At 32.9% G+C, this 230,686-nt stretch carries 204 protein-coding genes, 1 tRNA gene and 1 pseudogene (1 of these 206 cut by a window edge); 104 read left to right on the top strand and 102 right to left on the bottom strand.

Features of this window, described 5'->3' with window-relative positions:
- The 17 genes from merTP to WA327_RS06960 all read right to left on the bottom strand — a co-directional run.
- Positions 1-143, bottom strand: partial view of a mercuric transport protein MerTP gene (merTP, locus tag WA327_RS07040; RefSeq protein ID WP_273420623.1) — the beginning only. The gene continues 481 nt to the left of window position 1, outside the view; 143 of the gene's 624 nt are visible here — the first part of the coding sequence; its start codon is at positions 141-143; the stop codon falls past the left edge of the window.
- Positions 144-150: 7 nt separating this feature from the next.
- Positions 151-522, bottom strand: a complete 372-nt coding sequence (locus WA327_RS07035; protein ID WP_273420625.1) for a metalloregulator ArsR/SmtB family transcription factor — start codon at positions 520-522, stop codon at positions 151-153.
- Positions 523-834: 312 nt separating this feature from the next.
- Positions 835-1,398, bottom strand: a complete 564-nt coding sequence (locus WA327_RS07030; RefSeq protein WP_286949751.1) for a DUF305 domain-containing protein — start codon at positions 1,396-1,398, stop codon at positions 835-837.
- A gap of 149 nt (positions 1,399-1,547) precedes the next feature.
- On the bottom strand, positions 1,548-2,114 hold the full coding sequence (locus WA327_RS07025; protein ID WP_336067995.1) for an AraC family transcriptional regulator: 567 nt from the start codon (positions 2,112-2,114) through the stop codon (positions 1,548-1,550).
- 3 nt (positions 2,115-2,117) lie between these two features.
- Positions 2,118-2,312, bottom strand: coding sequence for a hypothetical protein (locus tag WA327_RS07020; RefSeq protein ID WP_336067992.1), 195 nt, complete (start codon positions 2,310-2,312; stop codon positions 2,118-2,120).
- 39 nt (positions 2,313-2,351) lie between these two features.
- On the bottom strand, positions 2,352-4,154 hold the full coding sequence (locus tag WA327_RS07015) for an efflux RND transporter periplasmic adaptor subunit (RefSeq protein WP_336067990.1): 1,803 nt from the start codon (positions 4,152-4,154) through the stop codon (positions 2,352-2,354).
- A 4-nt stretch (positions 4,155-4,158) separates the two neighbouring features.
- Entirely contained in the window at positions 4,159-4,869 is a 711-nt protein-coding gene (locus WA327_RS07010) for a PepSY domain-containing protein (protein ID WP_331810548.1), read from the bottom strand.
- Between the two features lie 6 nt (positions 4,870-4,875).
- Positions 4,876-5,358: a nuclear transport factor 2 family protein gene (locus WA327_RS07005; protein ID WP_331810547.1), complete on the bottom strand. Its 483-nt coding sequence runs from the start codon at positions 5,356-5,358 to the stop codon at positions 4,876-4,878.
- 20 nt (positions 5,359-5,378) lie between these two features.
- Positions 5,379-5,930 carry a potassium channel family protein gene (locus WA327_RS07000; RefSeq protein WP_331810546.1) on the bottom strand — a complete coding sequence of 184 codons (552 nt, stop codon included), beginning with the start codon at positions 5,928-5,930 and terminating at the stop codon, positions 5,379-5,381.
- Between the two features lie 546 nt (positions 5,931-6,476).
- Entirely contained in the window at positions 6,477-7,022 is a 546-nt protein-coding gene (locus WA327_RS06995) for a DUF3347 domain-containing protein (protein ID WP_331810544.1), read from the bottom strand.
- Positions 7,023-7,039: 17 nt separating this feature from the next.
- Positions 7,040-7,492 carry a heme-binding domain-containing protein gene (locus WA327_RS06990; RefSeq protein ID WP_331810543.1) on the bottom strand — a complete coding sequence of 151 codons (453 nt, stop codon included), beginning with the start codon at positions 7,490-7,492 and terminating at the stop codon, positions 7,040-7,042.
- Entirely contained in the window at positions 7,493-8,128 is a 636-nt protein-coding gene (locus WA327_RS06985) for a DUF3347 domain-containing protein (RefSeq protein ID WP_129759405.1), read from the bottom strand.
- A gap of 43 nt (positions 8,129-8,171) precedes the next feature.
- Positions 8,172-10,466: a multicopper oxidase domain-containing protein gene (locus WA327_RS06980; RefSeq protein WP_331810542.1), complete on the bottom strand. Its 2,295-nt coding sequence runs from the start codon at positions 10,464-10,466 to the stop codon at positions 8,172-8,174.
- A 3-nt stretch (positions 10,467-10,469) separates the two neighbouring features.
- Positions 10,470-11,687, bottom strand: a complete 1,218-nt coding sequence (locus tag WA327_RS06975) for a TolC family protein (RefSeq protein ID WP_331810541.1) — start codon at positions 11,685-11,687, stop codon at positions 10,470-10,472.
- Positions 11,684-15,424, bottom strand: coding sequence for an efflux RND transporter permease subunit (locus tag WA327_RS06970; protein ID WP_336067982.1), 3,741 nt, complete (start codon positions 15,422-15,424; stop codon positions 11,684-11,686). The genes WA327_RS06975 and WA327_RS06970 overlap by 4 nt, the downstream gene beginning before the upstream one ends.
- A 103-nt stretch (positions 15,425-15,527) precedes the next feature.
- Entirely contained in the window at positions 15,528-15,944 is a 417-nt protein-coding gene (locus tag WA327_RS06965) for an HYC_CC_PP family protein (RefSeq protein ID WP_407942454.1), read from the bottom strand.
- Positions 15,945-16,021: 77 nt separating this feature from the next.
- Entirely contained in the window at positions 16,022-16,456 is a 435-nt protein-coding gene (locus WA327_RS06960; protein ID WP_129759409.1) for a hypothetical protein, read from the bottom strand.
- A 211-nt stretch (positions 16,457-16,667) separates the two neighbouring features.
- On the opposite strand from WA327_RS06960, the gene WA327_RS06955 reads away from it, so the two are divergent.
- From WA327_RS06955 to WA327_RS06805, 32 genes are all read left to right on the top strand, one after another.
- Positions 16,668-17,090, top strand: coding sequence for an HYC_CC_PP family protein (locus WA327_RS06955; protein ID WP_336067976.1), 423 nt, complete (start codon positions 16,668-16,670; stop codon positions 17,088-17,090).
- A 177-nt stretch (positions 17,091-17,267) separates the two neighbouring features.
- Complete coding sequence (locus WA327_RS15065) at positions 17,268-17,432, top strand: hypothetical protein (RefSeq protein WP_407942453.1); 165 nt, start codon at positions 17,268-17,270, stop codon at positions 17,430-17,432.
- 54 nt (positions 17,433-17,486) lie between these two features.
- Positions 17,487-17,849, top strand: a complete 363-nt coding sequence (locus WA327_RS15060) for a helix-turn-helix domain-containing protein (RefSeq protein WP_407942451.1) — start codon at positions 17,487-17,489, stop codon at positions 17,847-17,849.
- Positions 17,850-17,920: 71 nt separating this feature from the next.
- A complete protein-coding gene (locus WA327_RS06945) occupies positions 17,921-18,523 on the top strand; it encodes a WG repeat-containing protein (RefSeq protein WP_129759410.1) in 603 nt (200 codons plus the stop codon).
- Positions 18,524-18,856: 333 nt separating this feature from the next.
- Positions 18,857-19,075, top strand: coding sequence for a heavy-metal-associated domain-containing protein (locus tag WA327_RS06940; RefSeq protein ID WP_331810531.1), 219 nt, complete (start codon positions 18,857-18,859; stop codon positions 19,073-19,075).
- A 19-nt stretch (positions 19,076-19,094) separates the two neighbouring features.
- Positions 19,095-19,313 (top strand): SHOCT domain-containing protein, encoded by a 219-nt coding sequence (locus tag WA327_RS06935; protein ID WP_336067972.1) that lies wholly within the window; start codon positions 19,095-19,097, stop codon positions 19,311-19,313.
- Positions 19,314-19,330: 17 nt separating this feature from the next.
- On the top strand, positions 19,331-19,609 hold the full coding sequence (locus WA327_RS06930; protein ID WP_331810529.1) for a DUF5676 family membrane protein: 279 nt from the start codon (positions 19,331-19,333) through the stop codon (positions 19,607-19,609).
- A gap of 16 nt (positions 19,610-19,625) precedes the next feature.
- A complete protein-coding gene (locus WA327_RS06925) occupies positions 19,626-20,336 on the top strand; it encodes a lycopene cyclase domain-containing protein (protein ID WP_331810528.1) in 711 nt (236 codons plus the stop codon).
- A gap of 13 nt (positions 20,337-20,349) precedes the next feature.
- A complete protein-coding gene (locus WA327_RS06920) occupies positions 20,350-20,862 on the top strand; it encodes a hypothetical protein (RefSeq protein WP_331810527.1) in 513 nt (170 codons plus the stop codon).
- Between the two features lie 34 nt (positions 20,863-20,896).
- Positions 20,897-21,358: a universal stress protein gene (locus WA327_RS06915; RefSeq protein WP_331810526.1), complete on the top strand. Its 462-nt coding sequence runs from the start codon at positions 20,897-20,899 to the stop codon at positions 21,356-21,358.
- Between the two features lie 37 nt (positions 21,359-21,395).
- Positions 21,396-22,787 (top strand): NAD(P)/FAD-dependent oxidoreductase, encoded by a 1,392-nt coding sequence (locus WA327_RS06910; protein WP_331810525.1) that lies wholly within the window; start codon positions 21,396-21,398, stop codon positions 22,785-22,787.
- The gene (gene nhaA / locus WA327_RS06905) at positions 22,780-24,093 is read left to right on the top strand and encodes a Na+/H+ antiporter NhaA (protein WP_331810524.1); all 1,314 of its coding nucleotides are present in this window, start codon (positions 22,780-22,782) and stop codon (positions 24,091-24,093) included. Before WA327_RS06910 ends, nhaA begins: the two co-directional genes overlap by 8 nt.
- A 1-nt stretch (position 24,094) precedes the next feature.
- Positions 24,095-25,108 carry a type II glyceraldehyde-3-phosphate dehydrogenase gene (locus WA327_RS06900; RefSeq protein ID WP_331810523.1) on the top strand — a complete coding sequence of 338 codons (1,014 nt, stop codon included), beginning with the start codon at positions 24,095-24,097 and terminating at the stop codon, positions 25,106-25,108.
- A 12-nt stretch (positions 25,109-25,120) separates the two neighbouring features.
- A complete protein-coding gene (locus WA327_RS06895) occupies positions 25,121-26,182 on the top strand; it encodes a class I fructose-bisphosphate aldolase (protein ID WP_331810522.1) in 1,062 nt (353 codons plus the stop codon).
- A 22-nt stretch (positions 26,183-26,204) separates the two neighbouring features.
- The gene (locus WA327_RS06890; RefSeq protein ID WP_331810521.1) at positions 26,205-27,122 is read left to right on the top strand and encodes an alpha/beta hydrolase; all 918 of its coding nucleotides are present in this window, start codon (positions 26,205-26,207) and stop codon (positions 27,120-27,122) included.
- Positions 27,112-28,086 (top strand): 6-phosphofructokinase, encoded by a 975-nt coding sequence (locus tag WA327_RS06885; protein WP_331810520.1) that lies wholly within the window; start codon positions 27,112-27,114, stop codon positions 28,084-28,086. Before WA327_RS06890 ends, WA327_RS06885 begins: the two co-directional genes overlap by 11 nt.
- Before the next feature lie 6 nt (positions 28,087-28,092).
- The gene (locus tag WA327_RS06880; RefSeq protein WP_331810519.1) at positions 28,093-29,361 is read left to right on the top strand and encodes an MgtC/SapB family protein; all 1,269 of its coding nucleotides are present in this window, start codon (positions 28,093-28,095) and stop codon (positions 29,359-29,361) included.
- A 7-nt stretch (positions 29,362-29,368) separates the two neighbouring features.
- Positions 29,369-30,364, top strand: a complete 996-nt coding sequence (locus tag WA327_RS06875) for a 2-hydroxyacid dehydrogenase (RefSeq protein ID WP_331810518.1) — start codon at positions 29,369-29,371, stop codon at positions 30,362-30,364.
- A gap of 24 nt (positions 30,365-30,388) precedes the next feature.
- Positions 30,389-31,219 carry a universal stress protein gene (locus WA327_RS06870; protein WP_336067961.1) on the top strand — a complete coding sequence of 277 codons (831 nt, stop codon included), beginning with the start codon at positions 30,389-30,391 and terminating at the stop codon, positions 31,217-31,219.
- Positions 31,216-32,058 (top strand): ATP cone domain-containing protein, encoded by an 843-nt coding sequence (locus WA327_RS06865; RefSeq protein WP_331810516.1) that lies wholly within the window; start codon positions 31,216-31,218, stop codon positions 32,056-32,058. Before WA327_RS06870 ends, WA327_RS06865 begins: the two co-directional genes overlap by 4 nt.
- A 12-nt stretch (positions 32,059-32,070) precedes the next feature.
- Positions 32,071-32,325, top strand: coding sequence for a hypothetical protein (locus tag WA327_RS06860; protein WP_331810515.1), 255 nt, complete (start codon positions 32,071-32,073; stop codon positions 32,323-32,325).
- A gap of 15 nt (positions 32,326-32,340) precedes the next feature.
- Positions 32,341-33,717: an MBL fold metallo-hydrolase gene (locus WA327_RS06855; protein WP_336067957.1), complete on the top strand. Its 1,377-nt coding sequence runs from the start codon at positions 32,341-32,343 to the stop codon at positions 33,715-33,717.
- A gap of 3 nt (positions 33,718-33,720) precedes the next feature.
- The gene (locus tag WA327_RS06850; protein WP_331810513.1) at positions 33,721-35,223 is read left to right on the top strand and encodes a thymidine phosphorylase family protein; all 1,503 of its coding nucleotides are present in this window, start codon (positions 33,721-33,723) and stop codon (positions 35,221-35,223) included.
- Positions 35,224-35,231: 8 nt separating this feature from the next.
- The gene (locus tag WA327_RS06845) at positions 35,232-36,125 is read left to right on the top strand and encodes a ribose-phosphate pyrophosphokinase (protein ID WP_331810512.1); all 894 of its coding nucleotides are present in this window, start codon (positions 35,232-35,234) and stop codon (positions 36,123-36,125) included.
- Positions 36,126-36,312: 187 nt separating this feature from the next.
- Positions 36,313-36,762: a hypothetical protein gene (locus tag WA327_RS06840; RefSeq protein ID WP_331810511.1), complete on the top strand. Its 450-nt coding sequence runs from the start codon at positions 36,313-36,315 to the stop codon at positions 36,760-36,762.
- A gap of 6 nt (positions 36,763-36,768) precedes the next feature.
- Entirely contained in the window at positions 36,769-37,062 is a 294-nt protein-coding gene (locus WA327_RS06835; RefSeq protein ID WP_331810510.1) for a phosphoribosylpyrophosphate synthetase, read from the top strand.
- 18 nt (positions 37,063-37,080) lie between these two features.
- Positions 37,081-39,183, top strand: coding sequence for a copper-translocating P-type ATPase (locus tag WA327_RS06830; RefSeq protein ID WP_331810509.1), 2,103 nt, complete (start codon positions 37,081-37,083; stop codon positions 39,181-39,183).
- Positions 39,183-40,397 (top strand): MFS transporter, encoded by a 1,215-nt coding sequence (locus WA327_RS06825; RefSeq protein ID WP_331810508.1) that lies wholly within the window; start codon positions 39,183-39,185, stop codon positions 40,395-40,397. The genes WA327_RS06830 and WA327_RS06825 overlap by 1 nt, the downstream gene beginning before the upstream one ends.
- A gap of 237 nt (positions 40,398-40,634) precedes the next feature.
- Positions 40,635-41,069, top strand: coding sequence for an HD domain-containing protein (locus tag WA327_RS06820; protein ID WP_336067949.1), 435 nt, complete (start codon positions 40,635-40,637; stop codon positions 41,067-41,069).
- A gap of 223 nt (positions 41,070-41,292) precedes the next feature.
- Complete coding sequence (locus WA327_RS06815; RefSeq protein ID WP_331810506.1) at positions 41,293-41,805, top strand: SLC13 family permease; 513 nt, start codon at positions 41,293-41,295, stop codon at positions 41,803-41,805.
- Entirely contained in the window at positions 41,717-42,598 is an 882-nt protein-coding gene (gene nhaD, locus WA327_RS06810; protein WP_331810505.1) for a sodium:proton antiporter NhaD, read from the top strand. Before WA327_RS06815 ends, nhaD begins: the two co-directional genes overlap by 89 nt.
- 83 nt (positions 42,599-42,681) lie before the next feature.
- On the top strand, positions 42,682-43,752 hold the full coding sequence (locus WA327_RS06805) for a phospholipase D-like domain-containing protein (RefSeq protein ID WP_336067946.1): 1,071 nt from the start codon (positions 42,682-42,684) through the stop codon (positions 43,750-43,752).
- A 248-nt stretch (positions 43,753-44,000) separates the two neighbouring features.
- On the opposite strand, the gene WA327_RS06800 is transcribed toward WA327_RS06805, so the two are convergent.
- The gene (locus WA327_RS06800) at positions 44,001-44,501 is read right to left on the bottom strand and encodes a hypothetical protein (RefSeq protein ID WP_331810503.1); all 501 of its coding nucleotides are present in this window, start codon (positions 44,499-44,501) and stop codon (positions 44,001-44,003) included.
- 221 nt (positions 44,502-44,722) lie between these two features.
- Between WA327_RS06800 and WA327_RS06795 the strand changes: the two genes are divergently transcribed.
- Both WA327_RS06795 and WA327_RS15055 read left to right on the top strand, forming a co-directional pair.
- On the top strand, positions 44,723-45,658 hold the full coding sequence (locus tag WA327_RS06795; protein WP_331810502.1) for a hypothetical protein: 936 nt from the start codon (positions 44,723-44,725) through the stop codon (positions 45,656-45,658).
- A gap of 231 nt (positions 45,659-45,889) precedes the next feature.
- Positions 45,890-47,443, top strand: coding sequence for a recombinase family protein (locus tag WA327_RS15055; protein WP_407942455.1), 1,554 nt, complete (start codon positions 45,890-45,892; stop codon positions 47,441-47,443).
- Here the strand turns inward: WA327_RS15055 and WA327_RS06790 are convergent.
- A tRNA-Leu gene (locus WA327_RS06790) sits at positions 47,397-47,476 on the bottom strand. The two genes, WA327_RS15055 and WA327_RS06790, sit on opposite strands and share 47 nt — an antisense overlap.
- A gap of 142 nt (positions 47,477-47,618) precedes the next feature.
- Between WA327_RS06790 and WA327_RS06785 the strand changes: the two genes are divergently transcribed.
- The 3 genes from WA327_RS06785 (at position 47,619) to pth (ending at position 49,934) form a co-directional block, all read left to right on the top strand.
- Complete coding sequence (locus WA327_RS06785) at positions 47,619-48,560, top strand: ribose-phosphate pyrophosphokinase (RefSeq protein WP_336067941.1); 942 nt, start codon at positions 47,619-47,621, stop codon at positions 48,558-48,560.
- Between the two features lie 29 nt (positions 48,561-48,589).
- A complete protein-coding gene (locus WA327_RS06780) occupies positions 48,590-49,219 on the top strand; it encodes a 50S ribosomal protein L25/general stress protein Ctc (RefSeq protein WP_336067939.1) in 630 nt (209 codons plus the stop codon).
- An 82-nt stretch (positions 49,220-49,301) separates the two neighbouring features.
- A complete protein-coding gene (gene pth / locus WA327_RS06775) occupies positions 49,302-49,934 on the top strand; it encodes an aminoacyl-tRNA hydrolase (RefSeq protein WP_407942449.1) in 633 nt (210 codons plus the stop codon).
- A 49-nt stretch (positions 49,935-49,983) separates the two neighbouring features.
- Here the strand turns inward: pth and WA327_RS06770 are convergent, their stop codons facing one another.
- Positions 49,984-53,952, bottom strand: a complete 3,969-nt coding sequence (locus tag WA327_RS06770; RefSeq protein WP_336067934.1) for a reprolysin-like metallopeptidase — start codon at positions 53,950-53,952, stop codon at positions 49,984-49,986.
- Between the two features lie 159 nt (positions 53,953-54,111).
- On the opposite strand from WA327_RS06770, the gene WA327_RS06765 reads away from it, so the two are divergent.
- The 12 genes from WA327_RS06765 to WA327_RS06710 all read left to right on the top strand — a co-directional run bounded on the left by WA327_RS06765 (position 54,112) and on the right by WA327_RS06710 (position 65,308).
- Complete coding sequence (locus tag WA327_RS06765; protein ID WP_407942448.1) at positions 54,112-55,023, top strand: bifunctional riboflavin kinase/FAD synthetase; 912 nt, start codon at positions 54,112-54,114, stop codon at positions 55,021-55,023.
- Positions 55,016-56,335, top strand: a complete 1,320-nt coding sequence (locus WA327_RS06760; RefSeq protein ID WP_336067932.1) for an HTTM domain-containing protein — start codon at positions 55,016-55,018, stop codon at positions 56,333-56,335. Before WA327_RS06765 ends, WA327_RS06760 begins: the two co-directional genes overlap by 8 nt.
- A gap of 165 nt (positions 56,336-56,500) precedes the next feature.
- Entirely contained in the window at positions 56,501-57,772 is a 1,272-nt protein-coding gene (serS, locus tag WA327_RS06755) for a serine--tRNA ligase (protein WP_336067930.1), read from the top strand.
- Positions 57,773-58,215: 443 nt separating this feature from the next.
- A complete protein-coding gene (locus tag WA327_RS06750) occupies positions 58,216-60,000 on the top strand; it encodes a tetratricopeptide repeat protein (RefSeq protein WP_336067928.1) in 1,785 nt (594 codons plus the stop codon).
- Positions 60,001-60,010: 10 nt separating this feature from the next.
- On the top strand, positions 60,011-60,334 hold the full coding sequence (locus WA327_RS06745) for a DUF4286 family protein (protein WP_336067926.1): 324 nt from the start codon (positions 60,011-60,013) through the stop codon (positions 60,332-60,334).
- 47 nt (positions 60,335-60,381) lie between these two features.
- Positions 60,382-61,179 (top strand): 16S rRNA (adenine(1518)-N(6)/adenine(1519)-N(6))-dimethyltransferase RsmA, encoded by a 798-nt coding sequence (rsmA, locus tag WA327_RS06740; RefSeq protein WP_336067923.1) that lies wholly within the window; start codon positions 60,382-60,384, stop codon positions 61,177-61,179.
- A gap of 9 nt (positions 61,180-61,188) precedes the next feature.
- The gene (gene mgtE / locus WA327_RS06735) at positions 61,189-62,559 is read left to right on the top strand and encodes a magnesium transporter (RefSeq protein WP_336067921.1); all 1,371 of its coding nucleotides are present in this window, start codon (positions 61,189-61,191) and stop codon (positions 62,557-62,559) included.
- 5 nt (positions 62,560-62,564) lie between these two features.
- A complete protein-coding gene (locus WA327_RS06730) occupies positions 62,565-63,500 on the top strand; it encodes a 2-hydroxyacid dehydrogenase (protein ID WP_336067919.1) in 936 nt (311 codons plus the stop codon).
- A gap of 24 nt (positions 63,501-63,524) precedes the next feature.
- The gene (locus WA327_RS06725) at positions 63,525-63,983 is read left to right on the top strand and encodes a DUF1801 domain-containing protein (protein ID WP_106677298.1); all 459 of its coding nucleotides are present in this window, start codon (positions 63,525-63,527) and stop codon (positions 63,981-63,983) included.
- A 1-nt stretch (position 63,984) separates the two neighbouring features.
- The gene (locus WA327_RS06720; RefSeq protein ID WP_336067917.1) at positions 63,985-64,374 is read left to right on the top strand and encodes a VOC family protein; all 390 of its coding nucleotides are present in this window, start codon (positions 63,985-63,987) and stop codon (positions 64,372-64,374) included.
- A 20-nt stretch (positions 64,375-64,394) separates the two neighbouring features.
- Positions 64,395-64,892, top strand: coding sequence for a hypothetical protein (locus WA327_RS06715; protein WP_106677296.1), 498 nt, complete (start codon positions 64,395-64,397; stop codon positions 64,890-64,892).
- An 89-nt stretch (positions 64,893-64,981) separates the two neighbouring features.
- Positions 64,982-65,308 (top strand): metalloregulator ArsR/SmtB family transcription factor, encoded by a 327-nt coding sequence (locus tag WA327_RS06710; protein WP_336067915.1) that lies wholly within the window; start codon positions 64,982-64,984, stop codon positions 65,306-65,308.
- On the opposite strand, the gene WA327_RS06705 is transcribed toward WA327_RS06710, so the two are convergent.
- Genes WA327_RS06705 through WA327_RS06695 form a run of 3 tightly spaced genes read right to left on the bottom strand, consistent with a single transcriptional unit; the run spans position 65,309 to position 68,902 of the window.
- Entirely contained in the window at positions 65,309-67,132 is a 1,824-nt protein-coding gene (locus WA327_RS06705; protein ID WP_336067913.1) for a lysophospholipid acyltransferase family protein, read from the bottom strand.
- A gap of 39 nt (positions 67,133-67,171) precedes the next feature.
- Entirely contained in the window at positions 67,172-68,422 is a 1,251-nt protein-coding gene (locus tag WA327_RS06700) for an aspartate kinase (RefSeq protein WP_336067912.1), read from the bottom strand.
- Entirely contained in the window at positions 68,423-68,902 is a 480-nt protein-coding gene (locus WA327_RS06695; RefSeq protein WP_336067911.1) for a GNAT family N-acetyltransferase, read from the bottom strand.
- A gap of 115 nt (positions 68,903-69,017) precedes the next feature.
- On the opposite strand from WA327_RS06695, the gene fbp reads away from it, so the two are divergent.
- Genes fbp through WA327_RS06670 form a run of 5 tightly spaced genes read left to right on the top strand, consistent with a single transcriptional unit; the run spans position 69,018 to position 73,285 of the window.
- A complete protein-coding gene (gene fbp / locus WA327_RS06690; protein WP_336067909.1) occupies positions 69,018-70,022 on the top strand; it encodes a class 1 fructose-bisphosphatase in 1,005 nt (334 codons plus the stop codon).
- 53 nt (positions 70,023-70,075) lie between these two features.
- On the top strand, positions 70,076-70,432 hold the full coding sequence (locus tag WA327_RS06685) for a fructose 1,6-bisphosphatase (RefSeq protein ID WP_336067906.1): 357 nt from the start codon (positions 70,076-70,078) through the stop codon (positions 70,430-70,432).
- A gap of 14 nt (positions 70,433-70,446) precedes the next feature.
- A complete protein-coding gene (locus WA327_RS06680) occupies positions 70,447-71,265 on the top strand; it encodes a cell envelope biogenesis protein OmpA (protein ID WP_336067904.1) in 819 nt (272 codons plus the stop codon).
- Positions 71,252-71,743, top strand: coding sequence for a Rab family GTPase (locus WA327_RS06675; protein ID WP_336067902.1), 492 nt, complete (start codon positions 71,252-71,254; stop codon positions 71,741-71,743). Before WA327_RS06680 ends, WA327_RS06675 begins: the two co-directional genes overlap by 14 nt.
- A 15-nt stretch (positions 71,744-71,758) precedes the next feature.
- Positions 71,759-73,285, top strand: coding sequence for an ATP-binding protein (locus WA327_RS06670; RefSeq protein ID WP_336067900.1), 1,527 nt, complete (start codon positions 71,759-71,761; stop codon positions 73,283-73,285).
- 55 nt (positions 73,286-73,340) lie between these two features.
- Here the strand turns inward: WA327_RS06670 and WA327_RS06665 are convergent, their stop codons facing one another.
- Positions 73,341-73,772: a TerB family tellurite resistance protein gene (locus WA327_RS06665; protein WP_336067898.1), complete on the bottom strand. Its 432-nt coding sequence runs from the start codon at positions 73,770-73,772 to the stop codon at positions 73,341-73,343.
- Between the two features lie 241 nt (positions 73,773-74,013).
- On the opposite strand from WA327_RS06665, the gene mfd reads away from it, so the two are divergent.
- The 5 genes from mfd to WA327_RS06640 all read left to right on the top strand — a co-directional run bounded on the left by mfd (position 74,014) and on the right by WA327_RS06640 (position 81,063).
- The gene (gene mfd, locus WA327_RS06660) at positions 74,014-77,352 is read left to right on the top strand and encodes a transcription-repair coupling factor (RefSeq protein ID WP_336067896.1); all 3,339 of its coding nucleotides are present in this window, start codon (positions 74,014-74,016) and stop codon (positions 77,350-77,352) included.
- A gap of 30 nt (positions 77,353-77,382) precedes the next feature.
- Positions 77,383-78,729 (top strand): TlpA disulfide reductase family protein, encoded by a 1,347-nt coding sequence (locus tag WA327_RS06655; protein ID WP_336067894.1) that lies wholly within the window; start codon positions 77,383-77,385, stop codon positions 78,727-78,729.
- A gap of 8 nt (positions 78,730-78,737) precedes the next feature.
- Entirely contained in the window at positions 78,738-79,328 is a 591-nt protein-coding gene (locus tag WA327_RS06650) for a Crp/Fnr family transcriptional regulator (RefSeq protein WP_336067890.1), read from the top strand.
- A 72-nt stretch (positions 79,329-79,400) separates the two neighbouring features.
- Positions 79,401-80,669 carry a M20/M25/M40 family metallo-hydrolase gene (locus tag WA327_RS06645; protein ID WP_336067888.1) on the top strand — a complete coding sequence of 423 codons (1,269 nt, stop codon included), beginning with the start codon at positions 79,401-79,403 and terminating at the stop codon, positions 80,667-80,669.
- Positions 80,670-80,712: 43 nt separating this feature from the next.
- Entirely contained in the window at positions 80,713-81,063 is a 351-nt protein-coding gene (locus WA327_RS06640) for a DUF2200 domain-containing protein (protein ID WP_336067887.1), read from the top strand.
- On the opposite strand, the gene WA327_RS06635 is transcribed toward WA327_RS06640, so the two are convergent.
- Both WA327_RS06635 and WA327_RS06630 read right to left on the bottom strand, forming a co-directional pair.
- Entirely contained in the window at positions 81,060-81,419 is a 360-nt protein-coding gene (locus tag WA327_RS06635; protein WP_336067885.1) for a YraN family protein, read from the bottom strand. The genes WA327_RS06640 and WA327_RS06635 overlap by 4 nt on opposite strands.
- Before the next feature lie 2 nt (positions 81,420-81,421).
- Positions 81,422-82,438: an LD-carboxypeptidase gene (locus tag WA327_RS06630; RefSeq protein WP_336067883.1), complete on the bottom strand. Its 1,017-nt coding sequence runs from the start codon at positions 82,436-82,438 to the stop codon at positions 81,422-81,424.
- Positions 82,439-82,510: 72 nt separating this feature from the next.
- Between WA327_RS06630 and metG the strand changes: the two genes are divergently transcribed.
- The 3 genes from metG (at position 82,511) to WA327_RS06615 (ending at position 85,918) form a co-directional block, all read left to right on the top strand.
- On the top strand, positions 82,511-84,568 hold the full coding sequence (gene metG, locus WA327_RS06625) for a methionine--tRNA ligase (protein ID WP_336067881.1): 2,058 nt from the start codon (positions 82,511-82,513) through the stop codon (positions 84,566-84,568).
- Between the two features lie 166 nt (positions 84,569-84,734).
- Complete coding sequence (locus tag WA327_RS06620) at positions 84,735-85,205, top strand: lipocalin (RefSeq protein WP_336067878.1); 471 nt, start codon at positions 84,735-84,737, stop codon at positions 85,203-85,205.
- Between the two features lie 11 nt (positions 85,206-85,216).
- Positions 85,217-85,918: an OmpA family protein gene (locus WA327_RS06615; RefSeq protein WP_336067876.1), complete on the top strand. Its 702-nt coding sequence runs from the start codon at positions 85,217-85,219 to the stop codon at positions 85,916-85,918.
- A gap of 53 nt (positions 85,919-85,971) precedes the next feature.
- On the opposite strand, the gene WA327_RS06610 is transcribed toward WA327_RS06615, so the two are convergent.
- The 6 genes from WA327_RS06610 to WA327_RS06585 all read right to left on the bottom strand — a co-directional run bounded on the left by WA327_RS06610 (position 85,972) and on the right by WA327_RS06585 (position 92,920).
- Positions 85,972-86,595, bottom strand: a complete 624-nt coding sequence (locus tag WA327_RS06610) for a hypothetical protein (RefSeq protein ID WP_336067874.1) — start codon at positions 86,593-86,595, stop codon at positions 85,972-85,974.
- A 39-nt stretch (positions 86,596-86,634) separates the two neighbouring features.
- Positions 86,635-87,648, bottom strand: coding sequence for a hypothetical protein (locus WA327_RS06605; RefSeq protein ID WP_336067872.1), 1,014 nt, complete (start codon positions 87,646-87,648; stop codon positions 86,635-86,637).
- A gap of 64 nt (positions 87,649-87,712) precedes the next feature.
- Positions 87,713-88,162 carry a hypothetical protein gene (locus WA327_RS06600; RefSeq protein ID WP_336067868.1) on the bottom strand — a complete coding sequence of 150 codons (450 nt, stop codon included), beginning with the start codon at positions 88,160-88,162 and terminating at the stop codon, positions 87,713-87,715.
- A 27-nt stretch (positions 88,163-88,189) separates the two neighbouring features.
- Positions 88,190-90,097 carry a hypothetical protein gene (locus WA327_RS06595; protein WP_336067865.1) on the bottom strand — a complete coding sequence of 636 codons (1,908 nt, stop codon included), beginning with the start codon at positions 90,095-90,097 and terminating at the stop codon, positions 88,190-88,192.
- Between the two features lie 132 nt (positions 90,098-90,229).
- Positions 90,230-92,476, bottom strand: coding sequence for a hypothetical protein (locus WA327_RS06590; protein ID WP_336067862.1), 2,247 nt, complete (start codon positions 92,474-92,476; stop codon positions 90,230-90,232).
- A gap of 6 nt (positions 92,477-92,482) precedes the next feature.
- Positions 92,483-92,920, bottom strand: coding sequence for a hypothetical protein (locus WA327_RS06585; protein WP_336067859.1), 438 nt, complete (start codon positions 92,918-92,920; stop codon positions 92,483-92,485).
- A gap of 240 nt (positions 92,921-93,160) precedes the next feature.
- Between WA327_RS06585 and WA327_RS06580 the strand changes: the two genes are divergently transcribed.
- Positions 93,161-93,988 (top strand): T9SS type A sorting domain-containing protein, encoded by an 828-nt coding sequence (locus WA327_RS06580; protein WP_336067856.1) that lies wholly within the window; start codon positions 93,161-93,163, stop codon positions 93,986-93,988.
- A gap of 46 nt (positions 93,989-94,034) precedes the next feature.
- Here the strand turns inward: WA327_RS06580 and WA327_RS06575 are convergent, their stop codons facing one another.
- Positions 94,035-96,560: an alkaline phosphatase family protein gene (locus WA327_RS06575; protein WP_336067854.1), complete on the bottom strand. Its 2,526-nt coding sequence runs from the start codon at positions 96,558-96,560 to the stop codon at positions 94,035-94,037.
- Positions 96,547-96,690: a hypothetical protein gene (locus WA327_RS06570; RefSeq protein WP_336067852.1), complete on the bottom strand. Its 144-nt coding sequence runs from the start codon at positions 96,688-96,690 to the stop codon at positions 96,547-96,549. Before WA327_RS06570 ends, WA327_RS06575 begins: the two co-directional genes overlap by 14 nt.
- A gap of 90 nt (positions 96,691-96,780) precedes the next feature.
- Between WA327_RS06570 and WA327_RS06565 the strand changes: the two genes are divergently transcribed.
- Positions 96,781-98,916 carry a Tex family protein gene (locus WA327_RS06565; RefSeq protein WP_336067851.1) on the top strand — a complete coding sequence of 712 codons (2,136 nt, stop codon included), beginning with the start codon at positions 96,781-96,783 and terminating at the stop codon, positions 98,914-98,916.
- Here WA327_RS06565 and WA327_RS06560 read toward each other — a convergent pair.
- The 3 genes from WA327_RS06560 to WA327_RS06550 form a co-directional block, all read right to left on the bottom strand.
- Entirely contained in the window at positions 98,913-99,287 is a 375-nt protein-coding gene (locus WA327_RS06560; protein ID WP_336067848.1) for a hypothetical protein, read from the bottom strand. The genes WA327_RS06565 and WA327_RS06560 overlap by 4 nt on opposite strands.
- Before the next feature lie 67 nt (positions 99,288-99,354).
- Positions 99,355-100,716 carry a DUF5689 domain-containing protein gene (locus WA327_RS06555; protein WP_336067845.1) on the bottom strand — a complete coding sequence of 454 codons (1,362 nt, stop codon included), beginning with the start codon at positions 100,714-100,716 and terminating at the stop codon, positions 99,355-99,357.
- A 39-nt stretch (positions 100,717-100,755) separates the two neighbouring features.
- The gene (locus WA327_RS06550; RefSeq protein ID WP_336067842.1) at positions 100,756-103,554 is read right to left on the bottom strand and encodes a carboxypeptidase regulatory-like domain-containing protein; all 2,799 of its coding nucleotides are present in this window, start codon (positions 103,552-103,554) and stop codon (positions 100,756-100,758) included.
- Between the two features lie 141 nt (positions 103,555-103,695).
- Between WA327_RS06550 and WA327_RS06545 the strand changes: the two genes are divergently transcribed.
- Positions 103,696-104,787, top strand: coding sequence for an endonuclease/exonuclease/phosphatase family protein (locus WA327_RS06545; RefSeq protein ID WP_336067839.1), 1,092 nt, complete (start codon positions 103,696-103,698; stop codon positions 104,785-104,787).
- A 52-nt stretch (positions 104,788-104,839) separates the two neighbouring features.
- Here WA327_RS06545 and WA327_RS06540 read toward each other — a convergent pair whose 3' ends face one another.
- The 11 genes from WA327_RS06540 to uvrC all read right to left on the bottom strand — a co-directional run bounded on the left by WA327_RS06540 (position 104,840) and on the right by uvrC (position 121,098).
- A complete protein-coding gene (locus WA327_RS06540; RefSeq protein ID WP_336067836.1) occupies positions 104,840-105,268 on the bottom strand; it encodes a hypothetical protein in 429 nt (142 codons plus the stop codon).
- 103 nt (positions 105,269-105,371) lie between these two features.
- Entirely contained in the window at positions 105,372-107,033 is a 1,662-nt protein-coding gene (locus tag WA327_RS06535) for a choice-of-anchor J domain-containing protein (RefSeq protein WP_304140564.1), read from the bottom strand.
- An 11-nt stretch (positions 107,034-107,044) separates the two neighbouring features.
- On the bottom strand, positions 107,045-109,585 hold the full coding sequence (locus WA327_RS06530) for a TonB-dependent receptor domain-containing protein (protein ID WP_336067831.1): 2,541 nt from the start codon (positions 109,583-109,585) through the stop codon (positions 107,045-107,047).
- Positions 109,586-109,752: 167 nt separating this feature from the next.
- Positions 109,753-111,396 carry a glucose-6-phosphate isomerase gene (pgi, locus tag WA327_RS06525; RefSeq protein ID WP_336067829.1) on the bottom strand — a complete coding sequence of 548 codons (1,644 nt, stop codon included), beginning with the start codon at positions 111,394-111,396 and terminating at the stop codon, positions 109,753-109,755.
- Positions 111,396-112,718, bottom strand: a complete 1,323-nt coding sequence (locus WA327_RS06520; protein ID WP_336067826.1) for a peptidoglycan DD-metalloendopeptidase family protein — start codon at positions 112,716-112,718, stop codon at positions 111,396-111,398. The genes pgi and WA327_RS06520 overlap by 1 nt, the downstream gene beginning before the upstream one ends.
- On the bottom strand, positions 112,676-113,599 hold the full coding sequence (locus WA327_RS06515; RefSeq protein WP_336067823.1) for a tryptophan 2,3-dioxygenase family protein: 924 nt from the start codon (positions 113,597-113,599) through the stop codon (positions 112,676-112,678). Before WA327_RS06515 ends, WA327_RS06520 begins: the two co-directional genes overlap by 43 nt.
- Positions 113,600-113,602: 3 nt before the next feature.
- Positions 113,603-114,382 carry a DUF3108 domain-containing protein gene (locus WA327_RS06510; protein ID WP_336067819.1) on the bottom strand — a complete coding sequence of 260 codons (780 nt, stop codon included), beginning with the start codon at positions 114,380-114,382 and terminating at the stop codon, positions 113,603-113,605.
- 145 nt (positions 114,383-114,527) lie between these two features.
- Complete coding sequence (gene hppD, locus WA327_RS06505) at positions 114,528-115,688, bottom strand: 4-hydroxyphenylpyruvate dioxygenase (protein ID WP_223077951.1); 1,161 nt, start codon at positions 115,686-115,688, stop codon at positions 114,528-114,530.
- A 13-nt stretch (positions 115,689-115,701) separates the two neighbouring features.
- Positions 115,702-116,856, bottom strand: a complete 1,155-nt coding sequence (locus tag WA327_RS06500) for a homogentisate 1,2-dioxygenase (protein WP_336067813.1) — start codon at positions 116,854-116,856, stop codon at positions 115,702-115,704.
- 217 nt (positions 116,857-117,073) lie between these two features.
- Positions 117,074-119,308: a patatin-like phospholipase family protein gene (locus tag WA327_RS06495; RefSeq protein ID WP_336067812.1), complete on the bottom strand. Its 2,235-nt coding sequence runs from the start codon at positions 119,306-119,308 to the stop codon at positions 117,074-117,076.
- On the bottom strand, positions 119,305-121,098 hold the full coding sequence (gene uvrC, locus WA327_RS06490; RefSeq protein ID WP_336067810.1) for an excinuclease ABC subunit UvrC: 1,794 nt from the start codon (positions 121,096-121,098) through the stop codon (positions 119,305-119,307). Before uvrC ends, WA327_RS06495 begins: the two co-directional genes overlap by 4 nt.
- 137 nt (positions 121,099-121,235) lie before the next feature.
- On the opposite strand from uvrC, the gene WA327_RS06485 reads away from it, so the two are divergent.
- Genes WA327_RS06485 through WA327_RS06470 form a run of 4 tightly spaced genes read left to right on the top strand, consistent with a single transcriptional unit; the run spans position 121,236 to position 124,070 of the window.
- The gene (locus WA327_RS06485; protein ID WP_336067808.1) at positions 121,236-121,655 is read left to right on the top strand and encodes a RimK/LysX family protein; all 420 of its coding nucleotides are present in this window, start codon (positions 121,236-121,238) and stop codon (positions 121,653-121,655) included.
- Positions 121,652-122,530 carry a 30S ribosomal protein S6--L-glutamate ligase gene (gene rimK / locus WA327_RS06480; protein ID WP_336067805.1) on the top strand — a complete coding sequence of 293 codons (879 nt, stop codon included), beginning with the start codon at positions 121,652-121,654 and terminating at the stop codon, positions 122,528-122,530. Before WA327_RS06485 ends, rimK begins: the two co-directional genes overlap by 4 nt.
- Positions 122,530-123,501 (top strand): succinylglutamate desuccinylase/aspartoacylase family protein, encoded by a 972-nt coding sequence (locus tag WA327_RS06475; RefSeq protein ID WP_336067802.1) that lies wholly within the window; start codon positions 122,530-122,532, stop codon positions 123,499-123,501. The genes rimK and WA327_RS06475 overlap by 1 nt, the downstream gene beginning before the upstream one ends.
- A 5-nt stretch (positions 123,502-123,506) precedes the next feature.
- Entirely contained in the window at positions 123,507-124,070 is a 564-nt protein-coding gene (locus tag WA327_RS06470; RefSeq protein ID WP_336067798.1) for a 5-formyltetrahydrofolate cyclo-ligase, read from the top strand.
- Here WA327_RS06470 and WA327_RS06465 read toward each other — a convergent pair.
- The 9 genes from WA327_RS06465 to panC form a co-directional block, all read right to left on the bottom strand.
- Positions 124,067-124,693 (bottom strand): lipoprotein signal peptidase, encoded by a 627-nt coding sequence (locus WA327_RS06465; protein ID WP_336067797.1) that lies wholly within the window; start codon positions 124,691-124,693, stop codon positions 124,067-124,069. The genes WA327_RS06470 and WA327_RS06465 overlap by 4 nt on opposite strands.
- A 45-nt stretch (positions 124,694-124,738) precedes the next feature.
- Positions 124,739-125,356: a hypothetical protein gene (locus tag WA327_RS06460; protein WP_336067795.1), complete on the bottom strand. Its 618-nt coding sequence runs from the start codon at positions 125,354-125,356 to the stop codon at positions 124,739-124,741.
- A gap of 75 nt (positions 125,357-125,431) precedes the next feature.
- Entirely contained in the window at positions 125,432-125,815 is a 384-nt protein-coding gene (locus WA327_RS06455) for a TraR/DksA C4-type zinc finger protein (protein ID WP_336067792.1), read from the bottom strand.
- A gap of 5 nt (positions 125,816-125,820) precedes the next feature.
- A complete protein-coding gene (gene ileS / locus WA327_RS06450; RefSeq protein WP_336067790.1) occupies positions 125,821-129,225 on the bottom strand; it encodes an isoleucine--tRNA ligase in 3,405 nt (1,134 codons plus the stop codon).
- 113 nt (positions 129,226-129,338) lie between these two features.
- A complete protein-coding gene (gene radA, locus WA327_RS06445) occupies positions 129,339-130,700 on the bottom strand; it encodes a DNA repair protein RadA (RefSeq protein ID WP_336067787.1) in 1,362 nt (453 codons plus the stop codon).
- Positions 130,700-131,845: an alpha/beta hydrolase-fold protein gene (locus WA327_RS06440; RefSeq protein WP_336067785.1), complete on the bottom strand. Its 1,146-nt coding sequence runs from the start codon at positions 131,843-131,845 to the stop codon at positions 130,700-130,702. Before WA327_RS06440 ends, radA begins: the two co-directional genes overlap by 1 nt.
- Before the next feature lie 35 nt (positions 131,846-131,880).
- Positions 131,881-132,837: a lysylphosphatidylglycerol synthase transmembrane domain-containing protein gene (locus WA327_RS06435; RefSeq protein ID WP_336067784.1), complete on the bottom strand. Its 957-nt coding sequence runs from the start codon at positions 132,835-132,837 to the stop codon at positions 131,881-131,883.
- Positions 132,838-133,188 carry an aspartate 1-decarboxylase gene (panD, locus tag WA327_RS06430; protein ID WP_027879612.1) on the bottom strand — a complete coding sequence of 117 codons (351 nt, stop codon included), beginning with the start codon at positions 133,186-133,188 and terminating at the stop codon, positions 132,838-132,840.
- Positions 133,189-133,201: 13 nt separating this feature from the next.
- A complete protein-coding gene (gene panC, locus WA327_RS06425; RefSeq protein ID WP_336067778.1) occupies positions 133,202-134,050 on the bottom strand; it encodes a pantoate--beta-alanine ligase in 849 nt (282 codons plus the stop codon).
- Between the two features lie 109 nt (positions 134,051-134,159).
- Here panC and WA327_RS06420 point away from each other — a divergent pair, with 109 nt between their 5' ends.
- The 7 genes from WA327_RS06420 (at position 134,160) to WA327_RS06390 (ending at position 145,116) form a co-directional block, all read left to right on the top strand.
- Positions 134,160-134,969, top strand: coding sequence for a glycogen/starch synthase (locus WA327_RS06420; protein WP_336067777.1), 810 nt, complete (start codon positions 134,160-134,162; stop codon positions 134,967-134,969).
- A 20-nt stretch (positions 134,970-134,989) separates the two neighbouring features.
- Positions 134,990-136,618 (top strand): DUF4270 domain-containing protein, encoded by a 1,629-nt coding sequence (locus tag WA327_RS06415; protein WP_336067774.1) that lies wholly within the window; start codon positions 134,990-134,992, stop codon positions 136,616-136,618.
- Between the two features lie 8 nt (positions 136,619-136,626).
- Entirely contained in the window at positions 136,627-138,474 is a 1,848-nt protein-coding gene (glmS, locus tag WA327_RS06410) for a glutamine--fructose-6-phosphate transaminase (isomerizing) (protein ID WP_336067771.1), read from the top strand.
- Between the two features lie 191 nt (positions 138,475-138,665).
- Positions 138,666-141,428: a TonB-dependent receptor gene (locus tag WA327_RS06405; protein WP_336067768.1), complete on the top strand. Its 2,763-nt coding sequence runs from the start codon at positions 138,666-138,668 to the stop codon at positions 141,426-141,428.
- 4 nt (positions 141,429-141,432) lie between these two features.
- The gene (locus WA327_RS06400; RefSeq protein WP_336067766.1) at positions 141,433-143,088 is read left to right on the top strand and encodes a G-D-S-L family lipolytic protein; all 1,656 of its coding nucleotides are present in this window, start codon (positions 141,433-141,435) and stop codon (positions 143,086-143,088) included.
- 168 nt (positions 143,089-143,256) lie between these two features.
- Complete coding sequence (gene atpD / locus WA327_RS06395) at positions 143,257-144,765, top strand: F0F1 ATP synthase subunit beta (RefSeq protein WP_336067764.1); 1,509 nt, start codon at positions 143,257-143,259, stop codon at positions 144,763-144,765.
- Positions 144,766-144,837: 72 nt separating this feature from the next.
- Complete coding sequence (locus WA327_RS06390) at positions 144,838-145,116, top strand: F0F1 ATP synthase subunit epsilon (protein ID WP_336067762.1); 279 nt, start codon at positions 144,838-144,840, stop codon at positions 145,114-145,116.
- Between the two features lie 72 nt (positions 145,117-145,188).
- On the opposite strand, the gene WA327_RS06385 is transcribed toward WA327_RS06390, so the two are convergent.
- Positions 145,189-145,629, bottom strand: coding sequence for a translesion error-prone DNA polymerase V autoproteolytic subunit (locus WA327_RS06385; RefSeq protein WP_336067760.1), 441 nt, complete (start codon positions 145,627-145,629; stop codon positions 145,189-145,191).
- Positions 145,630-145,767: 138 nt separating this feature from the next.
- The gene (locus tag WA327_RS06380; protein ID WP_336067758.1) at positions 145,768-147,027 is read right to left on the bottom strand and encodes a Y-family DNA polymerase; all 1,260 of its coding nucleotides are present in this window, start codon (positions 147,025-147,027) and stop codon (positions 145,768-145,770) included.
- 132 nt (positions 147,028-147,159) lie between these two features.
- Between WA327_RS06380 and WA327_RS06375 the strand changes: the two genes are divergently transcribed.
- Entirely contained in the window at positions 147,160-147,573 is a 414-nt protein-coding gene (locus WA327_RS06375; RefSeq protein ID WP_336067756.1) for a putative signal transducing protein, read from the top strand.
- Entirely contained in the window at positions 147,574-148,104 is a 531-nt protein-coding gene (locus tag WA327_RS06370; RefSeq protein WP_336067755.1) for a hypothetical protein, read from the top strand. It abuts the gene before it with no gap.
- Here WA327_RS06370 and WA327_RS06365 read toward each other — a convergent pair whose 3' ends face one another.
- Positions 148,105-149,598 carry a PLP-dependent aminotransferase family protein gene (locus tag WA327_RS06365; RefSeq protein ID WP_336067752.1) on the bottom strand — a complete coding sequence of 498 codons (1,494 nt, stop codon included), beginning with the start codon at positions 149,596-149,598 and terminating at the stop codon, positions 148,105-148,107.
- 77 nt (positions 149,599-149,675) lie between these two features.
- Between WA327_RS06365 and WA327_RS06360 the strand changes: the two genes are divergently transcribed.
- The 3 genes from WA327_RS06360 (at position 149,676) to WA327_RS06350 (ending at position 152,928) form a co-directional block, all read left to right on the top strand.
- Positions 149,676-151,496, top strand: a complete 1,821-nt coding sequence (locus WA327_RS06360) for a TonB-dependent receptor domain-containing protein (protein ID WP_336067749.1) — start codon at positions 149,676-149,678, stop codon at positions 151,494-151,496.
- Positions 151,497-151,564: 68 nt separating this feature from the next.
- Positions 151,565-152,434 (top strand): cupin-like domain-containing protein, encoded by an 870-nt coding sequence (locus WA327_RS06355; protein ID WP_336067747.1) that lies wholly within the window; start codon positions 151,565-151,567, stop codon positions 152,432-152,434.
- Positions 152,435-152,436: 2 nt separating this feature from the next.
- The gene (locus tag WA327_RS06350; RefSeq protein WP_336067745.1) at positions 152,437-152,928 is read left to right on the top strand and encodes a DUF6646 family protein; all 492 of its coding nucleotides are present in this window, start codon (positions 152,437-152,439) and stop codon (positions 152,926-152,928) included.
- A gap of 55 nt (positions 152,929-152,983) precedes the next feature.
- Here WA327_RS06350 and WA327_RS06345 read toward each other — a convergent pair whose 3' ends face one another.
- A complete protein-coding gene (locus WA327_RS06345; RefSeq protein ID WP_336067743.1) occupies positions 152,984-153,451 on the bottom strand; it encodes a regulatory protein RecX in 468 nt (155 codons plus the stop codon).
- A 162-nt stretch (positions 153,452-153,613) separates the two neighbouring features.
- Here WA327_RS06345 and WA327_RS06340 point away from each other — a divergent pair, with 162 nt between their 5' ends.
- A complete protein-coding gene (locus tag WA327_RS06340; RefSeq protein ID WP_336067740.1) occupies positions 153,614-158,947 on the top strand; it encodes an IPT/TIG domain-containing protein in 5,334 nt (1,777 codons plus the stop codon).
- Positions 158,948-159,062: 115 nt separating this feature from the next.
- Positions 159,063-161,567 carry a T9SS type A sorting domain-containing protein gene (locus WA327_RS06335; RefSeq protein ID WP_336067737.1) on the top strand — a complete coding sequence of 835 codons (2,505 nt, stop codon included), beginning with the start codon at positions 159,063-159,065 and terminating at the stop codon, positions 161,565-161,567.
- 64 nt (positions 161,568-161,631) lie between these two features.
- On the opposite strand, the gene WA327_RS06330 is transcribed toward WA327_RS06335, so the two are convergent.
- From WA327_RS06330 to gdhA, 4 genes are all read right to left on the bottom strand, one after another.
- Entirely contained in the window at positions 161,632-164,049 is a 2,418-nt protein-coding gene (locus WA327_RS06330; RefSeq protein WP_336067734.1) for a TonB-dependent receptor domain-containing protein, read from the bottom strand.
- Positions 164,033-164,752, bottom strand: coding sequence for a DNA repair protein RecO (gene recO / locus WA327_RS06325; protein WP_336067731.1), 720 nt, complete (start codon positions 164,750-164,752; stop codon positions 164,033-164,035). Before recO ends, WA327_RS06330 begins: the two co-directional genes overlap by 17 nt.
- The gene (locus WA327_RS06320) at positions 164,752-167,115 is read right to left on the bottom strand and encodes a two-component regulator propeller domain-containing protein (protein WP_336067728.1); all 2,364 of its coding nucleotides are present in this window, start codon (positions 167,113-167,115) and stop codon (positions 164,752-164,754) included. Before WA327_RS06320 ends, recO begins: the two co-directional genes overlap by 1 nt.
- 109 nt (positions 167,116-167,224) lie before the next feature.
- Positions 167,225-168,568: an NADP-specific glutamate dehydrogenase gene (gdhA, locus tag WA327_RS06315; protein WP_336067725.1), complete on the bottom strand. Its 1,344-nt coding sequence runs from the start codon at positions 168,566-168,568 to the stop codon at positions 167,225-167,227.
- Positions 168,569-168,794: 226 nt separating this feature from the next.
- On the opposite strand from gdhA, the gene WA327_RS06310 reads away from it, so the two are divergent.
- Entirely contained in the window at positions 168,795-169,610 is an 816-nt protein-coding gene (locus WA327_RS06310) for a THC0290_0291 family protein (RefSeq protein WP_336067723.1), read from the top strand.
- Between the two features lie 76 nt (positions 169,611-169,686).
- On the opposite strand, the gene WA327_RS06305 is transcribed toward WA327_RS06310, so the two are convergent.
- On the bottom strand, positions 169,687-170,826 hold the full coding sequence (locus WA327_RS06305) for a cystathionine gamma-synthase (RefSeq protein WP_336067721.1): 1,140 nt from the start codon (positions 170,824-170,826) through the stop codon (positions 169,687-169,689).
- 166 nt (positions 170,827-170,992) lie between these two features.
- On the opposite strand from WA327_RS06305, the gene WA327_RS06300 reads away from it, so the two are divergent.
- Complete coding sequence (locus WA327_RS06300) at positions 170,993-171,721, top strand: PdaC/SigV domain-containing protein (protein ID WP_336067719.1); 729 nt, start codon at positions 170,993-170,995, stop codon at positions 171,719-171,721.
- Here WA327_RS06300 and WA327_RS06295 read toward each other — a convergent pair.
- Positions 171,718-172,173 carry a DinB family protein gene (locus WA327_RS06295; protein WP_336067717.1) on the bottom strand — a complete coding sequence of 152 codons (456 nt, stop codon included), beginning with the start codon at positions 172,171-172,173 and terminating at the stop codon, positions 171,718-171,720. The two genes, WA327_RS06300 and WA327_RS06295, sit on opposite strands and share 4 nt — an antisense overlap.
- Before the next feature lie 167 nt (positions 172,174-172,340).
- Here WA327_RS06295 and WA327_RS06290 point away from each other — a divergent pair, with 167 nt between their 5' ends.
- Genes WA327_RS06290 through WA327_RS06280 form a run of 3 tightly spaced genes read left to right on the top strand, consistent with a single transcriptional unit; the run spans position 172,341 to position 173,582 of the window.
- The gene (locus WA327_RS06290; protein ID WP_336067714.1) at positions 172,341-172,694 is read left to right on the top strand and encodes an ArsC/Spx/MgsR family protein; all 354 of its coding nucleotides are present in this window, start codon (positions 172,341-172,343) and stop codon (positions 172,692-172,694) included.
- On the top strand, positions 172,687-173,352 hold the full coding sequence (locus WA327_RS06285; RefSeq protein WP_336067711.1) for a DMT family transporter: 666 nt from the start codon (positions 172,687-172,689) through the stop codon (positions 173,350-173,352). Before WA327_RS06290 ends, WA327_RS06285 begins: the two co-directional genes overlap by 8 nt.
- Positions 173,250-173,582 carry an EamA family transporter gene (locus WA327_RS06280; RefSeq protein WP_336067708.1) on the top strand — a complete coding sequence of 111 codons (333 nt, stop codon included), beginning with the start codon at positions 173,250-173,252 and terminating at the stop codon, positions 173,580-173,582. The genes WA327_RS06285 and WA327_RS06280 overlap by 103 nt, the downstream gene beginning before the upstream one ends.
- On the opposite strand, the gene WA327_RS06275 is transcribed toward WA327_RS06280, so the two are convergent.
- Positions 173,571-174,050, bottom strand: a complete 480-nt coding sequence (locus WA327_RS06275) for an acyl-CoA thioesterase (protein WP_336067706.1) — start codon at positions 174,048-174,050, stop codon at positions 173,571-173,573. The genes WA327_RS06280 and WA327_RS06275 overlap by 12 nt on opposite strands.
- A gap of 136 nt (positions 174,051-174,186) precedes the next feature.
- Here WA327_RS06275 and WA327_RS06270 point away from each other — a divergent pair, with 136 nt between their 5' ends.
- The 3 genes from WA327_RS06270 to nadD all read left to right on the top strand — a co-directional run bounded on the left by WA327_RS06270 (position 174,187) and on the right by nadD (position 176,316).
- Complete coding sequence (locus tag WA327_RS06270; protein WP_336067705.1) at positions 174,187-175,044, top strand: YicC/YloC family endoribonuclease; 858 nt, start codon at positions 174,187-174,189, stop codon at positions 175,042-175,044.
- A 17-nt stretch (positions 175,045-175,061) separates the two neighbouring features.
- Positions 175,062-175,649, top strand: a complete 588-nt coding sequence (gene gmk, locus WA327_RS06265; RefSeq protein ID WP_336067704.1) for a guanylate kinase — start codon at positions 175,062-175,064, stop codon at positions 175,647-175,649.
- Positions 175,650-175,737: 88 nt separating this feature from the next.
- Positions 175,738-176,316, top strand: coding sequence for a nicotinate (nicotinamide) nucleotide adenylyltransferase (nadD, locus tag WA327_RS06260; RefSeq protein ID WP_336067703.1), 579 nt, complete (start codon positions 175,738-175,740; stop codon positions 176,314-176,316).
- A gap of 98 nt (positions 176,317-176,414) precedes the next feature.
- Here the strand turns inward: nadD and WA327_RS06255 are convergent, their stop codons facing one another.
- Both WA327_RS06255 and WA327_RS06250 read right to left on the bottom strand, forming a co-directional pair.
- Entirely contained in the window at positions 176,415-177,278 is an 864-nt protein-coding gene (locus WA327_RS06255) for a helix-turn-helix domain-containing protein (RefSeq protein ID WP_106677149.1), read from the bottom strand.
- 75 nt (positions 177,279-177,353) lie between these two features.
- Complete coding sequence (locus tag WA327_RS06250) at positions 177,354-178,073, bottom strand: hypothetical protein (protein WP_336067701.1); 720 nt, start codon at positions 178,071-178,073, stop codon at positions 177,354-177,356.
- A gap of 244 nt (positions 178,074-178,317) precedes the next feature.
- Between WA327_RS06250 and WA327_RS06245 the strand changes: the two genes are divergently transcribed.
- From WA327_RS06245 to WA327_RS06235, 3 genes are all read left to right on the top strand, one after another.
- Entirely contained in the window at positions 178,318-178,902 is a 585-nt protein-coding gene (locus tag WA327_RS06245) for a Crp/Fnr family transcriptional regulator (protein ID WP_336067699.1), read from the top strand.
- Positions 178,903-179,076: 174 nt separating this feature from the next.
- Positions 179,077-179,757 carry a type 1 glutamine amidotransferase domain-containing protein gene (locus WA327_RS06240; protein ID WP_106677138.1) on the top strand — a complete coding sequence of 227 codons (681 nt, stop codon included), beginning with the start codon at positions 179,077-179,079 and terminating at the stop codon, positions 179,755-179,757.
- 226 nt (positions 179,758-179,983) lie between these two features.
- Entirely contained in the window at positions 179,984-180,421 is a 438-nt protein-coding gene (locus tag WA327_RS06235; protein ID WP_336067695.1) for an OsmC family protein, read from the top strand.
- A 69-nt stretch (positions 180,422-180,490) separates the two neighbouring features.
- Here WA327_RS06235 and WA327_RS06230 read toward each other — a convergent pair whose 3' ends face one another.
- From WA327_RS06230 to WA327_RS06220, 3 genes are all read right to left on the bottom strand, one after another.
- Entirely contained in the window at positions 180,491-181,090 is a 600-nt protein-coding gene (locus tag WA327_RS06230) for a hypothetical protein (RefSeq protein WP_336067693.1), read from the bottom strand.
- 152 nt (positions 181,091-181,242) lie between these two features.
- On the bottom strand, positions 181,243-181,737 hold the full coding sequence (gene lysM / locus WA327_RS06225) for a peptidoglycan-binding protein LysM (RefSeq protein ID WP_336067691.1): 495 nt from the start codon (positions 181,735-181,737) through the stop codon (positions 181,243-181,245).
- A 175-nt stretch (positions 181,738-181,912) separates the two neighbouring features.
- A complete protein-coding gene (locus WA327_RS06220) occupies positions 181,913-182,866 on the bottom strand; it encodes a nicotinic acid mononucleotide adenyltransferase (RefSeq protein WP_336067690.1) in 954 nt (317 codons plus the stop codon).
- Between the two features lie 131 nt (positions 182,867-182,997).
- Here WA327_RS06220 and WA327_RS06215 point away from each other — a divergent pair, with 131 nt between their 5' ends.
- On the top strand, positions 182,998-183,999 hold the full coding sequence (locus tag WA327_RS06215) for an NAD(P)H-dependent glycerol-3-phosphate dehydrogenase (RefSeq protein WP_336067688.1): 1,002 nt from the start codon (positions 182,998-183,000) through the stop codon (positions 183,997-183,999).
- Positions 184,000-184,003: 4 nt separating this feature from the next.
- On the opposite strand, the gene WA327_RS06210 is transcribed toward WA327_RS06215, so the two are convergent.
- From WA327_RS06210 to WA327_RS06155, 12 genes are all read right to left on the bottom strand, one after another.
- Positions 184,004-184,651, bottom strand: a complete 648-nt coding sequence (locus tag WA327_RS06210) for a DUF2490 domain-containing protein (protein ID WP_336067685.1) — start codon at positions 184,649-184,651, stop codon at positions 184,004-184,006.
- Between the two features lie 73 nt (positions 184,652-184,724).
- Positions 184,725-186,347: a phosphoenolpyruvate carboxykinase (ATP) gene (gene pckA, locus WA327_RS06205; protein WP_336067683.1), complete on the bottom strand. Its 1,623-nt coding sequence runs from the start codon at positions 186,345-186,347 to the stop codon at positions 184,725-184,727.
- Between the two features lie 25 nt (positions 186,348-186,372).
- Positions 186,373-188,223, bottom strand: coding sequence for an SLC13 family permease (locus WA327_RS06200; protein ID WP_336067680.1), 1,851 nt, complete (start codon positions 188,221-188,223; stop codon positions 186,373-186,375).
- Between the two features lie 206 nt (positions 188,224-188,429).
- Positions 188,430-188,825, bottom strand: a complete 396-nt coding sequence (locus WA327_RS06195) for a hypothetical protein (RefSeq protein WP_336067678.1) — start codon at positions 188,823-188,825, stop codon at positions 188,430-188,432.
- 17 nt (positions 188,826-188,842) lie between these two features.
- Positions 188,843-189,433, bottom strand: coding sequence for a TetR/AcrR family transcriptional regulator (locus WA327_RS06190; RefSeq protein WP_336067677.1), 591 nt, complete (start codon positions 189,431-189,433; stop codon positions 188,843-188,845).
- Position 189,434: 1 nt separating this feature from the next.
- Positions 189,435-189,719: a DUF3861 domain-containing protein gene (locus WA327_RS06185; protein ID WP_336067675.1), complete on the bottom strand. Its 285-nt coding sequence runs from the start codon at positions 189,717-189,719 to the stop codon at positions 189,435-189,437.
- A gap of 9 nt (positions 189,720-189,728) precedes the next feature.
- Positions 189,729-191,141, bottom strand: a complete 1,413-nt coding sequence (locus WA327_RS06180; protein WP_336067673.1) for a TolC family protein — start codon at positions 191,139-191,141, stop codon at positions 189,729-189,731.
- Between the two features lie 4 nt (positions 191,142-191,145).
- Positions 191,146-194,280 carry an efflux RND transporter permease subunit gene (locus WA327_RS06175; RefSeq protein WP_336067671.1) on the bottom strand — a complete coding sequence of 1,045 codons (3,135 nt, stop codon included), beginning with the start codon at positions 194,278-194,280 and terminating at the stop codon, positions 191,146-191,148.
- Positions 194,281-194,296: 16 nt separating this feature from the next.
- On the bottom strand, positions 194,297-195,424 hold the full coding sequence (locus tag WA327_RS06170) for an efflux RND transporter periplasmic adaptor subunit (RefSeq protein ID WP_336067669.1): 1,128 nt from the start codon (positions 195,422-195,424) through the stop codon (positions 194,297-194,299).
- Positions 195,425-195,439: 15 nt separating this feature from the next.
- Positions 195,440-195,931, bottom strand: coding sequence for a transcriptional regulator (locus tag WA327_RS06165; RefSeq protein ID WP_336067666.1), 492 nt, complete (start codon positions 195,929-195,931; stop codon positions 195,440-195,442).
- Positions 195,932-196,077: 146 nt separating this feature from the next.
- The gene (locus WA327_RS06160) at positions 196,078-197,097 is read right to left on the bottom strand and encodes a phenylalanine--tRNA ligase subunit alpha (RefSeq protein ID WP_336067664.1); all 1,020 of its coding nucleotides are present in this window, start codon (positions 197,095-197,097) and stop codon (positions 196,078-196,080) included.
- 189 nt (positions 197,098-197,286) lie between these two features.
- Positions 197,287-197,643 (bottom strand): hypothetical protein, encoded by a 357-nt coding sequence (locus WA327_RS06155; protein WP_336067663.1) that lies wholly within the window; start codon positions 197,641-197,643, stop codon positions 197,287-197,289.
- Between the two features lie 52 nt (positions 197,644-197,695).
- Between WA327_RS06155 and WA327_RS06150 the strand changes: the two genes are divergently transcribed.
- Positions 197,696-198,244: a CvpA family protein gene (locus WA327_RS06150; protein ID WP_336067661.1), complete on the top strand. Its 549-nt coding sequence runs from the start codon at positions 197,696-197,698 to the stop codon at positions 198,242-198,244.
- Here WA327_RS06150 and WA327_RS06145 read toward each other — a convergent pair.
- The 12 genes and pseudogenes from WA327_RS06145 to WA327_RS06090 form a co-directional block, all read right to left on the bottom strand.
- On the bottom strand, positions 198,241-198,867 hold the full coding sequence (locus tag WA327_RS06145) for a carbonic anhydrase (protein ID WP_336067658.1): 627 nt from the start codon (positions 198,865-198,867) through the stop codon (positions 198,241-198,243). The genes WA327_RS06150 and WA327_RS06145 overlap by 4 nt on opposite strands.
- 113 nt (positions 198,868-198,980) lie before the next feature.
- Positions 198,981-199,610 (bottom strand): carbonic anhydrase family protein, encoded by a 630-nt coding sequence (locus tag WA327_RS06140; RefSeq protein ID WP_336067656.1) that lies wholly within the window; start codon positions 199,608-199,610, stop codon positions 198,981-198,983.
- 19 nt (positions 199,611-199,629) lie between these two features.
- Positions 199,630-201,217 (bottom strand): annotated as a pseudogene (locus WA327_RS06135) (SulP family inorganic anion transporter).
- 81 nt (positions 201,218-201,298) lie between these two features.
- On the bottom strand, positions 201,299-201,598 hold the full coding sequence (locus WA327_RS06130; RefSeq protein ID WP_336067654.1) for a hypothetical protein: 300 nt from the start codon (positions 201,596-201,598) through the stop codon (positions 201,299-201,301).
- Between the two features lie 62 nt (positions 201,599-201,660).
- On the bottom strand, positions 201,661-202,419 hold the full coding sequence (locus WA327_RS06125) for a tetratricopeptide repeat protein (protein ID WP_336067652.1): 759 nt from the start codon (positions 202,417-202,419) through the stop codon (positions 201,661-201,663).
- Between the two features lie 12 nt (positions 202,420-202,431).
- The gene (locus WA327_RS06120; RefSeq protein ID WP_336067651.1) at positions 202,432-204,216 is read right to left on the bottom strand and encodes a BatD family protein; all 1,785 of its coding nucleotides are present in this window, start codon (positions 204,214-204,216) and stop codon (positions 202,432-202,434) included.
- Between the two features lie 47 nt (positions 204,217-204,263).
- Complete coding sequence (locus tag WA327_RS06115; RefSeq protein ID WP_336067649.1) at positions 204,264-205,112, bottom strand: tetratricopeptide repeat protein; 849 nt, start codon at positions 205,110-205,112, stop codon at positions 204,264-204,266.
- A gap of 76 nt (positions 205,113-205,188) precedes the next feature.
- Positions 205,189-206,226 carry a VWA domain-containing protein gene (locus WA327_RS06110; protein WP_336067647.1) on the bottom strand — a complete coding sequence of 346 codons (1,038 nt, stop codon included), beginning with the start codon at positions 206,224-206,226 and terminating at the stop codon, positions 205,189-205,191.
- Between the two features lie 85 nt (positions 206,227-206,311).
- The gene (locus WA327_RS06105) at positions 206,312-207,316 is read right to left on the bottom strand and encodes a VWA domain-containing protein (protein WP_336067646.1); all 1,005 of its coding nucleotides are present in this window, start codon (positions 207,314-207,316) and stop codon (positions 206,312-206,314) included.
- Positions 207,316-208,977, bottom strand: coding sequence for a hypothetical protein (locus WA327_RS06100; RefSeq protein ID WP_336067644.1), 1,662 nt, complete (start codon positions 208,975-208,977; stop codon positions 207,316-207,318). Before WA327_RS06100 ends, WA327_RS06105 begins: the two co-directional genes overlap by 1 nt.
- A 36-nt stretch (positions 208,978-209,013) precedes the next feature.
- Positions 209,014-209,880, bottom strand: coding sequence for a DUF58 domain-containing protein (locus WA327_RS06095; protein WP_336067643.1), 867 nt, complete (start codon positions 209,878-209,880; stop codon positions 209,014-209,016).
- Between the two features lie 97 nt (positions 209,881-209,977).
- Positions 209,978-210,979: a MoxR family ATPase gene (locus tag WA327_RS06090; RefSeq protein WP_336067641.1), complete on the bottom strand. Its 1,002-nt coding sequence runs from the start codon at positions 210,977-210,979 to the stop codon at positions 209,978-209,980.
- Between the two features lie 170 nt (positions 210,980-211,149).
- Here WA327_RS06090 and WA327_RS06085 point away from each other — a divergent pair, with 170 nt between their 5' ends.
- Complete coding sequence (locus WA327_RS06085) at positions 211,150-212,016, top strand: aldo/keto reductase (protein WP_336067640.1); 867 nt, start codon at positions 211,150-211,152, stop codon at positions 212,014-212,016.
- On the opposite strand, the gene WA327_RS06080 is transcribed toward WA327_RS06085, so the two are convergent.
- A complete protein-coding gene (locus WA327_RS06080; RefSeq protein ID WP_336067638.1) occupies positions 212,017-212,838 on the bottom strand; it encodes a DUF4382 domain-containing protein in 822 nt (273 codons plus the stop codon).
- A 75-nt stretch (positions 212,839-212,913) separates the two neighbouring features.
- Here WA327_RS06080 and WA327_RS06075 point away from each other — a divergent pair, with 75 nt between their 5' ends.
- The 3 genes from WA327_RS06075 to WA327_RS06065 are packed head-to-tail and all read left to right on the top strand — an operon-like array spanning position 212,914 to position 215,430.
- Positions 212,914-213,663, top strand: coding sequence for an SDR family NAD(P)-dependent oxidoreductase (locus WA327_RS06075; protein WP_336067635.1), 750 nt, complete (start codon positions 212,914-212,916; stop codon positions 213,661-213,663).
- A 3-nt stretch (positions 213,664-213,666) separates the two neighbouring features.
- On the top strand, positions 213,667-214,296 hold the full coding sequence (locus WA327_RS06070; protein WP_336067633.1) for a hypothetical protein: 630 nt from the start codon (positions 213,667-213,669) through the stop codon (positions 214,294-214,296).
- 3 nt (positions 214,297-214,299) lie between these two features.
- Complete coding sequence (locus tag WA327_RS06065; protein ID WP_304140312.1) at positions 214,300-215,430, top strand: ATP-binding protein; 1,131 nt, start codon at positions 214,300-214,302, stop codon at positions 215,428-215,430.
- A 210-nt stretch (positions 215,431-215,640) separates the two neighbouring features.
- Here WA327_RS06065 and WA327_RS06060 read toward each other — a convergent pair whose 3' ends face one another.
- The 3 genes from WA327_RS06060 to WA327_RS06050 all read right to left on the bottom strand — a co-directional run bounded on the left by WA327_RS06060 (position 215,641) and on the right by WA327_RS06050 (position 218,864).
- Positions 215,641-216,192, bottom strand: coding sequence for a hypothetical protein (locus WA327_RS06060; RefSeq protein WP_336067629.1), 552 nt, complete (start codon positions 216,190-216,192; stop codon positions 215,641-215,643).
- Between the two features lie 12 nt (positions 216,193-216,204).
- Positions 216,205-217,119, bottom strand: a complete 915-nt coding sequence (locus WA327_RS06055) for an OmpA family protein (RefSeq protein WP_336067626.1) — start codon at positions 217,117-217,119, stop codon at positions 216,205-216,207.
- A 191-nt stretch (positions 217,120-217,310) separates the two neighbouring features.
- The gene (locus tag WA327_RS06050; protein WP_336067624.1) at positions 217,311-218,864 is read right to left on the bottom strand and encodes an aldehyde dehydrogenase family protein; all 1,554 of its coding nucleotides are present in this window, start codon (positions 218,862-218,864) and stop codon (positions 217,311-217,313) included.
- A gap of 261 nt (positions 218,865-219,125) precedes the next feature.
- Between WA327_RS06050 and WA327_RS06045 the strand changes: the two genes are divergently transcribed.
- Together WA327_RS06045 and WA327_RS06040 are read left to right on the top strand one after the other, a co-directional pair.
- Complete coding sequence (locus WA327_RS06045; protein WP_336067621.1) at positions 219,126-224,702, top strand: MG2 domain-containing protein; 5,577 nt, start codon at positions 219,126-219,128, stop codon at positions 224,700-224,702.
- Positions 224,703-224,886: 184 nt separating this feature from the next.
- Entirely contained in the window at positions 224,887-225,363 is a 477-nt protein-coding gene (locus tag WA327_RS06040) for a hypothetical protein (RefSeq protein ID WP_336067618.1), read from the top strand.
- 6 nt (positions 225,364-225,369) lie between these two features.
- Here the strand turns inward: WA327_RS06040 and WA327_RS06035 are convergent, their stop codons facing one another.
- Entirely contained in the window at positions 225,370-227,241 is a 1,872-nt protein-coding gene (locus WA327_RS06035; protein WP_336067616.1) for a T9SS type B sorting domain-containing protein, read from the bottom strand.
- 87 nt (positions 227,242-227,328) lie between these two features.
- Between WA327_RS06035 and pbpC the strand changes: the two genes are divergently transcribed.
- Both pbpC and WA327_RS06025 read left to right on the top strand, forming a co-directional pair.
- Positions 227,329-229,680, top strand: a complete 2,352-nt coding sequence (gene pbpC, locus WA327_RS06030; RefSeq protein ID WP_336067612.1) for a penicillin-binding protein 1C — start codon at positions 227,329-227,331, stop codon at positions 229,678-229,680.
- A gap of 181 nt (positions 229,681-229,861) precedes the next feature.
- The coding region (locus WA327_RS06025; protein ID WP_336067610.1) for a fibronectin type III domain-containing protein at positions 229,862-230,686 on the top strand (825 nt) is incomplete at its 3' end.

Raw genomic sequence — 230,686 nt, 5'->3', positions numbered from 1 at the left:
CTGAAAGGTTCTATCCAAGAGAAAGTTGAGGCAATTCCGCTTATGCCAGCAATCAATGCCAAAACTGGGGTTATGCAGCATATTGATGCCGCTATTGCTGAAATTATTCCAGTGTACGCTACTGTATTTGATGATTTTTCCATATTCATTCTATGCTACTTTTTTGTTTTCTTTAAGCCTGCCGAAAATTCCTTCCAATACCTCGCTTGAATCTTTGACCAAAGAGTAATACAACGTTTGACCATCTCGTCTCGAAGAAATCAATCCGGCATCCTTCATCTTTCGAATGTGTTGTGAAATTGCTGGGACACTCATTTGCAGTATATCTGAAAAATCACAAGGACAAAGCTCACCTTCCTCGTTTAGCAGGAAAAGTATCTTCAGTCTGGTCTCATTACCTGCCAGGGCCAGTACCTTGCCGACACTAATGATTAATTCTGAGGTTGTATTCAAAATGTTACGACAACGCATCAACTGCTTCTGGTCTGCCTCGGCACGGGTGCAACTTAATTCAAGAGCCATAATTAAAATTTTAGCAAATTTATACTTATATTATTATTTAAGCAAATACTTAAATAAAAAAAGCTAACACATCATTCAAATTAACTATAACTTAAAATCTCAAATGTTATATTCTAAAAGTAAATGTAGTTTTTGGGAAAAAATCAATCTACCATTCTCGTTAAGAATCTTTTGCAGGCTAGCAATCAATTTTTTTGAATTCATCAACCTCTAAAAGAAAAAAGATTTTCAACCTCTAAAGCCTTTCCCTAATTGGAAAGATTATTTAAGGTAAATCCTTTTTCTTTTAATCGATGATGTATACTTAAGTTCTTAATCGTTTAGATTCTTTGTTTCCTCGGTAAGTGAACCTTCAAATTTGGGAATTGGGCGATTCTTTCTCTCCTCTTCTGTTTCCACTATTCCATTTTCCTTGATGTCATTGATTAACCATTGCATTTCCATTATTTCCCTACGTTGCGCCTTGATGATTTCATCGGCAAGTTTCCTTACCCTGACATCTTTTATTTTAGAACGTTCGCTAGTTAAAATAGCTATAGAGTGATGGGGTATCATTCCTTCCATATAGTCAACACCAGTAACTGTTATTTGACTTCGAACTAGCCAAATCCCCCCTGCAATCAATAAAACCCCTAGACTCAAAATCATAATATTCTTGTTTCTCTCTTTGTACATATTTAACATATACAGAAGCATAATAATGACCATCGACCCACCCATGATCAGGGTCATAAAAAAACGGGTCTCACTGTACCAGAAATGGTCAATAATCTGATACGAGTGTGTGTACATCAAAAAGAACATCGCAACCATTGAGGTGCCAATCATTGCGAAAAATTTTAAATAATTATTTGGCTTTTTTTCGTTGTTTTCCATAGTTTATATTTTTGGTTATTTTAATTAATTTAATTCATTAAAATTAAGATTTATACAAAACAAGTATTTGCTACAATAGGTAATACTTTAACTCATTTAAAACACTAATCGATTTTACCACATAAAAGTGGCATTGAACTCTCAATATCCTAAAATTCATCAAGCGATTTTCTGTTCTTATCTCTATTATTTTTAAACTGTGTAGGTGTCATTCCCGTAACTTTTTTAAACTGATTACTTAAGTAAGCAACGCTACTATAGTTTAACTTAAAAGCTATTTCGCTTAAGGTTAACTCGTCATAAACGATGAGTTCTTTAACACGCTCAATTTTTTGGTTAATGATATATTGTTCAAAAGTGATACTCTCTACTGATGAAAAAAGTGAGCTTAAATATTTATAGTCCAGGCGCAATTTTTCACTAATAAAGTCTGTCCATTTAATGTTCAAATCTTCTGATGAGTAATAAATTTTGTCTACCACCAAGGTTTTCATCTGTTCTATAAGCTGACTTCTACGGTCGTTGATTAGACTGAATCCAACATCTTGTAGTGCTTTGGAAAATTTGTTTTTATTTTCCACGCTTAAAGATTTTGTTAATTCAACTTCTCCCAATTTTATTGAGCTATATGGTATCTTCAGTTCTTGCAACATATTAGATACCGCAGAGATACATCGTGGACATACCATATTTTTTATGTGAACTTTATAACTCATTTTTTAAAACAACTTTAACCCTGCTTTTGAAAGTGAATAGTAATACGCTGCAATAGCGGCAATAATAAATATGATGATTAGTGCCAATACTCCAATAATTCTATCTTTTTTAGTGATATTGTTCTTGGTTCGGTGTTTATTTCTTTCAGCTTTTCTCCTATTTCTTCTACTCTCACTCATCATCGCTTTTCTTACCATTGCATATATTTCTTTATGGGACTCTTATTTAAGGCTGACCTATTCTATGGTCTCCCTTACTTCACCACATTTTAACATTGCTTCTCCGTAATACGGATTGCGAATTTCTTCTTCAAGGCTTAACCAATAGGCACCTTTATTGTTATCTGCCATAGGGCAATACTCGCTAAAGACTTTTTGGTTTACGCCAAAAAGTTGCACAGCACTTATCATATGTGCAGAAAGGTGCTTAAAATGTCCTCTTTGTGCCGCTATATCTGAATTGTTTTCAATAGCATTTGCAGAATTTTTTACCTCTTTTTGGATTGTCATCCAATGGTTATGTGCTTCTTCATCGGACAATAATTTCATATTTACTTTTGCTAAATTCTGACTTATTCTCTTTGCAGCAGTTTGTGCTTCTTCAGAGTTGTCATCAACTAGAGCATCCTTTAATAGAATATAGCCATCAAAAACCTCTTTTAATTGGCTCTGAAATTTATTAGGAACTTCAATTCTCTTGTTCATCTCTGAATGATTGGTGCTGTTCATCTTTTCCCCTGAACCGTCATTTTGCATTCCTAGATGGCCTTCGTGTCCTGTCATAGTTTTTCCCCCTTCAGCATTCATCATTGATTTTTTGCCTTGCAATTGTGCTGCTGCATCTACAGTGAATGTTCCATTTGTCACTACTTCATCACCATTTGCAAGTCCCTCAAGAATGGTATAACTCTCACCATTGGTATTACCCAATAAAACTTCTCTCATTTCGAAGACAGGTTCGTTCGGTTTTGTTTTAACATAAACTACAGACCGTTTTCCTGTCCACAAAACAGCGGTAGCAGGAACGGTTACTGCACTTTTAGAACCCGATTGAATGCCTTCAATGGTACCTTCAACGAACATTCCTGGTTTAAACTTGTCTTTTATATTATTTAATACAGCTCTTACAACTATAGTTCTAGTCGCTGAATTTAATAGCGGGTCAATGAATGAAATTTTTGCATCAAAAACTTCATTACGGTAGGCGTTTGTCGTTATTTTAATAGTCTGACCTTCTCTTAATAATGCAATTTGATTTTCATAAGCATCAAATTCTGCCCAAACGGTATTAAAGTTTGCAATCTTATATAGTGGTTGACCTTGCTTTACATAGTCGCCTTCTTCTACCATCTTATGAGTGACAGTTCCAGAAACCGTGGCGAATACGGGAAAATATTCTTGCACTTTTCCAGCAGATTCAATAGCGTTAATCTGTTTCTCTGAAAGTTTCCATAGTTTAAGTTTATTTCTTACGGCCTTATAAAGTTCTGGTTGCGATTCTTTAAGTGAGGACGCCGTTAGTAGTTCTTGTTGTGCAGCAACTAATTCTGGTGAATAGATAGTAGCCAAACGTTGTCCTGCACCTACACGTTCTCCTGTAGAATTAACGTATAATTGCTCTATTCTACCACCAAAGTAGGTAACTTGTACCGCATTAGATTCTTCATTGGGCCTAATCTTACCCGATAGCTTTAATGAGTTATCACCCATTTGTCCCTGCCCTACAACTGAGGTTTGAATATTAGCCAAAGCCATAGCATTTTCTGTCATTTTAATCTCATTAGCATTGAGACCATCTGTGCCTGCTTCTGCTGGTATTAAATCCATTCCGCAAATAGGGCAATCTCCTGGTTCCGGTTGCATAATCTGTGGGTGCATCGAACAAGTCCACATTTGGTTAGTAGCGATTTCCTCTGAGTGGTTGTGACCATCCAAAACTGTGTTTGTTGCTGTATCAGCAGAACCTCTACCGAAAATTAGATAGCCACCAAACAGGCCAACAATTACCGCAACACTTATGTAAATAATGTTTTTATTCATAATATTACTTTTTTGTTCTCTTATTTATTTTTCTAATTGTAGGTGATGATGTATACCAAAGTAAAAAACCACTCAATACTGTTATTAATCCCAACAATGAGAATGCTCTTAAAACAATGGTATTAAAATTATCTCGTCCTTGATAATCCATAGTATGTGTCATCCATAAAAAATCGAACCAACGCCAATCTCGGTGGCGAACTGTTTGAAACGCTCCATTTTTAATTGCCACATAAACTTTAAGATTTTCATCAGTTTTGTATGAAATCTCATAAGCTGGCAGAGGTCTTCCCCTATATTCGTGGTGGTCGCTTACTGCTTCAATTCTCTGTATTTTATCTATTTTTAAATCTGATAACATATAACGCTCAGCTACTTTGATTGCTTCTTGTTTGGTAATTTCATTCTTTTTATTACCTGAAACAGCATTGTACAAGTTGTTTTCATTTATCCAATAATAAGGTTCACCAGCTATTTCCAAGAGTTCTAAGTTTTTAATTGGCTCCTCTAAGTTTAGTTGAGCAGTACCTAAAAGGTTATTGAAGGACGTTTGTTTAGGTATCTCTTTCTTAAACTGGTCTCCGTGGATATCATCAATATCTGTCCAACTAAAATACAGACCACTAATCGTCCACATTAGGAATTGAATCCCAATAAAAAGACCTAAATACCTATGTGCCTTTCTAATTTTAAGTGCTGTTTTTCTACCTACCATTAACAACTACTTTTTGTTTCTTGATGAAGAATGTGTTTTAATAATTTTCCATTGGCCATCTATTTTCTTTAGAATTGAGGTTGCTACTCCTTTTTTCTTAATAGTTCGTGACTTACCTGTTTCGTCTGGATTTAATACGATGGTGTAAACATAGGTTTCTGTAGTAAATGCGTAGGGTGCATCTACTTTCACATCGATTTTATAATCTGAAAAAGTAAAACTTTTAAAGTGCCCCAGTTCTGGACCTAGATGGTGTTTTATGTAATGCTCATAGGTACCCTCAATACCGCCTGATTCATATACCTCGGAATCTTTTGCAAACAACTCAAATGTGCCTTTGGTAGTGAGATTTTGCAATGCATCTTTGTACGATTTCATTATTTTTAGAACAGCTTCTTTATCTGTTGTACTCCCTGCATTTTGGCTAAAGATTTGGCCAGTGGTAAACAGAAGTAGTATTAAGGTTGTTGCTAGTTTAAGTGTTTTCATAATTTTAGTTTTATAATGTTTTATTTATTGACGTGTATTCTATTAATGTTGGCAATACCAAAAACCAAAACCAAAAAGCTCAAGAAAACCTCCATAATTACCAAGAGTTTACCAGGAATTGTTAATGGCACTATATCTCCAAAACCAACAGATGAAAAAGTAATTAGGCTGAAATATGTAAACTCAAAAAACCCTTTAAAAAATGAACCTTCAAGTGATGTTGCAGACTTAAAATTTTCTGAATTCAATACGTACAACGCTAGATAATCTGCTGAAAACGAAAGGATAATCAAGACAATTAATACAGCAAACAATGTAAGAACGTGCGTAAGCTGATGGCTTTCGCCTATTATTTTACTTAATTGTATAAAAGTGAGTCTAACAATGAATATCATTTTGGCCAAGGCTAACCCAACAATTAAAAATGGCAGAAATAAGTTATCAGAATTTTCATTAACCCATAATACATAACTTAAGGACAAAAGCGTAACTACGCCAGCAGTGAACAATACTTTTTTAAAGAGCTGTTCGTAAAACCCTGTGTCTTTAGGTATATTGGTTATATCTTCCATATTCATTGTGTTCTAATTAAATAGTTGAAGTGCCAACGCACTACCAATTATTACAATCAGTATTGCATACAGTATGTAATTAAACCATCTTCTAACAGCAGATTTTTCTGCTTTGTGGTGGCATCCGTCTTTACAACATTCTTTCATCGTTTTAAATTTTTATTCTCACTGCAACTTCCAACCATTACTACTTGAAAATGAGAGTTAAACTCTATCCATCAATCAAAAAACAGGTTTCACTCCCATAATCAAGTACTTCTAAAAGAATTTCTCCTTTTCAAAAGTTTGTATTTTGCCCGATAAAGGAAGAGGGATACTATAATTCTAGGGGGATTTAATCCCTCTCCCTTCTTAACAGGCTGCTATTAACCAAATCAATCTTTCTTTTTCTATTATCTTGTGCCTGACATGGGAAGGAATTAACACTAACCATCAATATTTTCCTTCCCACGACAGGACTTTTTAACTATCCTGACAACCTGGTATCTTCTATCCTCTGTTAACTAATAAACCAGCACGATAGGTAGATTGCTTGAAACAGATTATCTAGTGAATAGTTTTTTGAACTTTTCCACATTTTAGCATTCGACTACCGTAATATGGATTTCTCACTTCTTCTTTAGTGCTTAACCAAGCACTCCCCTTATCATACATTGGGCAAAACTGTTGGTACAGCTTATTCTTTGTGCCCGTAATAGCTACTATATCGGTAATATCCCTACTCAACACTTTAAAATGCTCTCTTTGATGGGCTATTTCACTTTTTGAAATATGTTCTGCGTGCTCTGTGGCATCCTCAATAATATCAGTCAATTCTTTTTGCTCTTTAGCTGTATAGTTAGACTCGTCGAACGCTTTCAGTGAAGCCACCAATTTAGTGCTTGCCTCAACTGCTTTTTCTGAATCATCTGCTACCAAAGCATCTTTTAAGCTGAAATAATCACTTAAAATTGCCTCTGCTTTTGTATCACCTTTCATATCCATCATTTTATTGTGATTATGGTCGTGATTCATTTTTTCCTTTTCCTGTGCATTGGTAAAAGAAACTGTTAACAGTAACATTACTATTACACTGATTTTTAAATTTTTCATCTTATCTTTTTTTTTAATTATAAACTGTCTTTTAAATTTTCCATATACTTAACAACCCTCTGTGCTTCTTTTTCTGAAAAAGTAGCCTCCTTGTGAATTAAAGTATAGGAAGCCAAAGGCATCTCACCATTTTCAATCTGTTTAACGATAGACCTTAGCTTGCTTGCTTTTCTTCGACTGGAAAGGGAATCCCATTCATTGAAGTTTAACTCTGCTTTTCCTTCTTTGATATGCCCTTCTAAGAACCAAGCTATGGGTTGCACCTTGCTGTACCAAGGGTACTGTGTGTTGTTACTGTGGCAATCATAACAAGAGACTTGCAGTTTGTTTTGAATATCACTTGGGACATCATTTACCAGCATAAAATCAGTATCGGGAACCGTTTCGCTCTGGTTATAGTCCACAGGAAAAAACTGGATAACCACAAAGGCAATTAATGCTATCCATGCTATGATTTTTACAGCCTTCATTTAATTGATTTCACGTTGTACTTTACCACATTTCAGCATTTTGGCACCGAAATACGGGTTTCTGATTTCTTCATTCATACTGAGCCAGGCACCGCCTTTGTTGTTATCGTACATAGGGCAGTACTGCTCATAAATGGTCATCGATGTTCCGGTGATTGCTATCATATCAGCCATATCCTTGCTCAATACTTTAAAATGTTCTCTTTGGTGCGCTATATCGCTTTCTGAGATATGTTCTGCGTGCTCAACTGCATCTTCAATAATTTCCTTTAATTCTGACTTTTCTTCTTCCGTATATTTAGAAATATCCAAGCTACCCAGACTTTTTGCCAAAACGGCTCCTAAATTTTTCGCTTTTGCGTTGTCATCTGCCACCAAAGCGTCCTTAAGATTGAAATAATCATTTAATACGGCTTGTGAGGCACCATTTCCATTCATTGCCATTTCCTTTTTTTCACCATCGTGGTGTCCATCACTGTTATCGTGATTCATTTTTGAATGGTCTCCATCTGCATTCATCTCTGAATGATGCTCTGTTGAATTATTCTTGTCTGTTTTAGCGTCTTTACAAGACACTGCTGTTAAGGTTACAAATGCTATTGCAACTATCCCTAATACTAATTTTAATTTGCTCATTTTGTTTTTGATTTAATTATTATTGATATATGTTAATCTTTATTTAAAATCTTGCTAAAAGACCGCCACCCCAACCATATCGGTTGTTATAGTTTCCTTGAATTGAAAAATTTCTAGAGAGGATGTATGAAAGACCTACCAACCATTGTGTTTCGCTTTCAAAAGAGCTATCTCCTAAATCATTCACCCATCCAAAGTCTGCTCTATATTCATATTCGCCTTCCAGAAAAATTCTTGGAAAAATCAATAGTTCTCTGTCCAAGCGTATTCTTGGGCGTAGCTGGTTATCCATACTCACATCTACATTGAATCTATAAGGTGTAAAGTATTTTACACCAATAAGACCAACTGTATTGAACTCATCGAAGGAATTTGGTATTTCGGTTTCGGTATTAACACCTACATAGAGACGCACCCAATCATTGAGATACCTGTTGTAATTTACTTCAGCTTCAAGATTTTTGTCATAATCGAATTCTGCTCGTAATCCAAATTCGTTACGGATATTGCTAGAGGTTAAAAAGAGTTCATTAAAGTTTGAGCCTGCACGCAACAATCCCCAAGAATAGTAATGGTCGGTTTCATCTATGAGTTTCTGAACGGGAAAATCTTCCATTCTTTTATCTCTTGGGGTATCATAACTAAACACCCTTGCCATACCTCCCATCATATGATATAGTACGTGACAATGAAAGAACCAATCTCCATACTCTTCGTTGTAGAACTCTATAACCACTTTCTGCATTGGCGGTACATTGACGGTATGCTTTAATGGTGAACGTTCACCATTTTCGTTAACGACCCTAAAATAATGACCGTGCAAATGCATTGGGTGGTGCATCATCGTTAGATTGTTGAGTGTTATTCGGGTTACTTCACCACTTTTTATTTTTATTTTATCGGTTTCCGAAAGTGGAACACCGTTCATACTCCAAACATAGCGTTGCATATTTCCGGTCAGGTTCAACAGAATATCGTTTACGGGTAAGTTGGCCTTGAATGTGGTATTTTCGGTTGCCTTTAAAAAGTCGTAGTTGAAATAGGTTTTACGTGTGCTGTAATCGAAAGACACGGTGTCCTTTTGCATCATAGACATATCGTGACCCATATGGTCGTTTGCCTTCATATCCATTTGATTACCCATTTTGCCATCGTTCATACCATCGTTCATATTCATTTTTCCGTCCTTCATATCCATTTTCATCCCATAATTCTCCTTCAGGTATTCAGGTGTTTTTTTCTTTTTGTTACCTACCATTGAAGGCGCTCCCATTTTCATATCCATTTTGGCCATTTGCTTCATCATTTCCACTTTATCAGGCCTGCCAATTCTTTCGGCTGGGTATAGGATGCCTTCGCCCAAACGCAACGAGGTGCTTCCAGAACCGTCCTGAGCGGTGGCGGTAACTTCTAAAGTACCTTCGGGAATGGTAACGATAACATCATAGGTTTCGGCAATACCGAAGAGGAAACGGCTTTTTGCTACAGGTTCCACATCAATACCGTCGCCCGCAACGACCATCGGGTTGCCACCGCCAAAGTCCAACCAATAATAAGTGGAAGCGGATGCATTGATAAAGCGAAGTCGAACCTTTTCCCCTGGTTTGAATTCTGGATATTCCGCTAACGACTTTCCATTGGTCAGAAATGCAGGATAATAGATATCTGCTATATCGGCTCCTTCCATACGGTCTCTCCAAAATTTGAATTGAGCACCAAGGGCTCCTTCTGAAATGACCCTGCTAAGAGGGACCGCAGTACCTTTTTTAACTTGATACCACTCGTTACCTCTTTTAAGGTTTCGTAATACATTCATTGGTTTTTCATCGGTCCAATCTGACAAAACCACCACCAAATCTTTATCGTATTCCAGAGTTTTTTCTTTTGGATGAATGATAATAGACCCATAAACACCCTTTTGCTCTTGTAACATTGTATGGGAATGGTACCAATACGTACCCGATTGGTTGATGGGTATTCGGTATTGGAAAGTTGTTCCGGGTTTAATAGGTGGCGTGGTTAAATAGGGTACACCATCGTAAAAATTGGGAAGTATCAAACCGTGCCAATGCACTGAGGTTTCTTCATCCATTTTATTGGTTACGTTGATTATGGCAAGGTCTCCCTCATCAAATTCTAGAACAGGTCCTGGAATACTACCATTGATGGTCATTGCTTTTGCGCTTACACCCCCAAGCGTCATTTTATTTTCTTCTATAGTAAGGTTATATTCCTTTATAGTTCGTCCTTCTTCCTTCCTATCCGAACCGTTTGTGCCTACTTGGGCAAAAGTGAATGAGGTAAATAGTAATAATGTGATTATGTTTATTGTTCTCATTTTTTATTGTGTTAAATAATTAATCAAAGCATATTGTACATAATAGCCTTTAATAGATTCTATAAGGTTTATTTGAAATTTTAATTGCAACTCTTGAACATCCAGTACATCGTTAAAATCAATAGTGCCCGTTTCATAATTCTTTATCAAGATTTCTTCAGCATCATTTGCTTGTTTTAGATTGTCCGATTGAATATTGAATTTAATTCTCGCATTTTCTCGGTTGTACTTCGCATCTGCTAATAGGGTTTCAAGTTTGTTTAATCTATCTTCTTTTTGGGACTGTATCTGCAACTGCTTTAACTGATTCTGTTTTGTTACAGATTTGTATTTATTGTTAAAAATTGGAATTGAGATAGATACCATTGGCATTATGATGTCCTTTCCATTGTCAGTAAAATTCATATCAGGACGCTCAGAAACTGGTACATAATCCAGCCCAAAGCCTATATTGGGTGAGCTCTGTTTTTGATTCAACAACTCTGATTGCCCAACGGATTCATAGAGTTTATCATATTTAATGAGTTCAGGATTTAACTGAAGATTTTCTGTCAATATTAATGCGTCCTCATCTGGAATAAACATATCCTCAACCACAGTTACAGCAATGGTCTCATCACGATTTAATAGATTATTGAAGGTTGCCTGTTCGGCAAGGTAATCTTGCTCTAATACTTCTTTTTGTTGTACAAGTTCATTTTGCCTAATTTGAAGACGAAGTACATCAACAGCTGATGCCTTATCAACTTCTACCGACGTTAATGCTAAACGTTCATAGGTTTCTAAAAGGTCGATATTTTTCTCGAGAACCAATTGTTTGGCCCTAATAGCATATAGTTTATAATAGGATTGAGAGACTGAAAGTGCCAATTTGCGCTTCATAATGACAATATCTACATATTGGGCCTCAGCTATTGAGCTTGCGTAATTTTCCCTTGCCGAAATAGTCCCAAACCATGGTAACATTTGCTTGACTGAGAAACGTGCGCGTTGCGCTCCAGTTCGTGTTTCAGGTTCACTAATGAAATAGCCAGCACTTATTTGTGTATCTGGCAGGGTATTAGCTTCATTAACTTTTTCTTCTGCTATGTTGTAGCGCAATTCAAAAGCTTGAATTTCGGGATTGTTATCTTGAGCTTCTTGAATGTAAGAAGCTAATTGCTGTGCATTAATCTTCGCGAAAGCGAAAAAGACAATTCCCAATAGAATTATATTTCTCATTTTGTAGCTTTTTTTAATTTAAGTTCGTGTTTCAAACTAAATAATACCGGTACAACAAATAAGGTTATTAGTGCAATTAACATACCTCCGAAACTTGGAATAGCCATTGGTATCATTATATCACTACCTCTACCTGTTGAAGTGAGTACTGGTAACAAGGCAAGAATGGTTGTTGCCGTCGTCATCAAACAAGGACGGATACGCTTTTCTCCAGCCTCAATTACTGACGCTCTTATTCCTTTTCTGTCTTTAGGCTTGTTTTTATCAAAGGTCTGTGTGAGGTAGGTTGCCATTACCACACCGTCGTCTGTGGCAATACCAAACAATGCAATAAACCCAACCCAAACGGCAACACTCAAGTTTATAGTGTGCATTTGGAACAGGTCTCGTAGGTTTTCACCAAAGAAGCTAAAGTTCAAAAACCAATCCTGGCCATAAAACCAAATCATTAAAAAGCCTCCCGCAAACGCTACGGCAATTCCTGTAAATACCATAAGGGATGTTGCAACAGAACGGAATTGGAAATAAAGAATGAGAAATATAATTAGCAATGCGAGTGGCACAACTACACCAAGTGTTTTTTCGGCCCTTAATTGGTTCTCATAGGTTCCTGTAAATTGATAGTTAATTCCTTTTGGCACAACAAGCTGTCCATTATCAATCTTTTCTTGTATGAGCGCTTGGGCGTTTTCTACCACATCTACCTCGGCATAACCATCCAACTTATCAAAGAGCACGTAACCTACTAAAAAAGTATCCTCACTTTTTATGATTTGTGGTCCTTGCTCATAACGAATGGTAACCAATTCACTTATGGGTACTGGGTTGCCCTTTTCTACCGGAACATAAATATCTTTTAAGTCATTAGGATTTGCACGTAGTTCTCTTGGGTAACGTACACGTATTCCATATCGCTCCCTGCCTTCAACAGTTTGTGTAAGCACCATACCACCTATAGACACTTGTATCACTTGCTGTACCTGCTGTATGGAAATACCATAACGAGCAAGCTTGTCTCTATCGATATCCAATAAAAGGTAAGGTTTACCAACTATTCGGTCTGCAAAAACCGCTTCATCCTTAACACCGTCGGCTTGTTTTAATATATCCTCCAATTGCACTCCAAAGGCTTCTATCTCATTTAAATCTTGCCCTTTCACTTTGATACCCATTGGCGCTCGCATACCCGTTTGAAGCATTACCAATCGGGTTTCAATAGGTTGTAATTTAGGTGCTGAAGTAACTCCGGGAAGTTTAGTTACCTTTACAATCTCTTTCCAAATATCATCGGGCGATTCAATTTCTGGTCGCCAGTTTCTATAATACTCACCATCATCGTCTGGTATAAGTTGTCTATCGGTAATGTTAAAAGGGTCTTTTAATAAGGTGGCATCATACTTGCCTTCGTCTACTTCCAATTCAACATTTGGATTTGTAACCAAGCTACCATCCTTTAACATAAAGAGACCATCTTCATTAACTTTAAATCGTTGTCTTTCTCTTTTATCATTTAAAATGTATTCAGACTTGTACTGAATTACATTTTCATACATTGACAACGGTGCTGGGTCTAAAGCCGATTCTGTACGTCCAGATTTACCAACCACCGTTTCAATCTCTGGGATGCTAGCAACGGCCATATCTAGTTGTTGCAATACGCGCTTATTCTCTTCAACTCCAGCGTGGGGCATTGATGTGGGCATTAAAAGAAAAGACCCTTCATTAAGTGATGGCATAAATTCCTTACCCGTATTCCGCATTATCATAACACCGAAGACAACAATAGCAGTAGGTATCGATAGAAACAAGAGTTTATTGCGTAACGCCCAATTTAATATGCGCACGTAATAGCTCCTAAAAAGCGTAAATATACCCAACAGGCCAAAGCATATTAGGCCCACAAATATTAAGTTCCAGAAAATGCTTCTATCTACACCCAATGGTCTCCAATATTCCGCCAACAAGAATACAATGGCAAAGGCTGAAATAAATATGTTGATGATATTAGCTCTATCTGCCGATATTTTTTCTTTAACAGACAGTAAACCAACAATACCATATGCAACCAGTATAAGCCCAAGGGTATGTCCAAAAATTACTGCTAACAGACCAATTATTACTAAAGCAATATTGAGAATGTATCTAAAAGAAATTTTTACATTACGCTTTCTGAAAAAATAGGCTGCAAAAGGTGGTATAAGAAATAATGCCACTATAAGAGATGCTGTGAGTGCCGCTGTTTTCGTGAAGGCCAAAGGTCGAAATAACTTACCTTCAGCTCCTATCATAGTGAATACAGGAATAAAACTTATTATTGTGGTCATAACAGCAGTTAGAATAGCGCCAGAGACCTCGGCTGTGGCATTATATACAACTGTATTCATTGGTAGGTTCTGGTCATTTTCATCTATGTGACGCAGTACATTTTCAGATAGAATAACTCCCACATCTACCATTGTACCAATGGCGATGGCAATACCAGATAAAGCGACAATATTGGCATCTACATTAAACAACTTCATTGATATAAAAACCATCAATACCGCCACAGGTAATAGTCCTGAAATCAATACAGAAGCCCTGAGGTTGAATACCATAATGATAATTACGAAAATGGTTATCAAAATTTCTAGAGTCAATGCTTCATCAAGTGTTCCTAATGTTTCCTGTATGAGTTCGGTTCTATCATAAAAAGGAACAATGGTCAACTGCGATGTCCTTCCATCGCTCAGAGTTTTAGAAGGTAAGCCTGAACTTAGTTCATTTATTTTCTCCTTAACATTATTAATAACCGCCATAGGGTTAGCGCCGTAGCGGGCTACTACAACACCACCTACAACTTCAGCACCTTCTTTATCTAAAAGCCCTCTTCTTGTTGCAGGTCCGTGAGAGACATTGGCAATATCCTTTAAGCGTATAGAGGTAAAATCTTCTGAAGTAACTACTGCATTCTCTAGGTCTGAAATAGACTTAACATATCCTAAACCCCGGATTAGATATTCAGCTTGGTTTATTTCTAATGTTTGCGCACCTACGTCTTGGTTACTTTGCTTAACAGCTTTAACGACTTGATTTAAGTCAATTTTATACTGCTTCATCAACTCTGGGTTGACATCCACTTGGTATTCTAAAACGTAACCACCAATAGAGGCTACTTCTGAAACACCGCTTGCTGAGGACAGTGCATATTTCACATAAAAGTCCTGGATACTTCTTAATTCTTGTAAGTCCCAACCGCCTGTTACATTTCCATTTTCATCACGACCCTCTAATGTGTACCAATAAATTTGCCCTAGACCTGTAGCATCCGGACCCAGTGCGGGATTCACTCCGTCGGGTAATAATCCAGCGGGCAACGAATTTAATTTTTCGAGAATACGGCTTCGACTCCAATAAAATTCTATGTCTTCTTCAAAAATGATATAAATACTGGAAAAACCGAACATCGAAGAACTCCGTATGGTCTTTACCCCAGGAATACCAAGAAGTGAAGTGGTAAGCGGATAGGTTATTTGGTCTTCAATATCTTGTGGCGAACGTCCATCCCATTTCGTAAATACAATTTGTTGGTTTTCGCCAATATCGGGAATGGCATCCACCGCTACAGGATTGCGTGGTAAGGAACCGGTATTCCATTCAAAAGGTGCGTTTACAACTCCCCAAGCCACGAATAAGGCTAGTAACAGAACCGCTACTAGTTTATTTTCTATTAAGAATTTGATGCTTTTATTTAGCATATAAATGATTTTTAAGTAATTATAATTTTGTTGTCTAAAACAAAAACCAAACAGCTTAGTCCATACAATTTAATGTTGGACTACAGTACTAATTACTTAAAAATCAAATAAGGAAAGTTTGGTCTAAAACTTGAACATCCCTGACCAAGGGAGGCGGAGAATAATCCGTGAAAGTAGGTTTTTCTGTTTGTTGTTCTGCAAACAGATTTACATAGGTGTAAATAAATGTAGCAACTAATTTCTGTTGCTCTTTATTTAATTTATCAAAAGAAAGTTTTAAGTTATCTTGACCATCAACAACTAATTGCTCGTTACTGCAACAGTCTTTTTTAGCCAAACTGCATTCCGAAGAATCAGTTTTTTGTTGGGTTTCCATACCACAGGTATCTACAGCACCAAACATTGAAGTATCCACTAAAACATCCCCACAATAATGACTTTCAATTGTGAAAGACAATGTAGATAGAAACACTAAAAGTGCCATACAAAAGGATACTATTTTATAAAAAACCTTCTTCATTGGTTCTGCAAAGCTACAAAAATTTTTACATTTTAATTTTGTTTAACATAAATTTAGTTTTTTACAAAAGTAAAATACTAGTTACCATCCTTTGATTTACTCATGGTCATAATATACTCTACTAGGCTTTTTATCTCTATAGGAGGATTACCATGATCAAAACTAGATGACTCATATTCTTTATCATTTACAAACACTTTAAGTTTTGCATGTGCAGCACCATCATATTTTCTTTTATCTGAAGGAGCTTTTAGGTATGGGAGTTCTTTAAGCTTAATTTGATTGACCAATCTATTTACTTTATCCCATTGTTTCTCACTTAAATTGACAGTAGCCGTCGTTTTTTTTCCTCTGTCGTCACTATAAAACATAACATCCTTTGTCAATGTCATTTTCTCAAAACTGCCTCGGGAAATTGCCTGATACTCCAGCTTTAAATCTGTCAACTTCTCTTGAGAAATGACAGTTTGCCCTACAATGAGAGTAACGAATAATATTAGCATCTTTTTCATAGTCAATTTTTTGCAAATCTATTAGAAGTTACCAAAATTATAAATCTTGCTGCATTTGAAATATGACAAATGTCATATTTCTGTTTAATCTTTAGATTTACATTTGTATGAATGGGAATTTGTTTAACACTCGTAAAATATTAATAAGGAGTATGTTGAAATAAAAACTCATTTTACTTAAATGTTAAACAAAATTTCTTAAATTTATCAGGTGAAAACATTTTTTACAAAAATATTGTCTTTCTTTTTAGCAGCATTTATTTTGCTATCAACCTCTTCCTTTACAGTAAATATGCATTTTTGCTGTAATAAGTTAGTGGATATGGCATTCTTCAGCAAAGCTGAAGCTTGCAAGGACAAGGTTCAAAAGGAAAATAATCCTTTTAAAAAATGTACATCTATACAAGAAAAAGATTGTTGCGACAATCAGACTATACTAAAAGAAGCTAATGACGCCTTCAAAAAATCAACTACGGTTTTAGAAGCTGACCAATTAGTATTTGTAAAAACATTTATTTACACCTACATTAACCTTTTTGAAGGGCTAGATAAAAATATAGTTCCTTTCCAGGCCTACAGGCCGCCCTTGTTGTCCAAGGACATCCATACTCTATACGAGATTTACTTAATTTGATTTTCTACATAGCAGTAAAAGCCCTTTTACTGCACAATTGGTTATAGCCAGCGCTTATTCTTTGGCTGTAAACTGTTGTACCCTATTCCCTACAGTTTTATTTGCAAATTACCCTGTAAACATTCAATTACAGGATTGGCTATTGAGCAAAAGCCCAATAACAATACCCTATTAGATATGACACAACCAAAAGAATTTTGGGTTAAAAATATGGTGTGTAGTCGTTGCTTAAAAGTAATTAAGCAAGAACTACAAGAACTAGGAATAACTGTCCTTTCCCTAGAGTTAGGAAAGCTTTTAGTAGAAGCACCAAACCTAAGCAAGGCACAAATTAACCAATAGGTTGCCCAAGTGCTGCACGCAAATGGTTTTGAGATTGTAAAAAGTGAAGAAGATATGCTTGTTGAAAGAATAAAAATTATTCTAATTGAACAACTTGATGAGCTACCACTAACGTTAAAAGTTAAGACCTCAGAACATTTATCATCAACCCTTCACCGAGATTACAAGGCATTGAGCAAACTATTCTCATCGAAGGAAAAGACCACCATTGAAAAGTACTTTATAAAATTAAAAATTGAAAAAGTCAAGGAACTCATACAGCTTAAACAGCATTCCTTCTCTGATATAGGGTACTTATTGGATTACAGCAGTGTAAATCACTTATCTAGACAATTTAAGGATGTGGTTGGAATGAGTATGACAGATTATAAAAACACAGAAAATTGGAAGCGAAATTATTACGATGAAATTATGTAGATAAGAACGAAAGTTATGCAGATAAAGGCTAATGTCATTCGCTATTTTCATCAAACTAAAATGAATAAAAAATGAAAACAATCTTCCTAACATTATTAATTATCCCAATACTGGGAATTGGACAGACCATAGAAAACATTGACTTTGTGTCCCCTTTTCACGACGGTCTTTCAGCTGTAAAAAAAGGAAATAGCTGGGCATTTATTGACCAAAACGGCTCTATAATCATTGATTTTAGAGAAGACTTGGTAAAGACCAAAACCGACGGGGGCTACTATCCTCTGTTCAGTAATGGAAAATGTATTATAGCCCGCAAAAAAGATGATATACTCTATTATGGGTTCATTGACAAAAAAGGAAACATAAGTATCGAACCACAGTTTCTAAATGTCTTAAACTTTCAAAGTGACAAAGCCTTAGCATTAATAGTACATAAAGAGACCATAGGCTATAATGATATTTTTAAAAAAGATGTTGTTAACTACCATTATTTTGAAGTGGTCATCGATGAGAACGGAAATTCTCTAGACCACCTTACCCAATTGGCTTTACATATTTCCCCAAAATACTCTAAAAGCAAAGAACCACCTGTTATCACATCTAAATTTATTTCTGATAATCTGATAGCAGTAAAAAGCGATGAAAATAAATGGAACTTAAGAAAAATCAAGTAGTAAGATGTATTCACTTAAAGAAAAAATAAAAAAGTAATAAAACTAAAGATTATGAAAAACAATCACTGGATATGGATGATTATAGGCTGTGGTTTACCGCTTCTGTTCATCTTTTTAGCACCTTCTTTTGGTATAGGAGGAGGCTCTTCCCTTTTCATCTTCATATTATTTATGTTCGCCATTCACCTGTTTATGCCTCACGGGTCTCACGGCCACGGAGGACACAGACACAATAACGGGAACCATAATAGGCACGACCATAATCAAAAGCAGTCTGACAATGGTTCAACTCAGAAAAGAAAAGGACATCAACATCATTAATAATAAATTGTAATGAAACAAAAATTTCAAATAAGCGGAATCAGTTGTGGCGGATGTATTACTAGGGTCAAGAACATCTTGGAGAAGCATCCTAATATCGAAAAAGCAGAAATTTTTCTAGCACCAAAAGGGGCTACAATTATCACTATGAACGAAACGCTCTCGGTTGAAGACATACAAAAGCAACTTGATGAACTCAAAGGATATACAATTTCAAAAATAAATCATTAACAATTTAAAACTAAACATTATGCATTTTTACGACGGACACTTTGGAGGTATGCACCTAATATGGTGGATTATATGGATTATTTTATTGGCTTGGATATTCTTTATCCCAGCAGATATCCCTTATCAAAAAACAAAGAAGGACAGCCCACTGGATATTCTTAAAAACCGCTTTGCAAAAGGCGAAATATCCAAGGAAGAATTTGAGGAATCAAAAAAGATATTAAAATCAGACAACTAACTCAAAACTTTAAAATTATGTATCGATTAAACGTAAAAAAACTCGGATTTGCTTTCGGTCTTACGGGGGCACTAATTTACTTAGGCTGTATGATAGTTATGTCAACAGCAGGTAGGGAAGGCACAATCGATTTTTTCAACAGTCTTTTGCACGGATTGGACACTACAAGTATAATCAGAATGGATGTTCCATTGTGGGAAGCTGGTTTAGGAATCATACAGACCTTCATACTGGGTTGGCTGGTTGGTGCCTGTATTGGGGCATTTTACAATGCACAACTCAAAATAAAAAAATAAAGGCTTGTAACATCTTATGCAATACGTTTGGTTTATATGGTCATTAATTATCCTGGCGCTTTGGGCGGTAATCTATCTCTTCAAGAAAGATTCTAGAAAAGAAATGCTCAAGATGAGCCTGATTACAATGCCTTTTGGTTTAACAGAACCATTGTTTGTGCCAGAATATTGGATGCCACCTTCACTTTTTGATTTGGCTGCAAAAACAAGGTTTGATATCGAAAGTCTCATTTTTTCTTTTGCAATCGGTGGTATTGGTGTGGTACTTTATAATCTTATTTTTAGACAAACCTTGCAAGAAATAACGCATACTGAGCGAAATCACAGAAGACATCGCTTGCATATATACAGCTTATTTGTACCAGCAATCGTGTTTTTAATTTTAGCGCTATTTACATCATTAAACCATATTTATTGTGGAACTATAGCGATGTTCCTAGGTGGTTTAGCAACATTGTACTGTCGCCCAGATTTAAAAAGAAAGATATGGGTTGGGGGCATCTTGTTTACGGTATTATACTTCATATACTTTGGAAGTATCCTTCCATTTTATCCCCGATATGTCGAACTGTACTGGAATCTCGACAACCTAACCCATATTCTTGTCCTAGGCATTCCCATTGAGGAATTATTATTTGCCTTCACCTTTGGAATGTATTGGTCTGGCTTATATGAACACTTATACTGGCATAAACTAATAAGCTTACATAAAACAACTCATAATTAATAATAATTTAAAAATGAAACAAAGACATTTTAAACAACAGAGTAATGAACCTATGGTAGGAACGGTAGAAAATCCAAGCAGAAAAATCTACAAGCTACTCATCAGTATCCTATTTTTAATTTTTGCCTCAATAATACTGTTATCGTGTGCCAATGATAAAAAAGATAAGACTGAAACGGCATTGCTTTCAGTCACTAAAACAAAACCCATTCAAATGAATTCAACTGTTGCTTCTCAAACAACCTATGAAATCGTGCCAAACGATAAAGTCTGTATGGTAAACGACAGGTTTATGGGGGTAGAACAAATACCCATAGATGTTGAGGGCACAACCTATTACGGCTGTTGTCAAGGTTGTGTTGATAAACTGCAGAAAAATATAGATAACGTTCGCTTTGGAAGCAATCCTATTAATGATGTAAAAGTAGATAAAGCAAACGCTGTTATCGTTCAGGATAAAAGTAAAGGCAGCGTCTATTATTTTGCTTCAAAACAAGATGCCCAAAGCTTTATAAATAACAATTGAGCCTAATATATTTCTATTAACAAACTATAAAATTATGAAAATTGTATTGGCAATAGACGGTTCAGATTTCAGCAAAACAGCTGTAGAACAACTTAATAGAATGAACTTGCCACCAAATACTGAAATTCACGTCATAAACGTTTACGAATTTCCCACAGCCCTAGGGCCAGAATTAATGGCGACCGGTGGTAGCTTGAACAATTATTTTGAAGAATTTATAAGTGGTGCTCAAAAAGTGGGTGAAAAAATTATATCGGAAGCTAGTGACACCCTTAAGAACATCAATAAAACACTTACCATAACCACTAGTGTTGTTAGTGGGTTACCTAAAAATGTGATTCTCGAAAAAGCTGAAGAATGGGACGCCGATTTAATTGTAGTTGGCTCTCAAGGTCAAGGCGCGCTATCACGTTTGTTACTAGGGTCTGTTTCCCAATACTTGGCTACTCACGCTAGGTGTTCGGTGATGATAGCAAGGGATAAGAGTAACGGTTAGAAACCATTTTACTACAGGTAGTGAGTTTAAAATGAATATGGAAGATAAACCTATACACAATATAGAATCAAAATCGGCTTGTAAAGCAACGGACAATATATGTCTGCCGGATACCCATTGGCCACGTGTGGTTATTGTAGGTGGTGGTTTTGCAGGTTTGGCTTTGGTAGAAAAATTAAAACACAAAGAAGTACAGGTCGTTTTATTTGACAAAAATAACTTTCACCAATTTCAGCCATTGCTTTACCAAGTGGCAACTAGTGCCCTAGAGCCTGATAGTATAGTGTTTCCTTTTAGAAAGCAGTTTAACGGATATAAAAATGTGGTTTTCCGATTGGCAGAAGTAGAAGAAATTCAACCTTCTTCAAATGTTGTAAAAACTAACAAAGGAAATATTCATTACGATTACCTTGTATTAGCAACAGGTACCACTACCAATTTCTTCGGAATGAATACAGTTGAAGAAAATAGCTTGGGAATGAAGGATATTCGCGATTCCCTGAATATTCGCCATATGATGTTACAGAATCTCGAACAAGCGGCCATTACCTGTGATGATGAAGAACGTGATGCGCTAACCAATTTTGTGATTGTGGGTGGCGGTCCCGCAGGCGTAGAAATGGCAGGCGCTTTGGCAGAATTCTGCAAATACATCCTTCCAAAGGATTATCCAGAATATTCATCTTCCATAATGAATATTTATTTGATAGAAGCCGGAAAAGAGCTTTTGAGCACAATGTCAAACAAAGCATCCTCAAAAACCTTAAGGTATTTAGAAGATTTAAATGTAAAGGTACTTCTTAATGAATCTGTCACTAATTACGATGGCAATAAAGTTTCTACAAAAAGTGGCAAGACCTTTTTAGCAAAGAACCTGATTTGGACCGCAGGTGTCAAAGGGCAATTCCCAGAAGGTATTGATGCAAAGCATGTGGTTAGAGGCAACCGCTTAAAAACAGATCCATTTTTAATGGTAGAAGGTTACGAAAACATTTTTGCCATAGGTGATATAGCGGCTGTGATTACCGAAAATACACCAAAAGGGCATCCACAAGTTGCACAAACAGCGATTCAGCAAGGTAAATACTTGGGCAAAGTATTATTAAAATTAATGAAGAATGAGGGCGTAAAACCTTTTGAATATAAGGACAAAGGGGCATTAGCAACGGTAGGAAAACGAAAAGCAGTAGCCGATTTAGGCAAATTCAAATTTGGAGGTTATTTCACCTGGTTATTATGGTCTATCGTACACTTAATGTCCATAAGCGGTTTTAGAAATAGATTGATGGTTGGTTTTAATTGGGCGGTAAGCTATTTCACTTACGAAAAGAGCAACCGCCTGATTATTAGAAATTTCAGTAAAGCATCAAATTCAAAATCTATTGCCAATTCGCAAACCGCAGTAAAAAACGCATCGGTCAATGATTAAAAGGGCATTACATAATAGCGTATGGAACATTACTAATAAAGTATTTAGTAACACAGGTATTGTACTATTAGTGGCAGTGATAATAGCTATGCTATGGGCTAATTCACCTTGGCAAAACACTTATCAAAATATACTAAATACTACTATTTCATTTAGCATCGGTAATTTTCAATTGACTGAGCCTCTACTACTCTGGATTAATGATGCATTGATGGCTCTGTTCTTTCTTCAGGTAGGCTTAGAATTGAAAAGAGAAATATTGGGCGGTAAGCTATCAACACCTCAAAATGCTATATTGCCCATTGGTGCAGCTATTGGTGGAATGGTTTTTCCAGCCCTTATATATTTTATCCTTAATACTGGTGGCGAAGCATCACAGGGTTGGGGAATACCTATGGCCACCGACATTGCTTTTTCTCTGGGCGTGCTGGCTCTTTTCGGAAAACGCTTACCCATTGCATTACGAGTTTTCTTGGTAACACTCGCCGTTGTGGACGATTTGGGAGGTGTGTTGGTAATCGCGCTGTTTTACACTTCTGGTATATCTACGATGGATTTATTTCACGCTTTTCTTTTCTTTGGATTATTAATTATTGGAAATTATGCAGGTGTTAGAAAAACTTGGTTCTACGCCACCATAGGTATTGGCGGTGTTTGGCTAGCTTTCTTCTTCTCAGGAGTACACCCTACCATTGCTGGCATATTAACAGCCTTAGCAATACCTGGTCGTGTAAAAATTAACGAAGCTACATTTTTAAAACGCCTTTCTGCATTACACAAAAAGTTTAATAAAGAAAAACCTGTAAAAGGTTCGCTAATTTCCCATTCCCAGTTAGAAATACTCGAAGAAATTAAAGTTACAAGTTCAGAGGCTGAAACACCACTTCAAAAACTTGAAAATGCCCTAAATCCATTTGTGAATTTTATAGTGTTACCATTATTTGCTTTTGCTAATGCCGGCATTCACCTACACGGCAAAGTGCTAGAAGTACTTACCCACCCAATAAGTCTAGGAATAGGGTTTGGTCTCATACTCGGGAAGTTTATTGGTATCGTCTTATTTTCAAGAATACTTGTTGCTTTTAAACTTGCCAAACTACCTGAAGCTGTTAATTGGAATCAAGTATATGGAGTGGCCTTTTTAGCAGGTATCGGGTTTACAATGTCTCTGTTTATAAACGAATTAGCATTTACCAATGAAGAATTTATTTATACCGCTAAAGTCGGCATTTTATTTTCATCGTTAATCGCAGGCATTATCGGTTCCCTCATTTTAATAAAAAATCAAACACTTAAAACAATATAATATGAAAAGAATAGCAGTAATAGGATATGGCGTTATAGGAAAAAGAGTGGCAGATGCCATCAATCTACAAGACGATATGAAGCTTTCAGGAGTATGCGATATCATTAGTGATTGGCGTATTCAAAACGCTGTAAGAAAAGAGTATGATATCTACGCGGCAACTCAAGAAGCTGCTGATAAAATGAAGTCTGAAGGCATTTCAGTGAAGGGAAATATGCAGGAAATTTTAAATAAGTCAGACCTTGTTGTGGATTGCACCCCAAAAAAGATTGCAGCTCAAAACGTAGCAATTTATAAGAAACAGAACATCAAGTTCATATTGCACGGTGGCGAAAAACACGAAACCACAGGCCATTCCTTTAGTGCCGAAAATAATTATGAATCGGCCTTAAATCGGGATGCGACTAGAGTGGTCTCTTGCAACACAACTTCTATACTTAGAACATTAACCGCCTTAAAAAGAGCTGACTTACTGGATTATGCAAGAGGAACACTTCTAAGAAGAGCTACTGACCCTTGGGAAAGTCATTTAGGAGGCATAATGAATACAATGGTTCCAGAGAAAGATATCCCAAGCCATCAAGGTCCCGATGCTAAAAGTGTTGACCCAGATTTGGATGTAATTACTGCTGCGGTAAAAGTTCCTGAAACCCTCAGTCATATGCATTATTGGAATGTGAAGTTAAAAAAGCAGGCAACTAAGGAAGAAGTTCTCAACGCTCTAAAAACTTCCAGTCGCATCAAACTAATTCAATATGACCAAGGGTTGGTGTCAAACAATACCATTAAAGAAATGTTTTTAGATATGGGACGTCCTTGGGGCGATATGTATGAAGTAGCCCTTTGGGAAGATATGCTAAAAGTACAGGGCGATGAGCTTTTTTATGCTTACATCGTCGATAACCAAGCCATTGTAATCCCTGAAACCATTGATGCAATAAGGGCACTTACGGGAATTGAAACCGATGGCGCAAAATCGATTGCCAAAACCAATGAAAGTCTAGGCATACACTAAATTCTTATAAAAATGGAAACAAGCAAGAACATTGTAGAAATATTGGGTGAAAAAGCACCCTACTATTTGGACCACGTTTGTGAAAAAATAACTAAAGACGAACTACAAACACCAAGTGACCATAGCCTTGATAGCGTTTTTATTAATAGCAATAGAAATACACAGGTACTGCGAAGTCTTTCACAATTATATAACCACGGGAACCTGGCAGGAACAGGTTATTTAAGCATCCTGCCAGTAGACCAAGGTATCGAGCATAGTGCTGCCTTTTCTTTCTATAAAAACCCTGATTACTTCGACCCAGAGAATATTATAAAACTTGCTATGGAAGCAGGTTGCAATGGTGTAGCATCAACCTTTGGGGTTTTGGGTCTAAATGCCAGAAAGTACACTCATAAAATACCTTTTATTGTGAAGATTAACCACAATGAACTGCTAACCTACCCAAATAAATATGACCAAACACTATTTGGAAAGGTAAAAGATGCTTGGAATATGGGAGCGATTGCCATTGGTGCAACCATCTATTTTGGCTCAAAAGAAAGCAATAGGCAGATTAAAGAAATTTCAGAGGCTTTTGAAGAAGCCCATAGTTTGGGTATGGCAACCATCTTATGGTGCTATACGCGTAACAAAGCTTTTAAAACAGAAAAAGAAGATTATCACGCTGCTGCCGACATAACTGGGCAGGCCAATCATTTAGGAGTTACCATTCAAGCAGACATCATCAAACAAAAATTACCGACTAATAATTTCGGATTTAAGGAAATTGGGTTTGGTAAATATGATGATACTATGTATGAAACCCTTACTACAGACCATCCTATTGACCTCTGCCGTTTGCAAGTAGCCAATTGCTACATGGGAAAAATAGGCTTGATTAATTCTGGTGGTGGCTCAAAAGGAGATTCAGATTTGAAGGAAGCCATAACAACCGCGGTAATTAATAAGCGCGCCGGCGGTTCTGGGTTGATACTAGGAAGAAAAGCATTTCAAAAACCTTTTAAGGAAGGTGTTGAATTACTCAATGCAGTACAAAGTGTATATCTCAATTCTAAAATAACAATTGCATAGAATTAAAATATAAGATTAATCAATGGTACTTTCAATTATAATAGCTTTTTTAATTATTCCGGTAATTGCAGTTGCCGGTTATGAGCATTATAAAATCCTTAATCAACCTGATTACAATCCTCATACAACACTATTGAACTATGAAGTAATAGGTATTGGTAAAAACAAACTGGTTTTGTTACACGGTTTAACCGGGTCACTGAATTATTGGAAGCGCAGTTTAGAAAACATTTCAAAAACCCACTCTTTATTATTAATAGACCTTCTGGGTTTTGGTGACTCACCAAAACCAAAAAGTGATTATTCCTTATCAGTACAGCTGCAAGCGTTAGAATTGATTTTAAAAAAAGAAGGGTTCAATGATGGTAAAACCATCATGGGCGGGCATTCAATGGGAGCCATAATTTCATTAGCATTATTGCAAAAACATCCGAATTGGTTTAAATCTGGAATTTTTATAGGCATACCTGTATACAAAAACGCCGATGAGTTTAAGAAAGTTATGTCTACTCATTCTTTCGTGGATAGAATTTCAACCAGTAAGTTTTCTAAATATATCTGTATGGTTCATCCCATATTTATGTCACGTGCATTCAAGCCCGATAACCTAACGGATGAAGTTTATGAAGACGCAAAAAAGCATCATTGGATGAGTTATTATTATTCGCTCAATGAGGTCATTTTAAAAACAGATTTATATGCGATGGCAAGGAAAATTAAGAATAAAGACGTGCTTTTTATTCACGGAGAAAAAGATACGACAGCACCATTTGAAAACACTCTGAAACTATCAAAAGTATTTAAAAACTCAAAAGTGCATACCTCTTCTAAAGGCGACCATCAATTTTTTCTAAAAGAGGCGGATTTTGTTTGGAAAACCATACAAGAATTTAGCAAGTCGGAAGAATATTTACAAAAAACACTATCAAATGAGCACTAATAAAATTAAACATATAGGCATATTCACATCAGGAGGCGATAGTCCTGGAATGAACGCTGCACTCTATTCCATAGCCAAATCTGCTAAAGTAAAAGGTATAAAAATTAGTGGTTTTAGAAAAGGATATGAAGGGTTAATAGATGGTGATTTCCTTACATTAAAATCACACGATTTACAAAAGTTAGTACACCTAGGTGGCACTATCTTAAAAACAGCACGAAGCAAACGTTTTATGGAATTGGAAGGTCGTAAAAAAGCTTTTCAAACCTTAAAAGCGAATAAGATAGATGCTCTGATTGCCATAGGTGGTGATGGTACTTTTAAAGGACTATTAGCCTTTTCGGAAATCTGCGACATCCCTTTCATAGGTATTCCCGGAACTATTGATAATGACTTGGCAGGAACAGATTACACCCTAGGTTTTGACTCTGCCGTAAATACAGCAATTGAAAACATAGATAAAATTAGAGACACAGCCGAATCCCATAACCGTGTTTTTATTGTTGAAGTGATGGGAAGGGATTCTGGTTATATCGGTATTCATTCCGGCTTGACCGTTGGGGCAGATGCCATTCTAATTCCAGAGAGTGGTAAAGACTTAATCTACTTGCTAGAAAAGATAAAAAACTACGAGAGTGAAGATGCTTTTCTCGTGGTAGTTTCTGAGGGTGATGAAATAGGTGCAGAACTTGTCGCTTCAAAAATTAAGGAAATGAACCCTAATGTAGATTTACGTATCACGAAACTTGGACATGTGCAACGTGGTGGAAATCCTTCGGCACTAGATAGAATGCTGGGCATCAGAATGGGGGTCGCCGCCGTAGAGGAAATCTTAAAAGGGAATACAAATAAAATGGTAGGATTCCTTAATAATCAATTAAAGTTGACACCTTTTAATAAGGTAGTCAAACAGCATCAAATAAAAGATGAGCTAAATAGATTGTTAGAACTTTTTAGCAAATAGATAATTATGATAAAAACTTTAGAAAATATTAACCCTTTCATACTTGGAATTCTGATTAGTGTAGGAATCGGTCTCATTCTTGGATTAGAACGTGAATACGACAAACTAAAGGATGAGCACGGATTTGCAGGAATCCGAACATTTCCAATTACGGCTATCATTGGATTCATTTTAGGAAATCTTTCGATAACCTATACGCCTTGGTTAGTTATTATTACTGCAGCCGCATTCTTATTGTTTTTGGCTTTGAGTCATATTTCAATGGTACAAAAGCACGTAATGACGGGTATTACTACTAATTTGGCGTTGTTTGCCACGCTAATTCTTGGTATTATGGTGGCTAATCACTTGCATAAAGAAGCAGTAGCCTCTGCTGTCATTATTGTTACACTATTATCGCTCAAAACAACCTTTCGTTCATTTATCAAAAATATTACTTCAGAAGAATTATTTGCATTCATTAAGTTTTCAATTATTGCCCTCTTAATACTTCCATTTTTGCCCAACAAAGATTATGGACCAGAAGGTTTGTTGAATCCTTTCGAAATCGGCTCTATCGTAGTGATTGTCTCTTTTTTAAATTTTATTGGTTACTTTTTGGTGAAATATGTAGGTTCCCAACGAGGAATCTTGCTTACTGCCATTCTTGGCGGATTAATCTCAAGTACAGCCGTAGCTTGGATTTATGCTTCCCGAAGTAAGGAATCACCAGAACTTTCAAAAGAATATGCTGCGGGTATCATTATAGCTTCCGCCATCATGTTTCCCAGACTTGCGATTTTGGCGTATATTTTTAATAGTGCCATACTTTCCTATTTGGTTATTCCATTTACGATTTTAACGATTATCTGTTTGATTGGTGCACTCATATTTATTAAAAAGGAGGCAAATGTCACAAAGACAGCTATTAATCTTGGTAATCCACTTAATATTTGGAATGCCCTAGGGTTTGCGGGTATTTATGTTGTAATACTTTTTGCTGTTTTTTATGGCAACCAATTTTTTGGTGAAAGTGGCTTATACTATTCAGCCTTAATTGCAGGACTGGCAGATACGGATGCAATAACTATAAGTATGGCAAAATTCGGGTCTTTAGAAGATAAACTTGCGCTTGCTACCAATGTTATAATAACAGCGACCATAAGTAATATGATTGTAAAATTGGGGATTGCCTATTTCAAAGGATCAAAAAAAACGGGAAAGTTAGTGATGCTAATTTTTGGAAGCGTAATCATCATCGGTATCTCATATATCTTAATACAGTTCGGAAAATAAAATAAAAATGAAGACAACAGTATATAGCACACACAAGTTTGAAGCACCTTATTTAATGAAGGCAAATGATGGCAAACATCATTTAAAACTTCTTGAAGTTAGATTGACAGAAGAAACGACTGTTCTTGCTAAAGGTTCTAAAACAGTAAGCTTATTTACAGGTGATGATGCCTCAGAGAATGTACTAAAAAAACTAAAAACCATTGGCGTAGAAAATATTGCATTGCGTTCCGCTGGTTTTAATCATGTTGATTTAGCAGCAGCTACCGAATTGGATATAAAAGTAGCTAGGGTTCCTGCTTATTCACCTTATGCCATAGCTGAACATACGATGGCATTAATATTAGCTCTTAACAGAAAATTGATTAGAGCGCATAATAGAGTTCGTGAACAAAACTTTTCTTTGAATGGGCTTACAGGATTTGACCTAAACGGAAAAACTGTGGGTGTTATTGGTACTGGTAAAATAGGTTCGGTACTGGTAAAAATACTTCACGGATTTGGTTGCAATATCCTTGTGCACGATGTAGTTGAAAACAAAGGCTTAATTAATAACTATGATGTAAGCTACACTGATTGTAAAACTATTTGTAAGCAGTCAGATATTATAACCTTGCACATACCGCTAAAGGCTTCTACGAAACACCTAATTGATAAAAAGCATATTTCCTTTATGAAACCTGGGGTAATGCTCATCAATACCAGCAGAGGTGGATTGGTAGACACCAAAGCCGTTATAGAAGGGCTAAAATCAAGAAAGATTGGATATTTCGGTATGGATGTGTATGAGGAGGAAGAGGGGCTGTTCTTTGAGGACCATTCAGACGATATCCTACAAGACGACGTGATTGCCCGCTTGATGACTTTTAACAATGTATTAATTACAAGCCATCAGGCATTTTTAACCGAAACAGCATTGACCAATATTGCAGATACTACAATTTATAATCTGGATTGTTTTGAAAAACAAACAATCTCTGAAAATGAAGTAACTATAGAATAAAAGTGATTTATAAAACCAAACAAAATGAAAAACATATTAGTACCCACCAATTTTTCAGAAAACTGTGAAAAAGCAGCACAACTTGGTATTGAAATGGCCAAATTATATAACTCTGAAATTCACTTTTTACACCTTATGAAAACCCCTGTAGATTGGGTAAAACTAGATAAGGAAAAAGAAAAAAGATATCCTGAAACTCTGAAACAAATAGGGGTAGCTAAATTTGCCCTAAGAAAGTTAGAAAAAATGGCAGAACACAAAGGCCTAAAATGCCGAACATTTCTTCAATATGATTCCGGTCAAGGCGATATTTTAGAGCATTCAGGCCATTTTCACCACGATTTTATAATAACGGGAAGTAGTGGAACTAAAGGTGTCATTAGAGAAATTACAGGTAGTAATGTTGAAAAAATCGTCCGAAAAGCTAATGCACCTTTTATAGTGGTAAAAGACGAGGCTGTTAACTTCCCTTTTAAAAATATTGTTTTTGTATCCGATTTTGAAGAGGACGTTAGCAACGCCTTTAAACAAGTTGTTTCTATTGCCTCAAAATGTGATGCAAAAATACACCTGTTGCGTATTAATACTAAAACCGACACAAATAGTATTGCTTCGGGGTTACAACCTATGAAGCGTTTTCTAGAGAACTTCCCAGAAGTTCAAAACTATACGATGAATGTATACAATGAACTCTATGTAGAGACAGGAATAAATACCTATTTAAAAAATAACCCTGCTGACCTCATTACCATGTGCACACATGGTACTACCGGTTTTTTAAGTCTCTTTTCTAAAAGTATTGCAGAAGGTGTTACCAATCATGCTACGCTACCAATTATGACAATTAGGATATGAAAAATACAATAAACATAGTAAAACACTCTGGAGACGTTGTTCCATTTGATGCTAAAAAACTTATCAATTCATTACGTCGAGCCAAAGCAAACGAAGAACTTATTCAACAAATTGTCGAAGAGGTAAATGCATCACTTTATGATGGAATGACCACTAAACAGATTTACAAAATGGCTTTTAAAATGCTTAAGGGCAAATCTTCTGTTAGTGCCTCAAGATATAAGCTTAAAAAGGCCATTATGGAGTTAGGACCAACAGGGTTTCCTTTTGAAAAATTTGTAGCCAAGATTCTTGAACAAGAGGGATTTCAAACCCAGGCAGGAGTTATTGTACAAGGTCATTGTGTAACGCATGAGATAGACGTAGCAGCACTCAAGGACGACAAGCATTATATGATCGAATGCAAGTTTCATAGTGATAAAGGTCGATTCTGTGATGTGAAGATCCCACTATACATACAATCTAGATTTATCGATGTAGAAAGACAATGGAAAATGAAACCTAGTCATGATAGAAAATTTCACCAGGGATGGGTATATACCAATACCCGATTTACTACCGATGCCATTCAATATGCCGAATGCATCGGATTGGGTCTGACTAGTTGGGATTACCCCAAAAATAATAGTCTCAAATATAGAATTGATATGGCGGGACTTCATCCATTGACAGCATTAACAACTATGACCAAAGCCGAAAAAACAAAATTATTGGATAAAGGTATTGTGCTCTGCAAAGAGCTACACGAAACACCTACTTTATTAAATGAAATTGGAGTAGATAAAACAAGGCACAAAAAAATTTTGGAGGATTCCGAAGCCTTATGTAAAACCCATTAAAAAATAAAACTTATGAAAACTGAAGAATTAGAACAACAGAACAACTTGGATTTTGAACCGTTTTACGAAGCTCTGGAAGACGACCCAAAACTGCTTGCAGAAGCCTTGGAAATACTATTGGATATGGTTGATTTTGAACCTACATCCATTAAAAAAGTCGCCCTTTACATCAAAGAAGATTCGCAAAATCTATATAATGAAATAGTAGAATTATACAAATCAACCCAAGACAAAGGGAATACACCTTCCTGCTGTGGTGGACACTAAATAAAGACTATATCAATGAACAACGCTAAAATAAACATTCACTTTTTGGGTGCAGCGGGAACGGTAACTGGCTCAAAATATTTAGTAGATACAGGAGAGAGAAAAATACTCATAGACTGCGGACTTTTTCAAGGGTTAAAGGAATTGCGTCTCAAAAACTGGGAATATCCGCCCGTCGATGTTTCGGAAATTGATGCAGTCTTGCTTACCCACGGTCATATGGACCATACGGGATATTTGCCAAGATTGGTCAAACAAGGTTTCAAGGGTGCCATCTTTGGTACCAATCCTACGCTGGATATTGCTAAAATCATACTGAACGATAGTGCAAAAATACAAGAACAGGAGGCTGAACGTGCCAATAAAGAGGGGTATTCCAAACACAGTCCTGCAGAACCTTTGTACACCTTAAACGATGTTGAAAAAACCGTACCTCGTTTTAAAGGGATACCACCTTCGCAATGGCTACCTATTCTCAAGGATGTAAAGGCACGATTTCAGTACAACGGACACATTCTTGGTGCTACTTATATTGAGTTGGATATACACGGAAAACACTTTGTTTTTTCAGGTGACATCGGTAGGACTAATGATTTGCTCTTATACCCACCTTTAAAACCAACAAAGGCTGATGTATTATTTATTGAATCCACCTATGGTGGAAGATTTCATCCTGAAGAAGAAGAGGCCATTCCGCAGATTGAAAAATTAGTAAATGACACCATAAATAAAGGTGGTAGCCTGTTTGTTCCAAGCTTTTCAGTGGAACGTGCCCAACTGATGATGCTTATTTTCTGGAGATTACTAAAGGAAGATAAAATCCCAAAAGTTCAAATGATAATGGATAGCCCAATGGGCGCTAACGTATTGGAACTCTTCCATCGCACAAGAGATTGGCACAGATTAGAGGACAATGAATGTGATGAAATGTGCTCGCATTTCAAGGTTGTAAGTAGTTATCGGGAAACTATGGAATTAAGAACCGACAACAAACCAAAAATTGTGATTGCAGGAAGCGGAATGCTTACAGGAGGTCGAATGCTCAACTATCTTGAAACCCAAGCCCAAAACCCCAATAACACCTTGCTATTTGTAGGTTATCAAGCTGAAGGAACACGTGGCAGGAAATTGTTGGAAGTCGACAAGGAATTAAAAGTGTACGGGAAATGGGTGCCTTTTAAAATGCAGGTAGCTGAAATTGAGGGACTATCTGCACACGCAGACCATAAAGAACTTATGAATTGGATGAGTGAGATACGAAACAAACCAAAGCGAATTTTTATCGTACACGGTGAAAAAGAAAGTGCGGAAGCATTACAAAAAGGTATAAAAGAAACCTATGATTGGGATGCCGAAATCCCGGAATTATATACTATAACAGAAATAGAATAATCCATGGAACAATATTCAAACATATTAAAATACAAACACCTTGGTATTTACACTCAAAACGAGAATGTGGTGTACATGCGTGAGGATTGCCATGTCTGTATTTCAGAAGGATTCGAGGCACTCACAAGGATTAGGGTTTCTATGGCAAACCGTTCCATCATAGCGAGCCTCAACGTCATAAATTCAGAAATTTTATTACCTAATGAAATAGGTCTGTCAGATGCTGCAGCAAAAAAATTAAAGGTTAAAGAAAATGAAACTTTGTACGTCTCGCATCTGGAACCTATAGAGTCCCTAAGTTACGTCAGGGCTAAAATTTACAATCAAAAGCTCAATTATAATGCCTACAACCAAATTGTATCAGATATTGTAGAAGGTGATTATTCCAACATTCACCTTTCGGCATTCATTACGGCTTGTGCAGGTGACCGAATGGACATTAATGAAATATCCGACCTCACAAAAGCTATGATTGCCTCTGGCCAACAACTAAACTGGAACAAAGAAATAGTAGTAGATAAGCATTGTATTGGCGGATTACCAGGAAATAGAACCACCCCTTTAGTAGTAGCAATTGTTGCCGCCTATGGGCTTACTATGCCCAAAACATCATCCCGTGCTATTACATCCCCGGCAGGTACTGCAGACACCATGGAAGTGCTTACAAATGTAACTCTTTCTGCTGATGAGATAGAACACGTGGTAAAACAGGAAGGTGGTTGTTTTGTTTGGGGTGGTACCGCTCAATTGAGTCCTGCAGATGATGTACTCATTAAAATTGAAAAAGCTTTAGATATCGATAGTGAAGGACAACTCATCGCCTCGGTATTATCAAAAAAAGCTGCAGCTGGTTCTACCCATGTTGTCATTGATATCCCAGTAGGTGAAACTGCCAAAGTACGAAGTATGGAAATGGCTCAAAAATTACAAAACCATATGGAAACCGTAGGCAATTCTGTAGGTCTGAACGTAAAAGTGGTAATAACTGACGGCTCGCAGCCCGTGGGTAATGGAATTGGTCCAACGTTAGAAGCTATGGACATATTAAAAGTACTGAAAAATGAAGAAAGAGCACCCATAGACCTAAAAGAACGTGTTGTGCTGTTGGCTGGTGAACTTCTTGAACTTTCTGGTAAAGTAGCATCAGGTGCAGGTCGCCAAACCGCTTTACAATTATTAGAATCTGGTAAAGCTTACGAAAAATTCCTTGCTATTTGTAAGGCACAAGGGCGTTTTACACGGCCTGTTTTAGCGCCTTATAAAACAGAAATCAGAGCGGAGACTTCCGGGATTTTGAAACGTATTGACAATCGAAAGATAGCAAAGCTTGCCAAACTTTCTGGTGCACCACAGTCAAAATCTGCAGGTATTTTATTGAATGTTCATTTAAACGATAGTGTTGAGAAAGACCAACTATTGTACACCCTTTATGCAGAATCGCAGGGCGAACTTCATTATGCTTTGGAATATAAAAATAACCACAATGATATTATAACCATAATTTAGATACTATTATGAAAACAATTTTATTCAGTCTTCCGGGAAATGAGGAACTGGTAGAACTTTTAGCAACAAAAATGGATGCTGAAGTAGGCAAAGCTACCTTGCGAAAATTTCCTGATGGAGAATCATACACACGTATTCTGTCTGACGTTAAGGACAAATGTGTCGTACTCGTCTGCACGTTGCACGAACCAGACGAAAAACTATTGCCACTCTATTTTTTAAGCCATACTGCAAAATCGCTTGGTGCGATGTGTACTTGTTTGGTAGCACCGTATCTTGCTTATATGCGGCAAGACAAAATCTTTAATGAAGGTGAAGGTGTAACTTCTGGTTTCTTTGGGAAGTTGATTTCAGGATTTGCCGATAGCATTACCACCGTAGACCCTCATTTGCATAGAATAAGCTCTTTGGGAGAAGTATATCATATTCCCAACAAGGTAATTCACGCAGCAGATGCAATTTCAGAATGGATAAAGAAAAATATCAAAAACCCGGTATTGATTGGTCCCGATTCAGAAAGTGAGCAATGGGTTTCACAGGTTGCAAAAAACGCAGGAGCACCATTTACTGTGTTGCAAAAAGTACGTCACGGTGACCGTAATGTTGAAGTTTCTGTTCCTGACGTGGACAAATACAAAGATGCCACACCTATTTTGGTTGATGATATTATTTCTACAGCACGCACCATGATTGAAACTGTCGGTCATCTAAAAAAAGCAGGAATGAAACCACCTATTTGTGTTGGTATCCACGCAGTTTTTTCAGGAAATGCTTATCAGGATTTATTGGATTCAGGTATAGAAAAAATAGTGACTTGCAATACCATTCCACATCCTTCAAATGCTATAGATTTAAGTGATATACTGGCAAAAGAAGTAAAGAAATTGATGCAACATATATGAAAAAACAAAGCTTCATACTGTTTTTTATTCTATCCATAATAACAATGAATGGACAGACTGAAATGCTCATTGGGCAGATTTCAGGCAGAACTATAGTAAGGGAAAATTTTGATAAAGATGGTATGCTGCTTAACAAACGTTTAAAGCAGGAAAAATAATAAAAGAAGATAGGTATTATCAGATTGAGGTGATAACTGAACTGTTTAATGATAAAGAGAAATCAGAAGAAAAGTACACAACAACGTATCGTTGCAAACCAGATGAAGCCAGTATTATGGTAATGGCATTTCCCTTTGCTAAACCAAACTCAAAGGAAACCGAAATCAATACCAACTCTATAAATTTTAAAGAAATATACGATTTGGATAACCTTGAGGATATTGAACTAAAAATGAGTTTTGATTCGGGCTTGCTGAATTTCTTCGGTTCAAAAACCATCATAAAGATTTACGACAGAAAATTGGAGGGTGGTCAAAACAAGATTAAATCAAAAATCAACATTAAGGCCTATGCATTGGGTATTCGTATTAAGCAACTTGATTATGATGTAGTAGAAAAGTTAAGCGATAATGGTTTGTTGACCTTTCAAAAATTTACAGAAGCGGATGGTAGCTATTTTATAATGAATTACAAATAAGAAAAAATGAAAAATTACGATACCCTTTCTGAAGCCATAAACGACTTGCAAGCAAATGGTTATACCTATGATTTCAACTTGAAACCGGAATGCTTGGAATGTGCTTCATTAAAAATTGAGATACATCCCGAAGACTTTAAAGTGGATAAGACCTATCGCTTTGAAGGCATGAGCAGTACGGATGATAATAGCGTTTTATATGCAATTTCGGCAAAAGATGGGATAAGAGGTCTTTTAGTAGATGCCTATGGCGTATATGCTGAAAATATTTCTGAAAAAATGAGAAAAAAATTACGATAACACTTAAACAATATGATAATGGAAAACCATCAACATCACAATCACGAAGAAATGGACCATTCAAAAATGGACCACTCAAAGATGAAACACAAAAAAGAAGACCACTCAAAAATGAACCATGGAAGTGGTGGTCACGCTGGCCACAACCCGGCACACGGCCAAATGGGTCACGACCATCATAAAATGATGATAGCCGACTTTAGAAAACGTTTTTGGGTAACATTAGTCCTAACGATTCCTATATTATTTCTATCACCAATGATTCAAGAATTTGTTGGTTATGAATTTCTGCTTCCCGGTAATCCTTATATACTTTTTGCGCTTTCAACCGTGGTCTATTTCTATGGTGGCTGGCCTTTTCTTAAAGGTTTCGTTTCAGAAGTAAAGAAAGGTTCACCAGGAATGATGACCCTTATTTCAATGGCAATAAGTGTCGCTTACTTTTATAGTTCAGCTACTGTCTTTGGTTTAAAAGGAGTAGACTTCTTTTGGGAACTGGCTACTTTAATTGCCATTATGCTTGTTGGGCACTGGATAGAAATGAAAAGCGTTTTAGGTGCATCAAAGGCATTGCAACTTTTAGTAAGTATGATGCCAGCAGAAGCACATAGAGTAAATGGAGATACCATTGAAGATATTTCACTCGAAAACCTTTTGAAAGATGATGTGATTTTAGTAAAACCTGGAGAAAAAGTCCCTGCTGATGGGATTATAGTAGATGGTTCTAGTTATTTAAATGAATCCATGCTAACTGGTGAATCCAAACCTGTAAAAAAAGATGAAAATGATAAAGTTATTGGTGGTTCTGTAAATGGTAATAGCACTTTAAAAGTTAAGGTTGAGCACACAGGAAAAGACAGCTATCTCAACAAGGTCATCACAATGGTCGAAGAAGCGCAAAAAACCAAATCTAAAATGCAAAACCTATCGGATAGGGCTGCAAAATGGTTGACCTACATTGCTTTGGCCATTGGTTTTGGTACGTTGGCCGTTTGGTTGATTCTAGGATTTCCGTTTGTATACGCATTGGAAAGAATGGTAACTGTTATGGTTATTGCTTGTCCGCATGCTTTGGGTCTTGCCATTCCGTTAGTAGTAGCGATATCGACTGCAGTATCCGCACAAAATGGATTATTAATTAGAAACAGAACAGCTTTTGAAGAATCTAGAAAGATATCAGCTTTATTATTCGATAAAACCGGAACATTGACCAAAGGAGATTTTGGTGTTACCAGAATCGAGTCGGTAAACAAATCGTATAGTAAAAATGAACTACTAAGATTATCAAGTGCCTTAGAACAAAGCTCTGAACATCCTATCGCTGTCGGAATAATAAAAAAAGTTAAAGAAAATAATATCATCATTCCCAACCCAGAAAATTTCAAAGCCATTACAGGTAAAGGTGTAGAAGCCAATGTTGAAGGCAAAGACATTAAGGTAGTAAGCCCAGGGTATTTAAGAGATGAAAAAATAGAAATCCCTAAAGATGCCTATAGTGATGCAGCCGAAACAGTTGTTTTTATTTTGATTGATGGAAAACTGGCTGGATATATAGCACTGGCAGACGAAATTAGACCAGAATCTGCCGAAGCTATAAAAGTCTTCAAAAAGAATGATATTAAAGTTTATATGGCAACGGGCGATAATGAAAAAACAGCCAAAGCTGTGAGCGAAAAACTTGGTTTAGACGGCTATTACGCTGAAGTATTACCACATCAAAAAGTGGAAATTGTTGAAGAGCTTCAAGCAAAAGATGAATTTGTAGCCATGACAGGAGATGGTGTCAACGATGCCCCTGCTCTTGCCAAAGCCAATGTTGGTATTGCAGTTGGCTCGGGCACAGATGTAGCAGCTGAAACAGCCGATATTATTCTGGTAAACAGTAATCCTAAAGATATTGCAAACCTCATTCTTTTTGGAAAAGCAACCTATAATAAAATGATTCAGAATCTTGTTTGGGCGACAGGCTATAATGTAGTGGCTATTCCGTTAGCTGCTGGAGTACTGTATTCTTCAGGGTTTGTTTTAGGGCCTGCTGTTGGAGCTGTATTTATGAGTTTGAGTACCATTATTGTGGCTATTAATGCACAATTGTTAAAGCGAAAAATAGGTAGCAAATAATGGATAGGAAAGAAAAACTCAATAGGATATATTTAATCCTATTGAGTTTATTTGTAGTAATGTTGGGCTACGGTATTTTATTACCAACTCTTCCCTACTATACAGAAAGATTAGCACTTAAAGATAATCTTGACAGAGACTTAATCAACTTTCATATTGGATTACTTACGAGTATTTATCCGCTTTTCCAATTACTGTTCGTGGTGGTTTGGGGAAAGCTATCAGACAAATACGGTCGCAAGCCCATTATCATTGTCGGTCTCATCGGGTTTGTGATAATGCAGTTGTTAACAGGACTTGCTACATCTTTGACAATGCTATATATCGCTCGAATCTTTGGTGGCATTTTTACATCATCAGTTATTCCAGTTAGTAATGCTTATTTAAGCGACATCACTTCCGAGAAACGTAGAACTAAAATAATGGCCTGGTCTGGCGTCGCCATCAGTTCTGGGGTTATTTTTGGCCCTGTCGTTGGTGGATTTCTATCTCAAACTAACATTCATATTAAATATTCTATAGGCCTGCTACATTTAGACCGATTTTCAGTACCATTCTTGTTTGCTGCTATATTAGGATTGATTGTCTTATTTATAGTAACGAAATGGTTAAAAAATACTGTTCACTTTCAAAAACAAACTTCAAAAAAAATGAGTTTGCGATTTACGTTTAGTAAATATTTTATCGTGTTACTATCGTTGTCATTTATACTACAATTTGTTGTGACTTTATTTGAAACGGTATTTTCAATATACGGTAAAGATGAATTGGGGTTTAACAGCAACCAAGTTGGAATTGGTTTTATGCTATGTGGCTCTGTAATGGCTGTTTTGCAGCCTGTTTTTGCAAGTTATGGAGAGAAGCTCTTATCTACGAAAAAACAAATTGCTTTAGGGTTGTTAATAGCTGGAATATCTTTAATCGCCTTTCCTTTTTTTAAAAATGAATGCTTTGTCTATGGCTTAATTATTCTTTTTGCAGCTGGAGGTGCAATGGTAACCCCTAACTTATTATCAGCAGTTTCCTTAACATCAAAAGAGAATACAGGTAGAAATATATCTATACAAAGCTCAACAAATAGTATTGGTCAAATTTTAGGTCCTGTTTTAGGGACTTGGTTAATTGCAGGAGATTTTTACTATCCATTTACAATTGCTGGAGTTATTGTTTTAGTTGCTATTAGCTCTCTGTTTTTACTTAAAAATCCACCATAAAACACATAGATGTTACCTTTTGATGATTAACCCAAATCTAAAACCCCAATAATCTTATGTATAATTTAATTCATATAATACTGGATAACTATAAAGAAACAAAAATAGTTTAGGAATCCAATCTTAATGATTTCAATAATGCTGAAAAAGGAATTTCCATTTATAGAAGATATTTGAAGAAATCACACATGTAAAATACATTTAGAGAATCACAAACTTATTAATTGCAACTAATAAATGAAAACAAAAACATTAACCTCTATGATATTGAATACACAAAAATATTGCAATTCTCTTTTAAAGAGTGAGCCCTGTATTAAGTACCCCTTTCATAATTTGATACATACCCACGAAGTTGTTGCTAATGTTAGACACATAAGTACACAACTCAAGCTTACCAATCGGGAGCAATTAATATTGGAAATTGCAGCTTGGTTTCACGATACAGGGTTTTCCAAAACCTACAAAGGTCACGAAGATGTTAGTAAGGAATTGGCATGGGAGTATCTCACTACCCAAGATGTTGATAAACAAATTTTGCAAGATGTTTTAGGTTGTATAGAGGCTACTAAAATGCCTCAAAATCCTCAAAACAAATTGGAAAAATTATGTGCGATGCGGATTTATATCATATCGCCACTCCTGAATTCTTCTACAAAAAATTGCTATTGAGACGGGAATGGGAAGTTTATTGTGATATTTCAAGTAGTGATTTGGAATGGCATCAACTGAATTTAGAATTTTTAAAGAATCATTCTTTCCATTCTTCATATGGCCGAAACGTACTAAAACCTCAAAAAGAGGTAAACTTAAAAAAGGTCAAAGAGATTTTGAGCTTTTATTAAAATAATGTCACTAGGCGTGAATTAATAAAACAAGTAATACAAATAATATTATGCTATATACCACTATTCTAATTGCCTTCCTCATTGGATATTTTTTCATCGCCTTTGAACACTCTATTAAAGTTGATAAGGCTGTTGTCGCACTATTAACAGGGACTATTTGTTGGGTGTTGTTGGTTTTTGCTTTAGAAAATGGCAGTATCGGTTTTTCAGAAGAATCCGTGATTCAATTTATTCCAGAAAGCATTCGTCATCATATTGGTGATATATCTGAAATCCTGTTTTTTCTCATGGGAGCTATGACCATTGTTGAGATTATTGATGCTCATGAGGGATTTACCATAATTACGGAAAAGATTTCAACTACTAAGAGAGTTAAGCTTATATGGATTTTAAGTATTGTTACTTTCTTTTTATCAGCAGCCTTGGATAACCCTAACAACCGCTATCGTGATGTCTGCTCTATTAAAGAAAATGATTGCAGACAAAAAAGATTTATGGCTGTTTGCCGGTATGTTGATTATTGCAGCCAATGCAGGTGGAGCGTGGTCTCCAATAGGTGATGTAACTACAATTATGTTATGGATAGGCGGGCAAGTCACAGCCGGAAATATCGTTGTAAAGCTTATTTTACCTAGTTTGGTTTGCCTTCTGGTACCACTAGGTATTATAAGTTTTAAGTTAAAGGGAAATATAAAAAAACCAAACATACACCTAGAAAAAAAAGAAAAACCAAATGTGAATACCTTTGAGAAGAGGTTAGTGTTTTTCTTAGGTCTCGGAGCGCTATTATTTGTTCCAATCTTCAAGACCGTTACTCATCTTCCTCCGTTTATGGGAATACTATTTGGACTAGGAGTCATGTGGGTAGTTACTGAGATAATACATCGAAAAAAAGAAATTGCCCATAAAAACTCATTGTCCATTGTTGGAGTGTTACAAAAGATTGACACCCCAAGTATTTTATTTTTTCTTGGTATTCTATTAGCTGTTGCCAGTCTTCAAACAGGTGGCCATTTAAGCGATATGGCTCTCTTTTTGGATAATAAATTTCATAATATTTATGTCATTAATACAATCATTGGAGTTTTATCTGCCATAGTTGACAATGTCCCTTTAGTTGCTGGAGCTATGGGAATGTATTCCGTAGAGACCTATCCTGTTGACCACACATTTTGGGAATTATTGGCGTATTGCGCAGGAACAGGCGGAAGTATTTTAATAATTGGGTCAGCTGCTGGAGTTGCCATTATGGGTACATTAAAAATCAACTTTATTTGGTATTTGCGAAAAATATCCCTGTTGGCTTTAGCTGGATATTTAGCTGGAGTCCTTACCTATATTATTCTGAACTAAAATTTATTCAATTTTTAAATATGCTTTTTAAGGACGATGAACATATAAAATTGATACATTCCGGTGATGAATATTTCGTTAAGATGAAAGAAATCATTGAAAATGCACAAGAAGAGATTCATTTACAAACCTACATTTTTGAAAATGATGAAACAGGAAATGATATAGCAAATTGTTTAAAAGAAGCAGCACATCGAAATGTGAAGGTTTATATCCTATTAGATGCTTATGGCAGCTCATCTCTTTCTGATAATTTCATAAAAGATTTGCAGCAGAGTGGAATATTTTTTCGATTTTTTTCGCCGTTATTTTCTGTCAACAACTTTTATTTAGGAAGAAGGATGCATCACAAAGTAATTGTAGCTGATGCTAAATTTGCAATCATAGGAGGAATAAATATTGCAAATAAATATCGCGGTAAAGAAAGTGATGAGCCTTGGCTAGATTATGCTATAAAATTAGATTGCCCAGCTGCCCAAGATTTGCAAAAACTGTGTCGCGATTATTTTTTTAAAGACAGAAGCTCAAAAAAAATAAAACCTGTATTACATTCTGCAGGAAAAACACTTGTTGGTATTAGACAAAACGATTGGCTTAAAAACAAAACTGAAGTATGCGACTCTTACACAAATTCCATCAACCAAGCCAAGAATGAAATAGTCATTGTCAGTTCTTATTTTTTACCAGGAAGAAGACTAAACAATGCTATAATAGGTGCTTGTAAAAGGAAAGTAAAAGTAACGCTAATATTAGCAGGGATTAGTGATGTGCCTTTAATACGTAATGCAACCTCTTATTTATATTCATTATTTTTAAAACAAAATGTGCTAATATATGAATGGAATAATTCTGTCGTGCACGGCAAAGCGGCTGTGGTGGATAACAAATGGTCCACAATAGGTTCATTTAACCTCAATGACCTTAGCTGCTATGGAAGTATCGAAATGAATGTTGAAATACATTCACCTTACTTTTCCGAATTATTACGTTCTGATTTTCAAAATATTATCAATCAATGCAATGAGGTTACGATTGATACTATCTATAAAAATACCAGTTTTATTTCAAGATTTGTCAATTATATGGCCTACCGAATGGTAAGAGCAGCTATATTGTTCCTAACCTTTTTGCCTCATATCAGATTTGCAAAATAAGTTTAGACTCTGACTTTTAGTTTGGAGACTTCCTATAGTCAAGATAAAAGTGATAATTACTTAAATACATAGACTTGGCGTATTGTGATAGGTTTTTTAACTATTTAATATTGCGTATATATCTTTCAGAATTGATTACCGTGGTCAGTTAATCCAACGAGATATTGGTTGATATGTAATAACCTACAAATTTTAATTGGGTTAAGGATTGCGCACTTACTCAGCCTTTTTCCAAATGCTTTATTAAGTTAGTGATTGAATAACCTTGGTGCGAAAAACAATGCAAGGCCAGATATCAATAATGAGCCCAGAGAGCCCCATAAAAGTTCGGGGCTTGTATCATCTCTATTAGGCGCTTCAATCGATATTAACTGTTCGTTTAAACTAGCGATGTCCTTTTTAGCTGTTTTTAGTTGTCCCTTCATGTCGAAAATGGTCTTGTTCATTTCAAGTTGTTCTTTGACATACTTTTGATTCGCTTTTTGTTCTATCTCTATTCTATGCTCGGCATTTTCTAAAGACAAAATCAGTTTTCTGTTTTCTTTTAAAAGGTTATTTAATTTTTCATTTAGCTCTTTCTCCTTTGGAGATGTTTTTCCAATGTAATCATACTGATTTTTAAATCCATTTACGATACTAGCTATAAGCTCTGATCTTGAAATGTTCTTATCGTTAGCTATCTGTTGTAGAGCTGTTTTCTCCTCAGCAGTAGTCTTGAAGCTTATTGTTACGTTTCTTGTTGTGTCCATAATAGTGTAATTTGTTTATGTGTTTTAGTTGGTATACCTATGATTTACCAGTAGTAAACTATTAGTATATCAATGGTATTGTATTGGTATACTTAACTTTTTTTAATTTTAATATTCTGTTTTTCAATTTTTTAAACATATTCCATTTCATTTTGAAATATTTTATATCCAAATATAATTCTTTTTTTACTTTTTACTATATTTGAGTAATTATTTTTACAATGACAACAAAAACAATTGAGGAAATTGGAAATGCCATCTTTGAGTCTAGAGAACTTGGCCCTAACCAATTAGACATAAGTTCAAAAAATATAAATCATTGGATTAGAGAACGAATTGTCCCATTTGTTCCTGTAGAACAATCACCTGATATAAATAAGCTAGTTGATGTTATTTCGGATAATGATAATAAAAAAAATAAAAAAGCAAAATGGATACGACTTAACCTCGCTCAAGCAGTTTGGGTATCGATAGTGAGTGAATTGATTGGTTTTAAAGTCTCAATTGAAAATCTAGAGAAGCTAGCCTATAAGGTGTGGCAAGAACCTAGAGAGCAAAAGTATGCTGATAGAGTCTTTGAATATAATATAAAGAATAACCCCCATAATTTACCAAAACAAGAAATTGATAAGCTTAAATCTCACTTGCGTAATGAATTGCTTATGGAGCATTATTTCAGGACCATTATTAATCCTTTTACCGATGCTGTTAAATCAGCTTTCTATAGAAACGGAATACCACATAACTTTCTTTTCGTACCTGAAACAAACGATTATATGTTTCATGATGGCAATTTGGACTTAATTTTAGATTTAAAGAGTATTTATCTACAAAAACCTATGCTTAGTATTCCATTAGTGCCCATTCTTTCAAAGATATTGTTACATGAATTTGATAACCGAAAAATAAAGGACCTCAAATACCTTTTCAATGTCGAAAGGCAAATAAGGGATATTGTTGTTTTTAAAAGACCTAAAATTGTTGAGATAGCTTTTGAGAAAAGAGATATTAAACCTTTAGTTATAACTGAACAGCATAAGAGCCGAGAGCAATTAGCTAAATATATTTTAACAAATAAGATCATGAAAGGCTCAAAGCTTTTAATTGATATACGCTCCAATGATAATTACAAAATAACACTTATTAAAAAAGAGTGATACTTAAATATTTCCAAAAATGATACACATCGTAGAACATAATCAGTTCCTGAAAACAAAGCCTGGTTTCAATCCAAACAGAGATGGACCAGAAAACCAGTTTTCACAATGTTGCCAAACAAATATTAAATAAAGATAATAACAACGCCTTTGATAATAGCGAAGTAACTGAGATAATTTTGATATTAGAATGTTTCGCTGATATCATATGCAACCAAAAAGTTTAATACTATGAAAAATGTTTTTCTCTATGTAAGAGTCTCCACAGATGAGCAGGCTGACAAGGGATTTTCACTACGAGACCAAGAAGAGAAATTACTCAGCTATTGTTCTAATAACAATTTTAATGTTATTTCTATATTCAAGGAAGACCATTCAGCAAAGACTTTCAATCGTCCTGAGTTCAAGAAAATGATGTCTTACATCAAAAAAAACTACAAATCAGTAGACCAAGTTCTTTTTACAAAATGGGATCGTTTCTCTCGTAATACTTCTGAATCCTATAACAAGATTAATGAGTTCACGGAACTAGGAGTTCTTGTTAACGCCATCGAACAACCTCTAGACCTATCTATTCCTGAACAGGGATTGATGTTAGCAGTTTACCTTTCCATGCCTGAGGTTGAAAACCAAAGACGCTCATTGAATGTTAAAGCTGGAATTAGGCGTGCTTTCAAGGAAGGAAGGTATGTAGTTTCTCCTCCTAAAGGGTACGATATGGGAAGGGACAAACAAAACAAACCTATTTTAATTCCAAATAAAGATGCTAAGTATATAAAAGAAGGGTTCAAGTTACTTAGCCTAGGTTTATATTCCCAAAAAACAGTATTGATTAAACTGAAAGGTAAGGGTTTCAAAACAAGTAAATCTGCATTTGCTAGAATAATCAGAAACCCCATCTATCATGGAGACATAATATTAAGTGCTTTCAATGATGAGCTTGAGCGGGTAATAAAGGGAATCCACGAGCCACTTATCACAAAAGATCTTTTTGAAAAGGTTCAAGTTCATATTGATGGTGGCAAAAGACAATATCAAGTTAGACACAAAAAAATCAATAAAAAATATCCCTTTAAAGGTTTTGTGCTTTGTCCTAATTGCCTAAAACCTCTTAAAGCAAGTTCTTCAAAGGGAAGAAGTCGGTATTACGCATATTATCACTGTGAAAAGCCTTGTAGTACTCGCTACAAAGTTGAAGAAGTAGAATCTTGGTTCAATGATTTCTTAGGTGGGATTTCTCTAAATCCTAACTCCAGTGAGTTATTGCAAAAGATTATTGAAAACCGTTTTAAAAGTCTCACTAAATCAAGTAGATTGAGTCCTAAACATTATGAAGAAGTAAGTTCCATAAAGCATAAGTTAGAAAGACTTCAAGATCTTTATTTAGATGGAGATTTTGATAGAGAAGAGTACAAAAGTACAAAAGTGCGTTATCAAAATAGATTGTCTGAATTGAATGCCGTTGAGCAAAACTGGAAAAATCAAAAGGATATACTTTCAATCTATAAAAATGGTCTAAAGAAACTTGAATCTTTTGATAAACAATTCAATAACAGCGATATAGATCTTAAGAGAAGATTAATCGGTTCGATTTTCCCTAAAAACTTCCAATTTGAAAATCAAAGTGTTCGAACCGCTGACATCAATCCACTACTTTTAAAAATTTCTAGTATTAACAAGGATTTTAAAGGAAATAAAAAATGGGACAAATCGAAAAAAATTGATTTGTCCCAATTAGTACTCAAGGCGGGAATCGAACCCGCACTCCGAAGAACCGGATTTTGAATCCGGCGCGTCTACCAATTCCGCCACTTGAGCAAATTGGACGGCAAAATTAACTATAATTTTTAATTTTTATACTAAAAATAGCCACTAATATCTTTTAAAGCTCAAAAATTATACTAAATTTGCACCCAATTAAAAATCTGTAGTCTTAAGTGCTGCTTAACAACACATTACTATGTCTAGTACAACAACAGAAGCAAAGATATTTTCTATAACGCAAAGTAAAGCTTTAGCAGAAAAAATTGCGGCTGCTTACGGTACTAAGCTTGGTAAAATTATCACCTCAACCTATAGCGATGGAGAGTTTCAACCTTCATATGAAGAATCTATAAGAGGTACAAGAATTTTCATCATTGGATCAACAAATCCAAGCTCAGAAAATTTAATGGAAATGTTGTTAATGATTGATGCTGCAAAACGCGCATCTGCAAGACACATTACAGCTGTTTTACCTTATTTTGGTTGGGCAAGACAAGACAGAAAAGATAAACCAAGAGTGCCAATTGCAGCAAAATTAGTTGCAAAAATGTTGGAAACTGCAGGAGCAACACGCATTATAACAATGGACTTGCATGCAGACCAAATACAAGGGTTCTTTGAAAAACCAGTAGATCACTTATTTGCATCTACTATATTTTTACCGTATTTAAAAGAGTTAAATCTTGACAATTTAACTATAGCTTCTCCAGATATGGGAGGATCAAAACGTGCTTATGCTTACTCTAAAGCATTACAAAGTGACGTTGTAATCTGTTACAAACAACGCGCTAAAGCCAATGTGATTTCTCATATGGAACTTATCGGAGACGTTACAGGTAAAAACGTAGTTTTAGTAGATGATATGGTTGACACTGCTGGAACATTAACCAAAGCTGCTGATTTAATGATGGAAAGAGGCGCAAAAAGCGTAAGAGCTATTTGTACACATCCAATCTTATCAGGTAGCGCTTATGAGCGATTAGAAAACTCTCGATTAGAAGAATTAATTGTAACAGACTCTATTCCTCTTAAGCAAGAAAGTAAAAAAGTAAAAGTTTTGAGCTGCGCAAATTTATTTGCAGAAGTAATGCATAATGTACATCATAATGCATCTATAAGTTCAAAATTTATAATGTAGAAATAATTAAATAAATATAAATAACAATTATGAAATCAATTACAATCAACGGATCTCAAAGAGAAAGCGTGGGCAAAAAAGCAACAAAAGCCTTACGTAATGCTGGTCAGGTTCCTTGCGTTTTATACGGAGGAGACAATCCAGTGCATTTCTCTGCACCAGAATTAGCCTTCTCAAAACTAGTATACACGCCAAACGCGCATACAGTTGTGATTGAGCTTGAAAATGGTGACACTTACAATGCTATTTTACAAGACATTCAGTTTCACCCAGTAACAGATAATATCTTACACATTGACTTCTATCAATTATTTGAGAATAAAGAAATAACTATGGAAATTCCTGTTAACTATACAGGTAACTCTAGAGGTGTAAGAAATGGTGGTGTTTTACGTAAAAACAAACGTAGTTTACGTGTTAAAGCTTTACCAGGTAACTTACCAGATTACATTGATGCAGATATTACTGAATTAAAAATTGGTAGTAAATTATACATCACTGCATTACAAAGCGAAGACTTCAAATTTATGCATCCAGATAATACTGTAGTATGTCAAGTAAGACGTTCTAGAGCATCTATGGCTGTAGCTGATGAAGACGAAGATGAAGATGGAGAAGAAGGAGCAGATGACTCTACTGAAGCAGCTACTGAAGAATAGACTAATATTCAGTTAAAGTATAAAGCATTCTGTTAATTCAGAATGCTTTTTTTATTTTTGAAAATAACAAAACACCTAAAACATGTGTAAATTCTTAAAAAAACTCTTTACAAGAAGTCAAACTGTTTTAGTTGAAGAAAAAAATCCTATGAAAAAATTTCTAGTAGTTGGCTTAGGAAACATTGGCGAAAAATATACAAATACCAGACATAATATTGGTTTTAAAATATTAGATCACTTAGCATCTAAAGAAGAATTAACTTTTGAAACCGTAAAACTAGGTGATGTAACTACTTATAAATTTAAAGGAAGAACATTTATACTTTTAAAACCAAGTACTTATATGAATCTTAGTGGTAAGGCCGTACAATATTGGTTAACTAAAGAAAAAATTCCGCTAGAAAATTTACTTGTTATCACAGACGACTTAAACTTACCCTTTGGCACCTTACGCTTAAAAACCAAAGGAAGTGATGGTGGTCATAACGGATTAAAAGATATTCAAGATAAATTAAACACTACAAAATACAACCGCTTTAGATTTGGAATAAGTGACACCTTTAGTAAAGGAAAACAAGTAGACTATGTTTTAGGCGAATGGGAAGAAGAAGAAAACCAAAAACTACCAGAGCGACTAGATAAAAGCCTGGAAATTATTAAATCTTTTGGCACTGCTGGCATCAATAACACAATGAATACTTACAATGGAAAATAAAAAAGGAAGCTAAATAGCTTCCTTTTTTTATTTATATATTTTTAACAACTTACTCTATAATAAGTTTTTTAGTTGTTGTATTAACTCCATCTGTAACATTAAGTAAATACATACCAGATTCTACATTATCTAACCTTATAGTTTGAGAGAAATCATTAGAATTTTTAAAACTTTGATTAAACACCTTTCTTCCTCTTACATCATAAACAGATATATCTAAGTCTTCTTTAAAATTAGAGTTTTTCATTTTAATAGTGAACTCTCCATTGTTAGGGTTTGGATAAACACTAAACTGTGAGTTGTTATAACTTACTTCATCTGTAGATAAAGAGCTAAATAAACAAAGCTCTATATCAAAAGATAGTATTGTACCACCATCTGCAGCACCATAAGTATCATCAACTGATAGCGTCCAATCTCCACTAGACATTTCTCCATTCAACACAGATAAATCTCCTTCAGGAACAAACACTCCCGTATAAGGCGCTGTTCCTGCTGTTATAGGTGTACTGGCATCTTGATCAAATACAGTATTCGTATAATTATCAGAACTTCCTCCGTTTCCAGTAGATAGTTCAACTATTGTCCCTTGAGGACTAATTAAGAAAATATCTAAATCACTATTCCAAGCATGATCTATACTTATTGTTACGTTAACATCTGCAACAGGTGCATCTTCTGTAACATTAATTATAGACGTATAATTTGCGTTAGCTCCACTTGAAGCTATTGTAATAGGTAGATCTGTTGCACTATAGACAGTACACTCAACATCACATACATCTCCTACACCATCTCCATCAGTGTCTGCTTGGTCTGCATTTGGTGTGTAAACGCAATTATCTGATGCATTCAAAATTCCATCACCATCTATATCATCATCACAAACATCTCCTATACCATCACCATCTGTATCTGCTTGATCAAAGTTTGGAGTGTTAACACAGTTATCCGATGCATCTGGTATACCGTCTCCGTCAGTATCGTTTTGAGGTGCTCCACAAATTTCTATAGACCAACTTTCTATATTACCTGTATCAAAGCCATAATTATCAACAACTTTTAATTGCCAATCTCCAGAAGAGAATTCTGAATTTAAAACTGAAAGAGCCTCTGTTGGCTGAAAAGCTCCTGTAAAAGGTGTTGCACCACTAGCAATTGGATTAGCTGCGTCATCATCAAAAACAGTATTTGTATAGTTTTCTCCAGACCCGCCATTCTCTAAACTTAGAATCACTTCTGTTCCTGCAGGACTTATTAATGAAATTGTCAAGTCTGATGCATAAGTATGGGTAACATTGATTGTTACATTAATATCTGTTATTGAACTAACATCTGTAACTGTAATAACTGAAGATATTCCTGTAGCACTAGCATCTGGTATAGCAATCGGAGTATCACTAGAAGAATATATGTTACATGCTATATTAGCTGTTTGAAAATCTGAAGTAGCATACGCTCCATTACCACAATCATTTACAGCTCTTACTCTCCACCAATACATAGTTTGAGTTGCTAAACTAGTTGTAGTATAGGTATTAGTAGTTAAAATTTGACTATCTACAATTGAAGAAAAGCCTGAATCTGTAGCAATGTCTAATTCGTAAGATGTAGCATTTGGATCTGAATCCCATGTAAACACGGCATTTGAAGGCGCCACATCTGTAGCTCCTAATGCAGGAGTTATTGTATTAATAGTAGTAAAGCTTGTATCGTTAACGTTAAATTCAACATTTGCTGAACTAGTAAGCGATCCTGATGTACCTGTTAAAGTAAACGGATAATTCCCTATAGACAAACTACCAATACCTGTTACTGTTACTGTTACCGTAGTCCCATCTGCAGTAACTGTAGTTGGATTTATTGTTGCAGAAGCACCTGCTGGTAATCCAGAAGTAGAAAATGTTGTTGTTCCAGAAAAACCAAGAAATGTATTATAAGTAAAGTTAAATACCGCATCATTAGGACTACATACATCAACAGGAGAATTGTTTGCTGTCAATACAAATTCTGATTCTTGAATATTGAAGTTTGTTGAGTTTATAGCGTAAAATATATTATTATTACCTTCTACCATTATTCTTGCTGTAGAAGTATCTCCTCCTGTTACAGGAACAGTAATATCATGAGAACCATCATTAGGAACATTCGTTGCTAATGTAAATGGATAGGTATAACCTCCATCTGTTGAGAGTTTAATATTAACTGTAGGTGTGTTTACAGCTCCTGCATTTGTACCTGCAACATCCCATGTTATTGTTTGTGAAGAACCAGCATCCCAAGTAACTGCAGATGTTTGTGAAGTTACTGTAAATGGTCCAGAACTACCATCTACTGTAACTGTCATAGTATCAAAATCACTTTGTGGTGTTTGCCCAACTCCTCCTGACTCTGATCTATCTCTTACAGTTAAAGCAAAATTTAATGTTCTTCCAATAGTAGAAACTGTTTCCCATGAGCTATTATCGAAAGTTTCAGTAGGATTCGTTTCTGTTAATTGCCCTGCTACAACACGCTCTACAATTGGCATGTATCTATCTGGGTTAGTGCTTGGAGGTCTAGATCTCCAAACAGGTCCTGTATGCGTTGGTCCAAAAGATGTATTAGTTGTAGAACCACTATCTATTTGTTCCCAAGTATAAGTTAGTATATCTCCAGAGTCTGAATCTGTCGCAGCTCCTTTTAAAATAAAAGCTGTACCATTAGGAATTGTGTAGTCCAAACCTGCATTAGCAACTGGAGGATTATTAGTTATTGGCGTTGTTGTAGCACAATTATTAGGAGCACTAGCTACATTAGTTAGAATTTGATTAATACTGTGATAGTGAAAATAAGGATCACTATGATCTTGTACATCGTTACCTCCTGTAATACCCGCGTACCCCATGATAGTTGTTCCACTACCTGGTTCTGAGTTAACACCTGAACCTTCAGTATTAAATGCAAATGTATGATTTGCTCCCATTTGATGACCAATTTCATGAGGCACATAATCTATATCAAAAAAATCTGACATATAAGCTCCTCCATCATTATCTAAAAAAGAGTGAGCAGAAAACCCGCTTCCCTTTTGGTTATCTACACAAACACATCCTATGCATCCTGCATTTCCATTATTACCTGCATAAGCAAATAAATGACCTATATCATAATTTGCTTCTCCTACTGTAGATGTTAATTCATTTTGCAATTGAGTATTAAAGCTACCTGTATAGGGATCTGAAGAGGGACTTGGGAAAATAATTTCTGTACCTGTTACAAGCGTAAAAGTTATAGCCATGTCCACTTCATACACTTCGTTTACTCTGTTTAATGTAGAAACCACTTGTGCCAAAGCATCTTGTTGTGCATTTCCATTACCTGCATTACCATCATCCCAAAATTGAGTATATTCTCCAGTTGTTGAGATAGCAATTCTATAATCTCTTAACAATTGATCATTAGCATCCATTATTCTAGATGAACTTGAATCTTGGTTTCTATTTTTAGTGTCTTCTGTCAAGCACTCAAAAGGTCTTATATCTTCATTAACAAATTTTCTTTTGTAGACTACATGTTCAACGTTTGAAAATCTTGAAAGAGGTTGTATAAATGTAGTTTCTTTATTAGGATAAGTAATCATAACATTAACCCCTAAAGGAGTGACACTAAATCTAATTCTTGTTGAAACATCATTTACATCAGAACCTAAATAAGTTTTAATATTAGGATACTGAGCTGATAACTCTTCAGACAAGACAGGAGCCTCTACAATTCTAAATTGATTTAGCCTTCCTGATTCATCAGGTATTGAAACTATTTTATTTGATTTACCATTAGAACTTGCCCTTAATGGAGCGCCTTGTAATGAAGTTCTAAACGATTCAATATCTAAATTAAATAAAGCTGAACCGTTAGAATCAAACTTGTTTAAGTTAACACTTCCTAATTTACTATTTGATAACTTTTGCCATGAGTTTTGAGCAATAGCAGAAATAAAAAATAAAGAAAATGCAAGTAATAGTAGTTGTTTTCTCATTGTTTTTGTTTTAATTAGTTCTTAAAAATACAAAAAAACCTTAACATTAAATTCACTTAATATATGATTACTAAAAATTAGTTTAGTAAATAAATAACTAAAGCCAATTGAGTTAAATCAATTGGCTTTTTTATTTTTGCATACACAAGATATTTAATAGTGAAAGAAAACAACTCTAACCATACCGTTTTAACCATAGGCACTTTTGATGGTGTCCACATAGGACATCAAAAAATTATCAAACGTTTGGTTGAAGTTTCTAAAATAAAAAACCTCACACCTTCACTATTAACCTTCTTCCCACATCCTAGGATGGTTTTACAAAAAGATGCTAATATTAAACTTATCAATACAATTGATGAGAAAAAAGACATTCTTAAACAATTCGGTATTTCTAACTTAGTCATAAAAGAATTCACAAAAGAATTTTCTAGATTAACAGCCGAAGATTTTGTAAAAAACATTCTTGTAGATCATCTTAAAGCAAAGCACATCATTATTGGATACGATCATCATTTTGGTAGAAATAGAAATGCTAACATTGAAGATTTAAAACAATTTGGAAAGGATTTTGATTTTGAAGTTGAAGAAATTTCTAAACAAGACATTAACGATGTTGCGGTAAGTTCAACAAAAATTAGAGCCGCTTTACAAGAAGGCGATATAAAAACCGCCAATACTTATTTAGGATATAATTTTATGCTCACCGGAAAAGTAATTGATGGTAAAAAACTAGGTAAAACTATTAACTATCCAACAGCTAATTTATACATAAAAGAGACCTATAAACTTATCCCAAAACATGGTGTTTATGTAGTCAAATCTAATATTGATAATAAAGATGTTTTTGGAATGATGAATATTGGCTACAATCCAACAGTTAACGGGAAACATCAAACTATCGAAACTCATTTTTTTGATTTTAATAAAAACCTTTACGGAAAAAATTTGAAAATCGAATTATTACAAAGACTTCGCGATGAGCAAAAGTTTAGTTCTGTTGAAGAATTACAAAGTCAGCTTCATATTGATAAAAAAAATGCTTTAGAATTTATAAAATCTCATGCTTAACAAATTCTTATTTAAACAAATTGATAACAGCTCACTAATAGTGTTTCGTATTATTTTTGGTTTACTTTGTTTTTTAGAATCTGTTGGTGCTATTTTTACAGGTTGGGTTACACGCACTTTAGTAGAGCCTAAATTTACTTTCAACTTTATTGGTTTTGACTTTTTACAACCCTTACCTGGAGATTGGATGTATGTTTATTATACGGTTATGGGTATTTTCGGACTACTAATAATGGTTGGGTACAAATACCGATTAAGTATGTTTGCTTTCGCTTTAATGTGGTCTTGTACATATTTAATGCAAAAATCATCCTACAACAACCATTATTATTTATTAATGCTTTTAAGCGCAATAATGGTGTTTTTACCAGCAAACAAATATGCTTCTTTAGACGCAAAATTAAATCCAAAAATTAAACAAATATCAATGCCTAGTTGGGTAAAATGGGTATTTGTTATTCAGTTATTTATTCTTTACACCTATGCATCTATTGCAAAAATGTATCCTGATTGGTTAGATTTATCAGTACCAAAACAATTAATGGCAGGAAAAATAAATTATCCTATAATTGGTGGGTTTCTACAACATAAGTTTGTTGCGCCTTTTATTGCTTATGGCGGCATATTATACGACGGATTAGTCATACCCTTATTACTTTATAAACCAACAAGAAAATACATTTTCATAGCTTCAATTTTCTTTCATCTATTTAATTCAATAGTATTTCAGGTTGGGATATTTCCTTATCTAGCTTTAGCTTTTTCGCTTTTCTTTTTTGAACCTAAAAAAATTAAAAACTTATTCCTTAAAAAGAAACCGCTCTATACCAAAAATGAAATTATAGTAAAAAACTACAAACCAATTTTAATTACTGTTGGCGTTATCTATTTTGCATTTCAAATTGCATTACCGCTAAGGCAACATTTTTTTACAGACAACGTACTTTGGACCGAAGAAGGTCATAGACTATCATGGCGTATGATGCTACGGTCTAGATCGGGTTATACTAGCTATAAAGTGATAGACAAAAACACAAATAAAACCGAGTTTATTAAAATGACCGATTACCTAACAAAAAAGCAAATTAGATCTGCTAGTTGTAAACCAGATGTGATTTGGCAATTTGCCCAACATTTAAAAAAAGAATATGCTAAAAACGGTAAAGACGTTAAGGTATATGTAGACTCAAAAATTAGTATAAACGGAAGACCATACAAACGCCTAATTAATCAAAATGTAGATTTAGCTTCTGTACCTTGGCATTGGAATAAACATAGTGATTGGATATTACCGTCTCAATTAGATAAATAAATTGTTTTTATAAACCTAAAATCTTACTACTTTTACCACTTAATTTTAGCGTTACTATTTTGCGTTAAGGGTTGAAGTGGCATCCTTTTTTTGCTGCCATATATGGCAAAAAAAGATACAACGGAAAACCTGACCTTTAGGTAACGCCCAAACAATAAAAAAACAATGTTACAACTACCTTTTATTAGAGAGAACAAAGAAGCGGTTATAAATCGTTTAGCAGTAAGAAATATAGATGCTAAACCTTTAGTTGACCAAGTAATTAGTTTAGATGAAGAACGCCGTACATTACAAGCTCAATTAGATAATGTATTGGCAGAATCTAACAGTATCTCCAAAGAAATTGGTATGTTGTTTAAGTCTGGTAAAACTGAAGAAGCTAACGCTCTTAAAGCTAAAACTGGCGATTTAAAAGAAAGTTCTAAAACCTTATCAGAACAGCTAAACGAAAAAGTAGATGCTTTAAATGAACTACTTTATCAAATCCCTAACGTACCGCACGATAGTGTCCCATCGGGAAATACCGATGAAGACAACGAAGAGGTTTACCGTGAAGGCGATGTGCCACAATTACACAGTGAAGCTTTACCGCATTGGGAATTAGCAAAAAAATACGATATCATAGATTTTGAGCTTGGTAACAAAATTACTGGCGCTGGTTTTCCTGTGTATAAAGGTAAAGGCGCAAGATTACAACGCGCTTTAATTGCTTACTTTTTAGATAAAAATACCGAAGCTGGTTATACCGAGTTTCAACTACCTCACTTAGTAAACGAAGCTTCTGGTTTTGGCACAGGACAGTTACCTGATAAAGAAGGGCAAATGTATCATGTTACTGAAGATAATTTATATCTAATCCCTACTGCCGAAGTACCAGGAACCAACATCTTTAGAGATGTATTATTAAACGAAAGCGACTTACCTATCGGTATAACAGGTTATACACCATGCTTTAGACGTGAAGCTGGAAGTTACGGTGCACACGTACGTGGTTTAAACCGCTTACACCAATTTGATAAAGTAGAAATTATTAGAGTAGAACATCCTGATAATTCTTATAATGCTTTAGATAGCATGGTTAATCATATAAAAGAGATTTTAAAAGAGTTAAAATTACCTTATCGTATTTTACGATTATGCGGTGGTGATATTGGGTTTACATCTGCTTTAACTTTTGATTTTGAAGTGTTTTCTACAGCTCAAGACCGTTGGTTAGAAATATCTAGTGTATCTAATTTTGAAACCTATCAAGCTAATCGTTTAAAGCTTAGGTTTAAAAATAAAGAAGGTAAAAACGAGCTTGCTCATACATTAAATGGTAGCTCATTAGCTTTACCTCGTGTTTTAGCAGGTATATTAGAAAATTACCAAACCGAAAAAGGAATTAAAATACCAGATGTTTTAGTACCTTATACTGGTTTTGAGTGGATTGACTAAAATCATCGATAAAAGTCAATATTTCCTTACAAAACAACCTTTAGAATCGTTAAAGTGTTAAAAATTGACGTTTTTTAACGATTTTTGAGTTGTTAGTTTTGCTAAGTTTTAAAAAAACCTTTTATTTGATTGTTTTCTTAATTAAAATCTACCTTATTATGAAGACTATAGCTAGAATTTTACTATGTATTCTCTTTATTATAATAATGACTAAAATTTTTAATACAGATTTTAGTATCTCTTCAGAGTCTAAACATGGGATTGTTTTAGCCAAAAACTAAAAATTTATTACATAGATATACCCCAATCTTAGTAATTGAATCTTATAGTGAATATATGATTAATAGCACTTTTATTAGATTGGCAAATGCCTGATTAATTTCGGGCATTTTTTTTGCATTATATTTACATAATGTCCCTATCGGATTTGTTATATTTACCCTATGTTTTTAAAGCGCGTTTTAACAATATTAATCTTCTTTTTTTGCTTGTGTTCTTACGCTCAAGACGAAATTGTTGCAAGTGAATATTTTAAAAATGGCGAATTTGAAAAAGCATTATCCAGTTACAAAAGACTTTTTAAAGACAAGCCATACAACACAAATTACTTACTTAAAATTGTTGAAATTGAGCAAGAATTAGAGCTTTACAAAGATGCAGAACAAAGACTTATTGAAGCTTTAGAAAAAAGAAGCTCTCCAAGTATACTTGTAGAACTAGGCTACAACTATCAATTACAAAACGATACAATTAACGCTAATAAAAACTATCAAAAAGCAATAGCAACACTAGAGCAAAGACCTACAAACGCTTACAGCATAGGTCGTGTATTTCAAAATCATTCTTTGTTAGAAGAAGCAATTCAAGCATACACAAAAGCTATGCAATTACAACCTAGCTTAAACTTTAATTTGCAATTAGCACGTATCTATGGAGAGCAATCTAACATAGAAAAAATGTTTGATAGCTATTTAAATTTTATCTCTGCAAACCCAACGTATCTAGACACAATAAAGCGATATATAAGCGAATTTATCACAGAAGATAGTGACAACGAAGGCAATATTATCTTAAGAAAAACCTTGCTAAAAAAAATACAGCAAAATCCAGATTTAATGTGGAACGAAATGCTGAGCTGGTTATTTATCCAACAAAAAGATTACAACAAAGCATTTGCACAAGAAAAAGCCATTTACAAAAGACAACTTGAAAGTTTAGATCGTGTTATCGAACTTGGATTTATCGCTCAAAATAACAAGGATTACGACATGGCAATTTCTATTTTTGAATATGTTGTAGAAACGTCCCAAGACATTTCAACGCAATTAGAAGCACAACTAAAAACTATAGAATTAAAAACCGAAATAGCCTTACCAAAAGACTATAATGACATTGAAAAATCATATACGTTGCTTTTTGAGCAATACGGTAAAACACCTCAAACTTTAAAAGTTCAAAAGTCCTATGCTCATTTTTTAGCCTTTTACTTAGAGCAGCCTGAAGAAGCTATTTCAATATTAAAAAACACGTTAAAGTATAATATTCCTGAGATTTATTTAGCCGAAGTCAAACTTGAACTTGGTGATATTCTAGTATTTCAAGAGAAGTTTAATCAAGCTTTAATTTATTACACTCAAATTCAACGTAACTTAAAAAACAGTCCAATTTCTCAAGAAGCTAGATTTAGAGTTGCAAAAGCTAGTTATTATAAAGGCGATTTTAAATGGGCAGAATCTCAGCTAAAAATTTTAAAAGCATCTACATCACAACTAACCGCTAATGACGCGTTGGATTTAAAGTTGTTAATCAGTGATAATCGTGCCGAGGACAGTACACAAACTGCTTTAAAAAAATACGCTAAGGCAGATTTGTTAGCATTTCAAAATAAAAATAAACCAGCAATAGCTATTTTAAACGATATTTTAAAAGCGCATAAAACCGAGGTTATTGTTCCGCAAGCTTTATTAAAACAAGCTGAATTATTTGAAAAAGAACACGATTACGACAGCGCCAAAGCTAATTATCTACGTATAATTAAAGACTTCAAAGACAGCATTTTATTAGACAATGCACTTTATAATTTAGCCGAATTATTAAACAACACTTATAACCAACCCGAAGAAGCAAAACCCTATTACGAAACGATTCTTTTTGATCATCCAGATAGTATTTTTTATGTAGAGGCGCGTAAAAAGTTTAGAAAACTTCGTGGTGATGATATTAACTAAAAAAAACAAAATGATTATATATAACGTAACCGTAAACATAGACGACTCTGTGCATAACGAGTGGCTAACTTGGATAAAAGAGCATATACCGCAAGTATTAGCCACAGGAAAATTTACAGAAGCAAAACTAACTAAAGTTTTAGTAGAAGAAGAAATGGGCGGACAAACCTACTCTATTCAATATCGTGCACATTCGCGTGAAGCTTTAGAAGATTACTACGCTAATCATGCAGAACAACTAAGACAAGATGGATTACAAAAGTTTGCAGATAAAATACTTGCTTTTAGAACAGAACTTGAAGTTGTAGATGAATATTCTGTAGATTTTAAGTAATTCAGCAAAAATTCATTATAATATAAAACCCTTTCAAAAAACTAACCATGTCTAAAAACCATAGAAATAAAACCGAAGTCAAAGCCAAAAAGTTTTTAGGTCAACATTTTTTGGAAGACGAAAGTATTGCACAAAAAATAGCAGATGCCTTAACCTTAAACGGTTACGATCAAGTCTTAGAAATTGGTCCAGGAATGGGCGTATTGACCAAATATTTACTAGAAAAACCAATAACAACTTATGTTATTGAAATAGATACAGAAAGCGTTGATTATTTAAAAAACAACTATCTACATTTAGCGCCACGTATTTTAGAAAAAGACTTTTTAAAATACGATTTAAAAGAGACTTTTGGCGACCAACCTTTTGCTATATCTGGTAATTTCCCTTATAATATTTCTACACAAATTGTGTTTAAAACTTTAGAAATGCGCGACCAAATTCCAGAATTTTCCGGAATGTTTCAAAAGGAAGTTGCCAAGCGTATATGCTCTAAAGAAGGCTCTAAAGTATACGGCATTCTTTCTGTCTTAACCCAAGCATTTTATGATGCAGAGTATTTATTTACTGTGCCACCAAACGTTTTTAATCCGCCACCAAAAGTAGATTCTGGTGTGTTGCGCTTAATAAGAAAAGACAATTATAGTTTACCTTGTGATGAAGTTTTATTTTTCAAGGTTGTAAAACAAGCCTTTCAGCAACGTCGCAAAACCATCCGTAACAGTTTAAAAACCTTCAATTTGTCTGATAATTTAAAAGCAAATAGTATCTTTGACCAGCGTCCAGAACAACTAAGCGTTGATCAATTTATAACGCTTACCCAATTAATAGAACACGACAAATAATATCTGCGTTTGGAAGAAAAAGAAAACATACAATTTCAGTTAACAGATCAGCTTATTGAACAAGTAAAAGTTCTTATCGAACAAAAAAATGATAAAGAATTAAAAAAACTACTTGACGAATACCATTATGCTGATATTGCTGAAATACTAGATGAAGTCAATCTAGAAGAAGCCATGTATGTGATTAAGCTTTTAGATTCTGAAACAACTGCAGATATCTTAATGGAGCTTGATGAAGACAATCGAGAGAAAGTCTTAAGAAATCTTTCTGCTAAAGAAATTGCAGAAGAAATTGAAGAGCTAGATACCGATGACGCTGCAGATATTATTGCCGAATTACCAGAAGAAAGACAGCACGAAGTCATCTCTAAAATTGAAGATTTAGAGCACAAAGCCGAAATTAAAGAACTTTTAAAGTACGACGAAGATACTGCTGGTGGATTAATGGCAAAAGAACTTGTAAAAGTTTACGAAACTTGGACTGTAGCCGGTTGTTTACGTCGTATACGTGGTCAAGCAAAAGATGTTACTCGTGTACATTCAATTTACGTTGTAGATAAACAAGAAAAACTAGTAGGTAGACTTTCTTTAAAAGATTTAATTACCGCTAAAAGCGACCAAAAAATTGCAGAACTTTGTAACACAAATGTAGACTATGTTTTTGTAGATGAAGAAGCAGAAGAAGTGGCAAGAATAATGCAAAAATATGACTTAGAAGCTATACCAGTTATAGATCAAGATCGTACTTTACTAGGTCGTATTACCATTGATGATATTGTAGATGTTATTCGTGAAGAAGCCGATAAAGATTATCAAATGGCAGCAGGTATCTCTCAAGATGTAGAGGCAGATGATAGTATATTTAAATTAACACGTGCACGTTTACCTTGGCTGCTAATTGGTGTTGTCGGTGGTATTGGTGCAGCAAGTATTATTGATAGTTTTAGTGGTAATTTAGGACCATATATTATCCTTCTTAGTTTTGTTCCATTAATTCAAGGTACTGCTGGTAATGTTGGCGTACAATCTAGTGCAATTATTGTACAAGGTCTTGCTAATGGTAGCATTGGCAACAATGTATTTAAAAGACTTTTAAAAGAATTACTTTTAGGTTTAGTTAATGGTATAGCAATCGGCTTATTAGCATTTATTATCACTCATTTTATATTTGGTGCGCCATATAATGTATCTTTTACCATTGGTATTGCCTTAATCACTGTAATTATTATGGCAGCATTAATAGGTACATTTATCCCTATTTTTTTAGATAAAAAAGGAATAGATCCAGCAGTAGCAACAGGACCTTTTATAACAACAAGCAATGATATTTTTGGTGTGTTTTTATACTTTTTAGTCGCCAAAATAATTTTAGGATTTTAACTAAAATGAAAATTTTACACTTAGACACCAATCATCCCTTATTACTTAATCAACTTAATGATTTAGGTTTTATTAATGATGAAGATTACACCTCATCAAAAGAAGAAATCAAACTAAAAATTAAAGATTATGATGGCTTTATCATAAGAAGTAGGTTTAGTATTGACAAAACATTTTTAGACGCAGCAACCAATCTAAAATTTATAGGTCGCGTTGGTGCTGGTTTAGAAAATATAGATTGTGATTATGCCGAGAGTAAAGGTATTACACTAATTTCTGCTCCAGAAGGCAACCGAAATGCTGTTGGAGAACACAGTTTAGCTATGCTTTTATCCTTGTTTAATAAATTAAATAAAGCAGATAACGAAATACGTAACGGTAAATGGCTACGCGAAGATAATAGAGGTATCGAGCTTGATGGAAAAACCGTTGGACTTATCGGTTATGGTAACATGGGTAAAGCGTTTGCAAAAAAACTTCGTGGCTTTGATGTCAAAGTTTTATGTTATGATATAAAAGACAACGTAGAGGATGAAAATGCTACACAAGTGTCTTTACAAAAACTTCAAGAAGAAGCAGATGTTTTAAGTCTTCACACACCAGAAACGCCTTTAACTATTGGTATGGTCAACCAAGACTTTATTAATAATTTTAAAAAACCATTTTGGTTAATAAATACCGCAAGAGGTAAAAGCGTCGTAACTTCAGATTTGGTTAATGCTTTAAAATCTGGCAAAATTTTAGGTGCTGGATTAGATGTCTTAGAATATGAAAAAGCATCTTTTGAAAGTTTATTTTCTTCAACTTTACCAGAAGCATTTCAATATTTAATAGAAGCACAAAATGTAATTCTTTCTCCACATGTAGCAGGTTGGACTTTAGAAAGTAAAGAAAAACTAGCACAAACAATCGTAAATAAAATAAAAGCAAAATTTTGCTAACTTAGTGTTTCAATAAAACACTAAATGACATACGACGCAAAAACACCCGAAGATTACATAAAACAAGTCCCTGAAGATAGACAAGACGCTTTAAAAAAACTTCGTAAAACAATAAACGACAATTTACCTAATGGGTTTAAAGAGTGTATAAACTACAACATGATTGGTTATGTTGTACCTCACGAGATTTATCCAGATGGGTACCATTGTGATCCAAAATTACCATTACCTTTTATGAGTTTTGCTTCTCAAAAAAACTCAATTAACTTTTACCATAGCGGTATTTATGCAAAACCAGAATTACATAACTGGTTTGTCAATGAATATCCAAAGCATAATAAACGTAAACTAGATATGGGAAAAAGCTGTGTTAGGTTTAAAAAAATAGACGAAATTCCTTATGATTTAATTGCAGAACTAGTACAAAAAATGACAGTTGAAGAATGGATTTCAATCTATGAATCCGCATTAAAGAAAAAATAAAATGAAAAAAAAAGTTACAGGAATTGGAGGTTTATTCTTTAAAACCAAAGACCCAAAAGCGACAAAAGATTGGTATCAAAAACATTTAGGATTTAATACCGACGATTACGGTTGTACTTTTTGGTGGAAAGATGAAGCAGGTAATAAATGCTCTACACAATGGAGTGCTTTTGATCAAGATACCAAATATTACGAACCCTCAAAAAAAGACTTTATGTTTAATTATAGAGTCGAAAACCTAGAAGAACTACTAAAGGTTTTAAAAGAAGAAGGCGTAACAATTATTGGTGAAATGGAAACCTATAGTTATGGAAAATTTGGTTGGATTATGGATAATGATGGTAATAAAATAGAATTATGGGAACCAATTGATAGTGCTTTTGAAAAATAACCAATTAAAATACAAAACCAATGAGCGAAGACAACAAAAACCTAGAAGATAAAGCTGAAGAGCTAAATAATACTACCAAAAACACAGAACAAGCTAAAGAAAAAATAGACCAGTTTACAGAAAAAGCTGAAAATAAGTTTGAAGATATAAAAGCAGACGCAAAAGACACTTTTGAAAAAGCAAAAGCAAAAGCAAAAGAATTTGTAGAAGAAGATGCTAAAGAACTTTATGATGAGGCTAAAGAAAAAGCGTCTAAAATAGCTGATGAAGCTGAAGAAAAACTAGACGAACTTAAAGACGATGCTAAAGCAGCTTATGAGAAAGCTAAAGCAAAAACAACCGAGTTTATTAATGAAGATGCAAAAGAGTTTGTAGACGAAACTAAAGAAAAGGTATCTAAATTTGCAGATGAGGCAGAAGAAAAATTAGATGAGCTAGCAGAAGATGCTAAAGAAGTTATTGAAGAAACTACTAAAAAAACTAAAAGCTTCTTTCAAAGGTTGTTTGGTAAAAAGTAAAAATCATGAAGTCTAGACTAATGTTTAGACTTTTATTTTATTTAATAAAATTGTAATATTGCAATATCACGTTTATAAATAATTAAACTATGGGGTTTACAAAAAAACATATTTTTACAGATCAAATTAACACTATTGCTAACTATACAAAAGTTATTGGTCATCCTGCACGTGTTGCCATCATACAACACATTAGCGAAAACAAAAATTGTAACTGTAACGATTTGGTAAAAGCTATTGGTTTAGCACAACCAACCATATCTCAACATCTTGCTGAAATACGTAAAACTGGATTGTTAGATCAAAAAGTAAAAGGTAAAAACTTATACTACACAATCAATAAGGATCAGTTAAATGAGTGTAGACGCGTTGTAAATGACTTTTTTGTAAAAACGCAAGTGAGTTGTTCTAAGTAACTACTCACTTTCATTTTGCTCAGATAGTTTACGCTCTAATTCTGCTTGAAATTCTTCCATTACTGGTCTAACAGTACTTTCTGGTAAGTCTGCTATTTCAATATACATTAAACCGTCAACCGAGTTATTAAACAAAGGATCTACATTAAAAGCTACTAAACGTGCATTTTGCTTGATGTACTTTTTAAGTAATACTGGTAAGCGTAATGCGCCTGGTTCAATCTCATCAATAATCTTATCAAACTTATTTAAATCTGCTTCGGTAGAATCGAAAACAAAATCTTTATCGGCATCTTTAAGCTTGACCTTAAATTCTTTTTTAGGTCTAACGTATTGTGCTATATAAGGATCGTAGTAATGCGACTTCATAAACTCAATCATTAACGATTTTGAGAAGTTAGAAAACTGATTACTTATACTTACGCCTCCAATTAAATACTTGTGTTCTGGATAGCGTAATGTAGTGTGTACAATACCTTTCCAAAGCAAAAATAAAGGCATTGGTTTTTGTTGGTATTCTTTAATGATAAAAGCACGACCCATCTCTATAGATTGGCTCATCATTTTATACAATTCTGGCTCAAATCTAAATAAATCCTGAAGGTAAAAACCATCTATACCATAGGTTGCAAAAATCTTAGATCCTAATCCCATACGGTATGCTCCTGCTATAACATTAGCTTCGTTATCCCATAAAAACATATGGTGGTAATAGGTGTCAAACGCATCTAAATCTATAGCTTCATTGGTACCTTCTCCTACTTCTCTAAAAGTAATTTCGCGCAAGCGACCTATTTCTCTTAACAAATTAGGCATCTTATCTGCAGATGCTAAAAAGACCTCGTAGTTTTTACTAGTTAGTAATTTTAAATCGGCATCACGCAAAGCATTCACCTCAGCAATCATAGCATCTTGACTTACAGGAGTTACGATTTTTTTTGGTGGTCTTATACTTTTAGGCGATTTTAACGTAGATGAAATCGTCTCGATAATCTTCTCTTTAGGCTCAAAAGAATTAGAAAGCATGTAAGTTTTTCGTCTTAAAAATTCTGAAAAATCGGCTAAGCTTTCATGTTCATTTTGATCTGCAACAGAAACTGGTCTACCTATTCTAACCTTAATAACACGTCTTTTTTGGGTAAGTAATTCAGAAGGTAATTTTGCGGTTCTAAACGTATCGCTAATCTTAGATAACTTATAAAAAAGGTTACTGTTTTTGGCGTGAAAATAAATTGGCACAACTGGCACATTAGCTTTTTGTACCAACTTCATAGCTGCTTCTTCCCAAGGTTTATCAACCATTAATTTTCCATCCTTATAGGTCGATACTTCTCCTGCTGGAAAAATCCCTAAAGGATGACCTTCTTTCAAATGCATAATAGCATGCTTAAAACCAGAGATACTTGACTTGGCGTCTTTCCTGTCTTCAAAAGGATTAACAGGCATAATATAAGGTTTTAATGGCTCTATACGATGTAGCAAAAAGTTAGCTATAATCTTAAAATCTTTGCGTTGTTCTAACATCAATTTTAATAACAAAATACCGTCAATACCTCCTAATGGATGATTAGAAACAGTAATATAAGCGCCATCTTTTGGTAAACGTTTTAGGTCTTCTTCAGGAATTTCAAATTTTATTTGAAATTCATTTAAAATACTGTCTAAAAACTCTAAGTTTTCGAGGTGTTTATTTCGATTATAAATTTTATTTAGTGTAGATATTTTTAAAACTTTCATTAAAAGCCATCCAACAAAAGTGCCCAAAAACCCATATTTGTCAAGTTTTATAGCTGTAGAAACTTCTTTAGCAGTGACTAATCCCATTTATCTTTTTAGTTAGTGCTTACAAATGTAAGCAAACATTTATTTAGTTACTATTTGTACCGTGTTTTGGTACATTTGTTTTAATAAAACCGATTTTCCTTTTTCTAAATTTTGTATAGCTTGCTCGTTAAAATGTCTAATGGTATATAATGAAACATTATCATGACAAGTAACTTTAAATTTAGCTTTTAGATGAAGTAATAACGGCTCTAAGTTATTATAATTGTTTTCAAAACACACCGAAAAACTTATGGCTGAGTTTTGAATCACATCTACTTTCATTTTGTATTTGGATAACAAGTTAAAAATTTCGCTGATATTTTCTTCTACTACATAAGAAAAATCTAAAGTAGACAACGATATTAGCACTTGATTTTGTTTTAAAATGAAACATGGCACAACGGGATCAATTCCTTTAAACTTTTTAACTACTGTACCGTTATTTTGTGGTTGGATAAAGGACTTTACATGCAACGGAATCTCTTTACGTTGTAGTGGCTGCAAAGTTTTTGGATGTATTACTGATGCACCATAAAAAGCTAACTCAATTGCTTCTGTATAGGAAATAACGTTTAACAATTGTGCGTTTTCAAAATATCTTGGATCTGCGTTTAGTACGCCTGGAACATCTTTCCAGATGGTAACACTTTCTGCATTTAAACAATAGGCAATAATTGCTGCGGTGTAATCACTTCCTTCTCTTCCTAAAGTCGTTGTAAAATTGTTTTTATCGCTTCCTAAAAACCCTTGTGTAATATTTAATTGCTTAGTATTTACATGGGTTAAAATATTAGTTTGCGTTTGATCCCAATTTACATTAGCACGTCTGTAATAATCGTCTGTTTTTATTAATTGCCTTACGTCTATCCAATTGTTTTTGTAACCAACTTCATTTAAATACGCACTTATTATTGTGGTCGAAACCAACTCGCCATAACCTATTACTTGATCGTAAACAAAATTGTAATCAGGCGATTTATTAGTCTTTAAAAATGCTTTTAACTCGTCAAAAAGTACTTTTACAGTATTAAAAACAGGGTGCATTTCGTTTTCAAACAAGTCAAAAATTATTTGATTATGGTATTTTATAACCTCTTGTAAAGCACTTTGTAATTCGGCTTGATTATTAAAATAATTACCAATCACAACTTCCATTGCATTGGTTGTTTTGCCCATTGCAGAAATGACAATTAGGGTATTTTCATATCCTACTTGTTCTAAAACAGACACTAAATTTTTTACACCTAAAGCGTCTTTTACAGATGCGCCTCCAAACTTAAATACTCTCATTTATAAATTGTCTATGTAGTTTTTTATGGCATCACCTTCAAGCTGTGCCAAATACCAATCTTTTAAAATTTTCGCACCTTTTTTCTCATAAAATTTAATGGCATTTGTATTCCAATCTAACACTTCCCAACACACGCGTTGCACACCTTGACTGTAACCATATTTTATCACTTCGTCAAATAATAACGTACCTAAACCTTGTCCTCTATACGCTTGTTTTACTATTAAATCTTCAAGATGAACGGTCTTTCCTTTCCATGTAGAAAACCTAAAATAAATTAAAGCTATTGCTATAATTTCTTCATCTTTTTCGGCAACAAAACAGGTAAATAAAGGATGTTTACCAAAACCGTGTGCTATTAAATCTTCTTCTGTAACAATCACTGCATCAGGTTCTTTTTCAAAAACGGCTAACTCTTTAATTAGCTCTAGCACTTTTGGCATATCTGATTGTTGGGCAAAGCGAATGTTATATTTCATTTTAAAAGTTTTATCAAATATAGTCTAAACAGATTTTAGACCCTAAAATTAATTTTAACGAAAACGTTGTAGTTTATTGAAAATTCTATGATATTTGTAATCAAATATAAGCTTCATGTCTAAAAGAAATCAAACCTTAGGTGAATTTATTATTGAAAACCAATCGTCTTTTAAGTATTCTTCTGGCGAATTATCTAGACTCATAAATTCCATTAGACTTGCAGCTAAAGTTGTAAACCACGAAGTAAACAAAGCAGGTTTAGTAGACATCATTGGCGCTGCTGGCGATACAAATATACAAGGCGAAGACCAGCAAAAACTAGATGTTTACGCTAATGATAAGTTTATACACACGCTTACCAATCGTAATATTGTTTGTGGTATTGCTAGCGAAGAAGAAGACGATTTTATCAGTATAAATAGTCAAGATTCTAACAACCAAAACAAATATGTGGTTTTGATTGACCCTTTAGATGGCTCTTCAAACATAGATGTAAACGTATCTGTAGGTACTATTTTTTCGGTGTTTAGACGTGTTACACCAGTTGGTACTCCTGTAACTATTGAGGATTTTTTACAACAAGGTAATAAACAAGTTGCTGCTGGGTACGTAGTTTACGGTACATCTACAATGTTAGTATATACAACTGGTCACGGTGTAAATGGCTTTACACTAAACCCAGCAATTGGTACTTTTTACTTGTCACATCCAGATATGCAATTTCCTGAAGATGGTAATATCTATTCTGTAAACGAAGGTAATTATATTCACTTTCCGCAAGGTGTAAAAAACTACATTAAATATTGCCAAATGGAAGAAGGTGACAGACCTTACACTTCAAGATATATTGGGTCTTTGGTTTCAGATTTTCATCGAAACATGATAAAAGGTGGTATCTATATGTATCCTAAAAGTTCTAAAAATTCTGATGGTAAATTGCGTTTGCTATACGAGTGTAATCCTATGGCATTTTTGGCAGAACAAGCTAACGGAAAAGCAAGTGATGGCTTTACAAGAATACTAGATATCACACCAACCGAGCTTCATCAACGTGTGCCTTTTTTCTGCGGAAGCAAAAACATGGTAACCAAAGCTGAAGAGTTTATGCAAAACAGTTAATCGATAGTGCAATAACTATTTTTTTGCTATTTTTATCACCTTAAACTTTCAACATGGCAAAAGAAGATAAAAATCAAGAAAATATAGCGCCAAACGCTGTAGATGCAAGCTCAAAAATTGATGCTATTAAGCAGTTGATTTTTGGAGAGAACATGCAAGCTTACGATAGTGAGTTTGAGACCTTAAAACAAGATATACTTAAGAAAAAAGAAGAATTAGAGCAATTAATTGACGAGGTTAAAACCGAATTACTTCAAAACATAGACAACTTAAGTACAGACGTAAACATACGTATTACAGAGCTTGAAGCTTCTCTTGAAGAGAAAACAGATGCTTTAGACGAGAAAAAAGTAGACCGTAAACTTCTGGGTGAACTTTTCACAAAACTTGGTGAAAAGATTAGTCAATAAAATTGACTGTCCAAATGACTCAAGACGATAAATTACAAATACTTAAAGACATCTTGCTTAAAGATGAGCACGAGTATGCTTTGTCTATAGAACAAAAGCTAAAACAGCTTGAAGATATTATTAACAAAGAGCCTAATTTATCAAAACGTGTCAATCCAATTATTGATCACAAACTTGAAGAATTTGTAGAAGAAATACCCGAAACTTTAGGACCTACAATAACCCAAACCTTAAAAAGAGAAATTAAAAACTCTCAAGACGCAGTTGTAGAAGCCTTATACCCTATTATGGGTAAGATGATAAAAAAGTACATTCAAAAAGAAATACAATTATTATCAGAAAGTATAAATAGTAAGGTAAACAACACGTTTTCTTTTGAAAATTTAAAACGAAAATTTAGAGCCAAAAAAAGTGGTGTTTCTGAAGGCAATTTAATCCTACAAGACCATTTTAAACCAACTATTGAGCAGATAATGGTTATAGAGCAAGGCTCTGGTATTGTCGTTTCAGAGTATTCAAAAACACAAAATATAGATCAAGATACTGTTGCTGGTATGTTAACCGCAATAAAAAGTTTTGCAGAAGATGCTTTTCAAGCAGAAACTCAAAACTTAGAGTATGTTGAGTATGAAAATTATCATATTCATTTACAAAATTTTTCTAACTATTACATCGCTGTAGTCGTTTCTGGAGCTTTTACTGCCACATTCAGAACTAAATTAGAAGATAAATTATTAGATTTTGCTCAAAATGTTATTAATAAAACAGATTTAGAAAATAGTAGCATTTTAGCAAGTAAATTAAAAGCGCAGTTTGAACATGAAATTATCTAAAAAAGTTGTTTTAATAGGACACTTTGGTGTTGGCAAATCGTCTTTAATTAGACGCTTTGTAGAAAACACTTTTACTGAAGATTATAAAGTTACCATTGGTGTACACGTCCTAAAAAAGGACATAAAAATATCAGAAAAAGACACAGATATTACCCTTGTTATTTGGGACTTAGAAGGTAATGACGATATTACCAACACAAGACCATCTTACCTTATTGGTACACATGGATTTATTTATGTATTTGACTTAACTAGGCCAACTACTTATGAAAATTTAGAGTTTGACCTAAACTATATTAAAGGTCGCTACCCTAATCTGCCTATAAAAGTTATTGGCAACAAAAAAGACTTAGTTACAAACGAGTTTATTAAGGAAAATAAAGACACCTTTAAACCTTACGTAGACTTGTACACCAGTGCAAAATCTGGTCAAAATGTAGAAGAAATTTTTAATCTATTAGCTAAAAGTCTATTGTAAAATAGCGTTCTCCAGATGTTAAAAGAATACAAGCAAAATTACGCACAGTCCGTAAACCAATACATTATTGTAGATATTGAAGGTCAAATTCAAGAATCTGATGATGTGATTTTTACAAACCTAGTTGGTAAGCACATTTCAACAATTCATCCTTTTTTTGAAAGCCTAAGTTCTGTTTTAAAAGAAAAAAATCAAGATTTAGTCTTTTCTTGCATTCATCTAAAAGATGAAAAAAACAACACAATAATTACAGATATAATTGTAAAAACATTTGATGATAAACAATTACCACTTATTGTTATTTTAGACTTAACAGTACATTACAATAATTACCAAACAACAGCCCAAGTAAGAAATGAGTCCATTATAAACTCACAAATTTTAGAACTTAAAAACGAGTATTTAAAAGAAAAAGAAGCATTTAAAAATGCGTTTATAGCCAATTTTAGTCATGAGTTAAGAGACCCATTATCTGGTATTTTGACATTTTCTGATATTTTAAAGAAAACAGGGTTAAATGATGAGCAACATAATTATTTAAGAGTTTTAGACTCATCAACCTATTACCTAAAACAACTTATAGAAGATATTTTAGATATTTCTAAAATTGAATCTGGTAAAACCGAAATTGTTGTACAGCCTTTTAATTTACCAGAACTATTAAATGAAATTGCTCAAGTTTATAAAGCTAAATCTGAACAAAAAGGATTAAAGTTTATCACAGAATTTAATGATAACTTACCTAAAATAGTTGGTGGAGATAAAGTAAGACTTAGACAAGTATTAAGTAACTTTTTAAGTAATGCTATTAAATTTACAGAAGAAGGAAGTATTACGTTTAAAGCTGTTTTAAACCAGACTAGAGCTAGAAAAGCTAACATTAATTTTGAAGTAAAAGATACTGGTATTGGTATTTCAAAAGAAAATCAAGATGCTATTTTTGAAAGCTTTAAACAATTAAATACATCTCATAAATATAAAGGTTCTGGTTTAGGATTAGCTATAGCCAAGCACTTTGTAGAACTTTCTGGAAGCACAATTTCAGTAAATTCTAAATTAGATAAAGGATCTTCTTTTTCAACTAATCTTAACTTTAGATTAGACCCAAATTATAAACTTAAAAAAGAAAAGTCAGTTTTTAAAAACAATAATTCTGTAGACAAAAAATACAATATCCTCTTAGTAGACGATTCTGAAATCACTCAACTTTCAGTCTTAAAAATCTTAGCCTCAAAAGGAAGTTACTTTTTAGACATTGTTAGCCAAGGACAAGATGTAATACCCAAAGTAACCAACTTTGATTCTCCTGTAGATTTAATTCTTTTAGATATTAAATTACCAGATATTAATGGAGACGAAGTAGCTAAACAAATACGTAAATTACCAGAACGCGAACATAAAAAAACACCAATTATAGCATTAACAGCTAAAGTGTTTAAAGAAGATTTAAAGCGTTATAAAAAAGCAGGTATTAATGATGTATTAAATAAGCCTTTTAATGAAGAAGAGTTAATTACAATCATCCAACAAAACTTAAAATAAACCATAAAAAAAGCGAGCCTGTAAGCTCGCTTTTTTAAATATTGTAATAAAACAATTATCTATTCATAGTTTTAATTTCTTCCATAAAAGTATCAAGATCTACGCCATTTTTAACAAGCTCTAAAGCTTTATCTGCAACATATTTTGCATTGCTAGATTTAAACCCTAAACCAACACAAAGACGCTCTAACATAGCCATTTGATTATCACCTTCAATTTGATCTGCCCAAACCATTCTAGCCAAATCATAAAGACGCTCTAAACGCGTATCATAAGATGTTGGTGGATTTATAGGATGTGTTTTATAGTTCTTTAAAATTACTTCATAATCATGCTCACTAATATCTAAATTACGAGCTAATCTGTCTAAAAACGCTTTTTCAGCATCATTAATCACTCCATCACTCATTGCAACTCTTACAATTGCAGCAAACTGACTCTCGTTGCGTTTTTTAAATCCACTATCGAATAAATCTGAAAATGACATACTTCTTTGTTTAAAATTCCTGCAAATATAATTAAACCTCGCACCTTTTAAAATTAAAAAGTTTCTTTTTTTAACATGTAAACTTAATATTATTAAAACCAATATAATTATTTTATTATCAATATTTTAAGTCATTTTTTAGAGTTTATTTTCATTAGCATTGTTAATATCAGATTAAATTAATTAATCAGAAAGCTTTTAAAAAATCTAAGCCTTATATTTGCAAAAAATTCTATTAAAGGTGAGTAAATCTAACATCTCGCAAGCCTATTTACAATCTTTGCAAACGCAAAAATTGCAAACTGCTATTGCCCTACCTAAAAGTAAAACACATGTTAAAGGATTAGTAGGATCTTCGGTTTCGTTTATAATTTCACAAATTTTTAAACAATCCGAATTACCATTTTTACTAATATTTCAAGATAAAGAAGAAGCTGCTTTCTATTTAAACGATTTAGAACATTTAATAAATAAAAACGATGTTTTATTTTATCCAGGAAGCTATCGCAGACCTTACCAAATTGAAGAAACAGATAACGCCAACGTTTTACTTCGTGCAGAAGTTTTAAACCGTATAAACTCACGTAAAAAACCTGCTATAATTGTTACGTATCCAGATGCGCTTTTTGAAAAAGTTGTGACTAGAAAAGAGCTAGAACGTAATACACTAAAAATTACCGTAAACGATAATTTATCTATAGATTTTGTAAACGAAGTCTTGTTTGAATACAAATTTAAACGTGTAGATTTTGTTACAGAACCTGGAGAATTTTCGGTACGTGGTGGTATTGTAGATGTGTTTTCCTTTAGTCACGACCAACCATATCGTATAGAATTTTTTGGTGACGAAGTAGACAGCATTCGTACCTTTGATGTAGAAACACAATTATCTACAGAGCAAATTAAAAAAATTAGTATTATTCCTAATGTTGCTAATAAACTAATTGAAGAAAAAAGGCAAAGCTTTTTACAATACATCGCTCAAAAAACAGTTGTTTTTGGGAAAAATTTCGATTTAACTTTTAACAGAATAGACGATTTTTTCAATAAAGCTCAAACTGCATTTAACAACTTATCTACCGAGCTTAAACACGCCAAACCAAATGAGCTTTTTTCAAATTCTGAAACCTTAAAAAAAGAATTATTAGATTTTAGCATCGTAGAATTTGGGACAACATCTGTTTTTAAAGCAGAGCAATTTGTAAAGTTTGACACTGTACCTCAACCTGCATTTAACAAACAATTTAATTTATTAATAGATAATTTAAATGCTAATCACGACAAAGGTTACACCAATTATATTACTTGCGTAAGCGAACAACAAGCAAAGCGTTTTCATGATATTTTTGAAGACGTTGATGGCAATGTACATTATCAAACAATTGTACAACCTTTATATCAAGGTTTTATAGATCACGACTTAAAAATGGTGGTTTATACTGACCACCAAATTTTTGAACGTTACCATAAATTTCATCTTAAAAATGGCTATGCAAAAAAACAAGCCATTACCCTAAAAGAACTTACAAATCTAGATATTGGCGATTATGTAACACATATAGATCATGGTATTGGTAAGTTTGGCGGACTACAAAAAATTGATGTAGATGGTAAAAAACAAGAAGCTATAAAATTAGTGTATGGCGAGCGTGATGTGTTATACCTAAGCATTCACTCTTTGCATAAAATAACTAAATTTAATGGTAAAGATGGTGCGCCACCAAAAATCTACAAATTAGGTAGTAAAGCTTGGAAAACCCTTAAAGAAAAAACCAAATCTAGAGTTAAGCATGTTGCTTTCAACTTAATAAAACTATACGCAAAACGTAAGTTAAAAAAAGGATTTCAATATAAGCCTGATAGTTATTTACAGCATGAGTTAGAAGCTTCATTTTTATATGAAGATACGCCAGATCAAGTTACTGCTACTGCAGATATTAAAGCCGATATGGAAAGCGAAAGACCAATGGATAGATTGGTTTGTGGCGATGTTGGTTTTGGTAAAACAGAAGTTGCTATTCGCGCCGCATTTAAAGCTGTAGATAATGGCAAACAAGTTGCTGTTTTAGTACCAACAACCATTTTAGCGTTTCAACATCATAAAACATTTAGTGAGCGTTTAAAAGAATTTCCTATAACTGTAGATTATGTTAACCGTTTTAAAACCGCTAAAGAAAAACGTGAAACCTTAGAAAAACTAGAAAAAGGGCACGTAGATATTATTATTGGTACACATCAACTGGTTAATAAAAGTGTAAAATTTAAAGATTTAGGCCTTTTAATTGTTGACGAAGAACAAAAATTTGGAGTTGCTGTAAAAGAAAAACTTAAAAGCATCAAAGAAAACGTAGACGTACTTACGCTAACTGCAACACCAATTCCGCGTACGCTTCAATTTAGTTTAATGGCAGCAAGAGATTTGTCGGTAATTACAACGCCGCCACCAAACCGTTATCCTATTGAAAGCCATGTTATTCGTTTTAGCGAAGAAACCATAAGAGATGCTGTAAGTTATGAGATAGAACGTGGCGGACAAGTGTTTTTTATTCATAATCGCATTGAAAATATTAAGGAAGTTGCAGGTATGATTCAGCGATTGGTACCAGATGCAAAAATTGGTATTGGTCACGGACAGTTAGAAGGAAAAAAACTAGAGCAATTAATGCTAGATTTTATGAATGGAGCATTTGACGTTTTAGTAAGTACAACAATTATTGAAAGTGGATTAGACGTATCTAACGCTAACACCATTTTTATTAATAATGCAAACAATTTTGGTTTAAGCGATTTACACCAAATGCGTGGTCGTGTTGGTCGAAGCAATAAAAAAGCGTTCTGTTATTTTATTACACCTGACTATCACGCCATGACTACAGACGCGAGAAAACGTATACAAGCATTAGAACAATTTACAGAGCTTGGTAGCGGATTTAATATTGCAATGAAAGATTTAGAAATTCGTGGTGCAGGAGATTTACTAGGTGGCGAACAAAGTGGTTTTATAAATGAAATTGGTTTTGACACCTATCAAAAAATCTTAAACGAAGCTATTGAAGAGCTTAAGGAAAACGAATTTAAAGACTTATATGACGAACCTGAAGATAAAAAGCAATACGTAAAAGATATCACTATTGATACCGATTTTGAACTTCTTTTCCCAGATGATTACGTCAATAGCATAACCGAAAGATTAAACCTTTACACCACTTTAAATAACATAAAAACCGAAGAAGAACTTGTAACTTTTGAAAGCCAATTAGTAGACCGTTTTGGCGAGCTTCCAACACAAGTTATAGACCTTTTAAACAGTGTTAGAATAAAGTGGATTGCAACAAAGTTAGGTATAGAAAAAGTGATGATGAAAAAAGGCAAACTTATTGGCTATTTTATTAATGACCAACAAAGTAGTTTTTATCAAAGTAAAAACTTTACTAAACTACTGCAATACGTGCAAACACATCCGCAGTCATGTAAAATGAAAGAAAAAGAAACCAGAAATGGTTTACGCCTATTACTTACTTTTGATAATATAAAATCTGTAGACAAAGCACTTCAAGTATTAAAACCTATTTTGGAATAATTTTTGTCACTTGATTAAAAAATAAAGACCATGCTTAAAAAGTTAATTTTTGTATTTGCAACACTGCCAATTTTCGCTTTGGCACAGCATACTGTAAAAGGTAAATTTCCAAACACAGACGATTTTAAATTCGCTTTCTTGTACCAAGTTACTACACAAACTAGCAAGTTTGTTAACAACGCAGAAATTAAGGAAGATGGCACCTTTACATTCACTTTAGATAAAAATCAACCTACCGGAACATATCGTATTGTATACAATCAACCACAGGACCAATATAATTTTGACTTTTTATATAACAATGAAGATATAGAGTTGACCTACGATTTTGATAACGGTTTAACTTTTATTAAATCTGAAGAAAATAAGCTTTGGAATTCTTACAACAAAAGCATTCAATTAGTTGGGAATAGCCTTAACAACTTTTACATGAAAGGCGAAAACAACGAAGAAGACTTTAATAAAATCATACAAATTTTACAAAACACACAAACCGAGTTTGAAAAAGCTGCTGAAGGTAAAATGGCTCTTAATTTCATTACTGCAAGCAAACCATACATTCCTTCAAAATATGTAGATGCGCAAACATTTTCAGAGTTGGCAAAAGCAGATTATTTTAAGCACATCAACTTTAGTAATCCAGTTTTACAAAATTCAAATTTCCTAATAGAAGCTACACTAAATTATATCTACAATTTTATACATCAAGAGCAAATTAATGCTTCTTACATTACAAATATTGATACTGCTGTAAACGCAATTGGTAACAATCCAGAAGTTAAAAAAGTAATTTTAGAAGTACTATACTATCAGTTTTCTTATGAAAATATAGAATCTGTAGCCAATCATATTGCAATAACATATTTATTAGACATTGCTAAAGCAGATAACGACACTGAATTGTACAATGATTTAATCTATTTTAAAAATGCATCTATCGGTAATAAAGGTTACGATTTTGACATTGTAATCTATGATGAAGAAGGTAAAGCAACCGTAAAAAAAATGCACGATTTAGATGAAGCTGAAAATTATCTTATTGTGTTTTGGAGTACAACTTGTTCTCATTGTTTAGAAGAAATTCCGCAACTTCTCGAATATGTAAAAACTATAAATCCAGAACAATTAAAAGTTATAGCTATTGCATTAGACGAAGACCGTTACCGTTGGAAAGAAATGATTAAGAAGTATCCAGAATTTTATCACGTTTTTGGCGAAGGTAAATGGGATAATCCAATTGGCGATAATTACAATGTTAAAGCCACACCAAGCTATTTTGTGTTAGATAAAAATAAAGTAATTATTAAAAAACCTTATGACTTTGAAGCTTTTAAGGATTATTTTTCTGAAATTAAGGCTATAAAATCAAAAGATTAAACCTATAAATGTCTAAGACTTCAAACAAACATTTTCAACTATATTTTAATCAGTTTGAATATGCTTCAAATGAAGAGAAAGACTTTATAGCTAAAGACTTAGGCTTGATTACCTTAAAAAAAGGTGATTGTTTTCTTAAAGCAGGAAAAACTCAAGATAAAATGGGTTTTATTTCAGAAGGTTTAATAAGACGATTTTACATTAACGAGAAAGGTAATAAAATAACAACAGGATTTACTAAAGAGTTAGAGTTTGTTACAGATTACCCTGCGTTTATACGTCAAATCCCAACAAAGTATTTTTTGCAGTGTTTAGAGCCAACAACCATCGTTACACTTCCCTATCAAACCATTCAAGATAGCTATAGTAAATTTAAAAATAGTGACACTCAAGGAAGATTAATTGCAGAAAAAGTGCTTACCATTTTAAGTGATAGAGTTGAAAGCTTTTTATTTAATACAGCAGAAGAAAGATATTTAAAATTTATATCTGAAAATCCTGATCTTTTGCAAAGAATTAGCCTTACCCATCTATCCTCTTTTTTAGGTATAGAAAGACAATCTTTAAGCAGAATTAGAAAAAATATTGTCCAAAAATAATTATGTCACAAATGTGACAGGTCTATTTTCAATAACTGCTTCATCTTTGTCTAAACAACAAAATAAAACGTTATGAAATCTTACTTTTTATCTAAAAAACACTTCATCTTTTTTGTATTTATTTCTGCTTTTAGTTTTGGACAAAACTCAGACCAAATTCATCAAAAAATAGGATATCAAACAGAATCTATTTTTAATAATCTAATCGAAATAAGAAACGATTTAAACAGCCATCCTGAGATATCAGGTAACGAAAAAAGAACTTCAGAAGTAATAGAACTACAATTAAAAAATCTAGGTCTAGAAGTATATACAAACATTGGTGGTTATGGTGTTATTGGTATTCTTAAAACCAATAGAAAAGGAAAAAAAATTGCTTGGAGAGCAGATATTGATGCTTTACCACATCTTTCAGAAAAAAATTTAAATTATAGTGATGCAAAACATCTTTGCGGTCATGATGTAAACACAACCATTGCGCTTGGCATTGCTAATATTTTAGCACAAAACAAAGACAACTTATCAGGTACTGTTTACTTTGTTTTTCAACCTTCAGAAGAAACTCTTAAAGGAGCCAAAGCTATGATAAAAGATAATTTGCTTAGCCTAATAAACCCTGATGAAATATATGCATTACATATTGCACCAATGCCAGAAGGAATTGTAGCAACTAAGCCAGAAAATATTTTTGCTGACTATAAAAAAATAAACATTACTATTAAAAATTCTGCTTTAGATGAGGTTGTTGACTTCACAAAAAATCAAATTTTAAAACTTCAAAACATATCTAAAGACAGTAAATTTTGGGATAACAAAAGCTTACTAGAACCTAATATTGGTTTAGGAAACCCAAATACAATTTTTAAAAACTACATTACTGTAGATTCAAATTTTAAGGTATCAAAAGGAGAGAAAGAGACAAAGATTACAAATAGCATAAGTGTTTCTAATTTAAAATTGATTGACTCAATCAAAAAGAAAATAAAAGACAGCTTTAAAGAGTCTAAATATGCTAATCAATTAATAGATATTTCTTTTGAAAACAAAGTTGAATTAGTTATTAATGACAACAAACTTACTTCTAAAGCTATAAAAACAATATCTAATATTTACCCCAATAATATCATCACTCTACATGGTGAAATACCTGATGGACGTAGTGATGATTTTTCAGTATTTCAACAAAAGATTCCTGGAGTATATTTTTTATTAGGAGCTTCAAACTTTGAAAAAGGAATTATATCAATGCCACATTCTCCAAGTTTTTCAATTGATGAAAATAGTATAAAAACAGGTGTTAAATATTTTTCTTCTTTAATTTATGAAAGAACAAAAGCTTAAAAAAATAAACTATATTATGCTTTCAATTAAATAATCTTCTATCATGAAAAAAAACCGAGTCTTTGCAATGTCATTTGCTAGTGTGTATCCTCATTACATTGCAAAAGTTGAGAAAAAAGGAAAGACAAAAGAAGATCTTCACACTATTATTACATGGCTTACTGGCTATACCGATACAGACATTAAAAATATCATTGACAATAAAACAAACTTTGAAACCTTTTTTGAAAAAGCCCCACAACTTAACCCTAATGTTGATAAAATTAAAGGTCTAATTTGTGGTTACCGTGTTGAAGACATTGAAGATCCTTTAATGCAAAAAATTAGATATTTAGACAAACTAATTGACGAACTTGCTAGAGGAAAAAAAATGGAAAGTATCTTAAGGTCTTAAAAAAAGTAAAAAGCATCTTCTAAATGCTCAATTTTAAATTCCTTTTTTTCTTTTACAATAGCTATAATATCAAATCTTACTTCGACATCTAAACCGTTTACAGTCACATATTCATCAACTGCTTTTACTAGATTTTTTATTTGTTTTGGTTTTACAAAATCTTGCGGATTTCCAAAATCTGCTGTAGATCTTGTTTTAACTTCAATGATGGCTAAAATGTCTTTTTTTTGAGCAATAATATCGACTTCAGCCTTATTAAAACGGTAGTTTCTTTCAACTATATCGTAGCCATTTTCAACTAAAAAATCGACTGCAAGTTGTTCCCCTTTTTTACCAAGCTCATTGTGACTAGCCATGACTATTCAAATACAAGTGTAGATTTTGCTTTTTCAACTTTTAAAGTTGCTTTTCTACCTAAAATTAAAGCTCTATTATCATCTTCGTGTCCTGCTGGCATATTAAACGCAATTGGGAAATCATAATCGCCAAGTGCATCTAAAATAAGCTGTTCTATTGATGTTCCCCAAAGGGTTGTGTTTTTTCTTAGCCTGGTCATATCACCAACAATCACACCTTTACAATTATCAAAATAACCAGCGCGCTTTAGACTTTGTAACATACGATCTATGTGGTATTTGTACTCGCCAATTTCTTCTATAAATAATATTTTCCCTGAAGTATCAATGCTAGTTTTACTACCTAACATAGTGTGTAATATGGTTAAGTTTCCACCAACAATTGGTGCTGTAACTTCACCGGTTTGATTATAATTTGAACCTTCTAAAGTATAACTTAAAGTTTCACCAAAAATTGCTTTTTTAAACGTAGCAATAGTTTGCTCTATTTCACTTTCATCTTTAGGTAAACTTACGCACATCATAGCGTGTAAACTTTGTACGCCTAAATTATGTATTTGATTGTGTAACGCCGTAATATCACTATATCCAATAATCCATTTTGGCTGTTTTAAAAATTTAGTGTAATCTAATTTATCCAAAATTCTAACCGTACCGTATCCACCACGTGCGCACCAAATAGCTTTTATGTTTGGATTGTCTAATGCATTTTGTAAGTCTTCACAACGCTCTTGATCTGTGCCTGCAAAATGATTGTCTTGACTAAAAACATGCTCACCTACAACCACATTTAACTGCCAACGTTTTAGCAGTTGTTTAGCATGCTCAACTTCGTCTTTTCTGTTTTTTAAAATACCAGAAGGCGCAACAATTGCAACCGTATCTCCTGCCTTTAAATATGGTGGTTGTATCAAATTAGTAACTTGTTTTTGATTTTGGTTATTCTGAGCAATTAAGGTTTTATTTCCTACAAAAAGAAAAACCAGTAAAATAATTATAGTATATCTGTTTTTTGACATATTGTAAATGTACATTTTTTTTCTAAATCGCCCTTAAAATGTGTATTTTTACGGCTTCAAAAAGATTTTAAGATGTCAAAAAGATATACAATTACTGCTGCTTTACCTTATACTAACGGTCCTATTCATATTGGGCATTTAGCTGGTGTTTATGTTCCAGCAGATATTTATGCACGTTATAAGCGTCTAACCGGTAACGATGTTGCTTTTATCTGCGGAAGTGACGAGCATGGTGTACCAATTACTATAAAAGCAAAAAATGAAGGTGTTACACCACAAGAAATTGTAGACAGATATCATAAAATTATTAAAGATTCTTTTGAAGAATTTGGTATTAGCTTTGATAATTACTCACGTACATCGGCGAAAATTCATCATGATACCGCTTCAGAATTTTTCAAAACCTTATACGATAAAAACGAATTTGTAGAAGAAGTTACAGAGCAATTATACGACGAAGAGGCTAAACAATTTTTAGCCGATCGTTTTGTGATTGGAACTTGTCCAAAATGTGGTAACGAAGAAAGTTATGGTGATCAATGCGAAAAATGCGGTACATCGCACAACGCCACAGATTTAATCAATCCAAAATCTGCAATAACAGGCAATACACCAACTTTAAAAGAAACAAAGCACTGGTTTTTACCATTAAATAAACACGAAAACTTTTTACGCGAATGGATTTTAAAAGGTCATAAAAAAGACTGGAAACCAAACGTGTATGGACAAGTAAAATCTTGGATAGACGATGGTTTACGTCCGCGTGCAGTAACACGTGATTTAGATTGGGGAATTCCTGTTCCTGTAGAAGGTGGTGAAGGGAAAGTACTTTACGTTTGGTTTGATGCGCCAATTGGTTACATCTCTTCTACTAAAGAATGGGCAGAACGCGAAGGAAAAGATTGGGAACCATATTGGAAAGACCAAGACACTAAATTAGTTCACTTTATTGGTAAAGATAATATTGTGTTTCACTGTATTATTTTCCCGTCTATGTTAAAAGCAGAAGGTAGCTACATTTTACCGGACAATGTACCTGCTAACGAATTTTTAAATTTAGAAGGCAATAAATTATCAACCTCAAAAAATTGGGCAGTTTGGTTACCAGAATACCTAAAAGATTTTCCTGGTAAACAAGATGTTTTGCGCTACACTTTAACCGCTAACGCACCAGAAACCAAGGATAACGATTTTACATGGAAAGATTTTCAAGCCAGAAACAACAACGAACTTGTTGCTATTTTTGGTAACTTTATTAACCGTGTTGTCGTTTTAACTAACAAATATTATAATGGTATTGTGCCAACGCCTTCAACATTTACAGCAATAGATGAAGAGACGTTAGCTGCTGTAAAAGCCTATCCTGCGGTTATTGAAAGCTCTTTAGAACGTTACCGTTTTAGAGAAGCAAGTCAAGAACTTATGAATTTAGCACGACTTGGTAATAAATATCTTGCAGACGAAGAACCTTGGAAGTTAGTAAAAACTGATGAAGCACGTACACAAACCATCATGTATGTAGCATTACAAATTGCTAGTGCTTTAGCCACATTATCAGAACCATTTTTACCATTTACTTCAACTAAATTGAAAAACATTCTTTGTCACGCTGAGCTTGTCGAAGCGCAAACTTGGAGTGACATTTCAACCAAAGACGTTTTATTACCAGCTAATCACAAAATAGGTAAAAGCGAATTGCTATTTAATAAAATTGAAGACTCAGAAATTCAAGCACAATTAGATAAATTAGAAGCTAGTAAAAAAGCTAACGAAGCTGCAAACAAAAAAGTAGAACCACAAAAAGACACTATTACTTTTGACGATTTTACAAAGTTAGATTTGCGCGTTGGAACTATAATTGAAGCTGAAAAAATGCCAAAAGCCAAAAAATTACTGGTTTTAAAAGTAGATACAGGCATTGATGTACGCACTATTGTTTCTGGTATTGCCGAGAGTTTTACTGCAGAAGAAGTTGTTGGTAAACAAGTAACGGTTTTAGTTAACCTAGCACCAAGAGCTTTACGTGGTGTAGAAAGTGAAGGTATGATTTTAATGACCGAAACAGCAGAAGGCAAATTAGTGTTTGTAAATCCTGATACCACGGTTAAAAATGGATTACAGATTAGTTAACAACTGTTAAAAATAATTTCAGTTAAAAACTTAAAAACCTCAACAAACATCTACCTTAAGTAGGTGTTTGTTTTGTTTTAGTCATATGATAAACTTGTCTTAATTAGTCGTCTAAAAGGTGATGGTTTTCGTAATTTATAATAGTTACAAACCAAAAACCATTACTATGAAACGACTAATTTTATTATTAGTGACTTTAAGTATTATCTCTTGTGGAACACCAAAAACCGTAAGAGAATCTAAAAAAGTCATTAAAGGCGATTGGGTATTAAACTCAATTACTTACAACCAAACAGGTACTTTTAACGTTACACTTTTCAACGATGCTTCAAAATCTTGTTTTGAAGGTAGTACTTGGCAATTTATTCCAAATAACAATACTGGAGTCTATACAATAAACTCGACTGGATGTATGTCTGGCGAAAGAAACTTTGTGTTTACCATACAAGAAGTAAGTCCAGAAATGGGATTATATGATTTCTTATTAAAACCAACTGACGAGAAACATAATTCAGAAAACAACCAAGGTTACAGAGTTAATCTTTCTCAATTATCTGACACTAACATGCAATGGAAACAAACCGTTAGACTAGACGGACAACCATTTGTAATTACTATGAACTTTACTAAACTTTAAAATTAACAACCATGAAAAATATAATGAATAAACTAGAAATATTTAGCCTTACCGTTTTGATGTGTATTGGCTTAACCAATTGTAATGCAGTAAAAAACGCAAATAATAAACAAAAAGGTGGCGTTATTGGTGCTACAAGTGGCGCTGTAGTAGGAGCTATAATTGGAAACAATGTAGGTAAAGGTGGAAATGGAGAACTTGGTGCTGTTATTGGTGGAGTTGTAGGTGGTACTGCAGGTGTATTAATTGGTGCAAAAATGGACAAACAAGCACAAAAAATTGAAGAAGAAATACCAGGAGCACAGGTAGAACGTGTTGACAACGGAATTGTAGTTACTTTTGACGAAAATAGTGGTGTTTATTTTGCTACAGACAAATACAATATTAATAGTGCATCACAACAAACACTTAATAAATTAATAGGTGTATTTAAAGAATATCCAGATACTAACTTACTAGTTGTTGGTCATACAGATAGTGTTGGATCTGAAGATTATAACATGACACTTTCTAAAAACCGTGCGTATGCAGTAACTAATTACTTAACTAGCAATGGAATTAGCAGCACGAGATTAACAACAAATTGGTTTGGAGAAACCCAACCAATGCATGATAACAGTACAGCTGAAGGACGTGCAAAAAACAGAAGAGTTAATATTGCTATTCTACCTAATGAAAAAATGATACAAGACGCGCAAAATGAGTCTAATTAATAATTATCCACATTATAAAAATGAGGCATGGTTTATTAAATCATGCCTCATTTTTATTTATATCGTATTCTAAGATATAAAGCAAGAGCTCTTATCATTAAAAACGGAAAAATAATAAGTACAGAACCAAGTAAATTAGTTGGAGTAAATGTTTCTGGGAAGTTACGCACAATAAAAAGCATAAGAATAACCCCTAAAATAATAGATACATGAAGCACCAACATGTTTGGTGTAAAAGATCCAAAACTGACTTTAACTGGTGTTTGTTTTATGTGTAGCAAAATACGCTCTACAACCACAAATAAAAGATTGATATTAAAAAACCAATTTCTAAAGAATAGCACTTTCATATTGGTAAAAATGAGCACATCATTATTCCAATTTGCCATAAACCCAAAAAAGACAACAATAAAAATAAAATAAACTCCCATTTGTATAATAGAACCAAAAATGGACGTTGTATTATTGCTGGCTAGTACAGCGTTTTTATTTCTTTTGAAAAAAATTCTATCAATAATTATTCTAATAAATTCATTCCACCAGAAAAATAAAATCACATAAAACACGGTCGTTTGTCCGCTCCAAACAGATAGTGCTGTAAGCAATGTAAACACTAAAAAATCCCATTGAGAATAATATTTTAATGGTTTTTCTAAAATAGAAGAAGAGCTATTCATATGATTTTATATTTTATTGAAATATTATGAAAGATTTTTTTAATTGTTTAATTCATCTATACTAACGTCGTACAATATATTAACAAAAGAAGCTTTGTGTAAAAGTACGTTTTGAGGCGCTTGTACTTGATTGTAAATATGCTCTGACACATTAAAAACACCGTTACTAGTTTTTATTTGAAAAGCTGTAGAGTGTCTGTTTGAAGTTGTCTTTAGCTTATCTATGACCTCAACCCTATTTATTGTTTTTAAATACCCATTTCGTTTAAACTTTGCGTATTGATTAATTTGAATTAATACTTTAATTGAATAGTACACAAACGCAAAAATTAATGGTATTAGAAATATAAAAAGACCTTTCCAAAGTATAAATAGTAAGACTGTAATTGGTATTAGATATATTAGGTTTTTTCTTATTTTTTTGAAGAATATTTTTTTGACTAATTCAATGTCCTTTTCTCTCATAGGAAGAGATTTTTCTAAATTATCAAAATTTTGCTTTCTTATTATTGAATTATACGACTCTATTGTTTCTGTATTTTTTTCTAAAACATTAAATGCTAAAACTTCCTTTTTTTTAGGACTAACTTCTAGGTAAACTTTTTCATTAATTTTTACCTGAGAAAACTGTTTATAGTTAACACTGTGTTGTTTATTCTCTATTGTAATGTAATAATGTGTTTGCGTATTTTTACGTGAAGAACCATTTCTATGAGATCCACCACTATTATGTCGTGCAGAAGAAGACGTGTGTTTATTTATTCTCTTATCGGTGACAATGCCAGTATAGCAATGTTTTATACCTTTTTTTAAATCAAGATAAGTACTCCAAAAAAAATAAGATATAAATAGTGCAAAAATTAGGGCGAAAGCTGTAAAAATAAAAACAGGAATATTTCCCATTTGACCTGTTGACAACACAAAATTATAAATGAAGAAAAAAATAGCACCAGCAAAAACACCAAATACTATAATATATACATATTGACGCTTAAGCTTTTTTCTATCTTGTAATGATAGCGGTTTGACTTCATATAAATTTTGAGATGTCATTTAATTTAGATTTCTGTTTTATGAATTGTATAGAATATTAAATTAAAAGTAATTTGTATTTATTTTAATTGTTTTTATTAGCATTATCCATTTGCTTTTGTTTATTTAAATGTCTCTTTGCATTTAATTCTATTGACATTTTTATATCAGAGGATATATTGTTTAAAACATAATTCATAGCGTCCTTATTAGCAACCATTAAAATTCTAAAAACCAGATATGGATTAACAGTATAGAGTTCATTTATAACGTATAATAATTTTTCATTTTGTACATATGAAGGCACCTTATATTTATTGAACGATTTCCCCATTTCGGTAACATATTGCGCAACATTATCTTGATTGTTGTTAAAGGAATCAATAAATGCTTCGGCTTCTGCAGAAAGTAATTTATTGCCTTTGTTAACTTTAGAAAGTTTATCGTAAGGTGAATTTGTTTTTTCTTGTTGTGAATAAACATTTACGCTTAAGATTAAAGTAAACAAGTAAAATATATTTTTAAGTGTTTTCATAAGAATGGGTATGTTAGGAGTATTAATTTAAAATGTTAATTGTCTATTACCAGTGACATTTGCTGGGATATTTATTATTCCTTTACCATTACAAACAGGGCAAGTAACCGTCTCATAACGATCGAAAACTGTTTCTTTAACGGTGTACTTTATTGGGTCGCTTTTGCGAGTGATATAATAATAATCAACTATGGCTCCATCAACCTTTCTAACAGTTGTTGTATTTCGAGGGATAGACTTATTTACATCAATTTCTTTATACTTTTTTCGAGTAATGGTTTTGGGGCAAAAGCTGGTAGTAGATGTTTTTGTTGAATAAAAAACATATATAGGTCCTGAGTTTTTATCTATCCATACAGGTTTATTATAGTCTCCCATAACTTTAATGGCTTTTTTTGATGTATTTACTTCTAAAACTTTTACTCGACGGTTAATTTTGCTTATATAGATATAAGAATTGTAAGTAAAAACTTCTGTAAAAGGTATCTCACCATGATAAACACTTTTTTTATGACTAAGTGGTTCGTGAAGGTCCATGTAGGCAAAACCTTCAACCGGTATATGTTTCCATCGATTACCATTTATATATGTTTTTCTTGCATTATCAATATTTAATTCTCGCCCTTCTACTAATATGCCGTTATCAAAAACGCCTGCAGCACCTTTTACCCTAGCAGCAAACGCTTGATAATCTTCATCTTGGTTTCTTGGGTAACTTGAATATTGATCATTATAGAGTCTGGTTATATTTACCTTATAACCCATTCCGTGTAATTTCCCGTCTTTAAAAGTGCCTACTTCTAGATATGAATGATCTCCTTTAAAAATAGAATCGGTTGTATGAAATTTGATGCCATAACCATTAAGATTTGTAGTGTCTTTACTATGAAGATAACCATCCATTGTAGGCCAATATATAGTTTTGCTTTCTTCTTTTTTGTTTAACAAGTCAGAATTAGGATAATAATTCATCTTAACAGACAAGTTATTAAGTAGACTATCTATTTGTGGTTTATCAGATTCATTTGCGGGTATAGTCATTTCTACTTCGCCATCAACAACCAAAGCCCATTGGTACGGTGTTTCTGACCATGGTTTTTCTAAAAAAAACACGCCTCCATTACCATACTCCATAAATAGTGTAGGCATAAAGCCTGTAAATAGCCCTTTACCACGCGCATCATAAGTGCCAAGCGTAGAAAAACCTATATATTTGTGACCATTTTCAAAATTAATTATAGAGGTCTCTTTAGCCATTGGTGAAATATAGTAAGAGCTAGTGTATGGGTATGAAGGGTATATTGAATTATAGAAAGATAAACCAGGACTTTTTGGTATTATAGCATTTAATAATAAATCATATTCGCCATTAGGTCTTTTAATGGTTATGCTGTTGTATTGACCAGACTCGTCTAATTCTTCACTATAAAGGACACTACCATCTTCATAATATAAATTACCTTCAGGTTTAATAATAAACCCTTCAATATCTTCTATGCTAGCAAACAGTTGACCATTACTTTTGTAACGAATATCTGAAGTAGGCTTAATAGCTACACTTGAGTATCTTGGTGTTTTAAGACCTTCTCCATAAGATTTATTTTTATCTATATAGAGCTTACCTGATGTAGTAAGCCATCTACCTCCCAAAATAAAAGTAATCTCATCATAATTCTTCTTATTTTTTTTAAAAGCTAAATACTCTCCATCAACTCTTATAGTGTTATTGTTAACTAACTTACTGTAAGCAGACCATGAAAGTCGTTTTAGTTCTTTAAACTCTTCTAATTTTTTATTACTTAAAAGGTAATATTCCTGAAAAATACCTTCCTGATTTAATCCTTCGTTTAATCTATTTTGAGCAGGTGTCCCGATAGTTTTTAAACAGAAAATTAGCAAGACAACTAATTTTAGGCGTAGTGGATTGTTTTTCATAAAATATGAGTTTGTTTTTATTAAATTAAATAAAAAACTAAGAAAATTGTATTTCTATAATAGGTTTGAAAAATTGACTGAATCTATTATTTTAATCTACCATTCAATAAGATAAATGTTTTATAAAATTAATTAATACTTGTCTTTTAAAATACCGTTAGACCAGATACCATAACTATCAACATTTTTAGTTTTATTAAAATATACACCAAAACCATCCCTTTTTCCATTTGTAAAAGATCCGAAATATCTTGTATCTTCTAGTTTATAGTTTTCGTCCCCTAAACCATTGGCTTTACCGTTATAATATTCACCTATGTAAACATTTCCACTTTTCCATATATAACTTCCTATATGATGTCTCTTGCTATTTGAGAAAAACCCAAAATAAATATCACCATTAGAATAAAAATACATACCGAAACCATCTTTACAGTTTCCTGAGCAATAATTTACTTTTTTATTATTTATAAAATCTTGGGTTAACAAATTAGTAGTTAGTTTTCCGTTTTGATAATAACCTGCTTCTGTAACTTTATTATCCTTAGCATAATAGCCATAACCATGCTGCTTGCCTTGTTTCCATTGACCAATGTACATGCTGCCAGTGTTTTGCCATTTATAAAAGCCATAACCTTCTCTAAGTCCATTTACAAAATTACCTTCGTAGTACCCTGATTCTTTTATAAAATTTTGAAACCCGTAACCGTTTACTTTTCCGTTTTTAAATATGGCTTTTAACGTATAAGTATCTGTTTTATATTCTCCATAACCATTATTACAGTCTCCAGAAACGCAACCTGAATTAGAGTTACTTGTTGTAATACTTTTTGATGAAGTTGATGGTTGTGGAGCATTAATTTGTTCTACATCACCTGTACTTCTATTTATTTTTACAGCTTTGCCCACAACTTCAGCATTATTAAACTTCCCAAAATAAATGTAATCTGAATTTGAAACATGACCGATTCCTGTTGGCTCTCCATTTAAATCAAACTGACCTGCATAAAAAGTATTAGTAGCTTTCCATCTTCTTACTCCTGCTTTATATGGCTTACTACCTTTAAAAAAGCCTATATAAGAATCTTGATTATTGTATGTAATAGATCCAAAACCATCTTTACAATTACCAGTGCATGAATTGCTTATTTTTTTATTTAAATAATCTTGACCTAAATTTGTTATTAATTTACCATCTTGATATATACCTGCTTCTGAAGTTATATTGTCTTTAGTTAAATAACCATAACCATTTATTTTATTATTTTTCCACTCTCCATAATACATAGAATTAGTAGATTTCCATGTGTATATACCATACCCATCTCTTTCACCATTTGTGAAATTACCTGAATAATTATCACCATTACTAAAAATTTGATTTGCAAAACCGTTGGCTTTACCATTCTCAAAAAAACCTGTTACAGTCATATTATCTAGTTTATATTGTCCGTAGCCATTATTGCAGTCTCCAGATACACAACCAGTATCTGTAACTGTATTTTCTTGTATTTTACTTTCTATACCGTTATAGTAAGTTATTTCTACTTGGTCCATATTTTTATCTATTATTTTAGAATATCGTTCTCTTAGATTTCCAAATTGGTCATAACGCGTGGTTATTGCGCTTTTTTTATATGCTTGATAACCATTAGCAGAAAATTTTAAATGATCAGGGTTTCTGTAAAACACATGTACTTCTCCTCTAGTTAATGATCCTTTTGCCGAAAAACCTTTTCCCATAGGCTCTCCATCTTTAAATAAGTTAATTTCGACTTCTAAAATATCATTATCTAATTTGGTATAGTTAAGTTTATAAACTTTTTCAGTACCTAAATTACTTTTACTTGTTTCTTCAATTAATTGTCCTTGTTGATTGTATTTAAATGTTCTAAAATCATTTGGACTACCATCTGGATTAATAGTCTTAATGGACACTAATCGTTTATAATTATCGTAGTTAAACTGAGTCGTGTAGTTGTTTTCTCTGCTTATTTTTTTTGAAATTAAACCATCTTGATTATATACTACATAATATTCTCTAGGATATTTAATTTCTCCTTTACTGTCTATTGAATATTCTTTTATAGTTTCAATTTTTCCTGGACTTGAATATATATATTCTGTCTTATTTTTAAAGGCTTTACCTGCTGCAGATGTTAGCTTTTGAGTTAAATAACCATCTTTATTAAAATCTAAGTAAAATAATTTTTCAACAAAATCAATTTTATAAAATTGCTTTAAAGTGCCATTTAAATTGTAATGATTAAGTGTATAATATTCTGCAGCTGGATTAAGTGGTGCATTTTGCCAATCTATGGTTTGTGAATTTGCGCTTACTACAAAAAGTAAAATTAAACTAGCTAATATATATTTCATCTTAAATTATTTAGTGGTTACAAACTCTTCAGTAAAATTATCGTCCCATTTAAAGGCATTTACAATCCAACCATTTTTGTTCTTATAATAAGTAAATATTAGTCGTACGCCTGTATTTTCGTATTGGATTAAGTAGGTTTCGCGTTTAGCAATATCTCCTATACTTTCATCTTTTACTTTTAAATAATTAAATGGTGCTCCAAAACGAGTACTAATTATATTAGTGTATTTTATAATTTTTTCTTTTAAAGTTTCTATCTCGTTTTGCGGTATTGGCCAGTATGGCGTTAGTTTTTGAAAAGCTTCATTTATTCTATTTTGCTTAAAAAGTGTCGTCACTTCTACAGACATTTGCTTAGTACTTGACACATCTTTTAATAGCTTGGTTTGAGAAATTGTTTGAAAAGAAATAAAGCAGGTTAAGATTAATAGTAAATGTTTCATTTTAAATATAATTATGGTTTAAAACAAAACTAGGTTTAAAGAAGACTAAAAACTATACGATAGATGACGTATTTTTTAAAGTTTTATCATTAACTATTAAAACAATTTAAAGTAAATTAATTTTTAACTCTCTTAAAATATTAATTCTACAAAAAAGAAACTTTTTAACACATAAACTATTTTGATGAACTAAAAATTTGTTTACTTTTAATTATTAATCACTATTAACTTAACTAGCTTATGAAAAAAACTACATCTCTAAATTTATCAAAAAAATTAGCTTCGTATGGTGCTTTGACCGCGTCTATAATTGGTGTTGCTGATGCAAGTGGACAATCTATTATTTATACCGATGTTGATCCTGACTTTAGTGGTACAGGTGGAAGTGAATACCTATTAGACATTGACAATAATGGTACAAATGATTTTAGAATACATGCACAAATTAGTTCTTATTATAGTAATTTGTATTTACAACCTTTAACAGCAAGTAACGAAGCTTTAGGTAGTGGTGGAGCAACTTACGCTTATCCTTTTGCTCTTTCTAATAATGACGTTATCTCTTCTGGTGCAGGATCTTGGTTTAATAATAGTTTTTCTAATGGAGCTATGTCTTTAAATTATTATGGTTGCTCTTTTGGAAACTGGTGTAATACCACAGATGGCTACCTTGGATTAAGATTTAATATTGCTGGGTCTGGTATACATTATGGCTGGATTAGATTAGATGTTGGTGGTAGTGGCTCAAGTTGGACAATTAAAGATTATGCTTACCATGATACACCAGGATCAAGCATTTTAGCAGGACAGCAATCTTTAAGTGTTGAAGGTTTTGAAGCACAAAATCAAGTTAAAATTGTTGCTTTAAATCAAACTATAGGTCTTTACAATTTACCTAATGCAACTAACTATAATGTTTTTAATATGGCCGGTAAGTTGGTAATGAATGGAACTACTGAAAACTCAGAACATGTTATTGAAGCAAATAACATTGCTTCTGGTGTTTACATTCTTGAGTTAACAGACCAAAATACAAATGCTGTAATCAGAAAGAAAGTAGCATTGTAATTCAGAAATAGAGAATAAAAAAAGCGGTGATAAATCACCGCTTTTTTTATTCTCTATTTCTGTATAAACTTCTATCTACACAGCTTCGCATAGATTCTAAATCTAGTTTTAAACCTAAAAAGTTTTTAATATTATTTGATACTTCTTCTGTATTATACAAAGCATCTTTATAATCTACATAAATAAGCTCTACACTTGGTTCTTTTTCTTTCCAAACTTCTACTTGATTTAATAGTTTAGTATATCCATTATATAATTTAGTTGGTAATACTTCTGGATCTTTGCCTATCATTTTTTGCTGAGATTTAATAACTTCATTTATATTTCTATTCATAAAAATGATTTTATATCTATACTTTGGATCTAAAAACTTTAGTAATGGCGCTACTATTTTTACTGATTTATTTTGAGCTTTATGCAACCAAGTATTGTCTTTATGAAGACTCATAACTGGATCATATTCTAAATAACCCTTAGGGTTAGAAACATCTGCTTTACGATTATCATCTGTTAATGTAATTAATCCTCCTTTATCAAGCATTTGCATCATTAGTGATGTGCCCGATCTTGGTAAACCAGAAACAATAACTATTTGATTTTCTCTAAAAACACCAGTTTTTTTATCTTTTAATTGTAATAGGTCTTCTTTCTTTTCTTCAATATTTTCTAATGCTTTTTCTGCTCTGTGATGAGCTCTAGGCTTTAGCTTCATTGCTGTTTCATAAGCTATTTTAGCATTATCTAAATCTCCTAATTTTTCTAATGCTTCTCCTAAAGTATAATGAGCATTAGAAAAATATTTAACTAATTCTATTGCTGTTAAAGCATGATCTACAGCTTCTTCAGGGTTGTTTAATCTTAAAAAACTAACAGCAATAGCTTGGTGATACTTTGCGTTTTCAACTTCAAATTTTAAAGCGTTTTCAAATGCATGGTTTGCATCTTCATATTTATCTAAACGCATATATATTTTACCTATTTGAAACCAAACTTCTCCATTAGGTTTTGCTTCTTTTGCTTTTGTCAAAACACTTAAAGCTTCATTTACTTTGTTTTTACTTAGAAGAATTTTTGCCTCAGAGAAATAAGTATTTATACTAAACTTTTTATCTCGTGTCCTTAGTTCATTTAAATAGATTTCTGCTAAATCATACTCTTCTTCATTTAAGCTAATTGAAAGTAAATCCATGTAATAAGGAATGATATCTACTGGATCTTTTTCTTTTATTAACTCTAATAAAATTGACTTAGCGTTTTGATAGTCTTGTTTACCAATATACACTCTAGCTAAATTATGTTTTAAATCACATTTAACCTTTAAAATTGAAGTTTCGATATTATCATCAGGTTTCTCTATATAACCTAACTCAATAAGCTGTTTCATGGTTTGCTCATCGTCTAACACACCATCTTCTTTATTTACTTCTAACTCAGCAAAATCACCTTTAACTGTCTCCCAAGTATCAATAAACTTAGGTGGGTTTATTTCTTTAAAAATATCTAAAGCCACTTTACCATCCATATCTTTACCAATTGGTAAATCATACATGTTTAAAATTGTTGGAGCTATATCTACTAGACTTAAACCAAAGACTTTTTCATTAGCTTTAATATTTGGTCCCTTAGCCACAAAAATACCAAATTGTCTGTGCTCTAAAGCTGGAGCTGCTTGGTATTTAGGCATGTTCAAAATTCTTTTATTACCAGATTCGTATCCGTGATCTGACATAATGATAACCGTAGTGTCTTCATCTACCAACTCCATAGTTCTTTCCAACATCATATCCTGAAAACGGTATGCGCTATTAACACAGTCTTTATATAGTTCGAACAAATGATTTGGAATTTGCTTTAATTTAGGTGGATGAAACTTCATAAAGGCATGACAAAAATGATCTACTAAATCATAATAAATTGCCATAAAATCCCATTCTGTAGTACGCATAACATTTGTTGCAGCATTATGAACAGAAACGTTTTCTGCCATTATCTTTGCAAAGGTTTCCAGAGACTTATCTTTTTCTTGATCAATCTGACCTGCATTAGGTATAAAAGGAAGTATGTGTGCTTCTGTCAACTCATAAGGAAACAGTCTTAAGTCTTTTATTTCCTTAACCAAACTTTCAGGATGAATGGTTCCTTTAAGTATAGGGTTTTTCATTTTTGGGTCTTTACTAACCTTCTGAAATTTATCAGAAACCACTACACCATCTATGGGTTCTGCTGGAAAACTTGGCCACCAACCTACTAAATTACTTTTAAGACCTTGGTTATGAAAAATATTCCATAAAGCTCTTGATTTTCTTGAGTTAACTGTTACAGGTCTTACGCCTTTTAAATCTGGCATAACCTCTAAAAAACCTAAAATTCCGTGTTTATCTGGTGTTTTTCCTGTTGCAACAGTCGTCCATAACATTGGAGAATATGGTGGATTCATAGTACTCATATTACCATAAACACCATTATCAATTATTTTTTTTAAGGCAGGCATTTGTCCTTTAGCCATTAATGGTCCAATAATTTTCCAATCTGCTGCATCCCAACCTATAAGTAAGACCTTATTTTTTTTCATTAGAAGATTTTAAATTATTTACTTTTCTTACCTCTCGCCAAGCTCTAACACCTATATCTCCTAAAGCTAAGATGCCTAATGATCCTTTAATAGGTATCTTAAATGGTTCTCCTTTTTTTTGCTTACTCATACTTTTATTTTAGTCCCTATAAAAGTAACCAAAAATCAATTGTTATATTATATTATATTTACCAAAATTCTAAAAAACATAAGCTTTTAAATGGTCAAACAGCAACTTATTCAGTTTATAAAAAACAAGTCTAATCTTGATGAAATCTCAATAAAAAATACCGTTAATCTTTTAAATCAAGATTGTACAGTACCTTTTATTTCTAGATACCGTAAAGAAGCAACTGGTAATTTAGATGAAGTTGAAATCGGCGCAATTGTTAAGTATAAAGAAGAATTTGAAACACTAGAAAAACGTAAAGCAACCATACTAAAAGCACTAGAAGAACAAGATGTTTTAACTGACGAATTAAAAACAAAAGTTGAATCTTGTCAAGACAGTACTACTCTAGAAGATTTATATCTACCCTTCAAAAAGAGCCGAAAAACTAAAGCCGTAACTGCTAGAAAAAATGGATTAGAACCATTAGCAAAAATCATAATGAGTCAAAATGCTAATGATGTAGAAAACATAGCAGTTAAGTATATAAAAGGAGATATAACATCTACAGAAGACGCTTTAGAAGGCGCAAGACATATAATTGCCGAGTGGATTAACGAGCGTACAGATATTAGGACTAGTTTAAGACAACAATTAGAGCGTTATGCTATGATTTCCACGAAAGTGGTAAAAACAAAAAAAGAAAATGAAGAGGCTCAAAAATTTAAAGATTATTTTGATTGGGAAGAAAGCCTAAATCGCATACTATCGCACAGATTATTAGCTATTCTTAGAGCTGAAAAAGAAGGCTTTATTCGTGTGAAAATTGAAATTGACAATGACCGCGCGCTAGAACGTATAGATCGAAAAATTATAAAATCTGACAACGCTTGTGCCGATCAAATAGAATTAGCAATAACCGATGCTTACAAACGATTATTACTACCATCTTTAAGTAACGAAGCACTACAAAATGCCAAAGAAAAAGCAGATGACGAAGCAATAAACATCTTTGCCAAAAATTTAAAACAATTATTATTAGGATCGCCTTTAGGCGAAAAACGTGTTTTGGCTATAGATCCTGGTTTTAGAACAGGATGTAAAGTAGTTTGTTTAGATGAAAAAGGTGATTTAAAACACAACGAAACTATTTATCCGCATGCGCCAAAAAACGACCAAATTGGTGCCTTAAAAAAGTTGAGTACATTAACTGAAGCTTACCAAATAGAAGCTATTGCTATTGGTAACGGAACAGCATCTAGAGAAACCGAAGCTTTGGTTAGAAAAATTAGATTTAAAACCGATGTGCAAGTTTTTGTGGTTAGCGAAGTTGGTGCAAGTATCTATTCGGCATCAAAAATTGCACGAGAAGAATTCCCTAATTACGATGTAACCGTTCGTGGATCTGTATCCATTGGGCGACGTCTTCAAGATCCTTTAGCCGAATTGGTAAAGATAGATGCCAAATCTATTGGTGTTGGACAATACCAACACGATGTAGACCAAAATAAATTGCAAAAGCAATTAGATGTTGTGGTAGAAAATTGTGTAAATGCAGTTGGTGTAAATATAAATACTGCAAGTAAAAGTTTATTAAGTTACGTGTCTGGAATTGGTCCAAAATTAGCAGAAAACATAGTCAACTATAGAAGCGAAAAAGGTGCTTTTTCTAGTAGAAAAGACATTAAAAATGTACCAAGATTAGGCGACAAAGCATTTGAGCAAGGCGTTGGTTTTTTAAGAATTAAAGATGGAGATAATCCGTTAGATGATTCTGCTGTACATCCAGAAAGTTATGCTATTGTTGAAAAAATGGCAAAAGATGAAAGTGTTTCGGTAAAAGAATTGATAGGTAATACATCTACTTTAAAAAAGATTAATTTAAAAAAATACATTTCAGAAGACGTTGGTCTTTTAACTTTAGAAGACATTGTGAAAGAACTTGAAAAACCAGGTTTAGATATACGTGAGCAGGCAAAAGTTTTCACTTTTAATCAAAACATTAAAACGATTGAAGATTTACGAGAAGGACAATTATTACCTGGAATTGTAAATAATATCACTGCGTTTGGTTGCTTTGTAGATGTTGGTATTAAAGAAAGCGGTTTAATACATGTCTCTAACTTATCAGACAGTTTTGTAAAAGATGTTAACGAGTATGTACACTTACACCAGCAGATTATTGTTAAGGTGTTGAGTATTGATATTCCGCGAAAGCGAATACAATTACAGCTATATAAATCTTAAAAAGCTTTTAATATTATTATACCTAGAACTGTACAAATAACAGGTAATAACAAAAGTATACTTATGCTATAACTATTTTTACTTTTGTTGAATTTTGCGTTTAAAACCTTTCTGCTTTTACCGTTGTATTTCATCCAGTTTTTTAAATGAAGCACTATTGAAAATATGATGAATAATGTCCACATATTAGAAATAGACATTGTTTTAACATGCATTTTACTAAGAAATGTTACAAAAAACACACCTACAACAAACAATAAAGCGATTTGAAGAAGTGAAATGTATATTAAAGCAATACTATTAGCTTTTTGCTTAAACTTAGGTTTAAATGCAGAAAATATAGCAAAGAAAAACTGGTCAAATGTTGTCATGAGTTTATATAAAAAAACCTGCTAAAGATAGCAGGTTTTTTTATTTATTAAGGTTCTTAAGAATTTATTATTCTACAGTAACTTTAACATTGTCAATTTCCCAAGTAGCAGCAGCTGAACTTGTTGATGTATATTTAATTGCAACAAATAAGTTGCCTCCAGCAGCAGCAGATACATCTAAAACACCTGAATCAGTCCATGAAGACCAGCTACCTGTATTTGTATCTAATGAAGGAGACAAAGCAACCCAAGTACCATCTGTTGTAGGATCACCTCCGTTGTAATCTGTGCAATAAAACACTTCTATGTCATTACCTGAATAACGCTTTACATTTTGAAATGATAAATAAGCACTAGGTACTGAAGATAAATCTATAGGTAAAGAAATTAACCAATCTTCATTTTGTACTGCTCCTCCAGAAAAACCAGACATTGTAGCACTATCAGATGGGTTACCAAAGGTATTATAATACCATTCTTGAGCTCCTGTAACACTATAAGTTGTCCAATTATTTAAATTACCAGCAGTAAATGAATCTTGAAATAGTGGATCACATCTTAATCCATCCATTATAACATCTTCAGTACTATTTAAGTTAATAACTAAATCATAACCATCATAAGTTTTGTTAATGATGCCTGAAATTGAACCTTTACCATCAGTTGGTAATAAATTATTCTTAAAAGAAGCAAAAGTACTAGACTCTAAAGTGAAGGTAGCAGACTCAGAACAACTTTCTATAGGTCTTGAAGAATCATAATCATCAATTGGATTAACATAAGGTTGACCTTCTAAGCTAGCAGGAAACTGAACGTCTACTAATTTCACAAACATTCCTATATGAGATTCAGAAACATCAGAAAGATTTAATTCAACAGGCACTAATGTCTCTGTTATACTTGATCTAAATAAATGATTTGAAATTTGATTTGAAGTCATCTCTAAAACATCGCTATCAAAATCATCATACTGACCACCTATAGTAACAACATCATCACCTGTATTAGTTTCACCAATATATAATCCTTTTAGATAAATATATACTTCTCTTCCTTTATTAAATTGATTATAAGTATCTGCCTGATTTAAAACTACTTTTAATGTAGTTGTAGGATTTACTGGATCATCTTGTATAAAAAATTCTTTGTAAAAGTTTCCTGTTTCATCACTTGAAGAAACATAACCCTTAACAGCTATTTCTGATTCAAATTGTATTGCTTCATATTGAACAAAGTTATTTCTAACTTGTTGAATCGTTTGCAACTCAACCGTACCTGCATCTATTTTTGCTAATAAATCATTTAATTTTGCATTTTCTTCATTACCTGTTGCATTAGGTACACTAAAATCATCATCTTCTACACAAGATGTTATTGCAATAGCAAAAAACATTGATAAGATGATAGCTAAAATTTTGTTCGTTTTCATTTTAATACTGTTTTTAATTATTTTTTCTTTTTCTAATTTTTAAAATCTAAGATACACATTTACAAAGTAATTAGTACCACGTCCGTACCAATATTTAGGTCCAAAAGTTCTTTTTGTTAAAGCAACATCGTCTCTTAAAGCTCTATAATCTGCTTTACGACCTTGCTCGTAACCTCCTGTTTTATATTTTTTATCTAATAAATTACCTACACTTGCGAAGAAACCAATGTACTTATCTCCAATTTTCCATGATTTACCTCCAATTAAGTTAACAACCATATAGTTGTCAAATTTTTCTTGTCTAAGTAATTCTTTAGCTAATGTTGGATCGTAATCATTATATGGTAAACCATCTGCATCTGTATAAAAATCTGTTGATCTAGCAAGTGGACTTACGTCTACATATGCATTATCAAAGAAGTTTGCAGTAGCACCAAACCACCAGTAATCTGGATCTCTATATTCAAAACCTACAGAGTAAGCTGTTTGCGGTCCTCCTGCTACTCTATAATCTTTCATATTTGAAGTAGTTACTTCATTAAGTAGGATATCTGTATTTCCTTCGTCATTTTGAACTAAAAAGTCTTCTGAAGTTGAGTTAATATATAAATATGGGTTATTATCATAAGTATATTGTCCTACTGAAGCAGCACCTTTTAATTTAATTGTAGGTGTCACTTGAGCTTCAAGACCTAATTCAGCACCAAAATGCTTTTTATCTACTCCTGCTAATACTTCTTGAATAAATCCTGTTGTACTACCTTGAGTGAAGAAGAATGACACTTCGTTAGCATCTTCAATTTTTGTGTAGAAACCTGTTAAACGAGCTTTAACAGTTGGTGATCTAAAGATATAACTTGCATCTACAGAAGCTATTTTTTCTTCTGTAATATCAATTTCTGGTACGTTTTCACCATTTCTAACACCTACATAATCATGACTTTCTCTTGAATTAGTATATGTGTTACGGATTGAAGGAGCCTTAGTTATATATCCTCCATTAAAGTCTAATAAGTGCTTACCTGAAATTTTATAAGTAAATCCTGCTTTAGCACCTATACCTGTAAACTCTAATTTATCTCCTTTACCAAAAGAATTATCTTGTCCGTCAATAATATTATTTCCGTTTCTGTATAAACCTTCTCTTTGGTAATCTGTTTTTGTTATGCTACCTCCTAAATAGAAGTCTACTTTATTGTATTTAAATTGTGCTTGTGCAAAACCAGATAATTCGTTTACATATAAGTTATAATTATATCTAAACTTATCACCTTCGAAAGCTACATAATCAGGATTATTTTCATCAAAATAATTTTGACTAAAATTATCAATATTTAAAACTCCTGTTTGACTTCCTAATAAGTCAATAATTTCAGCAAAGTTTTCAGAATCTAATTTTTTATAGTTAACAGCTGCTGTTAAAAGTATATTTTGATTCAATTCAGAGTTTAAAATTGAATTAACTGTAAACTGTTTATTGTCATTTCTGTCTTCATATAATGCATATGCTGCATAAGATCCAGAAATATTATTAGTTAAGTTAGCATCAATAATTCTATCCCAATCAACCTGACCATCATTAATAAAGTTTTGTTCAGCTTCATAGGCACCAGCTAAATCACCATCTTCTAAGAAATAACTAGGTAGGTTTTGATAGTAAGCTGGACTTGGGTTTGCTCCACCAGTTTGGTCTATTCTACTATTACCAATTTTACCAAATTGGTAACCAACATTAGTATTTAACTTGGTTTTTTCAGAAATATCCCAATAGTGGTTTAACATTAATATAGGCTCAACAACTTCCTTTATACGAGAATTTTTCTTCTCACCGTTGTAGTATCCCCAATATTCGTTATACTTAATTCCTTTTAAGTCATAAACCTCTTGAGTATTTGGTGATGATTTACCACGTCTATTTGGTGCATAAATAGAAGTAAAGTTTAAGCTGTGCTTATCGTTTATTTTCTTTTCTACTGAAGCAAAGAATGAGTTTGCATCATATAATGTTCCGTCTTGAAAACCTTCATCTCCCCAACGTCTTCCTGCCATAATGGTGTAAGCCCAACCGTCTTCCATTAAACCAGAAGCATAACTAGCCATAACTCTATTAGTATAACTTCTATTAGAAGAAGAGTAAGTGATACGTCCACCACGTCTGTATTGAGAAGCGCGTGTATTAATATTTGTCGTTCCTAAAACTCCACCAAATGTGTAAGCTGAAGGCGCTAAACCTGTTGTTAACTCTTGATTACGAACAACGTCATTAAGTCCTCCCCAATTACTCCATTGTGGTCTACCAGTATCTTGCTTATTCATTTCGATACCGTTAATAAGCACTTTTGCATTATCAGAATCTAAACCTCTAACTCTAAAGAAAGAAGAACTAAACTCAAAAGCAGCTGTTCGCTGAAAGATATCTTGTGATGAAGATAAAAGTCCTGAGATATTATCTGCTCCACTAGTGTCATCGTTTAACTCATCATCAGATAGTGTAATGGTAAATAAATCTTGCTCATTATCAATTTTGATATTAAGCGTCATGTCTTGAATGTCTAATGTTTTTCCTTCGTTAACTACGATAGGATAACGTTTTGCTTGGTAATCATCTCTTTCAATCTTTAAGATTTGTTCTCCTAAAGGTAGGTTTTGATTAAAAACGAATTGTCCAAAACCATCTGTTTGAGTGGTTAAGTTAGACTCTTCAATTGTTACTGTTACATTTGGAATTGGTTCATTGGTAACTGCATCTTTTACGCTACCTTTTACAATAGTTTGCTGTGCAAGCATTGTAAATGTTGAAAAAACTCCAAATAAGAAAAATAAAAAACTTTTTTTCATAAGTGAATTTGTTGTTAAAACTTTGTTTTAGCATTAAATAATTATTATTTAAGGCGTGCAAATTTACATTATTTATAATAAATATCTACTTTTGGCAGGAGTTTTGTAAATAACATAACAAAAACGTAACAAACACAATTGATGAAACATTTTAATTACCTACTATTTGCGCTACTATTTACTAGTATACTAAGTGTAAATGCGCAAGAGAAAAAGAAGTTTAAAGTGCATACTGTAGCTTTTTATAATCTTGAAAATTTATTTGACACTATTAATGACCCAAATAAAAACGACGAAGCTAGTCCAATGATGGAATTAAAAGTAAACCGCACTGAAGTTTATAAGAAAAAAGTTCATAACATGGCTAGAGTTTTAGCAGATATTGGTAGCGACCTAAACCATAACTCTCCTACAGTTATTGGTGTATGTGAAATAGAAAATGTAAATGTATTAGAGGATGTAGTAAACGATCCTTTATTATTAGCCAAAGATTATGGTATTGTACATTTTGAATCTCCTGACAACCGTGGTATAGACGTTGCTCTTATTTATCAAAAAAAGTTTTTTCAAGTAACTAATAGAAGTACACATACTGTAAAAATCATTGACGACATTTCTGGTAAACGTATTAACACTAGAGACCAATTACTAGTAACTGGTGAACTTGAAGGAGAAAAAATGCACTTTATTGTAAACCATTGGCCTTCTAGAAGTGGTGGAGAAGCAAGAAGTAGACCTAAAAGAATTGCTGCAGCTAAAGTTAACAAACGCATTATAGACAGCTTACAATCTATCGATCCTTATGCCAAAATAGTTACAATGGGAGACTTAAATGATGATCCAACTAATGCGAGTGTAAAAGATGTATTAAAAGCTGAAAGAAACAAAGACAAAGTAGACTTTAAAGGTATTTATAATCCTTATATAGATATGTTTAAAAAAGAAGGCTTAGGCACAACAGCATACAGAGATGCTTGGAGTTTATTCGACCAAATCATGTTTACTAAACCTTTTTTAGAAAAAGACTATTCTAACTTTACTTTTTTTAAGGCTGGTATTTACAATAAAAAATATTTAGAAAATAAAGAAGGTCGTTATAAAGGTTATCCGTTAAGAAGCTTTTCTAATGGTAATTTTACAGACGGATTTAGTGATCACTTTCCTGTTTATATACAATTAATAAAGGAAGTAAAGGAAGATAACAAAAAAGACAAAAACAAAGAAGAGGAATAAATCTTATCTTCTTAAACATAAAAAAGGCGAGCTAATAGCTCGCCTTTTTTATTTAAAACCATGTACTCCACGGTATTTTTACCAATACTAAAATTAATGCTAAAGTATAAAATACTGCTATCGTTTTAAGTTTTTTAGCAGAAGTTAGCTTCTTTTTATGCTTAGAATATCCAATAGTAATAAAAGTAATAGCTAGTAACATAGCAACAGGATGCTCTACAGCTACATTGCGCATAGCACTATTTTTCATAATTTCTCCCATACTCATTTCTCCAAAATAATCAGAAGCAAACCATAAAATAATTCCTATTAAAAGTTGAATATGAGAAACAATTAAGGTAAACAAAGAAATTCTAAAATCTCTTGCTTCATATTCTTTATTTGTAAAGGTTTTATATAGTGCGTTTATAGTTGCGATAACAAGCATAAAAAACACTAAATATGCCCAATAAGAGTGTAACATTTTTACAGTTGAATACATATATAATTTTATTTAATTAGTTAAGGTATAAAGGTAGTAATTATATTGTATAAAAAAACCGCTTCTGATAGAAGCGGTTTTATAAATTATTTATGTAGATATTTTATTGTAACTGCCATTCTCCAGCTACTTTAATAAGTGCCATTTCTTCTGTTCCATTACTACCATCATAGATATCAAAAATCATCACATACTTTTGCTCATCTTCTGCAGTTGGATCAATTACATTATTCAATAGATCTGCGAAAACAGTTAAAAGCATATCATCACTCCAATATGCCGGGTTACTTGATCTTCTATCAAAATTACCATAATTAGCCATACTAGCTACTGGTGCTTCAAATCCTACTTCAGCAGCATAATTAGTTTCAATATAGTCAAATTCTAGTGTGCTAATTGTGTATCTAATAGTGTTATCTGGTATCCATTCTCCATCATCAAAACCAAACTGTAATGATGTTTCAATAGTAGATTGATGTGCATTCCACACTCCGCCTAAATAAGTGTATAAATTCCCTCTTATTTGCGCTCCTGATGAACTAGAGTAGTAGTCGTAGATTACAAATAATTCTTCTTCTTCCTGAGCGTAAGGGAAAGTTAATTCTAAGAATGTTGGTAAATAATTATCTGGCGAAACAGAGCTACTAAAGTTATTATATTGACCTGGTTGTCCAGAAGCTTCTCCCATTGAATCAAAATCTGCAGAACTTAAATAATAAACTCCTTCTACAGCTTCCCAAGCACCTCCAGAATACATAAAGTATTCTCCTTTAGAGTTTGTGTCACCTGTTGCTCCTAGAGTTTTTATTGCCATACTTTCTATTCTCCATCTTGCTGCGTCAGAGTTAGTCGATTCATACTTAAAAGCAACATTTATTATTTGACCATCATAAGCTGAAAAATCATAATCTTCTGATAAAATCATATCATTACTATTTCCAGCTGGAGAATTTGCTAAATTAATTTCATCCCAAGTTGCTGTAGTTACATCATTAGAGTAATCAGTTGAAACAAGGATTTTTATTAAACCTAAATCACCAGCATAATTAATTGCTTGTGAAATCTGAAATTTAAGATCACTTTCTCCACTCAAATCTATTGACGGAGATACTAACCATTCTATATTTGCTATTTGAGTTCCAAAATAACCGTTAGCTTGTACATATCCGCTTTGAGATGTCCAAACATCATCACCTCCAAATTCTTCTACTATAGTCCATCCTTCCATACTTCCTGCAAAATCATAACTAACTAAGTCCGCTAAACCTACTACAGGTGTTTCAGTATATTGATCATACTTGGCTAAAACTAATTGTCCTTCTGTTGGACTTGCGTATTGCGCATCTAACACAGTTGGTATTTGTGATGTAGCATTTACATTAGGATAAAAACCAAAAGCATCACTTCCTGCCGTAGCATAATCTGAGTTAGTAAACTCATAAACATCTGCTTGTGTAAAATCACTAACACCTTCTGCAGCTCCAATGTATAAGTTGTAAGTTACTACAACTGAGGATCCTTGACCATATAATGGATATAAATCTTCTAATAACCCAGGAATTAAATCTTTTGCTTGATCTTCAGAATCAAAACTTCCATATCCAAGTTCTAAAGTAGCATAATCTTCATCTGTTAAAGTGTATTCAAATGCTCCTACGTTTGGTTCATCTGGAATAGCGTCAATTTGCGCATTAACATCTTCTAGAGGATCACAGCTTGTAAAAGCCAGACCTGCAACTGCTAATAAATAAATTAATTTTTTCATATTCTTTTTTTTTAAAAATTAAGTTTTGCACCAACACTAAATGTTCTACCAAAACCGTAATAAACTCTTGCTGTTGTAGCATCTGATGTTCCTCCGTCAAATGCATCAGATATATAATCTGTATCAAATATGTTATTGATTCTTCCTGTTAATGAAGCATCAAAATCGCCAAACTTGAAGTTATGTCTTAAAGCAGCATCAAATACTCCATAATCAGGTACTTCCCATGCATCAGGACCAACTGTTTGTCTGTTACTAGGGTCAAAATCTGCATATAAGTTAGCAAAATAATTATAATCTACTGTAAGAGTTGTTTCTGGTGTTAAACTATAATTACCACCTAATGCAAAAGTTGTTTGTGCAGCATCACCTACATGTAAATCTTTAATAAAAATGTTTATAGGATCTCCAACTGCTTCATTCTCTTCGTTAAAAATCTGTACATTTTCAATATTATTTTGCCATCTCCAATCACCTATAGAAGCCATACCTGTTAACTTAAATTCGTCAGTAGCTCTATAAACAAAATCTAATTCAATTCCTTGGTGAATTGCGTTTACACCTAAAATATTAGCAAAATCTCTTCCTCCTGCTTGGTTAGGGAAACTGATAAATTCTGTTCTATCTTTCCAAGTAGTGTGATATATATTAACATTTGCAGATAATTTTTCGCTTCTGTATCCGTAACCTAATTCAAAACTTAATATTTTTTGGTTTTCAGCTTCATCATTTACATCTACGTTATTTCTGTTAGCGAAAACTGAGTTAAAGTAAGGTGCTCTTTCAAAATAACCCAAGTTAGCAAATACATTGTGATTTGAATCAATATTGTAGTTTGCTCCTCCTTTAGCTCCAAAACCAAAGAAGTTATATTTATCTGACTCTTGTAATGGATCTGAATCTAAGTATAGAAAACGATCTATTCTTTGATAAGAAGTATTTGAAGCGTTTACAGAGACAAATGCTGATAAATCGTTTTTAGAGTACTCTAATTGAGCAAATCCCCCTAACCAGTTTACTTTACCATCATTATCATATAAAATTTTATCTCCTACTTGAGCAAAATTATTAGGATTGTTTACGTTAGAATCGTCTAAATAATATTGTCCGCCTAATAAATCTGTTAATTCAGTAAAGTGCTTTCCTAAGTATCTTCTAAAATCAACACCTCCTAAGAATACAAGGTTTTCAGAAAGATCAGTTTTAATAGATGATAATACTCCATACCAGTTGTGATCGTTTCTAGATGCTCTTAAAATTGTTTCTGAACCATTTACTCCTAAAGCTTCATTTTCAGCTACGATTTTATCAAAATCTACAGTTCCTAAGTTTCCTATTCTATAAGCATCATCGTCATAACGGAATTTATTAACTCCACTAAATCCACCTCCACCACCAGAACCAAACGATACGTAAGCTGCTGTAGAAACAGTTGTTTTATCATTTACAGTCCAATAATGGTTTAAAGATATTTGTGGTTTGTGGTAAAAGTTATCTTCTACACTTGTTAATTGTCCTTGCTTATATCCCCAATCTGAGTTATATCTTATTCCTCTTTCGCTTTCTCTAAAAGTAGAGATTAATTGACTATTTTGTCTTTGTCCGTGTCTTTGTTTTGCACCAAAAGCAGTAAATGATAATTTATGATTTTCATTAAACTCTTTTGAAAGATTTACAAAGTAAGATACCGCATTAAAAGGTGTGCCGTCTACATATCCATCTCCATCTGTTTTAGATGCAGACACAGTAGCAGCAAACCCATTTTCCATTAATCCAGTAGAATAAGTAACTCCGAATTTTTTATAACCGTCATTTCCTAGAGTAGTATAAACATTTCCTCCTTGTTCAACGTCTGTTGTTTTAGAAATGATATTAATTGTACCTCCAACAGAAGGTACAGCTACTTTTGAAGCTCCTAAACCACGTTGTACTTGCATGCTAGAAGTTACATCTCCTAATCCTGCCCAATTTGACCAATAAACACGACCATTTTCCATATCGTTTACAGGTACACCGTTAATCATAACCGCAACGTTTTCTGAGTTAAAACCTCTTAAATTGATTCTACCATCACCATATCCACCGCCAGATTTAGTAGCATATACACCAGGCGTAGATTTTAATACTTCAGGAAATTCTTGTGTTCCTAATTTTAATTCAATTTCTTTTGCTCTAATAGTAGATACTGCGACAGGAGTTTTTCTATCTACTGCAACAGAAGCAATAATTGAAACTTCTTGTAAGCTAAATTCACTAGGTTCTAAAACTATTTCACCCAAATTTTTATCTCCATTAACCTCAAATTCTTTGTCTAAAAAGCCTACGTAAGACAAAACCACTTTAGCTGAAGTGCTTTTTGTTGTTAAAGAGAAATTTCCATCATAATCTGTTGAAGTACCGTTAGTTGTACCAGCTTCAACAACATTTACTCCTGGTAAAGGAGTTTTTGTTTCTGAGTCAAGTACCGTACCTGTTACTGTACTTTGAGCCATTGTAAATGCAGTAAACATAAATGCTACTGCTAAAAACATAAATTGAATTTTGTTTTTCATTGTGTTGAATTAAAAATTGTTTGTTTTCAAAATTTGATGCAAAAATACTACTAAATATAGATGTAACATTAACTTAATGTTAACAATATTTGCATTTTACAAAACTAAACAACTTTTAAACACCTCAACAGCTTGACATACATAGATATACATAGTTTTTTTAACAATTATTTAAGAGCCTCAAAATGATTAATAAGATTAGTTGTAGAGCTATCATGTACAGCATTATTCTCTGCTCCAAACTCACTTAAGATTTTGTTTGCTAATTGTTTCCCTAACTCAACACCAAATTGATCGTAGCTATAGATATTCCAAATAATACCTTGTACAAATATTTTATGCTCGTACATAGCGATTAACTTACCCAAACTTTCAGGTGTTAACTTATTAATAAAAATAGTGTTAGTTGGTTTGTTTCCTTCAAAAACTTTGAAAGGTGTTAGTGTTAAAATTTCTTCTTCAGATGCATTTTTTTCTTTAAACTCAGCAATAACTTCTTCTTTAGTTTTACCGTTTAATAATGCTTCTGTTTGTGCAAAGAAATTAGACATTAATTTATCTTGATGGTCTTGATTACCATGTAGTGATTGCGCAAATCCAATAAAATCTGCTGGAATTAACTTTGTACCTTGATGTATTAACTGAAAAAAGGCATGTTGCGAATTTGTACCTGGTTCTCCCCAAATAATAGTACCTGTTTGGTAATCTACTCTATTTCCGTTTCTGTCAATACTTTTACCGTTGCTTTCCATGATGCCTTGCTGAAGGTATGTTGCAAATTGGTTTAAGTATTGAGAGTATGGAATAATAGCTTCACTTTCTGCATTAAAGAAGTTGTTATACCAAATACTTAGTAAGGCTAAAATAACGGGTATATTGTTTTCAAAAGATTCACTTTTAAAATGGTTATCCATTTTATTTGCTCCTTTTAAAAGGCTATTAAAATTGTCAAACCCAACTGCTAAACTGATTGATAATCCTACTGCACTCCATAGTGAAAAACGACCGCCAACCCATTCCCACATCGGGAAAATATTATTAGCATCTATACCAAAATCTTTAACTTTTTGAATATTAGTAGACACCGCAACAAAATGTTTTGCAACATCTTCTTCTTTACCATGTTGTAAAAACCAATTTTTAATGGTGGTTGCATTTGATAATGTTTCTTGAGTTGTAAATGTCTTAGAAACAATAACAAATAAAGTAGTTTCTGGGTTTAGTTTTTTTATAACTTCATTAACATGATCGCCATCTACATTACTTACAAAATGTGTTGTTAAATGATTTTTATAATATTGAAGTGAATCTACAACCATTGCTGGACCTAAATCGCTTCCACCAATACCTATATTTACAACATCTGTAAACGCTTTACCAGTATATCCCTTTAATTCGCCCGAAGTGACTTGATTGGTAAATTTTTCAATTTTTGATTTTACAGCAAAAACTTCTGGCATTACATTAACACCATTTACCTTAAAAACAGCGTCTTTATCTGCTCTTAATGCAGTATGTAAAACAGCTCTTCCTTCAGTTTTGTTTATAGTTTCACCGTTAAACTGAGCATTAATTGCTTCTTCTAACTTACAATCTTCTGCAAGTTGTAAAAGGTGTTTTAGGGTTTCTTCAGTAATTCTATTTTTTGAAAAATCTACATAAAAATCTTCCCATTTAATGGTTAGATTATTTGCTCTGTTTGCATCATTTGCAAACAAATCTTTCATTTTTAAATCTTTTACTTGATCAAAGTGCTGTTGTAAATTTTTCCAAGCGTCTGTAGTTGTTGGATTAATTGTAGGTAATGCCATTATTTGGTACATGTAATTGCGTTATCTTGATTGGTTTTTATATCTAAAACCTGTTCTTCGGTTTCAATAGGATAATCATATTCTATATTATCTAATTGAATTTTTATAGGTTTTATAAAGTCTAAATATTCTGCTTTTAAGCTGTCCGAAATAGGCTCGGCTTCTGGTAATTTTTGTTTGAAAGGATCTACTTGTTTTCCGTTTTTCCAGAAACGATAGCAAACATGCGGACCAGATGTGTTACCTGTCATCCCAACATAGCCAATAATGTCTCCCTGTTTTACAAAATCACCAACTTTTACCGCACGATTACGCATGTGTAAATATTGTGTTGTGTAAGTTGAATTATGTTTAACTTTTACATAATTACCATTACCGCCACGCTTTGCAGATTCTATAACAGTTCCGTTTGCAGTAGAACGAATTGGCGTACCAATATCTGCAGCAAAATCGGTGCCTTTATGTGGTCTTACTCGGTTTCCGTAAAGTGCTATTCTTCGGTTTAAATTATATCTAGATGAAATACGTTTGTATTCTACTGGTGCTTTTAAAAAGGCGCGACGAAGGTTTTTTGCGTCTTCAGAAAAATAGTCTTTTAATCCTTTTACTGTATCAGTTTCAAACTCGAACGCATAAAAAGGTTCTCCTTTATGCTCAAAATACGCTGCTTTTATATTGTCTATTCCAGCGTAGATGCTGTCGTCTATATATTTTTCGGTATAAATTACTTTGAATTTATCGTTTTTTTGAAGTCTAAAAAAGTCTATTGTCCAAGCATAAACATCACTCATTTTATAAGCTAAAATGACGCTTTTTCCTTGTTTATCTAATGCTTCTGAAATGTTAGATTCTATAATTCCTGAAACTTCCTTTTCAACATATTTTATAGGTTTTGTTGAAGAATATGCGTGTATTGAATCTTGAAAATTAACAACTACATAATCTGTTTTTGTAGGCTGATAGATGAAACATTTTGGTTCTTGTAAAGAATCGTTAGAACATAATAAAGTATAAGGCTTACCTATTTGTAGCTTGGTAATATCAAAACTGTCTTTTGTTAGCTGTGCTATTTGAAAGATTTTTGAGTAGTCTATTTGATTACGTTGTAGGATTTCTCCAAAACTATCTCCTTTTCTAATCGTATCTCTTTTTACAAAGTAATCTTTAAGGTTAAAACCAAATTCATAAACCTCTTCTGGTTCTATAACCTCAACGGTTTGTATAGGTTCTTTTACTTCATTTTTACAAGCTATGCTTAGTAATACTAAAGAGAATAATACTAAACATTTTTGCCCCAATCTTCTAACTCTTTCTCGCTCCATAAGTCTGGAAAAAATATTCTTCTTTGATATTTTGGATGCATGTATTTTACCCATTCGCTTCCTCCTGTTGCTTCTGCTGTTTTTCCGCCTATATTTAAATAATGTTTTGCGGTGTTATAATGTGCCATTACCCAAGTGATGTTTACGGTATAATCGTAATGGCGCATGGCTTTTATTAAACCTTTGTCTTCTTTAACATTTTGTGGCAAACTTTTAAAAATAGTCCACAAATTGTGTGTGTTATAGAATTCTGCAAATCTAATAAATTCGTCTTTGTATTTTTGCTCGAAAACTGTTAATGTATAACTTTTTTTACCGGTTTTGTAGTCTTTTCCTGCTGCTTGCCAATATAAATGTTCAAAAGCGTGCTCAAAAGAGGTGTTTCTGTCAATAGTTTCTCTAAAACGGTTATCTATTAAGTTTATCAACTCGGTAGAAGCAAATTCTATTTTTCTGTATTGTGCCGATTGAAAACCGCTAGCTGGTGTAAGCGTATTTCTAAACTTATTGTATTGTTCTATATCCATACCGTCTTTCATCACGGTAAAAGATGACGTTAACACATCAAAGTAACGACTAATACGCATTATTTTAGTTTCGAAAAAAGATGCTGTTATGTCCTTTTTATTAGCTACTTGGTCTATTTCCCAAAGTATCATTTTAAACAACAACTCATTAACCTGATGGTAAAGTATAAACACCATCTCGTCTGGTAATGTTGAGCGTTTTATTTGTAAATTTAATAGCGCATCGGTCTGGATGTAATCCCAATAATCTATAGGCTTGCTATGTAGCAAGCCTTCTAGATGTGTGTTTAGATTTTGATCTAAATCTGAATATTTTTTATCTAATTGGTCTATAATTTTTTGGTCAGCACTCATGGATTAATTGTCTACTATTATTTTAAATTGATGCTTTAGCCCTTTAAAAGCCTCTAAATCTGCTCTTAATGATCCTACAGCAAGGTCTGCTTTGATGCGCAAAGGTATTTTATTTTTATCATTAGATACCCAAAGTGTTAAACTTTCTTCTTCTTTAAATACACGACCAGCCATTACATAGGGTCTAAATATTAAAGCATCTACTTCTCCAAATTTTGTATCTAAATTTTCTCTTCCTAAATACTTCAGCTTAAAACCATAATTTTCTTCGTCAAAAAACATATCTAACTTAACCTCATCGCCTACTTTTAAGTTTTTGGTACCTATATTATTTCTTAAATAATAAAAAGTTGACACCATATCTTGGATGTTTGGTTTTGTAGTGAATGTTTTTTTTGTGTCATGTTTTTTATTGTAAACTAAAGCTTCCTTTTTTTCTTGATCAAAAGTAATTTCTATATCTTTTTTATGTCCACCTTCATCTATTTTTCTAATGAATTTATATGGTATTATAGACTTTTTATCGAAATAACTTTCGTAGCGATCTTGCACTTTAAAAAACCATTTAATTGCTCCTGTTGTCCAACCTTTTCCAACAACATGATATACTGGCTTTCCATCTAAAACAGTCTCATTAACTTGAAGTGTGGCATTACCTGCTTTTAAAAATCCGCTATAGCTCATTTTAAATTTAAACCATTCGCCGGTTTTAAAAGAAGACTCTTGCGCATTTGTTATTTGTAATGCTAAAAGGAATACTATAATTGGTAAAATCTTTTTCATAACATATTGTATTTATAACACTTAATTAGGTTAAGCATAATTGTTTAACCATTGTATTACAATTACTATTCCAAAAATATAAAACAAAAAAATGCCATCTTCATATTTGATGGCATTTTTTTATCATTAAACGGTAAAACTTTTGTTAAAGTGTACCTCTTTTTGCTTGCTCTCTTTCGATAGACTCAAACAAGGCTTTAAAGTTACCTGCTCCAAAACCACGTGCACCCATACGTTGGATAATTTCGAAGAATAATGTTGGCCTGTCTTCTACTGGTTTTGTGAAAATTTGAAGTAGATATCCTTCATCATCGGCATCTATCATAATACCTAAACCTCTAAGTGTTTCGATATCTTCTCTTAGCTCGTGACTAAATTCTTCTAATCTTCCTGGTACTGCTTTATAATATTCTTCTGGTGGCGTTGATAAAAACTCTACACCTCTTGCTTTTAATTGTGATACTGTTGTAATAATATCGTCTGTTGCAACAGCTATATGTTGCACACCTGGTCCTTCGTAAAAGTCTAAATATTCTTCAATTTGAGAACGTTTTATACCTTCGGCTGGCTCATTGATAGGGAATTTTATACGACCGTTACCATTACTCATCACTTTACTCATTAAAGCAGAATATTCAGTATGAATTTGTTTGTCATCAAAAGATAAAAAGTTAACAAATCCCATTACATCTTCGTACCATTTTACCCAAGTATTCATTTCTCCCCAACCTACATTTCCTACCATATGGTCTATGTATTTTAGACCTACTGGTTCTGGATTGTAATCGCTTTCCCATTTTTCGAAACCAGGTAAAAATTGTCCGTTGTAGTTTTTACGTTCTACAAACATATGTACGGTTTCTCCGTAGGTATAAATACCTGCTCTAACTACTTCACCAAATTCGTCTTTTTCAACCGTCGGTTCCATAAAAGATTTTGCACCTCGTTTTGTAGTTTCTTCATAAGATTTTCTGGCGTCTTCAACCCAAAGCGCTACAACCTTTACACCATCACCGTGTTTAACAATATGGTCATTAATTGGTGATTTGCTGTTTAAAGGTGTTGTTAAAACAAGTCTTATTTTGTCTTGTTTTAAAACATAACTTACAGACTCTTTAGATCCTGTTTCTAATCCTTTATAAGCATAAGATTGAAATCCAAATGCTGTTTTATAAAAATGTGCTGCTTGTTTTGCGTTACCTACGTAAAACTCTACGTAATCTGTACCTAAAAGCGGAAGAAAATCTTGCGCGCCATCAAATATTTTTTCTAAACCGTAATCTACTGATTTTATTTCTTTACTCATTGTTTGTCTTTATTTATAACCAAGATTTAAAATAATCTTCGTCTGCTATTTTTAATGCTTCTTCTGTTACTTGTAACGGTTTAAATGTGTCAACCATTACTGCTAATTCGTCTGTTTTAACTTTTCCTATGCTTCGTTCTACAGCACCAGGATGTGGACCATGCGGAATACCTGCTGGATGCAAACTAATGTGACCTGCATCAATATCATTACGGCTCATAAAATCTCCGTCTACGTAATATAACACCTCATCACTATCAATATTACTATGATTATATGGTGCTGGGATTGATTCTGGATGATAATCATATAATCTTGGCACAAAACTACAAACTACAAACGCATCGGTTTCAAAAGTTTGATGTACTGGTGGCGGTTGATGTATACGTCCTGTTATTGGCTCAAAATCATGTATTGAAAAAGCATACGGATAGTTAAAACCATCGTAACCAACAACATCAAAAGGATGAGTAGCGTAGACCATATCAAAAATATCATCTTGTTTTTTCACTTTAATTAAAAACTCTCCTTCTTCGTCGTAAGTTTCTAATTCTTGAGGTTGACGTAAGTCACGCTCGCAAAATGGCGAATGTTCTAATAATTGTCCAAACCAATTTCGATAGCGTTTTGGCGTGTAAATTGGTCTTCTAGATTCGACAATAAACAATCTATTATCTTCTGTATCAAAATCTAATTTGTAAATTATTCCTCTTGGAACTAAAAGATAATCTCCGTATTTAAAGTCTAAATTACCTAACATAGTGCGCAACTTACCCGTTCCTTTGTGAATAAAAATAAGCTCGTCTGCATCTGTGTTTTTATAGAAATAATCTTTTGTAGATTGTTTAGGTGCCGATAGTAAAATGTTACAATCACTATTGGTTAAAACTGTTTTACGGCTTTCTAAATAATCATTTTCGGGTTTTACCTGAAAGCCTCTAAATCTATAGGATTGTATATTATTAGCTTTAGCAATTTTTGGCGCTACACTATATTGCTTTTTTATAGCTTTTACCTTTGTTGGCGGATGCTCGTGATATGAATTTGTAGACATACCATCAAACCCTATTGTACCAAATAATTGCTCTGAATAAAGAGAACCATCAGGTTTTCTAAATTGTGTGTGTCGTTTAGGCGGTATCTTGCCTAATTTATGATAAAATGGCATTGTTTGATATTTTTATTAATGAAATATTAGACTAATGTCTAATTGTTTGTTAGCTAAGTTAGAAGAATACTATTCTGGATTTCTTTTAATAAGAAATTTTAAGTGAGATAATAAATGCATCCAAATGGTATTCATATATTTCAAATATCGTATTTTTTTTAGAGTTTTGAAAGTCTTTTTTGTTAAGTTTAAACAAACTGATTTTCAAAAACTTAATCTAAAACCAGTATCCTAAATTAAAAAACCAAAATCCCTTTTTTGTATCTGGAGAGAATGTGTATTTGGCTTCTACTGGACCCAAAAATGTTTCTAAAGAGTATCCGACAGCGTAACCAGAATATTCTGGCCAAGATAGCCAATCTCCGTCATCAAACAACCTATCTTCTACATTGGCATAATTTGCAGCCAAAATAATGTGGTTTTTTGGGATGAAATTGTAATCTAAAGTAACAGATCCTTTTATGTATGAATCTGCTGCTATTGAGAAAAAATCATATCCATAAAATGGCTTAAAATTGTTTATAAGGTCATTGCCATATCCACCTAAAACAAAGTCTAAAAATCTATTTGCTTTTGGGTTAATCTTAAAACCACCATTTGAAGTTACATTAAAAGATAGTTTATCTGTTGCTCTAAAAGCATAACCTACTTCTGCTTTTAAGATTGAAAAAGGCGAAAAATCTCCTCCAAAATCTGATGAATATAAGTAGTAATTACCTTGTGCATTAAAGTACATTCCTCTTGTAGGAAAGTATTTGCTATCATAAGAATCAAACTTAAGACTACCAAAAACACTTAAATAATTACTATTTTCAAAAACAGTTTCTTCTTCATTTTCTTCAGTAATAATTGTTTCTGTTTTTACTTTTAGTTTTTTATGTTCTCCTCCTATTGTGAAAACTAAATCGTTTCTAAATAAAGTCTGAAAAAAAAGTTGATTGGTAAAGTCTGTTAACTCTGCATTAATTTTATTTACACCTGCGCTTGCTATTTCTCCTTCAGATAAAAAAGCTGATGATACTACTCCATTTTCAAATTCATTAAATCTAGAACTTACACCAATACTCCAATAAATACCTTTATCTATAAAATAATCAAAATTGTATCTTACATGATCGCCAACAATAAAATCTAAAGAAACCACGTCATTTTTTAATAAGAACTGCTTTTTAGTAATATTTGCTAAAATGGCACTTTTATATAAATCGTCGTAATGTAAAGCAAACTTTAAGAAAGTAGTTTTTTTAGACTCTCTTACTTTAGTTATTAACTTATAACCATCATTTTCTTCTGGTTTAAGCTCATAAAAGAAATTATCAAAGTTATTAGTAGCCACTAAATTATTTGCTCCCAAAGTAAGATCTTTATAAGCTATTTTAGAATATGGTCTTAACTGGAGTTTACCTAACACATAAGACCTGGTGTATTTTTCTAAACCGTGAGTTTCTATATAATTAAGCCTTATACTATCCGGAGATTTTTGTACTTGTGTTTTTATTCTTGGTTTAATCTGTTTGCCTTTTAATCGATTTAGTTGTTCTAAATTTTGCAAAGCTGCTTTTTCTCCATTATCAATAATCTCTCTTCCATCATCAAAAGAGACAACTGTAAATTTAGATATATCTGGTTTAATGTATATGTCTGTTTCTTCAGACTTTTTAACCATATCATTTATGGTTCTAAAATTATTTATTTGAAATAATATTGCTGGTGCAGAAGATAAATCTGTACGATTTGCTAAACCATCTTGTACATCTACGCCAATAATTATATCCATTCCTTTAGCTCTTAACTCTTCTATAGGATAGTTATTGACTACTCCACCATCTATTAATAATTGATCTTTAATTAAAACCGGTTCAAATAATGAAGGAAAAGCGCCGCTTGCTTTAACTGCTTGTGCTAAATTACCTTTATCTAGCACAACTTGTTTACCAGTTTCTACATCTGTTGCGATACAGAAAAAAGGTATAGGAAGCTCACTAAAATCTTTTTTATTACAAACATTAATTAAAAGCTTACTTAATAAATTAAAAGTGTTTTGTCCTTTTGATAATGCTGAAGGTAATTTCATTTTAAAATCATCAAAAGGTAAAGAGATAGCGTACCTTTCAGAAACTTCTCTTTCGTAATTAGATTTTGCTTCTCTTGGTAGTTTATCTGTAATTATGTTATCAAAATTTACCTTATCAAAAATTGAATCTAACTCTTTTCCTGAATAACCCGACGCGTAAAGAGAACCTACGATTGCACCCATACTAGTACCTGCAACATAATCTACTCTAATCCCTAAGCTATCTATAACTTTTAACGCACCAATATGCGCTAAACCTTTAGCACCGCCACCACTTAAAACTAAGCCAATTTTTGGTTCTTTTGGTATTTTTTCTTGTGCTTTAATTACTGTATTTACAGATAATAATAGTAAAATAGCGATGATAAATGGTTTCATTCTTTATGGTAATGGTTGTAAATTTTTGATGCTCTAGATACGCCTACTACTTCTTCTAACTCATCTAGTTTTGCATTAGCTATTCTTTTGGTTGATTTAAATTTTTTAAGTAACTCTACAATAGTTTTTTCGCCAATACCTGGTATCGTATCTAAAGCACTATTTAACGCATTTTTGCTTCGTCTATTGCGGTGATGCTCTATACCAAATCTATGAGCTTCGTTACGTAATTGTTGTATAATCTTTAGCGTTTCGCTTTTTTTATCTAAATATAACGGAATTGGATCGTTTGGATAAAATAATTCTTCTAAACGTTTTGCAATTCCGATAATGGCAATTTTTCCTCTTAACCCTAATAGATCTAAACTTTTTAATGCTGAAGATAATTGTCCTTTTCCTCCATCTATTATTATTAACTGCGGTAACGGTTGTTCTTCTTCTAATAACCGCTTGTAACGACGGAAAACGACTTCTTCCATAGATGCAAAATCGTCTGGTCCTTCTACTGTTTTAATATTAAAATGACGATAATCTTTTTTACTCGGTTTGCCATTTTTAAAGACAACGCAAGCCGCAACTGGATTAGTCCCTTGTATGTTGGAGTTATCAAAACACTCAATATGTCTTGGCTCTTCAGATAATCTTAAATCGGCTTTCATTTGCGCCATTATCCTATTAGCGTGACGATCTGGATCTGTGATCTTTATTTGTTTAAAACGCTCCATTCTATAATACTTTGCGTTTCTTAAAGACAGATCTAAAATGTGTTTTTTATCGCCTAATTGTGGCACAGTAACTTTTATTTCTTCACCAATATTTACATCAAAAGGTACGTAAATTTCTTTTGATTTTGAGTTGAAACGTTCTCTTATTTCAACTATTGCTAATTCTAATAATTCTTTATCGGTTTCGTCTAACTTTTTCTTTATTTCTAAAGTGTGTGAACGAATGATGGATCCATAAGATATCTGAAGGAAATTAATATACCCAAAACTCTCATCACTAACAATAGAAAACACATCTACATTGCTTATTCTTGGGTTTATAATTGTAGATTTTGCTTGATAATTTTCTAAAACTTCTATTTTTTCTTTGATACGTTGTGCATCTTCAAACTGCATTTTCTCAGCATAGGTTTTCATCTGCTGTTTAAATTGGCCTAAAGAGTCTTTAAAGTTTCCTTTTATTATTTCGCGAATTGCCTTTATATTTTCTTGATAATGGTCTTCGGTTTGATAGCCTTCACAAGGACCTTGACAGTTTCCTAAATGATACTCTAAACATACTTTATACTTGCCGTCTTCAATTTTATCTTCGGCTAAATCGTAGTTACAAGTTCGTAATTGATACAATCCTTTTATTAGATCTAATAAGGTATGAACTGTTTTCATACTTGTGTAAGGTCCAAAATACTCACTACCATCTTTTATTAAACGACGTGTTGGAAACACACGCGGAAAGCGTTCATTTTTTATACAAATCCAAGGATAAGATTTATCGTCCTTTAGTAATACATTATAACGCGGTTTATGCTTTTTTATCAGATTGTTTTCTAACAACAAAGCATCCGTTTCAGTTTCAACAACAATAAATTTGATGTCTGCAATTCGTTTTACTAAAACTCGGGTTTTACCACTATCATGTGTTTTTGTAAAGTAAGAACTAACACGTTTTTTAAGATTTTTTGCTTTACCAACATAAATTATATTACCTTCTTTGTCATAATACTGATAGACACCAGCAGACTCTGGAATGGTTTTTAATTGAATATCTAAGTTGGTTTTACTCATAAAAATTAGTAAAATGGGTATAAAATCTAGCGGTATTCAAAGGTAATTATTTAATAGTTTTTAATTAAAACTTTAACCAAAATTAAATTTTAAGCACTATTATATTTACTACATTGCGCGACTTTTAAACAAAGAAAATGACTAAGAAAATTATAGGAAGAACAGATTGTATTGACTTCCCAAAATTAAATTTACTAAACATTAATTGTAAAATAGACACAGGTGCTTACACATCAAGTATTCACTGCTCTAACATTACACTTACAGAAGAAGGTTTGCTTTGTTTTTTTGATGAAAACGATACACAAAAATCAGAACCTGTTTTATTTAAAGAATACAGTTTAACAGATGTTAAAAGTAGTAATGGTTACGTAGAAAACCGTTATAAAATAAAAACAGACGTTGTTTTTTTTGGTAAAACCTATAAGATTAACTTAACTTTAAGCACAAGAAGCGACATGAGATTTCCTGTTTTAATAGGAAGACAATTTTTAAAACGAAAGTTTTTAGTTGATGTCGATTTACAAAATCAATCCTTTAAGAAAAAATCAGAATGAATATAGTTATTCTATCGCGCAATGCAGGTTTATATTCAACAGACAGATTAGTTGAAGAAGCAGAAAACAGAGGTCATAAAGTAGAAGTTATAGACCCATTAAAATGCGATATTATTATTGAAAAAGAAAAGCCAACAATTTATTATAAAGACCGTTACTTAGATTATGTAGACGCCGTAATACCGCGTATTGGCGCTTCGGTTACTTTTTATGGTTGTGCAGTGGTAAGACAATTTGAAATGATGGGTGTTTTTACTACAGTAACTTCAGATTCTATCTTACGTTCAAGAGACAAATTAAAAAGTTTACAACGTCTAAGTAAAAGAGGAATTGGCATGCCAAAAACCGTATTTACTAATTATTCTAGAGATGTAGAAGAAGTTATAGAACACGTTGGCGGACCGCCAGTTATTATAAAACTTTTAGAAGGCACACAAGGACTTGGCGTTGTTTTAGCAGAAACTAAAAACGCTGCCGAATCTGTTTTAGAAGCCTTTAATGGTTTACAAGCCAGAGTAATTGTACAAGAGTTTATTAAAGAAGCAAAAGGTGCAGATTTACGTGCTTTAATAGTGGATGGTCAAGTGGTTGGCGCAATGAAACGTCAAGGTAAAGAAGGTGAGTTTAGATCTAATTTACATCGTGGCGGAAGCGCTCAAATTATAAAACTTTCTGAAGCCGAATTACGCTTGGCAATGAATGCTTCTAGAGCATTAAAACTTCCTGTTTGTGGTGTAGACATGTTACAATCTTCTAGAGGACCATTGTTATTAGAAATTAACTCGACACCAGGTTTAGAAGGGATTGAAAAAGCTACAGGAAAAAATATTGCAAAAAGCATCATTACTTATTTAGAACGAAATAGTAAAGCTTAATGATTTACCAACAAAAGGATTTACATATTTTAGATGAAATTATCAAACCTGGTAAAAGTGCCGAACTTAGTTTTAACGTCGCACATTTACACACGCGTACGCCTGTAGATGTTCCTGTAATTATAGAGCGTTCTAAAAAACCAGGACCAACCGTTTTATTTACTGCTGGTATACATGGTGACGAAGTAAATGGTATTGAAATTGTACGTCAATTAATTTCAAAAGGAATAAATAAACCTAAAGTTGGTACTACAATCTGTATTCCTGTTTTAAATATTTTTGGTTTTATAAACATGGAACGCGAATTTCCTGACGGAAGAGATCTTAACCGTGTATTTCCTGGTATAAAAAAAGGCTCTTTAGCTAGTCGTGTTGCTTATACTTTAGTAAACGAAATCATTCCAGAAGTAGACTTTGTGGTCGATTTTCATACTGGTGGCGCTTTTAGGTTTAATGCACCTCAAATACGTATTGCTCCTGGTAATGAAGATGATGATGTTATGGCTGAAATATTTGGAGCGCCATTTATTTTATACTCTAAAAACCTCAACAAATCATTTAGAAAAACGTGTAACGAGCTTGGCAAACCTATCCTTCTTTTTGAAGGCGGAAAATCATTTCATATAGATAAAAACATTACAAATACTGGTGTTAATGGCGCCAAACGTATCTTAAATCACTTTGGCATGCTAAGAAGAAAATACAACGTTTCTGAGCCTAAAAAAGCATGCATAAAAATATTAGATAGTAAATGGCAACGTGCTAGTTTTTCGGGCATGTTTAAAGCTAATGTCGATTTAGGACAGTTTATAAAAGAAGGCGACACTATTGGAAATATTACAGATCCTTACGGAAAATTTAATCATTTTGTAAAAGCTAAACACGATGGTTATGTTTTCAATATAAATGAATCTCCAATAGTTTATCAAGGTGATGCTTTATTTCATATTTCAACAGAAATAGTTAAATAATTAAAATGAATAAAGCCCAATTACGCCTAAAATATAAATCCTTAAGACAGCAATTTACCGAGGAACAAATAGATCAATTTAGTATTGATATTGCTAACCAATTACTAAAACTATCTATTTGGGATTACAATGTGTACCACTTATTTTTAACTATTGAATCACAGAAAGAAATTCAAACCGAATTTATTTTAAATATCTTATCCGGAAAAGACAAAAACATAGCTATTTCTAAAAGTAATTTTGAAACCAATACATTAACAAACTATCTATTATCTGATAATACTACCTTAAAACTAAATCAATATAACATACCAGAACCTGTAAACGGAATTGAAGTACCAAACCACATGATAGATGTAGTTTTTATCCCGCTTTTAGCTTTTGATATAAAAGGAAACCGCGTAGGCTATGGTAAAGGGTTTTATGATAATTTTTTAGCAACGTGCAGACCTAACACTGTAAAAATAGGCTTATCCTTTTTTGAAGCTGAAGCTAAAATCAATGGTGTTTTTGAAGGTGATATTGCTTTAGATTATTGTGTAACGCCAGATAAGGTTTATGAATTTTAAACCTCTTCCTTTTTAGGAAACGCCTTTTTATTAAAGAAAATTAATATCCCAAAACCAATACTAATTGCTACGTCTGCAACATTAAAAACAGGCTCAAAAAAAGTAAAGTATTTACCGCCAACACTTGGTATCCATTCTGGTAAATAACCTTGCCAAATCGGGAAGTATAACATATCTACTACCTTACCGTGCAACATACTATCATAACCTTGTTCTGGCATAAATGTAGCTACTTGACCAACGCTATCATCAAATAAAACACCATAAAACACAGAATCTAATATATTACCCAAAGCACCAGCAAACACAAAGATAAGTGCAACATTAAGCATTTTAGATTGTTGCTTTTTAATACTATTAAATAACCAATATCCAATACCTATAATTGCAAAAATCCTAAAAACAGTAAGACTAACTTTTGCAGTACGGTCACTAATAAAAGGTAAAAGATCACTTAGTTTTGTGCCCCAAGCCATGCCGCTATTTTCTATAAAATAGATTTTAAACCAATCAAAAACAGCAACATCTTCGCCTAACACAAAATGAGTTTTTACATATATTTTACTTACCTGATCAATAAGTAAAATTAAAATGATAAAAATGGTTGCTTTTTTTAAAGACATAGTTAGGATTAAGGCTTATCTGCAAAACAAAAATAGACTTATTTTTTAAATTTTAGAGACGTTTATATTTCCGTTAACAGTTTGCAGATTTAATTGATATAATGCTAGTTTAAATTGCTTAACATCAACTATTCCTGTTTTACTTTTTGCAATGGTTTTTGCGTTATTTGTTTTTATATTAATATTTCCGCTTATGGTATTTATTGTTGCATTACCAAAAAAAGGATCTAACGTACAATTACCTGTTTTTAATTCTATAAACACATTTGGAAATTGACCTTCTATTTTAGTTTGCGCAATATCACTTTTAATATTTAAATCAATATGTTTTGGAATACTTAATTGCAACTCTACAGACAATACTTTGTGTGCACTTAACTTATCATTATCTGCTTTAAATAAAGGCTGAAAGCCTGTAGATAATTTTAAAACACCTTGATTAATACTATCGATTATCACTAGATTTTCAGAATGTTCTCCTTCAAATTTAACCACCAAATCAATAGTATTTGATTCACTATTTTTAATGTAAATTTTAAAAATTCCTTCGCCATTAATATCAACTTTTTCAATTTGTTGTGCATTCCATTGCTTTTCAGTTTGCTTTTGAGCAACAGAAAAATGGATAACTAAAAGAAAAAATATAACAAGTTTGAATTTCAAAATATATAGAAATAAAAAACGCTTCAAAAAAGTATTGAAGCGTTAAATTATGTGATTTATGTGTTTAGCAATAGATTACTTTTGCATGTTTTTTGCCTCAATACTTAATGTGGCATGCGGCACTAATTCTAAACGTTTTTTGTTTATTAATTTACCTGTAACACGACAAATACCGTAAGTTTTATTTTCTATTCGGATTAATGCGTTTTTTAAATCGCGAATAAATTTTTCTTGTCTAATTGCTAATTGCGAGTTAGATTCTTTACTCATTACTTCACTTCCTTCGTCAAAAGCTTTAAAGGTAGGTGACGTATCGTCTGTACCATTATTATGATCGTTCATATAAGCACTTTTTATTAACTCTAAATCGTGCTGTGCTTTTTCAATTTTTTCTTGAATTAAAGCCTTGAACTCTGCTAAGTCTTTATCAGAGTATCTTACGTTTGTATCTGTTGCCATAATTTTTAATTTTTTTGAATAGACAATTTGGTATTTACGTCATCAAAAGCAATTTCTATACCATTGTCTATTTGGTTAATAATTTCAAGATTATCAGTTAAGGTTTCGGTCTTAATATAATCTAGATTGTTGTTAATAGCCTGCTCGATATTTTGGTCGTTTTGGATTTGTACAGTAATTCTATCTGTGACTTCAAATCCTGAGTCTTTACGTAGGTTTTGAATTCGGTTTACTAATTCTCTTGCAATACCTTCTTCACGTAATGGCTCTGTAATAGTTACATCTAAAGCTACTGTTATTTTACCTTCGTTAGCAACTAACCAACCTTCAATATCTTGCGATGTTATTTCAACATCTTCACGTTGTAATGTAATAATTTTTCCATTACAATCGATGTCTAAAGTGTTATTTTGTTCAATATTTTTAATATCGTCTGCGCCAAGTTTTTGTATTTCGCTAGCAATCAACTTCATATCTTTACCAAAACGTGGTCCAAGCACTTTAAAATTAGGTTTTATTTGCTTAACTAAGATATCTGAAGCGTCTTCTAAAAGCTCGATTTCTTTAATATTAACCTCGTGTTTTATTAAGTTTTCTACCGCTTTAATTTCTTCTCTTTGCTGTGCAGAATCTACAGGAATCATGATTTTCTGTAGTGGCTGACGTACTTTAATTTTCTCTTTAGCTCTTAACGATAAAACTAATGAAGAAATTGTTTGCGCATTCTCCATTTTTCGCTCTAAAGATTTATCTACAAAACTAGCATCATATTTAGGGAAGTCTGAAAGGTGAACACTTTCAAACGTCTCTTTTTTAGTTACGCTATTTAAATCTAAATACAGCTTATCCATAAAGAATGGTGCAATTGGCGCACCTAGCTTTGCAATGGTTACCATACACGTATACAGCGTTTGGTAAGCCGAAATTTTATCGGTTTGGTAATCGCCTTTCCAGAAACGTCTTCTACTTAAACGCACATACCAGTTACTTAAGTAATCTTGTGTAAAATCTGAAATTGCACGTGCTGCTTTTGTAGGCTCATATTCGGCATAATATTCATCTACTTTTTGAATTAAGGTGTGTAATTCTGAAAGAATCCAACGGTCTAATTCTGGTCGTTCAGCTAAAGGAATTTCTGCTTCAGCATAACTAAATTTATCTAAATTGGTATATAAGCTGAAGAACGAATAAGTATTATACAACGTACCAAAAAACTTTCGTTTTACTTCTTCTACACCTTCAATATCAAATTTTAAGTTGTCCCATGGATTGGCATTACCAATCATGTACCAACGTGTGGCATCTGCGCCGTAATTATCTAAGGTTTCAAAAGGATCTACCGCGTTACCTAAACGCTTAGACATTTTTTGTCCGTTTTTATCTAAAACTAATCCGTTTGATACTACATTTTTATACGCCACAGAATCGAAAACCATTGTTCCAATTGCATGAAGCGTATAAAACCAACCACGTGTTTGATCTACACCTTCAGCAATAAAATCGGCAGGATAGGCTTCGTTATTGTCAATTAAGTTTTTGTTTTCAAATGGGTAATGCCACTGTGCGTAAGGCATTGATCCAGAATCAAACCAAACGTCTATTAAGTCGCTTTCGCGCTTCATTGGTTGACCTGAAGGCGACACTAACGTAATTTGATCTACAATATTTTTGTGTAAATCTATTTTATCGTAGTTGTCTTCAGACATGTTACCAACTTCAAAATTTTCAAAAATATCTTTTTGAAGTACGCCTGCTGAAACAGCTTTAGTCATTTCGGCTTTTAATTCTTCAACAGAACCGATACAGATTTCTTCTTTACCATCTTCTGTACGCCAGATTGGTAACGGAATTCCCCAATAACGTGATCGCGATAAATTCCAATCGTTTGCATTGGCTAACCAGTTACCAAAACGTCCTTCTCCTGTAGATTTTGGTTTCCAGTTAATGGTTGTATTTAACTCATGCATTCTATCTTTTACGTCGGTTACTTTGATAAACCATGAATCTAACGGATAGTATAAAATTGGTTTATCTGTACGCCAACAGTTTGGGTAGCTGTGCTTGTATTTTTCTACCTTAAAGGCTTTGTTTTCTATTTTAAGTTTGATGGCAATTTCTACATCAACCGACTTTTCTGGTGCTTCACCTTCTGCGTAATATTCGTTTTTCACATATTTACCAGCAAACTCAGTTACTTCTGGCCTAAATTTACCTTGTAAATCAACTAGTGGCACCAAGTTATCATTCTCGTCTTTTACCAACATTGGCGGTATTTCTGGTGTGGCTTGTTTTGCCACTAAAGCATCATCTGCTCCAAAAGTTGGCGCTGTGTGTACGATACCTGTACCATCTTCAGTCGTTACAAAATCTCCAGAAATTACTCTAAATGCATTTTCAGGATTATCATTTGGTAATACGTAATTTAACAATTGTTCATACTTGATACCAACTAAATCTTTTCCTTTAAATTCTTTTACGATATAGAAAGGAATTTTCTTGTCACCTTCTTTATATTCGATTAATTCTGGCTTTGTTTCAACTTGCTTATACTTACCGTCAAATTGCTTATTAACAAGATTTTTAGCCAATATCACATTCATAGGTTTGAAGGTATATTGGTTATAAGTTTCAACTAAAACATAATCTATTTTTGGACCAACGGTTAATGCTGTGTTACTTGGTAAAGTCCAAGGTGTTGTAGTCCAAGCTAGGAAGTAAATATCGCCTTCATTTTGAAGAAAATCTGGCAATGTATTTTCTATTGCTTTAAACTGGGCAACTATTGTTGTGTCGGTTATATCTTGGTATGTTCCTGGTTGATTAAGCTCGTGAGAACTTAATCCTGTTCCTGCTTTTGGAGAATATGGCTGAATGGTATAGCCTTTATACAGCAATTCTTTATTGTAGATTTGCTTTAACAACCACCAAACACTTTCCATATATTTTGGTTTATAGGTAATGTATGGATCGTCCATATCTACCCAATATCCCATTTGTTGGGTTAGGTTATTCCAGATGTCTGTGTAACGCATAACGGCTTTACGACATGCTGCGTTATACTCTTCTACAGTAATTTTTTTACCAATATCTTCTTTGGTAATTCCTAATTCTTTTTCTACACCTAATTCTACTGGTAAACCATGTGTATCCCAACCAGCTTTACGCTTTACTTGGTAACCTTTCATGGTTTTATACCTTGGAAAAATATCTTTTATTGCACGTGCTAATACGTGGTGTACACCAGGTAAACCGTTTGCAGATGGTGGACCTTCAAAAAACACAAAAGGTTCTGCGTTTTCGCGAGAGGTTACACTTTTTTCGAAGATATTATTGTCTTCCCAATAGTTAAGAATTTCTTCTGCTACTTTTGGTAAGTTAAGTCCTTTATATTCAGGAAATCCAGTATTCATGTTTTCGTTTTTCTTATAAGAGTCGCGAAATTAATGAATTCTGTTTAAAAGTCTGATTTTTGAGCATAAAAAAAGCTTCAAATTGAAGCTCTTAAAGATCTATTTTTATAATTCTAGCTTAAAAAATCTACAATATCTTCAATTTTTGAAACCAATTGAACTTTTATTCCTTTAGGTTTAATCGTAATCTTATTGTATTTAGACACAAAAATAGTTGAAAAACCTAGCTTTTCAGCTTCTTGAATACGTTGCTCTACGCGTTGTACTGGTCTAATTTCTCCAGATAGGCCAACTTCGGCAGCAAAACAAAAATCGGTTTGAAGTGGCTCGTCTTCATTTGAAGATAAAATAGCAGCTACTACTGCTAAATCTATTGCTGGATCGTCTACATTAATACCACCAGTTATATTTAAAAACACATCTTTAGCGCCTAATCTAAATCCTGCACGTTTTTCTAAAACTGCCAATAACATATTTAAACGTTTGGCATTAAAACCTGTAGCACTTCGTTGTGGCGTACCATACACAGCTGTACTTACCAGCGCTTGTACTTCTATCATTAAAGGACGCATACCTTCTAAAGTTGCAGCAACTGCATTACCTGATAAAGCTTCGTCTTTTTGAGAAATTAAAATTTCGCTTGGGTTAGAGACTTCTCTTAAACCAGATCCTTGCATTTCATAAATACCTAGCTCGTTTGTTGATCCAAATCTATTTTTGTTAGCACGTAAAATCCTGAATACATGGTTACGATCGCCTTCAAACTGAAGTACAGTATCTACCATGTGCTCTAAGATTTTAGGTCCTGCAATGTGACCATCTTTTGTAATATGTCCAATGAGGATGACTGGCGTATTGGTTTCTTTAGCAAACTTGATTAGCTCTGTAGTACATTCTTTAATTTGCGAAATGCTTCCGCTTGAACTTTCAATATAATCACTATGCAGTGTTTGAATGGAATCTACAATAACTATATCGGGCTCAATTGCTTCAATTTGCTTAAAGATATTTTGAGTTTTGGTTTCGGTTAAAATGTAGCAGGTCTCATTATTAGGGTTAATACGTTCTGCTCTCATTTTTATTTGTTTCTGGCTTTCTTCACCTGAAATATACAACGTTTTGTAAGGTAATTTTAAGGACACTTGAAGCAGCAATGTACTCTTACCTATACCAGGTTCTCCTCCTAAAAGTGTTAAAGATCCTGGTACAATACCACCACCTAAAACACGGTTAAATTCAGCATCTTTCGTATCAAGTCTTACATCTTGAGACGAATCAATTTCTTTTAGCTTTAATGGCTTTGAAACTCTTTTTGAAGTGTTAGAAGTTGATGTTTTCCAATCATTTTTTTCAGGCTTTTGCACCACTTCTTCTACAATGGTATTCCACTCTTTACAAGATGTACATTGACCTTGCCATTTAGAAAATTGTGTGCCACAATTTTGACAAAAAAACGTTGTTTTTACTTTTGCCATTAATACCCAAAATCTGCTTTAATTTGTTCTGCTAATTCTAAAACTAAATCTTTTGTAATACCTCCTATTTCTTGTAAAACATATGCAGATTGATATGTTTTCATTGCTTTTTTAGACTTACCCGTTTCTTCGTAAAAACGACCAAGATAATAATGTCCAAGTAAGGTATCTGGGTATTCTTTACGAGCTAAATTACCTAAATCTTCAAAGTATTCGTACTTTTCTTTTTTCTTAATCGCAGCTTCGATTGCTTTAAAATCGTTAATTAAAATTGGTTTTTTTATACCGAAAAGCGTTTCTATAGTTTCATATTTTTCTTTTAAATAATCAACCGGATTTCCTTCAAGATTTAGAACAGTTTCTTTGTATTCTTTTAAACTTATTGGTTGAAATACTAAGAATATTTTTTGTAAAGCTTTTGGGATAGCCTGCGCAGGTAAAGAATAATGTGTCGCGTCTGTAAAAACTTCAGAATGATCTAAAAGATTATCATTTTCTATTGAAGAAATACTTTTTGCTAACGCTTCTGTTTCTTCTTTAATGTTACCCTTATCATTGTTTGCTGCTGCTAAATAATAGAATATTTTTTGTTCTAATTTTGGCATTTTCTCTGTTAGATATGTTTTCATATCTGGTGCCAAACTTGGACTTAAACTAATATAGGCTTGAAATAAAGGAACTCCTTTTAATAAATAGTAATTAATATAGTTTGCTGTTTGCCCATGTCCAACTGCAACTTTAAAATTTTCTGTACGGAAATTTTTATCTATAAACGGAATAAGCTCCATACTTACAAACTCAAAAAAAGCAGCACCAGTCTCTATTGGTAAAGAGTTTTGCTCACTGTAAAAACAATCTGATTCACGTTTTTGATATTGATTTATTCCTACTACGATTGCTTCTGGCATATCTTCCCAATAGGCTGCATAATCTACGTTTCCTGCTACGATTTCAAATAAATAATCTCCGTCAAAAACAACAACTACAGGATATTTTTTATCTGAAGTATCGTAGTTACGTGGTACTTGAATTTTTAGTTGACGAGATTCGCCTAACTTTTCAGAGTTGATTTCTTTATAAATGGTTTGGGATGTTAGTGTATTGCTTAAAACTAACGTTATTAGCAGTAATAAAAAACGTTTCATAAGGTTAATAGATTAAGTTTAGTGCAATGTACAAATTATTTGTTTCGGTTAAAAAAAGGAAGATACAATAAAGATAGTCCTCCTAAAACAAATATTAATAGGGTTTGGGATGTCCACATAATCCATCCAAATGCACGACTTGGATCTTCAGGTAAACCAAATAATGTAAAAGCTATTACAATTGCTTCTGGGTATGATCCAATACCACCGTTTGTTGCTGCTATACTAAAAGTAGCTAAAATAAACCCTATTAAAACAGCTCCAATAGACACATTACCTAGATCCTTTATAGCAAATGTGGTTATGTAAAACATTGAAATATACATTGCCCAAATAAAGAATGTATGGAAGATAAAAGCCCATTTCTTTTTCATTTTAAAGACACTTAACGCACCTTCTATTAAACCTTGAACAAAGGTTTTTATTTTTAAAGCTATTTTTGAGCTGCTTTTTTTGATATAAAGAATAAAAAGAAACGCTAAAATTATTAATCCTGAAAAAGCAATTATAAGCTTGGTTGGATTGAATTTTTCTGTAAAAAAATTAAAGATGAATTCAAATTGAAGTACTAGCGTAACTCCTATTATTAATAGCATGACTATAAAGTCTGCAACACGCTCTGCGACAATAGTCCCAAAACCTTTTTGAAAAGGTACACCTTCGTAATTTGTTAAAACGGTTGCTCTTGCAACTTCACCTGCTCGCGGTATAGTGTAATTGATTAAATACGCAGCAAAAACTGCCATTATACTATTACCCATTTTTACTTTATAACCCATTGGCTCTAACATAAACAACCAACGATACGCTCTTGACAGGTGACTTAGTAGACCAAATACAACACCTAAAAAGATGTATAAATAATTGGCATTTTTAAAATACTCTAGTAATCCAGAGATAGATATTTTAGACAAAGAATACCATATTAAAAAAACTCCCAATAAAATTGGGAGTGCTATTTTTAATATTTGTATTACAGGTCTTTTAGACATCTATTTTAATAAGTTTGTTGCTTCATCTGGAAACACCAATGATGGCTTAAATACCTTAGCTTCTTCTATATCCATAAAAGCATAAGTTATTAAAATTAACACATCACCAGGTGATACTAATCGTGCTGCTGCACCGTTAAGTGTTATTTCACCAGAGTTACGTGGACCAGGTATAGCATAAGTCTCTAAACGCGCACCATTATTATTATTTACAATTTGTACTTTTTCGCCTTGAATAATATTGGCTGCATCCATTAAGTCTTCATCAATAGTGATACTTCCTATATAATTTAGGTCTGCACCAGTAACTTTTACACGATGAATTTTTGATTTTACTACTTGAATTTGCATGGGACAAAGATAATTAATTTAAAGCTATATTGTCAATTAGTCGTATTTCTCCTGCATACACTGCAACAAAAGCTCTATATTTTTTGTTTTTAGATTTGCGTTTTACTGTTTTTAAGGTTGCTTCGTCTGCAATTGTAAAGTATTCTAATTCTAATAAATTATGTTTTGCAAACTGATTTTCAACCCATTCTGTAACTTTATTAGCACTTTTTGTGCCAAACTTAGTTTTGGCAGTTTTTAAAGTTTTATAGATAAAAGGAGCTGCTTCTTTATAGTCTGAGGTTAATCTTGTATTACGAGAACTTAATGCCAATCCATTAGCTTCTCTATAAATTTTACATCCTACAATGTTTACAGGCATTTTGTTTTTAGAAACCATTTTTTTTATAATGGCTAGTTGCTGAAAATCTTTCTCTCCAAAATAGGCATTATTAGGAGTTACAATTTCAAACAAACGCTTTACTATAGTACCTACACCATCAAAATGACCATCTCTAAATTTTCCTTCCATTTGGTGTTCTAAACCGTCAAAATCAAATTTTTGAGATTTTGTTTGTTCTTCGTAAATATCTTCTACCGTTGGCGCGTAAACAATAATATTTTCTGATAACGATTTTAATAATTCAACATCTTTATCCAAAGTTCTTGGATATTTTTTTAAATCTTCAGGATTATCAAACTGAGTTGGGTTAACAAAAATACTAACGATAGCTTGATTATTATTAGCCAAAGCTTCATTTACTAAAGCTAAATGACCTTTATGCAATGCGCCCATTGTTGGGACAAAACCAATGGTCATGTTTTTCTCTTTAAAAGAAGAAATTTTAGCTTTTAATTCGCTTTTTTTTGTAAAAACAATCATTATTTATTATTTAATTAACGCATGCAAACTTAATCTTTTAGTGGCAATCTGCATAAAATTTTGTACTTTTGCGTGTTTTTTATTTTTAATTCGGAAAAGCTAATAATTTATGAAAGATAAGAGGATATTATATGTATCATCTGAAGTGGTGCCTTATTTACCAGAAACTGAAATTTCTTCAATGTCGTTTGAAGCACCAAGAATGGTGAATCAACAAGGTGGACAAATAAGAATTTTTATGCCAAGATATGGCAATATAAACGAAAGAAGACACCAATTACATGAAGTAATACGCTTATCAGGAATTAATCTTGTTATTAACGATTTAGACATGCCTTTAATTATTAAGGTGGCTTCAATCCCAAAGGAAAGAATTCAGGTTTACTTTATCGATAATGACGAGTATTTTAAAAGAAAAGCAACTTTTACTGATGAAAACGGAAATCTTTTTGAAGACAATGACGAACGCGCCATCTTCTTTGCAAAAGGCGTAATTGAAACAGTTAAAAAATTAAATTGGTCACCAGACATTATCCATGTACATGGTTGGTTAGCATCTTTACTGCCTTTATATTTGAAGCAATTTTATAGCGATGAACCGTTATTTAACCAAAGTAAAATTGTAACCTCTGTTTATAGTCAAAGTTTTGAAGAAACCTTAAATAAAGACCTAATAAACAAAATAAAATTTGATGGCATAGAAGAGGATAAAATTAAAGTATTAGAAAACCCAACATATTCAAACTTAATGAAGGTTGCAATAGATCAATCTGATGCATTAATCGTTGGATCTGAAGATATTCCAGAAGATTTAACAAAACATTTAAAAGATTCTAAAAAACCTGTCTTAGATTACCAACCTAAAGATGAATTTAGTGAAGCTTACACTAATTTCTATAACAATGACGTTTTAAGCTAACAAAGAGCAAAAAATTTTTAATGAAAAAGTTTATTACTAAAACCTTTCAACCTTTAGCGTTATTAGGTTTAATCACATTAATTACTGTAGGTTGCGACAGAGATTACTTAAATGTTGATAGCGATATAAGAGGTGTACAAAACTTTGAAACCAATCGTAAAGTTTTCCCTTTTGTTTCTTATACTAAAAAAAGTAATCCAATTCAAACAAACGGGTTACCAAACAATCTTTTAGGTGTATATCATGACGATATGCAACCTTACGGAGCTACAGAAGCAAGTATTATAACTCAAGTTTTACCAACAAACTTATCCCCAGATTTTGGTGTAAACCCAACACTTCAATCTGTAAAACTTTACATACCATATTATTCTGAAATAGAAAGTACAGATGATGATGGAGTTTCTACATACACATTAGATTCTGTTTTTGGTAATCAATCTGCAACATTTAAACTTTCTATTTATAGAAGCAATTACCTGTTAAGAGACTTAGATCCTGCTTCAGATTTTGAAGACCAACAGCTTTATTACTCAAACATATTTGAAACTATAGATGTAAATTCACAAACACTAGAGTTACTTTATGAAAACAACGATTTTTCAATTAGTAATTCTACTCACAGTATTACTAACGAAGATGATGAAACAGAGGTTTTAGCTCCTGGAATTTATGTAGATCTTTTTAATGATAGCAACGCAAACATCATTAATTTAAGCGATTGGGAAAATTTATTTTTTCCTTATCAAGACAGCGAAGAACTTTCAAACAATAGTAGTTTTTATAATTACTTTAGAGGACTAATTTTTAAAGTAGAAGATAATACTGGAGACGGCAGTATGGCTATGCTTAATTTAAGTGATGCCAATGCTAATATAACTTTAGAATATACCTATTACGATGAAGATGATGTTGACCAAGAAGAATTATTAACAGGCCAATACACTTTAGACTTTACAGGAATTAAAGCTAACAACTTTAATAATTTATATACCACGCCTACAGATGGTGACGCTACTTTAGGTGATGACAATTTGTACTTAAAAGGTATGAATGGAAATTTTTCTGTTATAAAACTATTTGAAGGTACAGTTCAAGATGAATCTGGAAGTGATGTTCCTGCTTTAGAATATTTTAAAGAAAAAAATGAAAAATGGTTAATTAATGAGGCAGACTTAATTTTTTACGTAAATCAAGATCTTGTTAATAACCAAAGTAGTCCTAATGATGTTGAATCAGAAAGAGTAATACTTTACGATTTAAAAAACAATGTACCTATCATAGATTATTATTTTGATGCTTCAAGCAATTTTTTAAACCCAATAAACTCAAAAATTATTTATGCGCCACGTTTAGAAAGAGACGAAGATGAAAACGGTATTAGATACAAATTTAGATTAACAGAGCATGTTAAAAATATTCTTATAAGCGACTCGACAAATTTAGATTTAGGAATATTTGTTTCAACTAACGTAAACAACATATCCACTTCAAGAATAATAAACACAACTGAAGAAGATATGATAAATTTTGTTCCTTCAAGTTCAACTATCTCTCCTAAAGGTACTGTACTTTATGGTAGTAAAGAATCTGTACCTGAAGAAAACAGAGCTACTTTTGAAATTTATTACACAGAACCAGAAAATTAATACAACTTATGTGCGGAATCGTAGGCTACATTGGTAAAAAAGAAGCTTATCCAATAGTAATGGAGGGCTTAAAAAGATTAGAATATAGAGGGTATGATAGTGCTGGTATAGCACTATATGATGGTTCTGACCTTAAACTCTCTAAAACAAAAGGAAAAGTAGCCGATTTAGAAGAAAAAGTAACTAAGGAAATTTCCACTAACGGTTCTGTAGGTATTGGTCATACACGCTGGGCTACACATGGAGTACCTAACGATGTTAACTCTCATCCACATTATTCAAACTCTGGTAATTTAGTAATTATACATAACGGTATTATAGAAAATTACGAGTCCATAAAAAAAGAGTTAACCAAACGTGGTTACACTTTTAAGTCTGACACAGATACCGAAGTTTTAATAAATCTAATTGAAGATGTTAAAAAAAGTGAAAATCTAAAATTAGGAAAAGCAGTACAAATTGCATTAAATCAAGTTATTGGCGCCTACGCTATAGCTGTTTTTGATAAAAATAAACCAGACGAAATTGTTGTAGCTAAATTAGGAAGTCCTTTAGCTATAGGTGTTGGTGAAGAAGAATTTTTTATAGCCAGCGATGCTTCACCTTTTTTAGAATACACAAAAAAAGCCATCTATTTAGAAGATGAAGAAATGGCAATCATTAGACTAAAAAAAGGTGTCAAAATCAGAAAAATTAAAAATGATTCTTTAGTAGACCCTTACATTCAAGAGTTAAAAATCAACCTTGAACAAATTGAAAAAGGTGGTTATGAGCATTTCATGTTAAAAGAAATCCACGAACAACCTAATGCAATTAAAGACACGTACAGAGGAAGATTACGCGTAAAGGATGGCATTATAAAAATGGCTGGTGTTGATGATAATCTAGAAAGGTTTTTAAATGCCAACAGAATTATTGTAGTTGCTTGTGGCACATCATGGCACGCTGGTTTAGTTGCCGAATATATTTTTGAAGACTTAGCTAGAATACCTGTAGAAGTAGAATACGCTTCCGAATTTAGATACCGTAATCCTGTTATAACAGAAAAAGATGTCGTTATTGCAATATCTCAATCTGGTGAAACCGCAGATACACTTGCAGCAATAAAATTAGCTAAAGAAAAAGGTGCTTTTGTATTTGGTGTATGTAATGTTGTAGGATCTTCTATAGCTAGAGAAACACACGCAGGTGCTTATACTCATGCAGGACCAGAAATTGGTGTAGCTTCAACAAAAGCATTTACAACTCAAATTACGGTACTAACGCTTATAGCTTTAAAATTAGCCAAATCTAATGGAAATTTATCTAATTCTGAATTTCAAAAACATTTAGTAGAATTAGAGTTGATACCTAATAAAGTAGCTGAAGCTTTAAAATCTGACGACCATATAAAAATAGTAGCAGAAACCTATAAAGACGCAAAAAACTGCTTATACCTTGGTAGAGGATTTAACTTCCCAGTTGCTTTAGAAGGCGCATTAAAGCTAAAAGAGATTTCTTATATACACGCTGAAGGTTATCCTGCTGCAGAAATGAAACACGGACCAATTGCATTAATTGATGATCAAATGCCTGTATTTGTAATTGCAACAAAAAAAGGTCATTATGAAAAAGTAGTAAGCAATATCCAAGAGATAAAATCAAGGTCGGGTAAGATAATAGGAATTGTAACTAAAGGTGACCAAGACGTAAAAGAATTGGCAGATCATGTCATTGAAGTTCCAGAAACTATCGAATCTTTAACTCCTTTATTAACAACAATACCATTACAACTTTTATCATATCATATTGCTGTGATGTTGGGTAAAAATGTTGATCAACCTCGTAACTTAGCAAAATCAGTTACTGTAGAATAAAAACTGAATAGATTACACTAGCTTCAAAATCTTAAAATATTCAATAATCACTGGTGATTTTTACGAATAATAGATTTTGAAGCTGTTTTTTTTCACAAAAACTTATTATGCACGCATAATTTTTTGTTTGTTTTTTTTAATCTATACTTAAAAAACGTATATTGCTACCATAATTAAACTAAATCTAAAAAATGAAGACAACCCTTAAAATCGCAATGTTGTTATTTTGTGCCTTCTCTTTTGCACAAACAACAATAACAGGTACAGTTGTAGATGATGTAAGTAAACAACCAATACCTAGTGCTAATGTTATAATCCTTGGTACTTCAGAAGGAACTGTAACAGACTTTGACGGAAATTTTACTTTAAAAACAGACCTAACACCTCCTTTTAGTATACAGGTAAGTAGTGTTGGGTTTACAAGTCAAACAACCGAAATTACCTCAAACAATCAAAAAGTAGACATCGTGTTAACAGAAGGAACATCTTTAGATGAAGTTGTTATTTCTGCGTCTCGTACACCAGAACGTATTTTTGAATCTCCTGTAACGGTAGAGAGATTCGGTTTAAAAGAAATTAAAAACACTGCTTCTGTAGATTTTTATGATGGGTTAGAAAACCTTAAAGGTGTTGATGTTAACACTAATAGTTTGACTTTTAAATCTGTAAACACTCGTGGTTTTGCAACTTTTGCTAATACAAGATTTATGCAATTAGTAGATGGTATGGACAATTCTGCACCTGCACTTAACTTCCCTATTGGAAATTTAGTAGGTATGACAGAAACAGATGTTTTAAGTGTAGAACTTTTACCAGGTGCTTCTTCAGCATTGTATGGTGCAAATGCATTTAATGGTATTTTATTTATGAGAAGTAAAAACCCATTTGACCATACAGGTATAAGCGCTTCATTTAAAAGAGGAATTACCTCTCAAGAAGCTGCTGGAGACAACCCATATACTGATTTAAGTATAAGAATGGCTCACAAGTTCTCAAATAAATTCGCTGTAAAAGTTAATTTTGGTTACTTAAAAGGAACTGATTGGGCTGCAACTAACGAAAAAGATAAATTAAATAGAGGCTTAACAAGATCAGACTATGACTATGATGGCATTAACGTTTATGGAGATGAAGTTTCTACAAACATTAGAGATGCTTCAGGATTAGGTATTATTCCAAATGTTACTGTTAGTAGAACAGGTTACAACGAAAGAGACTTAACTAACTACAATGCAGAAAGTATAAAAGCAGATTGGGGATTATATTTTAGACCATTTACAGATAGTGATTTTGAAATTGCTTATGTAGGAAAAGTTGGTTCTGGTAACACTATTTACCAAGGTGCAAATAGATACAATATCAATAATTTCTTTTTACAACAACATAAATTAGAAATTAGAGATAAAAACTTCTTTGTAAGAGGTTATGTAACAGAAGACAAAGCAGGAGATTCTTACGATATGGTTTTTACAGGAATCAATATTAATAGATCATGGAAGAGTGACGAAGATTGGTTTGGAGATTACATTGCAACATTTGCAGGTATAGAGTTAAGTGGTAATCCTTTAGGCCTATCAGAACAGCAAAAGCATGACGCTGCAAGAGCTGCTGCAGATACAGGAAGATATTTACCAGGAACACCAGAATTTCAAAATGCATTTAACAAAGTTACAAGAGATCCTGATTTAAGCACTGGTTCTAAATTTCAAGATAATTCAAAAATCTATCATGCAGATGCTAATTACAATTTTAGTGACATGATTGATTTTGCTGAAATTCAAATAGGTGGCTCTTATAGAAAGTATAAATTAAACTCTTTTGGAACTATTTATACAGATAATGATGGTCCTATAGATTATTCTGAAGTTGGTTTTTATACTCAAATCCAAAAAAACTTCGACTTAAGTGAAAATGTAGAATTAAAAGCTACAGGTTCTGTACGTTATGACAAATCAGAATTATTTGACGGATTCTTTTCTCCTAGATTATCTTTAGGATTTACAGTTAATAAAGATCATAACTTCCGTGCTTCTGTTCAAACAGGATTTAGAAACCCTACTACTCAAGACTTGTACATTGGTCTAGATATAGGAAGAGCAGTATTAGTTGGTGGTGCATTAGATAACCCAGAAAGATATGTAGACACTTACAATGTAAGTCCTGCAGGTCAAGCTTTTACAAACTCTGCAACTATAGACTTCTCTGGACAAAGTGCTTATACAAATTCATACTTAGCTAACTCTGTACAAGATTTTGCAGAATCAACAAATCCTGCAGATTTAAGAGTAGCAAATTCTAACTTTGCTCAACCAGAACAAGTAACTTCTTTTGAAGTTGGGTACAGAGGTAAATTAGATAAGTTTATAGTAGACGTTAGTGCATACTATAACTCTTACAAAGATTTCTTAGCTAATGAAACTGTAATCGCTCCTTTCTACGGAACAGTTGGAGATAACTCTTTATCTTTATTAGCTATTCAAAATGGAGATTATCAAGCTTATCAAACATACACTAACTCTGATGCTAACGTAAATTCTTACGGAACTGCATTAGGTGTAACAACTAAAGTCTTAAATGATTTTGACTTAGGATTTAACTATACATACGCAAAATTAGATTTTGATCAAGAAAATAATCCAGATTTTAGAACAAACTTCAATACTCCAGAACATAAAGTAAAAGCAACATTTGGTAACACAGAGTTATTTAAAAACTTTGGATTTAACCTTGCTTGGAGATGGAGTGATGCTTACTTCTGGGAAGCGTCGTTTGGTGATGGAGAAGTACCTGCATACCACACAATTGATGCACAAATCAACTACAGAGTTCCAAGTTTAAAATCTACATTTAAAGCTGGAGCAACAAACCTGTTAGGAGATGAATACTTTACAGCAATTGGTACTGGTAATATAGGTTCAATGTACTATGTATCTTGGACAATTAACAACTTATAATAACATGAAAAAGAATATTATGAAAGTAAAATATATATGGTTACTTGCTGTATTATTAGGATTTACAGCTTGTGAAAATGACGACGATTCATCAAATGGTGGTGGAATGGAGTTACCAGCTTTAACTGCTGGAGAAGCAGATTTTTCTAACTATGTATCAGTAGGAAATTCTTTAACCGCTGGATTTTCTGACAACGCATTGTTTATTGCATCTCAAGAAAACTCGCTTCCTAATATTTTAGCAACTCAATTTGCTTTTGCTGGAGGTGGAAGTTTTACTCAACCATTAATGAATGATAATATTGGAGGTCTTATATTAGGTGGAACTCCTGTTTTTCATCCTTTAACTGGAGAGCAACTATTTAAGCCTAGATTAGTAACTACTGGTGGAGCTCCTGAAGACCTAGAAGATGTTATTGGTCCTGTGACTTCAACTACTGATTTCTTACTAAACAACCCAACAGGTCCTTTTAATAATATGGGAGTTCCTGGTGCAGCTAGTTTTCACTTAATAGCTCCAGGATACGGTAACATTGCTAATTTCCCAGCTGCTGCTAACCCATATTTCATAAGAATGACAGGTGCTACTCCTGATGCAAGTGTATTAGAACTTGCAATGGCGCAATCACCAACCTTCTTTACATTATGGGCTGGTAACAATGATGTTTTAGGATATGCTACTTCTGGTGGTGATGGTTCAAGTACAATAACTGACCAAGCCACTTTTGATTTTGCTATAAACACCCTAGTAACTACATTAACTTCTGGTGGAGCAAAAGGTGTAATGGCTAACATTCCTGATGTGACTTCAATACCACATTTTACTACAGTACCTCACAACCCATTAGACCCAACAAATGAAGATTTTGGTCCTCAAATACCATTATTAAACTCAATTTTTGGTGCTATAAACCAAATTTATGTTGCTTTAGGTCAACCTGAAAGAGCTATCGTTTTTTCTGAAACTGAAGCAAGTGCTGTAGTTATTAAAGACGAAAGCTTAGATGATATTTCAGCTCAAATTACAGGAGCACTAATGGCAAGTCCAACATTCCCTGCTTTTATAGCACAATTTGGTTTAGATGGTAGTAACCCTATTGTTGTACAGTTAGTAGCTAACCTTTTAGGGCAAACATATGGGCAAACAAGACAAGCTACTGAAAACGATTTATTCGTATTACCAAGTAGTTCAGTGATTGGTGAAGTGAATATGGATTATGCTGGCTTTTTAGCAGGTCAAGGTTTACCAGCCGAATTAGCAGGTCAATTTGCAATCGAAGGGATTACTTTACCTTTAGAAGATAAGTGGGTATTAATACCAACAGAGCAAGCAGAAATTGCAAGTGCAACTGCTTCATTTAATGCAACTATTGAAAGTGCAGCTAATAATGCAGGTTTAGCGTTTGTTGATGCAAACGCTTTGTTAAATCAATTAGCTAACGGTGGAATTGCTTCTGGAGACTATGTATTAACTTCAAGTTTAGTAACAGGTGGTGCCTTTTCTTTAGATGGTGTTCACCCTAACTCAAGAGGTTATGCTTTAATAGCTAATGAGTTTTTGAAAGCTATAGATGCTACATATGGCTCTAACTTTGAAGCTTCAGGAAACCTAGTAAATATAGGTAACTACAATACAACATATTCTGCTGGATTAAACTAAATTAGCAGCAAAATTTAAATTTATAAAACACCTTCTGTATGAAGGTGTTTTTTTATATTCAAAATAAGAAAAAAGACCTTTTATTTTAAATAAAAACACCTATCTTTGCACGCGAAAACAGAAATAGTTTTCATTCAATTAAATACCATAATATTAAACAGATAAGTAATGTCAAAAGTTACAGGTAAAGTTGCACAAATAGTTGGTCCAGTTATCGATGTAGAATTCGGAGCAGGCACAGAACTTCCAAAAATTTACGATTCATTAGAAATTAATAAAGCTGACGGTTCTAAGCTAATATTAGAAGTACAATCTCACATTGGTGAAGATACAGTACGTACTATTGCTATGGACTCATCAGATGGTTTAAGTAGAGGAACAGAAGTTGTTGCAACTGGCGCTCCTATCCAAATGCCAATTGGTGGTGATGTTTACGGACGTTTATTTAACGTTATTGGAGATGCTATTGATGGTTTAGGAGACTTACCTAAAGCAGGAGAAGCTGGTTTACCAATTCACCGTCAAGCACCTAAATTTGAAGACTTATCAACGTCTACAGAAGTATTATTTACAGGTATTAAAGTAATTGACTTAATTGAGCCTTACGCAAAAGGAGGTAAAATTGGATTATTTGGTGGTGCAGGAGTAGGTAAAACAGTATTAATCCAAGAGTTAATTAATAACATTGCAAAAGGTCACGGTGGACTTTCAGTATTTGCTGGAGTTGGAGAAAGAACTCGTGAAGGAAATGACCTTTTAAGAGAGATGTTAGAGTCTGGAATTATCAAGTATGGTGAAGACTTTATGCACTCTATGGAAGAAGGCGGATGGGATCTTCAAAAAGTTGATAAAGCAGCTATGAAAGATTCTAAAGCAACTTTCGTATTTGGACAAATGAATGAACCACCAGGAGCACGTGCACGTGTTGCCTTATCTGGGTTAACAATAGCAGAATATTTCCGTGATGGAGCTGGAGATGGACAAGGAAAAGACGTACTTTTCTTCGTAGATAACATCTTCCGTTTTACACAAGCAGGATCTGAGGTATCTGCACTTTTAGGACGTATGCCTTCTGCGGTAGGTTACCAACCAACATTAGCAACAGAAATGGGTGCAATGCAAGAGCGTATTACTTCTACTAAAAAAGGATCTATTACTTCTGTACAAGCGGTTTACGTACCTGCGGATGACTTAACGGATCCAGCACCAGCAACAACGTTTGCTCACTTAGATGCTACAACAGTATTATCTCGTAAAATTGCCGAGTTAGGTATTTACCCAGCGGTAGATCCATTAGATTCTACTTCAAGAATTTTAACGGCTGATATCTTAGGAAACGAACACTACGCTTGCGCACAAAGAGTAAAAGAGTTATTACAACGTTATAAAGAATTACAAGATATTATTGCTATCCTTGGTATGGAAGAATTATCTGAAGAAGATAAGATGGCAGTAGGTAGAGCGAGACGTGTACAACGTTTCTTATCTCAGCCATTCCACGTAGCAGAGCAGTTTACAGGTATTCCTGGAGTTTTAGTAGATATTAAAGAAACTATTAAAGGATTTAACATGATTATGGATGGTGAATTAGATCACTTACCAGAAGCAGCGTTTAACCTTAAAGGAACTATCGAAGAAGCTATTGAAGCTGGAGAAAAAATGTTAGCTGAAGCGTAAAACTAGTAAGCAGTATGTAGTAAATAGTCAAGTTGCTAATTACTAATTACTGATTGCTAAATACTAAAAAATATGTATTTAGAAATTGTATCACCAGAAGCCACTTTATTTAGCGGAGAAGTAACTAGCGTTGCTGTTCCTGGAGTTAATGGAGATTTTGAGATGTTAAACAATCACGCTCCTATTGTCTCTATATTAAAAGAAGGTAACGTTAAAATTACTGGTAATATCGAATTAGATGAAGAGGTTAAAGATCGTTTTACTAAAGGCGAAAAAAACACCACTTTACTAAAAATAAATTCTGGTACTATTGAAATGAAAGATAATAAAGTTATTGTTTTAGCAGATTAACAAACACAATACTTTTACAATAAAAAAACGCGAAGCTTTTTGCTTCGCGTTTTTATTTTATACTAATCTACATTATACTTTCTTAATCACATTAGTTACAATACCCCAAATTAAAAAGTTATTATCTTCTGTTATTTTAATTATAGGATAATTTGGGTTTTCGGGTTGTAACCAAACTTCATCTTTTTCTACTCTTAGGCGTTTTACAGTAAACTCGCCATCTAAAAAACAAACAGCAATTTTATTGTTTTCTGGTTCTAAACTACGGTCTATAACTAGCAAATCATTATCATCTAATCCTGCACCTATCATAGATTGACCACTTACACGTGCATAAAAAGTAGCTTCTTTATTTTTTACTAAAGCCTCATCTAATGACAAACGTTCTTCTTTAAAATCTTCTGCTGGCGATGGAAATCCTGCTGAGATACCTGCATCAAAAAAATGAGCTCCAGAGTGTGCTGTTGCTTCTGGTATGTAAAAGGTTAAACTTCCTGATTTGTGCTTGATCATAGGTTAAGTCTTTTAGTTAGCAAATAGGTGCGTTAGGGATTGCAGCTTTGTTGGAGCGCCTTGCAAAGCGCGACTGCGAAAAGCCCGACCCGATAGGGTAACGCCCAAATTATATGTTATACTTTTTAATTTTAATGATTATTTGACTTTTATAATGTCATTTATATTGGTCGTATACCTAGGCGATAAACGTTCTTGACGCATCTTCCAGGTTCGATCCAAGTCTTGACTTGCTAATTTAATTTTATTTGTGTGATATTTTAAATTTATTTGATCTATTGTTTGCATTAGCGGTTGATGCTTCGGGTTTTCTTTTTCGAAAATATCAAGCTGATAATTGTTTGTGGGTACAAAACCTGTTATCATTACGCCTGCTTTTTTATATTCTATTCCTTTTTTAAAAATTTTGGTTACTGCATTAACCGCAGTATTACTAATTATTAAAGATGAATTGGTTGCATACGGTAAATGTACTGCTCTACTTTCTGAATGTTGAGCTTGTTCTTTTTTGTGTTTATTACTTTTTAAAAATACAATAATGGTATAACAGCTAGAGTTTTGTTTACGCAATTTTTCGGCACAGGTTACAGCAAAGGTGGCTACGCGTTCTTTTATATAACTTAAATCGGAATACGTATAATCAAAGCTTCGAGTTGTAGCTATTACTTTTTTATCTTGATTGTTTTCTTCTAAAGTTAATGTTGGTATACCGTTTAAATCTCGGTGTAATCGTGCTTCTACTACAGAAAAATTGGCTTTTACCCAATCTTCTGGTAGATTAGCAAAATCTAAAGCTGTTTTACAACCTTTGGCTTTTAATCGTTTTGATAGTTGTCTTCCTACGCCCCAAACGTCTTCAATTTTTAGCCATTTTAATGCTTTTATACGTTTATCTTCTGTGTCTATAACGTAAGTGCCTTTAGTCTGTTTAGGAAATTTTCTTGCTATTTTGTTGGCTACTTTACTTAATCCTTTTGTGGTTGCTATGCCTACACAGGTTGGTATGCCTGTCCATTTTAAAACGCGTTGTCTTATTTGCTGCCCATAATCGTCTAAATCGTAATTTTCAAATCCTTTGAATTGTAAAAAAGACTCGTCTATACTATACACCTCAACATCTGGTGTAAACTGTTTTAGTATAGACATGACACGACTGCTCATGTCTCCGTATAGCGGATAATTAGATGAAAGTACGTGTATGTTATTTGTCTTGCAGAAGCATTCCCATTTAAAAATTGGCGCGCCCATAGGCAAACCTAAAACTTTAGCCTCATCACTACGCGAAATCACACAACCATCATTATTACTAAGTATAGCAACAGGTTTTCCTTGCAGATTTGGATTAAAAACCCGCTCACAAGAGGCATAAAAATTATTACAATCTACTAATGCAAACATATGTGTAAAATTAAATAAAATGTTTGAATTTGAGTTTGCTTTTTAATTTGAAGAATGTTAAAGTTTAACCGAATTATATTAACTTGTAACACTTTAATCCTTTTATCTACTAATTAATATAGATAATAAAAAATGTCACCAACCTTTAAAACCATAGCTAAATTTCAGTATTCTGCAGAAGCGCAGATTATAAAAGGTCGTTTAGAATCTGAAGGTATTGAAGTATTTTTAAGTGACCATTTGACCATAGATACAGATCCTTTAGTAAGCAATGCTATTGGAGGCGTTAAACTAAAAGTATTAGCAAAAGATGCCTTAAGAGCGCAACATATTTTAGAAACTATCAATAAATACTCGGTAGATGATGATGGTAACGCTATACACTGTCCTAATTGTAACAGCAGCAAAGTAGCTATGTTTTCTACTATCAAAGATTTTAAATCGTTTTTTTCTTTTATGGTTGGCTTTTTATTTGGAACACTTCCCTTTTATGCTAAGGATAAGTATAGATGTGATGATTGTAAAACTGAATTTGATATAAAATAAATGAATAAATACATCATTAGTTATATAGAAAAAGTACCATTATGGCGAACTATTTTAGGCGTTGCAAATATAGTTTTTACAATATTTAACTTAGTTACATCAGGAAATATAGCCACAATCGTTCCTTTAGCTTTTAGCTACTTATTATTAAAAACTGAAGGCACAGAGATAGATTTAGAATCAAAAACCTACAGAAAAGTGTTTTCAATTCTTGGTTTTAAGATTGGTAAATGGCAGCCAATACCAGACATTGACTACGTTTCTGTTTTTGCAGCGACATTTAAAACCACAGTTTGGGTATCTTCTGCTTCTGCAAATATTTCTGAAAGTAAATACGCAATTAATCTATTTTACAACACTAAAAATAAAATTGAAGCTACAACGGTATATCAAGAAAAAGAAGCTTTTGATATTGGTTTACATCTAGCTGATGCTCTTGATGCTGACTTATTAGACGCTACCGAAACTGGTGATTTTAAATGGATGAACAAAGATGCATATCGTGAAAAAGGTGAATTTGTTTATGAATAACTAAACTTTAACCGCATCAAAAGACTGCTTCAAAACCTCAACTACGGTTTCAATTTCTTCTTCATTTAAATGTCCAAAACCTAATCTTATAGCGCAAATAGCTTTGTTTTGATATAAAATGGTTTTTGGTAAAAACAAATTGTATGTTTTTGCTTTTTCAGCTAATTGAAATAGAGAAATCTTAGTATTAAATTCTAACCATATTGCTAATCCGCCATCAGGGATTTTCCAAGTAGCTTCGTCTTTAAAATGAGCTGTTAAACATTTGGACAAATAATCTCTACGTTGCTTATAAATGGTAATATTTTTTTTGACTAACCGATGTATTTCACCTTCTTTAATAAGTTCGGTTAACATTTGTTTTTGAATCAAATCGCCTTGCCTGTCTAATATCTGCAAGTAATTATTTGCTTCATTAATAATATTTTGAGGCGCAATAACAAACCCTATTTGAAAACTAGGAAAAAATGACTGCCCTAATCGCCCTAAATAAATAACAACGCCATGTGCATCTGCACTTGCCATAGGTACCATTGCAGAGCCATCAAACTGAAAATCGTAATCAAAATCATCTTCAATTATAGCAAAATTATAGGCTTTAGCTAGTTGTAATAATTTTAATCGCCTTTCGGCAGACAATGTTACCGTTGTTGGGTATTGTCTATGCGCACAAACATACACGCAGCGAATACTGTTTTTGGTAAAATGTTTTTCTATAAAATTGACGTCAATCCCGTTTTGGTCAACAGGTATAGTTTTAATGTTTGCGCCTGCTTGCTGAAAAATCATATTAGATTTATAATGACTTAAATCTCCTACCAATACCACATCATTTTTCTTAATTAGTAGTCTTGAGGCCATATACAAACTCATTTCTGTACTACGCGTGCTTAAAATATTTTCAGGTTTAATATAAAAACCTCGCGTCGCATTTAGATAATTGCAAAGCTCTTTAGTAAACACAGTGTAGGATTGCTCTTGTGTTTGATTCCATTTTGAAATTAAAGCAGGTCGTTTCATTGAGGCACTATACCAACGCGAAAATTGATGTGTTGGATGCAATCTTAAATCGGGTTGCCCATCGTTAATCACATATTTTTGTATCGAAAACTCTTCTGTAGATGCCAAATTGAAAGACGATTGAAACGGAAATCCTGCAATTTTTGGATAGTCTTTAATTTTATCCAAACCTTGGGTTACTCCTTTTATCGCCACTGTTTTTTTCTCTGGCATTAATACAAATGTGCCTTTATTAGCTACAATATTAACCCAACCTTGAGAAGCTAATTCGTCATAAACAGCAACAGCAGTATTACGATTAATTGAAAATAGTTCGCTAAATTTTCTAGTACCTAGTAACGCAGTTCCTTCAGGTAAATATCCACGTTGTATAGCATTTATTAACTGTTGTGCTATCTGAATATAAATTGAAGTTGTCGTAGACTTTTCAAAATGTATTAATGATTTTAATATGTCTTCAACCGGACTATTCATTGTTTTAAAACTGGACTATTTTACTAATCCGGAAAGTTACGAAATTTGCACTTTCAAAAACAAGAAAACACACCTTTATGAAATTATTCTCATTTGTAGTTGGACTTAGCTTAGTAACTGCAACATTACAAGCTCAAGATTTACAACAAGAGCAGCAATTAGATTCTGTTGTTATCTCTTCTAGCAGAATTGATTTACCGTTTAAAGAAAATTCAAGAACTATTACAGTTATTTCTGCTTCAGATATAAAAAATAGCGCAGCTACCAATGTTGCAGATGTGTTGCAACAATTTGCAGGCGTAGATATTAGACGTCGTGGTACTGCTGGTAGCCAGGCAGATTTACATATTCGTGGTGGCGGATTTGACCAAACCTTACTACTTATTGATGGTATAAAAATGGACGATGCGCAAACAGGACATCACACCATGAATGCCGCTTTACCACTTGAGGTGATTGAGCGTATTGAGATAATTAAAGGTCCTGCAGCACGTGTTTTTGGACAAAATGCTTTTACCGGCGCTATAAATATTGTTACTAAAAGTACTTTAAAAAATACCGTATCTACAAAGTTAGAAGCAGGTAGTTTTGGGCAATTAAATGCAGGTGTGACCGTTGGTGCAGATTTAGAAAACTCGTCACACATTGTGCATGTAGACAAAATGACTTCTGAAGGTTATCGTTATAACACAGATTATGATAACAGTAATTATTTTGTAAAAAGTGTTTTTAATAAAAAGAAAAAAGCAATTGAAATGATTGCAACATTTCAAGAGCGAAAATTTGGAGCAGAAAATTTTTACACTCTAAATCCAAATTGGCACGAATACGAAGAAACTCAAAATAGTTTGTTAGCATTTTCAACGCAATTTAAAACCGAAAATTTGACTATAAAACCTCGTGTGTATTGGAAGCGTAATCAAGACGAATTCATATTAATTAGAAATAACCCTAGTGCTGCAAGAAACTTTCATGTTTCTGATAAAATAGGAACCGAAGTCAATGCGTCTTATAAGTCTAGTTTAGGAGTTACTGGTTTTGGTGTAGATTTATCTAAAGTCTATTTAAGAAGTAATAATTTAGGCAACAGACAGCGTTTTATGTCTACCCTATTTTTAGAACATCGATTTAAATTTTTAAATGAAAATCTAGATATTACACCAGGTGTTGCAGTAACGTATTTTTCAGATTTTAAGTTTTATGCGTTTCCTGGTTTAGATCTTGGTTACCGATTAAATAATAACTTAAAAGTCTACGGAAACATTGGTTATACTTACAGAATACCAACATATACAGATTTATATTACAGTGATCCAAACACTATTGGTAACGAAAACTTAGAAGTGGAAGAAGCTTTTTCTCAAGAAATTGGGATTAAATATTTATCGCCTAAATTTTCAGCATCTGCAGCAGTTTATAATAGAGACGCTAAAAACTTAATTGATTACATCAGACCAAATACTTCAACTTCATTTTTTGAGGCTACAAATATTGCAGAAGTTAATACTAAAGGTTTTGAAGTTGATGCACAATTTCATTTCTACTTAAATAATTACAAGCAAACTTTTGCAATTGGTTATAACTTTATGGAAGATAATATTTTAGATCAAAATAAAGATTTATCTCGTTATTCTTTAAACACATTAAAACATCATTTTACATCTCGTTTAAGTACTCAATTATTTAAAAATATCACTCAAAATATTGTGTACAAACATGCTGAGCGTACTACAGGAGATAGTTACAACGTTTGGGACGCATCTTTAGAAGCTAGGTTAAAACAATTTACGTTAACTGCAACTGCAAGTAATATTTTTAATGCAAAATATATAGAAGCTGGTTTTGTGCCAATGCCTCCAAGCAATGTTTTATTTGGTCTTAGATATAATTTTAACTAAGCTATAACTACTAGCTAGTTATTATTTGGTAACGTTTTATTAACTTTGTCTTTTAAATTTTTAATTATTTGGAATTAAATCTTCAAGACATACCAAGGGTTAAAACGATAACCAAAGAGGACTTTATTAAAAACTACTTCAAACCTCAAAAACCAGTGGTTATTGAAGAGTTTATTACAGATTGGCCTGCGTATTCTAAATGGAGTTTAGATTACATGAAAGACATTGCTGGCGATAAAACCGTACCACTTTATGACGACAGACCTGTTGATTATAAAGACGGATTTAACGAGCCACATGCAAAAATGAAAATGAGCGAATATGTAGATTTGCTTAAACGTGAGCCTACAAAATACCGTATTTTTCTGTGGAATGTTTTAAAGGAAGTCCCGCAACTACAAAAAGACTTTAAATTTCCGGATTTTGGATTACGATTAATGAAAGGCTTACCAATGCTATTTTTTGGAGGTCGTGATAGCTATACGTTTATGCACTACGACATAGATTTGGCTAACATTTTTCACTTTCATTTTGAAGGAAAAAAACAATGTATTTTGTTTGATCAAAAACAGAATAAACATTTATATAAAATACCACATTCTTTAATTACGAGAGAAGATATAGATTTTGCTAATCCAGATTTTAACAAATGGCCAGCCTTAAAAAATGCCAAAGGTTGGGTTTGCAATCTAAATCATGGTGAAGTCTTATATATGCCAGAAGGCTATTGGCACTACATGCGCTATTTAACACCGGGTTTTTCTATGAGTTTACGCGCTATTGCACGTAACCCAAAAAACTTAGGAAAAGCTATCTACAACGTATTTATAATGCGAAGCATAGATAATTTAATGCGTAGAATTAAAGGTCAAAAATGGATCGATTGGAAAAACCAACAAGCCATTACAAACACAAATAAATATTTAACTAAATCTTAAAAATGAAAAAAGGATTAATAGTACTTGCTTGTTTAATTACAAGTCTAGTAACTGCTCAAACTTTTGAAGGTAAAGGCGACCAAAAATTACAGATAGGTGCAAACTTTCAAGACAATGTAAACGGAATTGTAATTACTTACGATTATGGTTTAGGCGAAAACATTTCGGTTGGAGTTGTTGGTGGTTACGCACTTAATTTAAACAATGGTTTAAAAGCAGATTTTGAAGATAGAATAGACTTAAAAGCACGCTTTAATGCTAACTTAGGAAACGTAATTAACATTAGTGATAACTTTGATGTTTATCCTGGAATTAGCTTAAGTTTAAAGAATTTTGGCGGACACCTTGGTATGCGTTATTTCTTCTCAGACGGTTTTGGTTTATTCACAGAATTTGGTACTACGTTTGCCAAATATAACTCTGAAGCCTTAACACCTGCAGAAAAAATAAACAATCAATTTAATGCTAATATTGGAGCTGTATTTAATTTATAATTCAATAAAATTATAAAAAGAAAAGCCTTTCTCTGTTTAAGTTGAAAGGCTTTTTTTATGGAATTAACTCGTTTACTTTATCATAAACTAAATGCGTTTCCCAACCACGATAAAGCAGGTAATCAATTAATTTTTTCTTCTTTTTAAACTTGTCAGGCTCTTTAATAGACTCGAGTTTCTTTTCTGCTAACTGATTAAACGTTCTATAGTAATCAACTTCATCAATTATTTTTAAAGCACTATCAATGTTGTAATTTGAAATATCTTTTCGCTTCAACTCTAATTTTAAGCGTTGTTTACCCCACTTTTTTATATTGAATTTTCCACTTACAAAAGCTTTTGCATAGCGTTCTTCATTTAAAAAATTATGCTCTAGCAAATGTACTATAATATAGTCTCTAGCCTCAGGTATCATCTGCATTTGCATCAATTTTTGAGTCACTTCTTTATGGCAACGTTCTTGGTATGCGCAATAATGTTCTAGCTTTTTTTTAGCTTCTTCTAAGGTATAAGAATTATTCATCTATCAATTATAATCTACTAAATTAAATAAATATTAAAAAAGACCATAGAATATTATCTAATGATTAAATCTAAACACAAACAGTTGTTGTTCATCGATTTATTAAATTAAAACTTAAGATTTTTCCTATATTTGAGACCAATTAATAGTCAAAACCTCAACATGAATAAATATCTACTTACTCTAGTGGCATTGCTATGCCTTAATTTTTCGTTATCCCAAACAACAATTGGAATTCAGGATTTTGATGGTGGTGTACCAACAATGACTTATACTGGAGGAACAGTTACAACTGGAACAGGACCATTTCCTGCAACAGTTAATTATTCCTCTGCTTCAAATGGCTTATATGTTAACAACTCTTCAGAATTTATAGAGTTTTCATCTATCGATGCTTCAAGTTATACAAATATTAATCTGACTTTAAGATTAGCTTCTTTTGCCGGCACATCTGGTAACGGTGCTGATGGATCAGATTATGTTGTTGTATCTATCAGTACAGATGGAGGAGCTACTTACTCTGATGAGTTAGAAATAAATGGTAACAATAATGCGAAATGGGGATTTAGTGGCGCTAATGCAGGAACTGGAACTGCTACAACTGTTTATGACGGAGACAATACTCCAACAAATTTCACTCCTACAGCTGGAGGATATAGAACTACAGATGGTTATACTTTTTTATCTATAACCAACCTACCTAATTCTACTAACTTAAGAATTAGAGTAGAGCTATTTAACAATAGCGGAAATGAATATTGGATAATTGATGATATTTTAGTTGAAGGTACCTCTGGATCTCCAACACCTACCTTAACAGTTTCACCTTCATCATTAACAGGATTAGATTATGTTGTTGGAAGTGGTCCTTCAGCTGAACAAACTTTTGATGTAACAGGATCTCTTTTAACAGGAGATATATCAATTACTGCTCCAACAAATTTTGAAATATCTCTAACTTCTGGTAGTGGTTTTAATGGTTCTTTAACCATTCCTTCTGCAAGTGCTAATAGTACTAATATTATTTATGCAAGACTAGCAAGTGGTTTGGTTACAAACACTTACACTGGCAATATAGACGTTTCTAGCGCAGGTGCAACTTCTAGGTCTGTTAGTGTAACTGGAGATGTAACTGCAGCTCCGCCTAGTAATGATTTATGTAGTGGAGCAATAAGCTTAACTCCTACGACAAGTTGTTCTTACACCACATACACCAATCTAAATGCTACAGATAGTGGAGTAGCAGATCCTAGTTGTGCTAGTTATAATGGTGGTGATGTTTGGTTTTCTGTAGTTGTGCCAGCAAGCGGAGAAATTACTGTTGATACTAACAATATTGATTTTACAGATAGTGGTATGGCAATGTATACTGGATCTTGTGGCAGTTTAACCCTTTTAGAATGTGATGATGATGATAGTCCTAACGGAATAATGTCATCAATCACTCAAACAGGACTTAGTGTTGGCTCTACAGTTTATATTAGAGTTTGGGAATATGGAGGAAATGCCTCAGGTGATTTCGGAATTTGCGTTACAACTCCTGCTCCACCAAGCACAACTTTAGATTTTTCTTCTGCAACATATTCAATAGATGAAGATGGAACCAGTATTAATTTATGTGTAGATATAAGCGCTCCAAGCAGTTCTGTTGCAACAACTGCAGATGTAGTCTTGGTGTCTCCTGATAGTCCTCATTTAACATATTCAATAACATCAATTACATTTCCTGGAGGAAGCTCTGCACAACAATGTGTATCTGTTGCCATTACAGATAATAGTGTTTGTGGAGATGGAAATACATATTCTTTTGAAATACAAAATGTTTCAGGTGGAGATTCAGCTTTATTAGGAACTATCGACTCAACAACATTAACAGTAAATGATAATGAAGGAACTAGCGGAACACAATTTATCCAAACATTTAGTTCTGGTAGTACATGGAATTATACTGAAAGTAGTGAAGGCGACGAAGGTACATTTGGCATAGTTTCAACATTATCAAATATAGATTACTCAGGAATAACAGGTGATTTTTGGGGAATTAATGATGCTAACGAAGAAGACTCGATAATCTTTGATACAGTTAATACTTCTGGTTTAACAAATATGCTCTTTAGTTTTGATTATGATGTATTTGAATTTGATGATAATGACGACATGTATTACGAATTATATTTTGATGGTATTTCTCAAGGTAAAATTCAGTTTATAAATGGTTTTAGTAATTTTTCAGATGAAGGAACTATTACTGTTTCAATACCTGATGGTACTAACAGTGTAGCAGCAACTTTATATGTAGATCAAAATGGTGGCGGCGATTATGCTGCTTGGGATAACGTTACAATAACTGGCGATTCTTGTCCTGCTTGTACACCAACACATACAATTACAAGTTTTAGCCCTACTTCTGGACCTGTTGGGACAACAGTAACAATTACAGGTACAGGATTTACTTCGGGATCTACAGTAGATTTTAATGGAATTTCTGCTACTGTAACTTTTGTTAATGCAACTACACTTACAGCTGTAGTACCTTCTGGTGCAACAACAGGCGTGATAACAGTAACAGAATCTGGTTGCTCTGTAGATTCTGCTACAGATTTTACTTTAACTGCTTGTACTCCGTCACATTCAGTATCTAGTTTCACTCCAACATCAGGACCAGAATTAACAGAAGTAACAATTACCGGCACAGGTTTTACAGCTAGCACAACAGTAGATTTTAATAGTACTAGCGCAACTATAATCTCTCAAACAGCAACTCAAATAATTGCTGAAGTACCGGCAGGAGCTACAACAGGAACACTTACTGTAACTGAAAGTGGTTGCGCTTTAGATATTAGTCCTGATTTTACGGTTATTTATAGTAATAATTGTTCTCTTGCAGGAAGTATGCCTGCTGGATGGACTGATTTATTAATTTCTGGTGTTTATGATGATTCTGTTTCATCTTGTCACTACATTGAATTATTAAACCCAACAACGTCAGACATAGATTTAGCAGACTACACAATTGGGTTTGATAACAATTTTACTTTAGGTTCAGCTGTACCTATTACAGGTTTTAACGGTACTGTTCCTCTATCTGGAACAATTCAAGCTGAAAGCAGTTACATGATTCAAGTAACAACAATTTCAGGAGGATGTTCTTCTTGCCCTACTATTACTCCTGATTATACTTATATCGGAAGTAATGGTCTAAATGATGAAGACAGGCTGGTTTTAGTTCAAAATTATGGGGCCGGCTCTGCTACAGCTCAAGATGTTTGGCAAAATCATTCTAATGGTACTGGATATAATGTAGGTTATGTGTTTGCAAGAAACTTTTCTTCTACAGCTCCAAGTTCTACTTTTTCTAATTCAGATTGGGTAATGAGTAATACAGAAGATTGTTTTGGTTTTGCTATTTCTGGTACAACACCTCCAAGCGTTACTGTACAACCAAGTGACGTTTTGGGATGTAACTCAGCTACATTTAATGTTACAGCAACACCAGGTAATTCTGGAACATTAACTTATCAATGGTTATATAATGATGGAGCAAGCATAGGCTGGAGTAATGTAACTGCTGCTGCTTTTTCAACGGGAACTGTAACAGGAGAATCTTCAAGTTCTTTATCTATTAGTGGCTTTGACTTGACAAACTATCAATTTTACTGTAAAGTAATTGAAGATGGCGTTTGCTCTGTATCTAGTGACGCTGCACAATTTAAAGGATCTGCTACTACCACTTGGTCTGCTGGGTCATGGGATAATGGTATTCCTGATCTGACCACTACAGCAATTATCAACGACACATACAATACAACTTTAAACGGAAATATAGAAGCGTGTAGCCTTTATATCAATCCATCATATGTATTGACTGTTGGTGCAAATAGTTACGTAAAAGTTCAGACTAGTATTTACAACAATGGTGAATTATTAGTTCAAAACGAAGGATCCGTAATTCAATTAGACAATTCTGGTATTTATGATGACTCAGGTAGTGTTGCTACTATCCCAACAACCGTAGAAAAATTAACCGCAGTATTAGACGCATGGTACGAGTACACCTACTGGAGTAGTCCAGTGACTAATGAAACTATAGGAAGTGCATTATTCCCATCAAGTCCGTATAGAAGATTTAGTTTTAACGCAGGTAATTTTGTAGACTCTACTTACGAGACTAACAATAACAATGCTACAGTTGTTGGTGCAGGAGTAGATGATATTGATGACGATGCTAATGATTGGCAACTAAGAGCTGCTGGAGATTTAATGACACCTGGTGTTGGTTATGCTGCAACACACTCGCCAGCTGCATACACTACAGCAACTAATTATAACTATTCTTTTAGAGGTCCGTTAAATACTGGTATTATTTCTGTTTCTGTAGAAAGAAATGACACAGAACTTGGAGATACAAATTGGAATTTAATTGGTAATCCTTACCCATCTGCTATTGATGCAACATTATTTTTTAATGAAAATAATTACAGTGCAAACCCATCAACAGGTACTTTAGATGGTGCCATATATTTATGGTCACATTCTACGCCTCCATCGGCTACCAATAACGGTAATCAACAAATTAATTTTGACCTTAACGATTATATTACACTTAACTATACTGGTTCTTCAGTAAGCGGAGTGACAAACTACATAGCGTCTGGACAAGGATTTTTTGTTACATATTCTGATGCTGCTCCATCAACAACCGGAACGGTAACGTTTAATAATAGTATGCGTGTTGACGGAAATAACAATCAGTTTTTTAGAACTAGTAATGTTAACGCAAGCACTAATATTTCTGAAAATAAATTATGGTTAAAATTAACTAACGATTTTGGTTTAAAAGACAATATAATGGTAGGTTATGTTAACGGTGCAACAGCCGCAAACGATGGTGCTGCTTATGATGCAAAAACCAACGGAGCATACACAAAAACTATGACTTTTTACTCTTTAATTTCTGGTGATCCAGAAAAATTAAGCGTACAAGGTAAAGCTACTACCGATTTAAATATTACAGAAACTATTTACATTGGTTTTCTTAATAATATAGATATACCAACAGTTTACACTATAAGTATTGATGATTTTGAAGGTGACTTCTTAACAAATAATACCGCTTATTTAGTAGATAATTTATTAAATACTTATCATGATTTATCAGCTTCGGATTATTCTTTTACTTCGGAAGTTGGAGAGTTTAATAATCGTTTTGAAATTGTATTTACAAATCCTTCTTTAAGTATTGATCAGTTTACTTCAAATGAAATAAACACAACCGTAATTTCATTACCAAATGATGAAGTTAAGTTTATAGCTCCTAAAAACTTAAACATAAAAACTATCATTATTTACGATACTTTAGGAAGAGAAATTATAGATTTAAAAGGAAGAGAAAACACAGAAACTTATCATTTAAGTACCTTAAGTCAATCTGTATATTTAGCTGAAATTGAACTTTCTAACAATCAAAAAATAATTAAAAAGTTCGTCAAAAAATAATTGATAATGTTTTTTATCGCTAAAAACTTAAGCTTCAACTAATAAAGTTGAAGCTTTTTGTTTTAAAATAATTTATGAAATATTTTTAGCATGCTATTAATTATATATCATTAAGATGAAAAAATTTACGCTATTAATATTTTTTTTATTTACTATTTTATCATTTGGCCAAACACTTTTACAACCTGGAGAAATTATAATTACAGGTTATAATGCAGATGATGCTGATCAATTTACATTTGTATTATTAACTGAAACATCAACAGGCACAGTAGTTAAATTCACAGATAATTCGTGGAATAATACAACCTCATCTTTCTCTACTTCAGAAGGTATCATTGAATGGCAATCTGATCAAGACTTACCATGTGGTACAGAGATCACAATTACTGAAACATCAGGAAATAACTTTACACCTTCAATTGGCGTGGTAACTAACAATCCGACTGGTGGTTTTTCATTAAATGGTGGTGGAGAACAAATTCTAGTTTTTAGAGATACCACTGCTACACCATTTTTTTTATATGGTATTAGTTTTGATAGTACTGGTTGGACTTATGATCCTGTAAACAATAGCACAACTTCAGATTTACCAGCGTCTCTAACGCTTGGTACTTCTGCTTTAAATTTAGGAGGAAATATTTCTAATGCAAAATATAATTGTACAACTACAACGACGACTGCTAATATTTTAGCAGATGCAGGAACGGCAAGTAACTGGCTAACATCTTCAACACGTTTTAGTAATTTAGGTGGATGTGGTTACACTTGCGATATAGCTAATCCTTGTGGCACAACAATAGCAACTTGGACAAGTGGTACATGGCAAGGAGGAATTTTACCTGACTTAACAAAGAGTGTTATTATCAATGATTATTATGACACCTCTATAAATGGAAGTTTTAGTGCTTGTAGCTTAACAGTATCTGCTGGAAACACTTTATTTATAGCAGACAATACTTTTGTTGAAGTACAAAGAAATGTAGATAATAACGGAATAATTAATTTACAAACTGCGGGTAGCTTTTTACAGAATGATAATACTCAAAGTTTTACTAATAATGGAGCAGGAACATCTACTGTAACTAAACGAACAGCAATAATCAATAATTGGTATGAATATACTTATTGGAGTAGTCCTGTTACTGGTGAAACAATAGAAAACACATTTTTTACAACAAATCCAGATAGACGTTTTTACTTTAACGCAGCTAATTTTTCTGATTTGTTCTATGAAGTCGGCAACAACAATACATTAACAGCTTATACAGCAACAGATACATTAGATGATATTGATGACAATGGTGACGATTGGCAATATGCTTCTGGAATAATGACACCTGGTGTTGGCTACGCTGCGACACTGTCCCCTACATCTTTTAGTATTGGTGGAGGCAGTGGTAATAACTTTGCACATATCTTTTCGGGACCTTTTAATAATGGATTAATAAACGTTGCTGTAGTTAGAAATGATGATAGTAGTACTAGTGCAATACCAGATAATAATTGGAATTTTATAGGCAATCCTTACCCTTCTGCTATTGATGTAGACTTATTTATGGCTGCAAATAAATACTCAACATCTAATACAGAAGGCACATTAGATGGTAGCATCTATTTATGGTCACAAAACACACCGCCTTCAGATAATAACAATGGTAATCAAATCCTAAATTTTTCTGGGTCAGATTATGCAATCATAAATGGTGTAGGTGAAACTGCAGGAGGAGATGGTGTTACTCCTACCAGACATATTGCTTCTGGACAAGGCTTTTTTGTAAACTATGATGATAATGCGACAATACCTGGAACAGTAATATTTAATAATGGTATGCGTGTTAAATCTAATAACGATCAATTTTTTAGATATTCAAATACAACTACTACAAACATTAATAACGAAAGTGACAACTTTCATGTAGAAAAGCTTCGTTTAAACTTAACATCAGACAATGGTGTATTTAATCAAATTTTAATCGTCTACAATACTTTAGCTACAAACAATTTTGATGGCTCATATTATGATGCTGCCAAAAATTTATCTTCTAATACTGCGGTTAAATTTGGTTCTATAATAGAAAACAATCCAAATCTATTTGCCATACAAGCAAGAAACATTAGTGATTTAAATGAAGATGAGATTATACCTGTAGCCTTTAAAACTTCTATAAATGTAGCTACACTTTACACTATTTCAATTGTTGATGTCCAAGGAAATTTTCTAGCTAATAATCCTATTTACTTAAAAGACAATCTTAACTCAACCATTCACGATTTAACTGCAAGTGATTACAATTTCACTTCTGTAGTAGGTGAGTTTAATAACCGTTTTGAAATTGTTTTCAATAATGCTAGTTTAAGTATTGATAATAACGAAATTACTTCAAACAACCTTTCTATTATTGAATTAGAAAATGATAATATCATGTTTAAAGTTGATCAAAACTTCACTATTCAATCGATACAAATATTTGATACTTTAGGAAAAGAAGTGTACAATTTTAAAGGTGAAAACAGTACAGAAACTTACAACATGAAAGAATTAAGTAGTAGTCTTTATATAGCTAAAGTTACTTTAAATAACGGACAAACTATAACTAAAAAGGCTATAAAAAAATAAGGATGACGTGTAAATGCTATTCTTTAAACCAGTATTGGCAATTTTGTCAATGCTGGTTTTATTTTTATAAACTATAAGTTAATGACACAATTAAATTTCTTCCTGGTGCTGCAATACCAGAAGAATACGTTTTATAACGCTGGTCTGTAATGTTTTCTAAAGTTGCGGTTACAGTAGTGTCTTCTCCTAATTGATATTGAGTTCTAAGATTTAAAGTATACCAAGATGGCGAGAAAGGATTTCCGTTTTCATCTAAAGCATAGATATAATCTTTTTCAGTTTCAGAAGGTGCTAATTGCGTAAACGACAATTTGTTGTTGTAATTAACAAAGCCATCTAACTTAATCTTATTAGATTGCCAAACCAAGTGTGTATCTCCAAAATTTGGTGCAACGTGTCTTACAGGCACTTCTACGCAATCTGTTTCTTCAGTTCCTCCTATAAAATTGTATCTTGATGTCAATTTAAATTGGTCGGTAATATTCCAAAGTGCTCCAAATTCAAAGCCATAAATCCAAGATTTTGATGCATTTTGTATTGACTGTACATTACTTAATTCGCCATCATAAATAATCTCTGTTTCACCATTTAAATCTCCATTTCGTCTTACTAAAGCATTATCTAAATAAGTATAGTAAGTTGCCATGTCTAAGATAAATTTTTTATTGAAATTCAATTTTAAACCTAATTCACCATTATAAGCATACTCTGGTTTTAAATCGTTATTTGGCACAACAACAGATCCTGGTTCTGAGTCAAACACCTTTCCAACATCATCAACATTTGGTGCTCTAAATGCTGTAGATAAGTTAAACTTCCATTGTAAAACATCATTTGGCAACCATGTAATTCCTGTAGAAGCTGTAAGCGCATCTGCATTAATATTAGCTTTATTAAAAGGTAAATTTAAATACTGGTTATTAGCAGTAAAATCTGCATTTTGAGCCACGTTATTATATCTTAACCCAGATTGAAATACAAATTTTTCAGTTGGCTTATACTTATAATTAGCATAAACCGCTGCACTATGCCAAGTAGCACCATCTGGATATCTTGAGACGGTATTTTGGGTTGTATTATCTTCAATATTTTCTGTGTATCCAATAGAATTCACTTTGTTAAACACATATTCAACCCCATAGAAAAGGCTAGATGTTGTGCTTAAATCTTTTTCTAAATCTAAATTGAAAGATAAAGCGTTAACAGACTCTTCGCGTACATTTCTTTCAACATCTTGAAAGTTTCTATCCATTCTACTTTCTTGAAAATTTTGATAGGCAAAAGTTGCTTTTACATTATCGTATAAAGCTGCGTTACTGCTTCGTTTGGTTACTTTTAAATTTGACATAAACCAACGTTGCGGACCGTAATTCCACTCTGCAGAACGCAAATTATCACCACGATATCTAATTAATCTATCGTATCTTGGATAATCTGAAGTTGTGGTGTAGAACAACCCTAAATCAAAATCTAAATCATCTTTTGGTTTATAAGAAACCTTTTGCATTAAGTTAATTTGATTGTAGCCCGTAAATTTTTGAATTTTAGGGTTATTATTTTCAATAATTACATCTTGATTGTTTTGTGTCACTACATATTCTGGTCTTAAATACTCTGTTGGACCATGACTACCCATACGCAAATCGTTAAAATCTGTATAAGTAACATTAGTTAAAAAACCCCATTTTTTTAGACCTAAATTAACATCAATATGTGCTGTTTTTTCTTGGTTTGCAGTCGCATATCTAAGCATCACGTTGCTATCTACAATCAAGCTATCTGTATAAGAAAGTTTAGGATTTTTAGTGTAAAAACTCATCACACCACCAATAGCATCGCTACCATAAATAGTAGATCCTGCACCAAGAATAACTTCAGTTTTTTCTATAGAAAGTGGATCTATAGAAATAACATTTTGAAGATTGCCACCTCTAAAAATGGCGTTATTCATCCTAACACCATCAACCGAAATTAAGAGCCTATTGGTTGAAAAACCACGTATCATTGGGCTACCACCGCCTAACTGACTTTTTTGAATATAAACTTTACCCGTGTTTTCTAATAAATCTGCGCTAGTTTGAGGATTATTAAAACTAATCTGCTCTGCACTTACAGTAGCAATACTTTTAGGAATTTCTCTTTTGTTTTGCTTAAAATTTGAAGCTGAAATTATAATCTCATCTAAACCTAATTGATTTCCTTCTAAGTAAATAGTGTTGTTTGTAATATTAGATTTTTTAATTGTTTTTAAACTGAAAGAAATATGTTGAAAGAAAATAACTTCCTTATTTGAAAAACTTTCTAAATCAACCAATCCATCTACATCTGTAATCGCAGTTTTTGTCTGAGATTTATTAAAAACTGCTACGCCAGAAATTGGTGCATTTGTTGTCTTGTCTAAAACTTTTACCGATTGAGCATAAGAATTTACAAAAAGAAAGAATAGAAAAATAAATGTTATTTTCTTAATTAAATACATCATTTAAGATTTGTAAAGATTTTGGTTGGTTAAAATTGGTCAAATGTAAATCAAAATACTGCAACAACATTTTTAAAAATTGCTGACGTTGTTTTGAATTCATTTTTACTTCGTTTAATGCATCAAAATTTGTGCCCAACATCTGTTTTAAAAGTGTTAAATTTTCTCCAGAAATACAGTATTTTGAATTATTTATATGCTGAAATTGACCTTCTAAAAGATTAAAAAAATCTGCATCTATTTCAGAGTCATCTGGATAAAACCCAAGGTACTTGGTTAACTCTAAAAGAAATAATAAATGTGCATTAGAAATTTGACTATTTGTATCTAACCATTTAAAAGATGTTTCTAAATAATTAAACAGTGGTAAGTTTTGCTCTTCTTCTTTTAGAGCTTGAGATAAAATTTCGGCTAAAAACATGGCTATAGCACTTTTAACTATATTAGTGTGCAAAGAGCTATATAAAAAACTTGTTTTTAAATCTTTTATATATTGCAAAGACCTATTTTCTTTATGATCTGTTTCTAACTCTAATAAAGATAAGGGCTGAAAATAGGCTATCTTTTTGTTACTTTTTTTAGACTTTAACACACCATTTAGCAGGTAACTTACAATACCTTGATTAGAGGTATAGCATTTTACTATTAAGTCGTTGTCTTTAAATCTTATTTTTGAAAGAACTATGGCTTTTGTTTTGGTTTGCATTACCTAACCACCATTAATTTAAGCACCTTAGTTTCTAGCGTATCAAGGTCGTTTAACATCACTAAATATACACCAGAAGCTACAACATCTCCAGCAAGATTTTTACCATTCCATAAAGCTGTACCGCCATCAATTTCAAGGTTGTAACCTTTAAATCTTCCGTTTGTGTTAGACTCTGCTTCTGCAACTAAGTTACCTTCTATATCTGTTATTTTGATGTTTACGTTTTCAGAAATATCTCTTATTTTGATTTTTTCTGTAACCATATCAAATGTTGGTCTAACGGGATTAGGAAATACGAAAGCATCTTCTAAAGTAGTTTTTGGTTTAGAAGCATCCGATTTAAAGGATAGAAGTCCGTTTTCTGTTGCTATATAAACAATACCATTTACTTCATCTAATGCTACATCCAAAATATCATTACTTGGTAATGGTGAATTATCTTTTGTAAAATGAAAAATAGTTTGCTGCCCATCTGATGAGAAATAATACAAACCAGTATCCAAAGTAGCTATCCATTTATTGTTAGACCCATCTACTTCTATGTCTGTAATAAACTGTTGGTAAAGTAACTCACTAGCTTCACCGTTATCTAAAACCACAATATTATCTACTTCTGGGTTTTCTAAAAAACTTTGTGTGTTGTAAACTACTCTAAGTCCTTTATCCAACCCTAACCATAACTGTCCATTTCTGTCAATTGCTAATGCTCTTACGTTTGGAGACGGCATACCGTCTTCTTCACTGCTAATATTGACAATTGTTGGGTTATTACTATCTGGTACACAAGCAATCAAACCATAATCAGAACTACCTATAAAAACGGTATCACTATCATCAAAAATGATGGAAGAAAACCCTAAATTAGAATCTGGTGGATTAATTAAAGAATTAAAATTATATGATTGCCACTGTCCTTCTTGAGAAAGTCTATTTAATGGCCTCTCATACCTACCATTCATTACCCAATAATTTCCGTATTCATCAAAATTACTAGCAAAGACAAAAAAGTTTGCTCCTAAAAAAGGTATAATAGTACTATTAGTATCATTAAAGAAAGTATTTACTTCTCCATCATTTAGAAATACTACTCCTTTTCTCGACGAACTGACATATACTTCACTAGTATTATATGGATCTATAGATATGTTTGATAAAGCTAAAGGGACTGTTAGGTTTACAGCTTCAGATATTGTTTGATAATTAATATTCACCCATTCTTCTTGAACAAAGTGACTTAAACCAAAACGTCTTTGACCTAAAAATGGATTATAGTTAATAGAATACCCTCCATGGGTACCCCAAATTTGACCTTCTTGGTACTTAACTTTAAAAAACCTATTTAGTAATGGACTACTTGGGTGTATTTCATTGTATATTTCAGGTTCATAGTATGAGGCTTTTAAAACCCCAAAAGCTTCTTGCCCAACATTTTCAATTCTATTTGTTCCTACATATATATCTTCTCCAATACTTATACTTTTGCTAAAGTTTGAGTTATATTCAACTGTTGCAGATGTTGTAGCCAATTGATTGAATAAACTATCATAAACAAAGACCTGTTTATTAATAGTCACAATTAACTTGTTTTCATTTGTTTTAAAACCTGTAATGGTTTGTGGATAGATTATTTTTTGTATTGGATTATCATTAACAAGCTCATAAACCCTTCTATTAGCTGTTGCAGCATAAATTACTCCTTCAACATTTTGAATACCTATCCAATTACCATTATTTAAACTTTCCCATTCTTGATAATCTATCAAGTTAGGATTGGCTATTTGAGCTTTATATAATCTTTGTGCTGTAGCTGCATAAATATTTCCTTCTAAAACTGTAGTCTGTCTAACTTCTAGTTGAGACCCATTTGGTCCTATGTAATATGTGTCACCAAATTCTAAAGCATCTATATTATATACTGAAATTCCATAATCTGTAGAAATGTAAATTAAGTTTTCATTCATGAATAGATGATTCACAACTTTATCAACTGATGGAATTGATGTTTTCTCTAATATATCTACTACACTCAAAAATGTTTTATCAATTTCATTATAAACTTGTAATAACCCATTTTCAAAACCAATAATTATAAGATTTCTTTCTTCAACGTAAAGTAATGCTGTTATTGTCTCACCAGACATGCCTTCTATTGAAGATATAGTTTCTATTTCATCAGTATAGATGTCATAAGAAAAAATTGCATTTTCTGATGCAACAAATATTTTTTGTGAGCCTTGAGATATGTCTTTAATTTCTAAATAAGAAAAATAGCCTGTCCATGCCTGAGAGAAATCTTGAGCAAAAGATGAAAACCAACATATAAATATTAAAATTGTAGATAGAATATGTTTATAAGACATGAATACTTTTTTGTATAACGTTAATTTCTAATAAAAATATATACAAAAAAACAAAAAAGCTTTCCTTATTAAAAGGAAAGCTTTTAAATACTTTTATATAATTGTTGATTTACACCAATCCTTGAGCTAACATAGCATCTGCCACCTTAACAAATCCAGCAATATTTGCTCCTTTAACGTAGTCTACAGTACCATCATCATTTTTACCATATTCTACACAAGATGCATGAATATCATCCATGATTTGGTGTAATTTAGCATCTACTTCTTCTCTTGTCCAGTTATATCGTAATGAGTTTTGGCTCATTTCTAAACCAGAAGTTGCAACTCCACCTGCATTAGAGGCTTTACCTGGAGAGAATAATATCTTAGCATTTTGTAAAACTTCAATAGCTTCTGGTGTTGTTGGCATATTTGCACCTTCTGCAACTGCTATTACATTATTCTTTACTAAAGCTTCTGCTTCTTCTTTATTTAATTCGTTTTGTGTTGCACATGGCATTGCTAAATCACAATTTACGCTCCATGGTCTTTCGCCTTCATGGAAAGTTGCAGAAGTATACTTTTCTGTATATTCGTGTATACGTCCACGTTTTACATTTTTAAGTTCCATGATAAACGCTAATTTTTCTGCATCAATACCTTCTTCATCATAAATATATCCAGAAGAATCAGACATTGTTACAACTTTTCCTCCAAGTTCTGTTGCTTTTTCGCAAGCATATTGTGCTACGTTACCAGATCCAGAGATTACAACTGTTTTACCTTCAAAAGAATCGTTTTTAGTTGCTAACATATTTTTTGCAAAATACACACAACCATAACCTGTTGCTTCTGGTCTAATTAAAGATCCTCCATAAGACAATCCTTTTCCTGTTAAAACTCCAGTAAATTCGTTTTTAAGTCTTTTGTATTGACCAAACATATAACCAATTTCTCTTCCTCCAACACCTATATCTCCTGCTGGTACGTCTGTATTTGCTCCGATATGTCTGTATAATTCAGTCATAAAAGATTGACAAAAACGCATTACTTCGTTATCACTTTTCCCTTTTGGGTCAAAGTCACTTCCTCCTTTTCCTCCACCCATTGGTAAAGTGGTTAATGAGTTTTTAAATACTTGCTCAAACCCTAAAAACTTTAATATACTTAGGTTAACTGAAGGATGAAAACGTAAACCGCCTTTGTATGGTCCGATTGCCGAGTTAAACTCTACACGGTAACCTCTATTAACTTGTGGTTGACCTTTATCATCAATCCATGGTACTCTAAAAATTATTGTACGCTCAGGCTCTACCATACGCTCTAATAATAATTTATCTTGGTACTTAGGATTAGCTTCTATAAACGGAATTACAGTCTCTGCAACTTCGTGTACAGCTTGTAAAAATTCTGGTTCGTGACCATTTTTTGCTTTTACTTGATCTAAAAATGCTTCTATTTTTTGTTTCATTATTACAATAAAATTATGACTCTTTTATTTTAAGTGTCAAATTGCAGTGCAAATATACATTATCTTTAAATATTTACGTTACATTTTTAAAATTTCGCAAACGTTTTAGTTAGATTTCTATTTTAAGAAATAATTATATTTACTTCATTTTATCCTTAATATTTGTATGTTAATCGTGTTTTCATATATTTGTTGGATATTTAGCCTCTAAAATAAAAGCCTTATTATGCTTAACCATAAACAATTAACACTGTTTTTACTAGTTATATTAACTAGTACAACTGCTTTTTCTCAGTTAGGCTTCTCACATGAAATTGGTATCATTACAGGTCCTGTTGCCTTTAAGTCTGATTTTGGAGAACGTTTAGATCCAGAAACTAATGCTGGTAACTCTGGAATTGGAATTGGAATCGTCCACTACATCAATTTTGCTTATCAAGCAAATTGTAACTGTTACACTACAGATAATTTTTTTAACGACCATTTTAAACTTAGAACTGAAATTTCTTGGAATAAAACCAAATTAAATCATTTAGGTGAATGGGTACAACCTTACAGAAATAGTGTAGAGGCTCAAAAACTAAGAGCGCATAGTGGTGAGGCTAACAACTTAGATGTTGGTATGCAATTAGAATACTTTCCTTTAAGTATTCGTTCTTTCCAAGCTTTTGGTTATAGATTTGCGCCATTTGTGAGTCTTGGTGTACACTACGTATCTTATAATCCTAAAGTTTATACTAACTATGGTGACGAGAGTATCACTAACATGAATAACTTTTATTCACCTTGGTATGCAACTAATCCAAATCTTGATGCAGATTTCCCTAAACCAGTAGATCCTACTTCTGGTAGTACTTGGTCTGTAGTATCAAGTATTGGTGTGAGATATAAATTAACAATGGTTTCTGATTTAATGTTAGATCTACGTGGTCAATACTTTGGTAACGATTGGATTGATGGTTTAAATCACGAGCTTAACACTAACAAATATAATGATTGGTTAGTTTGGTTAAACTTTGGTTACATCTACTATTTAGATTAAAAAATTAAATACAAAATATAAAAAACGCCAACTTTTCAAGTTGGCGTTTTTCTTTTATGAGATGTTTAATAAGAACTTATCCTATTGCTTGCTTTAAGTCGTTAATTAAATCTTCTTCATCTTCTATACCTACGCTTAATCTTATTAAAGCATCAACTACTCCTGTTTTTTCGCGTTCTTCTTTTGGTATACTTGCGTGTGTCATACTTGCTGGATGACCACATAAAGATTCTACACCACCTAAAGATTCTGCTAGTGTAAACACTTTAAGGTTTTCTACAATTTTAATAGCTTCGTTATAATCATTTCCTTTTGTTACAAAACTTATCATTCCTCCAAAATCTTTCATTTGTGATTTTGCTACCTCATGATTTGGATGACTTTCAAAACCTGGCCAGTATACCTTTTCAATTTTTGGATGAGAAGCTAAATATTCTGCAACAGCTCTTCCGTTTTCACAATGACGTTGCATTCTTACATGTAACGTTTTTATTCCGCGAAGCGCTAAAAAAGAATCTTGTGGTCCACAAACGGCTCCACTTGCATTTTGTATAAAATATAATTTATCTGCTAGTTCTTTATCTTTTACAACAAGTGCTCCCATCACTAAATCGCTATGTCCTCCAATATATTTGGTTGCCGAGTGCATAACCAAATCTGCACCAAGATCTAATGGTTGTTGTAAATATGGAGTGGCAAACGTATTATCTACCGCTAGAAGCACATTGTGTTTTTTTGCAATCTCTGCAGTTGCTTTTATATCGATAATATTCATCATTGGGTTAGTTGGTGTTTCTACCCAAATAATTTTTGTGTTTTCAGTAATATAATCTTCAATATTACTCGCATTTTGCATACCAATAAAATTGAATTTAATTCCAAAATTCTTAAAAATACTAGTAAATAATCTATAGGTTCCGCCGTATAAATCGTTTGTACTTATTACTTCATCACCTGGTTTTAATAGCTTCATTATAGCATCAATTGCAGCAAGACCAGATCCAAAAGCTAGTCCAAATTCTCCGTTTTCTATACTAGCAAAAGCATTTTCTAAAGCTTGACGCGTTGGGTTATGAGTCCTAGAATACTCAAAACCTTTATGTCCGCCAGGTGTAGATTGTGCGTATGTTGACGTTTGATAAATTGGAGGCATTACAGCACCATAAGCAGGATCATGTTTTTGTCCTCCATGTATCGTTTTTGTGTTAAATTTCATGTTTATTTAGTTTTTAAAGTTGAAATAATCATCTAAAAACTTATAATTCTTATTTTTGAATGTAAAGCAGATGTTTTTCAGCTTAATTTGTAATTATTGCAACAAAAATAACGTTTAATTCGTTGTATTCAAACTTCATTATTAGCTTTAGTTTATGTTTAACAATATGAGTAATTTCAAGACTTTTTATCTAATTTTATTGTGTTTTATAGGCTTTTTTTCTTGTGAAGAAGAAAAAGCGTTTTCGTTTTCAGAACTTCATATTTCTAAAGAAAAAGAAACCTTAGTCGAGATTGTTATGCCACAAGCTAAAGGCGATTCTAATATTGCTAAAAACATCAACAACTCACTTTGCAATTTTGCTTGCGATATTTTAAATGTGGATAGTGCCAAAGAAAAAAAGCAAACTATAGACGAAAGTATTACAGCTTTTAATAACGCTTACATCAGTTTTACTAAACTTTTTACTGAAGAATTAGCTAAAGATTTTCCTAAATGGGAAGCATTTGTTGATGGCGAAATTTCTTATCAAAACGAATTTATTATTAGCATTGCCATGAATGGAAATGTGCAAACCGGAGAAGCTAACAGTAACCTGATTTTTAAGTTTTTCAATTTTGATCCAACAACTGGAAAAGAACTAAAAACCAAAGACCTAATCAACGATTTAAATGGTTTTAAAGCTTTAGTTAAAAAATACTACGATAAAGAATTAATGACCGTTCACAACGGTTTACAAGCTCAAAACTTAGATTTTAAATTACCTAAAACCATCGGATTTAACGATGATGGCGTTATTATCTTTTATAACAATTTTGAATTTGGCGCGCTAAGTAAAGAACCAGTAGAATTTACAATACCTTACGTAGTTGCAGATCAATTTTTAACGTTTTAAACACAACGCTTTAACGCCAAAACATAACCTAAATGTATTCCTTCATGAAAGTTGTTAAACGCAATCGCCTCATCTACGTTAGTTAATGTACTTTTAGTGGTTACCGTATATTCATGATAGGTTTGAAAGATTCTGTTTTCGTAATCTTCCTTCGTTTTTTCGATAGTGCTAAATAGTAAACCTTTAATTAAATCTACTTCGGCTTGGGTGACATCACGTTCCACCTTTGTGCCTTTTCGATACATTTCAACCAAATCGTCGCTTACAATCATTGGCATTGCAGATAATTTATAAACTAATAATTGTTGGGTAACAATGGTATGAGCTACATTCCAAATTATATTATTATTAAAGCCTTCAGGTACTTTATTTAATTGTTCTAAGGTTAAATTTTCAAGTAAATCTTTTAAAAATTTTCTACTTTTTAAAGTCGTATCAAATGCAAAATCCATAGTATTTCATTTTTCAATAAAATTAAATATTTAAACGATTTTAAACTAATTTCATTTCAATTTTAAGAATAAAAAAAGTGTTTAATATTTCGCTTTCGCTGAAGTTTTGCCAGAAAAACATAACTCTTTTGTAAAAAAAATCGAAATTTGCCCTAAAATTAACCATCATGAAAAAAGTATACTTCCTTAAAACTTGTAATACCTGCACAAGAATTATTAACGATTTAAATCTTGATAACTCTTTTACATTTCAAGAGATTAAGAGCGAACCTTTAACCGCAAAACAAGTTGATGAGTTAGCTGAATTAGCAGGAAGTTACGAAGCTTTGTTTAGTAAACGTGCTAAGCTTTACAAAGAAATGGGCTTAAAAGACCAAAATTTAAGCGAAAAAGATTTTAGACATTATTTACTTGAACACTATACCTTTTTAAGCCGACCAGTTATTGTTATTAACGATAAAATTTTTGTTGGTAGCAGTAAAAAAACCATAGAAGCTGCCAAAGAAGCCTTAAATGAATAAACTACGCATATTAGCCCTAATTGCTGCTTTTGCTGTACAACTTTTGTATGGATTAACCTTTACTTTTGCAAAAGATGTAATGGCTAACGGTTATGTAAAACCTTTTGGTTTTATTGCATTACGTGTTGGTGGCGCTGCACTTTTATTTTGGATTGTAAACTTCTTTACGCCTAAAGAAAAAATAGAAACTAAAGACTACGTAAAATTCTTTGTTGCTGCCATTTTTGGATTGGTGGTAAATATGTTATTCTTTTTTAAAGGATTAGAATTAACAACGCCAATACACGCATCGGTAATCATGATAACTAGCCCTATTATCGTATTAATACTATCTTCTTTTTACCTCAACGAAAAGATTACGAAACTTAAAATTTTAGGTGTTATTTTTGGGTTTACTGGTGCTGCAATTTTAACTATTTACGGTAAATCTCCTAATCCTGGAGACAACGTATCTTTAGGAAATATTATGGTGTTTATTAACGCTATTTCTTACAGTATTTATATTGTTCTCATTAAACAATTAACAGATAAATACCATCCATTTACATTTATTAAATGGTTGTTTTTATTTGGGTTTTTTATGGTATTACCTTTTGGATATTCAGATTTAACTATGGTAGATACGTCTACGTTACACCTTACATATGGTTTTCTGTAATTTTTGTAGTTGTAGGTGCAACTTTTGGAACGTATTTATTAAACCCGTTAGCACTAAGACATTTGCGTGCATCTACCGTAACTGTATTTATTTATATGCAACCTTTAATTGCTGGTATTTTTGCTATTATTATGGGAAGCGATACAGTTACAGTTGTTAAGATTTTAGCTTCTGCTTTAATCTTTTTAGGTGTGTATTTGGTAACAAAAAAACCTAAACTACAAGCTTAAGTTTTTAGGTTTTCTGTTATGTTTTCTGGTGTCTTCTTTTGTTAAGATTTTAAAATCTTCAGCTTTAGGAAACTGCTTCGTTAACGCTAATAAATCTTCTGGTAGATTGGTTAATTTTCTAGAGTGTAAATCTATCCAAGCTCCAAAAATTTCGCAAAAAGCAAGATTTTCACCTTTATGATTGTAAAAATTATGATCAAACTTAAAGAACATTCCATCTTCGCTTAAACCAGAAACTTCAAGGGTTACGGTAACAGGATGACCTAAAAAAGTTTCTTTAAAATAATGTACATGCTCATGAAAAACCACAGGACCAAGACCTTCTTTTACCAGTTCTGATAAAGAAAATCCGTGCTCATGTAAAAACGCTGTACGCGTATGACTCATAAAATTTATATACGCAGAGTTAGCTAAATGTCTATTAGCATCTATATCACTCCATCTAATCTCAAACTGTTTTTTGTACATCTTTTGGGTTTTAAAACCTCAAAACTACAATTATTTGCTGTGCGTGCATAATAAATAATCTAAATAAGCTGTTAAAATTGTATTTCTTAGGCGTTAACATTTTACTTACCTTTGCGCTAATAAATTCATTTTGTTTATGATATATTCAATGACAGGTTACGGTAAATCTGTACTACAGTTGCCAACAAAAAAAATTACAATCGAGCTAAAATCTCTTAACAGCAAAAACCTAGATTTGAATGCGCGCATGCCTTCTATTTACAGAGAAAAAGAGCTTGAAATTAGAAAGCAAATTGCTAATCAATTAGTGCGTGGTAAGGTAGATTTTTCTATTTATGTAGAAACTACTGCAGACGATACTTCTACGCAAATTAACACGCCAGTTGTAAAACAATACATGCAACAATTAAGAGAAGTTGTAGATGGAGATGATACAGAATTACTAAAAATGGCGGTTCGTTTTCCTGACGCTTTAAATACCGTTAGAGAAGAAATTGACGAAAACGAATGGTCGCAAATTGAAACCGAAATTACCCAAGCTATTAACGCTTTAAATGAACACCGTTTAGACGAAGGAAAAGTGTTAGAAGCAGATTTTAATGCACGTATTAAAAACATTGCAGACTTATTAGATCAAGTAATAGCTATAGATCCAGAACGTATTGAAGGTGTTAGAGAACGATTAAAAAAAGGGATTGAAGAACTTAAAGAAAAGTACGACGAAAATCGTTTTGAGCAAGAACTAATTTACTACATCGAAAAGTTTGACATTACCGAAGAAAAAGTACGTTTAAACAACCATTTAAATTACTTTACCGAAAGTATAAATAGCCCAGATAGCAACGGTAAAAAATTAGGATTTATAAGCCAAGAAATTGGTAGAGAAATCAATACTATTGGTTCTAAAAGTAACTATGCGCCAATGCAACAATTGGTCGTACAAATGAAAGACGAACTTGAAAAAATTAAAGAACAATTACTAAACGTTCTTTAAAATAAAAGCACAATCTATTGGACAAAGACAACACAAAACAAGGTAAATTAATCGTTTTTTCTGCACCATCTGGATCAGGAAAAACAACCATTGTAAGACATTTACTTAAAGACGATAATTTAAATTTAGCCTTCTCAATTTCTGCTACTTCAAGAGAAAAACGTGGTACAGAAGAACACGGTAAAGACTACTATTTTTTATCTTTAAAAGACTTTAAACAGCACATTAAAAACGACGATTTTTTAGAGTGGGAAGAAGTCTACCGCGATAATTTTTATGGTACATTAAAAAAAGAAGTAGAGCGTCTTTGGGCATTAGGCAAAAACGTCATTTTTGATATAGACGTATCTGGCGGATTACGTATTAAAAGAAAATTCCCAGAGCAAACCCTAGCTGTTTTTGTAAAACCACCAAGCATAGACGAGCTTAAAATAAGACTTAAAAAACGTAAAACAGAAAGTGACGACAAGATAAATATGCGTATTGCTAAAGCCAGCGCAGAGCTTGCAACAGCGCCACTTTTTGATATAATTATAGAAAACGACAACCTAGACAAAGCATTAGCAGAAGCAGAAAATTTAGTTGGTGCTTTTGTAAAACAATAGTTAACTAACGTCAGTTCGAGTGATTTTTTGAGCGGTTACTGAGCGTAGTCGAAGTAAAACAAAAAATCGTATCGAGAACATCAAAACCATGAAAATAGGCTTATACTTTGGATCCTTTAACCCAATACACGTTGGGCACTTAATTATAGCCAACCAATTGGTAGAAAATAGCGATTTAGACCAAATCTGGTTTGTCGTAACGCCACACAATCCTTTTAAAAAGAAAAGCACACTTTTAGACAATTACCAGCGTTTAGAAATGGTCTATTTAGCCACTAAAGACTACGATACGCTAAAAGAAAGTGATATCGAGTTTAACTTACCGCAACCCAACTACACCGTTAATACCTTAGTCCATTTAACCGAAAAATATCCTAAACACGAATTTGCCTTAATCATGGGCGAGGATAATTTAAAAAGCTTCCATAAATGGAAAAACTATCAAACCATTTTAGAGTATCATTCCATTTATGTGTACCCACGTATTAGCGAAGGTAAAGTAGACACACAATTTAACAATCACCCAAAAATAACACGTGTAGACGCACCAATTATAGAGCTATCTTCTACCCTAATACGTAATGCTATAAAAGACGGTAAAAACGTTAAACCTTTACTACCAGAACACGTTTGGGCTTATTTAGATGAAATGAATTTTTATAGATAGAATGAAGCATCGATTGACTTTGTAAAATTTTCTGCTAACTTCGTTTAACTACCGATAATGCAAATTGGAAACTCGCTTTATCTTTACATTGTGGGTAATTAATTTGACTCTAGTTTAGCAAAACCAACTGTCTTACGATAAATATCAGGTGATACTCCTACCTTCTTTTTAAAAAAACGACTGAAATAGAATTCATCGTCGTAACCTAAAAAAGCAGCAATTTGTTTCACTGGTTTAGAAGTTAGATAAAGTTCTCGTTTCGCCTCAATAATAATCCTATTTGAAATTAAGGATGAAGTCGTTTGATTGAGATATTTCTTGACGATACCGGCTAAAGTTTTAGGACTTACACTTAGTTCATCTGCGTATTCTTGGGGAGAATGGAGTTTGCAATAATTACTCTCTATTGCATCGACTAAATTTTGTAAAATTTCTGTTTTTGAATCTGAAGTTCTGGGAGTAAATTGTTGATCAAATTGTTTCTTTTGTCTGACCGCTTCTATTAAAAACACTTTTAAAAATGCCACAAGAACTTCATGCTGAGCGATTGAGTCTTTGTCCATCTCTTTCGAAATTTGATCAATCAAATTAAGAAATAGGCTTTGCTCGTTTACAGTAAAATAGGGTAAACCATGGAAATTATTAAAAAGGAATCCCTCGGTCTCTATTTCGTTTTGATGTCTATATGTACAAAAAAAATCGGGATGAAAATTCAATAAATAACCCTGACACTTTTCTTCAGAACGTATCATGAAAGGTTGATACGGAGCCAAACAAATCATTTGATCTCCTTGCAATTCAAAACTTTGAAAATCAACGCTTAGTTCATAGCTAGTTCCATATAACAAAACGATAGAATAATAATTTCTTCTTTGTAAATGATCAAACTGGCTTAGGTCGTTCAACTCTTCTAATCTAAACGCAAGTTCTCCGTTTTGTTTGTCTATAATTATTTTTGCCATACTAAATTTATTTTTTAGCTCATTCAAATTTAAAAAAAAGGAGTGCTTTTGGCACTCCTTTCTTAAATCAAATATTTATTTTGAAGCTAGAATGTTAATTTTTTGAATTGCTGAAGCATCAAAGCCTTCTAAAATTACAGGTGCATTCTCCATCAACGCTGCTGCTACTTTCCCTGTCAAATGAGCATCTCTGCCAGCGTCATCTGCAAACGTATCGAAAATGGCATATGTTTCTTCATTGATTTTAAATGCATACCATGATAAAGTTGCAGGCTCAGAACTTACCAATGACTTGCCCGCTTGTAAGAAATCCTCCACTGCAGATGTCTTTCCTTCTTTGGCTTTCATAATCACCAACAATCCCTTATTCTGATCACCCACTTTATGATTACTTGCTTGAACATCAACGGTCTTAATGTCTCTGCTAGCATCAAAACCTTCTAAAAGATTTCCAGCATTGGCCAATAAGGCTTTTGCCACTTCTCCTTTTAAGTGTGCCTGTCTGCCTTCTTCAGCTTCAAATGTGTCATAAATTCCGAAAGTTTGTTCATCTATTTGAAATGCAAACCAAGATTCAGTTTTTGGTTCTGCATTTACCAATGATAAACCACCTAGAAGAAACTCTTTCACTTCTTGCTCCTTACCTTCTTTCGCTTTCATGATTACTAATAATCCGATGTTTTCATTTTTTGTGTTGTCCATAAAATTACTTTTTTTAGTTTGAGAAAATGCTTGAATTGTTATCCCTAGCATTAGAACTAGGCTACTTAATTTGATTAAACTTTTAAATTTCATTTTGACTTATTTTTGTTACACTACAAATGTAAAACTAAATAAGGGGTCTTGGAATGGAGATAAGAGACTTAAGCATGGACAATTTTCCAGTGACAATGAAGAATGTAAAAAAGCTCATAATCGAGTAGACGGCTCCGTTAGTAAGAAAATAATTAACTTTACCAACAAACTAGTACTAAGCCGACAAATCCGCGTCTCTTACGCCGCCTAATGGATATAAACGAGACTGTTGCGTGTAATTTAAATGAACATCGAAAATTCAATAATATTAGAAATTTTTAAAGGCATTTCTTTTTCAAAAAAAGAAATGAATCTTATTGAAAGTAAACTTAAAAAACTCAAGTTAAAAAAAGGGACTACAATATTGAAAGCAGATGATAAAGTGAACAATCAATATTATGTTTACGATGGATGTTTAAGAACTTACTTTATTGACAAATCTGGTAAAGAACATACTTTGCAATTCGCCATTAATGATTGGTGGATAAGCGATTATACGGCTTTCTTCACAGCATCCAAAGCGATTATGTATATTGAAACTATTCAGGAAGCAACTTTATATGAAATTTCCAAAAAAAGTATGGAAGAATTATTTATAGAGATTCCACAATTAGAAACTTTTTTCAGAAAAAAAATGGAAAGAGCTTTCGCTAGCTTTCAAAAAAGAATATTAGCAAATTTAGCCCAATCAGCTAAAGAAAGATACGTTTCTTTTATTAGCACTTACCCAAATATTGAACAGGCTGTAAAAAATTACCATATCGCTTCTTATCTAGGAATTACTACCGAAAGCTTAAGTAGAATTAGAAAAGAAATATCTCATAATTGATTTTATTACCATACATCAATTTTTAGTACTTAATTTGACAGTAATTTTGTCTCTAATCAAAAGAATAACAACAATTATAATCGCTTTAGCTTTATTTTCCTATTGTGGTAAAAACACAAAAAAAAATAATTCTAATGAAAAAAAATTAAGTATTAACACAAAAAAAGCAAAACAATGAAAAAAGTATTATTTGTATTAACTAATCACGAAGATTTAGGAGATACTGGAATGAAAACTGGTTTTTGGATTGAAGAATTTGCAGCACCTTATTACTTATTAAAAGATAAAGGAATTGAAATTACTTTGGCATCTCCAAAAGGTGGACAACCTCCAATTGACCCAAAAAGTAATGAACCAGATTTCCAAACTCCAGCAACCATAAGATTTAATGATGATAAAGAAACTCAAGAGATCTTATCTAAAACAATAAAATTGGAAACTGTAAATCAAGCAGATTTTGACGCAGTATTTTATCCTGGTGGACACGGTGTTGTATGGGATTTAGCTGAAGATGAAAACTCAATTGCTTTAATAGAAGATTTTTATAACAACAATAAACCTGTTGCTGCTGTATGTCACGCTCCTGCAATTTTTAAAAACACAAAAAATACGGATGGGACATCGTTGGTTAATGGAAAAAAAGTAACTGGATTTACAAACGGAGAAGAAGAAGCTGTTCAACTAACTTCTGTTGTTCCATTTTTGGTTGAAGAAATGTTAAAGAGTAATGGTGGAATTTACACTAAAAAAGCAGACTGGAGTCCTTATGCGGTCGAAGATGGTTTGTTAATAACTGGACAAAATCCTGCATCTTCGGAACTAGTTGCCGAACTGTTACTAGAAAAGTTAAAGTAAAAACTACTCACAACAACGTGTAAAAGTAATAGCGACTTAGTTTTTTAATTCAAGTCGCTATTCTTTTTTATTTTGTAAATTACTTTCCGAAAGTGATTGCAAATATTTCGCTACTACTCATACACAAACCGTTAAACGAAACTTCCCAAAACATTTACAATTTCCTTAACCCTATTTCTTTAGTAAAAGCTTTAATTTTAAAGTAAACCAAAAATTAAATTATTTTATGAAGAGAAAAGCAACAGCCATTTGGCAAGGCACAGGTAAAGACGGTAAAGGATTTTTAAATGGTCCAAGTGGTGTTTTAGACAATACACCTTATAATTTTAAAGCACGTTTTGAAAACGAAGACGGTAAAGCTGGTACAAATCCAGAAGAGCTAATTGCAGCTGCACATGCTGGTTGTTTTGCTATGGCGCTTAGTTTTGCCATACAAGACGCTGGTTTTGAAGCTAACAAATTAGACGTAGATGCTACTATTACTGTAGAGCAACAAGATGGCGGTTTTGCCTTTACACACATACAATTAGATCTAACAGGTAAAGTAGATGGTATGGACGAAGCAAAATTTAAAGAACTAGCAGAAGGTGCTAAAAAAGGTTGTCCAGTTAGTAAAGCCTTAAGTAGTGTAGACATTAGCCTAAATACCTCTTTTGAGAGTTAAAATTAAATATTTATAACATAAAAAAAGCCAACCTTTTAGGGTTGGCTTTTTATTATTTAAAATTTGGGGTTATCTATCTGTACCAGGATCGTCTACATTACAGTCTGACAATAACGCTTCAACATACATTGCCCAGTTATTACCATCAAAGTCTGTACCTTCTGCCCAAGCAGTTTCTCCGCCTGTTGGCCCATTAACTTCTGCATGTGCTGCAAAACAATAATTTTCGGTTAACGCAGCTGGATCTATGTAGTATGTTACTACATCTACATCTGGGTTATGAGTTGTAGAATGCTCAAAATGACCAATTTTTGGATTTCCAGATCCTGTTGTTGGTATTGTTTGCTCTGCACAGTTACCAATACTTAAATGCGTAGCTTGGATTGACCAATCTGCATTTGTAGTATAAGTAATAATTAAATCTACACCATCAAAATCTACAGAGACAGTTCCTACAATGTGATTTTGTCCAGCTATTAAATTAGTTGTCATACATGGCTCGTCATAAGATGCACGTTGACTTGCTGTGTTACCATTTGCTGTTGTAACTCTAAAATTTGGATCTGCATTTGTTACAGTGTTGTTATCTACAAAAGTCTCTTCATTTTCACAACTTATTGTAAATAAGGTAGCTATAAAAGCTAAGGCGATAAGGGAAATTTTTTTCATAAAAAATAAATTAAGCAGGTTTGATTGACGAATATATTTTTAATTCGATAAAAAACATAATTTATTCGATGAAATACATATAATTTTATGATTTTGAGGAAATTAGCCACAAAAAATCCCGTTTTCAAGTCAAAAACGGGATGTAATTTTATTTAGTCTAATGCTGGAATACGCAACACTTGTCCTGGATAAATCTTATCTGGATCTGTAAGCATTGGTTTATTAGCTTCAAATATTTCTGGATATTTCATCGCATTGCCATAATAGTTTTTGGCAATCTTACCTAAAGTATCACCACTTACCACAGTATGAAATTTTGTTTCTGGCTCTTTAACTTCAACTTTTGCTACGGTCATTTGATCATCTACGGTAGCAATACCATCACTGTTTCCTACTAATAAAACCACTTTTTCTTTTGTGGCTTGGTCTACAGCTTCTCCAGTAATCGTTGCAGAATCATCATCTATTAAAATATTTAAATTGGCTACTTCTAAGTCTAAATCGCTAACGGTTTCTTCTAGTTTTCTTGCAGCCATTTCTTCCATTTTCATTTCGGCAGCAGCAGCTTCTGCAGCTTCTTCTTTGTCTGTTTTACCAATACCAAACACTTTTGCGCCTGCGTTTTTAATAAATGAAAATACTCCCATAATTTTAATCTTGTTTTTAATGTTCTCTCGTAAAGTTAACAAAAAGCTTTTGGTTTATTGTTTAAAATTAGAATTTTGACTTAAAGTTAACTATTAAAAAAACCGCTTAAATTTTACTTTAAGCGGTTTTAAACTAACTAAACTAATTCTCAAAAATTACTCACTAATTGAGATTTTATTTTTCCCTAGTATTATCTCTAGGATTATCTTTTTTCTTGGTGTGTTGTACACGTTTTTTGTCTCCAGAGGTTTTATTTTTATCTGTTGTTTGTCCAACTTTTAAATATTGTATATAACCTCTTCCTGTAAACTCATAAACCGTACCAGAACTTGGGTGATATAATTCTACTCTTTGATCATTTACAATACTTAACTCAAAAAACTCATTATCAAAATAATCATAATCTAAGGTTAGTGTTTTTAGGTACATATTTCCGTTAACATCATTAACACCATACAATCCAGAATAATCCCAATATATATTGTTTGGATTTGTTCCTTCAGGATCTTGAGAGCTTCTAAAGTTGTTATCATTTCCGCCAGATAAAAACTGAAGGAAGTTTTCGTTATCAAATTCGTTTAAAGCACCAAAGTTACTTGTGTATGTTTTTTCCCAAGCTTCATATTCTTGTAAAAAGTACTGGATGTTATCATAAAACACATAGTCGTAATCAAAGTTTGCACGTTGGTAACCATGTAAAAAATATGAGGTATCATTAAATGGGTTATACAATTCAATAGTATTATAATCTATTTGGTAGACATCAAAACTATCATAGCCATCAATATCGTGGTCTATATCCAAAATCATATTATAAGCATTATAATATCCTATTTGTATACCGTAACCATTACCTTGACTACCAATACCTACTAGATTATTATTGGCGTATAAATTTCCGTTTCTAAAAGATACTGTAAATGCCATTTGTAAAAAAGGAGTTTCGCCGTAACCAATAGTTTCGTTAATATCTACGTACCACAACTCGTAAGAGTTTAGTAGCTGATTTACCGTAATTGGTTCTTGATAATTATCGTAAGCATAGTCGTCTACAACAACTTCTGTATAACACGATGTAAATAATAATGCTATTGAAGCAAAGCCTGAAAGTAATTTTATCGTCTTCATAATCTGTCGTTTTAAAGGATTGATATAAATTGAATTTCAAAAGGCGTGCCAAAAATTAAAAATGATTGATTTTCAATACTAATTGAAGTCTTTAATTTTACGTATTTTTGACATAGAATTTAAACGAAACTATGAGTCAACCATTAAAATATGCTGTTTTTGGATCAGGAAGCTGGGCAACCGCTATCGTAAAAATGCTTTGCGAAAATTTAGAAGAAGTTGGTTGGTACATGCGCAGTGTTTATACCAAAGAACATATTCTTAGAGAACAACATAACCCAAATTATTTAAGTTCTGTCGAGTTTCATTTGGAACAATTAAAACTTAGCAATGATATTAATGAAATTGCTAACTACGCAGATGTTTTAATTTTTGTGATTCCTTCGGCATTTATTCATACCGAATTAGAAAAACTAACCGCAGATATTACTGATAAAATTGTAGTTTCTGCAGTAAAAGGAATTATACCCGAAACTGGCTTGTTGGTTGGCGAGCATTTTCATGATAATTACAATATTCCTTTTGAAAATATTGGCGTTATTGCTGGTCCTTGCCACGCAGAAGAAGTTGCTTTAGAGCGTTTATCATATTTAACAATTTCTTGCGCAGACCAGAAAAAAGCTCAAATTATTGCCAATGCTTTATCAAGCGATTACATAAAAACAAAAACTAGCGACGATGTTATTGGTACCGAATATGCAGTAATGCTTAAAAATATTTATGCTATTGCTGCTGGTATAGCACATGGTTTGGGTTACGGAGATAACTTCCAGAGCGTGTTAATGAGTAACGCTATACGTGAAATGAAACGTTTTATCAAAAAAATGCATAAGATGAAACGTAACATCAATAACTCGGCTTACCTAGGTGATTTATTGGTTACTGGTTACTCTACTTTTTCTCGTAACCGTATGTTTGGAAACATGATTGGTAAAGGTTATACCGTAAAATCTGCACAAATGGAAATGAATATGGTTGCAGAAGGTTATTACGCTACCAAAAGTGCACATTTACTTAATGATAAAAACCAGAAAAAAACGAAGCTACCTATTATAAATGCTGTTTACAGTATTTTATATGAAGGAAAAGATCCTAAAAAAGTATTTAAAAAACTTACAGAAAAGCTTAATTAAGTTATTATTTTATAACCATACATAATTGAAAACGGTCTAAATTTCGTTTTAAAAATAGGTGTTTGATGTAACCAATTTCGACACTAAAATGTTTATCTAAATTAATACCTAAATCTGCACTTAATAGATTTTGTTCAAAAGGTTTTGGGTTTTTTCTTAAAATTAACTCTTCATATCCACCAAGGTAAAATGTCTTATTTAAAGGATATTTAAATTTGACACGATATCTTAATCTGTGTCTTACTTCGCTGTATTGATGAGCATTCCAAAAACGTTGTTCTAAACGCATTCGCTGACTTATCGCTAGCTTGTTTAATTTTGTTTTAAAGTTTATTTGCTCTAATAATCTGTGTTCAATGACATTGGGTTTGTTGGATGGTTCTATGGTCGTGTCAATCTCTCCAAATAAATATCCACCAGTTAAACTAAATTTTTTATTCAATTTGTAATTAACTACACCTTGAACATAAAAAAAATTAAGATTGTGACTAAATTGATAATCTCTTAACTCTGCAACACCACCAAAACTTACTTTTTCATTTAATTTATAACTACCTATAACGGTGTACCAAGTACCTACTTCGGTTTCCATAGATTGAGAGAAACCTGTTAACCAAACTAATAATATGGCTAACTTTACTATCGCTTTCATAGCGTAAAAATTTAAAAAAATAGCCTACCTAAGTGTATTAAAGGTAGGCTAGATTTATTAATAACAAATTCAACTAAAATGTATCTTCAAGATGATGGTGCTCGTCAATTAAAGGACCACCTTCTATGATTTGTTTTGAAGCTTTTTCTGCAAACTTCTCGAAGTTTAAGTGGAATGAGTGTGCTAATCCAATTGCCTTACTTATGTAAGCACCTTTTTGTAACCACGTGTTCATTGGGTCTAACATTTCAGTAGGTACATTAGGGCAATATTTAGGCATATATAGACCAAAAATTGGATGTTGCTCAAAGTCTACATTTTCTAATTCGCCATTTAAAATAGCTGTAATCATTGCTCTAGTGTATTTCAACTTAATTCTAGATCCGACACCGTAAGGTCCGCCGCTCCAACCAGTGTTAACTAACCAAACATTTACGCCAGCTTCTTGCATTTTTTTACTTAACATTTCAGCATAAACAGTTGGATGTAATGGCATAAAAGGAGAACCAAAACAAGCAGAGAATGATGGTACTGGTTCTGTAATACCAGCTTCTGTACCAGCAACTTTTGCAGTGTAACCAGAAATAAAGTGATATGCAGCTTGACCTGGAGTAAGTTTTGAAACTGGAGGTAACACTCCAAATGCATCACAGGTTAAGAAGAAAATATTTTTTGGGTTACCAGCATGAGATGGTACTTGTATATTATCTATGTGATGTATTGGATAACTTACACGTGTGTTTTGAGTAATAGAGCAGTCTTCAAAATCTACTTCTCCGTTATTGACAATGACATTTTCTAAAAGTGCGCCAGGCTTTATTGCTCTAAAAATATCTGGTTCTTTTTCTTCAGTAAGATCAATTACTTTAGCGTAGCAACCACCTTCAAAGTTAAAGATATCATTATCTGCTGTCCATCCGTGCTCGTCATCTCCAATTAATTTTCTGTTTGGATCTGCAGAAAGTGTTGTTTTTCCTGTACCTGATAATCCGAAGAAAATTGAAGTATCGCCATCTTCTCCAACATTTGCAGAGCAGTGCATTGGTAATACATTTCTTTCTATTGGTAGGATTAAATTTAACGCTGTGAAAATTCCTTTTTTCATTTCACCTGTGTAAGCAGATCCACCAATTAAAGCCACTCTATCTGTAAAGTTGATGATAGAAAAGTTACCTTGTCTAATACCATATTCTTCTGGATTTTTTGCTTCGTAACCAGGAGCACAAAGTACTAACCAATCTTCTTCAAAATTATCTAATTGGTCTTCAGAAAATCTTAAAAACATATTGTTTACAAACAGATTAGACCAAGGATATTCTGTGATGGTTCTGACATTAGTTTGATATTCTGGATTTGCGCATACATAACCATCACGAGCATAAATTTCTTTTCCTGAAAGGTAATTTGCTACCTCATCATATAATTTTTTGAAGTTTTCTGGTGAAATTGGTTTGTTTACTTTTCCCCACCAAACTTTATCTTTTGTGTATTCATCTTCTACTAAAAATCTATCTTGAGGAGAACGTCCAGTGAATTTTCCTGTGTTTACGGCTAATGTACCGTTAGAGGTCTCTTGTCCCATTCCTTTTTCGACAGTAATTTGCTGAAGTGTTTCTGGAGATAAATTCCAGTTAACAGAGACATTCTTCAATCCATACTTTTCTAAGTTTCTGTCTGTTTTAACAATCGTTTCCATTTTGTATTGGTATTTGTTATTAATGTTATTCAAAAGGCCAAATAATTGGCACTAATAGTATTGTAGTTATCAGTATTAGTAGTAGTAATGGTGCACCAACTTTTACATAGTCTTTAAATTTATAATCACCTGCTGCCATTACCATTGCATTTGTAGTTGTACCAATTGGTGTTAAAAATGCTGTTGAGGCACTTATAGCAACAACAATCATAAATGGCTTTGCAGAAACATCTAAAGATTGTGCTGTTAGTATTACAATTGGTGCCATTAGTACTGCAGTTGCAGAGTTATTAATGACTTGACTAAAAGTTGTGGTTAGTATAAAAATTCCTGCTAATAAGATGACTAAATTCATACCGCCTAAACTATTGACTAATGAATTTGCTATCATCTGCGCAGCACCTGTTTTTTGTAAGGCTAATCCCATTGGTATCATTGCTGCAATCATCACTACGCTCATCCAACTTATTCCTTTATAGGCTTTTGCTAAAGGCACGCAACCTGTAAGTAAAACAATACCAGCGCTAATTAAAGCTGCTATTGCACCTGGTACTATCTTAAACACTAACATGAAAATCATTAGTAATAATGAACCCAAAGCGATATAAGACTTTTCAGTAATGTTTACAACGTCTTTTGATAAACCTTCTGGGCTACCAACGATTACTAAATTTTCAAAATGATCTTTAAGTTTATCTATACTTTCCCAAGTACCTCTTACTAAAAAGGCATCTCCTGCTTTTATAGTAATCTCGTTATCTAAAAGCGGTTTGTTATTTCTTGAAACAGCTAATAATTGAAATCCAAAATCACTAAAGTATTTACCACGTTGCACTTTACGACCTACCAAATATGAATTTGGTGTAATCATAATTTCACTCATACCAACTTCTTGATTGATTAGGTTTTCTTTTACTTCGCCTTCAGCTTCAGATTCTTCAACTGGTAATAGTCCTAATCTAAAAGTGATCATTAATCGGTTTACAGCTTCTGTTTCACCTTTAACGGTGATAATATCGTGGTATTTAAGTGTGACTTTTTCTGTTGGGAATTCGATAAATTCAGGTATTCCTTTTAAACGATTTGGATGTCTTCTTTTAAGTCTAATAACCTGTAAATTATATTGGTTTTCTAAATCCCAATCTGATAATTTTGTGTTGATTAATTGTGATACAGAACGTATTCTTAATCTATAATAATCATCATGTACTTTGTAAGCTTCTATCCATTTGTGCATTGTAGAATCTATATCTACTGGCTTGTTGTTGGTTTTGTTACTTGGTAAAAGGTTAAATCCTAAGTATCTAAAGTAAAGAATGGTAATTAAAAGAATTGGAAGACCAATTAAACCAAACTCAAAGAAAGAAAACCCTGTTTGTCCTGTTTCTTCTAAAGCATTACTAACAATAATGTTTGGAGGCGTACCAGTTAAGGTTAACAATCCACCAGAATTTGACCCAAAAGCAATTGGCATTAATACTTTTGAAGGGAATGTTCCTAGCTTCCAAGCTGTAGAAATTGATACTGGTAATAAAGTTGCAACTGTACCGGTGTTACTAACAAAACCAGAAAGCACACCAGAACCAAAGGTTAAAATAACTACCATTTTTGTAGTACTACTTTTTGCAAACTTTACAAACGTTTTTCCTGCTAAAGCAGTCCAACCTGTTTTAGATAACCCTTCACCAATGACAAACAAAGATGCAATCATAATTACCGTTGGGTTACTAAATCCGCTAAGCGTTTCTGGTAAGTCTAAAACACCTGTTAAAAATAGTGCTAACATAGACATTAAGGCTACAACATCTGGAGATAATTTTCCCCAAACAAAAAATGCGATTGTAATACCTAAGATGATGAAAGTTGTGGTTATCATTTTGCTTTGTTTTGGAAGAACAAATAAGTAAGATTTTGTTCTTTACCCTAACAAAGTTACATGCTTAAAACACCACTAAACATGAGATAAATCATGTTATTTAAGGATAGTTTTGGCTAACTTAAATACTACAACGTTTTCTTAAATAGAAAATGAAAAAAATTTTAAAGGCAAAAGATTTTTTTATGCTAAAAAGTATGCTTTTTTTATTTTACTAAAACTCCTTTTTGATTAATTAAAGGAATATTTTGAAGTGCATTTTTATTTATCGTGTTTTTTCTAAACGTATATGTTTTATCAAACATCGTATTACCTTCAAAAAAAGTGACTTTAAATTGGTTATTGAGTGCAAAAAGTTCTTCTTGAATCAATTCGATTTTTGCATAACTTTTTTTAGGAAGTTTATCTATTTTTTTTCTGAAAACTGAGGTTGTTTTACTTTCAGAATAACCACTAGTTACAATAATTACAGTGTCTAAATCTACCTCTTTATCATTAACAATATAGGCGTTCCAATCTTGAGTTTGATAAATATCATTGTACTCGTTTACAATAGCAATGTAAACACCTTCTACTTTAGGAATGTGGATATCTTTTTTCATTTGGCAAAAATAGCAAACTATTCAAAATAAACATTACTATAACTAGATACTGTTACTCCTCTTAAATTATAAACTACAAAATGATTCAATATTTCTTCTTGAGAATACTTATCTATCAAGCTTGTATTTTTTAGAGCAACCTCTTCAAACCGCTTAAAATAAAGATCACAAAACAAATGCAGATTTACTTCTTCTCTAATAATATTTTGGTTTTGTGCACTTTGAAGCAGGTTAAACAATGTTATTTTAATAAAATTTTGTCTAAATTGATCAAACTGACTATATGCTTTTGGATAGTATTTTTGAAGCCCGAAAATAAACGACGGTTTGAAGTTTTTTAAGTGTTCTAAAGCTGTTTTATATAATAAAATAACACAAATTATTGGATCCTTTTCTTTACTTACTATTTGATCTACGTTATTAGTATAATTGTTAATTAATAAACCAACACTATCATAAATTAAATGGTCTTTACTATCAAAATGATGATAAATTGTTTTTTTTGAAATTCCTAACTCAGACGCAAGCTCATCCATAGTAAAACTTCTGCTACCAAACTTTACAAATTTTTCTGCCGATTGTTCTAATAACTCCTGCTTGCTAATCATTTTAATATGATTTTAGTTTTGTCATAAAAGCTTTAAAACTTGGCATCAAATCTTCAAAAAGTTCATGCTTTCTGTTTTTTAATAAGACTTCACTAAACAATTTTAACCCAACTGCAAACTCTTTATTTGTGTTTTCATCAAAGATATTTTTCTGCTTAATTTTTTCTAAAATGCTTAAAATATCATCATGATTTTCAAATTCAAACTGTAAATTTCCAGTTGGGTTTGGGTTATCTTTTAACGTGATTTCGTCTAAAGTTAACCTGTATTTATTATTCTTTTTCACTTTTAAATTTTATTTCCAGCCGCCACCTAAAGCTTCATAAAGGTTGATAACGCTTAACATTTGTTGTAGTTTGTTATCAATTAAATTAAGTTCTGCACTTAGCGCGCTTTGTCTAGCTGTTAATAGGTCTAAATAATTGGCATATCCGTTTTTCAATAATTCTTCCGAATTACTTTCGGCATTTCTTAATGCTTCAACTTCATTTTGACGGTATTCAAACTTCTCTGTTTCTGCCTCATAATCGTAAAGTGCATTAGACACTTCATTTCCTGCTGTTAAAAGCGTGTTTTTAAAGGCTAATAAAGCTTGTTCCTGCTGTGCTTTGGCAACTTCGTGCTGCGTTTTAATACGTCTTTGATTAAAAATAGGCTGAGTTAATCCACCAACTAATGTTGCAAATAGTGAATTTGCATCAAGTAATTGATCTAACTCAAGACTTTGAAAACCAGAATTAGCCGTTAATGTTAGTGACGGATAAAAATTACTTCGTGCTACATTGGTTAACTCAAAAGCGTTGATTAAACCATATTCTGAAGCAATAACATCTGGTCTGTTACTTAATAAAGTAGCAGGTACACCAACTTTTATATCGGCATCAAAGTTTTGGTTTTCTAAAGAACCTCGTTGAATAGGCTGAGATGATCTTCCTAATAAAAGATTTAAAGCATTTTCAGTTTTAAAAATTGTAGCTTTTATATCTACTAATAGTGCTTTTGCGTTATTGTATTGCGCAATATTTTGGTCAACCGCAACTTGGTTTACTTGTCCAGCGTCCTTTAATGCTTTAATTGTAATGACACTACTGTCTCTAGCGGCAACTGTTTGCTCTGTAACTTCTAATTGTGCATCTAAGGCCAACAATTGGTAATATGTAGTTGCAATGCTAGATACTAACTGTGTTTTTACCGCTTTATGTGCAGCGACACTTTGTAAATAGGTAGCTTCGCTAGCACGTTTGTTACTTCTAATTTTTCCCCAAATATCAGCTTCCCAAGATAAACTTCCTGAAAGTTCATATTGATCTAATGACGAAAAGAAAGACCCAAATTGACTGTTTCCAGACAATTCTTGACGTGTCATCTGTGCAGTAGCGCTAACCGTTGGTAAATAACCTGCTTTACCTTGTTTTAAGTAAGCTTCGGTAACTAGAATTTGCTGAATTGCAGTTCTAATATCTAAGTTATTTTGAAGACCTTCATTAATGTACTGCTGCAAATAGCTGTCTGAAAATAAATCTTTCCAAGATATATCTGCCATAGACAAACTGTCTGCTGGCAAATTATCTGTTCTAAATAAATGGTCTGTTTCTTCTAATTCTGGTCGCGTATAATCTTTAGCTACAAAGCAACTTTGCATTGTTATCGCAACTACAATAAGTAATAAGGGTTTACTTAATTTTTTATATGTTGAATGTGATATCATAATTTTAGTTCTCGATAGTTTTTGTTTTTGGTTGACCTGAAACTTTCTCTTGCAACCATTGGAATAAGATGAATAGAATAGGGATTACAAAAATTCCTAAAATGGTTCCTATTAACATTCCTCCAGCAGCACCAGTACCAATAGATCTGTTACCAGCAGCTCCAACACCGTTTGCTAACACAAGTGGCATTAATCCTAAGATAAAGGCAAAAGAGGTCATTAAAATTGGTCGTAATCTGGCTTTTGCACCATGTATAGCTGCGTCTACTAAATCTTCTCCGCTACGTCTACGTTGTAGCGCAAACTCTACAATTAAGATGGCATTTTTAGCTAATAAACCAACCAGCATGATTAAGGCTATTTGGAAATAAATGTTATTCTGTAAGCCTAACATTTTGGTTGAGAAAAAGGCTCCAAACACACCTAGCGGTAAAGAAAATATTACAGCTAATGGCAATAAGTAACTTTCATATTGTGCAGCGAGTAAGAAGAAAACGAATACAATTACCAATATGAAAATAATAACCGTTTGATTACCTGCATTTACCTCTTCTCTAGATAAACCAGAGTAAGCCACATCGTAGTTGTTTGGTAAGTTTTTAATTTCTTCGTTAACAACTGCAAGTGCGTCACCGGTACTAAAACCAGGGTTAGATGCTCCACTAATTTTTGACGAATTATATAAGTTGAAACGCGTTACAGATTGCGGACCATATACACGTTTTAAATCTACGAACTGTGTAATTGGTGCCATCTCACCACTTCCTGTTTTTATATACAATTCATTTAAAGAACTTGCATCTGTTCTGTCTTCTGGCAAGGCTTGTACATAAACTCTATATTGCTTACCAAATCTAGCAAAATCAGCTGCGTAAATTCCACCTATATAACCTTGTAAAGTAGAGAATATACTACTTATAGACACGTTATATCTTTTAGCTAATGGCACATCAATTTCTAACTCGTATTGAGGATATCTTGTGTTGAATGAAGATTGTCCATACTGAATTTCTGGATGTTTCATCAAGTTACCAATAAACTGTTGTGTGGCAGCATCTAGATCTTCAAAACTTCCACCAGATTTATCCATTAAATTCACCTCAAAACCACCTGAAAGTCCAAAACCAGGAATACTTGGCGGCGCAAAGAAAATAATATTAGCATCTGGAATAGTCGCTGCAATACCAAATAGTTTTCCAATAATGGCACTAGAAGATAAGTCTTCGGTTTCACGCTCGTCCCAGTTATCTAATTTTACAAATCCTAAACCGTAGTTAGAACCGGCACCACTTATTAAGCTTCGGCCATTAATTACCGTTACTCCACGAACACCAGGAATTTGTTTGGCCTTTTGGTACAGCTCTTCGGTAACTACATTGGTTCTGTCCATTGTAGCTCCAGCCGGTAATTCTACATTCATAAAGATAATACCACGATCTTCATCTGGCACAAATCCTGTTGGGGTTGTAGAGGCTGCCCACCAAATACCAACACCTGAAAGAACAAGTATTAGTCCTGTTACCCATTTGTTTTTGTATAAAAAGCTAAGAGACTTACCGTAGCGTTGCGTAGCGGCATTAAACCCAGCATTAAAACGGTCGTAAAATTTCTGAAGAAAACTTTTGTTTTTGTCTTCGTGATCGTCGTGACCTTTTAAAAACAGGGCACACAACGCCGGACTTAACGTTAAGGCGTTTACGGCCGAAATTAAAATAGCTACAATTAAGGTAACCCCAAATTGCTCGTAAAACACCCCAGTTGGTCCTTGAATAAAAGTCACCGGAACAAACACTGCCGCCATAACTAAGGTGATAGAGATAATAGCTCCCGATATTTCGTGCATCGCATCCAGTGTTGCTGTTTTCGCATTTTTTGCCCCTTCATCTATTTTGGCGTGTACAGCTTCTACCACCACAATAGCATCATCTACCACAATACCAATTGCCAATACTAAAGCAAATAGAGTTAACAGGTTAATAGAATAACCAAATACGTTTAAGAAAAAGAAGGTACCAACAATGGCTACTGGAACAGCAATAGCCGGAATTAAGGTAGAACGGAAATCTTGAAGGAAGATAAATACCACCAAAAACACCAATAAAAAGGCTTCAATTAAGGTGTTTCTAACCTTGTTCATAGAAGCGGTTAAAAACTCATTGGTGTCGTAATTAATTTCATATTTTATACCGTCGGGAAAGTCTTTCGATAAACGATCTAACTCCGATTTTATATTTGTAATAATCTCTTGTGCATTGGAGCCTGCCGTCTGAAAAACTCCCATATTCACACTCGGATAGCCTTCGGTAAACCCATACGACTCGTAGCCTTGCGCATCTAATTCAATTTTCGCTACATCTTTTAAACGCAAGTATTCGCCATTATCTAAGGCTTTAATAACAATATCTTGGTACTGTTTTTCGGTTTTAAAACGTCCGCTATACTTTATATTATATGCAAATGCTTGTCCGTCATTTTGTCCTAAACTACCTGCAGAAGCCTCTAAACTTTGCTCTTGTAGTGCGGCAATAACTTCGGAAGGGATTAAATTGTAGGCGGCAAGTTTTTCGGGTTTTAACCATATACGCATCGCATAATCTTGATTAGAAAACACCTGAACATTTCCAACACCATTTACACGTTGTATAGCCGGAATAACATTAATTTTTAAATAATTCTGAACAAAAACGCCGTCGTAATCTTCGTTATCTGAATAAACAGATAGGAACATCAAGGCCGAGGTTTGTTGCTTTTGTGTGGTAACTCCTGTTTGTACAACTTCACTTGGTAGTAATGGGTTGGCTCGAGACACACGGTTTTGAACGTTAACGGCTGCAATATCAGGATTCATTTCTTGATCGAAATACACTGTAATATTTGCAGTACCGTTATTATCTGCTGAAGAGGTCATATAAGTCATTCCCTCAACACCATTAATTTGTTCTTCAATAGGAATGATTACACTTTCTAAAATGGTTTCTGCACTTGCACCAGGATAAGTGGCATTAACCTGAATGGTTGGTGGTGCAATGTCTGGGTATTGTTCTACAGGTAAAGCAGAATACCCTAAAACACCCAAAATAACTATGATGATGGAAATTACGGTAGATAATACCGGTCTTTCTATAAATGTCTTTAACATAATTTTTTTCTAAATATTATTGAAATAAAGGTTTTAAGGGTTTAACAATACTGTCAAACGCTACTTTTTGAGGTTGTAAAGGTGTTCCGTTTTTAATTTTACCTATACCTTTTACAACTACTAAATCACCTTTCTTTACACCAGATTCTACAATAAGAAGCAAATCGTTTTTATCCTTAATTGAAATTAAAGATGATTTTGCTGTATTGTCATCACCAACGGTATATACATACGTTTGTCCTTGTTGCTCAAACGAAGCTGATTGAGGAACAACAACAGCATTTTCATAGGTTTTAGGTATTTTTATTGTACCACTATTTCCGTTAGTTAACAATCTATTTGGGTTATCAAAAACGGCTCTAAAACTTACTGTACCAGTATTAGCGTCTATTTGACCTGTAACCGTTTCAATAGTTCCTTTTTGGTCATAAACTTGACCGTTTGCTAGTAGTAATTCAACCTTTGGAAAATTGCTGATTTTTTCTTGAAGTGTTGTGCCTTCTGTATCTTGTAAGAAGTCTAAATATTCTGTTTCATTCATAGAAAAATAAGCAAATACTCTTTCTATACTAGCAACAGTAGTTAAAGGATTTACGCTAGTTGCACTTACTAAAGATCCTTCTCTGTAAGGAATTGCGCCTACGTAGCCATCAACCGGGCTTTTTACGGTTGCATAACCAATATTTGCAGCAATACTGCTGTAAGCCGCTTTAGCTTGTGCTAAATTGGCTTTTGCAGTTTCTAATTGCACAGGACTAATAATGTTCTTTTCTACTAAAGGTTTTAATTTATCAACCTCTACTTGTGCTACATTAACACTAGCTTTTGCTGCTTCTGCATCTTGACTTAAAGATTCTGTTTCTAATTTAAAAAGTGTTTGTCCTTTGCTTACTTTTTGACCTTCGTCTACTAAAACTTTATTGATGTAACCAGACACTTTTGCTCTTACTTCACTATTAATAGTGCCTTCTATTGTTGTTGGGTAAGTGTTATATGTTGTCACCTCTTTTTGAGGCACAGTGGTTACTGCCAATGGTAACGCTTGTGGTTGTTGCTGTACTTGTTGTTGCTCTTGCTTACAACTAGTTATAAATAATGCAACGCTACTTAATGTAGCAAGAATATATATTCTGTAATGTTTCATTTTTTAAAAAATTGATTAGTGATCGTTATTTATTAGGGATTCTTTTAGTTTAGATATTGATAAAATTGCACCATGTAAAAATTCAATAGAACTGTCGTGATAGCCAAATTCAAATTGATGCTCTTGGTCTAAAATGGTGTTTACATCTACTTTGTACGCTTTTATTTCTTCGTGAAGTTCTTTTTCACTTTTCCACTCTTTCAGCATATTATCTATACTTTGAAGCATGGTATCTACATTGACTATAAAGTATTTCTTTCGGTCACCTGGTTTAGTGAAATATTCTAGTTTTTTAAGGTCTTGCAGATGATTTAGATGTGTTGAAATTGTGCTTTTACTAGCACAAAGGTTTGTTACTAAATCGTCAAACGTAGTTCCTTGCTTACCAGTTAAAATGATGTATGCCATAATGCGCGCAGCAACAGGCGCTAGGTTTTCTCTACCTTCTAAATGCACACCAAGTTTTTCAACTAGTGCCATTTTTTTGCTACATATATCTTTAGTCATAAATTATTCTAAAAAATTATGCCGCAAAAATACATTAGGTTCGGAACAAACCGAACTAAACAAAGTTAATTTGTTGTTAAATAAAAAAGGCTAATATGTAAATTTCTTAACATATTAGCCTTTAACTATAAATCGTTGTTAATTTTTTATAAAGCCGATTTGAATTGCTCTAAGAATCGTACATCGTTTTCGCTTAATAATCTAATATCTCCTATTTGATGTAATAACATTGCTATACGGTCTATACCAACTCCAAATGCAAAACCAGAGTATTCTTCTGGGTCTATTTTACAATTGGATAATACATTTGGATCTACCATACCACAACCACCTATTTCTAACCAACCTGTTCCTTTAGTGATTTTGTAATCGGTTTCGTTTTCTAATCCCCAATATACATCAATCTCTGCACTTGGTTCTGTAAATGGGAAGTACGACGGGCGTAGTCTTATTTTAGACTTACCAAACAACTCGGTTGTAAAATATTGAAGCGTTTGTTTTAAATCTGCAAAACTTACATCTTTATCGATATATAATCCTTCTACTTGATGAAAGAAACAGTGTGACCGTGCAGAAATAGCTTCGTTACGATATACTCTACCTGGTGATATTGTACGTATTGGTGGTTGATTATTTTCCATGTAACGTACTTGTACAGAACTGGTATGCGTACGTAATAAAATATCTGGATTTGTTTGCACAAAAAAAGTATCCTGCATGTCTCTTGCTGGATGATATTCTGGTAGGTTTAATGCTGTAAAGTTGTGCCAATCGTCTTCTATTTCTGGTCCTTCGCTAACATTAAAACCGATATTAGAAAAGATATCTATTATTTGATTTTTTACTATTGAAATTGGATGACGAGAACCGATAATTAATGGTTCGCCTGGTCTTGATAAATCACCAGATATGCTTGTTTCTGGAGCATTATTATCTAGCTCTTCTTTTAGCTGGTTTACTTTGTCTTGCGCCGTTTGTTTTAGTTTGTTTATGGCTTGTCCAAACTCTTTCTTTTGGTCGTTAGCTACGTTTTTAAACTCAGAGAAATACTCATTTAGTAGTCCTTTTTTTCCTAAGTATTTTATACGAAACGTTTCTACCTCTTCTTTGGTTTGTGCTTTAAAAGCTTCTGCTTCGGCTATAAGTTCTTTAATCTTATCTATCATGACATCATAAAATAAAGAGCAAATTTACTATTTTTTATGGTTTACACCTTACTTAGTGTAAGCTTTTTGTTAGCGGATTGGCGTACTTCGACTAGCTCAGCATGACACGTTAAGGATGGAGCAATTGTTGGAGCACATCTTTGATTGCGACTTGCGAGAGCCTGACCCGATAGGGTAACGCCAAAAAAATTATTGTATATAATCGGTTTCTAAAAAGTAGTTTACTATGGCTTCTTTCATTAAAACAGACTGTTCTCCTGCTTTTAGTGTTGGTAATTGCTCTTTTATTTTATAGTGTGGCCAACCATCTTCATCAACAAAATCAAACTCATAATAGCCGTAAGGTTCTAGTAGTTTGCATATGGCTATGTGCATTAAATCTAATTTGTGATCTTTTTTAAATCTGCGATGTAATTGTCCCAACTCTTGTACGCCTATTAAATATATGATAGCGTCTAAATCTAACTTGTCTCCGTCTGCAAATTGATTAGATAATTTGCTTACTACTTCTTCCCAGCGGTGTTTTAATTGTTCGTCTCTTGACATAATTATATTTAAGTTGCAAAGTTAGTTTATATTTGTTGAAATTGTAAACTTTATGGCGGTTATAGATATTGTTTTAGGTGCGTTAATTTTGTTTGGTTTAATACGCGGATTGTTTAAAGGTCTTTTTGTAGAATTAGCTTCTGTGATTGCACTAGTAGCTGGTGTTTATGGCGCAATACATTTTAGTTATTTTGTTGCTAATTTTTTGGAAACTAAAACCGAATGGGACGAAAAAACAATTAATATTACCGCATTTGCTATAACCTTTGTTGTTATAATTTTACTAATTAGCCTAGCAGGAAAAGCGCTTACTAAATTGGCAGATTTTGCTTCTTTAGGTATTTTAAACAAGCTTTTAGGCGCTGTTTTTGGGGCTTTAAAAATTGCTTTGATTTTAAGCGTATTGCTGATCGTTTTTGATAAAATGAATAACACAATTACGTTTGTAGATGAAGAAAATATTGAAGATTCTATACTTTACAAACCTGTAAAAGGATTAGCTCCAATGATTTTTCCTAGTATTATTAAATCTGGAGAAGAAGAGTTTGAAAACACACCAATTATAGATCCTACTGAGCCAAGTAATGAGGTAGATGTTTAATCTAAATGATAGATTTCCATAATATCTTTTAGATATTTATCAAAGTCTATTTTTAGGTCTATCAATTTACCAGTATGTACATCAAAAACCCAACCGTGTACTTTTAAGCCTCTATCTCTATTGGCCTTTTGTACTGCTGCTGTTTTAATTAAATTTACGCATTGCTCTTTCACGTTAAGTTCTACCAAACGGTCGTAACGTTTTTCTTCGCAATCAATAGTATTTAATTCTTCTTTATGGATTCTATAAACATCACGTATATTACGTAACCAAGGGTTTAAAATACCTAAATCTGCAGATTGCATAGCTGCCTTTACACCACCACATGCGTAATGACCACAAACTACTACGTGTTCTACTTTTAAATGATCTACCGCATAATTAACTACAGACATAACATTTAGGTCTATACTTATTACCATATTAGCAATATTACGATGTATAAAAGCTTCTCCTGGCGCTAATCCCATCAACTCTTCTGCGCTTACACGACTATCACTACAGCCTATGTAAAGTAATTCTGGGCTTTGTCCTTTACCTAAATCTTCGAAGTAGTCTTTATCTACAGAAAGCTTGTCTTCTATAAACTTTTTATTGTTTTTAAATACGCGTTCTAAATTCATAAACTTTCTGAAATAAAAATTAGGTACTACTAAATTAGTCTAATTTTCTTTAATAAGCATAAAAAAAGCAGCAACTAAAAGTTGCTGCTTTTTGATATTTGTAAGTCTATTTTTTATTCGTAAAATTCTACTGAACCTGTATTAATATCATACATGGCACCGATAATTTTAATTTCGCCATTTTTTTCCATTTCTGTTAGAATAGGACTTTCGGCGTGAATTCTGTCAATAGTCAATTGCACATTTTTCTTTGATACTTCATCAACAAAATCTAAGTTTTTTGAGTTTCTTAAGCTCTCGTCTTTGGGCTCTGTCACTGCATTTACAGCTGGTGTTATTTTCTGGATTAACTTGGTTAAATTACCCATTTCTGCGTGATCGCAAGCTCCTTTTACGGCACCACAACTTGTGTGACCTAAAACAACTATTAGTTTTGTTCCGGCTAATTTGCAAGCAAATTCCATGCTTCCTAAAATGTCTTCGTTTACAAAGTTACCTGCTATACGTACACTAAAAATATCTCCTAATCCTTGATCAAAAACAAGCTCGGCAGAGACACGAGAATCGATACAACTTAAAATGGTAGCAAACGGAAATTGTCCGTCACTTGTATCATTGACTTGTTCTAATAAATTTCTATTGGCTTTAAGGTTTTGTTGAAATCTTTGGTTTCCTTCTTTTAAAAACTGCAACGACTTTTCTGGAGTCATTGTAGCTTGAGTTTCTTTAGTATGTGCTTTCATAATATATTTTTAAGTGTTGTTAGTTTAATTGCTGTTTTGGAGTGTTTTTGAAAAAATTAATAAAACTTTCTGGGTTTTCAATTGTTCCTCTTTCAGATATTAACTTGATGTTGATATTTCTTTCTTTTGCTTTTATTGAAAAATCCTCTAAAATTTCAATAATATCATTATCTAAATATCTTGTTTTTCTTACATCTAATTCTAAATAAGAATCTTCTGGTAATCTGTCTAATTCTTTTAAAATAGCACCTTTGTTAAAAAAGGTTACTTCTTCTGCCAAAGTCATTTTAATTTTACCATCGTCAACATCTTCTCCTTCTTTGTGCAAGAAGTGCGAATTTTGGTAACTTTTTATCAAAATAACTACAATACCTACCGCTAGACCTAATCCAATTCCTTTTAATAATTTCTGTAAATACAATACCAGCTACCGTAACAATAAATGGTAAAAACTGTTTCCAACCTAAATTATACATCGTCTTAAATAACGAAGGTTTTGCTAGTTTGTATCCTACAATTAAAAGTATAGCTGCCAGTACAGATAATGGGATCATGTTTAACAATTTTGGTATTAATATTACAGAAATTAATAAAAGGAAACCATGAATGATTGCCGACATCTTAGTGCGTCCACCAGATTGTATATTTGCCGAACTACGCACAATTACTTGCGTGATTGGTAATCCGCCAATCATACCAGAAATGATATTTCCTGTTCCTTGAGCTAATAATTCACGATTGGTAGGTGTTACATTTTTATGTGGATCTAATTTATCTGTAGCCTCAACACAAAGTAAGGTTTCTAAACTAGCCACTAAAGCTATGGTGAAACCTACTACCCAAACTTCTGGGTTGGTTATTACAGAAAAGTTAGGAAAGCTAAATTGACCTAAAAATGATGAAAAATCATCTGGAACAGGTACACTAACAAGATGTGTCGTTTGAATGGCTAAACTTGAATTATCTTGAGTTAACACATAAAAAATAATACCAACAACTACTGCTACTAATGGACCCTGAATTAACTGAAATATTTTACCTTTTTTAGATAAAACGTTACTCCATAATAATAATATAGCTAAACCGATAACACCTATTAATAATGAACCAGGAGTGATATTATCAATAATATTTAAAATTGCAGAAAAAGTATTTTCTCCAGATGCTTCTAGAAAACTATCTGCACCTTCTGGTTCTGCATCATACCCAAAAAAGTGAGGTATTTGTTTTAAAATAATAATTATACCAATACCTGTTAGCATTCCTTTAATTACAGAAGAAGGAAAATAATAACCAATAATACCTAGTCTCAATAACCCAAATACTAATTGAATAATTCCACCTAAAACTACTGCAACTAAAAAGTTTTCATAACCTCCTAAAGTGCCAATTGCAGTTAATACAATTGCAGCTAATCCTGCAGCTGGACCACTAACTCCTATTTTAGAGCCACTTAAAGCTCCTACAACTACACCTCCAATTATTCCTGCAATTAAACCTGAGAATAAAGGTGCGCCACTAGCTAATGCAATACCCAAACATAAAGGTAATGCTACAAAAAACACTACAATACTAGCAGGTAAATCGTTTTTTAAATGTTTAAACATATTTTATAAGTTTTATTACCAATAATGGTAGTAAGATTAGTAAAGAAATTGGCAAAATTTGCCTACAAGATAAAATAAATTTTAACACTTGTCTGGTGGAGGAGAAATCAAATTAAAATAAGGTTTTGTATAAGTTTTTAGTTGATACCTTAAATTAATCTTGATTTTAGAAGACTTTAAAAACTCTATTGAAGTAGTATTATTTTGAGCTATTTCTTCTATACTTTTTATTTTTTCAATACTTTTTTCTTCCTCTTCTTCTGAAGAATTGTAAAACATAGAAATGTCTGCACTATCATTAACAACAACCATAATTGATGGTGTGATAATAAAAGAGTTAAATAAAACTAAGAAGAAAATTATGATACTCCTTTTGTGCATATATCTAACTTATTTGTCAAGTAAAAAAGCTATAATTTACTTAACGGTTTAAGTTAAATATACTAAAAAGTATTTAGTAATTTGATATCACCAGAAATTATCCAACCTGTTTTACCATCTACAAGTCTTATTTTTTTCCAGTTATTAATCGTGTCTAAAACTTGAACTTTAGTCCCTTCGTGCAAAACAAATGCTTCTGTGCTTCCTAAGTTTGGTTCTGATTTCACCTCAGTTTCTTTAGCAAAAACTATTGCTGGATTATTGCTATTATCTAAGCTTTGTTTTTTAAAAGCAAACGATAAGCAAATCAAACCGATAAGTAAACTTCCTAATCCTGAAACAAAAGCTAATCGTTTTTTTGAAGTACTAAATGTGAAAAAGTAAGCAATAAACAACAATACAAAACCTACCACAAAGATGATAGACAATGTTGCCCAATTATCATAAGTTAAAGTGTTAATTGCTTTATTGAAGAATCTTGACAAGCCTAATTTTGGCACTGCTTCAATATCATCAATGGTCATATTTTTTGCGTAAGCAATGTTATTTAGTATCTCTTTGTCGTTTGGCTTTAACTGTAAAGCTTTTTCATAATAATAAATACTTGGCGCAATATTATTTAGCTTGTAATGTGCATTTCCTAAGTTATAATATAACTCTGCCGAATGTTGCCCATTTTTTATAATAGCTTCGTATCTATTTACCGCATCACTAAACTTACCTTCATTATATAACGCGTTTGCTTGATCAAACAACTCTTGATTTTGAGATAAAGCTATTGTTGAAAGCATAAAGACTAATATGTAAAGTAATTTTTTCATTCTGTAACTACTTTATTTTAGTTGTTTATCTATCGTGTTTATAGTTGCAGCTGCATTGTTATAATCTTGCTCCATTGCTACCTGAGTCATTGGTGTATATCTTGCCAATTCACAATGTTTTAAAAGCGTTTCAAAATCTGAAATTACGTTTTGCTCTACATTTCGGTTAAGCAGTAATTCTTTAATTTTTTCTTTGCTTAAATCTGTAGTTTCAATATTTAAACGACCTTTTAAATAGTTATGCAGCGCCTTTTCTAAAGCAATATAAAATGCTTCTTTATTGCCTAAAGCTTTTTTAGCTTCACTTAAATACTTTTTAGCTAATCGGTCTGCTTTTCTTAATCTATTTCCAATAACATCGGCGTTACGCTCTTCTCTTTTTCTTCTATACACTAACGCTAAAGGTATTGCTAATAATGGTGCTAATAAACCTGTCCAAAAAGCTGTGGTATTAAAAAAATCTTCTTCTTTTATAGATGAAAAATTAGCCTTAGTTTTTATAAACGCAAACTGATTTTCGTTTAAAACTACAGGTTGTTTACCTGATGCATTGGTTGGTAAATTATTATCGGCATCTGCGTAAGCTGGACCTTCTAAAACATTTATTACAATGTCTTCTGAAGACAACTCTTTATACGTTTCTGTTTTTAAATCGAAATAAGAAAATGTTATTGGCGGTATTGGAAACTTACCTTTAAACTGAGGCACAATGGTATAATTATCAGAAATTTTTCCTTGCATACCTGCTAGGTTTGTTCTAATATTTTCTTCATGTTCTGGCTCGTAAACTTCTAATGCGCTTGGTGCTTTAAATTCTGGTAGTTCAAAAAGCTTTAAATTTCCGTTACCTGAGACTTCAATTTTTGCATCTAAAGCTTCGGTTGCGTTAAGCTCGGTTTTAGACACTGTTACATTAAAATCAAAATCACCAACTGCGCCTGTAAAACTATCTGGTCTTCCTTCTAACGGTAAATCTTTTACATTTATAGATCTTGGATTTGCAGTAATAGTTCTGTGTGCTTGGTTTGTTATTCTTCTACCAAAAATGTCTCTTTTATTAGTTGGTACATCAATAGTTAAATCTAAGCTTAATGGTTCTATCTCTAATTTTCCTGTTTTTTGTGGAAATAAAACTGCTTTTCTAAGTACAACGAAACGGTATTCTTCACCATCATAAGTTCCTTCTTGTGCTTTTAAACCTTTAATATCGATATTCTGACTCCAAAATCCATTAAATTTTGGACTTTCAATTTCTCTAAAATTACTAATACCTGCTTTTGGCGCTACGTAAAGTTTATAGACTACAGTAATAGGTTCGTTTAAATACGGATTAGCTTTTGAAACCTCTGTTACTAGATGAATATTTTCTTTTAAAATATAATCTGGATCATTAGGATCATCTGGTACTTCTATTGGCTTAGTAACATTTATTGTAATAGGTGAAGTTTTGTAAGTCTCACCACCAATCTCTATAGTTGCTTGATTAATGGTAAATGTACCCATTTGTTTTGGTGCTAAAAAGTAACTATAGGTTTTTGAAAAATTACGTTTACCATTAAACCAAGAGTGACTAACCGATTGGTTTGGGCCACCAACTACAGTAAAGCCATCAAAGTCTGGCGATTTAAAATTATCGCCATCTTTATTCATCTCAAAATCGACACGTAATCGCTCGTTTAAACCTAGCTTTTTCTTACTTACTTTGGCTTGAAACGTTATTGCATCTTCATCTTGAGCCATAGCAAATACTGGTGCTAAAGCAAGTAGTAAAATGAATATGTGTTTAAGTAGTTTCACTTTTAATTCGTTTAATTCTGAATGTTAAGCTTCAAATTTATAATTTTTTACCAATCTTTATCAGTTTGCACTTTTGCACCTTTTACTTTTTGTGCATTTATTTTTTCTTGAACTTTTTGTTCTTGATTATTCATGGCTTCTAGCAAGTTTTTAATTTGCTGTGGCGATAATTGACCTTGTTGTGGTTGTTGCTGTTGATTATCTTGATCACCTTCTTTTTGATCTTGGTTTTTATTATCATCAGGTTTACCATCTTTATCTTGGTCTTGATCACTTTCTTTTTTGTCCTGATCGCCTTGATCTTTCTGGTCTTTTTGATCTTGGTCTTCTTGTTGTTTTTCGTTATTTTCTTTTTGATCCTCGTTTTGGTTTTCGTCTTTATCACGATTATTTTCTCCGTCTTTATCGTCTTCTTGAGGCTCGTCGTCTTGTTGATTTTTTGCACAGTCTTTAGCTAAACCTAAATTGTAGCGCGTCTCATCATCTTTTGGGTTGTTACGTAGTGCGTTTTTATAAGCTTCTACCGCTTCTTTACATTTTTCTTTTTTCATTAAAATGTTACCAATGTTATGAAATGCTCTGTGTTTTTCAACTTTATCAGTTGCGTTTTTTGCTGCTTGTTGATTACGGTATAATGCTTCGTCTAAACTTCCTTTTTGGTAATATTGATAGGCTAAATTATAAGCACCAACTGACTGACTTGGTTTTGTAGATAATGCTTTACGGTATTCCATTTCGGCATTTACAAAATCGTCACTTTTAGCATAATCGTTAGCTTCTGCAACATAAGATAATGCTTTGTTAGTTTGCTTTTGCAATGCTTTTTCTTCGTTTTTGTCTTGAGCCACAAGCACAATTGTGAAGAAAAATAATATGTAGGTTAACGTTTTTTTCATTGTAAATACTATCTGCTTTTGTCAAAAAACAACTGGTAAATATACTAAAGACCTCTAATTGTTGCTGTTAAGGGTTTTATAAATTCTCATTAAAAAGATTTAATTTTTTTAGCCAAGCTGTTTTACGTTCTAAAAGGAAAATATCTATAAAAAACAGCAAAATTGCTAAGCCTAAAAACCATTGAAATTGGTCTTTAAAATCGGCAATTTGTTTGGCTTCAAATTCAGTTTTGTCCATTTTGTTTAAAATGTCTTTCATTTGGTTTACCACCTTATCTGTTGTTCTTCCTTGTATGTATTGTCCGTTGGCTTGTGCTGCAATATTTTTTAACGTGGTTTCATCTAAACGAGTAATTACCGTTTCACCTTGACTATCTTTTTTATAACCAGTAACAATACCGTTGCGCTTTAAAGGAATTGGTCCACCTTTAGCCTCTCCAACACCAATGGTAAAGATTTTTATACCTTCTTGGCTAGCTTGTTCTGCAACTTGTACTGCTGCTTCGCTATGGTCTTCTCCATCAGAAATAATAACTAACACTCGGTTGGTCTGCTCATCATCGTCATAATACGTTTTTGCGAGTAAAATTGCTTCATTAATAGCTGTTCCTTGTGAAGACAGCATGTCTGTATTCATGTTTTGTAAGAACAGTTTTGCTGCCGAATAATCTGTAGTAATAGGCAACTGCGGAAACGCTTTTCCTGCGTAAGCGATAATACCTACACGATCGCTACCTAAATTATTGATGATTTGAGATACTAATTGCTTTGATTTTTCTAATCGGTTAGGTTTAATATCTTCTGCCAACATACTTTTTGACACGTCAATCGCAAAGACAATATCTACACCTTCGCGCTTTACAGTTTCTAACTTTGTGCCTATTTTTGGGTTGACTAACGCAATTGCTAAACTTGCAAATGCTAAGCTTAACACAATTATTTTAAGTACCGATTTAAATACCGATTGATTTGGACTTAATCGCTTTAAAAGTGCTTTATCTGCAAACTTTTTTTGTGTTTGTTTTTTCCAAAGTAGTAGCAACAAAAAGAAAACGACTATCACCGGAATGATAAGTAGTGTCCAAAACCATATTTTTTCTTCTAGTTGAAACATATTTTTTAGTATTAAGTAGTGAGTAAATAGTAATAAGTACTTACTCAGACTTTATTTTTATTTTTTCGCTTTCGCGGAATTTTTGTTAAACAAAACTTCTAAAGACAGTAATTCTCATAACATATTCTAGCAACAACAACACCATTGCTGCAATAACAAATGGTCTAAAATGCTCTTGATAGGTTGTAAATTTTATCTCGTCTATTTCTGTTTTTTCTAGTTTATTAATTTCATCGTAAATCTGGGCTAACTTTTGGTTGTTGGTTGCTCTAAAATACTTTCCGCCAGTTGCAGTTGCAATGCTTTTTAGCAATTCTTCATCTATTTCTACTTGTACACGATCGTACTGAAATCTTCCGTTTGGTAAAATTGCGACAGGCGATAATGCCATACCGTTTGTACCTAAACCAATAGTGTAAACTTTAATGCCAAATTCTACAGCTAACTCGCTTGCAATAGTTGGGTTTATTGCTCCAGAATTATTGACTCCATCGGTTAATAGAATGATGACTTTGCTTTTGGCTTTACTATCTTTTAATCGGTTAACCGAAGTAGCTAATCCCATACCAATTGCTGTACCGCCTTCTATAATAGTATTATATTTAATATCGTCTAAACTGCGTAAAACAATAGCTTTGTCACTTGTAATTGGTGTTTTTGTGTAGCTTTCTCCAGCATATTCAACCAATCCAATACGGTCGTTTGGTCTGCCTTTAATAAATTCTGAAGCGACATCTTTTAAAGCCTCTAAACGATTTGGGCGCAAATCTTTGGCCAACATACTTGCAGATACGTCTATTGCCATAACAATATCAATACCTCTTGTGGTTTTTGTTTTGCTTTTGGTTTCTGAAGTTCGTGGTCGTGCTAACGCAGTAATTAATAGAGCTAATGCAATTAATCGTAATGCGAATAATGCATGTTTTAGTTTTGGTAACCAAGATTGCTTGGCTTTAAACCCTTTTAAACTTGAAATTTTAAGTTCGGCTGTTTGATGTTTATGTTTTAATACATACCAAAGTATAGCCAGTGGTAATGCTAACAGCAACCAGAAAAATATTTTATTTTCAAAAGTGATTCCTTCTAACATTATTCTTCTTTAGGTTTTAATTCTACTGAAGCTAAAACACGCTCTACAACTTGATCTAAATAGACATCGTCTTTTAGATAATATATCATAACTTGTTGCATCACGTTTTCGCTAGCAAAACTTAATAATTCAAACTGACCTGACACGTATTTTTCTTTAGCTTCATCTACAGGAAACTCTAATGTTCCTGATGTTTTTAAGCCTTCTGCTCCGTTAGGTGTTACGAACTTATCGTTAACAGGTAAAATATTTCTAGCTCCATTAGATTCTAGTGCTCTAAAATTATCTTCTATTGCTTTTTGAATGTTTTGTTCTGCCGAAGGTTTGTTTTCTGCTTGTGGATTAACCTCTATTGTTGTGGTTGAAACCGTGATGTAAAACTGTTTTTCTAATGCGTAACTAAATGCTGTTTTTGTGATTGGTTGGGCTATACTTTGCTCTACCTTAACATCTTCTCTTTTTAAAACTTCTGGAGTAGAAATAGTCATTGGCGGAAAACCATAGTCACTGGTTACCCAATTGCCTTCTAATAATTGTTTAGTGTCTTTTCCTGTTACCGTATCTATAACGTAATTAATACCGTATTTATAACTAAAAACACCAACGGTTCCTATTAAAAACACAAATGCAATTGCAGCTGTGATCCAGATTTTTTCTTGCTTTTCTTTTTTAGCTCTTAGCTTTAAGTATTCTTCGTTTTTACGCAAATCTTCTTCGCTTGGTTCTGGTAAAGCTTCTTTTACTTGATCTATTTCTGTATCTACGGTTTGTCTATCTAATTTGGCTAACTCGATATCTGGAGCAGATTTTGCAAATTTCACTAAATCGGCACGTTTTAAAATGGCTTCGATGTTTTTAATATCATCTTTGCTTAGCTCTATTTGATTGCCTTCTTGTAATAAATTAAGACGGTCTATCAATTGATCTGTTGTACTTTCTAAAGCTTTATCGTAGACTTTTTCATCTAAATATTTTCTGATGATAAAGGTTAGCTCAGAATAGTACTCTTTGATTTCTGCACGTTCTAAATATTTAGTTTCGTCTAATTGCTTTAAAGCTAATTTTGCACGATCGTAAGGTGGTAATTGTGCTATTTTTTCTTCTTCGGTTAATGGTTTTTTTCGCCATACAAACCAATACACTAAAAAACCTATTATTGTTGCAATAGCAATAATTAAAAGCAACCACAACCACCAATTGCTAGATGGTTTTTTTACACCTATCATAGGCTTAATATCGTATAGCTTTTGCTTTGTTGTATCTACAACTATATCATTAACCTCAATTAACATGCTATCTGTTGCAAACGTCTTACCTGCAATAATTATTTTTTGCTTTGGGATCACATATTTACCAGAATCAAACTGAGTTAAACCATACTTTTTAATCAGTTTATATTTAGCATCGTATTTTGTAGTGTCTGGCTGATAGGATTCTATCATTTCTAAAGGCATAAATGTTTGCCCTTCAGGAAAAATAACTGCGTTTACCGTATCGGTTTCGACTTCAATTTTATAGGTAATTTGCTCACCAATTTTTATAGAAGTTGAATCTATTGATGATGTGACTTGCGCAAATGAGAAAAACGAGAATAGAAAAAAGACTAAAAACGAAATGCCTAATCTGTTTACTTTGTTATATTTATAATACTGTTTTTTCATATTAAATTAGGTTTTGACTGCGCTAAACCTGATAATTTATCCTCTTGTTTTAAAATAACCTAATAGTTTTTTAACATAACTCTCATCGGTTCTGCAAGACAAACTACCTGCTCCAGATTTTGCAAAGCTGTCTTTAAAGTAATTAACTTTTTCAGCATAAAAATTTGAATATTCTTGTCTTACTTGTTTAGAGCTTGTGTTGACTAACATTAACTCGCCAGACTCTTCATCTTGCATATTTACCATACCTAAATTTGGGATGTTTTCTTCGTGTTTATCGTAAATTCTAATCCCTGTTATATCGTGTTTTCCAGCTGCAATTTTTAGTGTTTGCTTATAATCTTCTGCTATAAAATCGCTCATCATAAAAACAATTGCTTTCTTTTTCATGACGTTGCGTAAAAACTTTAAAGCTTCGGAAATATTTGTTTGTTTACTTTTAGGTTGAAACTCGATTAACTCGCGTATGATACGCAATACATGAGATCGTCCTTTTTTTGGCGGAATGTAAAGTTCGATGTCATCTGAAAATAAAATCAGACCTATTTTATCGTTATTTTGAGTTGCCGAAAAGGCTAAAGTAGCAGCGATTTCGGTAATAATTTCGTTTTTAAATTGTTGTTCTGTTCCAAAAAATTCAGATCCAGAAACGTCTACCATAAGCATCATGGTTAGCTCGCGTTCTTCTTCAAAAACTTTTACGTAAGGCTCATTATAACGTGCGGTAACATTCCAATCGATGTTCCTTACATCATCACCAAATTGGTATTGGCGTACTTCAGAAAAAGTCATACCACGACCTTTGAAAGTCGAATGGTATTCGCCTCCAAAAATATGATCAGACAAACGACGTGTCTTAATCTCTATTTTTCGAACTTTTTTAAGTATTTCTTTAGTATCCATAGTTTTAAGTATGCAGTGTGCAGTCTTCAGTAAGCAGTCAAAATAATTCAGCGTTCTAGTAAGCACTGCTTACTTAACACTGATTACTGCCAACTATTTATGGTACTTCAATTTCGTTTACAATCTTGTTTACGATGTCTTCTGCTGTTACATTTTCCGCTTCAGCTTCGTAAGTAATTCCGATACGGTGACGTAATACATCTTGTACAACAGCACGGACATCTTCTGGAATTACATAACCACGACGCTTAATAAATGCGTAACATTTTGCTGCAGTAGCTAAGTTAATACTACCACGTGGCGACGCACCAAAAGAGATTAATGGTTTTAAATCGTCTAGTCTATATTGTTCTGGGTAACGTGTTGCGAAGATGATATCTAAGATGTATTTTTCAATCTTTTCATCCATGTACACTTCTCTTACCGCTTGTTGTGCTTTTATAATTTGATCTGTAGTGACTACAGGGTTAACTTTATCCCAAGCGCCTTTTAGATTAGCACGCATAATTAATTGCTCTTCGGCTTGTTTTGGATAATCAATCACCGTTTTTAGCATAAAACGGTCTACTTGTGCTTCTGGCAATGGATATGTTCCTTCTTGTTCTACTGGGTTTTGAGTTGCCATTACTAAAAATGGCTTATCTAATTTAAAGGTCTCGTCACCAATAGTTACTTGCTTTTCTTGCATCGCTTCTAGTAAAGCTGATTGTACTTTGGCTGGTGCACGGTTAATCTCGTCTGCCAAAACAAAATTGGCAAAAATTGGACCTTTTTTTATCGAAAAATCGTTTTCTTTAATGTTATAGATTAATGTACCAACAACATCTGCTGGTAATAAATCTGGCGTAAATTGTATCCTACTAAAACTGGCATCAATAGCTTGCGATAAAGTGTTAATCGCTAAAGTTTTTGCTAGACCTGGCACACCTTCTAAAAGAATATGTCCTTGTCCTAATAATCCAATTAGTAATCGCTCGACCATGTGTTTTTGTCCAACAATTACTTTATTCATTTCTAGCATAAGTAAATCTACAAATGCACTTTCCTTTTCAATTTTTGCGTTAATAGCCGCAATGTCTACCGTACTAGTATCTTCCATTATTAATTTAGTTTTTAGGAAATTGAACCATAAATATAATTCAAGCTCTGCAAATTGTAATTTTTTTTCAATTACCGATGTTAATAATTGGTTAAAAGTTCTTAATTCACAAGACTTTTAAGAGTATTTTTACATTATTGACACAAATATAAAAACTCAAATTAAATAGCATGAATTTTTCTAAAGTTATAGCTGGAACCATGACTTGGGGACAATGGGGAAAACAACTCTCTAAATCGCAAATGATAGACTTAATGCAGTATTGTTTAGAGCATAACATACATACTTTTGATCATGCAGATATTTATGGCGATTATAGTACGGAAGCTGATTTTGGTAACGCTTTCGCGGAAAGTGGTATTGACCGAAACCAAATACAGTTAATTAGCAAATGTGGTATTGAATATTTAGGAAATGCACGTCCAAACCTAAAAGTAAAACATTACAACTATAATAAAGACTATATCATTTGGTCCGCCGAAAACAGTTTAAAAAATCTAAAAACAGACTATTTAGACCTGTTACTATTGCATAGACCAAGTCCATTAATGCAACCTGAGGTTATTGCCGAAGCGATTTCAACATTAAAAAAAGAAGGAAAAATTAAATCGTTTGGTGTTTCTAATTTTACACCTAGTCAGACTGATTTAATAAATAAATATGTTGGTGTAAAGGCTAACCAAATAGAGTTTTCTTTAACACAACATACCGCAATGCATGATGGTACTTTAGACCACATGATGCTAAACAATGTACAACCAATGTCTTGGTCACCATTAGGTTATGTTTTTAAAGAAGATACTGAACAGACAAGACGTATACACAAGCAATTAGGTGCGTTATTAGATAAATATAATGCTACTGAAGATCAATTATTATTAGCTTGGATACTAAAACATCCTTCATACATTATTCCTGTAGTTGGCACTACAACAAAACAACGTTTAAAGGATGCTTATGCTGCTACTAAAATTGATTTAGAACTGGAAGATTGGTTCTTAATTTTAGTGGCTTGTCAAGGTCATAAAGTGCCTTAATTATTCAAATAAAATTGAATCTAAAGTTACTGTTTGTCCTGCTTCTACACTTACGTCTGTAAATACTATATCAGCTAATCCTAAAGAAGTTTCTACTGAAAGTGTTACAGTATAATTACCTTCTGGTAATGCTGCAAGTACAAAATTACCTGTTTCGTTAGCGTAGGTTGTAAAAGTATCTACACCGTTAGTAGCTTCAATCATTACTTGAGAACCTAAAGTTTCAAAATCTGTTACTAAACCAGAAATTACTCCAGTTTCAGCTTCAATACTTGCATTAATTACAGGTGTTAAATTAATATTGCTTACATCTGGTGCAAATACAATAGATTGATTTGCGTCAAAATCTAAAACAAATGTGTAATTATAATTAGGCTCTAAAGTTGTATTTACATTAATTTTTAATCCCGATTGTTGTGCACTTGGCGTGTTTAAATCATAGGTTGTACCATCCATAACAACAGTATTGTTTTCGCCTAAAATCAATCTAATTTGATTTAAGGTTCCTGATGGCACTTCATAATTGTCAGCCAATTCTAAGCTAACGCCTCCTGTTAATTCTAACAAATCTACTACGCCCGTATTTTCAGCTCCTAAGCTTACCCAACCAGCGTCACTGTTAATATCTCCATTTACTTTTACCATAACATCTTGCACATCTACATAAACGTGTTCAAAATCTCCTGGTGCATCGACCATTTTAATAGAAATTTGTGATGTTTGCTCTGTTGCAGGCGAATCTGAATCGTCGTCACTACAACTTGCTAAGAAAATTGATAAAAAAGTAATTGAAATTAGTTTAAAAATTTTTAAAGTCTTCATATCTTGAGGTTTTTATTTATAAGTGTTACGCCATCAATTGTAACATGGATTATTCTTTAACTTTAATTTAGCATAATGGTTAAAACTGCGTTAATAACAGGAGCAACAAGCGGAATAGGAAGAGCAACAGCACACGAATTTGCCAAACATGGCATCAAACTTATACTTTGTGGAAGGCGCCAAGAGCGCTTAGACACTATAAAAAAAGCCTTATCAAAACAAACCAATGTACATACACTTAATTTTGATGTTAGTGATAAAGTTGCCGTTTTTGATGCTATTAATTCTTTACCAGAAGCATTTAAAAACATAGATATCTTAATAAACAATGCTGGTAATGCACATGGTTTAGATCCAATTCAAGACGGAAGCTTGGACGATTGGGATAAAATGATGGACATTAACGTTAAAGGCTTACTTTATGTTAGCAAAGCCATAATCCCAAATATGACCAAGCGTAAAAGCGGACATATTATTAACATTGGTTCTTCTGCAGGAAAAGAAGTATATCCCAACGGAAATGTTTACTGCGGAAGTAAACACGCAGTTGTTGCCATTACCGAAGGTATGCGTATTGACCTTAACCCTTTCGGGATTAAAGTTACAGCCATAAATCCTGGATTAGTCGAAACCGAATTTTCTAAAGTGCGTTTTAAAGGAGACGCCAAAGCAGATACCGTTTACACTGGTTACAAAGCTTTACAGGCAGAAGATGTTGCCGAAGTTATTTATTTTGCTGTATCACGTCCAGCTCATGTTAACCTTGCAGATGTATTAATGTTTTGTACTGCGCAGGCAAGTAGTACTATTGTGAATAAAAACTAGTAAATGAAAGATTGGTTAAAAAATGAATGGCAAAATCTAGCATTCAAATATTGTAATGATGCAGATTTAATTTTGAAATACTGGGAAGAAATAAGCACTCAGTACTCTAATAAGTCTAGACATTACCACAACCTAACTCACATTCATAATATGCTATTTCAAGTTGAAACTTTTCAAAGTGAAATAACTAACCTTTCAGAATTAAAATTTGCCATTTGGTATCACGATATCATCTACAAATCTACACAAAAAGATAATGAAGAAAAAAGTGGAGAATTGGCTAAAAAGAGATTAAAAACATTCAATTTTAATTCAAAATCAATTAAAAAGGTTGAAATTTTAATTGTTTCAACTAAAAAGCATAATATAATATTAAACCAAAATTTAGATAATGCTTACCTTTTAGACTTAGATTTATCAATACTAGGTTCAACTTGGGAAACATATAATGAATACATTAAATCTATAAGAAAAGAATATAAAATTTATCCTGATTTTCTTTATAATCCAGGTCGAAAAAAGGTCTTAAAACACTTTTTAGAAAGAGACCAAATATATTTTACGCCAGATTCTAAAAATAGATTAGAACGAAAAGCTAGAGAAAATTTGAGAAAAGAAATAGAAATGCTTTAAACCATGATTAACAAACGCCTTTTAATTAAAAACTTATTAGCTCATAATGATGAGAACAGTTTTTATGACAAAAAGCGAAAAATTGATATTAGTCAAAAAGAAGGAAAAGCTAAGTTTTTAAAACACATTTGCGCGTTATCTAACTCTAACCCTAAAAATAATTCTTACATCGTTATTGGTGTTGAAGACGAGGACAACAAAATTATTGGCGTAGACTTTTTTGATGATTCTAAAATTCAGAATTTGATAAATGCCTATTTAACCAATCCGCCAATTGTTCAGTATGAAAATATACCTTTTCCGCATTTGCCAGACGATAAAGTTGTTGGTTTAGTGACCATTAGACCTAATGAAGGCTTAACGTCTCTTAGAAAAAACATCTGGAAATATTATGGCGGCTCTGTATTTTTTAGAGACGGAAGTATGAGTATGCCCAAAGTATTTGACATAGAGATTAAAGATGTAAATTCTGAAATTGTAGCTTCTATAGAGAAACATGCACAAAATAACATTCAGCATATTTTAGATGGCGTTATAGATTTTATGCAAAAAAGACAAGATTACAACCCAAAGTACTTGGTCTTTAAAGAATATTTTATTGTGTGTTGGGCAGGCGATAAAAAAGTGGTTAAAGATGAAACGTTTTACTCTAGAGTAGATATAGAACTAGTTAACGAGCAAGTACGATTATTTTATTCAACTTTAGATGAAGTAGCTATACGTTATGACGATAATTCGTTTTCAATTTTAGAATATGTACAACTTGGTATTCAAAATCATTATAAATATTATCCGTTAGAAGAAACCGTGATTAGTTTTAACGACAATGCCAATTACAATATAGATTCTACCCTGGTTTTTAATCCGCCACAATACGATAAAAAGGTTTTGTATCATGTTTATAATGCGAATAATTCCATCTTAGAAAAATTAAAAAAAGGAATTTCTTTAAATAAAGTAGAATTACGAGATCTAAACAACTTACCAGAAACGTATCTAATATGTTATTTAAATTTATTTCATGAAGCTATAGATAAGCTTCACGAAGCTAAACCATTTTTAAAAAACTATCCTGAAGTCTATCAAAAATATAAAGATACGGTTAGGATTTTAAGAAAGGTAAAATACAGTTAGTAAGCCATTTATTACCAACTATACAAAATTTATAACCATCTATAAATTAGTTAATTAAGATAGTCATTTAAGTAATATTTTTACAGTGCTATTAATTAACTTTCTATAAAACCTTAGTTCTCCCGATAAAGTTTCGGCATTGAATTAAGGTTACACAAAAAACCACTATCTTACCGAAAGTGGTTTTTGCTTTATAATAATAGACTGTTTTTATTTTCCGCCATCTAATTGGTCTTGCCAATCTTTTAGTTTTTGCCACTCGCCTTTTGCAGCCATTTCAGCTTGTTTTGGCCAAGTTCCTGGTTTGTGTATTTCAAAACGTTTTCCGCCAGATTTTAATACCTCTTGACATTTTTCTATTGTACAATTGGCTAAATCTGCCCAAGTTGTAACGTTATGACTATGGAACAATTCTTTTATTTTTGGCCCAATACCTTCAACAACAGTTAAATCGTTTTCTTTTATTTTTTTCCCTAAAGCTGTTTTAGCTGCATCTGCATTAAAAACAACAGCTTCAATACCTGATGCTTTGGGAGCAATAGTATTTGCTAATCCAGAAGTATGAGACACTTCTTTACTTGACATACAAGCTGCTAAATCTGTTTCTAATTTAGAAATTCGATTTTTATAAATATCAATATTTTCATTATTATCATTACTTCTGTTTAGTAGTTTACCTAATAAGTATCCTAAAATTGCGCAAATTAATCCTACCAAAGTAGGAATTAACCAACACGGTATGCTAATTAATAATATTCTCATGGTTTTATTTTTTTAGTTAATGGTTATTACAACTCGTCTGTTTTCTGCTCTACCTTCTTCGGTAGTATTGTCTGCAATAGGTTGATCTGGACCTAAAGAAGTACTTGATATTTTACTTGAAGAAATACCGTTATCTATTAAATAGTTTTTAGCAAAATCTGCTCTTTCTTGTCCAACTTTTATATTAGTATCTCTGCTACCTTGATTATCTGTATGTCCGGTTACCGTAATACTTGCACCATCTACTTTATATACATAATCAACCATATCTGCCACTTTTTGTCGTTGTTCTTTAGTTAGAAAAATATTAGTTTGAGCTGTTTCAAAATGAAGTATTAACGGATTAGCTTTAATACTTTTAGCTAAATCTTTTAAAGCTTCATCTTGATCAGAATTTCTTTCTTTAAATGCGGAGATTTTAAAGCTTATACATCCATTTATAGTATCATTTTCTCGATTTAAATCGTTATCTAAAACACCATATGTATTTATATTTTTAAAATTTACACCTTTTGAAGCCATAAGATTTTTTATCACGTTAGCACGTGCTAACCCAATGGTAGGAAATGCCGAGTTATTAATCTCTACAGACTTGTAAAAACCTTTAACGTCTAGTGACTTGTCTGGATGATTATTTAAATAAGTTACTATTTGATCTAAACCTTGATTTAATTCGGGTGAAATTGGCTCGATAAAATGGTAATCTGAAAATTTGAAACTAAAATTGTCTTTAATTTCTAAATTGAAATCTCCATCTGGATCATTAAGTTTAATTGGTTTGATAGTTACTTCTGGTGCTACGGACACATCTTTTTGGTTATTCTCAATATTACCGGTGCAATATTGACAACAAAAAAACCAGTACAAGACTGTACCGATTATGATGGTAAGTAAAATACCAAGAAGGTATCTAGATTTTTTACTCATAATGGTTAGTTTTTAATATTATGAGTATTAAGTTATTAAAAAAATCGTGATTTTTTAACTGTTTGATTATTAATTATTTGTATCAAACACAAATAATCGATAAAAAACTAAAATTTTAGGTTAAATTTTATGAAAATAAAAAAGCCACATCAAAAAAGATGTGGCTTAACTTCCGCGAAAGCGAAATTATATTATAAGTCAAACTTAATACCTTGTGCTAAAGGTAATTGGTCTGAGTAGTTTACCGTGTTGGTTTGTCTACGCATGTAAACCTTCCAAGCATCAGATCCGGACTCACGTCCGCCACCAGTTTCTTTTTCGCCTCCAAAAGCACCTCCAATTTCTGCTCCGGAAGTACCAATGTTTACGTTGGCAATACCGCAGTCGCTTCCTGCAAAAGATAAAAACTTTTCTGCTTCTTTCATTTCGTTAGTCATAATTGCAGAAGATAATCCTTGCGCAACTCCGTTTTGCATTTCGATTGCATTTTCTACATCGCCAGAGTATTTCATTAAATATAAAATTGGTGCAAAAGTTTCGGTTTGTACAATGTCAAAGTCATTTTCTGCCTCAATAATTGCTGGTTTTACGTAGCAACCAGACTCGTAACCTTCTCCTTCTAAAACACCACCTTCAACTAGTACATTTCCACCTTCAGCTTTTGCTTTTTCTATTGCAGATAAATACGTGTTTACTGAGTCTTTATCGATTAATGGTCCAATGTGGTTTTTCTCGTCTAACGGATTACCAATAGTTAATTGCTTGTATGCACCAACAATAGCGTCTCTTACTTTATCGTAAACAGATTCGTGAATAATTAAACGACGTGTACTTGTACAACGTTGTCCGCAAGTACCAACAGCACCAAATACTGCACCAGGCACAACTACTTTTAAATCTGCAGTTGGTGTAATAATTATAGCGTTGTTTCCTCCTAATTCTAATAAAGATTTACCAAAACGCTCGGCTACTGTTTTACCAACAATACGTCCCATACGTGTAGATCCTGTTGCAGAGATTAACGGAATTCTATGATCTGTTGTCATAAATTCTCCTACTTTGTAATCTCCGTTTATAATACAAGAAATACCTTCAGGTAAATTATTTTCTTTTAATACCTCAGCAATAATATTTTGACAAGCTACTGCACAAAGTGGTGCTTTTTCTGAAGCTTTCCAAACACAAACATCACCACAAACCCATGCTAATGCTGTGTTCCAAGACCAAACAGCAACTGGAAAGTTAAATGCTGAAATGATTCCAACAATACCCAAAGAGTGCCACTGCTCTCTCATAACGTGACCTGGTCTTTCCGAAGGAATGGTTTGCCCGTTTAACTGTCTAGATAAACCTACTGCAAAGTCGCAGATGTCTATCATTTCTTGTACTTCTCCGTAACCTTCTTGTAAAGATTTACCCATTTCGTAAGACACTAATTTACCTAATGGTTCCTTTAATTCTCTTAAACGATTACCAAATTGTCTTACAATTTCACCTCTTTGTGGTGCAGGCATAGCTCTAAACTGTAAAAAGGCGTCTTGAGCTGTTTTTATAACTTTATCGTAGTCTTCTCTTGTTGTCGTAGAAACTTTTGCAATAAGTTGTCCGTCTGTTGGAGAGTAAGATGAAATTAACTCACCACTTCCAAAGCTATCAGAGCCAGTAGAAGTTCCATCATTAACGTCTTTAATACCTAATTGTTTTAAAGCTTCTTTTATTCCGAAATCGGTAGCAATTGCTTCCATAAATGTTTCTTTTTTACGAATTATTTAATTTTTAGCGAATATACTAATATTTCATTGGTTATTTAGCATAAAAACCGTTTAAAAATTGCTAAATTTATTACTGATTATTTTTCGTTTTAAATTCTGAAGTTATCTCAGTTTTCATTATTAAATTTATCATTTATTTAACATAGTAACGCACACTAAATCATAAAATGTTAACGTAATTTATTTAACATGAATCTTCTTGTTAAATATTCATCTTATAAAACCTGTTAATCAATGCAATTAAAATCTTTCTACGCCATTTTGTTAGTGTTTTTTTTAACACTTTCCTGCAAAGACAAAACCACCGAAACCGACAACCTTTTTAAATTTAGAGACTATATAAGTTATACTACTGCTGGTCGAATATCGGTTGCAGATCACATTAATGTTAGTCTTGCAAAAACCGTCACAGGTTGGGAAGCTGACAAAGAATTAGACAAAAGTATTTTTAAAATTAAGCCTTATGTAGAAGGACAACTTAAAGTTGTAAATGACCACGCGTTTACTTTTATTCCTGATGAAAATTTATCACCAGATACAGAATATACAGTCTCTGTAAAACTAAAAGATCTTTACAACGATTTACCTGATGGTTTTGATACTTACGATTTTAGTTTTAAAACCATTACACCAAATTTTGTAATCGAAACCAATAACTTACAATCTTACACCAAAGAATTGCAATATTTAAATGGTGTTTTAAAGTTAGCAGATATCACTACTGTTGATAAAGTAAAACAGTTAGTAGAAGCTAGTCAAGATGGAAAAAAATTAAGCATTGTTTGGGATGAAAAACTGCTTCCTTCAAAATATTTTGAATTTAAGATAGATAGTATTACAAGAAAAATTGATGATACAGATATTTTAGTAAAATGGAACGGGAAGCCAATAAATGCAGATAATTCTGGAGAAAACAAAGTAACTATTCCTGGTATTAACAACTTTAAAATTGTTGATGTAGAAGTGTTTCAATTACCAGAACAGTTTTTATCTATCAACTTTTCTGACCCAATAAAAAAACAGCAAAACTTTGATGGGTTAGTGACTATTCAAAATGCTAAAAATCCAAAATTTATTGTAGATGGCAATGTGCTTAAAGTCTATCCGCAATCCAAAATGTCGGGCGATTTAAAAATTGATGTATTTCAAGGTATAAAAAACACCTATGGTTTTAAATTAAAAACACCTTACAGCCAAACCATTGCTTTTGAAGATATAAAACCACAAGTGAAATTGGTAAATAGTGGCGTGTTTTTACCAAATTCTAAAGAATTAAAATTCAACTTTAAAGCAGTAAATTTAAAAGCAGTAGATGTTAGAGTGATAAAGATTTTTGAAGATAATGTACTTCAATTTCTTCAAGATAATGAACTATATAGTAGTAACAGCAGAGCCATTAGACGTGTAGGAAGACGCATTGTAAAACACACCATTAACTTAATTGAAAACCCTTTAGAAAATGACGGAAAATGGAAAACCTACAGCGTAGATCTTTCAAAATATATTAAAGCAGATCCTGGAGCTATTTATAGAGTTGAAATTGACTTTAAAAAAGCCTATTCGCTTTACGACTGTAATGCTAACACTTCTAGTAGTGATGATGACGAAGATGATGATTATTACTACGAAGACGATTACTATTATGATGATTATTACAGCGACAATTACAACCAAACTAACACCGAAGACGAAGACCTTAAAGAAGAAGAGTATTGGGATAATCTAACTTATAGCTACCGCAACGATAACTACAACTGGAGAGAACGCAACAATCCTTGCCACGAATCGTACTATAATTCTAACCGTGTTATTGCTCAAAATTTAATTAGCTCTAACCTTGGTACTATTGTTAAAAAAGGAGCTAATAACAACTATTTATTTGCAGTAAGTAATATTTTAAATACTAATCCAGAAGCAGGAGCAACTATAGCATTATACAATTTTCAGCAACAAAAAATAGTTAGTTCAACCACTAACAGTAATGGTTTTGCAACTATAAGTGCTAATAAGCACGCTGCTTTTGCAACCGTAACAAAAGGTTACAATACTACTTATGTAAAACTTAACGACGGTAACTCTTTATCCTTAAGTAAATTTGATGTTTCGGGCACAACGCTACAACGTGGTTTAAAAGGTTACATCTATGGTGAACGTGGTGTTTGGCGACCTGGTGATACCATTCACTTATCATTTATGCTTAATGATGTAGCAAATAAACTACCTAAAGGTCATCCTGTAAAACTTGAAATTACAGACCCTAACGGAAAATTAGCCTTTAAAGAAGTTAAAAGTAACGGATTAAACAATGTTTACACCTTTGCTGTTCCAACAGCTACCGAAGACAAAACTGGTAATTGGAATGCAAAAGTAACAGTTGGTGGCGCTAATTTTTATAAAGGGTTAAAAGTTGAAACCGTTAAACCAAACCGTCTAAAAATTAAGATAGATTTTGATGACGAAATCCTAAAAAGTAATTCTAATTTAAAAGGAAAATTAGCCGTTAACTGGCTACATGGCGCACCAGCAAAAAATTTAAAAGCAGAAGTAAAAGCAAAGTTTTCTAATTCGTATTCAGGATTTAAAAACTATCCAGATTACAAATTTAGAGATCCTGCAAAGTCTTTCAATACAGAAGAAATGACCATTTTTGAAGGGAATTTAGATGCAGATGGTTTAGCCAACATTACAAAAAACTTATCTATTGGTAAAGGCGCACCAGGAATGTTAAATGCACAATTTTTAGTTAGAGCTTTTGAAAATGGTGGCGATTTCTCTATGGATGCATTCACAATGCCTTACGCACCTTACAACTCGTTTGTTGGTTTAAAATCACCTGAACCAAAACGTTACGGTTCTTATGAAACAGATGCTAATAATAACTTCGATTTAGTCGTTGTAGATGATCAAGGTAATGCCATACAACGTAATGGTTTAGAAGTAAAAGTTTATAAAATTGAATGGCGTTGGTGGTGGAATTCTTCAGATGACAACCTATCAAAATACACCTCAAGTTCATTTTACAAACCATTTTTAGAAAGCAAATTAAATACCAATTCTAAAGGAAAAACGTCTTTTAATATTAATGTCCCTGATGAAGAAGGTGGTCGTTATTACATTACAATCAAAGATCCTGTTTCTGGACATTCTACAGGTCAAACCGCATATTTCTATAAAAATTGGTGGAAACGTCAACCATCAAACGACAAAGAAGCAGCAAGTATGTTGGTGTTTTCCGCAGATAAAGACAATTACAATGTTGGAGAAACTGCAAAAATAACATTCCCGTCTGGTACTTCTGGTCGCGCGTTAATTAGTATAGAAAATGGTTCTGAAGTTATAGAACATAGATGGGTTAAAACGGAAACTGGGGAAACAACAGTAGATATTCCTATTACCAAACAAATGGCGCCAAACGTATTTGTAAACATATCGTTAATGCAACCGCATGCCTCTACTGCTAACGATTTACCGTTGCGTTTGTATGGTGTAATCCCAATAATGGTAGAAGATCCTAACACCATTTTACATCCAGAAATTAAAATGGCAAGTGTCTTAAAACCAAAAGAAGATTACACGGTCTTTGTTTCAGAAAAAAACAACAAACCAATGACGTATACACTTGCTGTTGTAGAAGAAGGTTTGCTTGATTTAACCCGATTTAAAACACCAAATGCTTGGGATGCATTTTACGCACGCGAGGCTTTAGGCGTAAAAACTTGGGATATGTTTGATGATGTTATTGGTGCATACAGCGGTAGTATTGATCAAGTGTTTGCAATTGGTGGAGATGGCAATGCAGCAGCAGGAAAAAACAAAAAAGCCAACCGTTTTAAACCTGTTGTTACCTTTTTAGGTCCATTTAAGTTAGATGCTGGAGACCGCAAATCGCACACCATAAAAATGCCAAATTACATCGGCGCAGTAAGAACTATGGTTGTGGCTAGTCATATAGAAAATGAAGCTTATGGTAATGCCGAAAAATCGGTACAAGTCAAACAACCTTTAATGGTGTTAGCATCATTACCACGCAAATTAAGTCCTGGCGAAAAAGTAACACTTCCGGTAACGGTTTTTGCTATGGAACCTAAGGTGAAAAACGTATCACTTAAATTAAAATTAAGTGATGGTATTTCAGTAGTTGGTGAGTCTTCAAAATCTTTAAGTTTTGTAAAACCAGATGAAAAAATGGAATATTTTGAACTGGATGTTAGCAAAGCAAAAGGCATCAATACCATTGAAGTTGTAGCATCTGGAAATGGCGAAACTTCAACCTACAAAGTTGAAATTGATGTAGAAAATGTTAATCCAATGTCTACTAAAAGCTACAACGAATCTTTAACAGCAAACGAGAGTAAAACTATAGATTTTTCAACCTTTGGTGTTACAGGCACAAACAGCGCAACGGTAGAGTTTTCAACATTACCGCCAATGGATTTTACGCGTCGTTTAGAATATTTAATTAGATATCCTCATGGTTGCGTAGAGCAAACAACATCTAGCGTGTTCCCTCAATTATTTTTGACAGATATTTTTGATTTACCTCAAGATCAACAACTAAAAATTCAGGATAATATTAATAACGGAATTAAACGTCTTGGTCATTTCCAAAGACCAAATGGTGGTATGAGTTATTGGATTGGAGAAAATAATGCTAACGATTGGGGAACAAGTTACGCTGGACATTTTATGATTGAAGCCGAAAAGAAAGGTTTTGTATTACCATTAACTTTTAAAAGCAATTGGATAAAATATCAAAAAGAAGCAGCGCAAAACTGGAGACCTAGTTACAGTAATTACAATTCAGATTTAGCACAAGCTTACAGACTGTACACATTAGCATTGGCTGATAGTCCTGATTTAGCAGCAATGAACCGCTTGCGCGAATTTTCAGAATTATCTAACGAAGCCAAATGGCGTCTTGCAGCAGCTTATGCTTTAGCAGGTCAAACCGAAGCTAGTAACGCAGTTGCTAAAACTGCAAATATCGAGTTTCAACCTGTAAAACGTAACTATTACACTTATGGTTCTGTTGACCGAAATCGTGCTATGGCGCTAGAAACTATGGTTATTACCAAAGACAAACGTCTTAAAGATTTAGCTGAAACTATTGCTAACGAATTATCTAGCCAACGTTGGATGAGCACTCAAACCACAGCATACTGCTTACTTGCAATGGGCAAAATGGTTATTGCTAATGGAGGAAAAGGCATAAAAATTAATTACAGCATTAATGGTAAATCTGAAACCATAAATAGTAGTAATGCTTTAGCACAACGTGATTTAAAAATTAAAGAAGGAGCTAACCAAATTACTATTAAAAACAACTATGATAATTTAGTTTATGTGCGCGTATTAACTTCTGGTAAATTACCTTTAGGCGAAGAGTTAACAGAGCAAAGAGGATTAACTGCAAACGTCGTCTTTAAAAACTTAAAAGGTGACAAAATAGACATCTCAACACTTAAACAAGGTGAAGATTTTGTTGCAACAGTACAAATTACTAATACTAAAAACTATAGCGTTAATGATGTGGCTTTAACTCAAATTTTCCCTTCAGGTTGGGAAATTGTAAACACACGTTTTACAGATTTTGGAGATAATACAACAAGTCAAGCCCGATTTACAGATATTAGAGACGATCGTGTAAATTTCTATTTTGATTTAAAACAAAAAGAAACCAAAACTTTTAACGTTATGCTTAATGCGTCTTATTTAGGGTCTTATTATTTACCAGGAATCCAAGCAGAAGCCATGTATGACAACGAGTTTTTTGTTAGAAATAAAGGACAATGGATTGAGGTTGAGAAGTAACAAATAAGCGTCAGTTCGAGTAATTTTGAGTGGTTGCTGAGCGTAGTCGAAGTAAAACGAAAAATTGTATTTCGACAAGCTTAATAGAACTATGGAGAACTAAATTTAAATTCTTGTTTTCGATACAAATTTTCACTCTTTCTAATCGTAAAAATTCACTCAAACTCACGAATCTTATTAAACTATGAAAAAACAATTCACAGAAAAACAAAAATTTACACAATGGTGGCTTTGGCTAATCTTACTAAGTATTGGTGTTTTACCTGTTATTGGTATTTACAAACAACTTTATTTAGGAGAGCCTATGGGAGATAAGCCTATGTCTGATGAAGGACTTATTGTATTTTCTGTTTTTGTTTTTGCTTTAATTGCTTTTTTCTGGATGATACAATTACGAACCGAAATCACGCAGCAAGACATTAAAATCCACTTCTTCCCGTTAACCAAAAGAGCTGTAAAATGGTCTGAAGTTGAAAAAGCTCAAATTGTAAATTATGGTTTTGTTGGCGGTTGGGGAATTAGATTGTGGACCAATTACGGAACCGTTTACAACATTAAAGGAAAAATGGGTTTAGCATTAGAACTTAAAAACGGTAAAAAGTTTTTAATCGGTTCTCAAAAAATTGACGAATTAAAAGCCTTTTTGAATAGCCTAGACTAGATTTTTTTATCGCTTCAATGTAAAATGTCCAACGCGACGTTGCCCATTAATAATAATAACATACCAATAATCTGAAGTTGGTAATGGTTGTCTTCTTAACATTCCATCCCAAGCAATTGGTTTATTCTTTCTATAAAAAAGGAGTTTACCGTAACGGTCAAAAATTTGCACTTCAGAAGACGCATAATACTCTATGTCTTTTAATCGCCAAGTATCATGGTAAGTATCATTATTTGGCGTGAAAAATTTTGGCACTATAAAATGAATAAAGGTTTGAGTATCTATACCACAATCACTATTTTCTCTAACATAAACGGTATATCTTCCTCCTTCAAGATTTTCAAAAACTGGTGCGTTTTGATAGTTAATTCCGTCTATAGAATAAGAAAAATCTCCTTGGTTTTCGGTAGTAATTACTAAGTCGTTATTTTCTGTATAAACTTCAGCAATTATCGGTGCATCTAACTGTATAACATCAATTGTTTTTGTCACTGTACAACCATCAAGATTTGTAACATCTACAGTATAAACACCTTCGGTTGAAACAGTAATACTTTCGGTTGTTTCACCTGTATTCCATAGGTAACTCATGTTATTGATGTCTACGCTAATTTCAATACTTTCGCCTTCACAGAAAAAGACTTCTTCATCGTAAACTTGTGGTAATTGCGAAAAAGTAAGCGTTACTGCTGTTCTGATATTTGAGATGCAATTTCCGTTAACCGAAATCGCTTCAGCATAATAAGTGCCTTCATTTTCTGATGAAAAGCTGGTGCTGTTTTCTTCAAGTAAATTTCCTCCAGAAATAGCGTCATACCAATTTACAGTTATATCTGTTGGAACAGTAACTTCTAATGGCTGATTTTGGTCTTCACAAATAGTAACATCGCCGTTACTAACAGGTGCTGATGGTGTTGGTACTATCGTGATAGAAAATTCATCTGAAATCACATTACACAAAGCATTAGCTAGGTTTATAGCATCTTCGGCTACTTTAACGCGGTACAAAGATGTGGTGTTAACGTTGATGTTTAAATTCTGATTGGTTTCACCTGCAATTTCTGTCCAATTTACACCATCTGTAGAGCTTTCCCATTGGTAAGCGTAAGTGTTAAAAATTGTGCCGTCAGGATTAGCTTGTAGATTTAGATTATAAGGTATTTGTGTTTCGCAAATGAAAATATCACTTTCATTACTTGTATTTTGTACCGTTACATTATCTCCACATGATTTAAAGATAATATCATCAATTGCAAGATCATTACCACAACCACCAGCACCGTTATTTCTCATTTTTAAAATAACTTCGGTTTGCGCTGGTAAGGTCTGAAAAACTAGTCCATATTGCTCCCAATTTGGTGAAGCTTGTGCATCAATTTCTCCTGTATCACCACTAGCAAGAAGTGTTGTATCTGTGTCATCCCAAATTTCAAACCTTACATTTATTGGAATATTGTTTCCTCCACAACCTGTATTTTTTGAAAGATTTATTAAGAATGCTGAAAACTCATAAGACGTATTTTCGCAAAGTCCCGTAATTGTCGTCCTGTAAAATTCTCCAGCAGTAAAATCTGCATTTACAATTAAGCATTTTCCGTTAGCATCACCTTCTGTGTGATCTGGCACGTCATGCCAATCAAAAAACGCGGTTGAACTTGAGACCGTATAAAAACCATCATTTGGTGTACCGGAAGAAAAAGTATAAGTCGTTGTACCAGCAGGTAATGGAGTTTGTGTTGTTCCTGTACCAAAGGTTTCTGTAAAGATGGGATCTCCAGAATTTCCGTTACAAAAACCTAACTGAGCATGCCCTTTTTCAAAAGAAAAAAAAGCAATAAAAATTATAATTATTTTAAGAAGTATACTGTTATTTTTCACGTTTTAAAGATATAGATTAATTAGCCATTTTTAATGTTAAATGCTTAAATTCACTTTTTAAAACTTCGTTTAAACTATAACTTTTTAATGCAAAGACTGTTAGCCTACTTTAAAAACAATAAAAAGAAAACCATCGTGTTGTTTTTACTACTTGTGGCTTACTATTTTTGCTTACCAAAACACCTTTTTAAAGACCCAACTGCAACGGTAATTACAAGTAATAAAAACGAGTTATTAGGCGCTTTAATTGCAGATGATGGCCAATGGCGTTTTCCTGAAAATGATTCGGTTCCTGATAAATTTAAAACTTGCATTATCGCTTTTGAAGACGAGTATTTTTACAATCATCCTGGTTTTAATCTAATTTCAATTTTTAAAGCCTTAAAGGAAAATATAGATTCTGGTGAAATTAAACGAGGCGGAAGCACTATTACACAACAAGTCATACGCTTATCGCGAAAGGGAAAACAGCGTACTTACTGGGAAAAATTTAAAGAAATTATCTTAGCAACGCGACTAGAATTTAGACATAATAAAGATGAAATTTTAGCATTGTACGCCAGTCATGCGCCTTTTGGCGGAAATGTTGTTGGTTTAGATGCAGCTTCGTGGCGATATTTTAATAGAAATTCTGAAGATTTATCTTGGGCAGAAAGTGCTACTTTAGCCGTTTTACCTAATGCGCCAAGTCTTATATACCCTGGTAAAAATCAAACACAACTTTTAAACAAACGCAACCGATTACTCAAAAAACTTTTAGAAAATCAAACTATTGATAGTTTAACTTACAACCTTTCAATATCCGAAGGGTTACCACAAAAACCTTATCCGTTACCACAAATTGCACCACATTTAATGCAAACTATTGCAAAAAACAACAAAGGACAACGCATTAAAACTAGTGTAAACAAAAATCTTCAACAGCAAACTAACTCTATTGTTTTTAACCATTATAACACATTAAAACAAAATGAAATTTATAATATTTCAGTCCTTATTTTGGATGTAAAAACTAGAAAAGTTTTAACCTATGTAGGTAATGCTCCTACAGATAAAAATCATCAAAACAGTGTAGATATTATAAACAAACCTCGTAGCACTGGTAGTATTTTAAAACCTTTTTTATATGCTGCAATGCTAGACGCTGGAGATATTTTACCAAACACTTTAGTTGCAGATGTACCAACACAATTTGGCGATTATTCACCAGAGAATTTCAATAAAGAGTTTGATGGTGCTGTACCAGCAAAACGAGCGTTATCAAGATCTTTAAACGTTCCTGCTGTTAGGATGTTACAAGATTTTGGCTTGGACAGATTTCATTATTATTTAAAAAATCTTCACCTTAAAGATATCAGGTTTAATGCCAACCACTACGGATTATCTTTGGTTCTTGGTGGTGCCGAAAGTAACCTTTGGGATTTATGTAAAAGTTATGCAGCGTTTTCTTCTACAATTAATCATTTTAATGAAACGTCAAGCGAATATTTTAGTAACGAGTTTTGCGAACCAACATTTTTTGAAAATGAAGAAATTGACTTTGGTAAAAAATCAAATGAAAAAACCCTTTTTGATGCCGCTTCCATCTACTTAACTTATGAAAGCTTAAAAGAAGTAAACAGACCTGAAGGTGATGATAATTGGGAGTTTTTTGATAATTCTAAACAAATTGCTTGGAAAACAGGAACTAGCTATGGTTTTAGAGACGCATGGGCTATAGGCACTACAAAAGATTACGTTGTTGGTGTTTGGGTTGGTAATGCAGATGGCGAAGGAAGACCTGGCTTAGTTGGTGTACAAGCAGCTGCACCAATACTTTTTGATGTTTTTGATTTGCTGCCTAATAGTCAATGGTTTCAAAAACCTTTTGATGAAATGAAAAAGGTAAATATATGCGCTGTTAGCGGTTACAGAGCTTCTGTTAACTGTATTAATGTAGATGAAAAATACATTCAAAAAAGTGGCTTAAAGACCGAAGCTTGCCCTTATCACAAATTGGTACACTTGGATAAAACCGAGAGTTTTCAAGTTAATTCTTCTTGTAAAAATATAAACGAAATTAAAAATACATCTTGGTTTGTTTTACCTCCTTTGATGGCTCATTATTATAAAGATAAGCATCCATTTTACAAACCTTTACCGCCATTTAGAAATGATTGTATTGGTTATAAAAAAGAAACAATGGAATTTATCTACCCTAAAGACATTAAAACGGTATTTCTACCAAAAGATTTTAATGAAAAAACTAACGATCTGATTTTAAAAGTTGCACACTCAAAACCAAACACAAAATTGTATTGGTATTTGGACAATAAGTTTTTAGGTGAAACATCAACAATTCATAATATGGCAATCCAGCCAAATGAAGGTGAATATTTAATCACTGTAACTGATGAATATGGCAACGAAATCAAACGATTTATAGAAATTTCTCATTAAAAAATTGAAAACACAGAAAATTAATCATCAATTTTAACATAAAGCTAACATTTCATCGAAAAAAAACAACATTATGTCTATCTGAGTTAAAATAGTGTTATAAATAATATACCTTTAAGTTTCCAAATGAAATTTGGGATGTTTATCACATAAATTAAACTAACACAATCATTTCATACCTATGAAAAAAATTACTCTACTAATTTTACTATTATTTAGTATTATTGTTCAAGCTCAGGTAATCAATCAGCCAGCAAACTGGCCAAATACTAACTGGACTGTAACAGGTACTTACAATACAGATCCAGCTGCTTTTGAAGCAGACCCAACTACAACAGCAAATTTTGCTTTTGATGATGATGATGCAGGTAGTGGTAGCACAGATGCTATACAAGCAGAATCACCAGTAATTGATTTAACAGCAGCATTTAGTGCAGGCGAAACTTGGCTATTTGTTGACACAGATTATGTTTTCAACTGGATAAGTTCTGATGCTATCGGAGTTGAATATTGGGATGCAGATGCAGGAACATGGAATCCATGGGGATCACCAATTCAAGCAGATACAGCTACACCTCCAACAAATGATTTTTGTGCAGGAACATCTGAAGCTTATACTACAGACCAATTAAACATAGCTGGTTTTACTGCTACACAATTATCTGGTTTTAAATACCGTCTATTTTATGATGATGGAGGAATTTGGGGATGGGGAATGTGTTTTAGTTCTCCAACACTATATTCTCAAATGCCACCAGCATGTGCAGACGTAACAGGTATAACTGCTGTAACAACAGGAGATACCACTGCAGATATAACATGGTTAGCAGGCGGATCAGAGACTGAATGGCAAATTTGGGTACAACCAGCAGGAACAGGAGAGCCAACAACAGATGGTACAACAACATCGACTAATAACCCTTATCCAGCAAGTGGTTTAACACCAAGTACAGCTTACGAAGTATATGTAAGAGCAAATTGTAATGCAGATGGATTTAGCAATTGG

The organism is Mesoflavibacter sp. CH_XMU1404-2, assembly GCF_037029465.1.
Lineage (GTDB): Bacteria > Bacteroidota > Bacteroidia > Flavobacteriales > Flavobacteriaceae > Mesoflavibacter.
The sequence above is the reverse complement of the archived record's forward strand: the minus strand, read 5'-3'. Positions and strand labels throughout refer to the sequence as shown.

Excerpts from the sequence above, each read along its gene's own strand:
- WA327_RS06280 (WP_336067708.1), top strand. The coding sequence starts at position 173,250 with ATGGTTGTTTTTATTTGGGTTTTTTATGGTATTACCTTTTGGATATTC.
- WA327_RS06580 (WP_336067856.1), top strand. The coding sequence starts at position 93,161 with ATGAAAAAAACTACATCTCTAAATTTATCAAAAAAATTAGCTTCGTAT.
- WA327_RS06245 (WP_336067699.1), top strand. The coding sequence starts at position 178,318 with ATGAACATCGAAAATTCAATAATATTAGAAATTTTTAAAGGCATTTCT.
- WA327_RS06115 (WP_336067649.1), bottom strand. The coding sequence starts at position 205,112 with ATGAAAAAAACGTTAACCTACATATTATTTTTCTTCACAATTGTGCTT.
- WA327_RS06540 (WP_336067836.1), bottom strand. The coding sequence starts at position 105,268 with ATGTATTCAACTGTAAAAATGTTACACTCTTATTGGGCATATTTAGTG.
- WA327_RS06090 (WP_336067641.1), bottom strand. The coding sequence starts at position 210,979 with ATGGAAGATACTAGTACGGTAGACATTGCGGCTATTAACGCAAAAATT.
- WA327_RS06100 (WP_336067644.1), bottom strand. The coding sequence starts at position 208,977 with ATGAAAAAACAGTATTATAAATATAACAAAGTAAACAGATTAGGCATT.
- WA327_RS15065 (WP_407942453.1), top strand. The coding sequence starts at position 17,268 with ATGACACAACCAAAAGAATTTTGGGTTAAAAATATGGTGTGTAGTCGT.
- WA327_RS06550 (WP_336067842.1), bottom strand. The coding sequence starts at position 103,554 with ATGAAAAAAAGTTTTTTATTTTTCTTATTTGGAGTTTTTTCAACATTT.
- lysM (WP_336067691.1), bottom strand. The coding sequence starts at position 181,737 with ATGGGAGTATTTTCATTTATTAAAAACGCAGGCGCAAAAGTGTTTGGT.
- WA327_RS06520 (WP_336067826.1), bottom strand. The coding sequence starts at position 112,718 with ATGGAGCGAGAAAGAGTTAGAAGATTGGGGCAAAAATGTTTAGTATTA.
- WA327_RS06290 (WP_336067714.1), top strand. The coding sequence starts at position 172,341 with ATGAAAAAAGTATACTTCCTTAAAACTTGTAATACCTGCACAAGAATT.
- WA327_RS06215 (WP_336067688.1), top strand. The coding sequence starts at position 182,998 with ATGAGTCAACCATTAAAATATGCTGTTTTTGGATCAGGAAGCTGGGCA.
- pth (WP_407942449.1), top strand. The coding sequence starts at position 49,302 with ATGTGTAAATTCTTAAAAAAACTCTTTACAAGAAGTCAAACTGTTTTA.
- WA327_RS06060 (WP_336067629.1), bottom strand. The coding sequence starts at position 216,192 with ATGAGAATATTATTAATTAGCATACCGTGTTGGTTAATTCCTACTTTG.
- WA327_RS06565 (WP_336067851.1), top strand. The coding sequence starts at position 96,781 with ATGGTCAAACAGCAACTTATTCAGTTTATAAAAAACAAGTCTAATCTT.
- WA327_RS06435 (WP_336067784.1), bottom strand. The coding sequence starts at position 132,837 with ATGTCTAAAAGACCTGTAATACAAATATTAAAAATAGCACTCCCAATT.
- WA327_RS06045 (WP_336067621.1), top strand. The coding sequence starts at position 219,126 with ATGCAATTAAAATCTTTCTACGCCATTTTGTTAGTGTTTTTTTTAACA.
- WA327_RS06470 (WP_336067798.1), top strand. The coding sequence starts at position 123,507 with ATGAATAAAGCCCAATTACGCCTAAAATATAAATCCTTAAGACAGCAA.
- panC (WP_336067778.1), bottom strand. The coding sequence starts at position 134,050 with ATGATTGTTTTTACAAAAAAAAGCGAATTAAAAGCTAAAATTTCTTCT.
- WA327_RS06590 (WP_336067862.1), bottom strand. The coding sequence starts at position 92,476 with ATGAAATATATATTAGCTAGTTTAATTTTACTTTTTGTAGTAAGCGCA.
- WA327_RS06685 (WP_336067906.1), top strand. The coding sequence starts at position 70,076 with ATGGCAAAAGAAGATAAAAATCAAGAAAATATAGCGCCAAACGCTGTA.
- WA327_RS06575 (WP_336067854.1), bottom strand. The coding sequence starts at position 96,560 with ATGAAAAAAAATAAGGTCTTACTTATAGGTTGGGATGCAGCAGATTGG.
- WA327_RS07015 (WP_336067990.1), bottom strand. The coding sequence starts at position 4,154 with ATGAATAAAAACATTATTTACATAAGTGTTGCGGTAATTGTTGGCCTG.
- WA327_RS06585 (WP_336067859.1), bottom strand. The coding sequence starts at position 92,920 with ATGAAACATTTACTATTAATCTTAACCTGCTTTATTTCTTTTCAAACA.
- WA327_RS06080 (WP_336067638.1), bottom strand. The coding sequence starts at position 212,838 with ATGAAGACTTTAAAAATTTTTAAACTAATTTCAATTACTTTTTTATCA.
- WA327_RS06175 (WP_336067671.1), bottom strand. The coding sequence starts at position 194,280 with ATGTTAAAGACATTTATAGAAAGACCGGTATTATCTACCGTAATTTCC.
- WA327_RS06515 (WP_336067823.1), bottom strand. The coding sequence starts at position 113,599 with ATGAGTGCTGACCAAAAAATTATAGACCAATTAGATAAAAAATATTCA.
- WA327_RS06910 (WP_331810525.1), top strand. The coding sequence starts at position 21,396 with ATGGAAGATAAACCTATACACAATATAGAATCAAAATCGGCTTGTAAA.
- WA327_RS06875 (WP_331810518.1), top strand. The coding sequence starts at position 29,369 with ATGAAGACAACAGTATATAGCACACACAAGTTTGAAGCACCTTATTTA.
- rsmA (WP_336067923.1), top strand. The coding sequence starts at position 60,382 with ATGTCTAAAAACCATAGAAATAAAACCGAAGTCAAAGCCAAAAAGTTT.
- WA327_RS07020 (WP_336067992.1), bottom strand. The coding sequence starts at position 2,312 with ATGGTAAGAAAAGCGATGATGAGTGAGAGTAGAAGAAATAGGAGAAAA.
- WA327_RS06680 (WP_336067904.1), top strand. The coding sequence starts at position 70,447 with ATGACTCAAGACGATAAATTACAAATACTTAAAGACATCTTGCTTAAA.
- WA327_RS06150 (WP_336067661.1), top strand. The coding sequence starts at position 197,696 with ATGGCGGTTATAGATATTGTTTTAGGTGCGTTAATTTTGTTTGGTTTA.
- WA327_RS06570 (WP_336067852.1), bottom strand. The coding sequence starts at position 96,690 with ATGAGTAAGCAAAAAAAAGGAGAACCATTTAAGATACCTATTAAAGGA.
- pgi (WP_336067829.1), bottom strand. The coding sequence starts at position 111,396 with ATGGCATTACCTACAATTAATCCAACAACTACAGACGCTTGGAAAAAT.
- WA327_RS06200 (WP_336067680.1), bottom strand. The coding sequence starts at position 188,223 with ATGATAACCACAACTTTCATCATCTTAGGTATTACAATCGCATTTTTT.
- WA327_RS06190 (WP_336067677.1), bottom strand. The coding sequence starts at position 189,433 with ATGATTAGCAAGCAGGAGTTATTAGAACAATCGGCAGAAAAATTTGTA.
- WA327_RS06195 (WP_336067678.1), bottom strand. The coding sequence starts at position 188,825 with ATGAAAAAAGATATCCACATTCCTAAAGTAGAAGGTGTTTACATTGCT.
- WA327_RS06720 (WP_336067917.1), top strand. The coding sequence starts at position 63,985 with ATGAAAAAAAAAGTTACAGGAATTGGAGGTTTATTCTTTAAAACCAAA.
- serS (WP_336067930.1), top strand. The coding sequence starts at position 56,501 with ATGTTACAACTACCTTTTATTAGAGAGAACAAAGAAGCGGTTATAAAT.
- WA327_RS06750 (WP_336067928.1), top strand. The coding sequence starts at position 58,216 with ATGTTTTTAAAGCGCGTTTTAACAATATTAATCTTCTTTTTTTGCTTG.
- WA327_RS06980 (WP_331810542.1), bottom strand. The coding sequence starts at position 10,466 with ATGAGAACAATAAACATAATCACATTATTACTATTTACCTCATTCACT.
- WA327_RS06125 (WP_336067652.1), bottom strand. The coding sequence starts at position 202,419 with ATGAAAAAATTACTTTACATATTAGTCTTTATGCTTTCAACAATAGCT.
- atpD (WP_336067764.1), top strand. The coding sequence starts at position 143,257 with ATGTCAAAAGTTACAGGTAAAGTTGCACAAATAGTTGGTCCAGTTATC.
- uvrC (WP_336067810.1), bottom strand. The coding sequence starts at position 121,098 with ATGAGTAAAACCAACTTAGATATTCAATTAAAAACCATTCCAGAGTCT.
- glmS (WP_336067771.1), top strand. The coding sequence starts at position 136,627 with ATGTGCGGAATCGTAGGCTACATTGGTAAAAAAGAAGCTTATCCAATA.
- WA327_RS06825 (WP_331810508.1), top strand. The coding sequence starts at position 39,183 with ATGGATAGGAAAGAAAAACTCAATAGGATATATTTAATCCTATTGAGT.
- WA327_RS06605 (WP_336067872.1), bottom strand. The coding sequence starts at position 87,648 with ATGACATCTCAAAATTTATATGAAGTCAAACCGCTATCATTACAAGAT.
- hppD (WP_223077951.1), bottom strand. The coding sequence starts at position 115,688 with ATGAGTAAAGAAATAAAATCAGTAGATTACGGTTTAGAAAAAATATTT.
- panD (WP_027879612.1), bottom strand. The coding sequence starts at position 133,188 with ATGCAAATTCAAGTAGTAAAATCAAAAATTCATCGTGTAAAAGTTACT.
- WA327_RS06985 (WP_129759405.1), bottom strand. The coding sequence starts at position 8,128 with ATGAGCAAATTAAAATTAGTATTAGGGATAGTTGCAATAGCATTTGTA.
- WA327_RS06065 (WP_304140312.1), top strand. The coding sequence starts at position 214,300 with ATGATTAACAAACGCCTTTTAATTAAAAACTTATTAGCTCATAATGAT.
- WA327_RS06310 (WP_336067723.1), top strand. The coding sequence starts at position 168,795 with ATGCTTAACCATAAACAATTAACACTGTTTTTACTAGTTATATTAACT.
- WA327_RS06545 (WP_336067839.1), top strand. The coding sequence starts at position 103,696 with ATGAAACATTTTAATTACCTACTATTTGCGCTACTATTTACTAGTATA.
- WA327_RS06855 (WP_336067957.1), top strand. The coding sequence starts at position 32,341 with ATGAACAACGCTAAAATAAACATTCACTTTTTGGGTGCAGCGGGAACG.
- WA327_RS06455 (WP_336067792.1), bottom strand. The coding sequence starts at position 125,815 with ATGGCAACAGATACAAACGTAAGATACTCTGATAAAGACTTAGCAGAG.
- WA327_RS06390 (WP_336067762.1), top strand. The coding sequence starts at position 144,838 with ATGTATTTAGAAATTGTATCACCAGAAGCCACTTTATTTAGCGGAGAA.
- WA327_RS07035 (WP_273420625.1), bottom strand. The coding sequence starts at position 522 with ATGGCTCTTGAATTAAGTTGCACCCGTGCCGAGGCAGACCAGAAGCAG.
- WA327_RS06075 (WP_336067635.1), top strand. The coding sequence starts at position 212,914 with ATGGTTAAAACTGCGTTAATAACAGGAGCAACAAGCGGAATAGGAAGA.
- WA327_RS06485 (WP_336067808.1), top strand. The coding sequence starts at position 121,236 with ATGACTAAGAAAATTATAGGAAGAACAGATTGTATTGACTTCCCAAAA.
- WA327_RS06815 (WP_331810506.1), top strand. The coding sequence starts at position 41,293 with ATGCTATATACCACTATTCTAATTGCCTTCCTCATTGGATATTTTTTC.
- WA327_RS06370 (WP_336067755.1), top strand. The coding sequence starts at position 147,574 with ATGAATAAATACATCATTAGTTATATAGAAAAAGTACCATTATGGCGA.
- WA327_RS06940 (WP_331810531.1), top strand. The coding sequence starts at position 18,857 with ATGAAACAAAAATTTCAAATAAGCGGAATCAGTTGTGGCGGATGTATT.
- WA327_RS06705 (WP_336067913.1), bottom strand. The coding sequence starts at position 67,132 with ATGGGATTAGTCACTGCTAAAGAAGTTTCTACAGCTATAAAACTTGAC.
- WA327_RS06890 (WP_331810521.1), top strand. The coding sequence starts at position 26,205 with ATGGTACTTTCAATTATAATAGCTTTTTTAATTATTCCGGTAATTGCA.
- WA327_RS06915 (WP_331810526.1), top strand. The coding sequence starts at position 20,897 with ATGAAAATTGTATTGGCAATAGACGGTTCAGATTTCAGCAAAACAGCT.
- WA327_RS06095 (WP_336067643.1), bottom strand. The coding sequence starts at position 209,880 with ATGGATACTAAAGAAATACTTAAAAAAGTTCGAAAAATAGAGATTAAG.
- WA327_RS06300 (WP_336067719.1), top strand. The coding sequence starts at position 170,993 with ATGAGTAATTTCAAGACTTTTTATCTAATTTTATTGTGTTTTATAGGC.
- WA327_RS06610 (WP_336067874.1), bottom strand. The coding sequence starts at position 86,595 with ATGAATAGCTCTTCTTCTATTTTAGAAAAACCATTAAAATATTATTCT.
- nhaA (WP_331810524.1), top strand. The coding sequence starts at position 22,780 with ATGATTAAAAGGGCATTACATAATAGCGTATGGAACATTACTAATAAA.
- pckA (WP_336067683.1), bottom strand. The coding sequence starts at position 186,347 with ATGGAAACGATTGTTAAAACAGACAGAAACTTAGAAAAGTATGGATTG.
- WA327_RS06675 (WP_336067902.1), top strand. The coding sequence starts at position 71,252 with ATGAAATTATCTAAAAAAGTTGTTTTAATAGGACACTTTGGTGTTGGC.
- WA327_RS06930 (WP_331810529.1), top strand. The coding sequence starts at position 19,331 with ATGTATCGATTAAACGTAAAAAAACTCGGATTTGCTTTCGGTCTTACG.
- WA327_RS06900 (WP_331810523.1), top strand. The coding sequence starts at position 24,095 with ATGAAAAGAATAGCAGTAATAGGATATGGCGTTATAGGAAAAAGAGTG.
- recO (WP_336067731.1), bottom strand. The coding sequence starts at position 164,752 with ATGCAAACCAAAACAAAAGCCATAGTTCTTTCAAAAATAAGATTTAAA.
- fbp (WP_336067909.1), top strand. The coding sequence starts at position 69,018 with ATGTCTAAAAGAAATCAAACCTTAGGTGAATTTATTATTGAAAACCAA.
- WA327_RS06400 (WP_336067766.1), top strand. The coding sequence starts at position 141,433 with ATGAAAAAGAATATTATGAAAGTAAAATATATATGGTTACTTGCTGTA.
- WA327_RS06180 (WP_336067673.1), bottom strand. The coding sequence starts at position 191,141 with ATGATATCACATTCAACATATAAAAAATTAAGTAAACCCTTATTACTT.
- WA327_RS06770 (WP_336067934.1), bottom strand. The coding sequence starts at position 53,952 with ATGAGAAAACAACTACTATTACTTGCATTTTCTTTATTTTTTATTTCT.
- WA327_RS06530 (WP_336067831.1), bottom strand. The coding sequence starts at position 109,585 with ATGAAAAACAAAATTCAATTTATGTTTTTAGCAGTAGCATTTATGTTT.
- WA327_RS06050 (WP_336067624.1), bottom strand. The coding sequence starts at position 218,864 with ATGGAAGCAATTGCTACCGATTTCGGAATAAAAGAAGCTTTAAAACAA.
- WA327_RS06305 (WP_336067721.1), bottom strand. The coding sequence starts at position 170,826 with ATGAAATTTAACACAAAAACGATACATGGAGGACAAAAACATGATCCT.
- WA327_RS06320 (WP_336067728.1), bottom strand. The coding sequence starts at position 167,115 with ATGTCTTATAAACATATTCTATCTACAATTTTAATATTTATATGTTGG.
- WA327_RS06830 (WP_331810509.1), top strand. The coding sequence starts at position 37,081 with ATGGAAAACCATCAACATCACAATCACGAAGAAATGGACCATTCAAAA.
- WA327_RS06070 (WP_336067633.1), top strand. The coding sequence starts at position 213,667 with ATGAAAGATTGGTTAAAAAATGAATGGCAAAATCTAGCATTCAAATAT.
- WA327_RS06220 (WP_336067690.1), bottom strand. The coding sequence starts at position 182,866 with ATGAAGACGATAAAATTACTTTCAGGCTTTGCTTCAATAGCATTATTA.
- WA327_RS06745 (WP_336067926.1), top strand. The coding sequence starts at position 60,011 with ATGATTATATATAACGTAACCGTAAACATAGACGACTCTGTGCATAAC.
- WA327_RS06835 (WP_331810510.1), top strand. The coding sequence starts at position 36,769 with ATGAAAAATTACGATACCCTTTCTGAAGCCATAAACGACTTGCAAGCA.
- WA327_RS06635 (WP_336067885.1), bottom strand. The coding sequence starts at position 81,419 with ATGGCTAGTCACAATGAGCTTGGTAAAAAAGGGGAACAACTTGCAGTC.
- WA327_RS06415 (WP_336067774.1), top strand. The coding sequence starts at position 134,990 with ATGAAAAAGTTTATTACTAAAACCTTTCAACCTTTAGCGTTATTAGGT.
- WA327_RS07025 (WP_336067995.1), bottom strand. The coding sequence starts at position 2,114 with ATGAGTTATAAAGTTCACATAAAAAATATGGTATGTCCACGATGTATC.
- WA327_RS06270 (WP_336067705.1), top strand. The coding sequence starts at position 174,187 with ATGATATATTCAATGACAGGTTACGGTAAATCTGTACTACAGTTGCCA.
- WA327_RS06130 (WP_336067654.1), bottom strand. The coding sequence starts at position 201,598 with ATGCACAAAAGGAGTATCATAATTTTCTTCTTAGTTTTATTTAACTCT.
- metG (WP_336067881.1), top strand. The coding sequence starts at position 82,511 with ATGTCAAAAAGATATACAATTACTGCTGCTTTACCTTATACTAACGGT.
- WA327_RS06475 (WP_336067802.1), top strand. The coding sequence starts at position 122,530 with ATGATTTACCAACAAAAGGATTTACATATTTTAGATGAAATTATCAAA.
- WA327_RS06630 (WP_336067883.1), bottom strand. The coding sequence starts at position 82,438 with ATGTCAAAAAACAGATATACTATAATTATTTTACTGGTTTTTCTTTTT.
- pbpC (WP_336067612.1), top strand. The coding sequence starts at position 227,329 with ATGCAAAGACTGTTAGCCTACTTTAAAAACAATAAAAAGAAAACCATC.
- WA327_RS06620 (WP_336067878.1), top strand. The coding sequence starts at position 84,735 with ATGAAACGACTAATTTTATTATTAGTGACTTTAAGTATTATCTCTTGT.
- WA327_RS06240 (WP_106677138.1), top strand. The coding sequence starts at position 179,077 with ATGAAAAAAGTATTATTTGTATTAACTAATCACGAAGATTTAGGAGAT.
- nhaD (WP_331810505.1), top strand. The coding sequence starts at position 41,717 with ATGATTGCAGACAAAAAAGATTTATGGCTGTTTGCCGGTATGTTGATT.
- WA327_RS06085 (WP_336067640.1), top strand. The coding sequence starts at position 211,150 with ATGAATTTTTCTAAAGTTATAGCTGGAACCATGACTTGGGGACAATGG.
- WA327_RS06960 (WP_129759409.1), bottom strand. The coding sequence starts at position 16,456 with ATGAAAAAGATGCTAATATTATTCGTTACTCTCATTGTAGGGCAAACT.
- WA327_RS06655 (WP_336067894.1), top strand. The coding sequence starts at position 77,383 with ATGCTTAAAAAGTTAATTTTTGTATTTGCAACACTGCCAATTTTCGCT.
- WA327_RS06340 (WP_336067740.1), top strand. The coding sequence starts at position 153,614 with ATGAATAAATATCTACTTACTCTAGTGGCATTGCTATGCCTTAATTTT.
- WA327_RS15060 (WP_407942451.1), top strand. The coding sequence starts at position 17,487 with ATGCTTGTTGAAAGAATAAAAATTATTCTAATTGAACAACTTGATGAG.
- WA327_RS15055 (WP_407942455.1), top strand. The coding sequence starts at position 45,890 with ATGAAAAATGTTTTTCTCTATGTAAGAGTCTCCACAGATGAGCAGGCT.
- WA327_RS06465 (WP_336067797.1), bottom strand. The coding sequence starts at position 124,693 with ATGTCTTTAAAAAAAGCAACCATTTTTATCATTTTAATTTTACTTATT.
- WA327_RS06595 (WP_336067865.1), bottom strand. The coding sequence starts at position 90,097 with ATGAAAAACAATCCACTACGCCTAAAATTAGTTGTCTTGCTAATTTTC.
- WA327_RS06600 (WP_336067868.1), bottom strand. The coding sequence starts at position 88,162 with ATGAAAACACTTAAAAATATATTTTACTTGTTTACTTTAATCTTAAGC.
- nadD (WP_336067703.1), top strand. The coding sequence starts at position 175,738 with ATGAAAATAGGCTTATACTTTGGATCCTTTAACCCAATACACGTTGGG.
- WA327_RS06785 (WP_336067941.1), top strand. The coding sequence starts at position 47,619 with ATGTCTAGTACAACAACAGAAGCAAAGATATTTTCTATAACGCAAAGT.
- WA327_RS06640 (WP_336067887.1), top strand. The coding sequence starts at position 80,713 with ATGAAAAAAAACCGAGTCTTTGCAATGTCATTTGCTAGTGTGTATCCT.
- WA327_RS06880 (WP_331810519.1), top strand. The coding sequence starts at position 28,093 with ATGATAAAAACTTTAGAAAATATTAACCCTTTCATACTTGGAATTCTG.
- WA327_RS06295 (WP_336067717.1), bottom strand. The coding sequence starts at position 172,173 with ATGGATTTTGCATTTGATACGACTTTAAAAAGTAGAAAATTTTTAAAA.
- WA327_RS06235 (WP_336067695.1), top strand. The coding sequence starts at position 179,984 with ATGAAGAGAAAAGCAACAGCCATTTGGCAAGGCACAGGTAAAGACGGT.
- WA327_RS06805 (WP_336067946.1), top strand. The coding sequence starts at position 42,682 with ATGAAAGAAATCATTGAAAATGCACAAGAAGAGATTCATTTACAAACC.
- WA327_RS06725 (WP_106677298.1), top strand. The coding sequence starts at position 63,525 with ATGACATACGACGCAAAAACACCCGAAGATTACATAAAACAAGTCCCT.
- WA327_RS06615 (WP_336067876.1), top strand. The coding sequence starts at position 85,217 with ATGAAAAATATAATGAATAAACTAGAAATATTTAGCCTTACCGTTTTG.
- WA327_RS06105 (WP_336067646.1), bottom strand. The coding sequence starts at position 207,316 with ATGTTAGAAGGAATCACTTTTGAAAATAAAATATTTTTCTGGTTGCTG.
- WA327_RS06670 (WP_336067900.1), top strand. The coding sequence starts at position 71,759 with ATGTTAAAAGAATACAAGCAAAATTACGCACAGTCCGTAAACCAATAC.
- WA327_RS06165 (WP_336067666.1), bottom strand. The coding sequence starts at position 195,931 with ATGACTAAAGATATATGTAGCAAAAAAATGGCACTAGTTGAAAAACTT.
- WA327_RS06285 (WP_336067711.1), top strand. The coding sequence starts at position 172,687 with ATGAATAAACTACGCATATTAGCCCTAATTGCTGCTTTTGCTGTACAA.
- WA327_RS06160 (WP_336067664.1), bottom strand. The coding sequence starts at position 197,097 with ATGATAGATAAGATTAAAGAACTTATAGCCGAAGCAGAAGCTTTTAAA.
- WA327_RS06250 (WP_336067701.1), bottom strand. The coding sequence starts at position 178,073 with ATGAAATTTAAAAGTTTAATCAAATTAAGTAGCCTAGTTCTAATGCTA.
- WA327_RS06995 (WP_331810544.1), bottom strand. The coding sequence starts at position 7,022 with ATGAAAAATTTAAAAATCAGTGTAATAGTAATGTTACTGTTAACAGTT.
- WA327_RS07000 (WP_331810546.1), bottom strand. The coding sequence starts at position 5,930 with ATGGAAGATATAACCAATATACCTAAAGACACAGGGTTTTACGAACAG.
- WA327_RS06405 (WP_336067768.1), top strand. The coding sequence starts at position 138,666 with ATGAAGACAACCCTTAAAATCGCAATGTTGTTATTTTGTGCCTTCTCT.
- ileS (WP_336067790.1), bottom strand. The coding sequence starts at position 129,225 with ATGAATACTGGATTTCCTGAATATAAAGGACTTAACTTACCAAAAGTA.
- WA327_RS06665 (WP_336067898.1), bottom strand. The coding sequence starts at position 73,772 with ATGTCATTTTCAGATTTATTCGATAGTGGATTTAAAAAACGCAACGAG.
- WA327_RS06420 (WP_336067777.1), top strand. The coding sequence starts at position 134,160 with ATGAAAGATAAGAGGATATTATATGTATCATCTGAAGTGGTGCCTTAT.
- WA327_RS06375 (WP_336067756.1), top strand. The coding sequence starts at position 147,160 with ATGTCACCAACCTTTAAAACCATAGCTAAATTTCAGTATTCTGCAGAA.
- WA327_RS06710 (WP_336067915.1), top strand. The coding sequence starts at position 64,982 with ATGGGGTTTACAAAAAAACATATTTTTACAGATCAAATTAACACTATT.
- WA327_RS06040 (WP_336067618.1), top strand. The coding sequence starts at position 224,887 with ATGAAAAAACAATTCACAGAAAAACAAAAATTTACACAATGGTGGCTT.
- WA327_RS06645 (WP_336067888.1), top strand. The coding sequence starts at position 79,401 with ATGAAATCTTACTTTTTATCTAAAAAACACTTCATCTTTTTTGTATTT.
- WA327_RS07010 (WP_331810548.1), bottom strand. The coding sequence starts at position 4,869 with ATGGTAGGTAGAAAAACAGCACTTAAAATTAGAAAGGCACATAGGTAT.
- WA327_RS06330 (WP_336067734.1), bottom strand. The coding sequence starts at position 164,049 with ATGATGTATTTAATTAAGAAAATAACATTTATTTTTCTATTCTTTCTT.
- WA327_RS07005 (WP_331810547.1), bottom strand. The coding sequence starts at position 5,358 with ATGAAAACACTTAAACTAGCAACAACCTTAATACTACTTCTGTTTACC.
- WA327_RS06440 (WP_336067785.1), bottom strand. The coding sequence starts at position 131,845 with ATGAAACGTTTTTTATTACTGCTAATAACGTTAGTTTTAAGCAATACA.
- WA327_RS06535 (WP_304140564.1), bottom strand. The coding sequence starts at position 107,033 with ATGAAAAAATTAATTTATTTATTAGCAGTTGCAGGTCTGGCTTTTACA.
- WA327_RS06210 (WP_336067685.1), bottom strand. The coding sequence starts at position 184,651 with ATGAAAGCGATAGTAAAGTTAGCCATATTATTAGTTTGGTTAACAGGT.
- WA327_RS06800 (WP_331810503.1), bottom strand. The coding sequence starts at position 44,501 with ATGGACACAACAAGAAACGTAACAATAAGCTTCAAGACTACTGCTGAG.
- WA327_RS06345 (WP_336067743.1), bottom strand. The coding sequence starts at position 153,451 with ATGAATAATTCTTATACCTTAGAAGAAGCTAAAAAAAAGCTAGAACAT.
- WA327_RS06255 (WP_106677149.1), bottom strand. The coding sequence starts at position 177,278 with ATGGCAAAAATAATTATAGACAAACAAAACGGAGAACTTGCGTTTAGA.
- WA327_RS07030 (WP_286949751.1), bottom strand. The coding sequence starts at position 1,398 with ATGGAAAACAACGAAAAAAAGCCAAATAATTATTTAAAATTTTTCGCA.
- WA327_RS06230 (WP_336067693.1), bottom strand. The coding sequence starts at position 181,090 with ATGAAAAAAATTTCCCTTATCGCCTTAGCTTTTATAGCTACCTTATTT.
- WA327_RS06695 (WP_336067911.1), bottom strand. The coding sequence starts at position 68,902 with ATGAAATATAACATTCGCTTTGCCCAACAATCAGATATGCCAAAAGTG.
- WA327_RS06990 (WP_331810543.1), bottom strand. The coding sequence starts at position 7,492 with ATGAAGGCTGTAAAAATCATAGCATGGATAGCATTAATTGCCTTTGTG.
- WA327_RS06365 (WP_336067752.1), bottom strand. The coding sequence starts at position 149,598 with ATGAATAGTCCGGTTGAAGACATATTAAAATCATTAATACATTTTGAA.
- WA327_RS06760 (WP_336067932.1), top strand. The coding sequence starts at position 55,016 with ATGCTTAACAAATTCTTATTTAAACAAATTGATAACAGCTCACTAATA.
- WA327_RS06335 (WP_336067737.1), top strand. The coding sequence starts at position 159,063 with ATGAAAAAATTTACGCTATTAATATTTTTTTTATTTACTATTTTATCA.
- WA327_RS06970 (WP_336067982.1), bottom strand. The coding sequence starts at position 15,424 with ATGCTAAATAAAAGCATCAAATTCTTAATAGAAAATAAACTAGTAGCG.
- WA327_RS06510 (WP_336067819.1), bottom strand. The coding sequence starts at position 114,382 with ATGAAAAAGATTTTACCAATTATAGTATTCCTTTTAGCATTACAAATA.
- WA327_RS06780 (WP_336067939.1), top strand. The coding sequence starts at position 48,590 with ATGAAATCAATTACAATCAACGGATCTCAAAGAGAAAGCGTGGGCAAA.
- WA327_RS06845 (WP_331810512.1), top strand. The coding sequence starts at position 35,232 with ATGAAAACAATTTTATTCAGTCTTCCGGGAAATGAGGAACTGGTAGAA.
- WA327_RS06870 (WP_336067961.1), top strand. The coding sequence starts at position 30,389 with ATGAAAAACATATTAGTACCCACCAATTTTTCAGAAAACTGTGAAAAA.
- WA327_RS06360 (WP_336067749.1), top strand. The coding sequence starts at position 149,676 with ATGAAATTATTCTCATTTGTAGTTGGACTTAGCTTAGTAACTGCAACA.
- WA327_RS06500 (WP_336067813.1), bottom strand. The coding sequence starts at position 116,856 with ATGCCATTTTATCATAAATTAGGCAAGATACCGCCTAAACGACACACA.
- WA327_RS06380 (WP_336067758.1), bottom strand. The coding sequence starts at position 147,027 with ATGTTTGCATTAGTAGATTGTAATAATTTTTATGCCTCTTGTGAGCGG.
- WA327_RS06560 (WP_336067848.1), bottom strand. The coding sequence starts at position 99,287 with ATGACAACATTTGACCAGTTTTTCTTTGCTATATTTTCTGCATTTAAA.
- rimK (WP_336067805.1), top strand. The coding sequence starts at position 121,652 with ATGAATATAGTTATTCTATCGCGCAATGCAGGTTTATATTCAACAGAC.
- WA327_RS06170 (WP_336067669.1), bottom strand. The coding sequence starts at position 195,424 with ATGAAACATTACAGAATATATATTCTTGCTACATTAAGTAGCGTTGCA.
- WA327_RS06895 (WP_331810522.1), top strand. The coding sequence starts at position 25,121 with ATGGAAACAAGCAAGAACATTGTAGAAATATTGGGTGAAAAAGCACCC.
- WA327_RS06850 (WP_331810513.1), top strand. The coding sequence starts at position 33,721 with ATGGAACAATATTCAAACATATTAAAATACAAACACCTTGGTATTTAC.
- gdhA (WP_336067725.1), bottom strand. The coding sequence starts at position 168,568 with ATGAAACAAAAAATAGAAGCATTTTTAGATCAAGTAAAAGCAAAAAAT.
- WA327_RS06700 (WP_336067912.1), bottom strand. The coding sequence starts at position 68,422 with ATGAGAGTATTTAAGTTTGGAGGCGCATCTGTAAAAGACGCTTTAGGT.
- WA327_RS06555 (WP_336067845.1), bottom strand. The coding sequence starts at position 100,716 with ATGAAAACGAACAAAATTTTAGCTATCATCTTATCAATGTTTTTTGCT.
- WA327_RS06885 (WP_331810520.1), top strand. The coding sequence starts at position 27,112 with ATGAGCACTAATAAAATTAAACATATAGGCATATTCACATCAGGAGGC.
- WA327_RS06145 (WP_336067658.1), bottom strand. The coding sequence starts at position 198,867 with ATGAATTTAGAACGCGTATTTAAAAACAATAAAAAGTTTATAGAAGAC.
- WA327_RS06715 (WP_106677296.1), top strand. The coding sequence starts at position 64,395 with ATGAGCGAAGACAACAAAAACCTAGAAGATAAAGCTGAAGAGCTAAAT.
- WA327_RS06650 (WP_336067890.1), top strand. The coding sequence starts at position 78,738 with ATGTCTAAGACTTCAAACAAACATTTTCAACTATATTTTAATCAGTTT.
- WA327_RS06925 (WP_331810528.1), top strand. The coding sequence starts at position 19,626 with ATGCAATACGTTTGGTTTATATGGTCATTAATTATCCTGGCGCTTTGG.
- WA327_RS06820 (WP_336067949.1), top strand. The coding sequence starts at position 40,635 with ATGAAAACAAAAACATTAACCTCTATGATATTGAATACACAAAAATAT.
- WA327_RS06275 (WP_336067706.1), bottom strand. The coding sequence starts at position 174,050 with ATGTACAAAAAACAGTTTGAGATTAGATGGAGTGATATAGATGCTAAT.
- WA327_RS06860 (WP_331810515.1), top strand. The coding sequence starts at position 32,071 with ATGAAAACTGAAGAATTAGAACAACAGAACAACTTGGATTTTGAACCG.
- WA327_RS06055 (WP_336067626.1), bottom strand. The coding sequence starts at position 217,119 with ATGAGTAAAAAATCTAGATACCTTCTTGGTATTTTACTTACCATCATA.
- WA327_RS06110 (WP_336067647.1), bottom strand. The coding sequence starts at position 206,226 with ATGTTTCAACTAGAAGAAAAAATATGGTTTTGGACACTACTTATCATT.
- WA327_RS06155 (WP_336067663.1), bottom strand. The coding sequence starts at position 197,643 with ATGTCAAGAGACGAACAATTAAAACACCGCTGGGAAGAAGTAGTAAGC.
- WA327_RS06935 (WP_336067972.1), top strand. The coding sequence starts at position 19,095 with ATGCATTTTTACGACGGACACTTTGGAGGTATGCACCTAATATGGTGG.
- WA327_RS06975 (WP_331810541.1), bottom strand. The coding sequence starts at position 11,687 with ATGAGAAATATAATTCTATTGGGAATTGTCTTTTTCGCTTTCGCGAAG.
- WA327_RS06495 (WP_336067812.1), bottom strand. The coding sequence starts at position 119,308 with ATGAAACCATTTATCATCGCTATTTTACTATTATTATCTGTAAATACA.
- WA327_RS06965 (WP_407942454.1), bottom strand. The coding sequence starts at position 15,944 with ATGAAGAAGGTTTTTTATAAAATAGTATCCTTTTGTATGGCACTTTTA.
- WA327_RS06350 (WP_336067745.1), top strand. The coding sequence starts at position 152,437 with ATGAAAAAAGGATTAATAGTACTTGCTTGTTTAATTACAAGTCTAGTA.
- WA327_RS06945 (WP_129759410.1), top strand. The coding sequence starts at position 17,921 with ATGAAAACAATCTTCCTAACATTATTAATTATCCCAATACTGGGAATT.
- WA327_RS06865 (WP_331810516.1), top strand. The coding sequence starts at position 31,216 with ATGAAAAATACAATAAACATAGTAAAACACTCTGGAGACGTTGTTCCA.
- WA327_RS06920 (WP_331810527.1), top strand. The coding sequence starts at position 20,350 with ATGAAACAAAGACATTTTAAACAACAGAGTAATGAACCTATGGTAGGA.
- WA327_RS06385 (WP_336067760.1), bottom strand. The coding sequence starts at position 145,629 with ATGATCAAGCACAAATCAGGAAGTTTAACCTTTTACATACCAGAAGCA.
- WA327_RS06140 (WP_336067656.1), bottom strand. The coding sequence starts at position 199,610 with ATGAAAGCACATACTAAAGAAACTCAAGCTACAATGACTCCAGAAAAG.
- radA (WP_336067787.1), bottom strand. The coding sequence starts at position 130,700 with ATGGCAAAAGTAAAAACAACGTTTTTTTGTCAAAATTGTGGCACACAA.
- WA327_RS06730 (WP_336067919.1), top strand. The coding sequence starts at position 62,565 with ATGAAAATTTTACACTTAGACACCAATCATCCCTTATTACTTAATCAA.
- WA327_RS06795 (WP_331810502.1), top strand. The coding sequence starts at position 44,723 with ATGACAACAAAAACAATTGAGGAAATTGGAAATGCCATCTTTGAGTCT.